This window comes from Treponema vincentii F0403 (assembly GCF_000412995.1).
Taxonomy (GTDB): Bacteria; Spirochaetota; Spirochaetia; order Treponematales; family Treponemataceae; genus Treponema; species Treponema vincentii.
Map to the genome: position 1 here is coordinate 2013050 of NZ_KE332512.1, position 230686 is coordinate 2243735.

The following is a 230686-nucleotide window of genomic DNA, read 5'->3' on the forward strand; positions in this document are numbered from 1 at the left end:
TGCCGTAGACCGGCTCCTCGATGCAAAAGAAGAAGGCGAGCGCGTACTTATTTTTGGAGACCGCGATGCGGACGGCATCACGGCCGTTACCGTCCTCTACGAAGCGCTCACCGATTTAGGTATCCCGACAACGTGGCGGATTCCTACCGGCGACGAGCCGTACGGCCTTTCCTGCGAAGCGGTCGATGCGCACGAAGCCGACGGCGGTACACTTATCGTTACCGTGGACTGCGGTATTTCAAATATTGAAGAAATTGCCTATGCTGCGGAAAAGGGGATCGACGTTATCGTTATCGATCACCATACCCCGCAAGATAAACTGCCCGATGCGGCGGTAATCATTAACTGTAAAGTGCCGGGATCAGGATATCCCAACAGTCATCTTTCCGGATGCGCTACGGCGTGGAAGGTCGCTGTCGCCTTGCGCTTCGGACTCCTCGACATCTATAAGCAGCAGATTTGCCTTTTAAATGTCCGGCCGGTCAACGATGCGTTCGCGGTGGAAGCTATTCATACCGTCAATTTAGTTGAAACGGCCCGAATCAGCGAAACGATCATTCCCGGTATGGTTTCTTTTTCCGATACGAGGCTCGGCAGATTTTTGCAAGGCCAGCAGATTTTTGTGTGGGATAAGGAACTGCAGCTCAAGCAGCTGGAAAAAGTATTCGGTAAATCGGTTGAGTTTTATGTGAACGACTTTAGACTTGAATGCGCAAAGTTTTCGCCCCAGCTTGCCGAGCTGAGCCTTTTGCGGTTAAAGAACTTATCGAGAATCGGAAAGTACAACGACACGCCGATGTCCGAACTCGACGGCTTTTTTAATATCTTTATTACGCTTGTCCAGCAAGCGCATAACCTATACGGCGAGAAAGAAAAAAGTGAATTACAGCTCGTAGCGCTTTCGCTCCTTGCAGACCTGATGCAGTTGACCGGAGAAAACCGGATATTGGTAAAACAAGGTTTGGCGGCAATCAATGCTGCGCCGCGTGCCGGTCTTTCCGAGCTGATGATAAAGCAGGGGCTTATCGGTAAGCAAATCGGAACCAACGATATTGCATGGAATATTACTCCCGTTATCAATGCCACCGGACGGATGGGGAAGCCCGAAACGGCAATCCGCCTCTTCCTCGAAAAAGATCCTGGAGTACGCAATGAACTTGCAACTGCAATTATTGCAATGAACGAGGATCGGAAAGAGCTTGGAAAGACGGGTTGGGCGGTTGCCGAACCGATTGCGCGGGAAAGCCTTGCAAAATACCGCGAAAAACTCACCGTTGTCGTCAGCGATAAAATTCACCGCGGCATCACCGGCATTCTTTCAAACCGGCTTGCAGATAGATTTAATGTGCCGAGCATGGTGATCTGCCTTATGGAAAACGGTACCGCAGTCGGTTCGCTCCGTTCGGCACGCGGTTATCGGGTGCTTTCGTTGCCGGAAGCCTATCCCGATTTTTTCCTCGATTACGGCGGGCATGCATTTGCGGCGGGCTTTAGCTTGATGCAGGAAAAAGTTGCTCCGTTTTTAAAGAAAGTGCAGGAATTTACCGCCGCTATCGAATTTGACGAAAACTCCGAACATCCGTCTCTTGCCATCGATGCGGAACTGCCGCACGGCTATTTGACGCCCGACCTTCTAACCGTACTCGACACCTTTGAGCCCTACGGCGAAGGGTTTCCGCCGCTGTTGTTTGCCGTAAAAGGCGTTACGATAACCGCCGCCTCGATTATGGGTAAAACCCAACCGCAGCATTTACGGCTTACGCTCGACTGCGGAACATATAAGTGGACAGCCGTTTACTGGCAGGCGGCGGATAAGCTGAACGTCGAATTTAAAATCGGCGACAGTATCGACGCCGTATTTACAGTTAGCCGGAACAGCTTTAACGGCAACACGGTACCCCAAATGGTTATTCAAGATATGCGGAAAACCGGAGCGGACACACGGTAAGAAATGTACTTTCATGTACATTGAGGATTGTCAGTAGCGGCGCGCGGTATATCCCCTCTTCTTTCGAAAAACTTGCTGCTGCATGGAACCACCGCCGTCCGTGGCGGTACTGATACGTTGAGGTCTTCAGTAGCGGCACGGATGCCATCGTTCAGAAATGAACATCCTTGTTCATTTCTGAGCTTCAAGTTTTTCATAACGAAAAACTCGATACTGTTTAGAACCACTGACATCCTGTCAGAGAAGCGATGTTTCGGTTTCACCGAAACTCGCAGCCAAAAGTGTACAAGGATGTACACTTTTGGCGTAGATGCGCCGTCTATTTTCAAAAGGTAAGCATTATGGAAAGATACAGCTTAGCCGCTTCCTCCAATTGCGAAAGCTTAATATGTTCGTTTTCGCGGTGCACGACGGCAAGATCTCCCGGGCCGATGATAACGGGCGTCAACCCCTGTTGTACCAGTACGCTACCGTCGGTGGAACCGGCAAAGATATCAGGAATATAGGGAAGTCCGACTGCTTCCAGCGCCGTTTTGCACCGCTGCACCAACGGATCTGTTTCCGCCGTAACCCACGAAGGGCGTTTATCGGCGACGGTATACGACACTTGAGCGGTAGGAACTTCTTGATGCAGCTGCGCAATCAGTTCATCCAGCTGTGCCCACACCGCATCGACGGGATGACCGACGGCAAGCCGTGCATCCACGGTAAAAACACAAGTGTCGGGAACTACCTGCGGTTCTACTCCCGCCTGTATCGCCAGCGTCCGCCAAAAGGACTCCCCGTTCTCCACCGAAGAATATCCCGACAAATCCGTATGCTTAATCTTTTCTATTAAATTGATTGCCGTATAAATGGCATTATCTCCCGCGCCTGCCTGTGAACCGTGAGCTGTTTTACCCCGTACACAGACATCCGCCCATGTGCGTCCCTTTCCTTTTATACACAGCTTTAAATCGGTCGGCTCACACACCACGAGCGAGCGGGCTCCGTCAAGCAACGGAGAATGCAGGAGCTTCTTTGAACCTTTCATGTAGTTTTCTTCGTCGATTGTTGCAGCAAAGATAATATCGGTAGGGGGGATAATCCCGTGCCGCTGTAAAACAGCCATTGCATAGAGCGCAGCCGTCAGTCCGCTTTTCATATCGCTGCTGCCGCGGCCGTAGAGAACACCGTCCCGTATTTCCGCACCGAACGGATCAAAGTTCCATCGTTTGCGCTCTTCATCGGAAACCGGTACGACATCCGTATGGCCGGTAAAGATGATACTGTTTTCGCGGGTTTTCCCGCGCACCCGTGCGACAATGTCGCAGCGGTTTCCTTCAACCCGTACTCGCTCATACTCAATCTTATTTGCCTTTAGAAAATCTTCTATATATTGAAGCATCGGTGCTTCGTTCCCCGGCGGATTGATGCTGGGAATTTTTACGGCTCCGGCAAAAAATGCCCGGAGTTCATCATCATCGATATAATCAAAATACTTTTGCATCGAGGAAACATCAAAAACCTCGCCCCTTACCGTATCATCAATAACAATATTTGTTCTCATGATAACACTCCTCTGTGTATGAATATATCATACTTATCGACCGTTGTTCCTTGAAATGTGATTACAGTACGAGTATCATCATATTTAACGACACCAATAAATCCTTTATAGTTCATCATAGTTTTATCCCCGCATTTTTATCAATGATAAGTACAACAGAGGGCATCAACCTAACATTCGCTTAGTCTACATTGACGAAGGTATGTTAAGTTGAAGCGGGTATCAGGTTTTATTCATAATGAGTCCACATTCTTAGAATACGGACTATATGTTCCTTTTCAAAAACTTCATATATCAAACGATGCTGTATATTAATTCTTCTTGAATATTTTCCTGCTAAATCACCAACTAACTTTTCGTAAGGCGGAGAGTTTTCAAAAGGATTATTCTTGATAACTTCAATTAAATATTTTACTGTTTGTTTTAGATTTGACAGTTCAATTTTCTTACTATCTTTTGCCGCCTGTTTTGAATAAACTACAGTCCACATTACCAGTCAAGTTCCTTAATACTCTCTTCCAATGGCTCTTTACTTGCTTCAATGATTGATTCTCTCATTCCCGGAATAGAGCACAAGTATAAGGTTTCTTGAATAGCGTCCCAGTCGTCCTCTGAAATTAAAACCGCATTATTTCTTTTACCGGAAATGATAATCGGTTCATGGAACTCTTTTGTTTGGTCAATTAAGTTATAGAGATTTATTCTCGCTGCGGTAGCTGTCAGTATTGTCATTTACATACCCCCATTATAGCACATAACGTACGAATAACCGTACGTTATGTCAAGAGGAAAATTGCTTTTTATTCTGGCACCCTATCCTTTTCTTGCGGAAGATTATATTTCATGCTACTATACTCCACTGAATATGGATACCGGAGAACCCCCGCATATAGTCTTACTGCTCATCAGTTTATTGGCGCTCTTTTTGCTGTCGATGTTTTTTTCGTCGGCGGAGACGGCGTTCTTGTCTTTGAATAAGCTCAAGCTGCGGTTTTTACGCGAACGGAATAATAAGGCTGCAGCGCGGGCGGAAAAAATTCTGCAAAACAAACAAAAGTTTTTATCGACGATTTTGATAGGGAACAGCATTGTAAACATCGCTATTTCCGTGGTGCTGACCGCCGCCGCGCTGCGGATATTTGGGGATGCAGGGTTGGGTATTGCGGTTGCCGCCGGTACGGTACTGCTGCTGATCTTCGGCGAAATTCTGCCGAAATCTATTGCCCTGGTGTATCCCGATGCGCTGAGCCTTGTGTTTGCTCGCTTTATTCTGTTAGTAATGGCAATTCTTTCACCGGCGGTCAAGCTTTTTTCTGCAGTTACCGGCGTTTTGCTGCGGCTGTGCGGAATCCGCGAGGCGCAAAATACTGCGGCCGTTACCGAAGCGGATTTACGGGAATTCTTTCAGGCGCGGGAAGAAGGCGGCTTTATCGGCAGCGATGAACGCACTTTGCTGACAAACATTCTCCGTTACGGCGATTTTTCCGTTCGCAGTGTGATGACCCCGCGGCGCGATATTGCGGCAATCCATATCGGCGCCACTGCAGCGGAAATTATCGAATTGTCAAAAAAATCCCGGTTTTCTCGCTTTCCGGTGTACAGCACAAACATCGATGATATACAAGGTTTTTTCTATATTAAAGACTTTCTGTTTTCCCCCGAATACTTGGACGGAAGCGCCGCTTTTCAGGTAAGCGCCTATCTGCGTAAACCGCTTTTTGTATTTGAAACGGCAAAGCTCGCTCAAGTGGAGAAAAAATTCCATACCGAGCAGCAAACGATGGCGATTGTGCTCGATGAATACGGCGGAACAGCGGGGTTGATAACCGTTGAGGATGTCAGCGAAGAGATATTCGGCAGTATTCTTGACGAATATGATGTACGGGAAAATGCCGTGGAACCGAATGCCGCCGCCCAAACAGCCGGCACCCTACAAGCGGTATCTGCCGTACAAGCGGATAAACTCCTATACGCGAACCGCGCCGTACAAGCAAATACCGCCGGGCAAACAGGCACTGCCGCTGAGTCGGGGCGGGCAGGGCAGCTGCTGCAATCGGAGCAAATAGGAACACCGCAAACGGGGCAGCCGGCTGCTCTGTCCGAAGAGGCAAATAGTGCATCCGTAAATGCATTAAAGACTATACCGTGCTTTATCGCAGGTGTCACCCGGCTCAGCGACTTAAACGAACAGCTGAACCTCAATCTTGAATCGGAGTATAGCGACACTATCGGCGGCTATATCATGGAAAAGGCGGGAGAAATTCCTTCCGCCGGTTATTCGGTCGGTATCGAACCGTATCTTTTTACCGTAACAAAGGTTGAAGCAAACCGCATTGTGCAAATTGAAGTACGGATGCAGGCGGAAGCATGAACATCGTTATTATCAGTGTTGAAATAGTTATCCTGCTTGCCTGCGCCGCCTTTTTTTCCGGCACGGAAACGGCGGTAACCGCTATTACGCGGTCGGAATACCGCAGTCTTAAAAAAAGCTCCCGTAAGAATGCGCAGCGGTTAGCCCGATTGGTAGAAATGAAGGATAGAATTGTTACGACCGCGCTTATCGGTACCAATTTTGTCAACACATTGAATTCAGGGCTCATCACCGCTTTTACCCTCAATGTATTCGGTGCGCAGGCGGTTCCCGCAGCAACTGCGGTTATCACCGTGCTTATTATCATCCTCGCCGAAATTTTCCCTAAAGCGCTGGCAGCCGAACGGGCGGAAGCAATCGGCAAGAGCGCCGCACTGCCGCTGTATGTGTGCTACACGCTGCTCCGCCCCGTTGTGGCGGTGTTTTCGTTGTTGACAAAGGCGGTGCTCAAGCTGGCTCATGTCCGGCTGAAAACGGCGCCGGATACCCTCAAAGAAAAAGACCTCCAGCTGCTGGTTCATATCGGACAAGAAGACGGCGCACTCGCGGCCGGAGAAGAAGCCTTGCTGCGAAAGGCCGTTTTGCTGCAGGATGTTAAGCTCCGCAATATTATGACGCCGCGTACTGCGATTATCTCCGTCGATGCCGCCTCGACTTTTCCGCAGGTCATCGAACAATTCCGCCGCAGCCGTTTTTCCCGTCTGCCTGTTTACGATGCCGAAACAAAGACCGTTACCGGTATTATTCATTATAAGTCGCTGTTGTTTGCGTTGCAGGAAGGGCGCAAACCGGAAATTACTGCCTTGCAGCGTCCCGCAATTTTTATCCCCGAAGGTGCTTCCATCTTTTCGGTAATCAAGGCGATGAATGCCAATATGCAAAATATTGCAATCATCATCGATGAACACGGAGGCGTGGCGGGACTTATTACAATGGACGACATTATTGCGGCGGTGTTCAGTACGGTGCAGGACGAATACGGTAAGGCTCGGAATGACCCGATGCGTTCGGTACGGTTTATCAATACCTCGCAGCTTGTTATTCCCGGCGCTCTGCGGCTGGAGGATTGTAATGAGCTGCTGCATACCGATTTTCATTCCGATTATTATGATACGGTCGGCGGTTTTCTACTTGAAAAATGGGGCTATTTGCCGCATACTAATGAGAGGATCGTATGCGGGCGGATCACGTTTACCGTTACTCATATCATCAACAGACGGATCGACACCGTTATCGCAGACCTTTCATTTTTTAGATGATAGGGTAAACGCATCAGATGAATAAAGCAAATATCGCAAAATAATGAGGCGAGACACCCATTTGAACCGCAGGTTCAACTCTGGTTGAACAGCCTTATTTAGTTGGCGGGAATACTTCAAAAATGTCTGCTGCGATTACCCAAGAGAGGATCACCATGACACAACATGAATTTATACAATTTTTAACGGATTTGCCGGAAGAAAAGATGAAGGTTGAATTGATAAAAGCCTTTACCGAGAGATACGGAGCAAGTGAGGAGGAGATCGTGGTGATTGCTTCTCCTGCCCGCATCAATATTATCGGGGAACATATTGACTATAACGGCGGAAAGGTATTCCCGGCGGCGATTGACCGCTATCTCTATGTACTGTTGCGTAAGCGGTCCGATACCGCGATTATCTATGATGATATACGTTTCCCGGGCGCACTTGAATTTTCTTCTACGGAAACATTCCGCTACCGGAAAGAAAATCAATATGCCAATTACCTGAACGGTATGCTCGCAATGATGCAAAAAGACGGATACACGTTGACGAGCGGTTTTGACGTGCTGTTTTTCAGCAAACTGCCGGCCGGCGGCGGTATTTCTTCATCGGCGGCGCTGGAGATAGGCTTCGGACGGGCGGTTAACGAACTGTTCGGCTTTCAGATTGATGCGGTAACGCTTGCTAAAATGGGGCAGGAGTCGGAGCATTCTTTTATGAACGTACAGTGCGGCATTATGGATCAGTTCAGTATCGCAATGGGTAAAAAAGAATGCGCAATGCTGCTCGATACGGCCACGCTTGATTATGAATATGTGCCTCTCGTGCTCGGGGATTACCGTATTGTCGTGATGAACACCAATAAACAGCGCTTGCTTGCAGACTCAAAATACAATGAGCGCCGTGCCGAATGTATGGAAGGACTTGAAATATTAAAAAAGATAAAGCCCATTCATAATCTCTGCGAGCTGCGCTCCTCCGATCTAAGTACGGCTGAGGCGGCACTATCCGACGAGCGTATCTTTAAACGGGTGCGTCATTGCATTACGGAAAATGAACGGGTGCTTGCAGCCGTTGCCGCATTGAAGGCCGGTAATCTGGCACAGCTCGGCGAGCTACTCAAGGCTTCACACACTTCGCTGCAGTACGACTATGAAGTAACCGGCCTTGAGCTTGATACGCTTGCCGGCGCCGCCAATGCCGAGCCGTCCTGCTTAGGAGCGCGCATGACCGGAGCCGGTTTCGGCGGCTGTGCCATTGCATTGGTTCAAAAGGATGCCGTCGCCGAGTTTACCGCCCGTGTCGGTAAAGCCTATACCGAAAAAACCGGCCTTGAGGCATCCTTCTTTGCCTGCAAAGCGGGAGACGGCGCCCATCGGGTGTAACAGACGGCAATTCTATTCCTGAAAGATTGACTGTTAAAAAAAACACGGCAATAATAAAATATTATCCTATGTACAAAAGTGAAAATAGAGCATATAATATACTTACCTATTCACACCATACTTTAAGAGGACGATATTATGCCTGAAAAAAATCTTGTAATGATTGACGGTAATACTGCCGCCGGTCATGTTGCGCATGCGCTTAGTGAGGTCATCGCAATTTATCCTATTACGCCGTCAAGCCCGATGGGAGAAGTTGCCGATGAGTATTCTGCCCACGGGAAAACCAATATTTGGGGAACAATCCCGCAGGTTGTCGAACTGCAATCCGAAGGAGGAGCGTCCGGCGCCGTTCACGGTGCACTGACAACGGGAGCTCTTTCTTCAACCTTTACCGCATCACAGGGACTCTTATTGATGATCCCCAATATGTACAAAATTGCCGGTGAACTGACCAGTACGGTATTCCATGTCGCTGCCCGCGCTTTAGCTACCAGTGCGCTTTCCATCTTCGGCGATCATCAGGACGTTATGGCATGCCGCCAAACAGGCTGGGCAATGCTGGCTTCCAACTCCGTACAGGAAGTTATGGATCTTGCGGTTATCGCTCATACGGCGACACTCGAAGCGCGCGTTCCGTTCCTTCACTTCTTTGACGGCTTTAGAACCTCCCACGAAATTCAAAAAATTGAAGAAGTTTCTCAGGATGTTATGCGGCAGATGATCAATGATGATCTGGTACGCGCGCATCGTCTCCGCGGCTTAACCCCCGAAAAACCGATGATCCGCGGAACCGCTCAAAACCCCGACGTATACTTCCAAGCGCGCGAAGCGGTAAATAAATACTATCTTGCTACCCCCGAAATTGTTCAGCGGGTGATGGATAAATATGCAGCTTTAACAGGCCGCGCTTATCACTTGTTCGATTACTACGGCGATCCCAATGCGGAATCCGTTATCATTTTGATGGGTTCCGGTGCGGATACGGTAGAAGAAACCGTAGACTATCTGAACAGCCAAGGTAAAAAATACGGCTTACTCAAAGTGCGCTTGTACCGCCCCTTCAGTGCGGAAGCCTTTGTAAAAGCATTGCCCGCCAGCGTACAGAACATCACCGTGCTTGACCGCTCGAAGGAGCCCGGCTCGCTCGGCGAAGCGCTCTACGAAGATGTACGCACTGCAATCGGCGAAATGCAGGCGGCAAAGAAATGCCCCTTTACTCACTATCCGGTTATCCTCGGCGGCCGCTACGGTATGGGTTCAAAAGAATTTACTCCGGCAATGGTCAAAGCCGTATTCGATAATATGGAAGGAGAAAAAAAGAGCAACTTCGCAATCGGTATCGAAGACGATGTAACCCATATAAGCCTCGCCTACGATCATCACTTCCATGTTGACGATTCCGGTATGCATCAGGCCATGTTCTACGGACTCGGCTCGGACGGTACGGTAGGCGCCAACAAGAACTCCATCAAGATTATCGGTGAAGCAACCGACAACAACGCGCAAGCCTACTTTGTGTACGATTCCAAAAAATCCGGTTCAATTACTACCTCGCATCTCCGCTTCGGAAAGAAAAAGATCCGCAAGCCCTATCTTGTCGGACAAGCGGACTTTATTGCGTGCCATAAATTCACCTTCCTCGAAACCTACGATATGCTCAAGAGCCTTAAAAAAGGTGGCACCTTCCTTCTGAACAGCCACTGGAATAAGGATGAGGTATGGGAGCACCTGCCGATAGAAGTACAAAAAGACCTTATCGCGAAAGAAGCGAAGTTCTACGTTATCGACGGTGTAAAGATTGCGGAAAAAGCGGGCATGGGCAACCGTATCAACGTTGTTATGCAGACCGCATTCTTTAAAATTTCCGGTATTCTGCCCGAAGATGAAGCGGTAGCGCTGATTAAGAAATTTATCGAAAAATCTTACGGGAAGAAGGGGCCGGAAATTGTTCAAAAGAACATCAAGACCATCGATATGGCGCTTGAAGGGGTTGAACAAGTTACGTATCCCAAAGAAGCAACCAGTAAACTTTCCCGTCATGCCGCAATGAGCGCCGATGCGCCGGAATTTGTCCGCAAAATACTGGGTAAAATCGCTATCAATGAAGGCGATGCGGTAAAGGTAAGTGAAATTCCGGCAGACGGTACCTTCCCGACTGCGACGACTCAGTATGAAAAACGCGCAATTGCAGAGCATATTCCGATTTGGAAGAGCGAACTCTGTATTCAGTGCGGTCAGTGTACCGTTGTGTGTCCTCATGCTGCTATCAGAATGAAGGTCTATGATAAATCCAATATCGACCATGCGCCTTCCGCATTCCGCTCTATACCGTATAAGGGCAAGGAATTCGATAATTCCCTCTTTACCATTCAGGTTTCTCCCGAAGATTGTACGGGATGTGGTATCTGTGTGGAGCAGTGTCCTGCAAAGTCTAAGGAAAATCCGGCGATTAGAGCGATTAATATGGAAGGCTTTGTCGAACACCGCGCTGTTGAATCGGAAAATTGGAAGTTCTTTATGAGCCTCCCCGACCCCGATACGCGCAAGGTCAACTTGAGCCAGCCGAAAGGTATCGGTATGCGCCGCCCGCTCTTCGAATTCTCCGGCGCTTGCGCGGGTTGCGGTGAAACTCCCTATATCGGTGTTCTGTCGCGACTCTTCGGTGATCGTGCCGTTATTGCAAACGCAACCGGGTGTTCTTCCATTTACGGCGGTAACCTTCCCACAACTCCGTATGCAAAACGCGCGGACGGACGCGGACCTGTCTGGTCGAACTCCCTCTTTGAGGATGCGGCCGAATTCGGGTACGGTATGCGCTTAACGAGCGACAAACTTGCGGAATACGCGCGCGAAGTTGCCGGCAAGCTTAAGGAAAAAGGCGTTGCCGCCGCCGCTATCGAAAAAGTGCTGAGCAACGCTCAAGCCGACGATGCGGCGATCGATGAGCAGCGCGTCTTTGTCGATGAGCTGAAAAAAGAATTGGAAAAATCTTCCGACCCGCTCGCAAAAGAGCTGCTATCCCTTACCGATCACTTTATTAAGCGTTCCGTATGGATACTCGGCGGTGACGGCTGGGCGTATGATATCGGCTATGGCGGCTTGGATCACGTACTTGCTTCCGGTAGAAACATCAACGTACTGGTACTCGACACGGAGGTGTATTCCAACACCGGCGGTCAGATGTCAAAGGCTACCCAGATCGGCGCTATTGCAAAATTCGCCGCATCCGGTAAAGAGACCAGCAAGAAAGACCTCGGCATGATGGCGATGAGCTACGGCTATGTGTATGTTGCGCAAGTTTCCATGGGTGCAAATATGTCGCAGGTTATCAAGGCATTCCGTGAAGCGGAAAGCTATGACGGGCCTTCGATTATCATTGCATACAGCCACTGTATCAACCACGGTATCAACATGACGAAGGGTATGTCCAACCAGAAAGAGGCGGTAAGCTGCGGACTTTGGCCGTTGTACCGCTATGACCCGCGTTTAACAGAGCAGGGCAAGAACCCCTTCCAGCTTGACAGCAAAGAGCCTGACTTTAACCTTGCGGACTTTATGTATAAAGAAGTACGCTTTAAGTCGTTAAAGAATGCCAATCCCGAACGTGCTCAAATGCTGCTGGATAAAGCGGTTGCAAAGGCGAAACGGCGCTGGCAGGAGTATAAATACCTTGCCGATCGCCCGTTCTAAGCGGATAGGCAATACACGCAACATGGTATACCTTTAAAAATCCGAAAGGCGCTGTAAAACTCTTTACAGCGCCTTTTTTTGTGCGGCATCTGTTCCGCAGTACATTCTCAAGCGCAGCAGATAATCCGTTTCCGCACGGCTGTTGTACCACTCGTATACCACCAGACCGACACAGATGGCGGCGGCACGCTTGACAAATGATACGGTTGCCGCTACCATTAACATTTGGTGCAAAAAGTTTCGGGTATTTCTAGGGCGCCTTAAAAAAACTCGGGGTGTGTTTAGCGGTATTCGGCTTAAAAAAATTAAATTTAAGGAAAGAAATATGAATGTACATAAAAAAACGGTTGCGGTGGTGCTGTTAGCTGCTGCGGCTTTCCACGCTTATGCGTTTAATTCCGGTTTTACGCTTGGGTTAAAGGCGAATTTAACCGGTTCGCTGACCATGCCTAGGATAAGTGACGCCGACATGGCTTATTTAGGCGGCGATGGTATGAGCGGTTCGCTGGGGTATATTACTACGGGAGATGCGGATGTAACGTATATTTTCGATTCGGTACGCTACTTCCGGCTTCAAGATAACAGTATATTCGGCGGGTTAGGGTGGAGCTTTGCACTCGGGCTCGGACAGGGCTTTTCGGGACAGATTTCAGGGCAGTATAATGCGGGATTGAATAAAAAAATTGATGTGTTTTGCCGAGTATACATGACTCCGGTACTGACCTTTACCACAGGGGTTCGTTCATATTTTTTACGTAACCGCCTTGCATTGGGGTTTAATACCGGCATCAGAATGCCGCTTGACCCGCAGCCGACGTATGAGTTATACACCAACCTTACGCCCGGAGAATTAAGGGAGTTGAAAAACGCGACGGGCGGGCAGGTAGACTTTTCCAGTGAAACCGGGACGCTCTTGATTTCCAATGAGCAAATGAGCAAAATTAATCCTATCGGCTTTATCTTTAAAGGATATGTTGAATACAATCAGTCGTTTATTACCAACATGGAAATTGTGTTGGGTGCATTCTTATCCTATACGGTGTATAAGCCGAAATATGTAACAATGCCGCAAAAGTTGGTAAATGCGGCAAAGTATAATAATCCTAAGGTGGATATAAATACTCAACCGATCGATTCATTTTATATGAATGCATTGGATTTTGGGGTGAGTGTCGGACTGGTTTTTAAAGTATAACTTTTAAACCTTATTTATAGCGGAAAACCTTAAAGGAGGATGCCGTGTATAATAACAAAAGACATTTTTTTAGCTTTGTTGCGTTTTTGTTCATATATTTTATTATGACTGTTGTGTCTTGTAAACAGTCGATTGGAACGCCGTGGTACCCGCGGTCGGTCTCGGACGATGCTATTCCGCTGTATGTCGGCGAAATAACAGTGGCGGGCGCTCAGGTAAAGGCAGATGATGCCGCCGAAAGCTTTGCGGCGTCCTCCAGCTATACCGTTTCCGTACCTAATACCTTAACGGATATCAGTATCGCGCAGATAAAGGTAAAACTCTTTTCCGATGCAAAGCTGGAAAAGGAGTTTCCGGAAACGTCGTTTACGCTTGAAGTTGCAGGCGATTCCGTACCTTTGGTAACGGATTCGGATATTCCGGTGCTGCTGCGTATAAAACCTACAGGGGAACAGTATGCGCCGGTAGAAAAAACGCTGAAAGTAAAAAGACTTCCTAAGAGCACCGCTTATTTAGGCGGTATAATGGTTTACGGTATTGCCGTTATTCCGGCTCCCGATTTCGCTGTATCCGGTAACTATATGGTTACCGTTCCCAATGCCGTTGAAGCAGTTGCAAAGGAAAATATTGCGGCATCCCTTTTTGCCGACGAAAAACAAGAAAATGCCCTATCCGGCAGTACGGTTGCAGTAACAGGCGGGACTGTACAGCTTGCTCCCGATGTCCCCGCAGCAGTGATGATGACAATTATTCCTCCCGAACCGTACGAAACACTGCAGACTACCGTTATGGTTACCCGCGAAACAGCGCAGGCAGCGGCTTTAAGCGAATTGGTAGAAATACAAGAAATTAAGATACAGGATAAGGCTGCGCGCTTTGTGAACGGCAGCTATACGCTTACGCTGCCCAATGCAGTAAAGAAAATAGCGCAAAGCGATATTGCCGTAAGCCTTGTAACTAAGGACGAAGCTAAGACCCCCGTTCCCGAGGATACCTATAGTATACGGCTTTTAACGGGAAGTTCGGTACCGCTTGGCGCCGGAACCCCTGCCTATCTTGCGGTGGAGATTACCCTGACACAGCCTGCAGGGCAGTTTATAAAAATTGTAAAAGTTACGCGGGAAAGAAAGATAGGCGGCAATTCGGAAAATCCCGGCGATCCGTCCGTTCAGGGAGGTTCCGAAGATGAGGATGATGATATAGGCGGAGGCGGAGCGTCGAACGATGAAAATAATGACAATACGCCCGATGCGGGACCTGCGCCGATTCCTCCGTTTGACCCGAATAAGCCCGGTTCAAACCCTAAAGATGCGGGAAACCATTTTAAGTGGATTTTAAAGACAACCGAAACGGAAATTGACCCATTTGACTACTATAAGAGTGATGCTAATGGGTTTGAGGCTTCTCAATTTGACAGCTGGGTTGTTTATATCAGCGCGTTTGATAATGGCACCAATGTCGCAAGCTATACGTTTAAAGAGGGTGTATGGTCAGGTTCTCCGGAACGTTATAGAGGTCCGAATTTCGGATCTTTTCCTAAGACGACCCGGGAAGTTGATTTTTACCGCTATAAGACACGAAAAGCTCGCTGGGAGGAACACGGCGGCTATCAGCCTGACGCCGATCCTCGTGACAAACGCTTTTATTTTTATCGGTTTACCGGAAAGACTATGTCACCAAAACTCGATAATTCAATGTTTTGTGTAGACCGGTATTCTAAATTTCTCTTTTATTACAGCGATCCTCGAGATATAAACGGGCAAGGGGTGCCTTCTGAATGGCGAGATTATGCACAGCCTACTGAGGGAAAGCACAAGCACTTTGACGAACCGTTTTATATGAGCGATCCCGTCGGTTATGTAGAAGCAGACGGCACAGTCGTTATGTATGAGTGGATTAAAAGGAATATTTCTGACAATAATTATACCGCGCAAAAAAATTCCGCGTACGATAAACCTGCACAGCGGGATCCGGGTAAGCCCGGATATTCCCCTTACCGTGATAAAATAAAAGGGACGCCGAAGACGGAATGGGTGGAAAATCCCGAATACACGGTAACATCCGTAACCGTTAAGAAAGAACCCGAATCGCGGGAAGTTATCCAAGGTGCAAAGGGCTGGTTTGTACAAGCTATACCGAATGCCGTGCCGCAAGGCGAACAGCTAAGCTACCAGTGGTATGTCAACACGGTAGAATCTACGGAAGGCGGTACCCCTGTGTCCGACGGAAAAGGCGGAACCGATGCTGCGTATTATTTTTCAACCGATGCTGCAAAGGAAGTATACTATTACTGTACCATTACCAATACCAATCCTACAAACGGGAAATCGGTATCGGTACAGAGCAAGGCTGTGAAAGTTACGGTTAAGAAAGGTATGGCGGTTGTCCATATCAGCAAACCTAAAAAGGGAGGCACCTTGAGCGTTACGATGGACGGTCAGCCGATAGAGGATGGTGCCGAGATTGAGCGCGGTTCAGTTCTTACCTTAACCGCAACGCTCGAAACGGATTATGCTGTGGCAAGCTGGATTAATGCCAAACCGCGTGAGGATAACCCGCTTGTTGCCGATGCAACCGTAACGCAAAATATAACGGTTGGTGTAAAATTGAAGTCGACGGCGGCACCTCCTGCTCCCAAGATTAAGCTTTACTTTTTTTCTAACGATGAGCAGAAAGGTTCACTAAAGGCGGAGATTAACGGTACTGCTTTGGAGGGCGGTAAAACCGGTGTTGATGTGGAAAAAGGCAGTATTGTAACCTTTACCGCAATCCCCGCCTCTGAGGATTATAAGCTTAACCGCTGGAACGGTAATGTCGAAGGAACTGGAACTTCCCCCACGCTTACGGTAACGATTAAAGAGACTACAACGGTAGCCGCCGAGTTTGCATTGAAACGCTTTCCGGTAAATTATGTGTGTGAACCTGTAGAGGGCGGCACCCTTACTGTACTTGTGGGAACACTGCCCCATGAAAGCGGTACTGAAGTGGAAAAGTATAAAAACGCCACTTTTAAAGCAACCGCTCGCGATGGATATTACCTCGACCATTGGGATGGCTGGGAAGGAGCCTCCGCTGCTGGCGAAAACGCCACCGTGGAACTGAAAATAGCGGGACCAACTTCGGTAAAAGCAGTCTTTAAACGGGAATATCCCGTTACCTTTGGTTCCGATAACGAGGAGCAGGGAACTCTTACCGCGACGGTTGACGGCAAGCCCATCGAGAGCGGCGCCAAAGTTCGTGAAGGCCAAAACGTAACCTTTACTGCTACGCCGAAACCCGGCTATTATGTGAAAAACTGGGAAGGCATAACGCCTCAACCCCCAACGCCTCAACGGGATCCCATGGAAGTAACAAGATCCTTATCCACCCCTCTAAACGTTACAGCCGTTTTTGGAAAAATCATGCGCCTTACCGTAACTCCAAAAATCCTGAATGTGGATTTAGCGTCGTGGAGTACAGAAGGTAGTAGTCACCATGCTGATCCTACGTATGTCGATGGTGTGCATTTGGCTTATAAATGTTCAATAAAGGCCACAAGCAGCGAAAAATCTTCTTCGCCGCCGCAATGGAGCTATATGTTCCCACTTAAAAATAAAGACGGACTGTGGTTACAAGTACAGTCCGATCATTTTATTGAAAAAGGTCAGGCGATCAATGGAAAAGGCCAGACGGTCGATGGAAAACGTGTAGATGTAGATGAAACGTTTATCCCCTCTTCTGATTTAAAGTTAATGGTATCCAACTATTTGCTTAAAGCAAATCGCCATGATTATTGGTATGCAGAATGGACAACAGGCTTTGGTGTCTTCTATAGCACCAGAAAACCAGCCCTATATCCTTTACAAGCATTAGATGATAATAGTAGTTTTGCTTTAGGATACGATGAAACAGCCGGAGTGTGGAAGGTTGATAAAGATAAGGTAAACATAAAAAAGTCTGAAACTATTCTGCTACCTGAGGAATATAAAGGAACATCGCCGGATGAAAACCGGACAATTTCCTATAAAGGGGTTACCATTACCTATGACGAAAACTTTAGCCTTACCGCTGGAGAAGAAAAAGATTTTGTTATCACCTATACAGTGGATAATGATCCTGATCCTATTAGCCTAAAGAAAATAAGCGATGGGACGCCAACGGGAACCCGCTCAAAGGGAACCATACAGGTGATTTACACGATAGGGTGGAAATAATTATGAATTGAGGAAAAGCCGTTTTGCGTTGGAGAAATCCTGCGTGAGACGGCCTGTTTTTGTACGGGGAATTTTAATTATGAATTCTTAATTAAGAATTAGCGAAGAATTTCCGCATTTTTCAAGCCAAAAATCTCCGAAAGTCATATAAGTACTTGTAGGAGGTGTGAATGACACAAAAACCTTTTGAAGAACTAACTATTGCACATCGCTACAACTTGATACCCCTGCTATCCGTGGCAAGTTATGGAATATGAATATACCTACGAAAAACTGGACGGTAACATAGAAAAATGCTTAACCGTTATTATTGAAAAATTGAAGAAAGGACAAATGTCCGCCATGATCGGCGCAGGATTTAGCAAAAATGCAAACACTACGTATCCAAATTGGGCAGAACTCTGGAATAGTCAATATTAGTACAGTGCCTAAATACCCCAAATGTATTTAAGCAGCACTTTTTTTAGCTGCTGTTTTCCTGTATACCAGTGGAGGTAAGCCATCGGGATTTACCGTCGTTACACGCTTGGTGTTGTAATAAGCAAACGTGTATCTCCAGACGATTGTCTTGACTTCCTCCACGGTCAGTTTTGTCGTATCAAGCTGATATATCTTCCCCTTTTTCAGCGTTGCAAACCAGCTTTCCATCCGTGCATTATCCCAGCATTTCCCAACTCCACTCATACTCTGCACCGCATGCAGCTGTCCGAGCATCTTTTTGTGCCGCTTGTATACTGGCTTCCGCATAGCAGTCCAAAAGCGGCGACACATACAGTTTTCCGTCCTTGCACAGTATCTGCGTTATATCCGTTAGCAGTTTTCTCAAAGGTTCTTGTGCTCTAAAGTCTTGCTTGATGATATTCTGCGGTCTCAGAGCCTTTTTGTCGGCTTTTGTAAGACCGTCAGGGCTTCTTCTGTCTTCATGCAGCAGATTTCCTCGGGCCATCACTCGTTTTACCGTCGACAATGAACGCTTAATGCCCCGTTGTTCAAGCGCTATCTGCATACGCCTCACACCGTAGTTTTTGTTTTCTTCATCCTCTTCAAGAATCTCATGCATTTGAGCGAGCAGTTCCTGCCATGCTTTCACCTTTTTCCTGTTTCGCTTCCATTTATAAAAACCGCTTTCGCTGACCGGAAGAGTCGCGCACAACATCCGTGCTGAAAACTGCTTTTCAGCAGTACGGTGATGGATGTAAGCGAAAAGACCATCCTTTTCTATTTCTTCCGGTCTTGAACGAAAAAACCGAGTGCATCCTTGAGTATCTCATTCGCATTTCTAAGCTCGGCTATCTCTTTTTTGAGGCGGCTGTTCTCTCTTTGAATGTCAGCATTTGTACTTTTCTCTTCTTTGTTTTTCTTGACCCGCTGCTTTCTCCAGCCTGCTAATGTTCCATAGTTCACGTTAAGCTGCTCGCACGCTTTCTTCACTCCGATCTCGTCCGACAGCTTCAATGCCTCAATTTTAAAGTTCTCCTCGTACCGTTTCATTGCCCTTTCTTCTCTCTTTTTCGGCAATTTTGGCACTGTATTTTTATTGTATCACTCCAATGCGTCGGGGGTGTTAATTCGGATGATGTGTCGAACGATTTTCTGTAAGGGATAGATCGTTTGCATCTCTTTGATAACAAAAATTCGCCTTATGAATTTATTTTAGACAGATGGTATTTTAATTTACTTTTATTTTACCATGAGTTCTCCGATTTTCTCTACATTGTATGAATTTGATGTATCATAAACTTCAACTTTTTCAATTATTCCAACGACAGGCAAATAATCATTTGATAACGCTATATTCGCAAATGATTTATATTCCTCAGAATCGAATTCTGCAATTTTAAAAGTAACTTGCAATGAAACCTGTCTATTTACATTGCCATATGTATTTTTTCTTGTCTGTAAAAATTTTTTTGCCTCTACTTTTGGCATCGCAATGAAATTATATTTCTCAAATCTATCAAGTTTTAATGCAATTCTTTTATCTAAAATTGAATCAGAATCAAGTGATGCCCAGTTATTAAAATGATCATACGGGAAAAAAATTTTCTCACTAATAGAAACAGGGAAACCTTCATTTGTAAAATCATAATTTTCAAGCTTAACATCTGTCATCACTATATAAGAAACATCCATATCTACACTATGTATTTTTTCTTTTAATGATTGTTTAATCTTTGTAAACTGTTCATCCCATTCAAATTCATCATTTTTATATTTTCTATAAGTCAGATTTTCGAAAGATTTTGCATAATTAAGTTCGTCTTTTGGCGTAAGAACTGTTTGACTGCCTTTTAAGTAAATATAAAATGCAGTATCTCGATCTAACCGTACTATTTGTGCAAACGACACACCTACTATTAAAAATGTTACAACTAGTGCTGTAATTTTCTTCATAAAACCCCTCCTAGATTTTATTTTTTTACGAGAATAAATCCGAATACTCTCCGTATCGCTAATAATGAAAATATTACCCCTTCTCTATTTTTATTATACTACATAACGGGCAAATTTTCAATCTAGCACGGTGCATCAGGTAAAAATCTAACCCAAAATAGAAGCCCAAAGGAAGGGCACAATGGGGTTAGACATGAAAACAAAAAAGAAATTGAGCGAAGAAACGGCCAAACGGTATTGTACGGCAGCAAAGAAACAAAAGACGAAAATAATCGATGAGTTCATCGCAACAACCGGTTACAACCGAAAGTATGCCATTCACGTTCTGAAAAACACTGCATACGTAAAAGTCACGCACTTTAACAATGTTGCAAGACAAGCGTACAGGTTATTACAAAGACACGCAAAAAGCGCACGTATAAAAAATATTACGGGGCCGACGTACAAGATCACGTCATCCGGCTGCGGATTTTTTTGATGTATCTGTGTGCAAAACGTCTTGTGCCGTTCATTCGGGATAATATCGATTACTTTGCTCAAAAATGTGGCTATGATGAAAAACTGAAAGCAAAACTCGCCCGCATATCAAGCGCGACAGTCGGCAGGATTCTCAAGCCGGAAATCCCAAAACATTCCATCCGCGGTATTTCAACAACACGGCCTGCAAAGAATCTTAATAAGCTCATTCCCATCCGTACCTTTTTCGATTGGGATAAACGTAAGTCGTTTTTTTTGAGGTTGACACCGTCGCCAACTGCGGCATAAGTACCCAAGGACAGTATATTTACACGCTTACCCTTACCGATGTTCATTCAAGCTGGACAGAAACAAGAGCCCTTTTAAACAAAGCTCATCGTTGGGTAAAAGAAGCAATAGAAGATGTGAAAGAGAAACTCCCCTTTCAGATGAAAGGTATTGATAGCGACAACGGAAGTGAGTTCAAAAATACACAGCTGCTGCAATGGTGTGTAATGAGGTTATCTTCACTCGGAGCAGATCATATAAAAAGAATGATAATTGTTTTGTTGAACAGAAAAATGACAGTGTGGTAAGACGCATCGTCGGTTACTATCGCTTTGAGGGAGAAGCTGCCCGCATGGTCATGGCTGACCTTTATGAACAGTACAATACACTGGCCAATTTCTTTTTTCCCTCAATGAAGATCATTGCAAAAAAACGGATAGACGCAAAGGTCATAAAGAAATATGATACGGCTAAGACGCCGTATTGCAGGCTGATGGAAAGCTCTGATGTAAGCGAGGCGGTAAAAGCTGAGCTGTGCCGCAGGAAGAACAACTTGGATTTACAACAGCTGCTTGAAACAACACAATGCTTGCAGAATTGCGAATGATAAAAGTTGAATCTGTAACTGGCAATGATAAGCTAAAGCATGATGAATCCAGCCTCAGGCTTTATAGAGACTACTCAAAACTCTTAGGATTCTATCATTATCCCAAAACCAGCGTTCTCGATAAAATAATAATAGGTCCAAAGGTTGAACAAAAAGAAACCCTCAAGGAATATTTATTACATCATTTAGATAAGGCAGGAATGGGATTTGTTACCGTTGAAATTTCAAAGGCCCCTTTAGCGTAACAACAAGCAGGAAAAAAGCCGGAAGAATAACAGGTATTCATCACACAATTACTGCCTAATAATACATTTAGAAATGACAAATTAGTCAAGCTTGTTTGCAGTGTGCGCTTCAAGATACCGATATAATTGTACATGCAGCCGATTCATTTCATCGGGAGCTTTCATTGAGTGCCGGTACATAAACATATATCCGAAACGGCTCTTAAAAATAAATGTAAAAATGAGCTGCAGCATCAGAATTGGCAGTAGTCTTAAAAGGTGCATTTTCGGCGGTGAAAGTTTTATGCCGGAACAGTACAGCGTTTGAAGGTTCTTTTTGATTTGCCGTACAGTTTCATACATAATGTTCGATTCTTTCCAAACCGTTTCCGGATTTTTTGCTTTATAATACGCATCGGCAATCGGAACAACCATCGCCAGATGACAGAGCTGCCAGCAGTGCATATCTTTTACAATCCCATGCGGTATGTTCGATGCGGTAAAAAGAGCGGCAAGTTTTTTCAAGCGTTCGGATTTATTCCCATTGATTTCGGCAAAGGTCGTAACTTGAATAATACGCGGCGTAAAGTCCGCATTAAGGATGCCGTTTTCATAACTGCCGCCCGCACCCGGAAATGCCGGTATAATACGTCCTGTTCCGCAAATACGTTCCCAATTACCGTACGGTTCAAGCGTGTTGACCATTGTAACAATATTCGGACTGATATTGTGCTTCAACTCTTGTAACGCCGTATGTACTTGATTTTCCTTTACCGTTAGAAAAATAAAATCATACCAGTCATCTTTTTCCAATGCACCGATAACGGTAACATTTGATCTATGAATTTTGCCGTTTTTCTCATACTGTAGACCGAGGGTTTGCAGTGCTTCAAGCCTTTCCCCTCGTGCATACACCGTGGTGGTATATCCTGCTTCAGCAAACGCAGCGGCATACAAACTGCCGATTACACCTGCACCGTAGATTAAGAGTTTCATTTTACTACCTGTCCCAGAGTATAGAACATTTTTATCTTTGATGATATGCTCATAGACAGCAACGCGGGATATAGCGAAGCTGCACGGCAAGAGGTAGAGCAGAGCGCAAAGGACTATTTAGCTTGGTTGGATGCACTGAGGCAAACATAAGGCATAATCGAAAGAGAAGAACATTTGGATTATTGCATATTCTTTTGCTTTTTTCAGCAAGGCTCTCGTCGTAACAAAGGGTATTAAAGCAAAAACGACAACACCGTTCTTTATCGGGCACGGGGAAAAGTGCAAGGATTGCCTTTTCGGATTCAGCTATACTTTATATATTTAAAGTCCCTTTAAGTAACAATTGAAATAATCTTTTTCTCTATAGATTTTTGCACCCGAAAAATTTTTTAATCCGGTCTTTCGGTAATTTTGTATTTTTCCGCTATTATCTATGTAGCTGTGATTTATCACTTCAGCAATATCTGAAAAATTATAATTTTCGGGAAGATCAAAAAAGGAGAATGAAAAGGCAGTACCGAAATTAAAATAATTTCCGTCACGCATTTTCACAACAAACCCCGTCCAGCTCATTAACGTTTCGCCTCTTATTTGATTTAATATTTCTATCGGAAAAGAATATCGGCTTCTTTCTATTCTTACTATTTTTTTAGAGTCTATGATATTATGTTCTATACAAAAATGACTTACGATTTGCCTGTAAGAATTCTCCTCATTATTGAGAAAAATTTTATTTTCTTTTTCTTCTTTGAATCTTCTTATCGCTAAATCTATATATGTATCCGCACATGAAAATTTTACGCATGGAATAATCACATTGTCTCTTAAAACTACAGACGCTTGATATATACATCCATATATATCATCCACTATCGGTTCGATATTCATTTTTAAAAATGTAATTATTTCTTTTTCAGTCATATTCGACTTCTTTATTCATACTGTCTGTTGCCCGCAGCATAGGCGCCGGTATCTATATCAAGGACCTCACGTACAGGCTGAATAAGCGATTCTTCGTAGCGGCATATCCATCGTTCAGGCTGTGCTGAACCATCCGGTATGCCGTCGATCGTGTCGCCGGTTTCTATGGGGTTATCATTTATTAAAAGATACAACGCGGTGTTGTATGCATGATTTACCATCAGGTTCGGATCAAGTCCGTGAAAATGATATTGTAAGTCGGGTAAGAACAACAAGCTCATACCGAGCGTATCGACAAGCATATCTTCGCCGCCTTGAATAGTAAAAAAGCGGACGTTCACGGCAAATTGAATAAAACGATTTTCACGGGGAAGCGTATGGTTGCGGATAGTTTCTGCGGTAAAAAGTTTCCCCGAATTTTCAAAATAAACGGCAGTACAGTCAGGAAAAAGCTCGACCAGCGCCTCTGTAAAATCCATATCGAGTTCTGCACGCTCCGATGCGGGAAGCGCCGCCGCCAGCATATCGGTACCGATAAGTGCATACCGGCATTCGGACAAAATGGCATCTTTATCGTCTCCGCAGTCCCACATCTGGCTTTTGGTAAAATCGTCAATGGTGTTTCCATCGAAGGCGGCGGGAGCAATCATCAGCATAGGCGGATACGCCCCAGCCTTAAATTCCGCCCGATACCGTGTGGCGGCAAACTGCGCTACAGCGGTGTCCGAATCATACGAAAAACATTCGGCATCTCCCAAGCGCTTTTGCATCACCGCTTCCATCTGCTCCCGCGCCCGCATTGTTACCGGCGCTTTAAACAAGAGCTTTACAATAAAAATGCCGCCGACTTTTTCTTCTTTGGTTAAATCCTGTTGAAAAATCTTATCCATATTTCACCTACCCTTCTATTATTTATACAGCGCAATTTCATACAGCGCAATTTCTTTTTCTATAATCTCCTGCTTTATGGATTTTATCAGTGTTTTTACATTCGTCTTGCAATCGTAAACAAAATACGATTGTACCGTTCCGTCATATTCTGAAAACAAGATTTCTTCGCCGCCGAGAAAGCGGAACGTAATTATGGAAGACGCAATCTCTTTCACATGCGTACCGTCGTAATCCAGAAAAACAAAAACAAACACCAGCACAAAATCTGCTTTTTTGATAAACTCAAAAATCTTCGTTTTCATTTTTTCTCCGCAATCATTTTACCAATTTTCTTTGAGATTATTGTAGTTTGTATTTTCTCAAATCTAGTACATAACCGATTTAACCAAAATAAAAAGTATTAGATTCCTTTGATTACGGCAAGCTCGATTATCAAAAAAAATACTGATAACAGTTTTTGATTTTAGCACATACCGCCTCATTTCTCAATGATGATGCACGGTATTTTAACCGATCTTACATAAACCGTTTATTCACCGCGGATTGATACGATAAAATAGATACCAGCACGAGGGTTTTAATTGAAATGGCAGCATTCCTATGATATAATCAATTTATAAAAGAAATCGAACACGTCCGTTCAACGGATAGCTTACTGAGCAGCTTGGAGATAAAATGAAAAAATCACTTTTAATCATAGCACTTCTGTTCGCCTCATTCGCGGCATTTACTGACGATGGCGGCTCATACAAGCCGGAGGACTGGACTTACGGGAACATCTATGTCAAGGAGCCGAACGACAAAATCGCGCTGGAGCGAGAGCTTCTGGTTGTAGAGCATACGGCTATCGGTGAATATGACAGAGAGAGCGACACGTTTCATAAAACCAGCGGGCGCGAAGTAACCGCACGCTTTGATTTTCTGAACACCACACGGGAGCGCGTCACCGTGCCGTGTGCATTCCCTGTGGTGGTAAAGACACAAGTCAGCGTAAAAAAAGATGGTACTGTTTCCGCCGAAGTGCCTGTAGGAAATGGCTACATGGCGAACGAGACGGTGATAGCTATTGCGTTCGGAAAAAGCGGTATCGAGGGCACTGCAAAGGAGGCACTTCTCTCGCTCGACAAAAAACTTCGTACCATTTCGGCAAAAGACTACCTCGCAGAGCTTTCACGCACGGAGCGTTTCGATTCAGTCATGAGACCGTGCTCCATAGAGCAGGATGGGAACAGTGTTCCGATCCTGACAGTGGGAATCGAAACAACGGTGGAAAAGGACGAAGAAGGTACGAACTACATTTCGGAAGATAACTGGCATGATGTGAAAGAACTCTACACACTCACGCTCGTGCTTCACTTCTATCATGAGCTGCACTTTCCGCCGGCGGCACGGTCAAAACTTTCGGTCAAATATGACATCGATTCGGTAAAGAAAAGTTACCGTGGGGACACCTATGCGCTGACCTACGACATCTCCACAGGAGGCACATGGAAAGGGGCGATGAAAAGCTTTGTGGTGCTTTCCGACGGCACAATGACTGCGCACGGCTCTCAGGCAAATTTCGAAGAAACGGAATTCGGAGAGCTTTCGATAAATGGGGTGGACTTTAATCTGTATACAGTAGAGAACTACAAACCTCAGAAAGGCGAATCTCTCGTGTTCAAAACCAAAACGCCGTACCGCGACGGTCCTTCCATAGTCTGGGAACGGCAAGAAGGTGCGCAGACATTCGTCAAGGAAGTCCGCTCGTCTTCCGCCTACAAAGGTTCCTACAAAATCGCAGGAGATGGCAAACATACCAACATCTCCTATCAAAACGAAGACACTTACCTTCGCACATCAGGTTATGGTGTGGAAACTTCGTTCGATGGAATCCTTTTCAACGGCTGGGTCGAAGGGAGTGCAGGTGACGGGATCGGCGAATGGATTGAGTTTACACTAACAAAAGCCGCGCTTGGTCCTTTCGCCTCAAACGGACTCGCCCGATTCGCGGGGAGACTATACAGCGATTATGGCTCAGGCGACTCGGATTTTACCGTCTTCACGAAATCGGGCTATGCGGGGGCTACATGGCAAGAGAACAACCGCGTAAAGTCGATGATGCTCACTTCCTCCGCGCTTCAAAAGCCGATTGCGCTCGAACTTGCAGACATCTTCCCCGCCACTATGAACGATTTTTCATACCAACGGATAGCGCTGAACGCCGTGAAAAACCCGCTCATCCTTCCGAAAGGCAATTACCGCATGACTGTTCGAGGCGTGTACAAGGGCGAAAAATACGACGACACCGCTATCGGCGAGGTGTGGTTTCTGCCGCTCTCCGCCGCCGCAGAAAGAATCCTTACTGCTGACTGTAATAACGATGGCTTTTACACCGCCCCAATCACAGACATTGTGCAAACTCATGTTGCACACTATATTTCGCGGCTGGCAGCAATACAGCAGGACGAAGAGGTACTGCGGGGGAAATAAGATAAGTACAGTACGATAATTGCACTATCATCGGTAAGAAATTTATACTTACTTTTTCAAGTTTATATTCATATCTATCTCTGTGTCTCTGTCTCTTGATTTTCTGTTTTTCTGCGGATATTTCTCAGCCAAAATCCTATACCAAGATACATGAACATAGATAGCACTCCGGCAGATAAAGAGAAAACAAGCGCTGTTTGCGAGTGGATAACTACCGCACCCGATAGCAACAAAGGATTGATGTAGGCATCTTCCATTGTGTGCATAATAACCGCAGGCCATACACTTTTGGTGATTCTAAACATTTCAACATACATCACAATCCAACTCAGACAAACCAGAAATCCCCAAACAAAAAAGAAGGATCTGCTTATCGGGAATCCCATGTAGTCGTTTATTTCCTTTTGAGTAAGAAAGTACAAAACATACGGTAAATGCCACATCCACCAAATAATACCGCTCACAATATAGAGTGTGCAATCTTTCAGTTTTAGTTTTAAGAGCTGATTTGTCAAATACGCACGCCATAAAGATTCTTCAAAAAAGTTTTTAATAAACTGAATGATTATTTGGCTGCCAAGAGTAGTCAATAAAACAGCACCATTCATCTTACCAAGACTTATACCGTTAAAGAGTAAGCCGGTCAATATTATCAACGTTGCTACTACCGGATATATTAAAAATGAAACAAGATACATTGTTCGATGTTTTTTTATGTTTAGATGATAACCGTGTTCCTTCCATGTATCACCGCAAAATGACCGTAAAATAATCACTAAAAATAAGGGACTGATAAGCCATATTCCCATTCCTGCCGTACCGGTATCGCCCATACCTGCATTCGTATAATCGGCATGTCCCGTCATCCTGTCGATAAAATATCCTACAAAGCCTATTACTGATATAAAGACAATAAATATCAAAAGATTTCTTTTTATTGTACGTGTATTTTCCATTAGATCATCTCCTATCTTAAAATAAACCTGCATTTATTTTCTTTTGCAATTCTTTGAACCATTTAATATGAAACCGTACTAAATCCGCCCCATGTTGTGCTGTCAACATTTCGTACTTATGTATGTCGGAAAAACTTTGGGCGATATTTTCGCTTTTTCCCGCGCGCAACAACGCTGCGGTATAATCAGGATTATCGGCATAGTAATCAAGCAATTCTTTTTTGTTTGCTTCAATATCCTTGTTTACTTCCAGTATGTGTTTTAGATACGTAAGTTCGCTTTCCAAATTTTTTATGACAGCGGCAATGAGTTCAACGCGTTTATCGTTCGGTAAGATACCCATAAACAAAAGCTTCCCGAGTTCGGTATTTTTTCCTTGCGACATATCCATCGGGTTTTGCAGCCACAGTAAAAATTCCTTCCTGCCGTTTTCTTTTATACGGTAATATTTTTTTTCCACATTCTTTTCTTTTACGGCAGTGCACGTAATAAGTCCGTTTGACAGTAGGTTTTTCAGAGCTGCTTGAATGCTCCCCATACTATCGCTGCACATAGAGCTGAAATTTTCAGCGATCATCGCTTTTAATTGATACACCGTCATTTCCTTTAACATCAGTAAGCCAAGCAAAAAATATTTCATATACTTCATCTTCCCCGTCATAGCATTACTATTAGATATATCTAATAGTAATAGTTTGAATAATAAATGTCAATAGACGAAATAGTAACTTTGTTTTTCCTAAAGTTGAATACTATTGAATTGAATTATTCACAGCAAGAATTGATTGATTTCGGTTTGCACTCCATATACAGCAAGAGAAAGGTTTCTGAGGCAACAAGGGAGCTATCAGAGGACTTTTCTCATGCATCACGCGCCTTACAGCTCCACGACGATTTTCCCGTTTACCTTACCGCCGTCGCATGCTGCGCAGGCTTGGGCAATATCGCGGAACGCAAAGTGTGCTCCGATAAGCGGCTGTAGGGTATGCTCGGTTAAAAAGCTGAAAATTGAATCGATGCCGGCTTGCGTAGGAAAATTGCTGTGAAAGCCGGTAAGATACACACCGCTCGGAATTTCTTGGATGGGGGCGAAATGCTCAAGTGTGAACACACCGCCGAGTACGCCCGTATTGCACACAATGCCGCCCGCCGCCATGCACCACAGCGTATCACGTAATGTTTTGCAGCCAACCAGTTCCAGCGCTTTGGTAAAGCGGGCATTATATGTTTCAGATAAATTGTCGGTATCTAAGATGCATTCATCGGCACCAGCCGCTTTCAGTAGGTTCAGTTTGCTTTCACGGTGTGTTGTGGCGACAACGCGGCAGCCGATCGCTTTTGCAATCTGCATAGCAGCATAACCGAGAGCGCAGGTGCCGCCCCGGACAAGCAGCGTGTCGTCTTTTTGTAAACGCAGGCATTGGAACAGAGAACCCCATGCGGTAAAATAGGTTTCGGGAACGGCGGCAATGTCAGCCCATGTCATATCGGACTGTATTGCAAAAACGTGGTGAGCAGGCAGCAGGGCGTATTCGGCATAGCTGCCATTGAAGCTGCGTCCCATGCCACAACGTCAAAAATGTACATCCTTGTACATTTTTGCCTTGCGAGTTTTTTGTGGAACAAAAAATAGCGCTGTACTGACAGGATGTCAGTGGTTCCATGCAGTATCGAGTTTTTCTCAAGGAAAAACTCGAAGCAACCAAATGTACATGGATGTATATTTGGTTGCGATGGCATCCATGCCGCTTCTGAAAATGTATATCCTTATACAGAACTGCATATTTCGTAATGATCGTATTGTAGCCACTCATATCGGGAAACGTACCGCGCAGTTCGGGGCGGGCATTCGTTCTTCCCTCCTCCGCGGCGATATCCGTACACTGCTTGTAGTTTACCGGATAGTCTTTTACGGTACGGATTTCAAACAAATCGCCGCCGACTGCTTTTTGAGCAAACTCTGCAGCAACTGCTGTGTTGCCTTTACTGATTGTCCGCCAGAGTAATTTTCTCCCGTATGGGAAAAATATGCGATTAATGTCTTTGCCATAAATCCCTCCAAAAAAAATGTTTACTATTCAAAACAAGCTCACCGAAACTTATTATTTTCCGATTTGTTTAAGCCAATCCTGTACGAATTTTCTTGCGGCGGTGCGATTGTTTTGCGCTGTACTTCCTCGAACGGCAAGCCCTTTCAGCAGCGTTGCTCCCTTACACGTAGAACGGATGCTGCTTTCGGTTCCGGCAAGGGAGCTGCCTTCGTGGGTACAAAACGGAATGACGGTTTTACCGTTCCATTGATGGGATTCCATAAACGTATAAATACACATCGGAAGATCACCCCACCAAATGGGATAACCGATATAAATAGTGTCGTAACTGTCGAAGTTCGGTACGTCGGCTTTGAGCGCGGGATGTGCTTTGCGGTTCAATTCGGCCTTTGCCGTATCAAGCAGGGCTTTATGGTCGTTAATCGGATACGCCGCAGCGGTTTCAAGTTCGAAAATATCCGCACCCGTTTGCTCGGCAATCATCTTCGCGATGATGGCGGTATTTCCTTCTTTGATGTTCCCGACCGCGTACTGTTCGCCCGCAAGAGAAAAATATAAGACGAGCGATTTCGATTTTGTCTGTGCGCTTGCCGCGCCGACAGCCATAAGTGCGGCAAACGCCGCCACAAAAAACGTTTTCATTTTCATCATTTCCTCCTGAATAAAATATTTGCAGAAAGTTTTGCCTTTCGTATTACAATATAAATATAGCATGCGGACGACTTTTTCCGATGTGCATTTTCCGGTATACTGTTCGATAAGCGGCATATCCGCAAAAAATGCCTAAAAACTCGGAGGAGTCATGAGCGAACAAAAGAGCGATCGCCGCGTCGAACGTACAAAAGATGCGATTCGCGCGGAATGCAGAATATATTTGGGAGACTATAAAAATGAATAAACCGATTTGTTGTTTGCTGTTTATTATGAGTTCACTCGGCTTGTATGCACAAAAGTACATCGCCGTAGATTACGCCAAGAGCTGGGATCATTATGTCATAGAGAACAAAGTGAATGTCCGCTCGACGCCGAGCCTTTCCGGCGAAAAACTGTTTCAGCTGAATGCAGGCGATGCGGTTCGTATTATCGAATGGAGTAAAGATTGGGAATGGCTTTTAGAGGAAAGCTATTATGCACCGTGGTACAAAATCTCCTGCGCCCAAGGGACGGGTTATATCTGCGGTCGATATATTTCCTGCAAAGAGGCTGTAGGGGATCTCGATAACGACGGGGAAGATGAGATTTTTGCATGTCTTTGCATTACCGAACGTAAAGGAGGGGCGGTTTCCGATGTCCATCCAAGTTTTTATAATGTAAATAAAAATCATGTGCTGATAAAAAAATCACATATTGAGCATATTGATTTAGAAAAATTTTATAAAAACCCCATTGCGGAAGATACATCTTATTCGATAGTCAAATGCGAAGATTTGGTGCCGAATGTATCGTTTCTTGTTGCAAGAAGCGGCTTCGGCGATTCAAGCGTTGGAGGCGACGGCTGGTCTAAAGCACGGTATTTTTATTTTGCAAACGGAGCATTAAAATATTTTGCGACGCTTTCCAACAGTTGGTCTGAAACACACCATGAAACAGTCGAAAAATTTGAATTTAACGGAGACAGGATAGAACATATCAATACTTATGTAAGATGGGAAAACGGCAAGGAATCGGCTCCCAGAATCAAGCGTATGTCTTACAAGCGCATATCTTACCGGTGGGACGGGAAAGATTTTATAAAAATTGAAGATTAGAAATTATAGATCAAAAAAATTCGGTTTTTCAAATCTTATGAGCGATTATAATTTTATATCATCTGAGTAAGGGCACAAAAAGGTTTAATGAACTTCAAAGATTAATGCCTGCAACAACTCGAACTGTTTTAACGAGACAGCTGCGTCAGCTTGAAAAAGATAAACTGATCGACCGAAAAGTCTTTGCCGAAGTCCCGCCTCATATTGAATACTCTTTAAGTAAATGGGGAACTAAATTTCAAAAAGTATTAGACGAGATTGAGATTTTCGGGTTGAGTTATATCGCCGAATTACATAAAATGCAAAAAGGAAAAAGCAGTTAAGTCTTATCACATTCTTTCTCCTATGCAAAAGAGACTGTTACAGTCTGTTAAATGACCGATTTGTTCTGCAAAAGCTAATTTCCGAAATACAGCGGCAGTGCGTTGTACAGGTATTCGGCGATTGCATCATAGTCATGGTGTCCTCCCTGTTTGACGGCGTAGCGTATATTCCCCCCGCTGAAAGTGGAGCGGGTCAGCATTTCGGTCAGTTGGTTGTTTACCTGATCCCAGATAGGATCGCGGGTACCGACTGCGGCATATATTTCATAATCTGCAGCAGTGTATCCTTTTTCTTGCACGAGCTGTTCAAGCCGGTCAGTTGTTGCTTGAGGTTGATACCGCCCGCCATACGTCCCCATAATCCAGCAGTCGCCGCTCAATGGAAGAAAATACTTGGTAAGATCGCTGTTGTAGTAAAATTCATACCACGTGGTCACGGCCCCGAGCGAAAAACCGCTGAATGCCCGGCTATTCCGTACTGCATTGGTATTAAAATGAGAATCGATAAACGGCAGCAAGGCATTCCGGAAATCATGATGAAATATCCCCAGTTCATCAACACTGCGTGAAAAATCCTGTGGGGCATTATCATTATCAAATGTTGCAGCAACAATGATGAGCGGCTGAATGTCCCCTTTTTCAATCATAACATCGAACATATTTTTGATAAAACCATTCCCTATTGTAAACAGTTCACCGGCTATCCCTGTCCACCCGTGCATATAAAAAAGAGTATTATAGCGTACTTTTGTGTCATCCGCGTTATACCCGTAAGGAAGATAAACGTATGCTTTCTTCGTAATTGCCGGGCGGGCGGCTTGAGTGTAATCATAGGTAGCATACTCAATCAGATGCACTGTTCCCTGTTTTGCGGCAGTAGAAAAATACGCCTTGGGAATAGCTGTTGTTACTGTATAATTTTGTAACAATGTAGTCATTTTTGTCTCCGCTGATGTGCAAGATAGCACGCACGTAAAAATCGGCATCATAAGAATGGTCAATTTTTTCATATAGCTTCCTTCATTCGTACAAAGATTATCCCCTGCGTCGGGGGTGTTGATTGAAATTTTGAAACGGTGACAATATACCCATCATTCGGAACATTCAAAAGATTACCGCTTTTGAATGTTCCGCTCCCAAACTTGTACCGCCTTATCGAGCCACCCTTCGGCGACTGTGCCGGTTCCCAAGCCAAACCCGTGCGGCAAACCTTCAAAGATTTCTATTTCCGCGTCGGTTCCGTTCGATTTGATCCGCCGGATGCGATCTTCCATCACCCGAAAACTTGAGATACCATCTGCGGTTCCGACACAGGCGTATGTCGGCGGTTCGTTACCGTACACTTCCGAAAGTCCTGTGTACTGCATGATGACGACAGCTGGACGCGGGTATTTTTTTTCGCCGAATCGTTCCGTCCCCAAACTGCCGAGCCATGCTGCCATCCGCGCACCCGCTGAACCGCCCCACAGAGAATAATCTGTGGAATCGAGCTGCAATTCCCCAGCGTGTTCATGAATAAAGGCAACCGCTCGAGCTAAATCTTCGCAGGCTGTTTGCGAGCCGGGGCGATAGATGAGGGCAAAGGCATTGTACCCGCGCTTGGAAAGTTCCAGTGCGTGAGGGAAACTGTCATGCATTGCCCCGACATATACAAAGCCGCCGCCTGCACTGCAGATTGCACTTTTTGCACCTTTTTTACCACGAAAGAAAAAGAGCCCGGTATTCCGTTTTCGCGGATCGCGCTGTTTTTCCGCTTCCGTGTAGATATCGAAAAAGACCGGCTCGCCCCGGAGGGTTTGAGCTTTAAAATAACGGATGATCTCTACCGTCTTTGCTGCATCGATATGGCTGTACCATCTCAACTGCAAAGTGCCGAGTGTCGTTCCGCTCCAATAACCTGAATCCGCCGGGAAGAGCAGCCTACCCCACGGAGAAAAACCAGTATCGGCGATAACGCGGTCAATCACGGTTTGCGCGGTAATATCTTCAACTTTCATCCGTCCTCCCGATGCGATGTCGGTAGTTTTTACACTGCCGCCTTGCTCTGCTGTTTGTGCCGTACAAGATAACGAAAGGAACAGACTGCATAACAGAAGAAACAGCTTCTTCATCCCACACATCGGTCTACCTTAAAAACCTAAACCTTTCAGCCATGCCTTTACACTTACCTCGCTAAAGCTGCTGGGGAACCGTTCACCTGTCACCCAATTACCGGTTTTGGCAAGTTTTTCAAGACGTTTCCGGCTTTCACCCGTACCGGTCGAAATGGAAGTACAAAATGTGACCACGCTCTTGCCGGTAAAATTATTGTTTTTGACAAACTCATCCACAACCCATGAGGCTTCTCGCCACCAAATCGGATAACCGATAAAAACGGTGTCATAGCTTTCAAAATTCGGGACTGTTGTTGACTCAAGCGTTACAGACACTTTGTCAACACCCATTTCATGTTCTTGAACAACACGGCTGTTTTTATTATTCCAATTCAAATCTGCCGATGTGTAAGGCTGTTTCGGTCTTATTACAAACGTATCAGCTTTCGTCTCCTGTGCAATAATCTTTGCTAAACGTTCTGTTGTACCGGTTGCCGAATAATAGACCACCAGTACTTTTTTCGCATTGACCGTAGTATTTGCGGAACTACCCGGAACAGCACAAGCAGGGACACCCACCGCTAAAAGTACTGCCGCAACAGCAAATACTGCCATCATTTTCTGTGTGAACTTCATCTTTCACCTCCATTATATTACTATATTACCGCTTTTTATCGAACTTTAAATAACCAGCCCATAATAGCGGACTCCTTTGCAAAACTGCCGTACAAAGTGCAAAACCGAATAGCACTAAACCAAATCTTTTCATCATTATAACCTCCGATAAAATTATATTTCCCTCCAATGGTTTAGATTCCGCAAGGCCCTCCGATACATTATTTCTTTTTCCGCTCTTCGACCATCTTTACAAACCATTCTACCATATTCGGATCTGTGTGGGAGAAAAACGAACTTTCAGCCTTGTCCAGTGCAGCTATACGCTGCATATCTTGATCGCTTAAACGGAAATCGAATACTGCAATATTTTCTGCCATACGTTCCACCCGCGCCGATTTTGCAAGTACGACAATATTCCGCTGCAAAAGCCACCGCAACATTACCTGCGCAGTCGTCTTACCATATACTGCACCGATTTCTTTCAGTACCGGATTTTCAAAAAGTCCTCCGCGCCCCTCACCGAACGGAGCCCATGCTTCATGTACAATGTTGTACTTCTCCATCCATTTATGCGCTTCAATTTGCTGATGAAGAGGATGTGTTTCTACTTGATTCACCATAGGACGAATCCGGGAAAACGAAGCTATATCCACCAAACGGTCAGGATAAAAATTCGACACACCGATTGCTCTTATTTTACCTTCGTCATATAAATCTTCCAACGCCCGCCACGCACCGTAGTAGTCGTTAAAAGGTTGATGCAGCAGCATAAGATCGATATAGTCAAGCTGCATCTTTGCCAGTGATTTAAGGACGGACGCTCGGCACGCATCATACCCGTAGTGTTCAATCCATACCTTGCTTGTAATAAACAGTTCCTCCCGTGCAACACCAGATTTTTTCACCGCAGCCCCAACGCCTTCTTCATTAAAATACGACTGGGCTGTATCAATTAAACGGTATCCAGCCCGTATTGCATCAAGCACACGCTGTTCCGTTTCTTTTGCATCGATTTGGAACACACCGAAACCGAGAACCGGCATCTTTACACCGTTTGATAACGTCACAAAATCCATCGTTTTCCTCCTTAGTGTATTTGGCTGTTTTCAATATAGCAAAGAGAGTAAACTATGTACAATAAAAGTTTTGCAAGGCACTATATCAGAAGTGCATAGTGAGATATACTATACCTATGGAACTTTATCAGTTGCGGCAGCTTGTGGCATTTGCAGAATACGGAACGCTTTCTAAAGCGGCAGAGATGGTGCACACGTCTCAGCCTGCTTTAAGCCGCTCTATGCAGAATTTGGAAGCCGAGCTTGGGGTACCGCTTTTTAGTCGTACTAAAAATCATATTGCGCTTACCGAGGTAGGTGTCCTTGCAGCACAGCACGCACACGTTGTTGTTTCTGCACATGATGATATGATTGGTGCTGTTCGAGAAGCAGACCGCAGACTGCGCAATTTTTCTTTCGGCTCGATTGCTCCGGCTCCAATGTGGGAATTGGCACCGATCGCATCAAAAGTTTTTACCGGTAAAACAATACAGAGCGATTTACAGGAAACAGAGACATCACTTATCCGCGGACTTGATGACGGAACATACAATCTGATTATACTGCTCCACCCGCTTGAAGAAAAAAAGCCTGACGGAACGCCACGCTATATTTGTAAAGCCTTTGTTCGAGAAGAGCTTTCCGTAGTCTTGCCGGTCTCACATCAGCTTGCAAAACGAAAAAAGCTGCAACTGCAAGACCTTGCCGGAGAAAAACTGTTGATACACAATACCATCGGTTTTTGGTATTCGGTATGTAAACAAAAAATTCCTGACGCAGTGTTTTTGGAACAAAGCGAGCTTTCGGCTTTGCGTGAAATTGTATATGCCAGCAAATTGCCTTCTTTCATAACAAATATTACGAATACCAATAATGCCATTCCGCACGGTAAAGTCGCAATTCCTTTATCCGATCCGGAAGTGAATGTGCAATTTTGGTGTGTCTGTTTAGCGGAAAATGCAAGAGAGTATCAAGCGCTGTTTAAGGCGATAGAAGGGCATCTCTAAAAACTCGGTTAGATTTTTAGAGATGCCCGACGAGTTTTATTTAAGTCTTTATTTCACAACGACTTAAATAAAACATCGCAAATTAAATCTAAGGGAAACCTCTAAAAACTTCAGCTTTTAGAGGTTCCCAGAAGAATAAAGGCGCAGTCAAGCAGGGCAGTAGATTATCCTCATTTTGCATACTACATCTGAAATGCCGTTATCCAAAAACATATTCCAACAATAAGTGAAAGCGGAGTCATAACATATTTTTCTTTTCTACTTTTTGAAATCATGTTCATAATAGTATTCAAAGATAGGTAAGCGGCAAAGAAGAAACAAATATATTTAGTAGCCTTAAAAGACAACCACAAGGAAATAAAACCTCCGGCTTGCAAAATAATTATCATTGCAAAAATTTGGATAGCCACTGAAATGACTGCCGCAACTCTCAATTTATTAGGTAAGATTTTATGTTGTCCACCCATTGTAAATTCGCCCAAAGGCAAACCGCAAGCAACAAGAACTGTCATAATTGCTATAATTCCAAATAATACTGCACCTAATATTGAAAGCATAAATCAATATTCTCCCTTCTCATAAAAGACGCATAACAATATTTACACACATGTGTACATCCGGTGTATGGATTAACGGAATAATCCGCTACGGGTAAATTTGATTTCGTGAAAATAGATTTTACGTTTATCGTTCGTATAACAACATCGCTCATCTCAAGGGGATTCATATATCACTATGATAAGCAATCAATAACATTACGTCCAGTAAATGAATGGAATAGCCTCTATTAGTTCAATGCCGGTACATTGTAACAGATTGCGTTATTGTTTAGAATAAGAAGTAGGTACAGGGTGAAACTATTTTGAATCGAGATTTTATAATGGAGGAGCCGCTATGAATATGGACGCAAAAGACAAACCTCGGCAGCATCATATATAGGTATGTCCCGATGAGGTAGGACGATATGTCATTATGCCGGGAGACCCCAAACGGTGTAAGAAAATTGCTGCATATTTTGAGGCTCCACAGCTGATTGCAGATAACCGTGAATATATTACCTACACTGGTGTACTGGACGGTGTAAAGGTAAGTGTTACTTCGACAGGGATCGGTGGTCCATCCGCATCGATTGCAATAGAAGAACTGGTACGATGCGGCCTGTGAGCATTAACCCTGCACGAATAAAGAAATATTGATGGTGTTCAGTAATTGTGATACATTGATGGACATCTGAAAAAACTCAGGTATAGATTTGCTTTGCATCCTTCGAAATAGAAGATGCCCTAAAGTTTATAACATTAAATCAAAAAGGTGATAAATATGTTAAAAAAGGATAAGAAAAGTAATACGAGCGGCATAATTTCAAAAATCGTAGCGGATTCCAATTATAAAATTGAGCAGTTTAATCAAACAGAGATAGATAGTGTAGAAAACTTAATCACTACTAAAACGGATAAAAAAGGAAATGATGTCTATTATGTAAAATGCCAGATAAGAGATAAAGATATTAAGCTTACTGATGAGGAACTTGTCCGTCAGCTTTATATCAATAAACTTATCAATGAATACAACTATCCAAAAGAAAAAATGGAACTCGAATACAGTGTTTCTTTTGGGAGGGAGAAGAAAAGAGCGGATATCGTTATCTTTGATAAACTTGCAACAACAAGCCCTTACATTATTGTTGAACTTAAAAAGCCAAAGCTGAAGGACGGAAAGGAACAGTTAAAGAGCTACTGCAATGCAACAGGAGCTCCTATTGGCGTATGGACAAACGGCGGACAGATTTCTTTTTATCACAGGAAAGATCCTAATTTTTTTGAAGATTTACCGAATATCCCGACCTTTAATGAGAAACTGTCAGATATTTTAAGTGAGCGTTGGACGATAGATGACCTTATCTCAAAAGATAAGTTGCTTACAGAAAAGAAGAGCCTAAAAGACCTTATTTTGGAAATGGAAGACGAGGTGCTTGCTAACGCAGGTGTCGATGTATTTGAAGAAGTTTTCAAACTGATTTTTACAAAGCTTTATGATGAAATGGAAAGCGGAAGAAATCAGGTACGCCATCTTGAATTTAGAAATTACGGAGATACGGAAACAGAACTGAAAGACAAGATACAAAAGCTGTTTGACAAGGCAAAGAATAAGTGGGACGGTGTATTTTCACAAGACGCTAAAATTTTACTTAGTCCCTCTCATTTGTCTGTGTGTGTATCTTCTCTTCAAGATGTAAAGCTTTTTAATTCCAATCTCGATGTTGTCGACGACGCTTTTGAATATTTGATGAGCAAATCTTCTAAGGGAGAAAAAGGGCAATACTTTACTCCAAGATATGTAATAGATATGTGCGTTAAAATGCTCAATCCAAAGGCAGATGAAACGATGATAGACCCGGCAAGCGGGTCTTGCGGATTTCCTGTTCACACAATATTTTATGTATGGAAACAAATACTCAAAGAAAAAGGAATAGAGCAAAGTCATTTGTTCACCAGTCAGGAAAAGCCTGCTGAATGTACTGATTATGTTAATGATAACGTGTTTGCGATTGACTTTGATGAAAAAGCTGTGCGGGTAGCAAGAACACTTAATTTAATCGCAGGAGACGGACAGACAAATGTCCTTCATCTTAATACCCTTGATTATGAACGCTGGGAGGATACGACTAAGACCGAAGATTGGACAGATACGTATAATGAGGGATGGAAAAAGTTTAAAAAACTAAGAACAATTAAAAATAGCAACTATTCTTTTGAGTTTGATATTCTAATGGCTAATCCGCCTTTTGCGGGTGATATTAAAGAGCAAAGAATTATCGCTAAATACGAACTTGGTAAAAATGCAAGAGGCAAATATCAATCAAATGTTGGTAGGGATATTCTTTTTATTGAACGGAATCTTAACTTTCTAAAGCCCGGCGGAAGAATGGCAATTGTGCTTCCGCAAGGCAGATTTAACAATTCATCTGATAAATACATTAGAGATTTTATAACGGAGCGTTGCAGAATACTTGCTGTTGTCGGCTTACACGGAAATGTTTTCAAACCCCATACAGGAACGAAAACATCGGTGCTTTTCGTTCAAAAATGGGATGATAAACTTTGCCCTAAAAAGGAGGATTACCCTATCTTTTTTGCCACAATGCAAGAGCCGAGCAAGGATAACTCAGGCGATAAAATCTTTGTCAAAGATAAAGACGGATTACCAATCCTTGATACGCACGGACACTTAATCGTCAAGCACGATTTATATAACCACGATGGAATGACTGAAGACGGCATAGCCGAAGCCTTTGCAGAATTTGCAAAAAAAGAGCATTTAAGTTTTTTCTGACAAGCCCGTTTGATAGTGCAAAGTATACAAAGCTATTAAACGGGCTAGAGATAAGTGAGATAAAACTATCAAATCTTACACAGGATAATGAAAAATACAGATTAGATAGTGAGTTTTTTGCTAAAAAATTCCTGAACTCATATCTGAAAATAAAGAAAACTAACCATACTGTGCTTGAGAAAGAATTAAAAGTACTGACAGATTTTCATTCTAACGGAAGTTATGAAACCATTGCACAAAATTTCAAATTATTAGATGAAAAAGATTATGCTTATATGGTTAGAACAACTGATTTAGAAACTAATAATTTTTCAGACAATGTGAAATATGTTTCTAAATCAACATATGAATTTTTGTCTAAAAGCAAAGTTTTTGGAGGGGAAGTCTTAATAAATAAAATAGGATCTCCGGGTAGAACATATATAATGCCTAAATTAGATATGCCAATATCTTTGGGAATGAATTTATTTCTGCTTAGGTTGAAAGGTGATGTCATAGATGAAAATACTTTATACCTATTTTTGAATTCTACAGTAGGGAAAAATATCATTCAGAGAAAAGTAAATGGGACTGTGCCTTTGACGATTGATAAGAAAGCTATACGGTCTTTATATGTTCCTGTGTTTTCGCATGAATTTAGAAAAAGACTAAATTATTTAATGAGCGACTTAAATAATGCTTCAAAAGAGGCAAATACAAAATACACCCAAGCCGAAAATCTTCTCATATCGGAACTGGGACTTAAAAATTTCAATCCGTCGAATGAAAAAGTATCTATCAAAACTTTGAAAGAAAGCTTTTTAAGAACAGGAAGAATTGACAGCGAGTATTACCAGCCTAAATATGAGATATTTGACGAAAAAATAAACAACATAGGCGTTGAAAAATTAGAAAATATTTGTAGCTTAATTAACTATGGGACTGTTCCGACAAGTCCATATGTCAAAAATAACAAAAGCATTCCCTACATTAAAGGAATGAATTTAAAAAATTGTTTTATTGTAGGAGACTTCGATGAAATAGAAAATACAGAAGACTTGCAGGATAAGTTTTTTACAAAAGAAAACGATATTATCATTTCTCAGATGGGAACTGTTGGTGATATTGGAGTGGTGACAAAAGAACAAGAAAATTATTTATTCGCTTCATTTACAATTAGAGCAAGGTTAAATGATGAAAGATTTAATCCATATTTTGTAGGAGCATATATTCAAAATGTAGCAAAAGATTTTTATTTGCACAGAAATATTGCCCAAGCAAGTGTTAGACAAAATACGGATTTACCAACTATAAAAAATATGCCAATTCCACTTGTGAAAAAAGAAGTCCAAGACGAAATCGCAAGCTATATCAAGCAGAGTATGGAGTACTCAAAAAAAGCAAAAGAATTACTTGAAATTTCTACAAAAAGTGTTGAAATAGCTATTGACAAAAATGAACAGGCAGCACATAATTTCCTAGCCAGCAGCCAGCAGCCAGCAGCCAGCAGCCAGCAGCCACTAATTGTCTACTATAACGAGCAAGCGAGCTACTATATCAACCTTGCAATCTTCAGACTTTATGAAGAAATCGGCTTGTTTGATAATCTGAAATCTGCAAATTATACTGTTAAAAATCTTAAAGATACATTCGCCGTGAGCGGAAGATTGGATAGCGAATACTATCAAGAAAAATATGACAGGCTATTTGAAAAACTGTCGGACAACAACTGTGATAAATTATCTAATCTTGTTACAATCAAAAAGTCGATTGAGCCGGGGAGCGAAAGCTATCAGACAAAAGGTACACCATTTATAAGAGTACAGGATTTAACGAAATTCGGTTTAACTGATACGAATATTTATCTGTCGGAAAACGAATTTAAAGATTGCATCAGACCAAAAAAAGATACGATACTTTTATCCAAAGACGGGACTGTCGGCATAGCCTACAAGATGAATAAAAGCGAAGATATTATTACATCATCTGCCATACTACACCTTGATGTTAAAGATAAGAGAGTGCTACCTGATTATCTGGCATTGGTGTTAAATTCCGTAGCGGTAAAAATGCAAGCGGAAAAGGACGCAGGCGGTTCAATTATTAATCATTGGAAAAAGAGTGAAATAGAAAATGTAATAATTCCGATTATCGCAAAAGAAAAACAGGAGCAAATAAGCAAGCTGCTAATTGAAAGCGAGACTTTACGGAATGAAAGCAAGTCTATTTTAGAAAAGGCTGTTAAGTCGGTAGAAGCGGCGATTGGATAAAGAAGCGTATTCTGCTATTACCGCTGACGCTGGACATGATGCAGGTGTAAAATTCCACGAATTGACTGCAACCGACAACCGGTTACAGTACCGCAATTCTGCTATTCAAACAGTAGAGCCGATTGCAAGGTGTTTTCTCCACGCCGATTTTTTGATTTGCTCATGATAGAAATAATTGACAACAACAGGCGGTGCATCAAAGGGACGGTTCATACTATCATCATTTGTTACATAGTCATGTCCGATGTCCGCGGTAAAGGCTTGTAGTTTCGCATCAAGCAGTTCCCAATAACTGCGGTCTCCGTCAACATATATACTTTGATAGAGCGGCAGCAAATCAGGATAGTTCGTTCCTATGTAGTCCATGATCACCGGTTTATAGCTGCCGCGTAAATTGAGATTTTCAAGCCAGATTAAATGACACTGATTCGATATTTGAGAAGGATTGTATAATATCTGCGGTAACTTTTTTGAATGGTGCGGTAAGATAGTGCGGACTGCTTTGGTTAGGGATTATCCTTAGCACCGAACACACCCGTAAGTGAAGAAGCTTCGATTGCGTGTCCCTTAATCGCGGCCTTAAGCTCTTTTACGCTGCTGCCCGCCGGAAGACTCAGATTCATATCGAGCGCATAGAGATAAAAAATATAGCGGTGCGTACCGAACGGCGGTTGAGGTCCGTTGTAGCCGCTCGTACCCCAGCTCGTTTCGCCTTCAACGGCATCCGGCGGTACATTACCTTCTCCGATCGACGTTGTTTGCGGCGGAATGTTCCACAGCGTCCAATGATAAAATCCGCCCGGGAGCGGTGCATCCGGATCGTGCACGATAATCGCAAGGCTCTTTGTACCCTCCGGTACACCGTCGATTTCGAGCGGAGGAATGTGATTCGCTCCGAGTTTTGCAAATTCTTGGGGCATTTTTTCGCCGTCGGCAAAAGCCGTGCTTGTCAACTTCATAGAACCTCCTTCAGTAAGCGGCTTGATTTCGTCTTTACTTGAGCAGCTTCCGCAGGAAATAACAATCAGCGCCGCCATAAATGGCAGCATTTTCGTATAGATATGTTTCATACCGATATTTTATGACAAAGGCATTTTAAGTCAAGATGCCAAACGGTTGCTTCGGGTACACACATCAGGCTGTTCTTAATAGTCTTACACAGTGATGATTGAGGATAAAATACTCATGGATTATGCTACCGTAATCTTGATATTCAATGCCGTTAACATATACCAGATTACACCGTGATTTCAATTTGATTATCTTCAATGGCGACAATACAACTTTCATAGTATCCATCTCCGGTTGTCCGCGGCCCGCTTACAACTTCAAAGCCTGCCTTTTTAAGCCTTTCAGTTAAGGCATCAACCGCATCTTTGCTTCCGACGGAAAACGCAATGTGGATATAGCCTGTACGCGCAAGTGTTTTCTCACAATCCGCTACATGCGGCTTTTTCATAATTTCCAGCCGTGTACCTTCATCAGCGCTTATTTTAGACAATGCAGATAGCATTGTCTAAAAACGCTGCCGAGTTTGCGTTCCGCAAACGTCGATCATTGTATGTACGCTATCGCGTACCAATTCAGCATCCTCAAAAAATTGATATTTTGTTCGGCTGCTGAATTTTAAGGAATATAAGCGATGAACACTCCAGAATATCAAATCAATGATCGATTATCATTTATGAGATTTTTAGGATTAGGAATAAAAGATAAAGTACCTGATGCAAAAACGATATGGAAATATGGGTACAATGAAAAATAAACTAACTAAAAAGATGAGCGAACTTTATTAAAAGAGCGGCCTACCTAAGAAAAAGAGCCTAAAATTCGGGTTTTTAGAGGTGCCCTTTTAAAACTTTGAAGTATATACACGCCCCTGTAAAAGCCATAGGTGTGTAAAAAAGCCGTTTTACGCTGGATTTCTCCAACGCAAAACGGCTTTCTCTTAATTCATAATTAAGAATTATGCATTCTTAATTATGAATTACCTACCTAGGCTTTAAACGTCAATCCGCCTTTTCCGGCATCTACCGTAATGTCGGTTTTACCGGCGAAGGCGCCCGAAAGCAGCTCTTTGGCAAGTTTGTTTTCAAGCTCAGTCTGGATAGCCCGCTTTAAGGGACGTGCACCGTACAAAGGATCGTAGCCGATATCCGCGAGGAAGTCCTTTGCGGCATCCGTTACAATCAAATGGAGGCGGCGCGCTTCAAGCCGTGCGGAAACAGCCTGTAGCTGAATGTCGACAATCTTGCGGATATGCTCTTTGCCGAGCCGTCCGAAGGTTAAAAGCTCGTCGATACGGTTTAAAAACTCAGGGCGGAAATGCTGCTTGAGCAGGTCTTTAATCTGCGCGGTCATTTCTTCCGGAGTGTCCGCCGCCAAAATCAGCTCGGAGCCGAGGTTGCTCGTCATAATGATAATCGTGTTGCGGAAGTCGATTACCCTGCCTTGCCCGTCCGTCAGCCGCCCGTCATCCAGTATCTGCAAGAATACGTTGAACACATCCGGATGCGCTTTTTCTATTTCGTCAAAGAGCACCACGCTGTACGGACGGCGGCGCACTGCTTCGGTTAGCTGCCCGCCTTCGTCATAGCCCACGTAGCCGGGCGGCGCTCCGATTAAGCGGCTCACCGAATGCTTTTCCATGTATTCGCTCATGTCGATACGGGTAAGCGCCCGGTCATCGTTAAAGAGGAAGTCTGCAAGGGTGCGCGCCAGTTCGGTTTTACCCACGCCGGTGGGGCCGATACAAAGGAAGCTGCCGAGCGGGCGGTTCGGGTCGGAAAGACCAGCCCTATTCCGTCTAATGGCATCGGCAACAGCCTGCACCGCCTGATCCTGCCCGACAACCCGCTTTTGCAGTACGGATTCAAGGTCGAGGTACTTCTGCTGTTCGCTTGCAAGCATCTTTGCAACGGGGATACCCGTCCACATCGAAACGATTTTGGCGATATCCTCTTCGGAAACCTCCTCGCGGAGAAGCTGCCCACTGCTGCCTGCTTTTTTGGCAAGCTCCGCAGTAACGGCGGCAATCTTTTTTTCCAGCTCCGGAATGCGGCCGTATTTCAGCTCGGCAGCCTTATCCAAATTACCGTCGCGCGTAAACTGCGTTTCTTCGCGGCGCAGCTGTTCAAGCTCTTCCTTATACTTCCGCGATTCGTTGATGCGGGTCTTTTCGTTCTGCCACTGTGCCTGCATCACGTTCCGCTTTTCGGTTAAGTCGGACAGCTCCTGTTCCAGCTTTTCCAACCGCTCCTTTGACGCCGCGTCCGTCTCTTTGGAAAGCGACACCTTTTCGATATTCATCTGGAGAATTTTGCGCTCAACCTGATCAAGTTCAACCGGCTGGCTTTCGATTTCCATCTTGAGTCTGCTGGCTGCCTCGTCCACAAGGTCGATTGCCTTATCGGGCAAAAAGCGGTTGGTAATATAGCGGTTGGAAAGCACCGCCGCCGCGATCAGCGCCTCGTCCTTAATGCGGACGCCGTGATGTACCTCGTACTTTTCCTGCAAGCCGCGCAAAATGGCGATAGTATCCTCTACGTTCGGTTCAGCGCAGTACACCTGCTGGAAGCGGCGCTCAAGGGCGCTGTCCTTTTCGATATACTTGCGGTACTCGTCCAAGGTGGTAGCCCCGATAGCCCGCAGCTCACCGCGCGCCAAGGCAGGTTTTAAGAGGTTGGAAGCGTCCATCGCCCCTTCGCTCGCACCGGCGCCGACAAGGGTATGCAGCTCATCGATAAAAAGGATGATGCTGCCCTCGGCTTTTTGCACCTCGGAGATAACCGACTTGAGCCGCTCTTCAAATTCACCGCGGAACTTAGCGCCGGCAACCAAGGCGCCGAGGTCAAGCGATAACAAACGCTTACCGCGCAAACTGTCCGGCACATCACCGGACACAATCCGGCGTGCAAGCCCTTCGACAATGGCGGTTTTACCGACACCCGGCTCACCGATCAATACGGGGTTGTTCTTAGTGCGGCGCGACAGTACCTGCATTACCCGCCGGATTTCTTCATCGCGTCCGATAACGGGATCGATTTTTTCTTCCCGAGCAAGCTCCGTTAAGTCGCGGCAGTATTTTTCAAGGCTGTTAAACGTCGCTTCGGGGTCTTCGCTGGTAACCCGCTGATTTCCCCGCACCTCCTTTAAGGCTCTCAGCGCCGCATCGTAGGTAACGCCATGAGAGCGGAGCAGTTCACCCGTTTCATCATCGCTTTTGGTAAGCGCAAGGAGAATATGCTCCGTAGAAACGTATTCATCCTTTAACGAAGACGCAATCTTTTCCGCCTGAGCGCAGAGCTTGGTTAAAACCGGCGACATATAGACTTGCGCAGAGTCTCCGGTTACCCGCGGCTTTTTATCCAAAATAGAATCGAGCGAATCGAGGATTTGATCCGTCGATGCGCCGATCTTCTCAATGAGCGGCGGTACAATGCCTTCCTCTTGATCCAAGAGTTTATAGAGCAGATGTACCGGCTCAATCTGACTGTGATTATCCTGTTCGGCAAGCGAGGCAGCTTCCTGCAATGCCTCACGTGCTTTAACTGTGTATTTGTCTATGTTCATACAATGAATCTACGCACAAAACTGAAAAACGGCAATTCTTAATTATGAATTATGAATTATGAATTATGAATTATCCTCGCCCCTGTCCATGCCGGTGCTTTTGTGCTAGTATACTTTGCAATGACTGTCATTATTATTGGTGCAGGCGTAACGGGAGTTGAGCTTGCCCGAAGATTGATTGCAAAAAAACATAATGTCGTACTTATCGAACAAAATAAAGAAACCGCCCGCCATGCCGCGAACCGGTTGGACTGTACCGTAACGGAGGCGAGCGGTAACGACCCCAAGGTTTTAACCGACGCGTATATCCAGCGGGCGGATGCACTGGTTACGCTTACGGACAGCGACGAGCTGAATATGATTATCTGCGGCGTTGCCGAATCCCTTGCTCCTAAGGTGCTGAAAATCGCCCGTGTCAGAAACGAAAACTATGTCGCGTCGCTGAATACCGGAAAGGAGCGCACGCTGGGTATTGATTTTTTGGTGCATCCCGACCAAGAAGCCGCTCTCGCAATTATCAATGCGGTTGAACACGGAGCGGTGAGCGATATTATCGCTTTTGAAGATTCTCCGTATCAGCTTACCTGTTTTACCATCGGCGCTGGCAGCAAGTTGGATGGGATGACGCTGCAGAATATCCGCAGTGTTACTGCCGATGCTCCCTTTGTCGTTGTTGCCGTAGAGGATGAAACTAAAACCGTCATCCCTTCAGGCGGTACGATACTCCATGCCGGTATGCGGATTTCGGTGCTGACGCTGCCGAACTATATCGAACGGTTTTATGCGCTTGCAGGTTTTACGGTTAAACCCATCAAGAAAATTGCCTTGGTGGGTATCGGGAAAGTCGGGAAGCGGGTCGCTGCAAGTCTTATCGAAAAGCATTCGTTCGGCATGTTTAAACGCCTGTTCGGCCTTCGTACCAAGTCCCGTTGGGAAGTCGCCATTATCGACAAAGACAGCGCCCTTGCAAAACATGCGGCGGAGGAATATCCGGAAGCGCGTATTTACAGCGGCGATGTTACCGACGAAGCATTTATAGAAGAAATTGCGCTTAATTCCTTCGATCTTGTCATCAATGCGACGCAAAACTACGAATTGAACATGATTACCTCTGCGTATCTTAAAACGCTCGGAATCCCCAAAACCATTGCGCTTGTGCAAAGCTCCGTTATGTCGAATGTTGCCTATAAAATCGGCGTGGATGTTGCGATTCCGTTAAAAGACGTTACGGTTGACGTTATTATGAGCCATTTGGGCGGCAAGCATCTTACCCGTATTCATACGATGGGCGCCGGCGAGCTTGAAATAGTCGAAATCATCATTTCAGAACATTCCGAAGCGGTAGAAAAAAGCCTAAGGGATATTGCGATGCACGGGGTGTTCCTTGTGCTGCTTATCACGAACGAAACAGGCTGCCGCATTCCCGACGGAAATACCATCCTCGAAGCAGATGATAAACTGGCCGTTATCGTACAGGTTGCGCAAAGCGACGAAGTTATTAAGTATTTTGCCGGTAAAAAATGAAATTTCTCCAATGTTTAACCATCATCTTTATGATTCTTTCGATTGTTGCCGGAACTTTTTTAATTCCGGTTGCCGTTGCCGTCTATCTGCATGAATGGGATATGCTGTCGGCATTTTTTATACCGATGGCGATTCTGTGGCCTATAACGTTTCTGCTGTTTATCAAAACTAAGCGGCAACCGATTAGGCTTACCGTACGCGAGGGCATTCTGTTGGTAAGCGCAGCGTGGCTCGGCGCCGGTTTACTGGGGGCGGTTCCGTTTATGCTTTCGGGACTTGTGCCGCATTTCAGTGATGCGTTTTTTGAATCGGTTTCGGGATTTACGACAACCGGTGCAAGCGCCTTGCAGAACATCGAAAGCTATCCGATGGCGCTGCGGGTATGGCGTACCCAAATGCACTGGCTCGGCGGCATGGGGATTGTTGCTTTGACTGTCGCACTATTCCCATTGCTCGGAGTCGGCGGTTTTCAGCTGATAAAAAGTGAGACAAGCGGCCCTGACAAAGGAAAGGTAACGGCAAAGATTACGCATACGGCGAAGGCGCTCTGGTTTATTTATTTAGGCATGACGGTATTGCAAATCCTGCTGCTATGCCTTGCCGATATGCCTTTTTTAGAGGCAATGTGCCATAGTTTTTCAACCCTTGGTACCGGGGGCTTTTCCACTCAAAACAACAGTATCGGGCACTATAATTCGGCGGCAATTGAAATTATCTGTACGGTGTTCATGTTTTTGGCGGGCATCAATTTCAGTCTTTATTTTCACCTTTTTACCGGGAAACCCGAAGAATTTTTTAGGAATTCCGAATTACGAGCCTATATCCGCATTGCTCTTTGTGCAGGGATCGGCATTGCGGCGGTGCTTGTGCCGATATACGGCGCAGCTGCCGCCTTCCGCCACAGTTTTTTTCATGTTGCATCGATTATGACAACCACCGGATTTTCTACGGTAAACTACTGTGCATGGCCGGCTTTTGCTCAAGCACTCCTCTTTTTACTGATGTTTATCGGCGGATGCTCCGGTTCGACGGCGGGCGGTATTAAAGTGATCCGTTGGGTTATTTTACGCAAGCAAGCCTTAAACGAAATGCAGCGACTTTTGCATCCTCACGGCGTGTTCAGTATCCAGCTCAACCGCCGCCCGGGACGGAAAGACGTTGTATACAGTGTTGCCGGTTTTATGTTCGTCTATTTTGTATGCCTATTAGTAACATTTTTGACGGCTGCCTTAACCGGCGCGGATCTCCTTACCGACATAACGGCAGCACTTACATTGGTCGGTAATATCGGCGCTGCATTCGGCAGAGTCGGCAGCGGCGGGGACTTTTCGTTCTTTCCGCATTGGGCAAAGGTTGTGTTCTCTTTTTCTATGCTGGCAGGCCGTTTGGAATTGTACACCATCGTTATCTTATGCGTACCCGCCTTTTGGCGCAGGTAAACCCGCATTACGGGCGCAGACATTCGAAAGCTCAAAAAACAGCCTGATATATTAGACCTGTCCGGAAACTGATCTTTCTGAACAGATCTATTGTCTCTGACATGCACGAATAAAAGATTGACAAAATAAATTTTTCTCTATTATAATTTAAACCGGAGGTAGCTATGAAATTCTGTGTAGACTTGAATAGCGATATAGGCGAAGGTTTCGGTGCTTATAAACTGGGTTTGGATGATGAAATTATGCAGCAGGTAACAAGTATCAATCTTGCCTGCGGCTGGCATGCGGGCGATCCGCTCATCATGGATGCTACGGTCAAAATGGCAAAAGAGTTGAACGTTGCGGTAGGAGCCCATCCGGGATATCCCGATTTACTCGGATTCGGGCGGCGAAAAATGGTGATAACGCCTGAGGAAGCTAAAAATTATATGCTGTACCAAGTGGGTGCATTATCGGCTTTTGCAAAGGTGCACGGTGTTACGCTTCAGCATATGAAGCTGCACGGAGGTTTTTACAACGATACGGCAAATAACAAGGAACTTGCCGATGCGGTACTCGACGGTATAGCAGCCTATGATAAAAATCTCATCGTAATGATTTTAAGCGGCAGCTACATGGCTCAGGAAGCAAAGCGGCGGGGCTTACGGGTTGCTGAAGAAGTATTCGCCGACCGCGGATACAATGCCGACGGCAGCTTGGTAAACCGGAAATTGCCCGGCGCATTCGTAAAGGATACCGACACGGCGATTGCGCGCGTTATCAAAATGGTAAAAGAGAAAAAAGTAACGGCGGTAAGCGGCGAAGAAATTTCGATAAACGCCGATTCGATCTGCGTACACGGCGATAACCCGAAAGCAATCGAGTTTACGGCGCGGATAAAGAAGGCTCTTATCGAGGCCGGCATCGAGGTACAGCCCCTCGTAAAATGGTTGAAGTAATGAATAGGGGAGTTGGGGATGTCGTAAAAGTCGGTTACTTTTTCGGCAGCCTCAACTGCTTAATAATATGAGGAGTGTTAGTATGAAAGAAAAGAATACTATTTCAGTTTTGTTGGGGGCGGCATTTTTAATGGCTACCTCGGCAATCGGTCCCGGATTTATGACGCAAACCGCACAATTTACGCAAGACCTAAAAGCTTCTTTTGCCTTTGTCATTGTCGTTTCTTTGCTGATGTCTTTGGTTGCACAGTTAAACGTGTGGCGGGTGCTTGCCGTTTCCAAGATGAGAGGACAAGATGTCGCTAATGCGGTGCTGCCCGGTCTTGGATACGTTATCACCTTTCTGATTTGCTTAGGCGGATTGGCGTTTAATATCGGTAACGTAGGCGGCGCTGCATTGGGACTCAATGTCTTATTCGGAATAGACCTAAAATTGGCGGCCTGCATCGGCGGCGCAATCGGAATTCTGGTATTCTCGGTAAAATCAGCTTCCAAATTGATGGATAAATTAACGCAGATACTCGGCGCTTTAATGATTTTGCTTATCGGGTACGTAACTTTTACAACCCTTCCTCCTGTAGGCCAAGCTCTTAAGGAAGTGGTAATGCCGAGTACCCTTTCCATTATGGCTATTATTACCCTCATCGGTGGTACCGTCGGCGGATATATCATTTTTTCGGGCGGTCATCGCTTAATCGATGCGGGAATTGTCGGACAAGAAAATTTGAGCAGAGTGAATAAATCCGCTTTTTTAGGGATCGGGGTTGCTTCAATCGTCCGTATCTTCCTTTTCTTAGCTGTTCTCGGTGTAGTAAGTGCCGGAAATGTGTTGGACAAAGGGAAGCCTGCCGCCGATGCCTTTAAGATTGCCGCAGGCACGGTAGGGTATAAGATATTCGGTATTGTCTTCTTTGCAGCAGCGATAACGTCCGTTGTAGGAGCGGCATATACCAGCGTTTCTTTCTTAAAAACGCTCTTTGCACCGGTCAAAGCAAAAGAAAATCTCTTTATTATCGGATTTATTGTCGCTTCAACGCTGATTTTTATCTTTATCGGAAGGCCTGCAACTCTGCTTATTTTAGCAGGTTCTTTGAACGGATTAATCCTGCCTATTACCTTGGCCACAATCCTTATTGCCGGCAAGAAAAAGAACATCGTCGGTGAGTATAAACATTCTACCATCCTCTTTGTTTTAGGCTGGGTAGTAACGTTATTGACGGCATATATCGGTATCCTTTCTTTAAAGCAGCTGCTTAAGTTATTTGCGTAACAAGACACCGGCTAATCAACAAGGAGTTATATACGTATTCGGAGATAAAGTATCTTCCCTGCGGGGAAACGGCAATTACGATTGAATTCGGAAATGAGATTTCAAAGGAAATCAATGCAAAGATTCGGAAAACGATTTTAGAAATTGAAAAACAGCGGATTGAAGGAATTGTAGAAATTGTGCCGACGTACCGGTCTATTCTTTTACAGTATGATCCGCTGCGATGGACATTTTCCGATATGACAGACAGACTGAAACAGCTTAATATAGACGAAAGCGGCAGTGAAAGCGATACGGTTACGCTTATCGAAATCCCGACATTATACGGCGGGGAATACGGCCCCGATATCGATTTTGTTGCGGAGCATACCAAGCTGTCTAAAGAAGAAGTTATCAAGCGCCATACACGTGTCGATTATCTCGTGTATATGTTGGGGTTTATTCCCGGCTTTACCTATTTAGGCGGTATGGACGAAACGCTTGCAACACCGCGTTTGAAAACACCGCGCCTGCAAATTCAGCCGGGTTCCGTCGGTATTGCGGGAACACAAACCGGTATCTATCCCTCTTTGTCGCCGGGCGGATGGCAAATTATCGGACGGACACCGCTCAAGCTCTATGATGCCGATAAAAATCCTCCGGTGTTTATTCAAGCCGGCGATTATATCCGGTACCGTTCCGTTACACCGGAAGAATATGCGGCAATCGCAGAAAGTGTGGAAAAAGGAACATATCGGATTAATATGCAAACAGTAAAACGAGGTGATTTGCATGAAGTGTAGTATAAAAGTGATAAGACCGGGTGCTTGTACAACCGTTCAAGATCTCGGCAGAATCGGATATCAGAAATTCGGAATCCCTGTTGCCGGCGTTATGGATGAATTTGCCGCGTCGGTTGCAAACTTTTTAGTGGGAAACGAGCGGAACGAAGCGGTACTCGAAATTACCTACCTCGGCCCAACCCTTGAGTTTCAAGAAGATATGCTGATCGGAATTGCCGGTGCAAATGTAAGCCCCAAGCTGAACGGCGTACCGGTACCGGTTTGGGAAAGTTTTACCGTTAAAAAAGGCGACGTGCTCAGTTTCGGCAGCGTAAAGGGCGGAGTCCGTGCTTATATCGCATTTGCAGGCTCCATCGATGTACCGCTTGTAAACGGTAGCAAATCCACATTGATGAAATCGAAAATCGGCGGTTTTCAGGGCAGAATGCTGCAGGCAGGCGATGAGCTTTCCATTTGCGTCAGGCAAGGCACCTGCCCGCAACGGCTGCCCGCTCATTTTATCCCGATCTATCCCCACAGCAATGATATAGCCGTATGTCTCGGGCCGCAGGACGATTATTTTACCGAACAAGGCATATCCGATTTCTTCGGGCACCCGTACACGATTACGGCAAATGCCGACCGTATGGGAATCCGCCTTGAAGGAACAGCCGTTGCACATAAAACCAAGGCGGACATTATTTCCGACGCGGCGGTTATCGGCTCTATCCAAGTCCCGGCGGACGGTAAGCCCATCATTTTGATGGCAGACCGGCAAACAACCGGCGGCTATGCAAAAATCGGCACGGTAATTAAGGAAGATATTATCAAATTAGCCCAAATGGCGTCAAACGATACTATCCAATTCTGCCGTATTTCGATGGAGGAAGCGCAGCAAAAATACCGAACCTTTTATCAAAAACTGGAAGAAATCCGAAGCAGTTTGCAGGCTTTATGCAACACGGGGATACAGGCCTGCGCTTCCGGTACTGCAGTGAATGCCTCCGCCGGTGGACCTACCGGTAAGGATTCTACCGTAGCGTCTGTTCCCGATACAGCCGGAAATACTGCGGCAGCCGTAAAGGAAACGGTTTGCCTACCGGTTGCCGGGACCGTTTCAAAAATGGCCGTTAAAACGGGCGATACGGTAAAAGAGGGTGATTTGCTGTTTACTTTTGAGGCTATGAAGATGGAAAACGACATGACCGCACCCTGTTCCGGAACCATCGGCCGTATTTATAAAAAAGCGGGCGGCCTAGCGGATGCGGGTGAACCCGTCCTTGAGATTATCTAGCTGTTACAGTAAGACGGAAACGGGAAACGGATTCGGGCATATCTAAAAATTTTACTTGATTCTTAGATATGCCGCATCGGCAAAGCTGATAACGAGTTTCACTTTAAGTCTTTATATTGTTTGTAATGACTTAAAGTGAAGCATCGCAGTTACATCCAAGAAAAACAAAAAAGCTCAAACAGTATCACCGTTTGAGCTTTTTTCGCTCCCCCGCGCGGGTTCGAACCACGGACCCAGTGGTTAACAGCCACTTGCTCTGCCTACTGAGCTACAGGGGAAAGTTAAAAATAACTATGGAAAAATTTATACCGAAAATAGCAAAAAATGTCAAGCGCTGCAAAAAAAATATCTTGACCATTTGCAATTCCGTTAGTATTTTTTATCTGTCAAATGAGAAACACAGATGGCGGTTCGGCTGGCAAGCAGATAACGCCGGATACTTTGAGGAAGGTAATGACAAAGAAACACGGAAAAAAACATGAGCAGGAGTGCGAAACACAGCCGGTAGAGCAGGACGGCGCAAGCGCCGAACAGCAGACTGTATCGGAGCAGCAAACCGGCAATCAAGAGCTTGGGAATGCAGCTGCCGGACAAACTGCTCAGCATGCAGAAGCCGCGCAGGAAGCAAAAAAAGAGCCGTCCGATGCTGAAAAGCTCGCGTCTCTTGAAGTAAAATGCAGGGACTTGCAGGATCAATATCTGCGTAAGGCGGCGGATTTTGACAATTACCGCAAGCGCATGATAAAAGAAAAGCAGGAGGCAATCGATTACGCAAACAGCAATTTGCTTACCGACCTGCTGCAGATATTGGATGACTTTGACCGCGCAATCGAAGCGGGAAAAAAGGCCGGAGAAGAAAGCGCCGCCGCTTTTATGCAGGGCGTTATGATGATCCGGAGCGGCTTACTCACGCTGCTGGAATCCAAGTACGGACTGCAGTACTACGAAGTACAGGGAAAGGTTTTTAACCCCGACATCCACGAAGCGGTTGCAACCAATCCTTCAGCGGAGGTTACGGAACCGACCGTCGGAGCGGAACTGCAAAAGGGCTATAAATTGAAGGAACGGATTCTCCGTCCGGCAAAGGTTATGGTATTGATGCCAGCTCCGGCGGAAACAAAATAACGGACATCCGATCGCGTTTATTACACGTTTCGGAGTCTGTAAAAGACTATAAGATAGGATCCCTCACGGGACAATATAAGGAGACTTTATTATGGGAAAGATTATCGGAATTGACTTAGGAACAACCAACTCTTGTGTTGCGATTATGGAAGGCGGAGAGCCCGTCGTTATCGCAAATGCCGAAGGGGGACGCACCACACCGTCGATCGTTGCATTCAAAAAAGATGAACGGATTGTCGGTCAGCCTGCAAAGAACCAGATGATTACCAATCCTGAAGGTACCATCTACTCGGTAAAGCGGTTTATCGGCCGTCGGTACAGCGAGTTAACCGACGAATTAAAGCGGGTTCCGTATAAAATCGTACCGCAGGGAGACGATGTCCGTATCGAAGTAGACGGCAAAAAATATTCAACGCAGGAAATTTCAGCCTTTATTCTGCAGAAGATGAAGAAAACGGCAGAAGACTATTTGGGCGAACCGGTAACCGAAGCGGTTATCACGGTACCTGCATACTTTAACGATGCACAGCGCCAAGCAACCAAGGATGCCGGTAAAATCGCCGGATTGGATGTAAAGCGTATTATCAACGAACCGACGGCTGCTTCTCTTGCATTCGGCTTTAACAAGGATTCAAAGAAAGAGAAGATTATTGCGGTATACGACCTCGGCGGCGGTACCTTTGATATTTCGATTTTGGAATTGGGCGACGGCGTATTCGAGGTTAAATCCACCAACGGCGACACCCACTTGGGCGGCGACGACTTTGATAACCGCATTGTAGAATGGCTCGAAAAAGAGTTTAAGGCGGATCAGGGCATCGACCTTTCAAAGGATCGTATGGCACTGCAGCGGCTCCGTGAAGCGGCTGAAAAAGCAAAGATCGAACTTTCCAGCCGTGCGGAAACGGGAATCAACCTTCCGTTTATCACCGCCGATGCAAACGGCCCCAAGCACTTGCAGAAAACGCTGACCCGTGCAAAGTTCGAGCAGATGACCGACGACCTTTTTGAGCGCACCAAAGAACCGTGCCGCAAAGCCTTAAAGGATGCAGGTCTTGAAGCAAGTCAGATCGACGAAATTCTGTTGGTCGGCGGTTCAACCCGTATGCCTAAGGTTGCGCAGATTATCAAAGAGATTTTCGGGAAAGAAGGTTCCAAGGGTGTAAACCCCGACGAAGCGGTTGCAGTCGGTGCAGCTATCCAGGGCGGTATCTTGGGCGGCGATGTCAAAGACGTGTTGTTGCTCGACGTTACCCCGCTTTCGCTCGGTATCGAAACAATGGGCGGCGTATTCACTCCGTTGATTAACCGCAACACCACCATCCCGACGCGCAAGAGCCAGGTATTCTCCACTGCGGCCGACGGACAAACTGCGGTTTCCATCCATGTATTGCAGGGTGAACGCGGTATGGCAAGCCAGAACCGGACGCTCGGCAACTTCGACTTGGTCGGTATTCCTCCGGCTCCCCGCGGTGTACCGCAGATTGAAGTTACGTTCGACATCGACGCAAACGGTATCGTGCACGTTTCCGCAAAAGACCTCGGAACCGGTAAAGAGCAGCACATCCGCATCGAAAGCTCCAGCGGCTTAAGCGAAAGCGAAATCGACCGCATGGTAAAAGAAGCGGAAGCCAATGCCGAAAACGACAAGAAAGAGCGCGAAAAGGTTGAGGTGCGCAACGAAGCTGACTCGATGATTTACCAGACCGAAAAGACCTTGAAGGAAATGGGCGATAAGGTGAACGCCGCCGACAAGCAGCGCATCGAAGAAGCGGTTGCAGCCTTAAAGAAGGCGATTGAAGGCGGAGATACCGCAGACATCAAGTCCAAGACCGAAGCGTTACAGCAGGCTGCGTATAAGATTGCCGAAGAAATGTATAAGCAGCAGGGCGCTCAAGCCGGTGCGGCAGGAGCTGCCGGAGCAGGCGCGGCCGGCGGTGCATCCGAAAGCGGTTCCACCAAGGGAACAGCCGACGATGTTGACTACGAAGTCGTAAAAGACGAAGATAAATAACAAAGATGTTTTCCTTTTATTTATGCGAAATTTTCTTGAAAATTTCGCATAATTTTTTTAAAATAAGGGTAAGCACAGCAAACGGATAAAAACAAATCGCAGACGGAGAGGCTAAAAATAGTCTCTCCGTTAGCCTTTTAGAAATAGGCGAGGCAGATGCCTGCATATTTTTTAAGATAAGGGTAAATGCAGCAAACAGATAAAAACAAAACGCAGACGGAAAGACTATTGTTGTTAAAAATAGACTTTCCGTTAGCCTTTTAGAAATAGGTGAGGCAGATACGAGGCATGAACAAAAATTACCCGCAGTCGTGCTTCTGCACGTTGAGGACTAATTTTTGTGGAATAACGAAGTAGATGCCCGCATATTTCTAAAAGGAAAGGTTGAACAGCCTACAGGATTCTGCGGGATATACTAAAAAATCGTTTGCTGTGCTTACCCTAGGAGCTTATTTTGGCACAACGAGATTATTATGAGGTATTAGGCATAGCAAAAACCGCTACTGCCGATGAAATAAAAAAAGCCTACCGTAAATTGGCAATTCAATATCACCCCGATAAAAACCCCGGAAATAAAGAAGCTGAAGAAAAATTTAAAGAGGCGACTGAAGCCTACGAAGTACTTATTGACGATAAAAAACGCAGCGTCTATGACCAGTACGGTTTTGACGGTGTTAAAAATATGGGCGGCGGGTTTGACCCATCCGCATTCCAAGGCTTTGAAGACATCTTCGGCGGAGGCGGCGGTCTTTCCGACTTGTTTGAAAGCTTATTCGGAGGCGGCAGCTTCGGAGGGTTCGGTGGTTTCGGTTCTTCAAGCCGCGGTTCTTCTCGAAGCGGTGGGCCCGCTCGGGGCGCAAACCTCCGCTATGACTTACAGATCGATTTTACCGACGCCGTATACGGCAAGAAGATTGAAATACAGTATTCCCGCGATGAGCATTGTTCGGAATGCAAGGGTTCAGGCAGCGCAGGTGGAGGCGGCAGGAAGATGTGCCCCGACTGTAAAGGCACGGGACAGGTACGGCAGAACACCGGCTTTTTCTCCATTGCAAGCACTTGCCGCCGCTGCGGCGGGGTGGGTACCATTATCGAAAACCCGTGCAAAAAATGCGGCGGTTCCGGCTTAGAACGGAAAAAGCAAAAAATCATTATCACGATTCCCGCCGGTGTCGAAGAAGGAAAGCGTATCACCATTCCCAAACAGGGAAACGCCGGTTCGGGCGGCGGTGATTACGGCGATCTTTACGTATTCATCTTTATTAAGCCGCATAACCTGTTCGAGCGGCACGGGAACGATTTATACTGTGCAATTCCGATCTCCATGACGCAAGCCGCGCTTGGAGGAGAAATAACGGTAAAATCGCTGAATGATAAGCGGCTGACGGTCAAAATCCCCGCCGGTACGCAGCACGGCGATGCGCTCCGTGTACGAGGGGAAGGAGTCCCCGCTGCAAGCGGCAGAACAGGAGACCTCTATCTCAAGGTGATCATAAAAATACCGATGCGGATGTCCTCATCGGGGCGAAAACTGCTCAGCGAATTTTCGGCAATGGAAGGTGAAAATACCTCTCCCGATATTGTACCGTTGTCTAAGCTATAGGTAAATGCATCAGACTGTTTGGTGCGGTTGCCCGCAGAATAATGGGGCTGTTTCGTCAGCCTTTTGAAAGAGACGGTGTAGATACGAGGCGCAAGCACAAATTAACCGCAGGTGTATCTTTGATACGTTGAGGATTAATTTGTGCGCAGTAACGAAGTAGATGCGCCGTATATTTCAAAAGGAAGTCTGATGCGTTTATTTTGCTTACGGAAAAAGGGGAAAGATTTTGATTATCCAAATACAGCTTTCCTAAGGATATTATTTATTCTTGTCTGATAGCCTTTGCCCATATTTTTCAAAGCCATAAGGACATCAGTATCTATCCGCAAACTGACAGAAGTTTTCTTTACGGAAACTTTATAAATATCATTTCCGTTTGGATGAACTTCATACCAAGGCTTGAATTTTTTCATCTGTTCATCTGTAACTTCAGGGCAATCCTCTGTAACAATTGGTTTTGCAGTGTTTATTATTACTTTATCATTATCTGTAAGCGGATTTCCAATTAACTCATCTAATGTCATAGTTTTCATAATACAATTTCTCCTCTTTAGGCGTTGCTCTTCGTGCAGAAATAATACGTATATTATCACTTCCCCGTTCTGTGTAAACTACAAATAATATACGTTCTACACATCCAATTACATTGTATCTTTCCTCAGATTCATCAGAATGATTTTCATCTAACATTTCAATTCTTTTTGAATCTAGGAAAACCCTGGCCGCATATCCAAAAGAAATTCCGTCATGATTTTTTTGATTTAAGCGGTCTTTATTTTCATCCCATTCAAAAGTCATTATTACATCCTGTGTATATTATAAGCTGTATATACATCTTTTGTCAAACAAAAAGTGCGGCTTATGAATTGATGAAAAAGCCGGTTTGCGCCGGAGAGCGAAGTAGAGCAATAAAGCGGAAGCGGAACAGCGGACAGCCGGCAGTAAATACCTTAAATCTTTTGAAAGACACGTTTTACCGTCGGCAATCCGCCGCCGTTCCACAATAGGTAACCTAATATCTTACGATTTTTATATCCATCTTACTTGTGTACAATCCGTTGCCATTGTATCGGCTGAGTTTATACGTTCCTTTGTTCAGATAAATAGAGGTTGCGATATTCGGTCTGCCGTTCGAGATAAAAGTTTTTACAGGAGTTCCGTCGGATGTTAAAAGCTTTAAGGTTTCTTTGTTCGTCTTGCTTCCTCCCGAGCTGTCTTGTAAGAGGAAATAGACTTTCGTATTCTCTTCTAAAGAAAACGTATCGGAAGTCCATGTAGAGCCGCTTCCCAAAGTCTCATTTTCAAGATTTATAATTACTTTTCCGTTCTTCCATCCGGCAACTTTTATTTGAGAACTTACTTTATTGGCAGAAGAATCTTCATTTACCGCATTCGTCTCATTTTTTCCGGTAACATATCCTTTGTGTCCCTTTTCATCATTGCAGCCGGAAAGCGTAATGTTTATCTCTCCTTTATCCGGAATGTTGCCGGAATTATAGCCGCAGTAACCGCCCGTATAAACAGCCTCGTAAGCACCGGCTGAGGAGCTGCCTTTTACAGTTCCGGTTACTTTTGTTGAATGACCTGAAAGAGTACCTGTGCCTGAAATCGTACCGGAGTTCTTCCCGCAGATTCCTCCCGTAAATTGAATACCGTGTGTTTCACCGTCGATGGTACAGTCTCTTACCTCACAGTTTTTAATCTCGCCTAAGTTTTCGTTGCAAATTCCGCCGACAAAGCTTTCTCCGGATGCAGGTTTTATTCCCTCTACCGTACAATTCTGAACAGTGCAAGAGTCGATGACACCGCCTGCAGCATTTATTTTTGCAATAGGGGCATATCCGCTCATCTGTACGCCGGAAACAGTAACAGTATCTATGGTTCCCTCATTTGTGTTGCAGACGGGTCCGTTTATGTTGACGTATTTGATTTTGCTTCCTGCGGCAATTTTATCGAACAAAACTTCGGAAAATCCCGAGATTTTCATAAGAAGAGATCGTTTTGTACTAACAATTTCTCCTTTAAAAGTTTTTCCGGTTGTTAAAGACAGCGCCGGATTTGAAATAGTATTGCTGGAGGAATAGTCGACCTCAAGCGAAATATCTGCAGTAATTGTTCCGCTAACGGTATTTGCAAAAGGGGCGCCCATTAAAGCATTCCATTGTTTTGCATCTTTTACAGAATAATATCCCAAGTAAGTTTTTTTTCCGCACCACTGTGCATACAAAATGGTGTCTTCGGTAAGAGCCGGACTTGCTCCATCCGCATAGCGGGTTCCGCTTCCGTTCTCAGCTGTATCCCATCCGCAGAACGTATACTTGCCGGCATCAGTTGAAGAAGTAAAATCGGAAAAAGCTGCCGTATGAGTTACGAGGGTATCTCCGGTTTCATAGTTTTGAACATAAAAATCATTTCTCATTGAAGACGGATCAGCAGCCGATTCAATATTTATGATATACGTTACTTTTTTAAAGTTTGCCCATTGCGCGTAAAGCGTAAGATTGCCGGTAAGTGCCGGAGTGCTACCGGGCTTGTAAGCAGTACCGGAGCCGTTTTCCTGCGTATTCCATTCCTTAAAGCGTTTACCGTCTCCCGAGATAAAGCCTAACGCCTCTGCATCTGCAATGGACGAACCGGGATAGAAGGTTTGTGTTTTAACAGCCGGACTTGGAGTGTTTGAATTATAAGTTACGGTATAAGACTGCGTACCGGCATTTTGTGTTGCTGAAGCCGGTGACTCAAACGGATAAAAAGCCCCCTTGCTCAAATAGCCCGCTTCAACATGAACGGGAACAGGATACACAAATACACTGCCGTCACCGGCTGTAAATGTAAAACTTACAATATGAAAACCTGCATTTACCGGAGCGGAAGTAAAAGATGTCGAATTCCAGTCAATTTCATACATATTTCCGGTTTCGTCGGTTTTCTTAATTGAAGCGGTAGAAGAGTCTTTTGTTCCAATGAGATTCGAATCAAGCGAAATGGATAGTGCAAAATAGGGAGAAACGATCGATTGAACATATTTTTTAAAATCTTCAGCTACCTGATGATTATAAGGGTGATAATACAAATTTAATTGAATGCTGCCTGTCTGTGCTCCGTTGGAATCCGCCGAAAGCGAAGTAAAATCGAGTTTTGTTGTATCTCCGCTTGCAAGCATTTTTCCGGTGAGCGTTTGTGTCATGGTGGCACCGTAATTTTTTGCAGTCAGCATAAAATCGTACGTTCCTGCTGTTATGGGCTTGGAATACGGCTTTATCTGCATTTCGTTGTAGTTTTCCCACTTTGTAAGAAGCGTGTCGGTTGTTCCGAGCGTTGCCGGATCGGAAGAAAGTTTTGCATAAAGACAGATGTCCGTAAAACCGGAAGCGCTATTGTTGGCATCAGCCTTCGGCATTACGGTTCGTGCATTTGCCTCAAGCGACTTTGCTTCCTTTTCAGATCCTTTTAATCCTACTGCAAGAGAGATTGCAGCATATCCGTCTTTGGCGGACATATCTTTTTCTTCCATATTTAAGGAAAGATTTGAGCAGGATGCTAAAACAAAACCGGCTGCAACCAAAAAGAATGCCGCAAATCTTTCTAAAAACCTTTTACTATTATTCATCTTGTTCTCCTTCTTTTATCAGTTTCCTGTTACCGTAACACTCAGCGTAGTGCCATATTTTCTTCCGGCGAGTTCCGTAGTTACCATAACGGAATGGTGTCCTGCACTCAGCACATAAGCTGAAAGCGTCGCTCCCGTTTCGTTTTCTACCGCAACACCATCGATGTACCATTTAAAGGTACTCGCTCCCGCCAGTGCAGCTTTAAAGCGTTTGTCTGTGGAATCGTATGTAAGACTGATATCGGAATGTGTAGGAGGGGTTCCCACGGATATATCTATGGATGTTTGTAATGCTTCCCACTGCGCATAAAGCCTAATATATTCGCCATTGCCAGATCCGCTCCATGTAAAAGATGCTTCATCCGCATAAGCCGTACCTGTTCCGTCATCTTTCGTATTCCATCCGGTAAACTTATAGCCGTTGGCAAAATATTTATTCTTGCTCAGATTTTTTGCAGTCCCGTAAGAAAATTGATCGTCATACATTGAACCGTTTACGCTTACGCCCGCCGGAGCATTTTTCTCGTAGTGAATTGTTGCCGTCCAAAGAGTCCATTTTGCAGTAAGCGTCATATCTTTCGTGTCAGTATGCCGATTGATATACGTCGTTTCAAACACTTCCCCGTCTTTATACCAACCGTCAAAGCTATAACCGGTTGCTGTTAAGGCATATACACCTGAATCAATGCGAATATCTGCACCGTAATAAGAATCCGAATATGTCCATGTCAGCGGAGCCGGAGCAGTACCGCGTTCCGTAACAAAGGTTGCCGTGTACGAAGCCGGTGTAAATTTCGGGCGGAAAGTAGCCTTTCCCGTTACGGTATATTTTGTAAAATCGATAATACTTTGAGAAGCGTCTCCGTCAAGATAATAGCCTTTAAATACGTATCCTGTTTTTGCGGTCGCAACCGGAATTTGCGAATCGGAAAGAACTTCTCCTTTATCCGCATAAACCGAGACGGTATCAATAGAATACGTATTGTCGCTTTTGTAGAATTTCAGTTCAAAACTGTCGTCATTATTAAAGCAGGCGTACAAGGTGATTACCTCACCGTCGGTTTTTGATACATTTTTTATTTTTGCGCCGCTTTTGTATTCGCCTTTTTGATTAAAGTTTTCTTCTGTCTTAGTCCAACCGCGCGCTTTATATTTTGTGCCGTAGTACTCATACGTCAAAGCATTTACAGGCAACGTGTATTCAACGTCATACGTACAAACCATATCGTCAGGAAGCGGGCCTGAAAAAGTCCCGTAAGCACCGCTGCTGTATGAAGCCCTTGCAAACTTTACCGTATAGGTAATAGGAGTAAGCTTTACGGTGATTTTACAGTCTTTTTTTGTAGTAAACTGACCCGAGTATACCTGTACTCCGTCTGAATTAAAAAAAGCGCCTTTATAGCCTTCTTTTTTATAGTCAAAATCTACAGATCCCGTACTACTAACTGTTTGCGTGCCGAGTGTATTCCCCTGCTCATCGACAAAAGTAATTGTTGAGGAAGAAGTTCCCCCCTTATCGGATGGACCGTGTGCCGTGTTACATCCCGTTAGTACAAAAACTATGCAGAAGCCGAGAAGCAACAATGTAACGAGCAAACGCTCAAAGTGCTGTTTCATAAAAACTCCTTGTGATGTTCTGATGCTCTGTAGCTGTCTGAGAATGAGCCGGTTTTATCGGTACCCATTCAGAGCGAGCTGTCAAGTGAACAAACTTTCTTCCATATTACCCCCCCCCCCCCCTAGGTGTCAAGTACCGATTTTTATGTCGTTTGACTTTTAGAAAGGCTGGGAACGAACATCGAAATTGCCAGACTGAACAAATCCTGCTATACTTTCTCCAGTATGGAGGGGAAGAATGAAAAAGATTTCAATTCTGGCAGGGATGCTGTTTTTGATGTGCTGCACGGCGCTGTATGCGCAAGATGCTGCGGATGACTTCGGGTTTGACGAGAGTACGGAATCGAGCAGCGCGTTTTCGATTGATATAGGCGGAAAGCTTTCCCTCGGCGGCTCTTTTTATTTTAACGACTTTAAAACTTTTAAGGATGTAAAGCCCGGCTCACTGGTAGAAGGAAAGCTGCACATTCATGCAACGGCGCCGATGACGGAAGCGTATTTCGGCGTTAAGCTGAACGGCAAAACACTTGCGCCGCTCCTCGGTAAAACGCAAGCTGTGTTTCCCGCACAGCCGCAGATTGCTCCGTGGATTGACGAGGCCTATCTTAAAATGCTCTTCGGCTCGGTAGTTATTACCGGCGGTATCCAAAAGATGAACTGGGGGCGGGCGGAAAATTTGAGCGTACTCGATATCGTCAATCCCCGCGATAAGACAGACCTTACGCTGATGTACGATCCTCAAGAAATGAAGATTGCCCGCCCGCTTATATCCGCCGCTGTGTACCTTCCGTACGACCTCAAACTGGAGGGTGTGTACTTACCCGTCTTTGAAGGGAACAGTATTGTTGCCGGAACAACCGACCGCTGGTACTCACGGCAGTTTGACCGGATATGGAATAACCCGTCGGTGAGCTCGTTTAATGCCCCTGCTACCGATACCCTTGCCTATTCGCAGGGCGGCGGGCGGCTTACGGCTGCCATAGGCGGTAAGCATGACTTAGGTGTGCAGTATTTTTACGGGCGGCTGCCGGAACTTGCGTTTAAAATGGAAGCTGCAGGGGGGCATCCCGTTACCGGCTTGTATAATCCGTATCACCATATCGGAATCGACTATGGCATCGGCATCGGTTCGGTATCGCTGAGCGCGGAACTCGCAGCGAATATCACTTCGGACTTATCAGGAAATAATCCTTCCATATATAATCCCTCGCTTGCATGGAATGCCGGCGCAGTTTATTCCGCGCCACTCGGCTTTACGCTCGGTGTAAACGTAGCGGAAAGTATCAGGCTGCATCATAATAGCATCGGTACGCAAGACTACGATGTCGAAGCCGGTAAAAAAGCGACAGATACTAAACTTGCATTTTCCGTATCGCAAACACTCTTGCGTAATTCTTTTGAATGGAAGCTCGGCGCTATTGTCGGACTTGAAGACGCTGACTTCTGCATTATGCCCGGTATTCACTGGCAGTTTGCGACGCTGCTGCTCGACTGTAATGTCGGCATCTTCGGCGGTAAAGAAACAGGAAGCTTAGGACAGTTTGCCCGCAACAGCTTTATCAGACTCACTGCCGCGTACGAGTTCTAAAAGATGTATACGGATACAGTATGTTTGACGTAGATTAAACCTGTTTTGAAACTTCCGTTTCGGAACAGGTTGCCTTGACATGTGATAACCTAAGGATAAAGATGACATATACTCAATGGTATGATTCCCCGCTGGGGAAAATGTTACTGGCGGCAGACGGCGCAGGGTTGACCGGTGTGTGGTTTAACGATGAAAAGTTTTTTGCTCAGTATCTTGAAGAACAGCATGAAGAAAAAGAGACGCCGTTTTTACAGCAAACAAAGCGATGGCTTGACGTATATTTTAGTGGCAAGGAACCCGATTTTACCGTGCCATTCCATTTTAACGGGACAGACTTTCAAAATGCCGTGTGGAATATACTTTGTACCATTCCGTACGGGCATACAACCACTTATGGTGAAATAGCCAAGCAGATTGCCCACCAACGAGGTTTAGCCCGTATGTCCGCACAGGCGGTAGGCGGCGCAGTCGGTCATAATGGAATTTCGATCATAGTGCCCTGTCATCGCGTTATCGGAGCAAACGGCAATTTAACCGGTTATGCCGGCGGCCTCGATAAAAAGATACAATTGCTAAAACTGGAAAAAGCGCTTTCTCCCGCTCTTTTTAGAGATGCCCTATGAACTTATCCCCGTATCTGATATACTCGCAACGATTATGGATATATCTTTTAGAGATTTAGGACTCGATGAGTCCGTATTGAATGCGGTAACGGCAAAAGGATTTGAAGAGCCGACACCCATTCAAGTGTTGGCAATTCCGCGCCTCTTAAACGGCGATGCAAATGTGATTGCAAAGGCGAGAACGGGTACCGGTAAGACCGCCGCCTACGGATTGCCGCTTGTACAGGAATTGAGGGAACCGCGGGAAAAACCGCGTGCGCTGGTATTGGTGCCTACCCGCGAACTTGCGCTGCAAGTCGCTTCGGAAATAGAATCGTTTAAAGAAGGAACCTATCCCCGTATCACGACCGTGTACGGCGGTGCATCGATTGTAGAACAACTGCGGAACTTAAAACGCGGATGCGAAATTGTTGCGGGAACCCCCGGCCGTGTTATCGATCATTTGGAGCGCGGCTCGCTGAATTTGGACAGTATCGAATATTTTATTTTAGATGAAGCTGATGAAATGCTGAATATGGGCTTTATCGAAGATATCGAGACGATATTTAAAAAAGCAAACCCCGATTCGCGGGTACTGATGTTTTCCGCGACTATGCCTAAGCAAATTCTTAAAATCGCTGCCGACTTTATGGGCGAATATGAAATTGTAGAAGAAGAAGCGTCGGAAGAACCGCTGCCGCTTACCGAGCAGTTTTTTTGGATGGTGCGGGAAGAGGACAAGACCGAAGCCCTCGTCCGCCTTATCGACACGGCGGAAAACTTTTATGGGCTGGTATTTTGCCAGACTAAGGTTGACGCCGATGCCGTTGCGAAAGAACTTGATGAACGACATTACGAAGCCGCCGCCTTGCACGGAGATATTCCGCAGGGGCAACGCGAAAAAATCTTGAGCCGTTTTCGGGCGGGGAAAACCCGCATTTTAGTTGCAACCGATGTTGCCGCCCGCGGTATCGACATCGAAGGGATTACGCACGTCGTTAACTACTCTATCCCGTACGACGGCCCCACGTATACTCACCGTATCGGCAGAACCGGACGGGCGGGCGCAAAGGGTACGGCGGTAAGCTTTATCCGCCCGAATGAGCGGCGCAGGATCGACTATCTGCGCCGCCATGCGCGGGGAGAGCTGCTGGAGGGAAAGATTCCTTCCATAGAAAAAGTTCTTGCGCAAAAACAGGACAGGCTCTTTTCCGATTTGCGGCGGCAGATTGGCGCCATCCGTACCGAGCATACCATCAACAAACCCTTTATCGAACTTGCCCGGGAACTGTTAGCCGGAAATAAGGCAAGTCTCGCTGCCACTGAAGAAACCGCCGCTGATGGTACCGATACCGCTGTTGCAAATACTGCAAACGTTGACGAAGCCGTTGCTTTCGGCGCTGAGGCCGCGGTATCCGGCGTCAAGCATATTGACAGCGCCGAGCTGCTTGCCGCCGTCCTGCAGCTGCACTACGGTTCGGTACTGTCGGCATCCCACTATCGGAATATCAAAATTCCCCGCAGCGAAGAGAAGCGGGGAAAATCTTCCGGGGAGAATACCATACGGCTCTATGTCGGACTGGGCAGAAAAGACGGAACAAGCAAGCGGAGTCTTGCGCAGTTTTTCAGCACGCTACTTTCCATCCCCGAACACGCAGTTGACCGTATCGAATTATTCGACCGTTTTTCGCTTGCGGACTTACCCGCCGATGCGGCTCATGAGGCGCTCAGACTTTCAAAGAAAAGAGCGAATATGCCGCATATCCACATCGATACAAAATCCGATAATGTAACCGACAAAAACGCCCAGCCTGCAGGCTCTGCAAAAAAAAGCCCTTCACGCAAACTGCGCGAAGGGAACCGGCGCGAAGCTTTTTTCCGCGAAAAGGACACAAGAAAAAAGCATCCTCTCAGCGCAGGCTCCGCAGCGGCCTACAAGAAGCGGAAATAGCCTGTTAAGCAGTGTAACATCCATGTACACTTTTTTCCGACATACATCCGTGTATGTCGGAAAAAAACGAGTTTTGTGCACAAAACTCGCTGCTGCGTAGAACCACCGCCATCCGTGGCGGTACTGATACACGGTAAGAAATGTACTTCCTTGTACATTTCTTACCTGCGAGAGTATATGTTTTTATTGACCGCGGAATGTGGTACTCTTATCCGACGGGATAAGGGGGCAGGCAGCAGGTTAACCGTACCGAATATATTTTACGCGGTTAGTCTGAGTTAGGTTTTATCGCTATAATAGCAACCGCATAATTTTCACCTCAAATCAACTGATTGAGTTTTTCGCTGATGAATTCGCTTTTTTCTTTTAAACCGATATTGCCGGTTTCGAGCATGATGACGTTCGGCTGTTTTGCATCGAGTTTAACCCGACCCGCCGATTCCTTTATCATGCGGAGCAGTTTATCGATAGAGATTTTTGAGACCTTCGCAAAGGTGATGCGCACCGTTCCGTTCCGTTCTTTAAGCGAAGCGATTGCAAGTTTTGCACAGATAATTTTTATCTCGGCAAGGGAAAGCAGGCTTTCCGCTTCTTCCGGAGCGGGTCCGAACCGATCGGACAGTTCCGCATAGAGCCTGTCCAACTCCTCCGCAGTACGGACGGCGGCAATCTTTTTATAAATTTCCATTTTTGTTTCCGGCACGCGGATATAACTGTCGGGGATAAAGCCCGTGTACTCAAGCTCTATGACCGGTTCCGTTTCCGGCTCATAACCGGCGTTTTGCAGCCGCTCAACCGCTTCTTCCAAAAGCCTGAGGTACAGGTCAAAGCCGACGGAATAAATATCGCCGGACTGCTCCTTTCCCAACAGGTTTCCTGCGCCGCGGATTTCCATATCCTTCATCGCAATTTTAAAGCCGGAACCGAGCTCCGTAAAATCGGAGATAACCTGCAGCCGCTTCATTGCCACCTCCGACAACGCCTTGTTTTCGGGATACAGCAGGTACGCATACGCTTTTCTATCGGAACGCCCGACGCGGCCGCGCAATTGGTACAGCTGAGAAACGCCGTACATGTCGGCACGGTCGATGATGATAGTATTCGCATTGGGGATGTCGATACCGTTTTCGATAATAGTGGTAGCGATAAGAACGTGAAAACCGCCCATATTGAAGCGGCGGAAAATATCTTCCAGCTCGGTTGCGCTCATCTGTCCGTGCGCAATATCGATAAGCACTTCGGGGATGAGCTGCTGAATTTTATACCGCGTTTCTTCGAGGCTTTCTACACGGTTATGCAGATAGAACACCTGCCCGCCGCGGTCAACTTCAAAACGGATAGCCTGCGCAATCCTTTCGGAATCAAACGGAGAAATAACCGTTTCCACCGGCCGGCGGTTCTGCGGCGGCGTAGTCAAAAGGCTCATATCGCGGATTTTTAACAGGCTGATATGCAGGGTGCGCGGAATGGGGGTTGCGCTCAAGGAGAGACAGTCGATATTCGTCTTCATCTGCTTGAGCCGCTCCTTGTCCTTGACCCCGAACCGCTGCTCTTCATCGACAATCATCAGTCCCAAATCTTTAAACTGCACATCTTTTTGGATAACGCGGTGCGTTCCGATAACGATATCGAGTTCGCCGTTTTTCAGCTGGTTCAATACTTTTTTTTGCTCGGCCTTTGAGACAAAGCGGGACAGCCGTGCAAGCTTTACCGGAAATTTTTGAAAGCGTTCTTGGAATGTTTCAAAATGCTGCTCCGCAAGGATGGTGGTCGGGGCTAAAAAGGCAGCCTGCTTCCCGCTCATCACCGCCTTAAATGCCGCCCGCATCGCGATCTCCGTCTTACCGTATCCGACATCGCCGCAGATAAGCCGATCCATCGGCACCGGTTTTTCCATATCGGTTTTAACATCGGCAATGCAGGTCAGCTGATCCTCCGTTTCTTCGTAGGGGAAAGCGGCCTCAAAGGCGGTCTGCCATTCGTTGTCTTTTGCAAAAGCAAAACCGGCGGCGGCTTTGCGGCGGGAATACAGGTCGATAAGTTTGTCGGCGATGTCTTCAACCGACTTTTTAACCTTGTTTTTCCGGTTTTCCCACGCTTTGGAGCCGATAATATCCAGCCGCGGCGCTTCGCCTTCATTTCCGATATACCGCTGTACGAGGTTTGCCTGCTCGATCGGGATAAAGACCGTTTCGTCCTGCGCATAGAGCAGATTGATATAATCGCGTTCGTGCCCCAGCGCCTTAACCCGCTCGATTCCCTTAAACTGCCCGATACCGTAATTGACGTGCACCACATAGTCGCCGGGATTGAGCTCCACAAAGGTGTCGATAACCGAACTTTTTACCTGCTTAATCGACTTCGGGATGCGCCGCCGCCTGCCGAAAATTTCATTTTCCTGAATGACGAGTATTTTTAGCTCGGGGATTCCAAATCCGGAAGAAAGCGTCAGCGGCAGTACGGTTGCTTTAATATCTTTCAGCAATTCCCCGATACGGAGAGCCTGCGCATCGCTTTCCGCAAATACGAAAATGCGCCATCCTTCCTGCTGTAAATGGGTGAGTTCTTCTTTTAAATACACGATGTTGCCGAAAAAACTGCGGGGAGGGTCGCAGTTAAACACAATCGGTTCGCCGCCGTCATCCGATTCTTTAAGCGTCCGCAGGAAAATACTCTGCGGATAGCTTCCGGTCAGCTCCGTAAAGGACAGCAATAGGCGCTGTGGCATGGGGTATTCGGTAATTAAAAGATTATATTTAATATCGTCGTCGATTGCGCGGGTAACCTTATTATACAAGCCGTGATATTCCCGCTCCAAGGCCTCCACCGCATTGCGCTGCCGGTCGTAGTCCATGTAAAGGAGTATCGGTTCTGCAGCGCTACTACCGCCATGCAAATACTCAAGGTAGTCCAGAATGCTTGCAGGCTTTTCAAAACAGAGCGGATAAAAAAGTTCTTCGCCGTCGAATGCACGGTGTTCTTTTACGTGCGCGATGAGCTTTTCCATGCCGTCTGCGGTAAATTCGGGCATATTTCGCATATTCCGTTCGAGCGAGGCAATCCGCTCATCATCCCAGATCACCTCTTTCATCGGATAGAGCGTCAGGCTGCCGAACTCTTCGACCGAGGCCTGCGTGTGCATATCGAAGGATTTAATCTTTTCTATGGTGTTAAAGTCGAACTGAATACGGTAGGCGGTGTGCTGCGAACCCTTATTGGCGGCAGCGCAGACATCGAGCACCTCTCCGCGGAGTGCAAATTCGCCCCGGACGCTTACCCGCGGCACCCGCGTATAGCCCCACTGCACCAGCAGCGAGGCTATCTTCTCCGTATCGATTTCTTTTCCTTTGTAGAGGGTACAGGTGAGTGTTTTAAGGTAATCAGGAGGCGGCACCGGCGTTAAGAATGCCCGCTGGGTCATAACCGTTACCGTGTTTGCCGCTGTTTCGGAAGCCGCCGAACCGGAGGCCGTTGAATCGGTTATCGGTGCGCCGGCACAGAGTTCCGCCAACATTTGAGCGCGTTCCGCAAACACCGGCGCGGAGTTTTGTACCGGCCGGTACGCCATATTGCCCCACCACGGCAAAACCTGCGCTTGCAGCCCCGCAATATCGAGGTCGGCATGCAGCTCTTCTATTTCTTTTTCGGTTGGGACAACGATACAGAGATTTGAGCCGAAGCGGCGGACATATTCGGCAAGAAAAAAAGCGAATATACCTCCGGAAAGTCCGTAAATATGATAGGGAAAACGCCCTTCCTTCAAAGAGGAAAAAGCGTTTTCCATGGTTTTCCATGAGCAGATACTGTCTTGTAATGTCTGTTCTTTCATCACCGCTAATTAGCCGAAAAAGTTGTCTTTTGTGCGTCGGGTCGTTACAAAACGGGCAAGGTCAACGATGTTTTTTACGATAATACGGTCGCCGTATACTTCCAACCGTCCCTGATCGGCAAACTTACGCAGTGCATCGCCGGTCGCCTCAGCAGAAAGACCTGCCCACCGGGCAACTTCTTCCGGCGTAATAATAAAGGTACGCATTTGAGTCGAACGGTCAAGGTCGGGTTGCGTTTCGTCAAGCATTAAGAATACGTCGCCGATACGGGCGATAGTATCTTGTATCGTCAAAATCATAAATCGCCGCTTTTGAACGTAAATACGCTTTACAAAGGTCTTTAACAGGCGCATTGCGATGGCCGGATTTCCGGTTAAGAGGATTTCAAAGTTTTCTTTATTAAACTCAAGCGCGACGACATCGTCATAGGCAATTGCGGAAGCGGAACGGGGAGAATTATCCAAAACGGCCATTTCGCCGAAGATTTCTCCTTGCTGTAAAATATCAAGATTTTTTTCCGCTCCGTTGATAATCTTAATTAACTGAACACGCCCTGATTGAATAAGATAAAAGGAAGCACCGGGTTCAAATTCGGAAAAAATAACCGAACCTTTGGGAAATTTTTTAGCAAAACGGGCAAACGAGGCAAATAGATCAGGCATGGATAGCTCCTTCGCATGCAGTCTGCAGCTCTTTAATCTTAGGCACCAGCAGCGGACCTGCCATTGTTAAAGCCTTGTCATAGAACGGCAGCGCCTTATCGGGTCGATCCATACCTTGATAGCATAGGCCGAGAAGCATCAGAATCTCTGCAAGTTTTAAAGATTTCGGGAATTGAGTGATAAAGCCCGTACCAAGTTGAATACACCGCACATATTCCGCCTGTTTATATAAGCAACGGGCAGCTCCTAAATAAGCTGCTTCCAGCTTCGTACCCTGCTTCATTTCGATAATGGTATGATATTGCTTGTATGCATCAGCCCACTTCTCTTGTTTTACAAGGTCTTCCGCCAGCTGAAAAGTTAAATCTACTGAGGCATCGTTGAGCTGAGCCTGTTGAACGGGACCGCTCGCAGGAATGGAAGCTGATCCTGTAGGCTGACCGGAAGAAGAACTATCCATGCTGCCCGGCTGCCGTGCTTCTCCGAAGCTGCGGCCGGCCATCTGTGTCGAGTTTGCAATAATCGGACCGATAGCCCCCAAGTGCTTACCCGCCGGATAGAGCGCCCGATAACGTGCTGCTACTTGAGCAGCAGCTTGATAATGCTGTGATTTATAAAAAGCCGTTGCAACCGTAAACAAGCCGTCTTCGTTGTTTGTTTGCTGCTTACTATCCATTAAAGATTCAAGTTGCCGGTGAATATTCCGCAACTGCCGGGAAAATACTTTCAACATTTGAAGATGCGTATTTGTTTGAGCAAAACTTTCAAATTCGGCAACCGAGAATGTATATACAAGCGAGTCCGTTAAGACCATCGCGCTTTCTTCCCGAGGATAATTTCCAAGTGCTGACTTTACTCCAAAAAACTCACCGGTTTTAATATATTCCGTTACCTGCGCGCCGGTTTCAATATCAAGCGAATTAAGCGCAATATGTCCGCTATGCAGCAAAAAAACTCGAGCATCAAAATCGCCTGAAAAATAAATAACTGAATTTGCGCTGTATTGAACAGCCTTTGGCATTTTGTCCTCCGTACCACACGCAGTTCTCAACTGTAATCATACATCGAAAAATCGCTAAAAACTCGGTTGGATTTTTAGCAGTTTCCATTTATTTATTCAAATAATTAACGGTAAGAACTATCTTATATGATTATATCATACCTTGCGGAAAAAACCTAGTGCATTATACATCTTTTTGCTATAATGATTGTTATGATAGATTTACATACTCATTCCACCGCTTCCGACGGCACTTTTTCTCCGGCGGAACTGGCAGCAGAAGCACATAAAGCAGGACTTTCGTTGTTTGCCCTTACCGACCATGACACCGTAGCGGGTGTTGCCGAAGCGCAGCAGGCCGGTAAAACCCTCGGTATACGTGTGTTGCCGGGAATAGAAATCAGCGTTGAATGGCAGCCGGGAGAACTTCATTTACTCGGTCTTGGAATCGATAGTAAAAATACAACGCTAGCCAGCCTTATGCAGTATGCACAGGAAAAACGGGTGGAGCGGAACCGTAGGATAATTGAAAAATTTTATGAAGCAGGTATTGTAATCGACGAAGAAAAGCTCGCCCAACTCGCCGGAGGAGCGGTAATCGGACGGCCTCATTTTGCAAAGTATCTTGTACAAGAGAAAAAAGCAAAATCCATTCAAGATGCCTTCCTGAAATACCTTGCAAAAGGACGTCCGTTTTATATTGAAAAAGAATGTTTACCGCTTACGGAATCAATTGACGCTATCAAAGACGCACACGGCGTTCCCGTGTTGGCTCACCCGATGTCGCTCTATCTTTCATGGGGGAAGCTGCCTGAAACCATCGCACAATTTAAGGAAGAAGGTTTAGTAGGGCTTGAAGCATGGCATTCGGGGGCGCGGTACGGTGAATGTATCCGGCTACAAGAACTTGCCGAAAGTCTCGGGCTGATTGTTACTGCCGGCAGCGACTTTCACGGAGCAAACCGCAAGGATGTGCATTTAGGCAGAACCGCCGCAAATCTCCCGATTGAAGACCGTTTTTTTACGGACAACCTTCTCCCTGCACTGGCCGCTGTAAATAGCGAATATCGCTAAGGTCATCCGCTGCGGTACTGAACCGTCAAGTTTGTGTACCGCAAAGCCCGCGTATTGTATGCCGTTTATCTTCTTTTGCCGAATAAGCGGAGGAGGGCTAAGAAGATATTAACAAAGTCAAGATACAGCTCTAATGCGCCGATAATCGCAACCTTCTTAAAGCCTTCATTATTCTGCGCATACCGGGCAGCTTCCGTAATCTTTTGGGTGTCATAAGCGGTTAACCCCGTAAATACACCAACCGTTACAAATGAAATCAGCCAGTCAAGCGAGGAAGAACGCATAAAAATATTAACAAGCGAGGCAATAATCAGTCCGATAACTGCCATCATCAAATACTTTCCTGCAGACTGCAGATTATTCTTTGTCGTTGCCCCGTAAATACTCATTGCCCCAAACATCAGCGCCGTAATTACAAAAATGCGGGCAATCGAAGTCCCCGTATATACAAACAGAACCGATGAAAGGGTTAAGCCGTTGACAATCGAATAAATAACGAAAGAAGCGGCGGCCGCTGCAAAGCTCATCTTTCTAATACCTGCCGATAGGATCACAACAAGCGCAAATTCTGCGATGATTAATCCCATGAAAGTAAAACGGCTTCCGAAGATAAAAGTCGCGAGGGCGCTGCTGTTAAAAACCGCAAAGGCCGCAATTCCGCTGATTGCCAAAGCTGCAACCATCCATCCATATACCGCGGTGATAAACCGCTGGGTGATTTTTTCATTTGCTTGCTGCAATGAAATGTTGTCGAATGAAGTATTGTTCATACCCGTAATATACAAACGAATGCCGGATGTGTCAATCAAGAGGGTTGACAGGAGAGGCGTAAATCCGTATATTCGATTAAATCAAGTTTTGGGGATGTTCCGGTTTCGACTAGGAAGCAGAGGCTTGAGTTGCAGGTGGAGAGCCGTACTCCTAAAAAGCGGCAAACTTTATAACTGCCAACAACGACAGTTCCGACTACGCATTAGCTGCGTAACCGCGGAACCTACCAAGTGTTGCTTCCGAGCGAGGTAGAGTTCCGACGCTACTCGGAGCTTGCTTTTTACCGGATGCGGACGGTAGAAAGGACACTTTCCGCAGTACGGATTCGACGCTTTCGGCGCTGACACCGGATCCCGACAACCACCTCGCGCCGATAAACCTGTAGATGCTCCTGTGTCTCTTTTTAGGACGGGGGTTCAATTCCCCCCATCTCCAACATTTCTTTCTATTGATACATAATCAAATACGGGCGCGGTTCAAGCAAAAATACTTCTTCCGGTTTCATAATCGGAATGTCATAACCGGCACCCGCAACCGCCGGTTTTAAAAAGAGCTTAAACGACTTTAACGGAATATTTTTTGCCGCCGCATTATATGCATAAGTCTCTTTCTTTAATTTCGGCGAGCCGAACCCGTCGGAACAATGAATAAGCTGAACCCTCTCATAATTGCTCTTAACTAATTGCCGCTGTTTAATCATCCGTGCATTAAACTGATGGATAACCAACATGCGCCTGCCGCCGATGCCGTGTTCTATCATATAATCCTGCATAATTTGCTGCGCTTCGTTAATTTCCTCTGCCGTTACCGAACCTATTTCCTGCATCGGCTTCGTAGTGCGCCATTCGGGGTCTAGCGCAAGGTGAACGTTAGGATATTTTAAAAACGGAAGTAATTTTTTTGTTGCTTCGGCGACAGAGTACTTGCCGATTTGATGGTCAAGGAATACATACCAGCCCCGAGCCGCTGCAAATGCAATGTACTGTTCGACTATATCGGTGGACAGTATGCCGATTTCGCCGGCAGGCCAACAGGTGCCGTAAATGATATAAAAGGCAGGGATAATATTCCGATTGCCGTTTGCCGCATCGTAGAGTTTAACAAACTCATTCATAATCGGCTCGATCTCTTCAAGCGAATATTGACCGAGTATGCCCATTGTCCGGGCGTTCGGTTTTCCATACAGTGCAAACACATCGCTGTTCAGCAGAACCGATTGTAAACCTTGCTGCGCCCGCGCCTTATTCTTTAGAATATCCTGATATTCAACAGGTCCTGCCAAACCGCCTGTTTCCATAACGCTCATTTCCGTCCTATTAAGGAAGAGGGCTTGAGGAAAAACCGGTTTCCATTCAATCTGTCCCGGCGGAACGGCAGTGTTCCTTTCAGGATTTACGGCATCATAGGCATACATACCGACTGTATAAAACATGGCTGCACAAAAAAGCAGAGCAATTTTCTTAGGCAAAGATACGACCATAGCTTTCATAGTATCGGCATTAAACCTAAAAGCTATAGATGTAAGGGGGTATATCAATTCTTAATTAAAAATTATGAATTATGAATACTTCCCGCCATTAAGCGTGCACTTTATCGAGTTTTGAAGAGTTTTCTAAATTTATTCCCCTGCTTGCTGTTCAAAAAAACGGTGGAAGGTTTCCTGAGCCCGAATGGGCGGTTGCCCCTCTTGCGGAGTTTGGCGGCGCCAGCTGCCGTCCGGCAGCATTTCAAAGGCTTTTACGTTATCCGCAAAATACACACTGAAAAAATATTCCAGAAGCGCCTTATTTTGTTTGTCCAACACGGGGAACAGCAGCTCTACCCGCCGCTCAAGATTGCGGGGCATCCAATCCGCGCTGGAAAGATACCATTCCGGATTACCGCCGTTTTCAAAATAGAATATTCTGCTGTGCTCCAAGTAGCGGTCGATAATGCTGATAACGCGGATACGCTCGCTGATGCCGCGCTGCCCGGGAATGAGCATACAGATGCCCCGCACGTTTAAATCGATACGGACACCCGCTTGCGAAGCCTTGTAAAGCGCGGCGATCAATTCGGGATGAGAAAGGCTGTTCATCTTCGCGACGATACGGGCGGGCTTATGCTGCCGCGCAAAAGAGATTTCCCGCTCGATATATTCAAGCAGTGTACGCTTGAGCATTTCGGGCGCGGTAATAATATAGCGCGGATTTTCCGGCGTGTATTTCCGGCACAGGCGGGAAAAGATAATGTGCGCATCGGCAATAATACGCGGATTAACGGTAAACAGCGATATGTCCGCATAAAGCCGCGCCGTCGTATCGTTATAGTTGCCGGTTGACAGGTGCACATAACCCTGCTCGCCCTGCTCCTCATTCCGCATAATCAGTAGGAGCTTTGCGTGAACTTTAAGGTGCGGCAGATCATACACTACCCGCACGCCGTGTTTTTGCAGCCGCTTTACCCAACCGAGGTTCCGCTCCTCATCAAAGCGCGCCTTTAATTCCACGAACACCGTAACCTTTTTCCCGCGCTTTGCGGCGTCCACCAAGGCGCGGACAACCGGCGAACTTTTGCTGGTACGGTATAAGGTCATACGGATGGATGTTACCGCAGGATCTTCGGCAGCATCCGATAAAAGCCTCATAACCGGTTTATACGACTGATAGGGAACATACAGCATAATATCGCGGGCTTTAATGCTGTCCCACAGCGCCCCCTCGGCCGGGAAGGCCGGGTGTGCAAAATGCTTCCATTTTTCATTCCGCAGCCGCTTAAATCCGTCCGTGTCCGCAATCTTCGCAAAGGAGGAAAGACCGATAGGGGCATCGCTTAAATAGACATCTTTCTCGCCAAGCTGGAACAGATCGCTCATCCGCTTGATAAAAGCAGGCGATTCATGCGTACTCGTCATTCTGACGACAAACGAATACCGGCGCCGGATAAGGATTTCTTCCAAAGCCTCGATAAAACCGTCATCGGAAGAATCGTCAACCGTCATACTGGCGGAGCGGTTAATCTTAAAGATGCCCGTCCCGGTAATCCGGCTGCCGGGGAAAAACGCGCCGCCGAAATACCGGATCAGCTCGTCGATCAGCACAAACTCGGCTTTATTTACAAATGAATCGGCGCCGTGTGCCGGAGGTTCGGCATCACGCTTTGGCGGTTCAGCTTTTGTTTTCGGCTGCCCGGCTTCATCATCCGGAGATAAAAAGACAAACCGGGGAAAGTCGGGAACGGGCACAATCGCCAACCGGTCTTGAGCGCCTGCATTGTCCGCCAGCAGGAAGCCGACATGCAGCTGCACATTTGCGACGCTATCGGCAAGGGACTGTTCGTCGCCGGACAGCTGCGGTTCGATAATAGGATAAAGGCGCCGGTCAAAATAGTCTTTTAAAAAAAGCCGCTGCGCTTCGGAACACTCTTCCGGCTTGCGGTAAATAAGCCCGTTTTCCTTGAGTTGAGGGAGAATTTCGGTATTAAGCACCGTCTCTTGAATATCGAATAAAACCCGCGTTTTTTGTACGATGGCTCCTAGCAGCGTTTCTGCCGATAAACCGCCGGACTCGTTAGAGTTGTCGGAAGGATGGCCGCTTTTATAAAGCTCCTGCAAGCCGGCCACCCGCACCATAAAAAATTCGTCAAAGTTTGAAGATACTATTCCGATAAACTTGAGCCGCTCTAAAAGCGGCACCGAAGAAGAGCATGCCTCCGCTAAAACCCGCGCGTTAAAATCGATCCAAGAAAGCTCTCTGTTCAGATAATCCATTGTTATATAGGTTTGCGGAAAGCCCCGCGGGGCTTCCACTTAAAGTTTATCGATGAGCATCGAACACTTGCCGGAAGGTATCGGCAGCGTTTTCTTTTTTTGGCCGAGGATATTGATGGTAAAGTAATAGAGCTTCTCGCTTTCCATGTGGATTTCCCAACCGCGCTGCGTTTTTGACGACAAGATGGTAACGAGGTTCCGTTTAAGGCTTAAGTTTTCGATGCCCATCACCTCAAGATTCGGAATAATCCAATCGACGGTTTTCCGCGGGAAGCTGATGGAAAGGCCGATCACATTTTCTATCATCAATGTAATAGTCGAAAGCGCCGTCGAAAAAAGATACTGTTTACGCGGAAAATTCTCGTGTCCCGGCCATTGCGCGGGGCCTTCTTTTTGCGGCAAATACGCTTCCCATAACGCGCCTTTTTTGCTGTTTCCATCGGGAGCAAGCCCGTCAAGCACATAGTAGATGTGGCGGATAGCGCATTCCCGGGCAAGTTCCCACCGCTCATATTTTTCCAAACCTTTAATAACGATAAAGTTCAAATACGGGAATACACTGCCCCGCGCCCCCATGCCGCGCTCGCTATATGCAGGGTCGTCAAGCGACAAACTGGGAATAGGATGATCCGCGCCGAATGTTTCGGGATTCAGCAAATGCGCGGAAAGCTGTTCGGCTTTGTCCTCATTGGGGATTTCGGCAAGTAGCGGCCAAAATCCTGCAATTGTTTTTTGCGGCAGTTTCTGTTCCTTTGCATCGATGTCGTGGTAAAAGCCGGTTTCGGCGTTCCACATCAGAGCATTGATGCGGGTCTTCAGCGTAAAATAAACCCGCTTATACTGAAAACTTAATTCCTTGTCGTTTAAAATATCGCCCAGCACAGACATATACAACGCGTTAATCGCCAGCGCTGAATTAAAGTCTACCAAATACGCAGCCTTCTCGCGCGGCGTGTTGTACATTTCTACGGCGGCGAGCGGGACTGTATACAACCCGTTCGGCTGCTTAAACGACGTGTCCAGCCATTTCATATAGCGGGTCAATACCGGCATAACATCTTTTACCCGTTTTTTATTTGCCGTCTTGTGGAACATATTGTATTCTGCCCACGCAAAAAGCGGCATACCGACACCTTCGGGATTATCGTTTGAAAATACCGGCTCGCCGGTTTCTACATTGTACTTAGAGCGGATAGCTCCGGACTCTTCTTGATGTGCATAAAAAAAGTCCAAGCCCTGATTCGCATTATAGTTTCTATTAGAGTAAACAAAAAAGAACGATGAAAAAATGGTTTCATACTGATTTAAAAACCATCCGTTGTTATCGGGATAGAGGAAGAAGCCTTCGGTTGATCCTTTTTCGTTTTTTATATTGAATAAAAAATCCTGAATGAACGACCATGTCCTATCATAAATATCAACAAAATCCTGATCATAAAAATGCACTTTTGGAAAATCGCGCTTGTTCACCATTGCTCCTCAACAATCCGCTGATTTTATCGGTATGTTTTTTTCAAAGGTTTAACGATATCCGTACACATAGTGCATCATACAGTACAGTCCGTTAAACACCGGGAAATAATCATAAAAATAATTCAGCCAATCTTTCGCGTATATAGTATATCATATTTTTGCGCATAGTTGTATAATTTTTTCAGTTTTATTGTATATTCTAACGGGAATTTCTAAAAAACAATCACATTTTTAGAGATGTCCGGATGTTATTCCAGTGCTGCAGGGGGAACGCTTGTATCAGTCCTATACTTTTCTTGAAATCCGCGTTTTAATCTTATCGGATGAAAAAGCGTTTTGCTCGTGCAAAGCGGGCTCCTCCGCCGAACACTGTCCCATTTGTACGTGCACTCCCGGACATCCTCCGCTCCTAAAAGAAAGCATTGCCCGCGATGCTTATAGACTTGCGCAAAGCCTCGGCTGTACGCTTATTCAAAAAGCTCAATATGAATACCCTTCGGGTATGCCGGCTCTTCCGCCCGAATACCAGCTCTGCGGAGCGTCGGTAAAAATTGCGGAAAAGGGCGCTCTCGATATTGAATTTCATAAACATAAAAAGCAGATCGATATTTTGGAAATACGCATCGAAGAAGATGCCGGCAGGTTGATGCACGCCGACGGAAAGACTTTTATGGATTACAGTTCCGCGGGAATGCCGAGCATTAGGATACGAACCGGCAACAACCTTGAATTGGGTGAAGAAGCGGAAATGTTTTTAACCGAGTTGAACAACAGGATGCGGTACATCGGGCTGTTGACCGATTCGGACAGTATTCATAAAATCCGCTGTAATGCGTATGTGGCCTCTACCGAATTTCCCAATCCGCCGCAGCATTACGTAAAGCTTCGGAATCTTAATTCTTTTAACTTTGTACGGAAAGCAGTGAACGAAGACCTAAGACGGCAGGAAGAGATGCTCAAGCAGGGAGAAGAGCCGATTTCCGAAAGCCGGCTGTGGAATGCCCGCATGGAACGTACCGAACCGTATAAGCTGCGGGATTTTATCGATTACGTTAAAACAAAGCCGGTAAAAGAGCGGCATTTTTATACCGCGCCGGAATCTCTTTTACAAGAGGTTTTACACACCGCGCCGGAAAATCAGGAGTCGCGGAAGTTGCGCTATATCCGGTCATTGGGGCTGTCTATTCCGATTGTGCGGGCTCTGTGTGCGGAAGCGCGGGTCGCGGATTTTTTTGAAGCGGTACTGCAATTCGGAACGGAACCGAAAACTGCCGCAAACGGTATCCTTGAAGATATTCTTCCGCTTTTGAAACGTGCAGGTAAAACAATCGATTCCCTTATTTTGCCGCCTGAATTTTTTGCCCGCATTGTCCGGCTTTCGCAGGAAGGAACAATCAATCACCCGATTATCCGCACATTGCTGCAAAAGATTATCATCGGTGGCGCCGACCCCACAACTTTGCTTGCTCAAGACGATTGGATAAAAATCTCCGACGAAACAACGCTGCGGACACTTGTCCAAGAAATGCTCGCCAAACATCCGAAAGAATCGGAGCTGCTTAAAGCGGGTTCGATGAAGTACCTCGAAATTCTATGCGGTGAGGTGATGAAGCGGACAAAAGGATTTGCCGACCAGCAGCTGGTAAAGCAAATCATCAAAGAAGAATTGAATATCCGTATTATCTACGTGCTTCCGATGGGCGGCGCAATTTCGGGGAAAATACAAAACGGACAGGTGGAATCGGGAAACACTAAAATTCTATCCGAACTGTTGGATAGCGATATTGCAAAACGTCATATCCGCATTGAACCGAGTATTGTAGACGGCCTTTTCAGCGAAGAGCTGGAACCTGCGGATTGGGCACGGCTTATCCATACAATCTGCGAAAAGATTGCTTCGGGTACGGCAAACGGCATCGTGGTTACGCACGGAACAGACTCGCTCGTCTACACTGCGCCGCTGATCTATTGGCTTTTTGCCGGCACACCGGTCTCCATTGTCTTAACCGCCTCCGCTACCGCACCTTCGGAATCGGAGGAAGCGCGGCGTAACTTTAACGATGCAGTCAAGCTCGCTTGGGAAAAAGAAAACGGCGTGTATGTTTCTTTTAACGGCAAAGTGCTTTCGCCGCTCAATCTAAAGTTCGTCGACTCTGCCGGTACCGGATTTGTCAATTGGAATATGCAAACCCCGCTCTTCCGGGGAGAAGGACTCCTTTCGGATTATACGGAAAGCGATAGCCTTGTTTTTGAAAGCTTATTGAGCGAGGCTGCCGACAATATGTTTTTAATTAAAACGTATCCCGGCATTAGGAGCGGGTGGCTCCTTTCATTCTTGCAAAAAGATGATATACGCACCTTTTTCTTGGAGCTGTATGGAAACGGCACGGCTAACATGAAAGACAGTCCGTATTCCCTAAAGGAATTTCTTAAACGGGGTAAAAAGCGGCAATGTAGGTTTTATTGTACCTCGCAACAAGAAGAAGTAATCGATTTTTCCGGTTATGCAAGTGCGCGTAATTTATGGAAGGAAGGCGCAGTGCCGATGGGGGGACTCACAACCGAAACCGCAATTGCGCTCTACTATGCGGCCTCCCTCGTGTGCGATACCCAAGAAGAGCTCGATCATATTATGGAAACGGCGGCGCTTTTAAACGAAAAATAAATGAGAACCGGGTTATCCGAAAATTTCAGTTTTAAAAGATGCCCTAATAAAAAGGAAGATACCGTGAAACAACTGATTATTACCAACAACCCCAAAACCGCCGAATATATTGAGCGCCAAAACAAAGAACGGAATAGCAATACCGAAACTGCGGATATTCAACTGATATTCTGTACTTCGCGTGAAGAACTATACACACAGGTACGCGATCATATCCATCGGAACTGGCAGCTGCAAAATCATGCAATGTACGGAAATATCCAGCTGCATAAACAACCGTACCGCAGTATGGTGTTAGCGGAAGGCACGGAACTGGACACCCGCTCGCTGCAGTTGTGGGAACAAGCTATGGAGCGGGTACAGCGCAATAAGCCGCCGAAGTATTCGGAAAAAGTAATGGAAGACTTTCAAGCACTTGATTTTTCTTTATTTAACAGTGTAGTATCCCGCGCATAAATAGGATAACCATATAAATCCATCACACAACGAGCAATATTTATTTTAGGAAGAAAGCATGAGCAAAATTATTGAACGCCTGCAAGCCATTGCTTATACGGCGCAAACAAATCCCACAATACTCACCGGTGATGATATTGCATTCGCTATTCAAAACATTAAAAGCGACAACGGAAAAGTTGCTGCACAGGCATATTCGACTATCGGGCACATCGGACTGAACCACCCTGAAAAAGTGATGCGTGCGATAGACAGCGCTTTTGCTTCGCTGAAAGACAGTAACTGGGAAATCAGGGAACAGGCAGTTTTAGCGATCGGCCGTACGGGGCGGGCGGATATCAACACGGTAAAAAACCGGCTGGATAAGATTATTCAATTGCACTGCGACCCTGTTCCTAAGGTACGGGCAGCAATGCTGGATGCATGTCAAAGTATTGCTCATGCAAAAGCGGCGGTTTTTAAGCCATATATCGGTTTATTTGAACGTATGCTTGATGACCCCGACGTACATGGCGTGCGTGAACATGCTCCGGATATATTCCGCATCATCGGGAAGTATGAGCCCGAGATGGTAGAACGTTCATTAGTGCTGTTAAAAGAAAAACTGCGCGATCCGTCCCCTGCAACACAGGCTCATGCCGTCGAAGCAATACGCACAATCGAAACATTTTTACGCAGAACTCCGACGGTATAGGCTATAAGCTAGTTATTCGGAAGAGTAAAGTCTAAGATAACCCCTACACGTTTAAAGCGGATTGTGTCTCCCTTGCTTTTATCGATTATACGGGTTTGGTAAAACTTATTATCATCCTTAGTGCCATTGGTATAGGTGTGAATATTTTCAAATTGCACAATCAGCAGAATCGATAGTTGATCGATCGGTTTAAAGCTGATGATTGGACCGAATACGACATCAAAGCGGTCTTCTCCCCATACGCTCTTATCAAGACTGCCGGAAGCGCTGAAAAACGTTTTTTTCGTTTCCAGTCTGAATGCGATCATGTTCATCGGCAGCGGCAGCTGATACCCGATCAGATACGTTCCATAGTAAGAAAAGCCGTTTCTGTTCTCGCCGTAATCGTCCATAATCACCCATGAATCAGATGCTCCGACACCGGTAACACCCCTATATAAAAAGTATTGGTCGGTTCTAAATATGACGTGAGTCCAATCGGTCGGAATAATAGCGCCTAAGTCGAATTGCAAAGCAGTGCCGAAGTTAGCAGTGTAAAACGCTTTTGTAAAATTAACCGGTTCTTTTAATGTCTCACCACCGTTATTCAGATTTAATGCAAGACCGTGGATATTTCTGCCTAATAATTTGATAGACCAGCCCGATCCGATACTTGCGCCTCCGTATACTTCCAAGAAAGCGATCGGTGTCCACACGATATCGAATTTTCCTTCAAGGGTAACGGGGGTGACGGCTGCTCCCAATTTAAACGCAATATTATTACCGCGCATAAACGGATTATCAAAGTTTAAAACCGGAACTTTGATGGTTTCCGTTACGGTCAGTCGCGCCTCCAAAGGCCAATTGGCGACAAAATTGATATTTGTCGAATATTTTACCTTTGATTTTGCCTCTTTTTGCTCTTCCTGCGCGGAAAGCGTGCCGAGAATGAAGATGGCAGCCATCGCCGATACAATCAATTTCTTCATAAAATCATACTCCTTAGATTGCCCGTTTTTTATCAGACGGCGTAACATAACGCAGCATAAAAACGATATATGATAATAACGTACACGGATGTATCTTTTTTTGCAAGGCCTTTGCTCCGGGCTTTTTGCTCCGATCATTACGATGATTTTGGGCTAATATATTTTCTTGACATGGAATAGCAATATATGCTATTATCTTTTCCGTCAACTTTCCCCGGTTGTGTAATGGTAGCACCGCAGATTCTGGTTCTGCTTGTGGGGGTTCGAATCCTCCCTGGGGAATACTCCGAAAACCTCTAAAAATGATTATTTTTAGAGGTTTTCGCGTAGTAGAGCAGTCGATGCTCTTGTTGGTCCCTTCGTCTATCGGTTAGGACATGAGATTCTCAATCTTAAAAGACGGGTTCGATTCCCGTAGGGACCGGTTCTCATTTTACCCGTACTGTTCCGTTATATATGCAAACCTCATCATTTTTTCTATAATGATTTTATGAAAAAGTTTACCGGTTTATCTGTCTGCGACGGTTTAGTAGCCTGTCGGCTTGTATGTATTCCTGAAACAATAGAACAGGCAACACCCGTTTATACAATTACCGCACAAAATATTAAAACTGAACAGGAACGACTGCACACCGCCGTACAAACGGCTCAAGATGAGTTACGACAAGCGCTTGCCGAATATCAGGAAGCGGATACCCACACGAAATCTCCCGAACAGGCTATTTTGGAAACCCATCAAACAATGCTCGCCGACGAAGAGTTTATGCACGGCATTTATACGGAAATAGAAACATCGCTGACGAATGCCGAAGCGGTACTCAAACGGAAATTGGATGAAGTTACGTCTATGCTGACTGCTTCGGGAGACAGCTACCTTTGCGAGCGGGCTGTTGATATTCAGGATGCCTACGAACCGGTGTTTTCTTATTTAAATCCGCAGCATAAGCAGGCTCCTTCCCGGTTTGTCGGCGTACAGCCTGACTCTCTGCTTGCGGCACGGGTGTTTAAACCATCCGAAGCGCTCGAAATAAAAAAACTTGCGCCCTGCGGGATTATTATGGAAGAAGGGGGCGCAACCAGTCATATTGCGATTATGGCACGAGCGTGGAATATTCCGACACTGATTGCAGTTCATGGGCTTATGGATTCGGCAAAAAGCGGAATGTATGCCATGCTGGATGCTACGAATGGAACGCTGACTTTGGAACCCAATGCAGAAACTATCGCACGAATAAAATCCACAAGTAGTGAACAGATTGAGGTAACCGAAGAAGAACGAGATTATGCGCAGGTTTATACACAAGACGGTATTCCCATTCATTTGAGTGCAAACATTGTTCTTACGGAAGAAGCTGCGCTGCCGGCCGTGCAAAACGCCGCCGGAATCGGGCTCTTTCGGTCTGAGTTCTTGTTTTTAGGAACCCAAGATATTCCCGATGAAGAACATCAGTACACAGCGTACCGTACGGTGTTGGAACGGATGGGATCAAAGCCGGTGGTAATCCGTACCTTTGATGCCGGTGCCGATAAAATGCTGAAAGAGCAGGAAAATCTTCTGGAGCGAAATGCACTCCTCGGCTGGCGGGGAATCCGGTATTGCTTGGATCGTCCCGAAATTTTTAAGCATCAGCTGCGGGCACTGTTGCGGGCAGGTTGTATCGGCAATCTGCATATACTCATTCCGATGATCTCCTGTAAAAAAGAAATCACCGCCGTGCGGAATTTAATCAAAGAGATTGAGCAAGAGTGTGAACAAAATCGAATACCGTATAAGAAAGATATTCCGATTGGCATTATGATCGAAGTGCCTTCCGCCGCAATCGCTGCCGACCTCTATGCACCGGCGGTGGACTTTTTCTCTATCGGCACCAATGATCTTATTCAATACACAATGGCAGCGGATCGAGAAAACCAAACCATCGCACATTTAGCCGACTGTTTTCAGCCCGCAGTGCTGCGGCTTATCCGGCACGTTATTGAGACGGAGCCGCTCCTGCACCGCACCGGCGATTTGCGCGGCGGATTCGTGTCTATGTGTGGGGAGATGGCTTCCGATACGGAGGCTGTTCCGCTCTTACTTGGGATGGGCTTGCGGCGGTTCAGCATGGCAGCGCAAAAAATCCCTGAGATTACGCAGCGGATCGAATCTATCCGGATCTCCGATGCAGAGGCTCTCTGTAAAGCCGTCAGCCTGCTGGGCACCGCTGAAGAAATACGCCGGGAAACAATGAAGCGCTTCCCGCTGTAGGCTTTCATGGTTTAACTGCTGTAGCTTTCATCAAACAATATACGTCGATGTACGGAAATCAGTTTTGAAATTTTTGCTTGCATTTCGGGGACGCTGTGTGTTCTGCTTCGTGCACACAGCTTAGCGGGATTGCCGCAGATAAGGCACGGACGGGAGGAAAGTCCCAGTTCCGATGCGGAAAGCTTTTGTTCAAACGCCGAAAAAACGTCGAAGTCCCACAATATACCGATCGGATGCGTGCGTTCCAATGCTACCGTTTGCCGTTTGACTGTTTCTGCGTGCGCGTTAAGCAGCCAAAATGCAGTGCATCCTGCAGGCGCTCGGTCTTCGTAATATGCCACGATGAGTGGTGTTTGCACAGAACCCGCGCCGGACGGTTTTTCGTCCGTGTACGGTTGCTCCTGCACGAGCCGATCTAAAAATGCGCGGCAGCCTTCATCGAAGACTGCCTCCAGAAAGCGGTTGTTTTTTATCGGTCCCGGAATCACGAGAGAGAACATCACCACGGTTTTATTTACAGGCAGCGTTTGATTTAATCGATGCCCACTATCCGTCTCCGCAAGCCGGAATAACCGTGCTTGCTGTTCCCGCCGGGCATCTCGCAAGGCTGCCATATCCTGTACGGTCTGCGGAACACCCTCAGCAAAAATATTCATGCGCAGCTTATGATAACAGCGAAAATAAAATGCTACCGATAACCAGCACGATACCACCGCCGAGACGGGATGAAAGCTGCGCATAGGCCATTAAGCCCATTCGCTTTGAGGCGCCGAGTACCGCCAAGTCGCCCGAACCGCCGCGGTTCGCCATACAAAGCCCGGCGGTAATGGCCGAATCAATCGGATAAAAACCGACCAGATAGCCCGTTACTGCGGAACCGAGAATAGCGCCGACAACAATTAAAAAGGCGATAACGACATTTCCAAAGGTGATTGCATCCAACAATTCTTTCAAGCTAGTATCAGCACCGACCCCTACCATAATAATCAAAATGAGGGTACCGGTAAAAAAGCTTTGCAGTTTTTTTGCACCGGTGCGCAATCCTTCCGGGATGATGCCTAATGCACTCACCAATGCGACGAACAAAATCATATATGCAAAGGGGTGAATAGCAACACCGAAGATTTTCGGCAATAGTACTTTTCCAAACAACCGTCCAAGCGCATAAAAGCCTCCCGATAAAATAAGACCGCCACCGACCTGTGCAAGCGTTGCAGAGGCCTTCCCGCTTTCAGACTTAATTTCCTTATATTTGCGCATCAATATACGGTACCGTCGCCTGTCCATGACGGCTTTTTTTCTCCGATTTTACCGAGTACTGCGGCGGTTATAATGGCAAATATATTGGCAATCGTCAGTACGGCAATAGCAAAGGCATAGTATTCTGTCTTGGGCTGTCCGGTTACTTGCTCGTAAATCTGGCTTAACGGAACTGCACCGCCGCCGTTACCGCCACCCATAATCGGCAATACATACTTCAATATTGTCAGTGAAGGTGAAACACCAAAAATCAGCCCACCCAGAACACCGAGAGCGGCGGCTCCGACAAGCCCGCCCAATATCGCCGGGATATAGCCCGCAAAAGATTTGAGCAGAATATTCCGTTCCAAACTTAAAATAGAGCCGGTGATCAGCACGGCAATAAAGAATGAGAGGAAATCCTGATCATCCATAACAGTATTCATGGATTTAAGATATGCTTCCGGTATAAGGTTAAAATAGACCAGCACCGCTGTACCGATAAAGGCAAGCACAATGCCACCGCCGATATAGGTATTCCAGAGCGGAATGCGTTCGCCTATTTCATAGAATACCAGACCGATTGCGAACATTAACGCGAATGAACCGAGTAAATCTTTCGACAGACCGCCGGTATAGGCAGCGACCAAAATAACGGCAACCGTTACAAGCGCAACATACCACGGCATACCGAAAAATTCCAATGATTTTTTTTCGCTCATTGTCAAATCTCCTTCTTATAAGAACCTCTCAAATCTGCGTTGAGCCGCGTTTGAAAGAAGCCTTTCTCACAATATCGGCGGATATCTCTCCAAAATCAGGTTAGATTGTGAGAGATGTACCGATATTTTTCATGCGCCGGTAAGACCCCGGCAGAATAGCACTGCGGCAAAAATATCAGCCGAACCTCCCGGACTGATATGCCGCTCGATGCAGTAGGCGTCAAGGGATTCAACCGCAGCGTAGAGCGCAGCTCCGGTAGCCCCTGATGCAACGATAGAAGCGCAGCGGATCTGCAGATCGCGCAATGCGGCAGAACCTGCCCGAAACAGCACGTTGGTATCCTTGTTTTCCGCAATGATATGGAGCAGCGTGTAGAGATACGCATCCCGCTGCGTCAGATGGGTGAGTCCGGCAAGGTACGCTACGTTCCGTTGTACCAAGGGCAGCCCCGCTTCCGCCTCACCGCGGATGCCCGTGCAGCCGTACTGCAAAAAAACCTGCTCGCCGTGCGTCAGCGTCCGCTTTGTGCTCACCCCAGCCATATCCTCGCTGCATAAACCGGCTGCAAGAACCCGCACCTGAGCGCACAACGTTTCCGTCAGTTCCATTACGCTGCGGATACCGTCAAGCTGTGTAGCACCCGACAGCAAACCCGCCGCTCCTAAAAGATATGCAAAAATAAAGATGGCTCCTTTATGGGTGTTGACGCCGCGCGTTTCAGCAAACATTGCTTTTTCAAGCGCGAGCCCTGTTGCCCGCAGCCGTTTCCGTACCGCAGCGGCTATCGGTTGAGCCGGAGCGGCGGAAATACCGGAGTCGCTTGTGCACGGCCGCACCCCAGCAGAAAACGGCGCGACGGACTTATAGCCGATACGCGCGCATTCGTAAAACCCCTGCTGCAACGCCGCGGCGCTTCTGACAAGGGTCGTAAAGTCCATATCCGAATGCGCACCTTGCGAAACGGGATCGACCAAACCGGGCTTCGGAAACAGCGCCGCTTCATCCAACAGCGCCTTCACCGCAAGGGCTGAGAGTTCTTTACAAACTCTATCAGCCCTCTCAACCTTATCGATTCTATCGATCCTATCGGCCGATGCACCTTCCGCAGTATCACCCTTATTTACTAAACTCAAAAGGTTTTGTCTTTCTGATAACGTCGAGCACGGTGCCGTCGCGGTATTCTACCACTGCAACAACCTTTTCATCAAAATGAACCGGTTCCGGCGCACCTGAAATACGATACGCCTTGTCGCGCAGCGCTTCGATAGTAGTAATCGGTAGCCCGCTGTCTTTCATCGCATCGATTAAGTCGGTACGGCGCGGGTTAATCGCAATGCCTTCCTCCGTAATCAGCACGTCAATCGTTTCACCGGGCGTAGTTACAGTGGTAACCTTATCAATAACCACCGGAATGCGTGAGCGGATAAGCGGCGTAATGATGATGCTGACCTTTGCTCCTGCCGCCGCGTCGGGATGACCGCCGGGGGCACCTCGCACAACGCCGTCCGAGCCGACAATTACGTTGACGTTAAAGTCGGTATCAATTTCCAAGGCGCCGAGTACCGCAAAATCAAGCATATTCACGAATGCACCCTTGTTAAAAGGATTGGCATACTGCGACGTAGAAATTTCAAAATGTCCGGGGCTGTCAATAACAGATTCTGCCGACGGAAGGTCAAAGTCCTGAGCATCGACTACGCACTTAATCAATCCGTCATGAAGCAGCTGCACAATCGGCGCGGTAATGCCGCCGATGGCAAAACTCATCTTGTAGTTCTTTTCCGCCATGTACTGCTTGAGGCAGCGAACAACCGCCAACGCAGCACCGCCTGCTCCGGCTTGGAACGAAAAGCCGTCTTTGAAATTCGGACAGTGTGCGATAAACCGCGCCGCATAGTCGGCCATCATCAGCTCTTTGGGATTATCCGTGTAGCGGACTTCCTTGCTGGCTATTTTTGCAGGATTTCCAATTTCATCCACAACCGCAACAATATCGACATCGATTGCCTGAATAGCAGGCGGGAAATTCGGAAAGGGTACCAACGTGTCCGTAACGACAACCACCTTATCCGCATACTGCGCGTCGACCATCGCATACGAAAGAACACCGCAATTCGACTTACCGCCCTTTCCGCGCGCATTCCCCATGCAGTCCGCACTGGGCGCTCCGATAAACGCAACATCAATATGAATATCACCGGCTTCTATTGCTCTCACCCGTCCACCGTGGCTTCTAATGTACACCACATCGCGGAAAAGCCCGTGCGAAATTGCTTCGCCGATTTTACCGCGTACACCACTGGATGAAAGACCGGTAACGGTACCGTCTTCAATATAAGGGAGCAGCGCATCGTGTGCCTCTCCCAGCGAGCTTGCATAAATCGTAATATCTTTGATGCCCAGTTCACCGATTGCCTGCACAACCTTGTTCACCACATAATCGCCGTTTCTAAAATGATGATGGAATGAAATACTCATTCCGTTTTTCAGACCAGCCCGTTTAACCGCTTCTTTTAGATCGTGCACAACCTTATCTTCGGGAGATGAGGTGAGTTTTGCGTATCCTTTCCGGGCAACTCGCTGAAAATTCGTGCCGTCAAAGTGATAGGCACCTTGATATGCTTGTTTTCCGTTTGAAAGTATATTGTCGGGAATGTCCCGTCCGGCTTGATTTTTCATAATCACAACGCTCCTTTATACACACCGGAGGCTTTCGCATAGTTGATTGTCCGCTGTGCTCCCTCAAGTAATGCAATATCAACCATCTTCCCGTCAATGGTAAAGACACCAATTCCTTTCTTCTTATTTTCTTCCAGCTGAACGATGATTTTTTCCGCTTGGCTAATCTCTTTTTCAGTCGGTGTATACAGCTCATGCACCGGTGCAATCTGCTTGGGGCTGATCAACGATTTGCCGTCAAAGCCCATCTGCTTAATCAGCGCGACTTCCCGTTTAAAGCCTTCGATATTATCTACATCGAGGTAGGCCGTATCGAAGCATTGAATGCCCGCAGCCCGCGCCGCAATCACCAGTTGAGACCGAGCTCCCAACAGTTCTACCCCGGAATCCGACTTTACCGTGTGCAGATTGCGGATGTAGTCCCCTGCACCGAGTGCAATACCCATCATCCGCTCCGAAGCCTCGCAGATCGCAAGCGCATTGATCACTCCGCGCGGGGATTCAACGGCTGCCATCAGCAAGGTTGAACCTTCAGCCCGTCCGTATTCTTTCTCTGCAGCACTTACTAATTCGGCAACATGCAGCACATCATCCCGCGTTTCACATTTCGGAATACGGATCGTGTCCGCCCCCGCTGCAACGCATACCCGTATGTCTTCTCTATAATGCGGCGTGTCGAGTCCGTTGATGCGCACCACTTTTTCGCAGCCTTGATAATCGATTGACGTCAGCGCATGGTACAGAGAAAAACGGGCGGAATCCTTTTCCCGCTCGGCTACCGCATCCTCAAGGTCGAATATCAAGCTGTCGGATCGGTAAATATACGCATCCTGCAGCAAAGAGGGGCGCTGCGCATTCAAAAACATCATCGTCCGCCGTATCCTGTTCTTTTTCGTGTTATTCGGTTCCATATATTCTATCCTCCGCAAGGCGTCTTGCTACTTGCCCCATTTTTCGGGCACCAGCTTATCGGCAGCACGATGTAACACCGTTTCAAGCCGCGCCTCAAGCGTACAGTCCAGCGCTCCCTTGTCGATGACGCGGATTTCACCGCGCTGAACCCCCATCCGTTGTAAGGCATCCATTATCAACTGACGTATATGGTTGCCGTACTGATGTATCACATCACTTTCGATGGTGACATCCAATTCTCCGCTTGGCAAAACGGTTATCTGCACATCGCTTGATTCCAACGTGCCTGCCGTCGCCGCATGTAAAATTTCCATATAGGTACCTCTTATGAGTATTATATCACTATAGAAAAAAACAGCTAGAGCGGAAATCCGATTTACCGGGAGAGCAAAAGCGATAGGCTTATAATCAACAACCCCGACGCACGAATAAGATTTATCACCGCAAATACATCAGTAGCGAGGAATGAGCTTGACACTGTAAAAAAACTCCATAATACTTGATCACGCCGGCTTATTCGCCGGTATCGTCTCTGCCGGTACGGACTTAATCAACAGCAATAGAGATTTTTATTATGGGGCTGTCCAAAAACTTCAGTTTTTAGATGCGACCGGTTCGGTACAAAATAACGCAGGAGAATCAGAATGACGTATCAGGTAAGAAAAATTTTTTTAAACGATCCCCAACAGCGGCAACAAGTGATCGATCTTTTGGAATCGGATGACCTGCATATTGATTCCTGCCTTGACACGACATACGGGTTATTCGATGAAGCGGACACGCTTGCCGCAACCGCTTCCGCCTATAAAAATACACTGCGCTGCATTGCCGTCCGAAAAGCCCTGCAAGGGGAAGGGTTACTGCCGCCCTTAATGTCAGAACTGATTGCAGACAGGAATGAGCACGGATTTTTCAACCTTTTTATCTATACAAAGCGGAAAGCCGCTCCGTTTTTTGAAAGACTCGGGTTTTATCCTATCGTTACGGTTGCGGATACACTCGTCTTTTTGGAAAACAAAAAGAACGGTTTTGAAAAATACCTTGTCTCATTGCAGAAAACCGGAATGTATTCAGGCACTGTAGGCGCTATTGTGATGAATGCCAATCCTTTTACCATAGGACATTATTACCTTGTCGAACAGGCTGCGGCAGCTGTTGACCACCTGCACCTCTTTATGGTCTCGGACGATGCTTCCGCTATCCCTTTCGCAGTACGAGAGCGGCTGATTAAAGAGAATACCGCTCATTTTAAAAATATTTCGTACCATAGAACCCAAGACTACCTCATATCGTCTGCAACGTTTCCCGCCTATTTCCTCAGAGATTCCGATGAAGCCATCGCTCTGCAAGCCGCCTTGGACGCCGATATTTTTATCGCTATTGCCCATGCACTCAACATTACGCATCGCTTTGTCGGCAATGAGCCGTTTAGCCATGTAACCGGTCTTTACAACCGCATCTTGCAGGATTCGTTGCCTGCGCACGGCGTACAGCTGCATGTTATTCCACGCAAAACCGAAAACGGCGTTCCGATCAGCGCCTCCGCCGCCCGGCGACTGCTGCAGCAAGAAGATTGGACAAAACTGGCGGCTATAGTACCTCCGGCGACACTCCGCTTTTTTCAATCGCCGGAAGGTGGTCGTATTGTGCAAAGCTTAAAACAGGTGAAGGATATTACCCACTATTAAAAGCAGGTTGTTCAGGCATATCGCATACCGAAGATGAGATTGCCCGAAGCACTGTAGTTTTTACCTACGACGGCAAAGATTGCCGGTTTCCCCGATAGCCATGTCCCTGCCCCACTTGACTTCTTTAGGGGGGGGGGGGGGGGTAATATGGAAGAAAGATTGTTCACTGAATAGGCCGCTATGAAAATGTATATCGTCATCTTCATACGGCTGTCGAATTTATAAGAACATCAAAAGGAGTTTTCTATGAAAAGCAAAAAAATTACTGCAATGGCAGTATTAGCGGTTATGAGCTGCAGCATCCTTTTTGCAGCAGAGGCAAAGAAAGATGCAAAAAAGCAAGACCAGGCAATCTCCGACCGATTGGAATTTACTCTTACCCCTGCACTTGGGGTTTCACAGGTATTCGGTTTCTCATTAACCCAATTTGATATCGGCTTCCATGCGGCAATGCTTGGTTTACCAAATCCGGCAAAAGAATGGTATAGAAACCTGATGTACATTGTAAATATCGATCTCGGAATAGGGGGGAAGCTGAAAATTTACCCTAATGACAAGACTGACAGTGCGGTACTTTTTCGGATGTCAGTATTATGCGGTTATAGTTTTAAACCGGTGAAAAACTTATATTTAACCCCTGCTTTCGGATTAGGTTTTACCGCAGGTTCAATAAAAACAACCTCAACTATTGAAACTCCTGCAATTGGAAGTCCTAGCAATCCATATTATTATATTCCGGCACAAAAAACGGAAGTTAAAAATGTGTATAAGCTGGGGGGACTTTGTCTTGCATATTACTTTGGCATTAAATACTTTTTTACCGATCTTATCGGTATAGAAGCTACTTTTATTGATACAATGACCATTCCTATTACGTCTGGTACTAGTTTTAGTAATACACTTGTTTTCAAAGTAGGCCCTACCTTCAAGCTCGGTATGAAGGTATAAGCGGCTAAAAAATAAACAGCCATGCCGGCTCATTAACAAGACCCCCCGATAAAAGAAACACTCTTTTATCGGGGGGGATGTTAGATAAAAGATCGATGTACGTTCTCCTGTGTGTACTAAAAGTATATCGATACAAGTACGGCCGGAAAATAACAACGGCACAGTGAATAATGCGAGAGAGGGATAGCTATGAAAAAGATTTATCTTTTGTGCGTGTGGTTACTTGTTGTTGTCGGCGTGGCGTATGCGCAAGAGTTTACTTACTATTATAACTACACAAACGGTTGGACGGGCGAAGCGTCAATAAAGTATATATGCATTGACGAAGATGGTACAGTATTTGATGAAATAATTGAGGAAAGATTATCCGGCATTATGGCAGAGGGCGCTCGTGCAAGAGGTTATAAATCCTTCAAACCTATAAAAAAACTGACCGAAAGAGATTGGTGGCTGATTTGGTCGGCTCTCGGCGAATACAATGTAGCTGACGAAGAAATATACGCCCTTATTATAAAAAAAGTACAAGGCGAATTGTTTCTGCTAGTCAGAATACAAAACAATGGACAATCTATTAATTGGGTCGCGTATGAACTTTATTAACCGAACCTTCGAATGGAAAGGAGGAGATATTGTCATGCTTTTGATAGGACGCTGAAAGGAAAAGCAATACTTGACCTTTGGTTAAAGCGCTGGCAGAAGATGGAGATTAAGGTTGTTTTTCACGAAGACAAGGACAACCTTTTATATTCGACGTATGAAATTATGAAGATGGAAGGAGTATACGATGAGCAAAAACATGAATGAAGTAGACTTAGGCGTAATTGCTTACCAGTGTATTGCAAGGAGCCGTGAAGGGAGATGCAATGGCAAATGTGAGAAGTGCTTGTATAATATCAATCTTTATAGCGGAACGCCGGAAGAAAAAGCATTTGCAATGGCATCAAAGAACGCGCAGTATGAGTATAGCCATCAAAGTGGCGATGAATCATTAGGGCTTTTGGTCCTTGCGCTTATTTGCATTGTGTGCCTATGGTGCTGCACACCGAGCGCGTGTTCGAGTAAGAAAGAAGTTACTCATAATGAGAGCGCAGTAGAAAAAACACTTGCTGTAGCTCAAAAAGATGAAGCGCCGAGTGAATTTGTTACATTTCATCCACAGCCGTACAAGCAGCCGGATTTAGAAGCGACCCTTAGAAAGGTGCACGCAACAATCCGCGATGTTAATTACGACGGGAAAATTAACTGCATTGACTATGCCGTGCGCTTTTATGAGCTTATGCCGATGACAGTATTTGGCTGGCATAAGAATACGGAAGCCGGTGTCCTTAATCATTTGTTTGTAGGGTATAAAGATAATGCAATAAATAAAGTGCGCCTTGTTGAACCGCAAGAAACTACATGGGTAACACCGCAGGATTTTTGGGGTGATAGATACGGAAAGAAGTACATACTTGTTGATGAAGCGGAAATTTAGGAAATTTACGGCAAGTACCGTGAATGGGATTGGGATAATTATAACAAGAGAGGATGGGAATGGAACGAAGAGACGGGCGTTCTTATGGAACCGGTTATATCAATTCTTTTCAAGATCTTGAAGGAAATACGCACCAGATAGATATCTTTGTAGGGTGTTCTTCATTAAGCTTAAAAGAAAAAAAGAAAATACGCGACACCGGCTACACGGGCGGATTTTGATGCCATCGTTTGCGATGAGTAAAAATACACAACTATAAGGAGGAGTTGAGAAAATGATATTAGAATTAACCAAAGAAGAACTTGTTATTTTAAGCAGAGTGATTGTAAGACTGGATGCTCAAGATACCACTAAAGGACTTGAACAAATCAAAGCAGTATTTGATGCTTATTACGCCGCAGCGGATAACGGTAGTATCACAAAAGAATATAGCCAGAAGGAATATGATGGATTATATAAAAAAATCGAAGATGCAATGCGCTTCGAAAAAAGTAGAGAGGAGCTACTATGAAAAAGATTATTGTATGTATGTGTTTGGCGTTGGTTATGGGAACGGCATATGCACAAGGGCTATTTAAATATTTGGAATAGTCACCGAGTGAGTTTATAACCTATCATCCGCAGCCTTATAAGCAACCTGACTTAGAGGCGACGCTTAGAAAGGTTTACACAACGATTCGCGATGTTAATTACGACGGAAAGATTAACTGTATCGATTATGCCGTGCGCTTTTATGAGCTTATGCCAGCAACAATACTTATTTGGCATAAAAACACGGAACCCGGTGGCCTTAATCATTTATTTGTGGCTTATAGGAATAATGCGTTAGATAATGATGTGCTTCTTGTTGAACCACAAGAGACGACATGGATAACACCACAAGACTTTTGGGGAGAACTGTTTAAGAAAAAATATATCCTCATGGACGAAGCAGAAATCTGGGAAATTTACGGTAAGTACCGTGAGTGGGATTGGGATAATTATAATGGGAGAGGCTGGGTATGGAACGAGGAAAAGAAAAAATAAAGAGCGCAGTTCTTGAAATACATTACCGTATTTGAAAAAACTTCGTTTCTTTCTTTTATGGTTCCGATAGGGCTGGAACTTAAATACTATTTTACACGCGATTTCGGTATCAGTATTACCGGTATGTGGTCATGGGGGATAGGGGCTTTGATTACGGCTTCCGAAATACCCGCTGCTAATGCTTCCGAATTCTTTCTGCTGGCATCGATGGTTCATCCTACAAGCACTAATTTTTCGATAAAAATCGGTCCGACAGTCAGAATACCCGGGCAAAAAGGCTTAGGCGAAAAAATCCGTGCATTGCAAAATAGAAGATGAAAGGAAAGTTTCCTATAATTCATAATTCTTAATTAAGAATTCTACGGCGTAAAGCGGATGCGCTGCCAATAACTGTTATACAGCTCCAAGTTTACGCCGAGGTCTTTTTTAAGAACGCAATCTTTCAGATCGTCGAGCGTGTAGTGCGGTTGCTTCTTTTGATAGTTCCCCGCCTCCGTGTGAATGGAAGACGGAAAGCCGAACGTATCTAAAAATTCGGCATAGATTGCAGGGTCGAGCATAAAGTTGATAAAGGCGTGCGCGAGCTCCGGATGCGGGGCGCCTTTGGGAATACAGAAGCTGTCGATGTACAGCGGAGAGTGAATGCCGGACGGAATAAAGAAATCGACATATTGAGCCTGATCGTCCTGCAGCTCCGCAAATACCGCCTCCGCATAGCCGTGCACCACGAGAAAATCCCCCGATGCAAAAGACTTAGCAAACCCGTCCGCATCAAATTTTACGAGATTGGGCTTCCAGCCGTTTTGGATTAACCGATATGCCTGTTCCAGTTCTTCGGGATTGGTACTGTTAGGCTCATAGCCTAAGACACCCAATGCAGCACCCATCACCTCCCTCATATCATCCATCATCGTCATTCTGTTTTTTAAATCTTTCCGCTCAAAGATATTCCAGCTCCGCTCATAGTCGCCTACTTCTTTGGTATTTACCGCAATACCCGCAGCGCCCATATAATACGGCACCGAAAATTGCATCTGAGGATCGTAGTCGATTCGGCTGAGTACTTCGGGGCGTAGATAGCGGATGTTCGGAATTTTGGAGATGTCGATAGGTTCGAGCATGTTCAGTTTGATCATAATGGAAACATAGTCTGCCGAAGGAACAACCAAGTCGTAGCCTTTTGAACCGGCCATGAGTTTGGCAAACATATCTTCGTTGGAAGCAAAATCGTCGTAAACAACTTTGACGCCGTATTTTTTTTCAAAGGCTTGGATAACGGAATCGGGAGTGTAGTACGTCCAATTATACAAATGGAGAACCGTTTCTTGCTTATTGCGGCATGCGGCAAGAGCAATAAGACTATAGAGAATGAATACGATGCATAAAAAAGCGCATCCGATAGTTTTAAAACGGCGATTCATAGCCTACCTCACGATAAGATTATATGCTTCTAAAAATCCAATCGGGTTTTAGAGATGCCCTATAGAATATACAAGAAACACTCGATAGATGACAAGCGAAATATTACTAATCATCCGATGTACTTGAAAGAAGACTTGACAATTTTTCAATATAATAGAAAATATTTTCTATGAAACCTCGAAAAATTTGGATAATTACTTGTTTATTCTCCGTTATTCTCATTTCTACCGCATCGTATGCGCCGTCGATCTTTGCTCAATCACAGCAGGATCAGGGGCAAAGTACGATACCGTATATGCAATACCTGCAATACTTAAATGAAGCGCTTCAGCGTTATTATGTTGATGAAGTAAATCCGGAAGTGCTCTTTCAGGGTGCGGCGGAAGGAATGCTTAACGCACTTAAAGATCCGTATACTATGTATATCGACAACTCCAGCTTGACCGGCGTCGGGCTGCAGGATACGACAACCGGCTACTTTGGCGGAATAGGCATTACGTTTACAAAGCCGACCGCTTCAACCGCAGAACGTCCGTCCTATATTGAAGTTGTCTCCGCCCTCGAAGGAACCCCTGCGTGGAAAGCCGGTATTCAAGCAGACGACCTTATTACCGAGATAGAAGGTGAATCCACCGTCGAGATGACACAGGCGGATGTCGTTGCAAAGCTTCGGGGAAAAATCGGCTCTTCCGTGACGGTAACCGTCCGGCGCGGAAAGAATATGGAGTTTCCCGCTAAGCTGGTGCGGGCACGGATTGAAGTACCGACCATTAAATCTATGAAGCTGACGAGCGATATCGGTTATATCCGCTTAATAGAGTTTAACCCCAACAGTTGTCGCCGTATACGGGAAGCGATGGAAGAAATGCAAGCGGAAGGGGTAACCAAATTGGTGCTTGACCTACGGAATAATCCGGGCGGACTTATCACCGCAGCGGTCGATACGGCAAGTCTTTTTATCAAAGAAGGGGTGATCGTTTCTACAAAATCGCGGATTCCGCAGCAGAATCTTGAGTTTAACACAAACGTATTGGTAGATGCGGAATTTGCGAACGTGCCGCTCGTCGTACTTATCAATAAAGGTTCGGCCAGCGCTTCGGAGATATTGGCTGGAGCGTTAAAGGATTATAAGCGCGCATACCTCGTCGGAGAAACCAGCTACGGGAAAGGTTCCGTACAGCAGATATTCGATTTAACGCAAAAAGATTCCTTTAAGATGACTATTTCGCGCTACTACACGCCGAGCGATGCGAATATCGACAAGATCGGTATTAAACCGGACAAAGAAGTGCTGTTGTTCCCGGCGTTATCGGCGGATGATGAAAAGAACCTTGAAAAACTTTTCAAAGATGAAAAGCTTGCCGATTTTGTAAAGAACAACAAGGATTTAACTGCCACGCAGATTACCCGTTATGCGGAAACGCTTGCAAAAGAATATTCCCTTAACAAAGAATTACTCCGTATACTAATCCGGCAGGAATATAATAGAACGCACACCGCTCCGGCGGCCGATATCGAATACGATGCGCCGCTGCAGGAGGCTGTTAAAATCCTCAAGAGCGGAACCTTGCCGCAACTGCTCAAAAACAGCAAAACCGTGCGCCAAATGCAGGAAGAAGCGGCTGCGGAAGAATCCGCCGCCGAGGCGAAGAAAGCATCCTAAACCGGCTACGGGGAGTCGGTAATTGGTAGTATGAAGCAATTTATTATCGAACGCGAACCGGATGCTAACGGTATGCTCAGTTTGAGCGGCAAGGATTTTGTCTATTTGATAAAAGTACGGCGTATGCGGGAAGGCGATGCACTGCATGCTCTGCTGCCGCAAAGCGGTGCTGCCGAAATGGTAATCGATTCGATAAACACCGTAAAAAAAGAACTGCGGTTAAGACGGCAGACAGCACCGCTCGGCGCGTCAAGAACAGCACCGGCGGCCGAACTTATCTTATTGCAGTGGGTGCTCAAAGGTTCCAAAACCGACACGATTATCCGGCAGGCAACGGAAGCCGGTATCCGCGCCGTGCTGCCGGTGATTGGAGAGTTTTCCGTTGCAAAAAAGCAAAATCCCGCGCAGCTTGAACGGTTCCGGCGCATCATCAAAGAGGCGCGGCAGCAATCCGGTTCTCCGGTGGATACCGCCGTTACGGAACCCGCTCCGCTTGCCGCGGTGCTCAACACCTTAAAAGCGCTTATACCGGACGCCGGCACCGTGTTCGCTATGTGCAGCGAAAACTCCGAAGCTTCCATCGGTTTTCACCAACTGCTCGCCGCCAAACCTTCCCGCATTGTGCTGGCAATCGGAGCGGAAGGGGGCATAAGCCCTGCGGAAGCGGCGGTACTCCGCGGGGCGGCATTTCAAACAGTTCATTTTAAGACAAATGTCTTACGCGCGGAAACCGCTGCACTGTATGCAATCGCGGCGGCGCAAACTATTATAAACGAGGCTGACCAATGGCAATTACCCGTATAAATCTCTTGACAATTCCCATCGATATTCTCCCTGATGAAGATATTGAACAAACCGTAATGGATATGTTGAGCAAAGAAGAACCTCAGCAGATTGTGTTTATTACAATCTGGGATTTGCTGAGGGCGCGCCGCGATGCGGAGTTCCGTGCAATGCTGGAACAAGCAGCGCTCTGTCTTCCGCTTTCCAAAAGTTTGTTAAAAGCGGCGCACTTCCTTAAACTGCCGGTACCGATCAGGCGGGACTCTTTCGATATGATTATCAGGATTCTGAACATCATCGATTCGCACTTCAAATCGCTCTATTTACTGGGCGGACGGGCGCAAAACCTCCTCGATGCCGAACGCAATGTACATGCAACCTTTCCGGGTATCGGAATTGTCGGCCGCTTTAACGGATTTTACCGCAAGAGTATGGAACCCGACATAATCCTTTCGATTGTCAAAGCTCATCCCGCCCTGCTGATTGCCGGAAACGGTATTCCCGGCGGCGTTCGATGGATTTATCGGAACAAAGCAAAATTACCCGCAAGTATTTTTATCCACAACAATGACATCATCGATATCTTTGCAAAACGTAAAAAACGTACTTCCGATGCGGCGTTTAGAAAAGGCCATGAGTTTTGGCCGCAGCTGCTGCGCAACCCTTTTAAAGTGTTCTATATATTCCGCTATGCCCTCTTTTTGCTGATCGTGCTGTTCTACCGGCTCTTTAGAACATAACGAGAACAGGCAATTATGAAAGAGCATTCCTTACTGGATACCGAAACCGTAAAGACCTACCTTGTTGAACGGCGCCGGCTGTTTGCCCCGGATGAACCGCTCGATGCGGAGGAGATCGGAGACGGGAATATCAACTATGTATTCCGTGTGCGTTCCCGTACAAGCGGAAAGAGTATTATTGTAAAGCAGGCGGATAGGCTGCTCCGCTCATCGGGGCGTCCGCTCGACATTACCCGCAGCAAAAGAGAAGCGGAAGCGCTCCGTATCTATGCAGCTCTTACGCCGCAGTTCATACCTCACTTTTATGCTTACGACGATGGGATGAGCGCTATCTGCATGGAAGATATTTCCTATTGCGGCAATTTGCGGAAAGAATTGATGGCAGGCCGGTTACTTCCGGTATCTTTTGCGGAAAATGCCGCTTCTTTTTTAGCCGATGCGGTTTTTCCGACAAGCGGCCTTTTTTTGCCGCCGGAGGAAAAGAAGGCGCGGGTAAAAGCGTTTATCAACCCCGAACTGTGCGCAATTTCCGAAGCACTGGTGTTTTCCGAACCGTACTGCAACGGCAAAAACCGTAACCGTATCACCCCCGGAAACGAATCCTTTGTCAAAAAGACTCTTTACACCGACGAAGCGCTTAAAGCAGAGGTCGCTTCGCTGCGGGAAACGTTTATGAATAAGGCGGAAGCGCTCATCCACGGGGATTTACACACCGGCTCGATTTTTATCGGCAAGAGCATTGACAGCAGCAATAGTCTCGGCAGTAATAGCGCAAATGAGCATTGCATGAAGATTATCGATCCCGAATTTGCCTTTTACGGCCCAATCGGCTACGACCTCGGCAATATCATTGCAAACCTTTATTGCGCATGGATGTATGCCGCTTTCATCCGCGGCGCCAATGCCTTTACCGAGCGGATAGCCGCCGCGATCGAAGCTCTGCCGCAGCTTTTTACCGCCAAAGCATTAAAACGGTGCAAGACCGTGCCGTTGAGCGACCCGCTCTACAACGAGAAGTATATCCGGCGGCGGCTGGCTGAAATGGTTGCCGATGCCTACGGCTTTGCAGGTACCGAAATGATCCGCCGTACAGTCGGCGACACCAAAACCGCCGAATTTGACGCAATGGGTTCGGATGCGCGGCGGATTACTATGGAACGCATTGTAATACAAACCGCCAGCACACTAATCAAACAGCGGCGGCGAGCAGGCATCGGAGCGCGTACGGCCGAATACTTTAGAGCATCGCTAAAAACTCGGCTGGATTTTTAGAGGTTCCCTTTAAAGTCTTATTTAAAAAAGTATGTATGTGCTTTATAATATCTCCGATGAAACAGACATCCGTACAATACACTCTTGATACCCTTGATACTCTTGTAAAAATAACTCGCTGCCGCCTGCAACGGATAAAAACGATGGGGCTGCTGTTCTTCCTGTTGTGCGTTGCGTGCGGAAATGCCGCGGCGGAGACCCGTTTGAAATTGGGAATTGAGCGGCTGCCTGAGTACCGCGAAGTTTTTGCCGGAAAACGGGTCGGCCTGATTACCAATCAAACAGGCATCGATGCCGAGGGAACGCCGTCCGCGGTACTATTGAGCAGGGCGGCGCAACTGACGGTGCTTTTTTCACCGGAGCATGGCATACAGGGCAATGAGCGGGAAGGCGCTTCTATCGGGCACAGTACCGACCCGCGCACGGGGCTGCCGGTATACAGTCTATACGGAAATACCAAGCGCCCGACGCCGGAGATGCTGAAAGATATCGATGTGCTCTGCTTTGATATTCAGGATGTCGGCGCCCGGTTTTATACCTATATTTCTACCATGGCATACTCGATGGAAGAATGTGCCCGGCATAAAAAACGCTTTGTCGTGTTCGACCGGCCGAATCCGATCGGCGGCTCCGTCGAAGGGAATATGCTGGAGCTTGAGTACCGCTCGTTTACGGGATATTTTCCCATTGTGCAGCGGCACGGTATGACGGTCGGGGAACTTGCTCTTCTCTTCAACACCGAATACGGCATCCGCTGCGATTTAACGGTCATCCCGATGGAAGGATGGAATAGAACCGCTTATTTTGACGAGCTGCCTTTGATATGGGTGCCGCCGTCTCCCAACATTCCGTCAGCTCAAACCGCGCTCGTCTATGCGGGTGTCTGTTTGTTTGAAGGGACAAATCTTTCAGTGGGAAGGGGAACGGCGATGCCGTTTCAGTATCTTGGGGCTCCCTATATCGATGCCTACCGTCTAGCCGAGCAGCTGAACAGGTTGGACTTGGACGGGGTTCGCTTTTTGCCCGCCTTTTTTACCCCGACGCTTTCACTCTATGCGGGAAAGCTGTGCGGAGGCGTACAGATTGCCGTTACCGACCCCCACAGTTTTGCGCCCGTTAAAACGGCAATCGCCATGTTTTATGAGCTCAAACACCTATATCCGAACGAATTTACGATAAACAATGCAGGCGAAAAATACTGCGGTCTGCATTTATTAACAGGTTGTACACAGCTCACCGATTCCTCACAAACCGCACAGGATTATTTTACCCGAATTGAGAAAGAGAGCGCTCAATTCAGCAATATACGCAAGAAATATCTATTATACTGATATACTGAAGGAAGCTGCGGCGCAGATGTCCGCATATTTGCAAAAGACAATATCCCTGCTATACTCTGATTATATGAACACACCACACAAACTGCCTGTCGGCATACAGAGCTTTAAAGATTTACGGGAAAAGCATTTTTTATACGTTGATAAAACCGCATATATCGCGCAGCTTAGCCAAGCGAGTAAAGTCTTTTTCTTAAGCCGCCCGCGTCGGTTTGGGAAGAGCCTGTTTCTTTCAACCTTAGCAGCGTATTTTTTAGGACAAAAAGAGCTGTTTAAGGGGCTGTACCTTGAAAAAGCGGAAGAAGAGCAAGCCGTACGGGAAGGTAGAACTGCATGGGAAGAATATCCGGTGCTGTATCTGGATTTTAACACGGAAAATTATAATGATACACAAAGTATGCATAGTATTCTTCATACTCACCTAAACGGATGGGAAAAACAATATGGAGCAGACAATGCAGAACAAACATTTCCCAGCCGTTTTAAGGGACTTATCGAACGGGCTTACAAGCAAGCCGGTAAGCAGGTAGTCATTCTGGTAGACGAATACGACAAGCCCTTGCTGCAAACAATGGGGGTGAATGAGGAATTAAACGAACAATACCGCAATACGCTTAAAGCGTTTTATTCTGTAATCAAAACCTGCGACGAATATATCCGCTTTGCCTTTTTAACCGGAGTAACCAAGTTTAGTAAGATCAGTATTTTCAGCGACTTGAATAACTTACAGGATATATCACTGGAAAAACAGTATGCCGGTATCTGCGGTATGGCGGAAACAGAACTGAAAGATAATTTCCAGCCGGAAATTCAAGTCCTTGCCGATGAACAAAAACTATCGTATGATCAAACGCTTGCAGCCTTAAAGCAATGGTACGACGGATATTGCTTTTATCCCGGAAGCGATGGCATGTATAATCCATTCAGTCTATTAAATGCCTTTGTAAAGCAGCGGTTCGGCAGTTACTGGTTCAGTACGGGCACACCGACATTTTTAGTTAACTTCTTAAGAGAGGCACACTACTTTATCCCGGACTTGGATGGGCATGTAGAACTTACTGAATCAGGTTTGGAAACGTATCGGGCTGTAGGGCGGGATGCCTTACCTATTTTGTTTCAAGCAGGGTACTTAACGATAAAAGAGTATATAAGCGATCTGCGGCTGTATCGGCTTGGGTTTCCGAATGACGAAGTACGGTACGGCTTTTTAGAGAATCTGATGCCTGCATACTCCGACATACCATTCGGCCAAACAGGGGTGTCTGTAGGCCGGTTTGTACAAGATATCCGCAATGGCAAAGTGGAATCTTTTATGGAACGGATGCGGTCAATCATAGCAGGTATACCGTATGATATTAGCGAAGGAAACCGCACAATCAGAATCGCCATGGATGGCGGTTGTTCCACGCAGCAGCGATGTTTCGGCTCCGCCGAAACTCGTAGTCAAAACTATACACGGACGTATAGTTTTGACGATTCTACCGGACGCTCCGACTGTATAGTGCAAACAGCCGATAGCATCTACATTTTCGAGTTTAAGCTGACCGGCAGCGGCACTGCGGAAGATGCAATCAATCAGATAAAAGAGAATGGCTACGCTGCGAAGTACAAAGCAGAAGGGAAAAAGATAGTGCTGATCGGTGCGAGTTTTGACGAACAGGCGAGGACAATTAAAGAGTGGACGGTGGCTAATTCATAATTATGAATTAATTGTGTATCAGAATTTCAAAAAATGCAATAGATAGCCCATAGTACATATCTTAACAAATTATCACGACATTTTATCACGGAAGCAGACCTCTAACTGTAAGACTAAAGGCAAGACGCGCAAGACCCTGTTACGGCGGGCTTGCAAGCGGCTTGCTTACCATCAATCAGAAAGCCGGCCATATACCGGCTGTTTTGAGCGGTTAAACAGGTTCTTGTGGTCGTCTGTTTAATCGCTTAAACGCGAGACGGACTAGCCATAATGCTCCGGGAAGCACGTAGGGAAGACCACAAATCAGCCTTACGTGCTTTTTTTTGCCCTAATCGCAGGGGGAGGGAGAGTTGTTGTATGAGCTACGTTAAAAAGGTTCGAATTTTTACAGCAGATAGAGCAAAAGTGCTAGAGCAATCAATCAATAGCTTCATTTTAAAAGAGATGGAAAGGGGCTTTTACATTATCGACATTCAATATCAAGCAGCGTGTACACGGCATGATCACGCTGTCTATTCCTGCATGGTGTTCTACAGCGAACCTGTAGAGGAATGGTAGCATGACAAGTAAAGCGGCGTTAAAAGCAATTACGGAAGATGCGGTAATCCGCGAGGTAAAAGCGGTAATCGAATTAACCGGCCTTGCAATCCAGCGAATAAATACCGGCGCTTTTGCGGTCGGTACGGGTAAAGCACGCCGCTTTATTCGCAGTGCGAATAAAGGAACCCTCGACTTTGAAGGTTACGATAACCGCGGGCGGTTCGTCGGTATCGAGTGCAAGCGTCCGGTTGGCGGGCGTTTATCGGCAGAGCAAAAATACAGAATTAACGACATAAACAAAAAAGGCGGCGTTGCATTCGTGGTAACGAGTGTAGAAGCCGCATTACAGCAGCTGAAAAAAGCGGGCTGTATATAAAGGTGTACCAAAAGGGATTAGAGCGGGTGCAAGCCCCGCGCATCTTATAAGCTAAAAGACGGCCGTCTAAAGAGCTTAAAAACTTTGTACGAGGAGTATGGCTATGAACGAATTTTTCGAGATTGCGTCAAGATTTGCGTATGCAGGCGGCGATGTATCGTTCGATGTTGTTGAGGCACGAAAAGAAATCGATGCAGACGGCGTGTCGTATTGGACATTGAAAATTGCAGTGCAAAAAACACCGGAGCAGTTAGAAAAAGGAAATGGAGGGGCGAGCGATGCAGATAACCAATAAACAAAATTTACCGCTCGCATTCGTTAATGCGGTATCAACCGAAAAGCATAACAAAGACGGTGAGTATAGCGCAACGACCCTTAACAAGGGAGTAAAAGAAATCATCTTAACCAAACGACATTGGGACGAGCTTACGGATGATGTAGCGGATCGCGTTTGGGCGGTATGGGGTACCGCGGTTCATGCACTTTTTGAAGCGCAAAAAGACAGCTGCTTCCATGAAGAGCGTTTTAGCATTCCTGTATTACAGAGCGCCGTTACCGGTCAAGTCGATAGTTATGATATGGAAAAAGGAATTATCAACGACTGGAAAACCGCATCGGTATGGAAAGTTATTATGTCGGACTTTGAAGATTGGAAAAAGCAGGGAATGACATACGCATGGCTTTTAACTCAAAACGGACTTACCGTTAATAAGTGTCGTTTTATCGCTTTGTTAAAAGATCACAGTAAAACGAAAGCAAAAACAGACAGTCAATATCCGCAAAGCCCTGTTTTTATCTATGAGTTTGACGTAACAAAAGCAATGCTTGCAGAAGCCGAAGCGAGAATTTTTTCAAAAGTAAAAGAAATAGAAGCCGCGGAGAAAATGAGCGACGATGACATTTTGCCCTGTACAGCGTCTGAACGTTGGGCAGACGGTGAAAAATGGGCGGTTATGAAAATCGGCAGGAAAACAGCGGTTAAACTTTTTGACACACAAGATGATGCGAACGCGCACGCTAAAGAGCTCGGCGAAAAACATTACGTAGAGCACCGCCCCGCGGTCAGCAGAAAATGCAATGATTATTGTACATGTAAAGACTTTTGCAATTTCTATAAACAAATGCAAGAGGGCGGTACAGGGGGCGCGCTATGAACAATGTTAATTCTGTTGCGCTTATCGGGCGCTTGGTGAAAGATGCCGACATCAAATATTTGCAAAGCGGTACAGCGGTTGTGAATTTTAACCTTGCGGTAAATGAAAGCGTCAAAAACGGTAACTCATGGAGCCAAAGAGCGAGTTTTTTTGACGTAGTATTTTATGGACGACAGGGAGAGGGTTTGAGTCGCTATCTGGATAAGGGTAAGCAGGTTGCTATTACCGGTACACTACAACAACAGCGCTGGCAAAAAGACGGGCAGACAAAAAGCAAGATTGTTATCATTGCAAAAACAATCCAGCTTCTTGGAAGTGCCCGCGATGGCAATATGGGCGGTATGGTAAGCACTCCGCCCGCCGGTGAAGATGATTACGAGTGCATACCGTTTTAGGAGATAAGAAAAATGATACAAAGCGAAAATATAACTGAATTGCTGGTCGCTCTTGTGGCGGTACAAAGCGAGCTGCCGACAATGCCTAAAAACACGCCCGCGTATGGCTATAAATATGCGGATTTAGACACTATTACGCAAACGATAAAACCGATCTTGTATAAACACGGAATCGCTTATTTACAAAGTATCAGCGGATCATCGCAGGATCAAATGACGTTGACCACGCGCGTTTTTAACACAAAAGGGCAGTACATCGAGGACACTGCCGCACTACCTGTAATCACAAGCACAAAAAATAACGCAGCCCAAACGTTGGGGATGAGCATAACGTATATGCGCCGGTATGCACTGTGTGCAATGCTCGGTATCACCAGCGATGAGGACGTGGATGCAAACGCCGAGGGAAAATCGCAACCGCAAAAACAGACGCCTAAGCAAAGCACACCGCAAAAGCCGCAAGCCGCGCCGCAAGGATTTACGCCGAAAGGCGGAGAGGCGACACCGGATGAGCGGAAACAGCTTGATGAAATGTTCCGTTACAAACACCCGAACGGACAGCCTGTTTTTACACGCAGTGATATACAGGCGTTCAGTGCTATGCGGAAAGATAAAACAGCAAGCGAGCTAATAGCTATTGTCTATGACGAGATGGTAGAACGCTGCAAGAACGATGAGCCGCCGCAGGAAGACCTGTACTAAGGAACGGAAGGAGTGAAAAGTATCACGGTAACGCTCAAAAGAGTTTTTAATAAAGGGCATCTCTGCTTTGAGCTTCCCAACAACCTCGTAGATAAAGAAGGGATAAAACAAATCCTTTCTTATTGCCGCGATAAGAAAAACGATTATATCAGCGTTACCCTGACGCCTCCGCGCCGACCGCGCAGTACAGGAGATCGCTCGCAAAATCACCATTTAAACGGGCATATCATGCAGATATGCGCCGAAACAGGGAATGACTACGAGACGGTAAAAGCAGCGGTTAAAATGATAGCCTGCGAAAGTTTCGGCTATCCGTATACCGAGTTTCACGGGGTAATCGTTCCGCAAGGTGAATCGAAAGCGAGTACAGAGGAATGCGCGTACTTGATAGAAGCGTCGCATTTATTAGCAGCTGATTTAGGCATTATCCTAAAAGAGGAATAGCAGATGACAGAGCAGCAAGAAAAACAGCGCCGCTATGCACTGGCAAAAAGCGGCGGGGTATGTGAAGTCTGCGGGCAGCGTCCTTTGTGTGGAGCGTTGCAAGGGGCGCACCGGATTGGCAACACAAAATCAAACCGTGCGAAGTACGGCGATTTTATTATCGACCATATTTTAAATATCGGCATGACGTGTAGTCTGCGGTGCAACGATGCGCTTGACATTAGCCGAAACGAAGGCGCTTGTATTGCGCTTTGTAAAGCGATTTACGAGCGGGAGGCGCTCAAATATCAAACGGGTAGACAGTAGGCAGCTTTCGTTATTGTTCGATATCCCGTACTACAGCGAAGCGCAAACAGACAATCAAAGATTTATGAATATGCAAAAACGCTACATCATAGATAACGATACAAAAGCGCTCGCCGATATGTACCGGCTCGGTGTGAGAGTTGCGCTTAAAATGATTAACAAGTTCGCTGGATCGAATCGGCACCTTCAAAGCCTTGCGCGGATGGAGCGGAACGAGAAAGCGCATAGCGCCTCAAGCTACATTATCGAACAATACTTAAAGCGTCCTACGTTCTACATAAAAAAAAGCTATACGGCATACCTTTATAAACGGGTGCAGTACGAACTTTTTTATCATCGGAAAATCGACGCAGCGATTATCTACTGCGATATGACAAACGCGCTTTATTCATAGCGAGGATGAATGTATGACACAGGCTTATTTAATTGCATATCGTGATAATGCGATACGCTGCATTCTTCGTTCGTAATGAAGAATGCAGAAGGATTTAACGACTCCGTAAGCGGGTTATAAAACAAATAGTACACGCCGGATGAGACGGCGAGGAGGTGTGTTATGGAAAAGGTCGCATTGCAAACACTTAACGGCGGTGCGGTGATCGACTTGTTCAATGCAGAGTATGAAAAACTACTTGCAAACGTGAACGATGAGAATACCAAGCCGGAAGCAGCGCGAAGTATCAAAATTGAGTTGAAAGTAAAACCGGAAAAGACGCGGCGAGTAGCAACCGTACATATATCGGTTACGTCTAGTCTCGCTCCGATTAAACCGGCGGAAACGGTCATCTTCTTTGATACCGACAATGGGGAGCTTGCCGCTTTTGAAGATGATCCGAAGCAGCAATCGCTCGATTTTAAAGCTGGCACAGTAGCTGCCATAGGAGGTTAAACGTATGGATTTTGGAAAAGAAGCAATCGAAAAGATTGAACAGCTGGTAAAAGACAGCTATGCCGTACAGGTGGATGGTAAAACATACAGTGCGCAGGATTTAGAACCTGTACTGTATGAGCCTAAGGCGGCTGCTATCAATGTTTCAACACTTACAGGGTTTGTTGATTTTATCGAGAGGAATATTGATGATCTCGATTTTGAAAATTATTACACTGCTGTTGTTGACGATCCTGAAAAAGTTATGTTGTGCTCTGCTCTTTCGGGAGAAAAGAGGGCTCGAGAGGTGCTTGTAAACGCGAGGCTTGATAGTTACATGCAGACTTTCCCGTTTGGACAGTTTATGCCGCAAGAAGAATTTATCATCAGGTTGCATTCACTGTTTGAAAGAAAAGCGGGCGATGACTTTGATTACGTTGCGCTGATGGTTTCAAAAATAGTGCAAGCTGACACTGCCGATACGGATGATGACGGTATTACGCAACACGTAACCGTCAAAAGAGGCATAAGCGGTGCATTAAAAGAGAAGGGAGAGATAAAGCCGATCGTCCGCCTTTCCCCGTACCGGACATTCAGAGAGATTGCGCAGCCTGAAAGTCAATTTTTATTGCGCATCAGAACGGATGATGAAGGATCGGTACAAGCTGCGTTATTCGAGGCTGATGGCGGAGCATGGCGTAATGAAGCGCGTTTACAGATTGCCGCATATTTGAAAGAACATATCAAAGTATCGGTGATTGCTTAACACCTTTACTCCCCGCTGCTTTTATATCGGCGAGGAGTATCGCCTCAAAAGGATATTGAAGCATGACATACGAAGAATTTTTGAAAGAGAAAATCGCAATCGCATCATCAAGCGGTTTTTCTGTAGCTGAAAATGACATACATCCTATTTTAAAGCCTCATCAAAAAGATGCCGTAAAGTGGGCAATCGCCGGAGGCTGCCGTGCAATATTTGCAAGTTTCGGATTAGGTAAAACGGTTATACAACTTGAGATACTCCGTTTAATTTTAGCAAAAGAAGGTGGCAAGGCGTTGATTGTAACACCTTTGAATATCGTTGACGAATTTTATCACGATGCGCAAATGCTTCTTGATAATCTTCCTATACGGTATATTAAAACGCAAGAAGATATAGCGGCGGCAAGTGAAGCAATTCTTATTACAAACTACGAGCGGGTGCGGGATGGGAATATCAATCTTGATTCGTTCACAGCGTGTAGTTTAGACGAAGCGTCTGTACTGCGCTCTTACGGCTCTAAAACGTATCAAGAGTTTTTACCGAAGTTTAAAAATATACGCTATAAGTTTGTTGCAACAGCGACGCCCTCTCCGAATAAATATAAAGAGCTTATCCATTATGCGGGTTTTTTAGGCGTGATGGATAACGGTCAAGCACTTACCCGTTTTTTTAAACGGGACAGCACGAAATCTAATAACTTGACGCTTTACCCGCATAAAGAAAAAGAATTTTGGATATGGGTTTCTACGTGGGCGCTTTTTATTACAAAACCCTCCGATGTTAATCCTTCTTATTCCGATAGCGGGTATGATTTACCGGCGTTAAACGTTATCTATCATAAGGTGTCGGTTGATAATGCAACGGCCGGATGTGAAGATGACGGGCAAGTAAAAATGTTTCGAGATGCCGCGCTCGGTTTAAAAGAAGCATCGAAAGAAAAGAGAGACAGTATCAGCGATCGAGTAGCGCAAACACTTCAGATAGTGCAGGCCGCCCCTGACGATCATTTTATCCTCTGGCATAATTTAGAAGCAGAGAGGTGCGCTCTTCAAAAAGCCTTCCCTGATGCAGGCTTTGTTTATGGCAGTCAAGACCTTGAAAAGAACGTCGAAATTACGAGGGCTTTTAAAAGTGGCAAATTACAATATCTTGCGACCAAGCCTGATATATCGGCGCAAGGCGGCAATATGCAATATCATTGCCATAAATGTATTTTTGTCGGTATTGATTATAAGTTCAATGATTTTATTCAAGCGGTACACCGCATCTATCGGTTTCAACAGTCATACCCCGTTGAAGTACATATTATCTACACCGAAAGTGAACAAGCGGTATTAAAGGCTTTAGAGGAAAAATGGGAGCAGCATAAACATCTTGTATTCCAGATGACAGAGATTGTCCGTAAATACGGATTATCTTCAATAACGCTTGCAGAAAAGCTCGCCCGTACGATCGGTGTTGAAAGAAAGGTAATTGAAGGAAAGCACTTTAAAGCGGTTTTAAACGATAATTGTATCGAGCTTCCTACAATGGCAGATAACACGGTTGACCTTATCGTTACCTCAATCCCCTTCAGCAATCACTACGAATATACGCCGACCTATAATGATTTCGGACACAACGAAAATAACGAGAAATTCTTTCAACAGATGGATTTTCTCACCCCGCACCTCTTGCGGGTATTAAAACCCGGGCGGCTTGCCTGTATCCATGTCAAAGACCGTATCTTGTTCGGTAATGCGACCGGAGACGGAATGCCGACAGTAGATCCTTTTAGCGACATGACAGTATTCCATTTTTTAAAGCATGGGTTTCGCTATATGGGGCGCATTATTATCACCACCGATGTCGTACGGGAAAACAATCAAACCTATCGGCTCGGATGGACTGAACAATGCAAAGACGGTTCAAAAATGGGTGTAGGATGCCCTGAATACATTCTGCTTTTCCGAAAGCTCCCAACCGATACGACGAAAGCATACGCAGATACGCCGGTACAAAAGACGAAAGAAGCATACAGCCGCGGCCGCTGGCAAATTGATGCGCACGCATATTGGCGATCAAGCGGGGACAGATTAGTAACACTCGAAGAGTTAAAAGAATGTCCGGTATCCGATATGCAAAAGCTCTACCGGCACTATTCAAAAGAGCATGTTTACAATTATGCCGAACATGTCCGGCTCGCAGAAGAACTAGACGAAGCACGGAAGCTACCGGCTTCATTTTCTGCTATTAGCAACGCTTCTCCAAGCGAGTATGTATGGGATGATGTCAATCGTATGTATACACTCAATAGCGAGCAGTCTCGAAAAGCGCTTAATATGCACATTTGCCCGCTGCAAATCGATGTCGTTGAACGCCTTATTGAGCGGTATTCAAATTCAGGCGAGGTTGTCTACGATCCGTTTGCGGGGCTTTTTACCGTGCCGTATATTGCCGTAAAAAAAGGCCGCTATGGTATTGGGCATGAGTTAAACGAGATTTCATTTAATGATGGCGTTGCGTATTTGAAAGAAGCTGATATTGAAAAGACAGTGCCAACGCTTTTTGATTTAGATGATTTTAAAATTGCAAAATAACGGAGCTTCAATATGGCGAAAAGTTTTATCTTTTATGAAACCTTTGCAAAACAATTAAAACTATTAGACAAAGAATTGCGCTATAGGTTTTATGAAGCGATTATTGAATACGGGCTTTACGGTACGGAACCTGATTTTACAGGGCTTGAGGCGTGCGCATGGCTTCCAATACAAGAAGCGATAGACAATGCCAAAGCCCGCCGCATAAAAAATACCGAAGACGGGAAAAGAGGCGGGCGCCCTGAAATACCGCAAGAAATACAACAGGCAGTCTGTGAAGATTTACAAGCAGGGATGACACAAAAAGAGATTGCAGCAAAATACGATATAGCGCAGTCAAGCATATCGTATATCAAAAAAGAAGTTTTTGATAAAGAATATCAAAAACCCTCTGTAAATATCGAAAACCCTATACAAATATCAAAAACCCCTTTTGAATATCAAAAACCCAACGCAAATATCGAAAACCTTGATGTAGATGTAGATGTTAATGATAATGTTAATGTTGATGAAATAGTATCCCCGCCGGAAGAACCGGACGGGGATGTAAACCCTTCGCCTGTTAAAAACACACACACAATTCCGGAACAAGCGGAGCGTTTAGCGCACCTTCTCTATGACCTCCACCGGCAGTCAGACCCTCATTTCACTACCAGTCAAAAGCATATTGAGCAATGGGCGAAAGACATAGAAAAGCTGAGCCGCATTGATAAACGCAGCTATGAAGACGTTGAGAGAGTAATCCGCTGGGCAAAAACGGCGGATAATTTCTGGTGTCCAAATATCATATCGGGCGCAAAATTGCGAGAAAAATATCCGCGGGTATTTTTACAAATGCAGCAGCAATACGCCCGCTCCCCGCCGGAAGGAAAAAATAAGCGGTTTGACTACAACGTAACCGGCTCTCAAGAAGAGATGCCGTTTTAAGCTCAAGGAGAAATTATGCGTACATGTGAAATAAAGCAAGCAAAAAACTATACTCCGCTCTTTCACGGCAAAGAGGGAGTCTTTCACTGCGAAAAGCACGGGGATGTGAAGGTAATGCACCTAGACGGGGAGACCAAGCCGCCTGAATGCCCTATGTGTATGCAAGAGCGAGAAGAGCAAGAAAAGCGGGAAAAAAGTGAAGCGCTCCGATCGCAAAAGCTCACAGCAATGGGGATCCGCGACAAATATTTAAATGCAAGTTTTATAAACTACATTCCTCAAAATGAAACAGCAGCGCAATATCTTCACGATCTTTATGAGCTTGCCAAAAATCCGCGCGATACGTTCGTATTGCTCTATGGGAAAAGCGGCACGGGCAAAACCCACCTTGCAAGTGTAGCGGTAATACTCAACAAGGGAGTATATACAACATGGGAATTTTTAGACATGGAAATTCGGTCAACGTTTAATAGTTTCGCAGCAAAGAAAACAGAATACGAGCTTATTACTCATTATTGTACCATTCCGTTTCTTGTTATCGACGAAATCGAGAAAGGCAAGAATGAAGATGCAAAGATGCGCTGTTTATCGCTTATTTGCCGTGAACGGCATGAGCGCAACCGCCCGCTGTGGCTTGCCGGAAACTGTAATTACGAATGGGTAAAAACAGTGCTTGACAGTTCAGTGCTCGACCGGCTGAAACAAAAGGGAAAATCGTTCAATTTCTTCTGGGAAAGCTACCGCCCGAAGCTGCGGGAAGCGGAAGCGAATTAGAGAGGATGAGGTAAAGGAAAAATGATGAAAGAGCTATTATTTGATGTGAGGCGTGCGGCTGCCGGTGAGTATGAACAGGTAAACAAGCAGCACCTATTGTTCCATTCGTTGCATGAAGTGTATGGGATTTTAGCGGAAGAAATAACCGAAGCAAAAGAAGCTTTTGCAGAAACTGAAAGAATGTTTGATAGATTTTTTATGTGCATGCGAAAAGATAATTATAGTTCCGCAAATGAAAATCTTGAATACATCAAAGAAAATGCGCTCAATTGTGCTGCTGAAATGATACAAGTTGCAGTGATGGCACAAAAATCGATTGATAGTAATGCTGTGAAGGAGAAAATAAAATGACCATCGAAGAAATGAAAGCAAAAGGCTATAAGCGGTACACGGCGTATATCGAAAAACTGATAGTTACTAACGCTGTAGAGGTGTGGGCAAGAGATTGGGACGATGCTCGTGCTATGTTAGAAGAGGCAGCAAAAGCATTACCGTTTTCAGCTTTTGAAAACGAGGAATTACCTGATATTCAGCAGCTTGAGCATAGTGCAGAATCACCGTACCCCATCGCCGCTGCACAATCAACGGTTACGGATTGTAACGAAGATTTTTACAAAAGCGAGGAGAAATAAATCATGGAGATTAAAATAAAAATAGAAGGGAAAAGAGTTATTTGTGATGTGTCTGACAAGGAATGTGTAAGGCGTCCCTGTTTTGCTCCGCACCGCTATACCCATTACGGTCGCAGTATTGCCGGTGAAGATTGTAGCTATCAAGACAAAAATTATTCTTGCAGTACGAGAAATTATCACGGATGTCCTGACAAAGCGCTTTAAAGAGGGAGGAAGGAAAAATGGTAAGCAAACAAAAATACAATGAAATTTTTAAGCTAAAAGATATGCTTGAAAAAGCAAAGATACCTTTTGATTTTAGCGAACTGCGCGGCGGTTTTCATATCGTATATCCATGCTTTAATAGTGCGGCCTGCTCTGTCATTGAGCATGACCTTAGCTATGGAAGCCGGAAGGATTTACTTGAAATACGAGGTCTTATGACTGAAAAGGAAAGACTTGACACAGACGATGATGTGCTTGGGTTTTTAACTGCGCAAGATGTATTTAACCGTATTGAAAAGCACTATAAAAATGAGGAGGCATAAATCATGGTATTTGACAAATCGAGAGTATACACCGCGCTTAATGCGGATGAGTTACCGATTGGGAGTAGGTGTGTTTTTGCTGATACGATACATGACCTACGCAAGAAGGTGGAAAGCGATAGTGTGCAACGACATGTGTATGTGCTTAGAGCAGTCCGCGACGGCTGTGAAAAAGAACGGTTTGAAGAAGATGTTAATACAACATTTCTTTTAGCCTACCTTATCGAACCGCCCGCCGAACCGAAGTACAAGCCGTTTGAAAGCGTTGATAAAGCGATGGAAGCAATTAAAGCACACGGCGGATGGGTAAAAGACAAAACAACTGACAATTTAAAGTTAATTACCAGTATAGGTAAAATCTCCGACAGCGTAGCCTCAATAGGTGTGGGCGGAAGCTATTATACTTTTACAACCTTTTTAGATAGGTATGTTTTTGCCGACGACGGCAGCCCCTGCGGGGAATTGGTGGAGGAGTAAACAAAATGAAGTTGGTTTTTAACTGGCAAGAGTGTGATCCGGGAGAGGCTGCATTTGGCGTTGAAGCTGCTCATTTAACGTATGAAGCAGAAATACCGGAAAGCTTTATCCCGAAACAAGTTTTAATGGCAATCAAACAGGGATTTAAACCGCGTGTGTTGCTGGTGAATGAGGGGACATTGTCTCAGGAATGACCTATCTATCTGTCTGCTCCGGTATTGAAGCGGTAAGCGTTGCATGGGGTGGAACCTTACAATCGGTAACAGTATGGCAGTCCCTGTCATGCGTTGGATTGGGGAAATGATTAAGGGGATAAATGAACAAATAAATCTAAAAACATCCTAAAAAATCGCCTTGAGCATGACTATAAGGGTATGGCATACAATGTTTTATCCGCTCAAAAAGTATTTCATAAATCCGAAATTCCGAAGGGGTAGGCATGGGCGGCAGAAAGAAAAAGCACTACAAAAAAGGCGAGATACTTACTGCTGTCAAAGGTTCGGGCGGCATTGTTACAACCATCGCTGCAAAGCTCGGCTGTGATTGGCATACAGCAAAAGCGAATATAGACCGGCACGAAGAAACACGGGAGGCGTATAGAGATGAGCTTGAAACAGGGCTTGACCTCGTAGAGGGTAAGGCGTTTGAGCAAGCGCGAGGCGGAGATGGAGCAATGATCCGCTTTATTCTTGCAACCAAAGGACGAGCGCGAGGGTATGGAGACGCCCCTCCACCTGAAAGTATTGCTCCAGAAGATAACACGTTGAGGATAGAGATAGATGACAGTGCCGAGTAGCACCCTTTTTGCAAAAGCATACAATAGCGCATTTAAGGCAATTATGGCGCATAAAAAAGAGCGATACACGTTTACCGGCGGGCGGGCAAGCTGTAAATCATCGTTTATTTCAATCTGCATTGTCCTATTGATTGTTATGTTTCCAGACTATAACGCCCTTGTTATCCGAAAGACGGCTAATACCTTGCGCCGTTCCGTGTTTGAACAGATTGTCTGGGCAATTAGGCTTTTAGGTCTTGAGCGCCGTTTCCAGATATCGCGTAGTCAAACGGCTGCCTTGCCGATTATTTACAACCGCGGAGGCGGCATACAGCAGCGGATATTATTTGCAGGCTGCGATGATTCGGAGAAAATCAGATCACTGAAAACAGCATCGGGGTATTTTGCTATTTTGTGGGTAGAAGAAAAGACGGAATTTTCAGCAAATGAATTGCAGAATATCCGTATATCAGCATTACGCGGCGGGGATACATTTTATATCTTTGAAAGCTATAACCCGCCGAGTGCTACACGACACTGGTGTAATATCGAAGCGCGCACACCCGATAGCAATCGCATGGTAATACACACCACCTATCTCGACATACCGGCGGCGTGGCTGGGAGAAGCAATCCTACACGATATAGCGCATACGAAAGAGACGAACGAGCGGGCATACCGGAATATCTACCTTGGAGAAGCAACCGGTACCGGCTTAAACGTCTTTGAAAATGTCAAACTACAACCGATTACGGACGATCAGATAAAGGCATTTGATTATGTCTATCGAGGTGTTGACTGGGGGTATTACCCCGATCCGTTCCAGTATGTAGCAGTCGCATACAAAAAAGCGACACTCTATGTTTTTGACGAGTTCAGACTTTACAAGCACGGAAACATAGAAGCGTTCGATGCCTTAAAAGACCACATGAATACACAGTATGACCGGTACCGGTACGACACTCGGCAAGAAGGCGAAAAAGACAGAATAGCAGTAGAACGCATTACCGCTGATAGTGCGGAGCCGAAAAGCATCGCAGACTTTCGGGCGTTTGGAGCGGATATGCGCGGGGCAATAAAGGGAGCGGGCAGCAGGGACGCCGGTTTTAAGTGGCTGCAGGGCTTAGACGCTATCATCATCGATCCGGTACGATGTCCGCACGCCGCCGATGAGTTTACCCTTTATGAGTACGAACTAGACAAGCGAAGCGGGGACGTAATGACAGGATACCCAGACGGGCAGCCCGACCACTGTATGGACGCGGTGCGGTATGCAATGGAAGCAGTGTACCGGCGGGCGGGGGCGTAAGATGACTATAGGGAGTAGAGACGCACAATGTTTGAAGCGATAAAAGGATTTTTTATGAACATACTGAACCTCTTTAAAAGTTACACCATCAAAGAAGTAACCGGTATCGATACGCATATTTCAAGCGTGATGTATGAGCGTATAAGGCTATGGGCTGACATGGCCGCGGGGCAGGCTCCATGGAACGAGAAAGCCCCGCCGTGCGGCGTACTTGACCAGATAGCGGGACGGCTTGCCATGATGGTATTGCGTGAGATTGCCATCGAAGTGCGAAGCGATGCTATCAAATCCGTATTGGAGCATTTAGACGCAAACATCGATAAAATCATCGAATATATTACGCTTTTAGGCGGCGCTCTGATACGCCCCATTTACAGTGCGGGCAAGCTCCAATATGAAGCACTGCCACTCGGAAACTACTTACCGACAAGCTATGATTTTGACGGCACCCTTACCGGCGCGCTGATATTCAAGCAGATTGTAGACGGCAAAAAGCTGTATTTATTGGTAGAGCAACACGCCTACAAAGATGGTGCGCATTCGGTTGAATGCACCTTATACCGTAACGACCTCGGAAGTATGCATAAGGTCAATTTAACCGATTGCCAGCAAACCGCCGACATAACGCCTTCCTATACATGGCAGCACGTCAAGCAGCCGATGATTATTGAGTTCCGCAATCATAGCACCAATAAGATTGACGGCTCAAACGTACCAGTTGCAATTATTGCCGGTTCTGAAAATCTGATACGGGATGCAGACGAACAGTACGAGCGGATGAATTGGGAGCAGGAAGGCGGAGAGCTTAGGGTATTTGCCGACCGCGATATGTTTGAAAAGCGGGTGATACGGGACGGCGGTACGGTTGGGGTGAAAATGACAGGCAGCCTTAACCGGCTTGTTACGATGATAGACGGGGACGGAAGCCCCGACGGCAAGAAGATTACCGAACATGCCCCCGACCTCCGCACTGCTTCACAGAATGAAATGTTTCAGCAGATACTCCGCCGCATTGAGCTTACCTGCAATATCGGCAAGGGGACGATTTCCGATATGGAAAGCGTTCAGCAGACAGCAACGCAGTATTCAGGCGGCAGGCAGGAACTCTACGCAATCATTGACCGCATAGAAGACGAAATAGAGGTAAAGTACCAGCAATGCGCCGATGTCTTTGCGTATATGGCAGCCGCATACGGCTTAGGCAGCAATGATAGCCATATTACCGTTACATGGAACGATGATGCGACACGCAAAGATATTGAGCGAGCAAAGATAACTAAAATCAACGAAATAAACGCCGGCATCTGCGATAAATGGGAGTATCGGCGGGACTTTTTTGGAGAAGATGAATTGACCGCTAAAGCGAATGTACCGATTGAACCGGTGCAGTCAAGCCCGTTTGATTTAGCGTAAAGGAAGACCTAGAATGCTCTCGCCCCGTTACCTTGCCGGTCTTTCGGACGACTTAATAGAAATTTACTCACAGCTTGAAATCGACATACTCCGCGATATGGCGCGGCGTCTTGCGCGGGTAGGTAAAATCACCGAGGCAACCAAATGGCAAGCGCAAGTATTGGCAGAGGCGGGCGGATTAAGGCAGGATATCGCGCGAATATTGCATAAATACGATAAGCGTATTGTTCAAGAGATACAGGAAATCTTTAACGACGCCCTGATAAAAAACGCTCGCGCAGACAATCGCATTTTTGCCGAAGCGACCGGCCGCACCATAAGCGATAACAACGCGCAAATGATGCTTGCGACAATGAAAAAAACGCATGAAGATTTATCACGTCTTACCCTTACCAGCGCCGAGGTAACAAATAAAACCTTTCTCAAACAGGCAAACAATGCGTATATGCAGGTAACAAGCGGCGCATTCGATTACGATACGGCAATGAAGATGGCAGCAAACGAGATCGCAAAGAGCGGCGTTACAACGATGATAACCTATACGAACAATGCCAAGCCCGTAAGACGCAGCCTTGAAAGCGCCGTTCGTATGAATATCCTAACCGGTGTTAATCAAACCGCTTCACAGCAAACGATGAATAACTGCGAGGCGCTCGACTGCGATTTAGTAGAGGTTACCGCGCATATAGGAGCGAGACCGGAGCATGAAGAGTGGCAAGGCAAGGTATACAGCGTAAGCGGCAAAAGCGAAAAATACCCACCGTTTAGTATATGCGGCTATGGAGAGGCGGACGGTATTTGCGGGGTCAACTGCCGACATTCTTTTTATCCGTATTTTGAAGGGATGGAAAAACACTACAGTCAAGACGATTTAGACGAAATGAGCAAGGAGATGGTAGACTACAACGGCAAAAGCTACAGCCGCTATGAAGGGGAACAGCAGTTACGGCATATTGAACGGACGATACGACACTACAAAAAAGAAGCCGCAACACAGGATGCAATGGGAGTTGATAACACCGCCGCCCGCTGTAAAATCGGCGAATGGCAGGCAAAGGCGCGAGACTTTACCGAGCAAACCGGTATCAGACGCGACCGTGCGAGAGAGTATATCGGAATGCCGAACGGAGATAAACAGCCGAAAGCGTTGAAACCGCAAGTAGTGCACGCATTTACACAATCGCAGCCGGTCAATCAAACGGTTGTACAAAAGATAGCTGATATGAACGCCAAAGCGGATACCTTCTATGTTGCAAGCAGCAGTTTAGATACCCTTGTTACAAAAGCGCAACACACGCAAACGATGACAACGTTGCAAAGAGCACAACTAGTAGAAGGAAAGGATTTAGCAGGAAAACTATTTGTTAAACGAGACCTCAAAGATATAAACGAGGTATTAAAAGCGCAAGGATTTGACGGCAAGCCAACCGTACTTAATAAAACCGAATTTTTAAAGGCAGTAAAAGATGACACCTTTATAGCGCAACGGACATACACCGCACCGAGCAAAGACAAACTCGATGAGTATATCAACATGTTGCGAAGCGGCGATTTTTATGTCGATTGTAGAACAGGCGGCAGAGCCCACGGGAAAGGAATGTATGCAGCAGCGGATTATACGAAAGGTAAAGACTTACGCCGTGTGATTGATGAGATGACACATTATCAAAATCTTGGTGCAATCCAGCGCGGCGAGCATTACACTATGACCGAAACATTGACAATAGATCCAAGCGCACGAATCATTGATGAAGCGAATGTCGTAAATGAATTTATTTACCGATACACGCAAGAGCTAAAGGCTCAAGGCTATTCAACAAGAGAAATAAACGATAAAATCATCAGTAACGGCTGGCGGGATCGTGATAAGGGCGTTCTTGCCTCGCTTATGGGATACGACGTAATACGTGCAGTCCCAAGCCCGTTCCGTGCTGATTACATGGTTATACTAAACCGTACAAAACTAATTTTATTAGGAGGCAGTGAATGAGTAAAGAAAATCATATAGGCATAAGATATTCAAAAGATGGTGATATTGAAACATACGACACACGGACGGGGAAAACAACCGGACATATCTCAACAATGGGAAATATGATAGAAGAAACGCAGGAAGATAGAGAGCGCTACGAAAGAGAATGGGAAGAGGCAATGAAAAAGCACGGCTATGTATACCACCGTCGACGGACAAAATAGCAAAGCTCAAAAACAACTTTAAATATTTATAACAAAAAAATACAACTTTCTTTCAAAAACCTGCATTTTTTGCAGGTTTTTTTCATTTCAGCCTGACTATAAGGGTATGAGAATAATCACAGATGAATTATACGCCGCACTTATTGCGCATTTTGTAAAAGACGAAAAGGTATCGCTTTTTCAAAAACTGCTCTTGAGTAAGCCGATGGAGCAAGATGCCGCGCCGTCTAGTAAAACACTTGAAAACGATGATACAGGGGGTGGCGAATGAAATACCGCAAGGGATTTCCGCGAGGAAATATAGGATCTAGTAGATATTCGGTAGACGAAGATATCAAGGGCGGGGAAGGCTTATTTTTAATGCTGCCAGATAGAATATCCGGTCTTACCGTTGTAGGACACTTCTGGAAAGGTAACGACGAGACACCGGGTACAGGAAGATTTAAGATTGAGGTAACAAATAATTGTCCGGAGCGGGTTGGCTCTGATGGTACCGGTGGCTTTTGGGACTATCCGGCTGAAGGTTTGGGAGAATTTGACAAAGATGACGGCATTACGATTATCAATCAAATTACTGGAGTACGCATAACATGTTTTGAAGCAGATGATCATTTGAATGTCTGTGTTACGGGGTAAGACTATGAGATACGGGCTTATTATGCCGGATGTGTTTCCTTTCGGCTTATTTATTAAACGCATCGAACAGACTAAAACAAGCGATGAATCCGGCGGAGAGAATATCTTCACGGTAGAACTTACCGATCACTCGCGGCATGAGTTCAAAGTGCAAAATGGAAAGACAGGAACGGGGGCAACCGTTGAAGCTGCCGGTTTATTCGGATTTTACATTGACGGAAACACGGGGGATTTAATGCTTTCTTATAGCGGAGATACGGCTCCGAATTTGACATTGAACGCAAACGGAGAATTGCTTTATACATTCTAGGAGAAATGAAAAATGGGAACAGTAAATCTAGGGCAAGTGGCAGCGCTAATAAAAAGCGTTGCGGTTGAGGTTTTGCATGGCGGAGCAGCGCCGACGGTAAGAAACGCCGGTACAAAAGCAAATGCAGAATTAGTTTTTGGAATACCGGATACAAGGAATATGATTATCAATATTCTAAAAAATGGCTATATCCAATGGCCGGGAATGAAAAGCCCGCTGGAAGATACAAGCCTTCATTTTGAAGGTTATAGTTGGTACGAAGTCAATTACCGAGGCAACTTCTTTAGAGCAAAGGGAGACAATGCGAAGACTTTTAGCTCGGTGAGGCTTAAAAAAGAACAGGTCAAGAATGGAATTTTTGCCTTTCAAGTGGATGAGCAGCAAGATGCTATAAGAAATATAACAGGAAGATTTGATACACAAGGAAACAGTGTATCAAATTCTGCGAGCGGAGCCTTTTATCCCATACGATACGGATATGTAGATGGGGGGTATTCAAGCGGATCCAACTACCTCAATGAAGTGGGATTGGATCTTTCTAAAATAGAAGGGTATCCCATTGCCGAAGAAAATCGTTCACGCAACTTAACTTTTATAGTTTGGGCATTGGTAAAGGATGAATAATAGGAGAGTAGAAGACATGGACTTTGCAGAGCGTTTAGAAATTAAAGATAATATTATTATAAACCACGTTATTGGCAAAAAGCCTAAGGCAGAAAAAGACGGGGTTATGTATTTTTATGGGAATAATATACAAGCCAATATTGGCGATGACATCCGTATGTACACGGACTTACAGGCAGGAACTAAAAAGCCGCTCACACAGTTGGTTGAAGAAGGGCTTGTCCCGGTGCCGGAAGGTAAAAAGCTCAATGAAGCCGGTACAGGCTTTGAAGATATGAGTGAAGCCGAAAAGGTTGCAGCCGGTCTTATTCAGCTAAAGCCTGATGAAAAAATCGAAGGTGCTTACATCGTCAGAAAGACTGAAAAAGAGTTGTACCAAGAAGGATTGCTCGGCAAGGAAGAATATAACGCTTACATTGACCGACAGCGAGAAGCCGCCTACCGGCAGGAAGCCGATCCGCTTGGTATGCAGGCAATGCGCGGAGACATAGATAAATCCGAATGGCTTGCAAAGATAGCAGAAATAAAACAGCGCTATCCAAAGGCGGAATAACACCTATGACAGTAGAAGCGTTGCCGCATAGCGAATTGATTATAGTCGGTGTTATCGTATTGGCCTTTATCCTGATGATGAAGAAGGGCGGGAAACTCTCTCTTTTTGGGCAGACGGTAGAGATACCAGTCGGTGGTAAAAAGCAAAAAATTGACACGATAGGGTTGATGTATTTGATGAAAGACGCCTGCGAGCGTATAGAGTTGCTTCGCAAGGAACGGGCAGAAGATATATTGCCGGACATATCGTATTTATTAACCGGCATCAGCCGCCTTTCCTGCTGTATGTATCGAGCAGAGGCAATCCTTAATAAGAGACTATACAAAAATGGGTTTGAAGATTTAACGACGGAAACGGTGAGCGGCTATATCGAACAGTTAAGCGATGAGCTTTACAGCCACTTACAGCGCGAACTACTCCACGCCGAACAATGTGCGGTTAATCCGCCCGAACCGATAGAGAAAAGCAAGACATACGCTATTGCGAAGGAGTTTACACGGCGGGCGGCGGCTATCTATCTCCGCGAGGTAAAAAGTAAGGCGATGATGTATGAGTCGTATCAGCCGCTTTTTGAAAAGCTGGGAGATACTATCCGTGTCGAGTTTTGCAAAGAGAAGAAAGAAAAGAAAATGAAGCAGGCAGAACAACTGCTTGAAGTGTTAGAAAAATTAAATACTTAAAAACCATTAGGGAGGTTCTAATAATGGGAGTTATACGGGATATTGACCGGCTCAAGCCGGAACTGGCGAAGCGGACACGGGCTTTTTTAGCAGAACTGAAAAAGCGCGGCATAGAGGTAATCGTTCTTGAAACAGATCGTACGGTCGATACGCAGGCGGCCTATTACGCGCAAGGGCGCAAGCCGCTTGAAGAGGTAAACGCCTTGCGTAAAAAAGCAGGGTTGTACCTTTTAACGGAAGCCGAGAATAAACGCATTGTAACAAAGACTACGCAGTCTCGGCATTTCGGCGGGAATGCCATTGATATTGCGCCGGTAAAAGACGGGCGCGTCTGGTGGAATGCACCGGAGCAGGTGTGGAAAGAAATCGGGGTTATCGGCGAAGAATGCGGGCTTGACTGGTGTGCCGGCGGATACGGACAGGTCTGGGGCAAGGGCTGGGATAACCCGCACTTTGAGCTTATGAAAGAATAGGGCGCGGTACATGAATGAAAAAAGATGGATTGTTTTTATTGTCAGTCTTTTGCTTCTTTCTCTTTCCGGCTGCTGCACAAGCGCTGGAATACGTGATAACGGGAACGGAGCTTACGCAGTTAGAGAAAATCTCGGAGACCTTGCAGATAAGCAAACAGAATCTGCAATCTCAAGCGAACGCCTTAACGGAGCGGTTGAAGGTGCAAGAGAGCAAAGCGAGCAGCTTAGCGGCGAGATTGCAGCAAGCAGAGCAGACAGCGAGAAACTTGAACGGTCAATTACAGACGGAACGGGAGACATTGAAGCGCTTGCGACAATCTTACAGCGCATACGAAAAAGAGGCAGCAAAACAGATAGCAGAGATGCAAACAGTGATAGATAAACAAAAAGATAAAATACACCGGCTCTCACTTACCGCTATAACACTTTTAACCGCTCTTTCTATGGCAATTGTTTTTATAGTCATAAAATTAAAAAGATTTTTTCCGTTTTTACCATAAAAACACACCGGAAGTATGACTATAAAGGTGTAATGCGCAAATGCTGACAGGCGCGTAATAAAAAAGATCAGCACTCACAATCGGCGGGCAACGCCGTAAAACAATGCGTAACGTGAAGAATGCAAAAGAGGAGATGTATGAAGCGAGAATTTTTAGAAGGGCTTAACCTTGAAACCGCCGTTATCGATCAGATTATGGCAGAGAACGGCAAGGACATAGAGCGCGAAAAACAAAAGACGCTCGCCGCTCAAGAAGAGGCCAAGGAAACTAAGGCGCAGCTTGAAAAAGCGAATAAAACGCTTGAAGGCTTTGCAGACCATGAGCAAATAAAGGCCGATGTCGAAAAATACAAAGCGGAAGCGGAAACGGCAAAAAAGGAAGCGGCGGCAAAGATCGCAAGCCTTGAGAGAACCGCGCAAGTAAAGGATTTTTTAAGCGACAAAAAGTTTGTCAACGATATTACCCGTGATGCTCTTGCCGCAAAGCTCACCGAACAGCTCGGCAGTGAAGAGGCAAAGGGTAAATCGCTTGATGATTTATTTGCCGCCCTTACCAAGGATCAAAAAAATATCCTTGCCGACGATACCGCTCCCGCACCACCGGTGCAGGGCAGCATGAAAGGCGGCTCGCACGCAGCCGATGAGCGGGCGGCAGCACGGGCGGTTATGGGTTTACCGCCTGAAAAAGACTAATACAAGGAGAATAAAAGAACATGGCAAATAACATTATCACCTTTAAAAAATACATCGATCAGCTTGACGATGTATACAAATATTCGTCTAAAACAGCTGTTTTAGAGACAAGCCCCGCACTGGTAACACAGGGGGCAAACGCCGGAGAGTTTGTCATTCCGAAGCTGGATATGGACGGACTCGGCGACTATAGCCGTAATGACGGGTATGTTTCCGGCGGTGTTGACCTTAAAAACGAAACGGTCAAATGCGACTTTGACCGCGGGCGGCGTTTTACCGTTGACGCAATGGATAACGAGGAAACGGCAGGGGTTGCATTCGGCCGCCTTGCCGCCGAGTTTATCCGTACCAAGGTTACCCCTGAACTCGATGCGTATCGGTTTGCAAAATACGCATTGAAAGCCGGAACAAAGAAAGCCGCCGCCCTTGCGGATGGCGTAGCTGTCATGCAAGCGATCACCGCGGCGATCGGTACGCTCGATGATGCGGAAGTGCCGGAGGAAGGGCGCTACCTTTTCCTTACCCCCGCACATTTCAACGCTATTCATTCGCTTGACACCACCAAGTCAAGAGAGCTTTTGGCGACGTTTGAAAGCCGCATTATCAAAGTTCCGCAAGCGCGGTTCTACACTGCTATTGACCAGCTGAACGGCAAGGGCAGCGGAGAGGAAAAAGGCGGGTATAAGAAAAATACCAGCGCGAAGGATGTCAACTTTATGATTATTCATAAAAGCGCTCTTATCCAGTTTTCAAAGCATGTCGTTGTAAGCATTTTCAGACCGGAAGAAAATCAACTTGCCGACGGTTGGGCGTTTAATTACCGCTCGTACGGTATTGCCGACGTGTACGAAAACAAGAAGAACGGTATCTACCTGCATACGGCAGCGTAATGAAAAAGAGGCGGGCGGTAGTCCGTCCGCTCATTCGCCCTATTAAAAGATTTAAAAGGAGGCAATAAGAATGCGTACAGTAGGATATATCCCGGAAGAGGGCGCGAAGCAGAAGGTAACGAAGCAGGGCGGAACACCGACACCGCCCGAACCGCCGGAGCCAAAAGACGACGGAACCGGAACACCGACACCGCCGGAACCGAAAGACGATCCCGTCAAAAAGGGCGGGAAAAAGGAATAAGCAATCAATGACTCCCTTTGACAAAGTAACCTACGATTTTTACTCTCACACATTAGGACGAGCGGTTATTCCAACCGAGGCGGATTTTAATACATACCGCCTTAAAAACGTTCTCTTTGTCAAAGGGTTGTATGACGATGGGCTTATCGCAGAGCGCGAGACGGACGGCATCGTAAAGGCTACCTGTATGATGATTGAAATAGATTATCAGGAAGGGGGCAACGACACCGTAACGACGAGCGAAAGCATTGGCGGCTATTCGTGGAGCGGCACAAAAAAGAGCCTTGAAGCGAAAAAGTACGAATGCCTGAAACTCTTTTGCCATATCACCGGCGGAGTGCGATAGGAGATAAGGCGATGATAGGCAGACACCTTTTAATCCATTCCTGCACCGTAAAAGAGGTAAGCGGGTTAAACCGCGACGGCGGCGCGAAGTATGGAGAAAACATCTTACTTGAACACGTGCGGATAGTACCTGCATACAGCGTACGGCGCGGAACTGTCGGTGAAGAAAAGGACGACAAATTACTTCTTTTTATCGACGGGGTAAACAGCGCCCCACGCGGGTTTATACCCAAAACCGACAGCGCGGTATTTTGGCAGGGGCAACAATACACCGTCCGTGCGGTAACTCCCTGCTACACCGCTGGCAGCGGTTCGCTGGTGCATCATTGGGAGCTGTCGCTTGTATGATTGTTGAATTTCTTGTGTGTAAAGTTGCCCAACATCTGGACAGTAAGCGGCTAGAAGATATCGTAAAACAAAAGATAGAAAGCGTACAGCCTTATCTTGACAGTATGGTATTGCAAGACAGTAATTATTTTTGCCCGTTGAAAGATAGCCACCTGCAAAAGTCATCTATCACCAATACAAAGATTGGAAGCGGGCTATTAATCTGGCAAACCCCATACGCGCGGGCGCAGTATTACGGGGAGAAATTCGACCATAGCAAGCAGCGCAACCCGAACGCGTGCGCGAAATGGTTCGAGGCGGCAAAGGCGCGATGGCATTCAAAATGGGTGAGGTTTGTTAATGAAATGCTTAAAAATAGCTGAACGAGTTAATCAGTGGGTTGAAAAAAAAGGACTTTTCCCTTTTATCGTCTATAACGACCTTATTCCTTACGCCGACAAAGACGGGGCAGCGCTCCGGCACGATCCAGCCCCCGCAGCACAGCAACGCTATATCGATGGCTCCCGCCTCGTAAAATGGAACCTTACCTACTATATCCGCTGTAAGGACTCCGAGAAAGCCCGCGAGTATGCGTATAACATTACCAGTGCTTTAGACGGAGTGGAGATAGAAGGGGAAGATGTAGACATTACCTGTGAAGCGCTCACCTTGCCGCAATTTATCGGCAAGGATGATAAAGACTTTACCACCTACAGCGCAGCGATTGCCTGTAGCTATCTGGAAGAATAATCCATAAAGAAAAGGAGATACATACTATGGGAAAAAAGAAACTCGTACATAAAACGAAAGTAGTTCCGTTTGTCAACGTAGGAACCGACAGCGCACCCGATTGGCGGCGTATTGAAAAATCAAAGACGTTTACGCTTTCGATGAATCCGCAGGTAAAGACCTACGATTATATTTCAAGTGAAATACCGGAAGAGGAGATCACCGGCTATCAGCCGAGCCTTGCGCAGAGTATCACAATGTTGAAAAACTCCGATGACTATGAAGAGTTTTTCGGTATGCTCTTTAAGTTGCCGACGGGTGAAAATGCACACCGCGATGTGATGGTCGCTTTTTACCAAGAAAAGGGAAAGAACGGCGGCGACGATGTGTACAAGGCATGGAAGGTTGACGCCTTGGTAAAAATCAGCCAGATGGATACGGTAGACGAATCGCTGAACTTTGACCTTTCGTTCAATAAAATCGTTATCGGCGCTCTTTCCTTTGCGAGCGGCAAGGCTGAATTTATTAAGGGAGAGTGGACTGGCGATACATTCACCCCTGCAACATAAGGGCGTTTAGTGATCGATTTAACCAAAGCAAAGCTCCCCGAAGCGATAGAAGTTTCGGGGGCTTTTTACCGCATTCATACCGATTTCCGCTATTTTATCCGATTGGGACAGGTGCTAAGCGAGAAAGGCACAAAGCCGATCGACTGCGATTTTATGTTTATTCAAGAGTTGCCCCCCGATAAAATAGCCGGCATAAAGGCACTTGTCGCTTTTATGAACCCGCCGCACATTTTACCCCGGAAGAGTAAGCGCGAGGATTCTGGCGCTCCGGTACTCGATTATACCATTGACGCCGATTTAATCTATGCCGCCTTTATGCAGCAGTATCATATTAATTTAAGTACCGAACCTCTCCATTGGCACCAGTTTAGCGCACTGTTAGCAGGCTTACGGGACACCAAGTTAAATGATGTTATCGGTTTTAGGCTCTGGGAAAACACGAGCGGTAAAAAGGACGAGTACACCCGCGCAATGCAACAGCTCCATGACGCATGGGAAATCGAAGTAAAGGATGATGAAGAAGATGCCGCCCTTGCCGAGTTTGAAGCGAAATTAAACGGATTGCAGAAAAAGAAAAAAGGAAAAAGATAATGGCAGACGGTAGCGTAGAAATTAAAACTGAATTGGGGACTGAAGGTGTTGAAAAAGGCGTCAAAAAAATCAATCAAGAAATAAATAAGATTGAAAAAGAAGCCGAAAAGACGACGAAAAAAACGGCGGGCGACTTTAAGAAACTTGATACCGCTATGCAGGAAGCCGCCGGCACCGCCTCAGGTCTTGCATCGAAAATTAGTAACGCCGCATCCGCTGGTAGTGTGTATGTTGCCGCGGCCGTCGGGGCAATCGCCGCAACAAAGAAAATCGGCGAGGTAATGCGGGAATGTACCGACGCATTCCATGTGCAAGAAGATGCCGAAAACGCCTTAGCGATTGCCGCACGGAACAACCCGTATTTAGACGGGCAAGCAGTCGCAGGTTTAAAAGCATTCGCAAGTGAATTGCAATCGGTGAGCGAAATCGGAGACGAAGTAAGCCTTAATCTTATGGCACAGCTCGCAGCCGCAGGGCGTACCGAATCGCAAATCAAAGACATTATGAAGGCAGCTGCCGACTACGCAGCAGGAACCGGCACCGATATACAAAGCGCGGTACAGACCTTAAATGCCACTTTTTCAGGGCAGGCCGGTGCCCTTGGAAGACAGATTGAAGGTATAAAAAATCTTACAGACGAACAACTTAAAAACGGAGATGCGGTAAAGCTCATCTCCAAACACTATAACGGCTTAGCCTCTGAACTTGCCAATGTAAAAGAACAGGCAGAAAATGCAAAAGGCGATTTTAAAGAGATGATAGGCGCTCTTGTCGCTCCAGCCGTTGATTTATGGGATCGATTCTGGAAAGGCTTTTATGAAAAAGGCACCGCCGCGATGCAGTGGCTTAAAAAACGGCTTGACTTTATCAATACTGATAACGATGCTTTTTTGCATAATATGCTTGAGCGGATGGACTATGACCCTGTAAAGGAAGCAGAAAAACAGCGGAAGCGGGATATGTACAAACCCGATCCGAATGATGCGCTTGACAGCGGAGCGGCGGCATATAAAGCGGTTGAAAAATGGTATAAAAAAGCAACGCCTACAAAAAAGCTCGAAGATTCTTCTGTTGAAGAGCTTGAAAAAATAATCGAGCAGCTACAGTTAAAAATAGAGCTTGCGGGGAAGTTGGGCGAAAAAGAACAAGAACTTTTAGAAAAATCAACGGCATTGTTGGCGCAAAAAGAAAAAGCCGAAAAAGATAGAATTGCGACCGAAAACGCCGCAGCAAAAGCAGCGGAAGATAAAGAAAAAGCACAAAAGACCGCCGACGATTACGCAAAGGCAAGCAATGCGCAGCTTGAGAAAAATATTAAAGCCCTTGAGCTTGAAGCAAAGGCAAAGGGTGAGAACGTCAAGGCTCAAGACCTTTTCAATGTCTATCTGAAATCTTATATCGACTTACTTACGAACACAGAAGGGGCAATTAAAGAAGGATACCCAGTTGCACAAAAGCGATTGGAACAGGTGATAAAGGCGAAAGAAGCCGTTGATGCACAAACGGATGCGGAAGGAAAATTACAGGCAGCGATTAAGGCAACGAATGCGGTAATAGACACCATCAAAGATATGAAAATAGCGCCAACGCCGCTTGAAGGTTTCGATCAGCAACTTATGCAATATAAAACCTTGCAGGAAAAAATAAAAGCCTTAGACGACGGGGATATTGCAAAAGCGCAAGAAGGAAACGAGACAATATACACGAAAGAGCAGCTTTTAGAAAACTTAAAAGAAAAAGAGATTGCCCTTGAAAAAGAAAAAATACGGACAATCGCCGGTATGCACAAAAGCGAAGAAGATGCATTCCGCGAGCGGCAACAGCAGCTTTTAGACCTTAAACGAGCAATCGACGAAAGCGAGGTTTTAAGCGAAGAGGAAAAGGAAAAAGCGAAAGCAGAGATAGACGAAAAGTATGCGCAAGCAAAAATAGAGCGCGCCCGCGCCGTTATGGAGCAAGTCAATCAGTACACGCAGCAAGCCCTACAGGTTGCGCAAGATGCCGCAAAGCTCATGCTTGAATCAATTCAGAACGAACAAAAGCTAGAGCTTGCCGCTCTCGACGAAAAGTACGAAAAAGGCGAAGTGTCGGAAACCGAGTACACCGAAAAAATGAAAGAGATAAAAAAGAAAGCGGCGCAAGAAGAATACAAGGTTAAGATGTTTCAGTGGACGGCTTCCATGCTTGCCGCCGTCGCAAATATTGCCGAGGGGGTAAGTAAAACGATTGCGCTCGGCTTCCCTATCGGGCTTGCCACCGCTCCGATTGTTGCAGCAGCCGGTGCGGTACAAATTGCTTCTATCGTCGCAAGTAAGCCAATCCCTCCGAATTTTGCACACGGCGGTATAGTGGGTGGCTCCAGCTATTACGGAGACAACGTCAACGCGAATGTTAATTCAGGCGAGATGATTACAAACTTTCCGCAGCAGAAGCGGCTTTGGGCAATGCTGAACGGAGAGAGGCAATATAAACCCTCTTTCCCTATCACCGTCAATAATACACAGTCAAACCGTGTCAGCGCGTATGCCCAAGAGCAAAACGGAGAAGTGTTTATAGAAATTATCGATAAGCATATCAATAAAGGTTTTGCAGACGGCACCTATGATAGAGGCTTTGCCGGTATGCAAGCGCGAAGCGCAGGGGTAAATATTCAATGATTACGTTCCCTTTTCCGATTACGAAACTGTACGGCGTTCAAACCGGATACGTCGATAATGCCGTAAAGCAGCAATATGATTCAGGGCGCGTCGTCGCATGGCAGAAAAATACGGTGGTAAAGCGCAAGTATGCCGTATCCTGCTCCGTGACACGGGCGCAGGCTCAAATTTTTGACGAATGGTACACCAAAACCCTCGGCGGTAACGGCCAACCTTTTAGCGCTCCGAACCTCGAAGGATCGGCAGTGCAAACAGTATACCGGATGGATAGCCCGCCGACGATTGAGGGGCAAGCGTATAAAACAATATCGATGGAATGGATAGAAGTATGACAAAGGCAGAACTGTTTCAATCACTCTCCTCTGGCGGCGCGTATGCCTTGCCGTATTTAATTACTATCCATCATCCGAACGTCGGGACGGCGCACTATATCAATAATAACGAGGACGTAACCTATCACGGGGCAACGTATGAAGCCTCCGCCTTTAAATACACCCGCCCTAAAACAGTCGGCGGCGTCCTGCAGAACGGAACCCTTGAAATCACCGGCGTTAAAACATGCGCCCTCGACATGGTAGAGGCAAGCGATGAGCTTTTCACCGTTGACGTTATCGGCGTACTCGACGCCGCAGAGGATATAACACCGATTCGGTACTTCCATCATCAATACGGCACCGTTACCACCGACAACGGTTTAAAAGTCGTTATCTCGTTTACCAATGATGATAGACTTGAAATGAATTTCCCGCCGTTTATATTTGACGCCGACAATAATCGCGGAAACGCGTAAAAGAATGACTATAGTAGTATGATAGAAGTAAACGATTTAATCGGCACACCATATAAAGACCACGGGCGGGACAAAGGGGGCTATGACTGTTACGGCCTTTGTATCGAAGTCGCCCGCCGCGCGGGGTATCGGTTGGACGACGTATACTATGAAGATCACAGCGTACATTTAAGCCGTCTTCACGCGCCGACGCTCAACGTACATAAAATTGACGCGCCGAAAGAGGGCGCGCTTTTAGAGATGGAAACGCATACGGAAGCGGGGACGGAATTACACATCGGCGTCTGTTTGAACGAAACCGAATTTATTCACATGACGCGGCTCGGCTGTCGGGTTAATCGCATCGGAACTTTTAAAGTAAGGGGCATTTATGGCATTGATACACGTTTATAATAGCATCGGGCAGGACGTAACAACGTATGAAACGTGCGGCGTTTTAAAAGATGCCCTGCCCTCTATCGACTGGGAACATGCACTTATTTTGAAAGCGGGTAAGGCAGTTGCGCCTGATTATCTCCTGCAGGATGATGACATAATTTTTATCCGTATGATTCCGGCTACGGGGGCGGAGTTCCTTATTGTAAGTATGGTGCTTCTTCTTATCGCGGGTGTTGCAGGTGGTATTTATACCGGAGTACAGCTCTATAACCAACGACAGCAGCTTGAGGCATTGCAAAAAGCGCAGAAAAATGCAAAGGCAAAGAATGCTATAGAGCAGCTCCCTTTTGTTAAAGGTGCGCAAAACAGGGCTGCAACCGGTCAATATTTCCCTTACACTATCGGAGAATCGTTATTCACTCCGTACCTTTTATGCCCATCGCATTACACCATTGAAGGTGCACGCGGAGAGGATCAGTATTTAAACCTTGTCTTAGAATGCGGCTTTAATGATATTCTTATTAAAAAGCTTCAAATGAAAAACACGTCTGTTAAAACGTGGAATACCGAAACTCCGCAAAACGGTGTATTCAATTTTGATGCGGGAACATACTACGATAGCCGCAACCGTATCGAAATTAGGCAGACCGGAGATTTTACCATCGATGCCTTTAATAAAAAGATTATCGGCGTAGGGGTAAATAAGCAGATACCGCATGAACACGCAGGAGATGACGCAGAAGAAAATGCACGCATTGAAAAAGAATGGAAAGCGGGCGTTGTTCAGGAATTAGCATCGCACCCGATGGCGGTTGAGGTTATTGTCCTTTTTGATGGACTGCGCAGGTATGAAGACGATGCGTGGAAATCGCAAAGTGTAACCCTTCAGGCAGAATGGACAAATAACCCCGAAGACACCGAGCCGACATGGAACGCTTTTGATTCAGGGTTTGTTCAGAATGGCACCGTCTCGAATACATTCGAGTATAATACGAAAAAGCAGATGCGCTATTGCGCAACGCAAACCTTTACCGCAAGCCAAGCATACGGCAAGAAAATCAGCGTACGGCTTAAGCGTCTTACCCCCAAGGCAAAGAGCAACAGTCAAGAAAATGTTATTCTTTTAGCCGTACAGACTACTTGCTACGATGCAAAAAAATCAAGCGCAGCAGCATTAGTCGCCGCTCAAGTGTTGGAAGCTGACAAGCGCGATAAATGTACAAGGATTGGTATCCGTGTTATTGCAAACGAAAACACCGCCGATATGCTCGATAGCTTTTCCGTTATTCAATCCGGCGCCGCTCGCACATGGGATAAAGATACTCGTGCATGGAGCACCACGAAAGCGCCGACACGGAACCTCGCTTCATGGACGCTTGAAATCCTTACCAGCCCCCACCATAAGCCGAGCCAATACGCCGATGATGAACTTGATTTAGCTTCTTTCGGCGCATGGTATGAGTATTGCGAAAAGATGGGTTTTTATGCCGATGGCGTTATCACCCGCGGTGAGAAAAAGAAAAACACGATCGATACTCTCTGCCAAAACGGAAACGCCGCCTTAATCTATAACGAGTTTACCGGCAAGATTGAAGCGGTAATCGATAACGGCCGCCCGTATTCGGTAGCCCTTCTTAACAGTGAAAATATTATCAGCATACAGACAAGCAAAGATTTCAAGCGGAAAACCGACGGTAAAAAGGTTACCTACATAAACCGAGATGCAGGATACGACGCCGATAGTGTCGTCTTTATGCGAAACGGCAAAGAGTACAACCCCGAAACCGATACCATTACTACTACCGCCTTAAAGTATATCACCGATTATAAGATGGCATATAAATACGTCTGGCGACAGATGGCAGAAGAAGCAGCTTCTCCACGTACCGTCGTGGTAAAGGTTGGGGCAGAAGGCGCATACTACCCGCTTTTTAGCCGCGTTGAAGTCCAACACAGAGCCTTACCCGTCGGCCTCTCTCATGCCGTTGTTAAGGAGATAAAATGGCACGACGGCTTATTAAAAACAATCACCCTTGACGGATATGTCGATTTTCCAGAAGGGAAACGGTGCGGCGTTCTTATTCACTGCATCGATAACAAAGGGCATGGTATTTGTGCCATTGAAGTTGCAGGCGTCGGAAAAACCGACACGCTGAAAGTCGTTTCAAAAGTGCGACAGTCTGCCGATAGTATTCCGCATTCAGGCGATGTATTAAGTTTCGGTATCCTCGACGCAGACGGCGGCTTTCAGGCGGTTACCCGCACAATGAAAATCGTAAACATAGAACCGGCAGACCACGGTTATAGCTTAACCTTAAAAGACTACAACCCCGCCCTTTACGAATACGGAAACCTGCCGGAGTATAAAAGTAATATTACCTATATTCCCGATGGCAACCCGAAGCCGCACACTCCCGATAAAGGATACGTAACCCGCGACGAATTGAAAAAGGTAAACGAGCAGGCGGTAAAACAAGCAGCCCTCGAGGCGGCCGCAAAAGCCGCGCAAGCAGCGATTGACGTAATAGCCCGCGGCGATACTTTTTCCGATGTCTTTCAACTGAACGGGTACGGAACCTCTCTTGAAGCTTTGATTGATAAAATGGACGAGGACGCCCGCAACGCCAAGGACGGATTAAGCATTACTAAAGACGAAATATTACTGAAGGTATCGGATACGGAAGATGCGCTCCGCGCCTATCTTAAACTCACGAAAGAGACTATCTTAGCGCGGGTTGAAGATGATAAAAATCAGCTCAATAGTACCATCCTGCAAACGAAAAAGGCTATCTTAGCGCAAGTTCGAGATGATAAAAATCAACTGCTCGGTAAACTCGATGTACAAGCTGGCGCGCTCCATGCCCTCGTTGAAGGCGGCGGGGCAGCCGGTCAAATGGCTTTAACCGTCAACTTGCCGGTTATCATCGACGATGCAACCCGCCAAAAGCTAATTAAAGCCAGTACCCTTGAAAAAGTCAACGCCGTATACGCCAAGGTAAAAGATACCGACTATTACGGCATTAAAGGCAATGCCGGAGAAGATGCGATAAAACCGCTCTGGGAAGATGCCCGCCGCGCCGCATTACTGGCAAGTCAAATCAGCCTTGAAGCAGACCAGATACAATTTAAGTCAAAGAACGTGTTTGTAAACGGGAAGCTTAAAGCAGACTATATAGATGTCCTTGAGCTAGCGGTAAAAAAGACATTTACCGAAAAGCTGATTGTGCAAGCACTACTTATCGATACGGATGATAAATCAGACAAAGATTTTGAAGCATGGTTTGATAAAACGAACGGGTTGAAGATAAATAATAAAGGGGATGAGATTTTTAGGGTTGATACGGCGGGGAATGTCTTTGCGAAAAACGCGAATTTTGAAAATACAACATTAGTAAATGGCAGTTTCTCAGGAAATATCAATACGCCTGTCTTTGAAGTTAGTAAGGTTCAATCAAAAACAAAAGAAGTAGCTATTAATACAGATGAAACTTTAAAATCAGTGTATTCAAGAGCAGGCCGTTTCTATTATGAATGTATAGATAAAAACAAAAATATTGATTTGTTTAAAGCGCAATTGCTCTATATGGATTATAGAAATAGCAAGCGGAAAATACCTCTATATCTAGCTGGCAAAACATACTGGGTTGATGTTACAGTTGATCAAGATGTTTATGAACTTTACTTATACACGTACGAAGACACTCTAAAATATTGCTATGTTGAAACATTATCAAGCACTAATACAAGCGTGATACCCATTGGCGTGAATGCCGATGAACGAGTTCCTAAAAATATTCTGCTCGGCGTAAAAGACGGTAGTAGTACAGTAAAAGTCAAAAATTTGCCTACCATCCCAGGAGAAACCGGAAGTCTTTACACCTACACAATCCCTTTTCTTGGTGATGTAAAGATTTTATGCGTCAGCCCTTAGTGCTTTATAATAATTTTCTTATCTTGGATATCCACCTTTAAAATAATACTATCCGGGACAGAAACTGCAAGCAGCTGTATTTTTTGAGGATTAAATATTTGTACAGAAGTCGTTTGCTTCCCATTAAGCGTTTGAGCATCAAACAAACTATGTATATCTGATAAAATTACTTTTTTATCAATCGTATTATAAATGGTGAAACTAACAGGTAGGGCATTTAAAATCTCATAATGTGTATCGGTAACTTTATTCAAATAATTACGCCCAATACTCACAAGCGAAACATCACCATTATCGTACATAGGCAACGAAAGGGATTTACCTGAATCTACTGTAAATTTATAAGATAAAATTTGTTTTTCATCCTCTTTAAAATTTCTTGCATCAACTGTTGCAGCATAATCAGATTTATTTTCAATGATGGTGTCTTTTGTTTTGTACATTTGGCACCCCGCCATCGTTAACACCAGCAGCAATAAAACAGCAATCTTTTTCATAGGTCAAACTCCATTAGGTAAATTATAATTTAAACCCTATGCAGATATAGGGAGAAGTAATAAGCATAAAACTATTTTGCGCTTATAGTGCCAGTTATCTTGCCGTCTTGATCTTTTAAAATTGCCCGCATGTTGATCGGAGGGATTCTAATCGGTGGCAGGCCTGCTTGAACAGTAGTTGTAGAGACCATCTCTCTAACATAGGGCAATAGGAGCGCTGCGGCATTACTTTTGGCGAATTCAGCAATATCCATATTCTCCTTGCCTTCTACGTATGAGAATACGCCTATCATAGCACAGTGTAATTTGAACACATCGTTTTTATCAGTAACATCGCATACCAATTCACAATTCATAGACTTCTTATCGGGAGCTATTGAGCTGGTAAAGGTGAATTTGATGGTAATATCATAACTTGCAAGCTCTGGCTTTCGTCTGAAAAACAATTCTTTTAACAGTACGTTATCAAACCAAATCCCCGGCTGTTTTGTTGTATCCATATTATGCAACCTCTAAACAAACATCACTATCAAATGCTTGATAAGCTGTTTCTGCTAATGTACTATCCGTACTTTCCCAAAAAGGAAGGAATACATTTGCCGCGACATAATCTAATGTCGACTGGAATTGTATTTGTCCGTATTTTTTCCCTTCCTCAACGATAAATAACACATTGTAAATATTTCTCGGCCACAGCAATTCAAGGCTTATATTGGTAATAAGTTCTTGAAATTCGGAAGAATAGTAAGTCTTGTTATCATCAATGGAAAACATAATAGCCTCATCATCGGTAATTACACTTACATTAACGGTTGGGAATTTCTGTTGTATCATATCTTTAATTGTATCAATCCAAAAAAAATCATTGTTCATTGAGCTGCCTCCAGAATATTTAAAACAATCTCCATCTCATTAAGAGAGGTTAAAAACTCCGCCTCTGAAATATTCTTTTCTTCATAATCGGCTATTCTTCTTTTGTAATAAAGGTTATCGAGCACATGTAATTGTGCTATGTTTTTAACGGTATTCTTATTATCCAGCAAACATTTAAACAGCGCAACCTTTATTGTTCCGTGAGAGAATGGTCGTTCATGTGATTTGTTAATTCCCTGTAAAAAGGCTTGGTAATCAAACCGTTTATCCAATAAATACTTTTTTATGCTGATAAAAGCGCAATAATATGCCCTTCCTGCACCGATATTAAATGCAGAAATCTCTTTACACTTTTTTAACATCCGATGATGTTCATCTATCTTTTCAGCATAACTCATAAGATACCTGTATATAGCTAATTATACCTTAAAAATATAGATTTTCAAGTCCGATATATCTAATTTCACCTTAATTTAGTAAGATTTTGACCTGAAAACAAGTTTTTTTTATGTTTTTATTACTTTTTCCTTTTCGATATTTTATGCATTCCCGATCCTTTTTCAAGCCCTCCAGCCTGACTATAGGGGTATGAACGAAGAACTTACATTGATGCAGCGACCTATTTTTACCCCTGCACAAACCCAATGCGTACCGGCGCCCCTTCCGCTTTTCGTTTCGGAACCGCAAAGAACGATACATTTAATTGGCGATAATGCTGAACCGGTACAACCGGCGTATTGCCGGTAATATCTAGCTATTACGGAGGTTTTTATAAAGAATACTGCACTCCATGCCGATAGAGCTGCTGGGAGGGGATGTCTACTTTTAGGAGGTATCCCTTATGCGTAAACCGTGGAGTATGCACAAACGAAAAGGCATTTATCAAACACAGCTGTATGACTACACAAACAAGAAGTACCTTACAGCCAAAAGCACCGGTACAAAAGACCGGAATGAAGCAATACTCATAGCCTATCGGCGGGCGATGGAATTTGATAGCGGTATTGCGACAGAATACACCGAATGGGTTAAGAACGTTTCAATGATAACCCTTTCTAATGAAAGACAGCCGCTTAATGCTGAAATAGCAACGCTGGTACAAGCTGCCTGCCAAAATGCTGTTAATCAGGCCTTGCAAAACATTCCCTACAGCAAACAAGCCCTACCGTTTCCGTTCGTACCGGATTACGAAGATGTGCCCGAAACAATCAAGCCGCTGCTTGATCGGCTTCCAACACTTACTTTTTATGACTATCTCTTACTGTATTGGAACTATGACGAAAGTCCTGATATAAAAGAACGCATCAGCAAAGGCGAAACCCCGCCGAACCCCGAACGCTTCCGGCAGTCAACCGGAATACTGAAAAAATATGCCGCCAACATTCCTTCTTGCCCGCTTACCGAAATAACCGGTTTAAAGATTGATGCTATGCTCGGTGCGATTAGGAATGCCGGTAAGCTCAAAGAACAAACCATGAAAAACATCAGCTATATTTTTATTCAACCTCTGCATTTTGCCTACCGGAACAATCTGCTTGCCCGGGACGTTGCGCAGCAGATAACCCCTGTTTCAAAAAACACACGAAAGAAAGCGAAGAAAGAAGCAGAAAAAGTAATTTTCAAAACAGAAGAGATACAGCGGCTTTTTAATGCCCATGAAAACCCGTTCGGTTCGGAAACTTATAGACTGGTCAACGAATTGCTTTTTAAAACCGGCTGCCGTATCGGGGAGTTGCAAGCTCTCCAGATGCAGGACGTTATAAAAACAGAGCAAGGCTATGTACTCAAAATTGATAAGAACTATTGCAGGGCGGGAAAGCGGATCAAGAGCACTAAAACGGAACGGCGCGACCTTGTGCCAATATCTGCCGACCTCGCGGCAAAGCTGCTAGCGCACATCGAAAAAAGCCCTTTTAAAGACATACCGACGGCGTTTGTTTTTAGCTCCGCAAAAAATGCGTATACCCCACTCTGTTACGAAAGTATCAGCAAGGATTTTAACAAGACGATGATTAAGCTCGGTATAAAAAGAACGCACTTAACCATTCACAGCTATCGGCATACATTCGCGACTTTTTTACGCATGGCCGGATATTCGGAAGAGCAACTCCGGTTTCTGACGCGGCATGATAGCATAGTAGAAGTACACCGCTATACCGACCACTACACGCCTGATATGGATCAGCTCAAGTATCGGGCGGCCGCCGATATTGAGCGTCTTGCAGCGTAGACAGCTATAGAACAGCTTAACACATACAAAGTTCTCGCCTACTGAACGGCACTGGATACGCCTGACAGGTAAGATACATGCAAATAATTTGCAAAAACAGGCTGAAAAGCCATAAAAACCGATAAAAATTATCAAAAAGATGCCAAAAACACAAAATCATGCTTGACAAGAGCGCGCACATAGCTTAGTATAAAGACAGTTAGAGAACACAATGTTTTTGTAAGACAAAGTGTAAGATAACGAGTTAAAAATATGTACTAAAAACGCCCCAAAACGAGCGTTTTTGCCTATCTTTTAGCATTTTCCCTTGGTGCATAATTATGAATTATGAATTAAGAATTGAGGAAGTAATTATGAATTATTTCATCGCTTCCACTTCTGCTTTGGTAAGGCCGGTCATAAGGCAAATTTCCGCCTGCGGATAATTCCGTTGAAGCATGAGCCGCGCCGTTTCGAGCGCTTTTCGGCGGGAACCTTCGGCAAGGCCGAGAGATTTACCTTTAGCTTCGCCTTCATCAAAGGCATCCATCAGAGCTGCCGGTAATACGTGATATTCTTTTCTCAGCTGTTCGTTGCATTTTACTGTCTGTATCATCTTTTCTATCCTCCCTGTATATGCTGTCGTTACTTTACCGGTTTTTACGTACTGTAAAAAGCCTTGTAATTCCTTATTATCTGCGGCTCTAAACGAGTTCGCATTCAGTATAATCTTTTTTGTCCCGTCTCGTAAGGGGATTCTTTTGTCTTCAACACAGATATTTTCAAATGTATAAACAGCTCTGTTGCTGCCGATAGGATCAAATAAACAAACAAAGATAATAAAGCTATCGTTGAGTGCTTTATAGGAATAGCCTTTATCTAAAAAAGCAACATCCAGCACCGCTTGATAATACCGCATCCGTTTCGCTATGTTATACTCATTTCCAACTTGCATTTCAATATCGTAGGATGTACCCGAGCCGTCTTTTACCAGTACGTCCAGTCTGACAGTTTTTGCTCCGGAATTAGCGGTAACGGTATTCTGGGACGATAGATAGGTAATTTTCTCGATCCTAACACTAAACAGAATCTCAAGAAATTCTCTACAGATAGGCTCATATTCCATAACTTTACAGAACATGAAATCGTCTGAAATAGTTAGGTCTTCAAAAGGTTTTTGTGTCATTTACGCCTCCTATAGTCCTTATGCGACTTTCGGAGAGTTTTGGCCGGAAAAATAAGGAAAATTCTTCAATAATTCATAATTAAGAATTAAGAATTCCCGAAACTGGATATTATCACCGAGGCAACCAAATTATGAATTATGCATTCATAATTATGAATTAAATTCTCCCTTAACAAAAAAAAAAGGAAAAAGTTACAAAATAAGTGATTGACAAATGAAAAAAAATCAGCTAGCATACTTTTAATTAATTTTGGCCGCTAAAAAGCGTGTTACGCTTTGGCCGAGAAAGTAATTAAGGAGGTATTTTTTATTATGAAAAAATATCTACTCGTAAGCTTGACAATTCTCTTTGCTGCTGCATTCGTGTGGGCAGCGGATGCTACAACTGTAGAACCGAGCGTCGACATCGAAGCTGAAGCAACCTTAAGCTGGGGTGTTAACGTTGAAGGAAACACCGTAAAACACGGATTTAAAAATGAAGCTTCTTGGACGGTGAAATTTCCGCTCCTCAAGAAAGCTGACAGAACCTCTACTAAAAGCGATGTACCCGTATACGGCCAAGTCAGCTTGAAGGATGTGGAACTGAACGTTGTAAGCGAAAAAGACAGCAACGGACGTTTTGCTCTTGATGGAAAAGTAGACGATCTTGAAGCTAAACTGGTTGTCTACGGTGCTTATTTAACGGTTTATAATGTACCGGATTTTTTTAAGAACTATGCCCAAATTTGGAAGCCGATTGATAATGATAAGAAATATCGTGCGGCAGATCATAGATTCAGAGGTGCTTTTGATGGTTATGGTACTAAAATCGGTTATGCCAATAAAGACTTTATGGACTTGGATGTCGGCTTAAAGCTTGGTTCCAGCAGCAATTGGGATCCTGCTTCAGCGTCTCATACACAGACTATGAAGTATTTTGATGGTAATACTGCATTGGGAAATAGTGAAGCTATTTATATCGGCGACGTTTCTACTGGAACCGGAACATGGGTGACTGGTAAACAGGTTCGTTTCCCTGATGCAGGTTGGTATTACTTTGTGAAAAAAAATAGTGCAGATCCGACGACCTATCAATATGCAATTGGCTTTGACCTTTCTATGAAGCCGCTTGACAAAATGCTTGGCCTTGCCTTTACCGTTAACACAACACTTAGCAAGAATTATCCTGATGCTAACTTGAACTTTGGTGTTGAAGCAACTTCCGAACCGATGGATGGCTTAAAGCTGAAAGCAGGCTTTGATGGGATGTATGATTTCAAGGCTGCTTCTAATGCATTTAATTGGGATACCGTATTTACCGCTCAATATAAATGGGTAGGCGCCGGTGTGTATGTCGCTTCTGCTGATACTTGGATGGGCAATAATAATACATCCCATGCTAACCGTACCGATATGGCAGTGTTTGCTCAGTTTGCAACAAAAGGCGACAAGGGCGATGCTACTAATTTAGTGGAAGGCTTGGATGCCGGTGCATATATTAGTATGTACAAATTGCTTTATGGGCTGAGTGATGTTAAGAAATTCCCGCTCTTGGTAAAGGTGTGGGGCGCGTACAAGGTTAATCTTAATGATGCCATGTGGGTAAAGCCGTTTGCAGATGTATGGGTTGAAAGTGATGCAAAGCATGGCAATTCCATCGGTCTTGCTTATGACCTCGGTGTAAAGTTCAGCCCTGTTGAAAAGGTGGAAGTAAAAGCAGCATGGGAACATGGGTCAATTAATAAGAACGCTTATTCCTCTGCAACTCAGCGCAAATATAAGAAGGATTATGTATCTGTTGTTGATCATTCTGTTCTTGACAGTACCTTCTACGGTCAGTTTGTTCTTTCACTCACACTTACCTACTAGTACCTGCGCTTTAAGCGCTCTGGTCTAACGGTAAAAGCCTGTTCCGCGTAAGCGGGGCAGGCTTTTTTTGTACAAAAAATACATTTTTCGAGCTGTTTTTGCATCCGTGCTATATATATAAGGGTATATGAAGTATGGAGGTGTGAATGACACAAAAACTTTTGAAGAAACAATAGGAATTAATTTATATTGAAATTATTATAAATAAGCAGTATATTTGTATGGATATATACAGAATTACGTGAAATATTAAAAAAATAGCTATAATAAGGATGGGATAGGTTATGTTAATTGACTTTACCGTTGCAAATTATCAATCAATTAAGGAAGCGCAAACTTTTAGTTTTGTGTCCGAATCACGAACGGAAGATAAAAATACTCTTTTTAATTTAGAAAATAATACCATTAAACTCTATCCGTTTAGTATCATCTATGGTCCGAATGCGTCAGGAAAGTCAAAATTTATTTCAGCCTTGGATGATTTGTGTGACTTTGTACAAGAATCTTATAAGTATGAAGAAGGTGCTGATATCCCTGCATATAAACCTTTTTTATTGGATAAAGAATATATAAATAAACCGATACATTTTGAAATAGAATATGAAATTGATAACAACAGATATTTATACATTTTAGAGATTGGGAAGAATATTGTATTAAAAGAAGAATTATATTTATATTCTTATAATAAAAGAGCTTCAAGATCGACGCTTTTTAAAAGAGAAAGAGATAAAGACATATATTATGGCAGTTTATTTTCCGGATCTAAAAAAGCACTTGAAACTTTTTTGCTCCCCAATCAAAGTTTACTTTCGAGAACGGGTAATTCTAATAACGATTCCCTTAAAGAACCATATAAGTTTTTTAAAAAACAAATAGATTTTTATAGGCGTAAATCTTACGAATTACCTGAATTATGTATGACAACTTTATTTCTAGAACAAGAAGAGAAATTCAAACACACAATTCTTAATTTTTTACATGCTGCAGATATTCAGATTGAAGATTTAAAGATTGAACATACTAAAAAGCAGGAAATGTCTGAGTATATTCAAAATGAATTTAATAATTTAAAAAGTGATGATATTAACTTGCTAAAAAGAGTATATTCTGCAGAGCCTAAAATGGCACATAAAGTTATTGGATCTGATATAAATGATGTAGTATATTTTGATTTAGCAACGCAAGAATCTGCGGGGACAAAGAAATTATATGACTTAGCTGCGTATATTGTTCACTCCTTGATTTCAGGTACTGTATTAGTTATTGACGAGTTTAATAATGCATTACATCCGGTAATACAAAAGATGATCATTGATATGTATTTAGACCCGGAAATAAATGATAGCCATGCACAATTATTGGTTACGTCGCATGATACATTTATTATGGATTCATGTGAATTGAAACGTGAACAAATATGGTTTACAGATAAAAATAATTTTGGTGCTACTGAACTGTATTGCCTAAATGAGTTTGATAAAAATCTTATTAGAGATTATGTAAACTATGGCAAATATTATTTTGACGGAAGGTTTAAGGCTTTACCTGCTATTTCCAAGATTAATCTTATATAGAAGAGAATTAGAATGCCAAAATCAAGAAAACCGGTCGGATCCAGAAGGTGTGCGAAACGAATATATATTTTATGTGAAGGTTCTGACAAACATTCGGAATATGCTTATTTAAGCGCATTAATTAAAGACACGCCGTTACAAGGTAATACGGTACAAATTGAATTAGTACCAACAGAAAAAAATACCGGACGGGAATTAGTAGAGGAAGCTGCAAGAAAAATAGAGAGGAAATTTAAGAAGATTGACGAAGCTTGGGTTGTATATGATCAAGACGGATATACCTTACATAAAGAAACTTTTAGATTGGCGAAAGAAAAAGGCGTTAAATTAGCTTTTTCGGCAACAGCATTTGAAATGTGGATTTTATTGCATTATAAATATACGACTAAACAATTTTCTAAAAGTGAAGATATTATAAAAGAATTAAAAAATAAGAGTTTTATTGATTACACTAAAAATGCTACGAATGTGTATTCCATTACTAAAAACAATCTGGCGGTTGCCAAGCAAAATGCAAAACAATTGCGAAGTGAAGTAGAAAAATACGATAGCGACAAGAAAATATATGAAAGGAATCCGTATACAAATCTGGATTTATTGGTTGAAGAAATTCAACATCCTGATCTTAAAGAAAATAACGAAGCTTTCTGGGATGATTTTTATAAATAGTTACGCTTCTAAGATGGTTTGTTATAGAGATTATCAATTAACAGTAGTACAAACTGCCGAGAAGGCAGAAATTATATCCTAAAATGAAAATCCTTTTTCCGTTAATTGACTTTTTTATAGGGGTGTAGTATAGTTCTTTTTCTAGTATTTTGAGGAAGGTTTATTTTCAGCCGCTAAAGATAGCGCGGCTGAAAAACACGGCGAGTTCGCTTTCGCGAACGTCGCTTATTGACGTATGCGCGTTCCGCGCATCAATGCAACAATCTCCAAAATTGATATTTTGTTCGGTCGTTGCATTTTAAGGAAATTTGTCTTTCCTCGCTATTCCAAGACCTTTTAGGCGGGTAATGCGCCTGATAATTATATAGAGAAGGAGTCTAGTTTTATGAAACGGACATTTCAACCGAGCAGAACAAAACGTTTGCGCCGTCATGGATTTCGTGCGCGTATGGCAACACGCGGGGGACGCGCTGTTTTAAAGAGCCGCCGTGCAAAAGGACGCTATAAGCTTTCCGTGTCCGACGAAAAAAAGAGTTACTAAGAGCTTTAACACATGGAACGCTCTTGTTTGCCTAAAGAAGAGCGTCTTTGCGGCGCCGCGCGGATACGGGATATGTTTAAAAAAGGACACCGCTATAGCTGCGACGGCGCAAAGTTGTTCGTTTTACCGAATAAATTACCATATAATCGTTTTGTTTGTACGTTTAAACGGCATTACGGTTCCGCCGTACAAAGAAATAAGGCGCGCCGCTTATCAAAGGAAGTATATCGTCAAATGAAGTCTCAACTTGCAGTGGGGGCGGATATTCTTTTGCTTGTATTTCCGGGGAGCGACACCTTTTCTATACGTGCACGGCAGCTGTATTGTTTGTTTAAAAAAGCGGATATGTTTTCTATTCAATCTCAACAATATGAAACACAATTATCTGAAAAAGATTGAACGTATTTTGACGTTTTTGTTATGTGCGGGGATAAAGGTATACCAAAAGTGTATTTCTCCTTTATTTCCGCCGTGTTGCAGATATTATCCCACCTGTTCTCATTACGCCCTTGAAAGCCTTACTAAATACGGGCCTTGCAAGGGAGGGTATTTGGCGGTAAGACGAATCCTTAGATGTCATCCTTTTCATAAGGGAGGGTATGATCCCGTTCCCTAGGAGATTCGTTTATGAATAAGAATACAGTTATTGCAATGGTGCTTTCCGGCCTTGTCATTGCGGCTGCGATGTTTGTGCAATATAAATTTTTTCCTCCCGCTCCGGTACAACAACAACCGACTGCTGCCGCTTCCGTAACGGAACAGCAAGCGGCAGTCCCTCAGAATACCTTTGTAGCGGAAACAATTCCTGCCGATTCCCGAGTGCTGGAAACCCCTGACGAAACCGTTATCGGCGAGCAAGCGGTTACCGTTAAAACGGACATTGCGGAAATTACGCTGACAAACCGCGGCGGCGATATCATTTCCTATAAGTTACTGGAACATAATAATTCCAAAGGCGATTCTTATGTCGAAATGGTTAAAAACCTGACCGATCGGAATAGAGCCTTCTCAATTGCACTCGGCGGTGCCCAAGCCCCTGCGTTAAATCAGTTCTTCAACGTAAAAGAAGAAACGGTAAACGGCAAACACGTTGTCGGCTTTTTTAAGACAATTTCGATAAAGAACCAAGACGGTTCCGTATCTTCATTTACACTTGCAAAAAGATATACCTTTCTGCCCGATGACTATATGTTTGAGCTTGCCGTTACAATCAGCGGCGATGCCGATATGCAAGGGTTAAATTTTGATAATGCAGGCTATACATTGCGGACAATGCCGCAAATCGGACCCGATTGGAATGCAAAGGCCGACCGGTACGAATACCGGAACTTTTTTGTCTATATAAACGGAAAGAAAAAAGATAGCGCATTAAAGGCCAATCAGACCAAGGTAATTACGGATTCAGTTCCGTGGGCAGGTATTTCGGGAAAGTATTTTAGTCTTATCGTTATTCCCTCCGTTCCGGCGCAGCAGATCCTGTACTCGGCAGCCCAGCCCAATGCGGATACCGTGCAGGACGGTCAGCTGTTCTTTTCCCGTCCGGTTATTACCGGAAATAGGGTAACCGATGTCTACCGTATTTATCTGGGGCCTTGTTCCGAAAATATTTTAAGTACATACAACATCCCGTCAAAAAATAACTATAACTATGATAACTTGCGGATTGATACCGTAGCTGTTTCCAGCGGTATTTGGCGGCCGTTAGAGGTGCTGCTTAAATGGTTGCTGCAGTTCTTCTATAAACTTATCCCGAACTGGGGTGTTTCTATTATTCTTGTAACAATCTTAATAAAGGTAATCTTCTTCCCGCTGACTAAGAAAAGTTCCGAATCGACTCAGCAGATGCAGAAAATGCAGCCTAAGATTCAGGAGCTGCAGGCAAAATATAAAGGGAAGCCTCAAAAACTGAATGAGGAAATGGCAAAGCTGTATAAAGAAGCCGGTTACAACCCGCTTTCAGGGTGTCTGCCGCTCTTAATTCAGCTGCCTATCTTGTTTGCCATGTACCGCTTGTTTAACAACTATTTTGAATTCCGCGGTGCAATGTTTATTCCTCATTGGATACCTGACTTATCCGTCGGCGACAGTATTTTGCAATTCCCCAGCCCTATTCCCTTCTTGGGATGGACAGACCTGCGTATTCTGCCGATTGTCTATGTTATTTCGCAGATGGTATTCGGAAAAATAACGCAAACCCCTACAAGCGATCAACAGCAAAATAACACGATGAAAATTATGATGTATGGTATGCCGCTGTTCTTTTTCTTTATGTTTTATAACGCACCGTCAGGATTGCTGTTGTACTGGACATGCACGAACTTCTTAATGCTTGTTCAGCAGATGATCATTAAGGCAATGATGAAGAAAAAGGAGGTTCGGAAATGATTTATGAATTTGAAGGAAAAACCGAACGTGACGCTATAGATAAGGCAATCGCAGAACTTGGAGTAGAGTCGGATCAATTCGATGTAGAAATCGTTGAAATTCAGAAAAACTCGCTTTTTAAGAAAGGGTATGCCAAAATCCGCGTGCATATTGACGATAAAGCCGCGGTAGGGAAGTCCGCTTCCGATACGCCCCGCCAACCGGCGCCGGTACACGATGCTCCTACGGATAAAGAGGCCGATTTATTAAAGTTTATCGGAGAACTTATCCGTACAATGGGGTATACGGCAAATATGGAAATCCTTTCGCGCGAAGAACGTAAGCTGCTGGTGCGGCTTTCTTCCGAAGATTCCGCTATTTTAATTGGAAAGAAAGGAAAGAATCTTGACGCGCTACAGCTGATTGCTAATGTGTATGCCGGTAAAATCGGCATTTCCGAGCGGATTATGCTCGATTGCGAAAATTACCGGATTCGCCGTGAAGAATCCTTGGTACGGCTTGCCTATACCACTGCCGATCAGGTGGTAACAACCAAAACTTCGGTTTTGCTTGAACCGATGAATCCCTATGAGCGCCGGCTTATCCATAGTACGCTCGCCGACATCCACGACGTCGACACAAAGAGCGAAGGCGAAGGCTTGTATAAGCAGGTGCGTGTACTGTATAAGGGGCTGTAAGGAATGAGGCATTGTCTTGTTCCTCTTATTCTTTCAATAGCCTGTTCTCTCTTTGCGCAAGATATCGGCAACGTCCCCGAATCGGTGCTTTCTACGCTGGATTCGTTTTTATCCGCTGAACAACGGATAGAATTGCTTAAACGGGGCTATCTTTTCCGATCGGTTTATAATAAAGAACATGCTGCTCCTCGGCTTGCACCGCTCTTTGCTGTTCCTCAAACATTTGCGGAAAACTGGAACAAGGGCGATCCTATTTTTTTGCTAGAGGCACTGTATCTGCATAAAAAAACGCAAGGCGGTGTAAAAGACATAGAAAAAATATCCCGTATTATCCATTCCGTTTCAAAATTGGAGGGTTTGCAGTATTATTCCAGCAGCCGAAAAAAGATGCGGACACTCTATGAAGCGTCATATATTATTGAAGACCCAAAAACGGAACAGCGGATTGCCGATCCGGTTGACAACCCTGCGGCAGATTTTTCAGTCTACGTGCTGCAAAAAGATTTAACCTTCGGTAAAAACATTTATCGCTGCCGTTTCTGCTCGGATGCCGATTCTGCAGGTTTCATATCTACAAATGTTGATGCATTAAAATACTCGATATTCAAAGCGGTAGAGCCTGAAAAGTTAGAGACTTCGGTTGCCGTAACCGACCTTGGGGATTATCTGCTGGTACATATACTGACACGTGCGGATTTTACTGTTCCTTCGGTTTTCCATGAACGGGTACAAAATTCGTTTAAGACGCGGGAAGAAGCGGTTTACGGATGGTTTATTAGGCAGTACGAAGAAGACGTAACGCCGTAATGGAGGAACTATGCGGTTAAATAAAATTGCGGTGCTGGTATTACCGGTTACCTTTTTGATTATTGCAACAGCAGCCGCTGCTGCGATTATTTTAACGGGAGATTCTGAAAAAGGAAGAAAAATGAACGCAATAAGTGCAGAATTACAAAAGGACGGCGTCTATGCCGTTATCGATACGAATAAGGGCGATATCGTTTTGGAATTGTTCTATAAGGAAACACCCATGACGGTATGTAACTTTGTCGGATTGGCAGAAGGAACATTGGACGCTGCAAAGGGAAAGCCTTTTTATGACGGCTTAACCTTCCACCGTGTCATCGCGAATTTTATGATTCAGGGCGGCGACCCCGACGGTAAAGGAACCGGTGGGCCGGGCTACCGTTTCCCCGATGAATTTGTCGACAACCTCAAGCACAATACCGCCGGTATTCTTTCAATGGCAAATGCCGGACCGGGGACCAACGGATCGCAGTTTTTTATTACCCATGTACCAACTCCGTGGCTTGACGGAAAGCATACGGTATTCGGCCGTGTTGTAAAGGGACAGGATGTTGTAAACAAGATCGTGCAGGGCGACCGTATGAATTCCATATCGATTATCCGCAAAGGGGCTGATGCGCAAAAGTTTACCGCGACGCAGAAAGATTTTAATGCCTATCTTGCAGGAGCCGAAGAACGGGCAAAACAGCGCACCGCTCAAAGACGGGAAAAAAATGAAGCTTTTATAAAGCAAAAATTTCCCAATGCCGTTAGAACCGAAAGCGGTATCTTCTATACAATTACAAAAGAGGGAAAGGGCGCTCAAGCTCAAATAGGCAAAACCTTAACGATGAAGTATAAGGGCTCGTTATTGGACGGTACCGTATTTGACGATTCCGATATGCATGAACCGCTCAAGTTTGTTGCCGGTGCAGGACAGCTGATTGCCGGGTTCGATCAGCAAGCGGCGCAGATGGCGGTCGGTGAAAAGCGCACGATTGTTATTCCTCCGGAGCTTGCCTACGGTTCCCGCGGAGCCGGCGGGGTTATTCCCCCCGATAGCTATTTGGTCTTTGACCTTGAGCTGCTTTCGGTAAAGTAATAGCGGTATTAGCCCAAGAATTGACTACGTATTTTTTTTGTGCTAGTATTTTAAGGATATTTATCATAAATAAGGATGTAAATAATGAATGCTATTCCATTGTTGCAGCAAGCCGCATCAGGGGGGAGCTTTATTCCTCTTCTGGCTCTCGGTCTCATCTTTGTAATTTTCTACGTTTTTATTATCGGCCCTCAAAAGAAAGAGCAAAAGAAAACGCAGGAAATGATCGCTTCCGTCCAAAAGGGTGATAAAGTTATCACAATCGGCGGTATTCACGGCGTGGTGTCTTCCGTAAAAGAAACAACAATCATTCTTAAAGTTGACGATAATTGTAAGCTCGAAATGAATCGTTCCGCAATCGGCAACGTCATATTGGATGAAAAAACGAAGGCGAGCCGCTTGGCAAATATGCCGGAAAAAACTTCGCTGCTTTCTTCTCTCTTCAAAAAGAAAGAAAAGAAAGCTGAAGATTCCGGCTCCGAGAAGCCGCAGCCGCCCGATTTTTCCGGCGAAGCGGAATAACCGTTCCGTAAAACGAGGAGCGTCCCGGCTTATAATCGTTCGTGCTGTGCCTAACCCCAGTATGAACGTTTATTTCCGTTAGATGAGGAGATAGACATGAAAAAGCGAACTCGATTCGTGATTGTTCTGGCTGTGTTAGGCCTCTGTTTTGTGTTTTTGTATCCTACCCTTAAATGGTATTTTTGGACAGGTAAAGACGATAAGGCACTGGCGCTCGGTTCCAGAGAAAAGATTAAAGATTATGTCATAAATATGACCAAAACGGATATCGACGCGTTAATCGCATCTGCAAAAAAAGGCGACACCGAGCCGGTTCCGGCAAAATATGATCCGCTTATTAAGGCTGCAAAGAAAAATTTAAAAAGCCTTGGTAAAGAGCAGCCTGCGGTATGGACGGCGGGCGCCTTGCTTGCGGCATTTCCCGAAAGTTCCGAAGATAAAGCTCGCGCGGCAATGAGTCCTATTTTGGAAGATGCATATCGAAGTAAAATATTGAGCATTAAAACTGCGCAGGCAAATGCGGTTAAGCTCGGTCTCGATCTTTCAGGCGGTATGAGTATCATTATAAAAGCAGATTTAAGTGCAGTGACCGGTGATAGCGGCGATACAACGACTTCGGCAAAAAAAGAAGCGATGAATTTAGCCATCGATACCATTTCCAGCCGTATCGATAAATTCGGTTTGACCGAACCCGTTATCAGACAGCAGGGTGAAGATCGTATCTACGTGGAAATTCCCGGTGCTGCCGATGCCGATAAAATCAATTCCATCATCATGGGACGTGGACTACTTGCGTTCCATATCGTAGACGATGATGCAACTCAAGCTTTCTATTCTTATTACAATGCCAATCCAACACGTACCTTTGATGCGGATTACAACCTTATAGACCCTTCTATTATTCCTGCGGACACTACAGTGCTTGGGGTATATAGCAAGGATGCTTACGGTTTGGATGAACGGCAAGGTTTCCTTGTTATAAAAAAAGAAGCCGCGCTTGAAGGGAAGCATTTACAGAGAGTAAGCACTACTACAAGCCAAACCAATGAACCGCTTGTTGTATTTGAACTCGACAAGGAAGGGGCGGAAATCTTTGCAACCGTTACCACTGAAAATCAAGGTAAACGGCTCGCTATTGTATCCGACGATAAGATTAAATCCGCACCCAATATCAAAGAGCCGATTACCGGCGGTACGGGAACCATTAGCGGGTTTAGTGCCGATGAAGCGGAAAACCTTAAAACGATTTTGCGTACCGCATGGCTCAATGTGCCGCTCCAGTTGGAAAATCAGCAGGTTATCGGCGCGAGCATGGGCGAGCAGGCTATCAATCAAGGTTTAATGGCATTGCAGTGGGGCTTAATCGCCGTTTTAGCGTTTATGCTGATTTGGTACCGCTCTGCCGGTATTAACGCATGTATTGCACAGGTATTGAATCTGTACATCGTATTCAGCGTACTTTCCGCATTTAACCTTACGCTCACGCTTCCGAGTATTGCCGGTATGATTTTAACAATCGGTATGGCGGTCGATGCAAACGTCGTTATATTTGAAAGAATTAAAGAAGAACTTGCCTTGCATAAAAGCAGAGAAGCCGCTATTCAAACCGGTTTTGATCATGCTTTCTGGGCAATTATGGACTCCAATATTACTACCTTTATTGCGGCTCTCTTCTTATCGATATTGGGAACCGGACCGATTAAGGGATTTGCTTACAGCTTGACAATCGGTGTTGTTTCTTCCGTATTTACTGCCCTTTTTGTTTCACGGCTTATCTTTGATTTCGGCACGGAAACATTGCACCAGAAGAAGCTGCATATTACTTGGAGGTCGCTCGTATGAAAAAAACGATAAAATTCAGTAAGCTTTTCGGTGTTATGGTTCTCGTGAGCTCTGCTCTTATTATTTCCGGTCTTGTAGGTCTTTTTACGAAAGGCATTAACTTCGGTATTGACTTTCAGGCAGGATTTATCGAGAAAGTAAGGTTTGCGCCTTCGGCATTTATTTTAACATATAACGGCGAAAAAAACATACAGGTAGCGCAAAGTTCACAAAGCATTGATGTTACCGTCATCTCTACGGATTCTGAAAATAGAGTATATTCGTTTAGATATGGCGAATACCCTACAGTGGGGCAGTTTATCGAAGCGTTGCAGCAGCAAATCGACGGTATAAAGGTTAATTTGCTTGCAAAGGCCGATACTGCATTGCAAAGTGTGTTTATTACTTCAGAAATCTCCCGTGTTACGGCGGAGCCGTTTCGTGTGCATTATATTCCGGAGCAAATACAGCCGATCGATGCCGATGAGGTGCGTCATGCGTTGGCATCCATTCCTTCGGTTTCGGTACAGCAGATCGGTGAAGCCCGCGACCGCACATTCCAAATCCGGTTACCCGATAACGGTACTTATACAAATGCAAATGCCGAGCTGCGGGCATTGATAAACACCGCATTGGTGAATGCCTACGAAGCGGATAATTTTGCCGTATTGAGTACCGACTTTGTCGGTTCCCGTTTTTCAGGTTCGCTTGCCCGTCAAGCGGTACTTCTGGTAGTGGGGGCTTTGTTCTTAATCTTTTTCTACGCCTTAGTGCGGTTCCGCTGGACATTTGCGTTAGGCGCCGTTCTTGCTTTGGTTCATGACGTGTTGATTATGCTCACCTTTATCGTGTGGACGCAAATGGAATTCAATTCAACCACAATCGCGGCGATCTTAACCATTGTCGGATACTCTATCAACGACACGGTTGTCGTATTCGACCGTATCCGCGAAAATATCCGGCTTAATCCTAAGCTGTCGTTGATTGAAGTTTTGGATCTTGCGCAAACCGAAGTGTTGAGCAGAACGATTATTACAACCGTTACTACCATGCTTGCCGCTGTTTCGCTCTATATTTTTACAACGGGCACTATGAAGGATTTTGCACTTGCGTTGTTGGTAGGTATGACGAGCGGTGTATATTCGACAATCTATATTGCCGGTGCTTGTATTACTTTCTTCTCCGGTAAAAAGCAGGCAGGCGATTTACTGCTCGGTAAAGAAGAAAAAAAGGCTCACCTTTCCGAAGTAACAGTGTAAAATTACGTAGAGTTCCAAGCTCTTTTAAAGCCAAAGGCAACTTTAGCAGCTGCCCGGTAAGCAGCCTTTTTAATTTTGACAAACCTCTAAAAGCTTCTGTTTTTAGAGGTTTTTTATTTATGTGGAGGTTTTTGCTACCCACCGTTCTTCGGTCGCACTGTGCTGTAATAAAGCGTATCAAAACCGGATTACTTTTCCTTTGATAGTACCCTGCCGGACAAAGCGGTAAGATAATTCATAATTCTTAATTAAGAATTATGAATTATTTTCATTCCGCGCCGTCTTTTTTAACGATGCGTACCTTCCGTGCCGGCTTTGTGCTTGTGTTTCGCTTGTTGATGACTTTCTTCTTTTCCGTGGTTGCAGCGTCAGCGTTGATGCTCCGTTGCTTTTTTTCCCGTTTTTCTTTGAGCTGCTCTTTCCGCTTTTTTTCGATAAATTCAAGGCTTGCATTCAGTCCCTGTAAAAAGGTTTGCATTTCATCTTGAAACACGACAATCGCATGGCGGTCAAAACCGGCGCCGTCGGTGTTTTTGCTTTCGACTATCTGCAAAAAAACATCACCCAGCCGGTTTTCTTTCACATTAAAAAAGTATGTCCGGTTTTCTACCGGAATTTGAGTGGTAAACAATTCTCCGCGAATTCCCATTCTTGTATCCTTCCCATAAATTCGACAGCCGAACAAAATATCAATTTTGGCGGCAGGCGAATTCGTGCGCGAAAAGCGCACATATAATCAGTGATGTTTGCCGCACGGCAAACTCGCAGTGTTTTTCAGCGGTACCTATCTGTACCGCTGAAAATAAACCTTCCCTATTTTTTTCCCGATACTGCCGCATCGGCTCTGCGTACCATATCTCCCTGCCACTGCACAAGATATTCTTCCGCTGCCTGATTATGGCCTTTAATATCCGCCATAATGCGGAACACGGGTTCCGTACCGGAACCGCGCATCCAGATAAAGGCTATCGGCGTATGGTTGGTATTATAAAATTGTATTTTAAGGCCGCCCTTTGCGGAAGCCCCAAAATCACTGAGATTCTCCGTGCAAACCGTTCGGTTGTAAGAGAAAACTTTGCAGGCGGTTATACCGAACCGCTCTTTAAGCAGCTGCTTTTTCTTCGCCCATTCCTGCAGAAAAATCTTTTGATATGCCGATTTTAGCGCAGTGTGATCGGCCGTATGAATGTGCATCAAGGCGCGTTCTTCCTGCGTCGGGGTTGTCCAATAGCAGGGGAGCGTTGCGATGATATCCGCAAAGGTAAAATCCGGCCGGTATTTTGCCGTTTGTCCCGACTGCTCGCACCAGATGCGGAATGGGCAGGGGGTATTCGGCTTATCTTTGATGAGCAAAAGCTTACTGATTGCAAAAAGCGTGTTTAACGGGTCGCGCACGGCTGCGGGGTACGTAATATTTCCGCCGTTGGAACCTTCGCCCAGTATCCGTACCCGGTAACCGTACCGGCGCGCATCTTCCGCTCGGTTAACCACATTGGCTTCGCCTACCTCCGCATAAAATACTTCGGCGCCCAAAGCAGTTGCAATTTCGTTAATGCGGAGCGATGTCGGCCCGTTTACGGTAACCGCGAGCGGTGCATCGGTTTTACCGCTGTAGCGGAGGTGGCTCAGTTCCGCGATAACCGAAAGGGCGAAGACTTCCTGCGCTTCCAATATCAGCGCTTTTTGCTGCGCCTCATCCCAGTAGATGATATTGCCACGGTCGCCGTCGCAGTCGGGCATATAGCCGAAAAGCGTGTTCTCCGCTTGCGCTGGATTGCTCCGGTGCAGTTCTTCGAGCTTGGCTGCGCAGGTTACAAGATTGTCTCCTTCGGGAATAATGCCGTGGACAATGGTTCCGGCTTTTTCCGCGATGCCGGTAAGCTGCATATCTAATTGTTCAAAGAATGTCCTGTCTACCGAGGCGGCGCGGGCGCTGCCGTTAAAGTCCGCAACCAGCGTGAACGGTTTACCCGCTTCGGCCAGCGCGGCGCATTGCTGTTTAAGGCTGGCAAAAAAACGTGCTTGTTCCGCCGTGTCTTGTGAATCGGCAATAACTTCCCGTAAAAAGTTTTTGTAGGCCGTAAGCGCCGCTTGCTTGTGCGCCGCCTCCGATTCAAACACCGTGCGCAGTTGTGCCGGATCGGCATCTTTACGCAAGAGGTTTACGGCATCCGGGCGCGCAGCCTCGCACTTCTGTGTAAAGAGGGCTATCAGCCGCGCTGATTGGTTCCCGTCCAGTACGCCGCCGCTATTCAGCCCGAACTTAAAGCCGTTATGCCCGATGGGGTTGTGGCTTGCAGAAATATACATAAAAGCCGCCCCGATAGTGCGTGCATAAGCCATAATTTCCGGCGCTGCGGTTATTCCGGCAGATTGCACCGTAATGGCTGTTGAACCTGCTGCGGCGGAAGCTGCAAACGCCGTTACCGCCTCTTTTAACAGCGCGGCTCCGGTGGGGCGGCTGTCGCGTGCTACGATTACCGTGCGGATTGCCGGGAATTCCGCGTGTAAGAACTCCGCAAAAGATTGCGCGGCGAGAAAGACGATATCGCGGTCGGCGGCGGAAATCGCCGGAATTCCGTCGTTTTCGTTTCCGGATTGTGCAAAAACTTTCCTCCAGCCCGACGCCGATAGGATCATCTTTTCAAAAGCCTGCTGTAATTCAGGGTATGCCGTATTCATATATTCTCCATCCCAAAATCGATCAATGGGAACCTCTAAAAACTTCAGTTTTTAGAGGTTTTCCTTAGATGTAATTTGCGATGTTTCAGTTTAAGTCGTTGTGATATAAAGACTTAAACTGAAACTCGTCGGGCATCTCTAAAAATCTAACCGAGTTTTTAGAGATGCCCTAATTTAAAAATCTAACCGGCTTTTTAGAGATACTCAGCCTTTTAAAAACGCCTTGTATGCTCGGTATGCCATCAAAAGATCCGCTTTACTGATCAATTCGATGGGGGCGTGCATTGACAAGACCGGTACGCCGCAGTCCACGACTTCCGTTCCGTACTTGGCAAGGATGTAGGCTATCGTGCCTCCTCCACCGGCGTCGGTCATACCAAGTTCCGCCGTCTGCCAGACAACGTTGTTGCTGTCGAATAAATGCCTGATCTTTTGGAGATACTCGGCGTTTGCGTCGTTTGAACCGCCCTTGCCGCCGGAACCGGTGTACTTATTGATGCAGATACCGCTGCCGATAAACGCCGAATTGAGTTTTTCGAATACGGATGTAAACGCGGGGTCATAACCGGCGGATACGTCGGCCGACAGCATACACGAATTGGCGAATGCACGGCGTACGCCTAAATCGCACGGGGCGTTTTGCAGCGCGGCAATTTCCGCAACCATGTTTTCAAAGTAGAGCGCTGTCATGCCGGTGTTGCCTACCGAACCGATTTCTTCTTTATCGGCAAAGAGGGCAACGGCAGTCTTTGCAGGGGTGCCCGAAACTTCGAGTATCGCTTTCAGTGTTGTGTAAGCGCACACGCGGTCGTCATGTCCGTGCCCCGCAATCATCGAGTTATCAAGTCCGACATTCCGCGCCTTTCCTGCAGGGACAATCTCAAGCTCCGCAACGCGGAAGTCTTCTTCGGTAATGCCGTATTTTTGATTGAGAATTTTGAGGATGTTCTCCTTAACGGGAGACGCTTTATCTCCTTTTTTGTCCTCTTTATCCTCATCTTTTTTCTTATCGTCCGGCGTTGCGGGTTTCATATTCCCGACCAGTACGTTAAGCTGTTCGGCGGTAATGCCTTCCGCTAAGGTTTCCTGCAGCTGCTTTTTTGAAAGGTGAATTAGCAAATCACTGATAAACAGCACCGGATCGTTTTCGTCTTCGCCGATGCATACTTCAACCTTCTTTCCCTCTTTGGTAAAAATAACCCCATGGATTGCGAGCGGAATTGCAGTCCATTGATATTTTTTGATTCCGCCGTAATAGTGCGTTTTTAAAAATACGAGGTTGGAGTCTTCGTAGAGCGGCATCTGTTTGACGTCGAGACGGGGGCTGTCGATATGGGCGCCGACGATATTCATCCCCTGCGTAATATCCTTGCCGAGTACCATCATCACAACGGATTTGTCCTTATTATTAAGATATACCTTTGTACCCGCAGGCGCCGTTCCGCTTTTTATCACTTCTTCCAGCGGTTTAAAACCGGCTTCTTTTGCCTGCCGTATGATATGAGCGGCGCATTCGCGTTCGGTCTTTCCGGTGTTTAAAAATGAAATGTAGTTTTGAGAAAGCGTTTGCATTTCGGCAAGTTCGCTTTCGGTGAGTTTTTCCCACGCCGTTTTGGCCTTATACGTTAGTTCCATACCGTACCTCTTTATTATTGATTTATTTGGGAATGGAGATGTCCCAAAAGCCGGCTGCTTTTTGCCGTCAAAAAAACTTGTAAAACCTTGAGCCGTTAAAGTTTTTATCGGATGCAGCAGTATATACTATCATAGCAAATTATAGAAGAGGTCGGACTGTCCGGTCTCCCATTCGGACATTATATAGAAAAAACTGGACAATTACCGGAAAGTCAGCTACACTATAAACAGATAGATAAATTTTTTTAAAAAGGAGTTTATTGTGAGTGCAAAAAAATTAGGTCTATTGCCGCGTCTTATTATTGCAATCGTTGCCGGTATTTTAATCGGTAACTTGACGCGCTCCATCCATTTGCCGTTGCCTGTTCAGATTTTGGCAACCTTTAACGGGGTATTCGGCAACTTTCTCAGCTTTATCATTCCGCTGATCATCCTCGGATTTGTCATTCCGGGTATCGCGGATCTGGGTTCCGACGCAGGAAAGCTGCTCGCTATCACTGCCGGTATTGCGTACGGTTCAACGCTGCTTGCCGGTACGTTGGCCTTTGTAACCGATTCCATATTCTTCCCGTTCTTTTTAAGTTCTCATGTGGATGTTTTTTCCCATGCGAACCCTGAAGATGCGCTGCTGCCCGGCTTATTCGGTATCGATATGCCGCCGCTGATGGGCGTTATGACTGCGTTGATTTTAAGCTTTGTTCTCGGTATCGGTATCGCGGTAACTCGCTCGGAAACCTTAAAGAATGCAGCCCGCGAATTTCAGAATATTGTTACGAAAGTTATCGAAGTTATCATTATTCCGCTTCTGCCGATTCATATTTTAGGCGTATTTACCAACATGACCCATGCAGGACAAGTTGGGCTTATCCTCAAGGTATTCATCAAGGTATTTGCGATTGTTATTGCGCTGCACGTCATCATGATACTTATTCAGTATATCATTGCTTGTACCATTGCAAAACGGAATCCCTTTACGTCGATTAAGACAATGCTGCCTGCGTATGTTACCGCATTGGGAACGCAGTCTTCTGCTGCGACCATACCGGTAACACTTGCTTCCGCAAAGAAAATCGGCATTCAGGAAAAAATTGCGGACTTTGTTATCCCGCTTTGTGCAACTATCCACCTTGCCGGAAGTACCATCACCCTTACCAGTTGTTCGATGGCTATCCTGATCCTGCACGGACAAACGGCAAACGCCGGCGTTATGCTTCCGTTTATCGCAATCTTGGGTATCGCAATGGTTGCAGCCCCCGGTATCCCCGGCGGTGCTGTTATGGCAGCGCTCGGCTTTGTGCAGTCTATCCTCGGCTTTAACGACACGATGTGTTCATTGATTATCGCGCTCTATATTGCGCAGGACAGCTTCGGAACCGCATGTAACGTAACCGGAGACGGTGCAATCGCCATTTTGGTTGATGCCATTTCAAAAGATAAGAGCAAGAATTAAAGACAATTTTTAGGGAACCTCTAAAAACTGAAGTTTTTAGAGGTTTTCTTTTAGATTCGATAGGAGAAGATATGAAAAAGACAAAGATTGTCTGTACTATCGGTCCCGCTTCCGACTCGGAAGAAATACTGCGCGAATTATTTAAGGCAGGGCTCAACGTATGCCGCCTTAATTTTTCGCACGGTACGCATGAAGAGCACCAGATCCGTATCGACCGTATCAAGAAGATTCGGCAGGAACTCAACTTGCCGATTGCAATTATGCTGGACACCAAGGGGCCGGAAATACGGCTGAAAAACTTCGGCGTTAATTCCGTACAGCTGAGCAAGGGACAGCAATTTACGCTTACCGTACGCGATATTGTCGGCGATGAAAAAATATGCAGCGTAACCTATAAGAACCTTGCGCAGGAAGTACAGCCTAATAATCGCATCCTTATAGATGACGGATTAATTGAACTGCGGGTTGACCGGATTGAGAATGGCACCGATATTATCTGTACCGTTCAGAGCGATGGTCCCGTATCGAATCATAAGGGCATCAATATCCCCGGAGCAAAGATTAATCTTCCCTTCCTCAGCGAGCAGGATATTTCCGACTTAAAGTTTGGGGCACAAAACGAGGTTGACTTTGTTGCAACCTCATTTACGCGCGGCCCGGCAGATATTTTAAGTATCCGCAAGGTTTTGGAGGAAGAGCACGGGGAGAATATCCACATTATTGCCAAAATAGAAAACCAAGAGGGAGTCGATTCCATCGACAAGATTCTTGAAGTTGCAGACGGCATCATGGTTGCGCGCGGAGACTTGGGCATCGAAATTCCGCCTGAAGAAATTCCAATCGTACAAAAGATGATTATCCGCAAAACCTTGCGGGCAAGTAAACCGGCGATTACGGCAACCCAAATGCTTGAGTCGATGACCCATAATCCGCGTCCGACGCGGGCGGAGGTTACCGATGTTGCAAATGCCATCTTTGACGGGACAAGCGCAATCATGCTTTCCGGCGAAACGGCCGCGGGGAAATATCCGGTAGAAACCGTCAAGATGATGAACCGCATTGCCGTTACAACCGAAAACTCGTTAAACTACGATAAGATTATGGGGGCTGTTGCGCGGGAGCATTCGCTTACAATTACAAACGCGATTGCGCATGCCACCTGTTCTATGGCGCTGGAAATGAATGCGCAGGTTATCATTACCGCGACCTCTTCGGGAGAAACGCCGAGGGCGCTTTCAAAGTATAAACCCAAAGTACCGATTGTTGCCGTAACGCCTTTTGAAACAACGGCTCGGCGGTTATCGCTGAACTGGGGTGTGTATCCGATTGTAACATCCTCTTTTAAGTCAACCGACGAAATGTTTGAACAGTGCATTAACGTTGCAAAAGAAAAAGGCTTTGTGCACGAAGGCGAACTTGCCGTATTGACTGCCGGTGTTCCGATCGGGTTGGTCGGTTTGACAAACTTACTAAAGGTGGAAACCGTCGGGAAAATACTGTTGAAAGGCAAGGGTACCGGTATCCAATCGGTTGTAACCGGGCGGGTAAAGGTGATCCGTACCGAGCAAGATTTGTTGACGGACTTTGCGGACGGCGACATTATCGTAGCCGAAGCAACCAACGATTTAATGAATTCCTTTATCGAACGGGCGGGAGCGGTCATTACGGAAAACGGAAATTTGAGCGGACACGCGGCCCTTATCGGAATGAATCTATCGAAGCCGACCATCGTAGGAGCGGTCGATGCAACAACCATATTAAAAACAGGCGACATTATCACGCTGAACGGGAAAACCGGCGTTGTGATAAAAGGTACCGCCGCTATTTATTAAAATAATTCATATACAGCATAAACACCGCATCTCCCTACCTATGGGGAGATGCAGTAAACCGTAGGGATGGGGCTGATCTGGTTTACCGTAACAAAGCGCTTACGGAAATGAAAAGAGTAGACACTTAGGGATTGCGGCCGTATAGGTTCCAATTATTTTCTGTTGCAGTGATACGGGCTTCGATGCTCGGATCTTCATTTTCATCGGGATAATTGTCAGGTTTATTTTTATCTGCCTGATAAATCACTTCGGAATACGAATCTGCATTTTTTTTAGGAAGGCTGTATAACAGCGTGTCGAGTGTTGCGCGGTTCAATTTGTTTTTTTTGATGTCGAGCGTAATGCCGAAAGGTACTTTTGATAAATTGTTCGGATCTATTTTTATATCGGTTAACACGTTGTACGAACACTGCAGCTCCTTGAGCGTTTGGCATGCTCGCACATCAAGGATATTTAGGCGGTTCCAATCACAAAGTAATTCCTTTAATTCCTGCTGTTTTGAAACATCAAGCGTTTGCAGGTTATTGCGCCCGCAGTTCAATTTTTCTAAATGAGGACAGTCTTCTATATTCAGTACGGCCAAATTGTTCCGGTGGCAAGAAAGGTTTTTTAATTTAGATAAATTGCCCAAGGTGAGCGTTGTAATACCACCCGTACCGTTCTCGTTTGCATTGGAGTGACAGGATAAGTCGCGCAGCAAAAGGTTATGTGAAACATCCAACGCCGTTAAACTATTCCGGCTGCAATCAAGCACCTCAAGGTTCGGCATATACGAAGTATCCATGGCGGTTAAAAAACGGCATCCGAAGGTATCCAACTGTTTTAAACGAGGCAGCTGCGGCAGTCTGAGTGAACGGAGATGTTTACCGGATATAAGCAGCTGTTCTAAATGAGGATTTTGCAGCAGATTGAGCGTATCGTTCGTGATAGATACAAGGCGTAATATTCTTAGTTTAGGATTGCCGGAAAGATCAACGGAGGTTTTACAACGCAGGGACAACTCTTCTAAGTCGGAATATCGGGAAAAATTAAAACTTTCGTTTTTCGTAGCGCTTATGTCCAATTTTTGCAAATACGGTGAATCAGGTAAGACTATGCTTTCGAAGCCTTCAGCTAATAATGTTTTAATCTTTTGATTATTCGATAGGTCAAGTGTTCTGTTTTGAGGGGAAAGAGTATATACCATGCCTGAAAGTTCAAGATATTCCAATTCCGGCAGTGCAGAAAAATGAGGCATTGCGGTAAACCGGTGCGGTGTACATATCAGTGTTTTAATATGTTTTCCGTTGTTGAATACTAAACCGGTTATTTGTGTGGGAGAACCGCTAAAAAGATAAAGCCCTCTTATTTCTATGCGCGTTATATCCCCGACAATACCGATTCGCTGTTGATTGAGGGCAATGATGGAGCCCCCCTTATCTCTTTCGGAAAAAGACGGTAATTTCTCCATTTTATCGGCGGTGTACGTTCTTGCTCCAATAAGATGCGCAGGGCGGCCGCTTACCGTATCGGCAAATACTGCAATGCCTTGATCTTTCGTATCAAGTTCAATGATAATATCGGCGTATTCAATATCAACCGGCGTACTAAAAGGCGGATAGCATGATGAAAGACAGCATATCAGCAATACCAATCCGATAGACCATAGTTTTGTTTTCATGGCTCCTCTCCCCATTCTAAAAAGTTATCCGGCATAATACCTTATCCCATTGTAATCGTATTTTGGAGCCGCTACAAGATTTCAATTTTTGGAAAATTCTCTCAAAATCATATTTTTTATAAAATTTTTCATTTTTTTCTCCGATTTTCAAGCCATTTTGCTTCGCGTGCTTTATAAGACAGATAGCATTAACCGCAAGGAGGTTTCTATGCAAAAACAAAAACGGGCAAAACTTACAGCCCGTATCAAACGGTATATCGTACTGCTTATCTGTCTTGCAGCGGCAGGTATAGCGGGGTGCCAGCAACCGGCAAAGCCCTTAGTAAAAGAGATAAAAACGGAAAAGCCGATTCAAAAACCTGCGACTCCGTCTTCTCAAAAACCGGATAAACAGGTTAAACCCGATAAATCAGATAAACCTGATACCGGAAAGGGAGAAAATACCAACGGCACGCAAAACGGCAATAATTCCGGCAACGGCTCGAACGAGCAGGAAGGAATTTCCTATAAGGGACTGAATATTCCTGACAGTCTTGCACGATCGCCGCAAAAATTACGCGAACTGATTGTACAAGGGGCGCAGCTTAGCGAAACGGAGCCGCAGTTTAATAATCATGGTGCTGTAGTAAAATACATTGAAAAAGAGGTTGAGTATGATATTTCGGCAGCTTTTGACGATACGCTCCTTCTCGATCCTTCTCAAAATTCAATTTATCCCGGCGCCGTTTTACGAGGCGATAGCCTTGATAGAGAAAGCTATCAGGAAATTACCGAGGGCAATAAACGGAATGCGGTAATCTCTTTCGATTTACAGGGAGTAAAAGATAAAGAGGGTAAGGACGGAAAAGCGGGCGTTACTTCCGGTGAAATTATTCCGGATTTAGCTTCATATAGAGAGCTGCGCAATAAGATTCTTAGCCAAAATATTACCTATCATGCCTCTGCTCATTCAAGTTATGAAGAGATGGAAATTACCAATGAGAAAAGCCTCGAAGCACAGCTTAAAATGGGTGTCGGTTTCGGTGCTGCAGGGATTAAAACCAAAATAGCGGCAGGGTTTAAATTTAAGAACGGAGAGCAGAAGGAGCGGCGGCTTATCAAATTCGTCGAAACGTTCTATACCGTCGATGTGAATCAAGAGGCGGCTCCGATGATGATCAATATACCGCGTGAGGTTGTCGGAGATAGAATGCCTGTATATGTCTCGTCGGTCTCTTACGGACGTATCGCCTATCTTACTATCGAATCCGATCAGGAAAAATCAGAACTCAAGGCAAATCTTGATACGGTATTCAAAGTTACGGCAGCAAACAATGTTGAAGCCGACATTGACACTGCAATTAAAAAACTTGAAAAGGGAACAACCATCACGATCAATATTATCGGAGGCGGCAGCGAAGCGGTTACCGATCTTAAACAGTTTCAAAAATATATTGTAAAAGAAGGTTTTTCTTCAAAGAATCCGGGGCACATTATTAAATATCAGTTACGGTTTTTGGATGATAATGCGACTGCATATATCAAATACGGTGAAAAATACAAAACCGTCGAACGTGTGGAAATACCGGCAAAAGGATACAAGGTAACTGCAACGGTAGAAAATATAAAAGGCGCCGGATTCGAGGCTGCACATATTACCGGAACTGTCGGCATGCAGCCGCTTGATAGAGATGCCCCGCGAAAAACGATTTTTAACTACAGTGGTACGGAAACGCCGTCAAAATTAACGATTAAACGCAATATTCCCAAAGACCCTCAAACGCAACCAGATAGTATTATCGTACCGGACAAATCTTGTGCTATTCAACTTTCCTTCAATATAAAAGGGGAGATGGTCATACTGGGAAACACAAACGGCGTGCAACAGGTTTTTGTAAGATATCCCCAAGGAGACCGTCCTCAGTTGTCCGTTCGTACGACCGATGCATTAGAAAACAGCCCCTTACAACAGTTTATGCTCCATCGTGAAGGATATCCGAATGAAAAGCTGGTGTTCGATGTTCGGTTTAAAGTTGAAAAAGAGAGTTAACAAGAAAAGGGCGATGCACTGATTTTATCCCCTGTGCAAAATTTTAGATAAAATTTTGCACAGGTTTTTCAAAAGCAGGCAGGGCAAACACGGCAGATGGATTGCCCTGTCCTTACAGCCTTAAAACCAATCGCCGCAGATAAGCCGGTGAGCGGCGGAACCGGGAAGCGGTATCGGTGGCAGCGCATCTTTTGAAAACCATGCGGCCTCCGATAACTCCTCTTTTTGTACGGTAATATCCCCCGAAACGTATTCGGCGCGGAAGGCGAGCATCAGCTGGTTGGGATACGGCCAGCCTTGACTTCCACGATACCGGATATCTTTGACGGTTAAGCCGACTTCTTCGTGCACTTCGCGGATAACAGCTTCTTCCGCGGATTCGCCCGCTTCGATAAAACCGGCGATGCAGGTATAAATATCGGAGGTGTGCTGAACATGCCGCGCTAAAAGGATTTGCTCGCCTTTGCTGATAAGCACGATAATACACGGGGCAAGGACGGGATACAATATTCTGCGGCATTGCGGGCACTCCAATGCCGTTTCCGTTATGCTTAAATGCAGACTGCTTCCGCACGAAGGGCAATACTTTGTATGATGCAGCCAATCGAGCAAAAGTACTGCGCGGGCGGCGTGTTCCGAGTGTTCGGAAGGTTCCGTTATAAACAAATTCCGGTACGGTATCCGTTTAAAGCCTTTCGGCTCTGCTGCATCAGGCGACAGCGCCGCTGCAAAAGTATGATATGCCCGCTCCCCATACACACCGAGAATGTCCTGATTATTGTACTTTCTGATTGCTTTCGTAACTTCACTACCGCTCGGTAATTGTCCGTTTTCTGAAACAAAAATATTTTTCTTTTGTATTAAAATACCGAATTCAAAATCAGCCCCGTTCGGGCAGTCTATGAGTGCCATACTTTCAGTATATGCTTTTAGCGATTTAAGTCAAATATCGGCTTTGGCATGTCAAGGCTTTGGAAGGGGAAGGTGAATCAGCTAAAATAGCACCGGCTAATTTAATCGGTAAAATTGTTCCGGTTTGATTTTTTGTATTGACATTATAAAGAAATATATTTACAATATGATAAGGGAGTTAAATTTATGGCACAGACAAATATCAATATCCGTATAGACGAAGACTTAAAACGGCAGTTTGAAACCTTTTGTTCCAACATCGGTATGACTATGACAACGGCATTTTGCGTATTTGCAAAAACCGCGGTTCGGAAACAAAAAATACCGTTTGAGTTAGCGGTAGACCCGTTCTATAGTGAAAGTAATATGCGTTATCTTGAAAAGAAAATGGCCGATTATAAAGCTGGTAAGCTTCAGTTGACTGAGCATGAGCTGATAGAGGATTAAGCTTATGCAGAACAAGCTAATCCAGTGGGATTTGGACGCATGGAATGATTATATTTACTGGCAGACACAGGATAAGAAAATCCTTAAACGGATAAATCAGCTTATTAAGGACATCGGCCGCAATCCATTTGAGGGCATAGGTAACCCGGAGCCGTTAAAAGGTAATTTGACAGGATTCTGGAGCCGTAGGATTGATGAAGAACACAGACTTGTGTATGCAGTAGAAGAGAATGCTGTTTTACTGATTTCCTGCCGCGGTCATTATGATGATTAACGGCAATACGGTTGTTCCGTCGCATCAGCTATTTTCCCCATGTATTTTCAATTGACATAATAGACGGAGCAGTATACAATTCCGCAACATTTTTCGAATACCGATGCAAATTAAGGACAATATGAGTAAAGAGCAAAACAATCAGAAATTAGTACATTGGGCGGATCAAACTGCAGAGAAGATTATACGCGAGCGCGGAGATTTGGATTCTTATACGTGCGCTTCGGGGATTACGCCGTCGGGAACCGTTCACATTGGGAACTTCCGCGAAATTATTTCGGTCGATTTAGTTGTACGCGCGTTGCGCGACCGCGGCAAAAAGGTGCGGTTTATTTATTCGTGGGACGATTACGATGTGTTCCGGAAGGTGCCCGAAAATATGCCCGGAAAAGAAACGCTGCAAAACTATCTGCGGTATCCCATCACGATGGTGCCCGATACAACCGGACGCGATACCTCTTATGCACGCCATCATGAAGTTGATGTGGAGCAGGTACTGCCGCTTGTCGGTATTTACCCTGAATTCTTATATCAGGCCGAACGGTACCGCAGCGGTATGTATGCCGAGGGGATGAAAAAAGCGCTGCAAAACCGCGAAAAAATAAAGGACTGTTTAAACCGCTACCGCGATGATGAGCACAAAATCCCTGCGGCAGAAGAATATTGGCCTGTAGCGGCTTTTTGCTGCAACTGCAATAAAGACACAACTGAAATCGTTTCTTACGACGGCGAATACGGATTGGAATACCGGTGCACAAGCTGCGGGCATCAAGAAAAGGCGGACTTGCGCACCTCGAAGGAATTGAAACTCGGATGGAGGGTTGACTGGCCGATGCGCTGGCAGTTTGAAAAAACGGTTTTTGAACCCGCCGGAAAAGATCACCACAGCCAAGGAGGTTCGTTCGACACGGCGCGGCTTGTCGCAGACGAAATTTATCAGTGGCCTGCCCCCGTCAGCTTCCGCTACGATTTTATCGGTATTAAAGGCTTGCCGGGGAAAATGTCGTCGTCAAAAGGAAAGGTTATCAGCCTGTCCGATGTCTTGAATGTGTACCAACCCGAAATTGCGCGGTACCTGTTTGCTGGAACGCGGCCGAACACGGAGTTTTCTATCAGCTTCGACTTGGACGTTATTAAAACCTATGAGGACTACGATAAAACCGAGCGCATCGCATGGGGCGTCGATAAGGCTAAAAACGATGAGGTATATGCGAAGGAACGCCGCATCTATGAACTCTCGCAGGTTGAAGGGATGCCATCCTGCATATCGTATCAAATTCCGTTCAGACATCTCTGTAATCTTTTACAAATTAACGCAGGGGATATTGCTGCAGTAATAGAGTTGATGACCGATCTGAAAGAGGAGCAGTACGAGCGGTTTGTTGCCCGGGCCAAATGCGCGTGGTATTGGATTACCGAATGTGCGCCCGAAGACTTCCGTTTTGCGCTGCGTACCGACGGCGGTAAGGCGGAACTTTCCGCAGCTGAAACCGCTGCGCTCTGCAAAATCCGCGACGAGCTGCTGCCGAAGATGGACGAGCTTGATGAAAAAGCGTTTTCAACCGCGCTGTATGATACGGCTTACGCCTGCGGGCTTGAGCCTAAAGCGCTGTTTACCGCCGTCTATCAGGCCTTGATCGGGAAAGACCAAGGACCGCGTCTTGCAGGGTTTATGAAGATAATCGGCAAAGAACGGCTTGCACAATTGCTTTCATTCTATTAAAATACTCCGCAAATGACAAAACAGGGCTGTAATATGGTTTTGAATGTATATTCTATTATAAAAGGTGCACAAACGGTATCCCGATCTTGCTGTTTTCCCCTTTGCAGCCGGTTATTATTTTATTACTGAATTTTTTAAACGCTCTTTTTTAAGGGCGTTTTTTTTTGTGAACGCAGCCGGCTTAAAAGGCCGACCTCGTTTACGCATTTAATGTAATAGAGGAGTTTTATATGAAACAGGTTATTATGGAAGCGGAATCACTGCAAGGGTATTTAACATCGAAGGATGCTGCTCACCTGCAAAAATTGGATGAACTGTATAATAAGGCGATGCAGCAATTCACGAGGCTCGATGCTGCCGCAGATAATAAAGAAAAAGAAGCTGCGGAAAAAGAAATTATCGACTTATACGATAAAATGGGAAAAAAACTACAGGAAATCTGCAAAGAAGTTCCTCAGCTCAGGGTGTATTCATTTATTACCGATTTTGCCAGCCATGCGGAAGCCTCCCGTGTTATGGCAAAATTGCGCAGCAGCGAAACCGGCCATAACGAATTCATCTATTATACCCAGCGTGCGTTTGAAATGCTGTTCAAACTTGCCTATAGCGGAAGCCACGAGGACAGTAAAAACTACCTTATTTCCAAAACGCCGGTTACCGTTCCGGTACAGAATTATGCCGTACACAAGATCAGCGACATCGATCACAAAATCGAAAATACCGTTATGTGCGTTATGCTGCGCGGCGCACTGCTTCCGTCGATGATTATCTCTAAAGAAATTGAAGAATATTCTTCACACGGCTATGTAACTCCGTTCGCGCTGTTTAAAATTAAACGGGACGATACAAAGAATATCGACGATATGCAGTATGTTCTCAATTTGGATATGTCGTATTTCAATCTGGAAGATTTGGACGGAAAAGACCTTATCTTTGCCGACCCTATGAATGCGACCGGCGGCAGTCTGATTACCGTTGTTAAATATCTTGAACGGCAGGGAATAAAACCTAAGTCGATCAACTGTTTCCATGTTATCTCATCACTCAGAGGTGCGCTATGCGCTGCCCGTGCCTTAAAGAACTGTACGGTATATACGCTGTGGATGGACCCCGCATTAAATTCCGCCGCCTATATTCTTCCGGGACTTGGGGATGCCGGCGATAGAATTAACGGTGTCGATGAAGCCGAGCACCCCCGCAATATGATTCAGCTGATTGCGGATTACGGGGCAACCATCGCGGGCCTTTACCGCCATCAGTTGAGAGCGATAGAGAATGTGGTGCTTCAAAATAAATAACCGTGTATCGTGTAAGAGCTTAACGATACTGATAGTTTGTTTTACGGCCGCCGCCGGTTTGTTTGCAAAAGGCAATATCGATTCGGAAACGGCAAAGACTTATTTTGAGATTGCTGAAGCATATACCGAAGTATCCAAGTACGATAAAGCTGAGGAATTTTACCTAAAGGCGGCAAAGGATCCTGCGCATAAAAATGCTGCGGAATATAATTTGGCGCGGGTATACGGGCTGCAGGGCGAGTGGACAAAAGCAAAACCCATCCTTGAGCGGCAGTATAAAGAAGCGCCGGGAAATATCCTGATATTAAAAGCTTACTCCTACAGCCTTGCGGCAACCGGCGACGAAGAGCGCGCCTGCGCAATGTATAAAAAGCTGTACGATGAGGATTCCGAAAATCCCGAATCGGCACTGAATTATGCCCGGATATTGATTCTTTCCAAACGGTATGACGAAGCAACGGCTCTTATTGAAGAACTGAAAACCCGTTTTACCGAGAGCACGGAAACAAGAGTCTTAGCCGAGCTTGGAGAAAAGATTAAAAAGGCGCAAGAAGAACCGGACAAGCAGGGAAAAGAAGCGCAGGAAGAACCGGAAGATCAGGGAAAAGAAACTCAAGATAAGGACGGTAAAATGCAGGAGCAGAACAATAACGTGGAGGAGGAAACGGCAGACGGCGCCGAATCCGCAGCGGTAAAGGAAAAAGATGGAACGAAAAAATAATCGATTTGTCAGCAACATAGGTTTTATTCTTGCCTGCGTCGGTTCGGCTGTCGGTATGGCAAACGTATGGGGCTTCCCCTACAAGCTTGGGAGCAACGGCGGCGGCGCCTTTTTGCTTATTTATATCCTCTTTGTGATTCTCTTCGGATATGTGGGGCTCTCTGCGGAATACGCAATCGGCCGCCGCAGCGGTACGGGAACACTCGGTTCTTACGCCTATGCGTGGAAGCACGGCAGCAAAGACCGCGAGGGGATCGGCAAAATCATCGGATGGCTGCCCTTGGCCGGTTCAATCACGATTGCCGTTGGGTACGCCGTTATTATTGCTTATGTACTCAAGGCTTTTACTCAGTCCATATTCGGCAGCATCATGACGGTTAATCCCGGACAGTGGTTTGAGTCTTTTGCATTTAAGCAGTTCAGCGTTGTGCCCTATCATGCGGTTGTCGTTGTTGCGACTTTGCTGACAATTATGTTCGGTGCGCATACGATAGAAAAATCAAATAAAGTAATGATGCCGCTTTTCTTCATACTGTTTGCGGCGTTGGCGGTTCGTATTGCATTTTTGCCGGGGGCTTTTGAAGGATACAAGTTTTTATTTATCGCCGATTGGAGCTATTTAAAAAATCCGTCCGTGTGGATAACCGCTATGGGGCAGGCATTCTTTTCGTTATCCATTACAGGTTCGGGAATGATTGTGTACGGCGCCTATTTGAGCAAAGATCATGACTGCGTAGCCGGCGCCAAAAATACCGCGCTGTTCGATACCATTGCAGCGGTTGTCGCCGCCCTCGTGATGATACCCGCATGTTTTGCCTATCGGATGGATCCCGCCGGCGGCCCCGGTTTGCTGTTCGTTGTTCTTCCGTCAATTCTTCAACAGATGCCCGGCGGCAGAATATTCGGAATCATCCTGTATCTTGTCGTGGTGTTCGGAGGAATTTCGTCCTTGCAAAATATGCTTGAAGTTGTCGCCGAATCGCTTATGCACACGTTTAAGAGTTTAAAACGCACCGCAGTGATTGCCGTGCTCGGCGTGATTACCTTCGGTATCGGCGTTTTCATGGAACCCATTGCGGACACAAAGGGAGCAATTCTCGGCGGCTGGGGCGCATGGATGGATTTGGTCTCCACGTACATTATTCCGATCGGTGCGGTGCTCGGCGCCGTTTCGTGGTTCTGGGTGATGAAAAAAGAAGAGCTGTTGGACGAAATTAACACCGGCGCAAAAAAACGCTATGCCAACGGCTGGTATTATCTCGGCAAATACGTATACACGCTCTTCGCCCTATTTTTGTGCATTGTCGCATTGGTACGCGGCGAAGGATTTTAGGACTAAGACTTCGGCAATTCATTCTAATTCATAATTCTTAATTAAGAATTATGAATTATGAATTATGAATTATGAATTTCCGCTTTTTTCCGTACTTCTTCCGCTTTGCGGGAAATTTTATTCCAGACACCGGAAACGCCCATTGCCTTTTTTACTATTTTAAGCGTTTGTGCAGCTTCCGCCCGCATCTTCATCGTGCCGTTATAGATAATTTCATCGACAAAGCCACGTTTGGATGCATACATCGCCCGCCGTTCTCTAATAGGTTCAAGGAAGGTATTGATAGCGGTTGCAAGTTTATCTTTTACTTCGACATCGCCGACTTTACCTTTCCGATAGCGTTCTTTTAAGTCTTCGACTTCCGCCTTATTAGGATTAAAGGCATCATGGTAAATAAATACGGGATTCCCTTCCACCGTCCCCGGAATATCGGCGCTGGTTCTATTGGGATCGGTGTACATGCTGCGTACCTTTTTTATCACCGTTTTTTCGTCATCGCAGAGGAATATCGCATTGTTAAGGCTCTTCGACATTTTAGCTTGCCCGTCCGTACCGACAAGCGAGCCGTAATCGCTTACCATCACCTCAGGCAGCGAGAATACTTCGCCGTACATATAGTTAAAACGCTTGGCAATCTCCCGCGTCAGTTCAACATGACTTTCGTTATCTTTGCCGACCGGCACCAGATTGGCGCGGGGCAGTAAAATATCGGCAGCCTGTAGCACCGGATACCCCAATAGTCCAAGCGGCAATTCGGACAAGTGCGCCGCTTTCGCCATATCTTTTATCGAAGGAATACGCTGCAGCCGAGGAACGGTAACAAGATCGGAAAAAAATAGGTTAAGTTCACAAACTTCCGGCACTGCCGATTGCAGATAAATAACCGATTTTTCGGGATCGATTCCACAGGCCAAATAGTCCAGCGCCATTTGCCGTACATTATCGGCAAGTTCATCGATGTATTGTTTGTCGGGCTTTGTAGTCAGCGTATGTAAGTCCGCAATAATAAAAAAGCATTCAAATTCTTCTTGAAGCCGTACCCGATTCTTAATCGAACCGACATAATGCCCCAGATGAAGGTTTCCCGTAGGACGATCACCCGTTAAAATTCGTTTTCTTTCCATAATAATCGATAGTATCATGTTTACATTTACCGATGCAAGGGATTCAAAAGTTATTTATACTTGTAAAAAGCGTCAAACTGATATATAGTGGACGCCATGTTAGTTGATGATAGAATAATTGCTGAAATAGTTGTAAGAATTGGCAGACACTATAACGAAAATATTGCTACTCGCTTCTTACGCCCCTTATTTGCACAAATTCTTTCCAATATTGATTTATCGCGGCATATTGTTGATTTAACAGAGCATTCAGAAGACTTTGTCTTACAAGGATTTCATCTGGACGACCTTTATTATGACATCATCGCACTTGCCCGCTTTATTTATTTAGTCAGGAGAGATGTTCTCCCCAATATTAATTCGCTTACCGAAGCAAATACCAAGATGGCAACTGCCGATAAGGTATACCGCAATATGGCATTCAGTAATTTAGGGCCGAACCTTGAGGTATTGTCTTCCATGGTGCTTGAACTCTATCATGCGACGCTTCAATATGATAAAAAGACGGCAGCAGGTGGCAAAACCGTTTCAAGCCGAATCGCAGACTTATCTGATATAGAGCGCTTGTTGGCCAATACCGCCGACGCTTAAAGGAAACCGTATGAATGCTGAAGAAAAATTGATAAATTGTTTTAAAAATCTTAAAGAACATATCCCGTACACTCCCAAAATTGCATTGGTGCTCGGCTCCGGGCTTGGCGATCTTGCGGAAGAGTTAACGGTTGACGCTGTAATTCCTTACGCTTCTATCCGCAATTTTCCGCTTTCAACGGCTCCGGGGCACCGCGGGGCATTTGTCTTTGCAAAGATAGAAGGAATACCCGCCGTTATTATGCAGGGTAGAATCCACTATTATGAAGGCTACCCGATGACCGATGTGGTACTTCCCATCAGGGTTATGAAGCTGATGGGTGCGGAAATTCTCTTCTTAACCAATGCTGCCGGCGGAGTGAATAAAACTTTCAGCGCAGGTAATTTTATGCTGATTACCGACCATATTACTTGCCTTGTTCCTTCCCCGCTCATCGGGAAAAACTTTGAAACCCTTGGGGTGCGGTTTCCCGATATGACTCAAGTTTACGATCAAAATCTCCGGATGCACATCAAGGCGGCGGCGGAATCGCTTCATATTCCGCTTAAAGAGGGTGTGTACTGCCAATTCACCGGGCCGGCTTATGAAACGCCGCAGGAGGTACGTCTTGCGGGGATACTCGGCGCCGACGCTGTTGGGATGAGTACCGCTGTGGAAGCGGTCGCTGCCCGTCATGCCGGTATGCGCGTCTGCGGCATCTCATTTATTTCTAATCTTGCGGCAGGCATCAGTAGCACGTTATTAAGCGAAGAAGAAGTACTGGATGCCGGTAAGAAAGCGGCGCCTCTGTTTAAACAACTGGTATTAAACAGCATCGGTCGTATGGGAACAGTATAAAACGGAATTTATTCTTGCGGAAAATGATGCCGGCAGACGGCTTGACCGCGTAATTAGAAAATTCCTTGCGGATGTTCCGCTGTCAACGCTCTATGCGGCTATCCGCAAGGGATTAATACGCATCAACGGAAAACGGACAGCGCTTAACTACCGGACAACCCAAGGCGACACGCTATCGATTGCCCCATCACTGCTCTCCGCCGGCAATCCGCCGCTGCCGTCATCGGAGCAAAGCAGTAAGCGCAATCCGCATCCGACAATCTCCGGTAAAAATAACCCGCAAAACAAAGAAACGCTTGCATCCTACAGGCCGTACCGTAAAGCTGCCGATATTCCGCTCTTATTAAAAGCAGCCGATCTGCTTATCGTGAATAAGCCTGCAGGAATCCCCGTACACGGCAGCTCTAGTATCGACACGCTGCTTTCCGCCGCATCGGTACTAACGCTCTCCGCCGAACCGCCTGCCGCCGTACCCGATACAGACGGCAGGGTACACCTGCACAGTCTCTCATTTAAACCAGGCCCGCTTCACCGGCTCGATAAGGATACTACCGGCGTACTGTGTTTTTCACGGACGCTTGCAGGTGCGCAGTGGTTTTCTCAATGTTTGCGGGAAAAAACGGTAGGCAAATACTACTTGGGTGTAGTACGCGGGGCTATGCCGGCGCAACCGATTACCGCTCAAGACGAAAACGGTGCAACCATGACGCAGTGTTATTCGGTTGAATACTGCAAAGACATAGACGCATCGCTTATGCTATTTCGGCTTATCACCGGTAAAAAGCACCAGATACGGAAGCATACCGAAAGTGTCGGCCATCCGCTGGCGGGAGACCGTAAATATCACGGCGGGAACCCGCTGCCCGGCTGCAAGCACTACCTGCTCCATGCATGGCGTCTATACTTTCCCGCATTAAGACCGGCGGATATTCCCGCCTCTATCGAAGCGCCGCTTTTCCCGGAAATGGAAACATTCCTCAACCGGTATTTTCCCAATTGGAGCAACGCAGCGTCTTCGGCTCTTATAGATCAATGTTATGACAAATCAAATTCGAGCAACTGACAATTTTTAATTTCCAGCCGAAACAGATCTTCCATCGATAACGGATTAAAATAGGTATATGCAGCCGTAGTAAGCACACCGTGGCAGACAAACAGGATATTTCCGTCTCCCGCGTGCTTTTGTTTTACATCTTCTATAATGCTATATGCACGGTGCGCTACTTGTGCAAAGGACTCCCCTCCGGGAAATTTTAAAAAAGGATTTTTATGAATATATAAAAAGTCCGGATTATTCCATGGTTTTCCTTCAAAGTCGCCGAAATCTATCTCGTGCAGCCGGGTATCCGGTACGGCCGTCAGCTGCAGTACCTGTTCGATATATGCCGCCGTATCTCTCGCCCGTTTAAGCGGAGACACATAGATTGCGGTAATATTGTTTTTTTCTTTTTCTTCCTTCAGCCGATTAGCCAAGGCCTGCGCTTGCATCCGCCCCTTTTCCGTCAGTGTAGATTCCGAAACGCCGCAAGCCAGTTGTTTTACATTCCAGTCGGTTTCACCATGCCGCACAACAAAAAGTTTCATGCCGGAAAGTATATGCAAATAAACTTTGAACTTCAAGTAACCCTGCGCCGGCAGCGCTTACAGACTGTAGCTAAAAGTCTCGGCAATTACCGTTTCGCCCAAGTCGGTACGGGCAAGCGAAATTGCTTGCGCTTTTGTCTTTGCTTCTGCGGTATGCTCAAACGTAAAGCGGTTTATCTTTTGCGCCTGTTTAAAATTCCAAATCGATATGTCGGCACGGATAGTACAGGTAAATGTACCGTCCTCCGCCGTTTCCACGGTGATATATGTTTTTCCGAAAATAAAACGGTCAACAGCCGTACCGATCTTAACCTGCGCAGCACGGATTACGGCAGCTTCATCACTACCGGCAAGTTCACGGTATTCATCAAGTCCGATTCTGCTAAAGCCGCGCTTCATCAGCCCGGTAAGCAGGCTTGTAGCCGTTATGTTACTGGAAAAAACAGGGTTATTGTTCTCATCATAATCGAGGATGGAAATAATAGTCGGTATCCGTTTTTCCATTGTAGCAACTTTATAAGAAAAAGAAACGGAGAGATTGTCGGCTGCATCGCTTGTTAAAGCGGTATTTTTTCTTGCCGGATAGAGACAAAAGAAAAGCGTTCCGTCGCATGCTCTTTCGGGCGTAGGGGGTGTAAAGTATAAGAACCCTTCGGCATCCGTCCGTATAAGCTCCGTTTTCAGGCTGCTGCCGGTACCGGAAGACGGATACAGAACCGTAATAGGATAATTGTCAAGCGGAAATTGTTTTTCCGGCGCAGTAACAACAACGCGTGCTGCAAACGGCTCGGTAAACGGAGAGCCGGCATTCACCGGAGCAGGCCTGCTGACAGCCTCTATGGAAATAGCATCTAACAAGGGTTGTACACGGCGGCGGGCATCGACAAGAATGGCATTATCTTCTTGCCCCTTACATGATTCATAAATAGTATCGAACAACGCAAGTACCTTATGTATATCGAAGTGTTCAACGGCCTGCACAAGTTCCGGAAGCAGACGGGCAGCCCTTTGCGCCTCTGGGACGGTTTCAGTCACCGTACGTTCGGGTTCTGTTTGCGCATCCTGTTCAAAATGCCCCTGTTCGGCAGCAGCCTTCGAGTCTGCGGCCGGAGATGCAGGGACTACCGGTGATGCGGTAACACCTTTCGCCGGAGCGGATACACAAGAAATAGTCATGGTTAACGATAAAAAAAGGCAACAACAGAGAGCACAACCTATACGATACATACTTAACGCCTCAACTTTATAAAAAATCAAATCTTATATCGGAATACTTTATAAAATTCTTTAGGAATACGGCAAGTGACCGATATTCACAGTAACACAATATATAGAACATTTATCTTTGGAAAAAGAAACTGTTTGAGGAGGAAATTATGCTTGATACGGTAGAATTAAAGCTGTTACTGCTTATTTTAGCGATTGCTTGCATCTCATTCATCATTGTCGCTTTCTTCCTCGGAGCAAAAATCGGACGGCTCTCTGCAAGTAAGCATCTCACAAAAGAAATTAAAATCGCTCGGGAAGATGCCGTTAAACGGTCGCGAGCGGTGCTGAATGGACAGCTTTCCGAACAATTTGCAGCATTCTTTCCCGGCTTCCCTGCCGATCCGACGGAAATCCGGTTTGTCGGTAAACCGGTAGATTTTGTCGCTTTTCCGGGGCTTTCTACGGGAACAGTCGATGAGGTGCTGTTCGTCGAAGTAAAAACCGGTAATGCCGCACTTTCAAAAGTCGAACGCTCGCTGCGCGATGCCGTAGAAAAGAAAAACGTCCGCTACACCGAATACCGCATCCCCGCTGCAGCGGCCGTTCCTTAGTAAGCATGTAAAGAAGGGCAGCCTCACTGGAAATATCTTACACGTTTAGCTGATCCCCTGATAGACCCCCACTGTCATATAAGTTATAATTGCCCTCTATGAAACGGCTGTTGATTGTTTTTGCATTGATTATTACTGCGATGTCGGTTCATGCGCAGGATTTCCTTTTGGCGGGTACGCAAAACGGATTATATAAACTTATCTCCGTGTCCGCACAAAAGATTTGGGATACGGCCGGAGTGCGCAAAATTATCAAAAGCGGGGATACATGGTTCTTTCTCACCGACAACGGTATTGCTCGTTCCGATAATTTAATTCAGTTTAGCTATATCAACGACGGCTTTCCGGTAAAGGTGATAAAGAAGATAACCGGAGATGAAAAATCCTTTATTAAAAAACCTCAGATGCTGAAAGACTTGGAAGCGCATCCGTTCCGTCCCGGCACCCTTATTACCGCGACCAACGGCGCCGTGTTTTTAAGCGAGGACGGAGGCAAGCATTGGCGTAACCTCGGCTGCCATACCCAAGTCAACGGACTCAAGGCCGTATGCGTGCTCGATCTTCCGGATGCGCGGGGAAATTTACAGCTGACCGTCATCGCCTCGCATTCCATCTACGGAGCGGCATGGAAGCAGCCGGCCGTTTCCGACAAATGGCAGCCGCTCAGCGAGGGGCTTGTTCCGGGGCCGGAAAGCGACGAAGAAATTTCCGATATTGTCGTTTATACTCATCAGCAAAAGCAGGAGGTATACGCCTCGCAGACTTTTACCGGCAAATTGTATCAACTCGATTGGCCGACAAAGAGCTTTCATGCCGTATCGGACTGGACTGACGGGATTGCAGGAGCGCGCTGCATCGACGGACTCAGCTCCGCGGCGGTGTCCATCATCGGATGCAAAGACGGCGGACTTTTTGAAGTACCGTTGGTGCTGCCGGTTCTGAACTCTACACGGCTTAAAGAAATAGAGCTTAGCTTGAAGCGTATCGCCGCTAAGCCGCTTTCGGCATGGATACCGCAGCGGATGACGCGGCTCGGCAAAGCGGTCAGCCTTTCGGAGCTATGGCTGTTTGACGAGGGAGAAAAAACACGGAAAACGGAATATCTCCGCCGCGCTGCGGGGCGGAAAGGCGTGTATTTACCGGCGCATCAGGCGAGAACGGCAGCCGGTTTACAGCGCTACTTCGATCTGCTTGAACAAAATAAGCTCGATACGCTCATCATCGATATGAAAGACGATTTTGGCTTTGTCCGCTACGATTCGCAGGATGAAGCAATACTGGCGGTGGGGGCGGTGCGTCCTTTTATTCAGCTTGAAGATTTTACGGCAAAGGCAAAAGAGCGCAACGTCTATCTTGTTGCCCGCATCGTTGTGTTCAAAGATAAGCAGCTGTACCGGTACCGGAAGAATCTATACGCGGTAAAAGACAAAAACGGTACCCCGTGGCAGGGTTATAAAACCGTTGACGAAACGGCAGAGCCGATTGAAGAATATTGGGTAGACCCCTACAACGAAAACGTGTGGAAGTATAATACGGCCATTGCCGAAGAATTGATTCGGAGAGGTTTTGATGAGGTTCAGTTCGACTATATCCGCTTCCCCACCGACGGGGAAAATCTCTATGCAGCGAGGTTTCCGGCGCAGGAGCAGGGTATGGATAAGGAAAGCGCCATCATGTCCTTTCTTGCGTATGCACGGGAAAAAATCCATGCGCCGATTTCGATCGATATTTACGGGGCAAACGGATGGTACCGTACCGGAGCGCGTACCGGCCAAGAAGTAGAAGTGCTCGCCGACTACGTGGATGTGATATGTCCGATGTTTTATCCCAGCCACTTCCGCCAAAGCTTCCTTGCGCAGCAGCCTGCGGAGGAACGCCCGTACCGTATTTATAATCAGGGCGCCTACCGGAATAAGATTATTGCGCACAATAAGGTGATTATCCGGCCGTGGACGCAGGCTTTTTATATCCCCGTATCTTACGACAAAAAGTATTATAATGAAGATTATGTGCAGCGGCAGATTATCGGCATCAAGGATTCCATCGATGAAGGCTATGCCTACTGGAATAATTCAGGCCGTTACGCCGATATCCGCCCCGACGGTTTCCCGCTCCCGAAAAAATAGCAGACTTCTCCTACCGTATAACCGCATCAGAACTATTTTTGGCGTTTGCTTTCCTTTTGTGCGAAATTTTGTTTAAAATTTCGCACATTTTTCCAGCAAACGGATAAACGCATCAGATGAATAAATATAAATCGCAAAATCAGGAGATTGGACAAGCATTTGAACTGCAAAGCGGTTCAATTCTGCTTGGACGGTCTCCTGATTTTGCGGGGATATAAAAAATCTTTGATGCGTTTACCCAGTTTTGCTACAGTTGTTCACCGGAGCGGATCTTTTCTTTAAAGCGTTCAAGCTCTTTGCCTTTAAGTCCGCTCTCTTTGCCCTGTAGCAGATTGCGCACCGCTTCCAGTTCTGCGCCGGAAAGATGCACACCGGTTAAGACATGCTTTTCAAACGATTTTGTTGCAAGCGGCGCTACGTTCCGGCAGATTTCCAGCAATACAAAGGCGTAGTCGCGGATTTCTTTTTGGGCGTGTCCGTCGCACCGTAACTTCATAAAATGAAAGAGATTGTGCAAATCGATTTGCCAATACATTTCCGTATACGCGGAAAGCGGTAAATTGATGCGGGCAAGCTCCCGTGCAAGCTTCGTATCGATGAGAACGCTGTACTCGCGGTATGCGGCTTCCTGCTGCGCTTGCAAGGATTCCCGTATCTGCGTCCGCACCTCAAGCGGCGCCGGTTCGCTCATACGCCCTTGCCGGTTATCCGTACTTTGGAACGCGATATCCTCGGATGCAGGCAGATAACATTCATCCCGCATAATCGAATACCGTCCGGAAATTTCGTTGAGCCGCGCCGTGCGGTGTCGCACCCACTGCCGCGCAACAAAAATCGGCATTTTTATATGGAAGGTCAGCACAACCTGCTCAAACGGAGACGTATGCTGATGCCGTAACAGGTAATCGATCAGCCCCGCATCTTCGCGGACGCTTTTGGTGCCCTCCCCATACGACACCCGCGCCGCTTGTACGATACGCGCATCTCCGCCGAGATAATCAACCAGCCGGACAAAGCCTTTATCCAGCACTTTATATTCTCTATCGAGAATTTCTTCCGCCGTGGGAACAATACAATGAGCCATGCACTCATTATATCAGAATAGGCGAAAAGGGGGAATGAAGATATTACGCTACGAAGCTTTCAAGTTCGTGCTGATGTCCTACCGACTGTAAGCGTTCAAGCGCTTTCTTTTCGATTTGGCGGATACGCTCTTTGGTTAAATTGAACCGCGTCCCAACTTCCTTTAACGAAAGTTGTTCGTATCCGTTTAAACCGAAGCGGTACCGGAGAATTTCCGCTTCCCGTTCACTCAGTGAAGCAAGCAGCGCATCGACGTTTTCGCGTAAATCGATATCGAGCGCATAGCTTTCAGGCTGCATATAGCGGGTGTCTTCAATAAAGTCGCCGGTGCTGGCAGCGCTGTTATCATTAAACTGCGGAGCATCCAAAGAAACAGGATCGCGGGCAGCATTCATAATCGTCCGTACCATTTCAGGTTCGATGCGGAGATCTTGTGCAATGGCAGTCAGCTCTTTATCTTCCGGTTCTGTTCCGGTCTTTCCCGTAAGTTTACGGGCTTTTTCAATCTGTACCAATTCGTTTGCTCTGTTCAGAGGAAGCCGGATCATACGGGATTTTTCGCAAATGGCTTTTAAAATTGCTTGCCGGATCCACCATACCGCATACGAAATAAACTTGTAGCCCTTATCGGGGTCAAAGCGGTCGGCGGCATTCATCAATCCGATATTGCCTTCGCTGATTAAATCCATAATCGGGATATTCTTGTTCTGGTATTTTTTTGCGACATTGACCACAAAGCGCAAATTCGATTCAATCAGTATTTTTTTTGCCTTTTCATCACCGGCGGCGGCAGCTTTTGCATATTTTACTTCGTCTTCTACGGACAGCAGCGGTATCTTATTTATCTCTCTTAAATAGGTTGCAAAGATATTATTATCTGCACGTGTATGTTGTATTCTTTCCATAGTCAAACTCCTTGCAAATGAAGTGTACGATATTTCAGCGCAATATAGCAAAACCGAAATTCGCCGGTTAATGAGGCTTTCTATCGATTGCCTGTATTAAACCGTATATATCAATTATTAAAGCAAATAAGATGCCAACTTTCTTCCGAATGACATGCGGCATAATGAAGAAGAAATCAGCCGCAAAAATATGCTCTTTTAAGGCACTTTTGACAGGAAATTATAAAAACCGGGAAAAAACTTGCCTTTTTATGTCTTTGTTTGTATATTTATCATAACCTTATATGGATGAAATGACACACTCAGTATGTATATCATGAAAACTGGGTTAAATTGACACAGCCATGTCCGGTTAAAATGCCCCCGGATGTCATCGGGGCATATTTTTTTACTACCGAAAAGTACACTATGATAGGAGGTTCTTACATGAAAGTACGGCCATTAGCAGACCGTGTTTTAGTAAAAGTCGACAAGGTAGAAACTAAAACCGCAAGCGGGATTATTATTCCCGACACCGCCCAAGAAAAAACACAGACGGCAGTTGTCGTTGCCGTCGGCGATGATAAAGAAAAGATTAAGGTGTCAGTCGGTCAAAAAGTAATGCATGATAAATATGCAGGAACTCAAATTAAGATTGACGGTGAAGAATACTTAATTTTAAAAGCAGGCGATATTGTCGCGGTAATTGAATAACCGTTACACCGGCACAGCCATGCACAAAACCGGTATAGCCTACGAGGCATACCGGTTTTTTTATGCGGTACTTATGTTCCCTCCAACTGTCTGACACTGCCTGATTGAAAAAGTTTACTTTCCGCTATAAGATAAAACACGCTAAAAAGTGCAGTAGGCTACCCGTATTACACAGTCTACTATGCACTAATATGCGAAGAAAGGGGCTGCAATATGAATTCCTATAACAGTTTATTTTTCCGGAGCCGACCGGAAAAACATACGGACATAACAAAGCTTCGAAAATGGCATATCGATACCGTACCGTTAATTATGGGAGCTATGCTTCTTTGCTGTATGCTGTGCAGCACCGCTTGTGCTTCAATACAAACGGATATCCGGTACTCCGGCGATGCAGGAGCTGTCCGTGAAAAATCGCTTGAAAGCATTGAAGCCGGTCTTGTTTTACAGCGGGTACGGTATAATGCCGAACAACTCAAACGGATACAGACCGATATCGAAACCCTTTTGCAGGAACCGTCTACCGACTCTTCGTATTTAGCACGGCTTTACGCCCTTTCTGCAGATGCCTATCTATTACAACAACGGCCGGACGAGGCGCGCAAGCGGCTAACAGTCGCCGTCCGGCAAAATGAATATGACGAATATGTGCAGCTGGTTTCGGCCCGGCTCATTTCCGATCTTGAAAAACGGAAGTTATATTTAGAAGAGCGGCTTGCACAAAATCCGGCATATTACCGGCTTCAAGCGGAATTGGGAGGACTCTATTTTGCAGCCCAAGATTATAGGAATGCGCTTGCAGCCTTTGACGCCTCTCTTTCATTTTTACCTGAGGTATATCAACAGCTCTACGGTCAGCAGCGCGAACAGAGCCTACAACTGTATACAATAGACGGTACAGCCGTTCGGCAATCGTCCGAAAAAATATTGCAATCATCGCCGCTTTTATTAGTTGACATGGCGGCGCTTACGCAAGATTCTACAAACGCTCTTGACTTTATAACCGGTACGGTAGAATGGAAGCCGCCGCTGCTTGCCGATTACCTGCAAAAAAACGGGTGGTATCATCCGGAGCGGGACGTCTTAAAAGATTTTGCATCAAAAAAAGATGCCGCATTATTTTTGTGGCATCTCATTGTGGGCAATAATGAGACCCGCTTAAAGAAATACACACGCTATTACACCAGCAAGCGGCGGCTCCCCATACCTGATGTGATGATGGACGAAATTTACTTTGACGCTATCGTCGGTACGGTAGAGGAAGACGTTATGCCGCTTGCAGACGGTAAAAACTTTGAACCCGATAAGCCGGTTAGCGGCATGGAGTTTTACCGCTGGCTTTTAAAAGCCGATGCTCTCCGCTAAATATATGGCAGCTAAATGTGAGGCGCCCTTTACAACATGCTCTTTACATGGCCTTTACACCGTCTGTAAAATGTGTAATAGTTGCGGATATAGGAGTCAATAATGGAAAAATTTGTTTCGTGGGATGTCAGCTATGATGTTGGAGTTCCGAGTGTAGATAAGCAGCATCGCCACTTAGTAGATTTAATCAATAACTTATACAATGCCTGTCTTGGAGAGAAAGCCGAGCTTGAAGAAACGTTTAGGGATGTGATGAAAGAACTGGTAGACTATGTAATGATTCACTTTAAAGATGAAGAAGTTATTATGGAGCAAATGAATTACCCCGGTCTAAAAGAACACAAACAAAAACATGAACTATTTATTAAAGAAATTTTAAAATCCGTTAATGCCTATCAAAACGGCAAGCAGTTTGTCCCCAATTCATTTGTCCGTTTTTTACGCGACTGGCTGTTTAATCATATTTTAATCGATGATAAAGCTTGGGCACGTTATTACTTTTCAATAAAAAAATAAAAGAAGTCGCTGATACTTTTAATTTTAGAAGTTTCTATCGAATCTATCTTACCGAATATATCTTATGAAAAGGGCATCCTAAAAGCTGCAAACTTTTAGGATGCCCTTTTCATATCGAATAGTTTTAGCGGGTAACGATGCGGATAAACCGCTTTTTCCCTGCGCGGAGAATGAGCTCACCTGTTTTGTCCAAGACGGCGGCGGTAATAACCGCTTTAAAATCGGTAACCGGCTGACCGGCCGCAAGGGCGCCCCCTTGTTCTATTAAACGGCGGGCATCGCTTTTGGTGGCGCATAAACCGCTTTGAACAAATAAATCGACAACCGGAATGCCCTGTTCAAATACGGCTCGGTTCATTTCTATCGTCGGCATTGCGCTCTTATCTCCGCCGCCGCCGAATGCGGCTTTAGCGCCGGTAAGCGCTGTGTCGGCTTCGTCTTTTCCGTGTATTTCTTTGGTAACTTCCCATGCAAGTCGTTCTTTTGCCTCGTTGATATTGCCGGCGCAGATGCGGTCGATCTCTTCTATCGGAAGGAAGGTAAACAACAACATGAACCTTCGCACATCGGCGTCGTCAACATTCCGCCAGTATTGGAAAAAGTCGAATACGGGAGTCATCTCTTTGTCTAAAAAAAGTGCACCTTTTTCGCTCTTTCCCATTTTTTTGCCGTCGCTGCGGGTAATAAGCGGGAAGGTTAAACCGAATACCTCATCGCCGGTCTTGCGGCGTACTAAGTCAACCCCTGCGACAATATTTCCCCATTGATCGTCGCCCCCTATTTGCAGGCAGCAATGATGTTTTTGATGCAGCATTAAAAAGTCATAGCTTTGCAAAAGCTGATAGTTAAATTCAAGGAAGGACAACCCCGTTTCCATACGTATCTTGTATGCTTCAAATGAAAGCATTTTATTAACCGAAAAACAGGAGCCGATATCCCTAAGGAAATCGATATAGTTTAAGTCGGCCAGCCAGTTTTTGTTGTTTTCGGGAAAGGCTGTTTTCCCGTCAAAGCCGATAAAGCGGTCTAGTTGGGCTTTTATCTTTTCAACATTTTCATCAAGCTGCCGATAGTCCAGCATTTTGCGCATTTCGGTTTTTCCCGAAGGGTCGCCGATACGACCCGTACCTCCGCCCAGCAAGGCAATACCGATATGCCCCGCGTCGCGTAAATGCCTAAGCGCAAACTGGGGAACAAGATGCCCGATATGCAGGCTGCCGCCGGTAGGATCGGTACCGATGTAAAACGTAACCGGCCCTTTATCCATTAATGCGGACAGCGCTTCCACATCAGTGCATTGCTGAAAAAATCCGCGGTCTATTAATGTCTGTAAAGCTTTATTCATAACCGGATAATACTCTTTTTTATAAATAAATGCAACTTTTGATAAAAAAAACAGCTTCCGGTATACCGGAAGCTGTTATGATGATGCAATAATTGCTTATGTTACCGGCAGAGCTGATAACATAGCGCAGCAAACAAGTTATTTATTCATAAATTTGAGCAGGTCGATAACGCGGTTGGAATAGCCCCATTCGTTATCATACCATGACACTACTTTGAAGAAGCGCTTTTCGCCCGGAAGGTTATTCTGGAGCGTTGCCTTGCTGTCATAGATGGAAGATCGTTTGTCGTGAATAATATCGGTGGAAACGATGTCTTCGTTGCAATAGCCTAAAATCCCCTTCATATAGGTTTCGGAAGCTTTCTTGAATGCTGCATCCAACTCTTCAATAGAGGTATCTTTTGTTGCGCGGAAGGTTAAATCGACAACCGAACCGGTGGGGGTCGGTACGCGGAATGACATACCGGTCAGCTTGCCCTTTGTTGAAGGCAATACCTCGCCGACAGCCTTAGCAGCGCCGGTAGTAGACGGAATAATATTGATAGCAGCAGCCCGTCCTCCGCGCCAGTCTTTCATCGAAACACCGTCAACGGTCTTTTGTGTTGCGGTATAAGAGTGAATCGTTGTCATCAGTCCTGTTTCAATTCCGAAACCTTCTTTTAAGATAACATGAACGATAGGAGCCAAACAGTTGGTGGTGCAGCTCGCATTGGAAACAACGTGATGCTTTGCGGGGTCATATTCGTTTTCGTTGACGCCCATAACGATTGTCTTAATGGGCTTTGCGGCATCGGCGCTCTTGCCGGGTGCGGAAATAATAACTTTCTTTGCCCCCGCTTCCAAGTGTCCGTACGCTTTTTCGTTTGTATAAAGGCCGGTACTTTCGATAACAAGATCGATGCCTAATTCCTTCCACGGGAGCTGTGCAGGAGTTAAGCCCTTACCGGAGACGCATTTGATTTCGTGGCCGTTAATCACTAAGATATCTTCACCCTTAGTACCGATTTCGGCATTCATCTTGCCCTGTACGGAATCATACTTGAGCTGATATGCAAAATACTTTGCATCGGTTGAAAGATCGACAACAGCAACGACATCGAATTTATCCTTTCCAAGCAAATTCTGTTCAACCAATGCCTGAAATACGAGCCGGCCGATTCTGCCGAATCCGTTAATAGCTACTTTCATATTTATCTCCTTAGTAATACTTAGAAACACGCCAAAGCCGTTAAACGATTATGCGGCTGTTCCTTGTGTCCCTATAAAGCTTTTTTTAACTGTAAATAAAAAGAGGGTGGCTGTCAATATCGAGTATTACCTTTCCGTAGAGGCGGCAATTTCGCCGTCGGCGAGTTTAATACGAAGCCGACCTGCGGCTGCCGCATCCTGTGTACGGCGGAGCACCAGTCCCGTTTGCCTATCATAGACGATGGAATACCCTCTGTTGAGAATTTCCTGCGGATTTGCCCCTTCAATCGTACGGGTCAGCAACGCGAGCCGGTGCTTCGTATCGGTCAGTCGCGCCTGCATCGAATACAATAGATTTTCCTTAGCGTCGTCAAGGCGCATCAAAAGCGGCTGTTCGATACGGCGGAATTTCATTTCGAGCGACTCCGGCGTGAAGCCTTTGATGGTAAGCCGAATCCGTTCCAATATGCCGCCGATGCTGCGCAGCATATCATCCTGTAGTTGGGTTATCGTGCCGGTAATGTCGTCCAAGACCGGTACGGCAAGCTCGGCGGCGGCAGACGGGGTAGGGGCGCGTACGTCCGCGGCAAAGTCGGTAAGCGCCCAGTCGATTTCGTGCCCTACTGCGCTGATAACAGGAATTTCCGAAGCGGCAACGGCGCGGACAACTGCCTCATCGGAGAATGGCAGAAGGTCTTCCAGTGAGCCGCCGCCTCTTCCGATAATGATAAGTTCCCCGAGCTTATACCGATTAGCGGTTTCCAGCTGGCGGGCTAACACAGGCGCCGCCTCCGCTCCCTGCACGGGAGCGGGCAGCACGGTAACGCTTACCGTGCGGTTCCTGCGCGAAAGCACAGTGAGAATATCGCGCAGGGCGGCGCCGGTGGGGCTGGTAATCACGGCGATACGGAGCGGGAAAAACGGCAGCGGGCGCTTCCGGGCTTGGTCAAAAAGGCCTTCGCGCGCAAGTTTTTGCTTCCGCTCTTCCAGCATTTTCAGGATAGCGCCCTCTCCGGCAAGCTCCATCGTTTCAACGATAACCTGATACGAACCCCGCTGTTCATATACCGATAGCGAACCTGATACCACAACCTTGAGCCCGTCTTTAGGTTCAAACCCGAGCGTCCATGTACGGCCTTTAAACATCACCGCTTGCAAAGCGGCTTTTTCATCTTTTAGGGTAAAATAGAGGTGCCCTGTGCTTGAAGGGCGGCAGTTGGAAATCTCTCCGGCGATGCGGAGAGAGGTAAAATTCTGCTCGAAAAGCGATTTGATAATGCCGGTAATCTCTTGTATCGAATATACGTGATCCATACCGGCATCATATCATAATACTATAAAAAATCTAACTGCGTTCTTAGAATTTCCTTTTAGATTTGTTTGCGATATGTTTTATTTAAACAACGAACGGGGTACAACGATTTCCGGCATACCGGAAGAATACGGCCCGACTTGATATTGACTGAAGATAATACGAACAGCATTTTTTTCCAGCTTAAACACCGAAAAATTTTCCTTTGACGGTTCCGTTCCTTTATTGATCCAATCCTCGTCGGAAACGAAAGTTTGTTTTTTTACCTGATCATTTAACTGCTTGCGCGCCTCGGTTGAAAGTGCGGAAAGCCAATCTTTCCGGGTAGGCTGCACGGCTTCTTCCAACGAAAGCAGTTTTTTTGTCTGCTTGCTGTATGTAACCGGGATAAGGGAGGTAGTCCCATGCGCACCACCGGTAAATTGATAGACATTCAATAGAAAACTGATGTGATTAGCATCCTCGTATACCGAGCTGCTGTCCATATCAAATTCAAAAGCTTGCGGATAGGCGGGAGCTTCCGCAGAAAAGAATTCATTATTAAAAGCTTCGAGGTTCTTTTGCACGATATCCGAAACCTGCGCATTAAGGAGCTGTTCTTTTTCAAAAACCGGATAGTCGATATCGGCCTCATAGCTTATTCCCTGTTTCTTGTCTTTACCGTTATCCTTCTTATCCTTCGCATAGACGGCAAAGGGAAGACAGCACAACATCAAAATCAAACCGAATGTTGAACTAATACGTAAAGCGGGGTGAAGATTTTTCATTTTTTATTCTCCTGTAAACATTTTTTGGGGAATCTCTAAAAACTGCAGTCTTTAGAGGTTTTCCTTAGATGTAATTTGCGTGCATTATAAAACAAAAAGTCGGTGTCGGCTATCTTGATTTTTGAATACTGCACCGATAACGTATAAAACATTTGTAAAACCTGAAAGGTTACCGCAAGGAAAACGCCGGTTGAACAGCTTGTTCGTTCCGTATTTGCTTCGGCGATATTGAGCCGTATACATATTTAAAGTAAAATACCGCCATGTCTGGAAATACATTCGGAATAATCTTTAGAGTTACCACATTCGGCGAAAGCCACGGAGCCGCAATCGGCGTTGTTGTTGACGGGTGCCCCGCCGGTATTCCGCTGACTTCCGAAGATTTTACCGCCGCGTTTAATGCGGCGAAGCCTTCGGGTGTTTTTGAAACCGCGCGGCGCGAACCGAATACTCCCGAAATCCTATCCGGTGTATTTGAAGGCACAACGCTTGGAACACCGATTGCGGTGCTGCTGCACAACACGGACGCGCGTCCGCATGACTACGACACGCTGAAAGACATATACAGACCCGGTCATGCGGATTTTGCCTACGAGGCAAAATATCTCCGCCGCGACTGGCGCGGCGGAGGACGCGCGTCGGGGCGCGAAGCCGCGGCACGGATTGCCGCAGGGGTTATCGCCAAAAAAGTGCTGGCTTTGTATACGAGGGTCCCGATTACAATCGAAGCTGCTGCAATAGAAATCGCAGGACTTCCTTGCAAACCGGTTTCCGCATCCGATGAGCTTCCGGTGGAAATCAGCGCTAAACTGACAGCAATTAAGCAGGTAGGAGATTCCGCCGGAGCCATCGTGCAGTGCACGGTACGGAATGTCCCCGCCGGCCTCGGCGAGCCGGTCTTTGACAAGCTTGAAGCGGAACTTGCTAAAGCTGTGCTTTCTATCGGCAGTGTTAAAGGCATTGCATTCGGAGCAGGTTTTCAGCTTGCACGTATGTCCGGTTCGGAAGCAAATGCTCTCGATAAAAATCATCACGGGGGGATTGCCGGCGGCATCTCCGACGGAAAAGACATTGTGTTTCAGGCGGTTATAAAACCCGTCCCTTCAATCGCTCAAGGACAGCTGATGGAAAACTCCTCCGGGGAACGTATAACATACGTAATCACGGGGCGGCATGATGTCTGCCTTTACCGGCGGGTTATGCCTGTCATCGAAGCGATGACGGCAATCGTACTTGCGGATATGCTGTTGCGGCAAAGAGCAGGCAGCAGCTTGCTATAATACGTACAATAGGGGATCTCTATTCTATTATTTAATTTTCTATACTAACGGGATTGATAATGAACACTCGCATTAAAATTCATGAAGGTAGGAATAAAAAAATCAGATAAATAAAAATGAGACTAGGCGGATTCGAACCGCCGGCCTTCAGATCCGGAATCTGACGCTCTATCCAGCTGAGCTATAGTCCCAAAGTCTTTTTTATAGTACACAAGACGGTATTCGATGTCCGCGCATTGCCTTTTCAGGAAACTTTTAAACAGTAAGCGTATACAGTTCTTTTTCTTCGCGATCTATGCGCAGCAAAAGTGCATCCCGAACTTTTTTGAAAGTCCGCTTAAATTCATCGATATTCGCAAGTATTTTTGACGGCGTGTTGAATTTTTTATGAAAGGCGAGATACGAATCCGCTATGCCGGTCATTTCATTCATATATGATCGGGTAATCGATCGAATTTTCTCATCGCTGCTCTCCAATAATTTCGGATAAACAAAATGATCCTCGGAGGCAAGGTGCATATTCAATACACCCGTTGTTTTATTAATAAGCTCTGCAATTAATGGAGCATTTGCCTTGTCTATAGTACCGTTTACAAGGTTGGTTAGCTGGCGAAGGTAATCTTGCATGACCCGATGCTTTGTTATGTATAAATCCATGTCCATATCATATCTCCTAACGGTTTATAAATGAAGTATCTATCTGTACGGAAAACTCAATTCCCTTGTACTCCTTATCAAAGTATGTTAATTATGGATGAAGATACTAAAATAACAGCGAAAAGACAAGTAAGACTGATCCTACAACGCTTTAAGATAGCACAATACTTTTTGCGGGTTTGCCTGTACGCGCGTTTGTAGGCGCTCAAAAGCTTCTTTTGTTTCGGTTGCGGAACCGCTTAACAGCAAAGCATTCCGCTTCCACAGAAACCAAAGATAATGCATTTCAGGATGAACATACAGCCGCTTACGTTCCAGCTCGGACTGTAGATCACTGCCAAGTTCAAGATGATTAGCTTCCCCCGACAGCCAAAACAGCCCCGCATCACAAAAGCAGATCACAATCCGCCGGAAACCGCGAGCCGCCGCATCATCGTTGACAAAGTCTTTTACAATAAGCTGAATTGCTCCAAGAGACAAATCATACCCTTCCAAACGCAGCGCCTTCCTCAATGCGATAAGATCTTCCCGTATCGATGCACGTACCGCATCATTTTTCCCTGTTTGCAGCTGTTTACGCCATACGGCAAATTGCTGCTCATAGTTCTGCTGCAAAGGGGTAGACGCAAGAAAATGCTCCGTTTCGGAAAGCAATTTCCAATCGGATTGAAAGCTATCCCGGAGGTTATTCAAAAGTCTTGTTGTAAGTTTTTCCGGCATACGGTATGATATATTCCTCTCAATATGAAAATAGTGGTAACGGCAGATATCCATGCAAACATGGAAGCGCTCAACGCTGTGCTGGATTCCGTCAATGGACAGTACGACGGCTTTATCTCGCTTGGCGATATGGTCGGCTACGGCCCCGATCCCGAAGCCTGCATTCAGCGAGTAAAAGGATTGAAAAAACATATCCGTCCGTGTATTCTTCTGACAGGTAATCACGAAGAAGGATTGCTTAAAAGGCTTCCGTCCGACTGGTTCGGCGAGAACGCCCGCCGCTCTCTAAAAAAAACTGCACAGCTTATTTCATGGAAAAGCCGATTCTTTTTGGCAGGCTTGCGTCCTCTCTATTTTTTATCCGAAAAGACACTGCTTGTACACGGCTCTCCGTTGGAACCCGTCACCGAATATCTGCACGGCGGGCAAGAAACAGCCGTATCGCTCCGGTACCTGTGTGCAGAAGGTTTTAAACTCTGCTTTTGCGGACACACGCACCAAGCTGCTGTCTACTACATCGATCGGGGATGCTACGATGCATTATACCCCGAACCGGAGCAAACGGTAACACTCGATAAAGATTGCTGTATCATCAATCCGGGCAGCGTCGGCTTTCCGCGCGTATTAGACGCAGTAGCGGGCAGGGCGGCGGAGCTTGCCGATAAAACGCATTTCCCTGCATATTTCGCACTGTGGGATACTACAGCCCGCACAATCACCTTTAAAGCGGTATATTATGATGTCCGCCCTACCAATGAAAAAATAAGCCAACGGCTGGGAACTGCTTTATTGTAAACGATATCGTAAAATCGATCAGGCTGTTATCTTTTTCCCCTTTTTTTATGGTTCTAGTCCACTACCCCGTTTTTTAAGCATATATCATTAAGACTACATCCGGCACAATCAGGATTTCGAGCTTTGCAGACATATCTGCCGTGCAATAGTATCCAATGATGCGCGTCCAGCAAAAATTCTTCGGGCGTTACGCGCAGTAAATCCTGCTCAACCTCAAGCGGAGTTGTTCCCTTCGACAGCCCGATACGCGGAGCTGTACGCAGAATATGTGTATCGACCGCTATTGCCGGTTCTCCGAATCCTACATTCAGCACAACATTAGCTGTTTTCCGCCCGACCCCCGGAAGGCTTTCCAATGCGGTACGGTCATGCGGTACCTCAGAATGATATTGGTCTATCAGAATCTTACTGAGCGCGATAATCCGCTTTGCCTTTGTCGGGTATAAATTGATGGAATTGATATAGCTTTTCAGTCCCTCTTCGCCGAGTGAAACCATTTGCTCCGGCGTATCAACCTTTTCAAAAAGAGGCGTGGTTGCTTTGTTTACCCCAACATCGGTTGCCTGTGCCGAAAGCACCACGGCAACCAGCAATGTATAGACATTATAATTCCTTCCGTCAGGTCACTATTTCTTTGTCCGGCTATCATTTTATTTCCTTCAAAAAATATAATGGTCAACAGACCGGTTAAAATAGACCTAACAAGGCAGGCATGAAATACGGGAAACAACAAGAAGTTTAATATTATTAAAAGAATGAGACTAGGCGGATTCGAACCGCCGGCCTTCAGATCCGGAATCTGACGCTCTATCCAGCTGAGCTATAGTCCCAAAGGTTTTTTTATAGTACACAAGACGGTATTCGATGTCAAGCCCTTGTTAAAGCCTTGCTAAAATTTCTCCTTGTTTAAAACAGGCTTTTTCATTATTATGTGTCCATCTATGATTGTAACACGTTTACCTGAAAACCTTTCCGGCTATCATATACACATGATCGGTATTAAAGGAACCGGTATGGCAGCCTTGGCGGAACTGCTCGTTTCGCGGGGGGCAAAGCTGACCGGCAGCGATGTCAGCGATGAATTTTATACCGATGCGCTGCTGCGCAAGCTGCACATACCGGTCAGCAGTCCGTTTGACCCTTCAAATATTCCCGCTTCAACTCAGCTTATCATATATTCAACGGCGTATACGCCCGACAAAAACTCTGAGCTGCACGCTGCTGCGGAGCAAAACATTCCGCGCATGAGCTATCCCGAAGCGTTAGGCGCTTTTTCCGCGCACAGTTATTCGGCGGGTATTGCAGGTGTCCACGGCAAAACGACAACTACCGGTATCGCGGGAACGCTGTTAAAGGATTTAAACTTGAGCGTTTCCGTATTGGCGGGCAGCGCTGTGTCCAACTTTGGCGGTGGGTGTACGGTGATCAACGGTTCAAAATATTTTGTCGCCGAAACCTGCGAATATAAACGCAACTTTTTGTTCTTTCATCCTCAAAAAATAGTCCTTACCAGCGTAGAAAGCGATCATCAAGATTACTATCCTCAATATGAAGATATATTGACCGCTTTTTTACAATACATCGACCGCCTGCCTCAATTTAACGAACTGATCTATTGTTCCGACGATGCAGGAGCGCGGGAGGCGGCAAAGCTCACCTTTTCTTCCCGTCCCGACCTTGTCTTAACACCCTACGGGAAAACGGCGTACGGCGATTACGGCATTAAAACCCTCGGTATCAAGGACGGGCAATCCGTGTTTTCCCTGCATGGCTTTGACGGGGAATTCCGTATCGGCATTCCCGGAGAGCATAGCGTGCTCAATGCCGCCGCCGCGGTTGCACTTGTAATCGGACTTATCAAACAGGAGCGGAAAGAAGTTACCGCCGCCGATCTTGCCTCAATCAGAAACAGCCTTGCTTCGTTTAAGGGAGCAAAACGGCGCAGCGAAATTTTAGGAGAAGTAAACGGAATCCTTTTTATGGATGATTACGGACATCACCCGACTGCAATTTATAAAACACTCAAAGGTATCCACGAGTTTTATCCCAACCGGCGCATCATCGCGGACTTTATGTCGCACACCTATTCGCGCACTGCAGCGCTGCTTCCCGAATTTGCCGACGCTTTTTCTTATGCCGATACGGTTATCCTGCACAAGATATATGCCTCCGCACGGGAAAAATACAACGGTTCGATAAACGGTAAGACTTTGTACGAACAAATGAAAAAGCGGCACAAAAAAGTTCATTACTTTGAAGAAATTATGGATGCGAAGGACTTCGTAGAAAAAGAATTGCGTCCAAACGATTTGTTTATCACCGTCGGTGCGGGCGACAATTGGAAGCTCGGCCGTGCCGTTTATAACGACTTACTCGAAAAGGCACACGTATGAAAAGTATGACAAGCTATGCCTATCTTGACGGCACGGTAAACGGCACCGATATTTCTTGCGAGCTTAAAAGCTATAACTCCCGATATTTGGATCTCAATATCAATATTCCGTCTACAATGACTCAGCTTGAACCTTTTTTGCGTAAGTATTTTTCCAAGCAAATCATACGGGGAAAAGTCGATTTTTATCTGCGTTTAAAGAAGGTGCACAGCGAGCAACCCATTCTACCCAATATCCCCCTTGCGCAGGCGTATTATAAATCCATTGCCGATATTGCCCGTGCGCTGGGCATGGAAAGTCAAATTACGCTCGATCTGATTTTGCGGCAGGAAGGTGTGCTGCAAATCGATAAAGATTTTGATGAAGAGCTTTGGCAAAAAGCCCTTGTGCCTATCCTTGATGAACTGATCGGAAAATTCAACAGCTGCAGAATTGAAGAAGGAAAAGCTTTATACGCCGATATACGAAAAATGCTTTCCGTCCTTTCAGATTCGGTTACCGAGATTGAACGGCACGCAGCTAAAATGGAAGAACTTTTTTCTGCAATGCTGAAAAAGAAATTTTCCGAACTTATGGAACATGAACCCGATCATCAGCGCGTTATGCAGGAAGTTGCGGTGCTGCTCGTCAAGTATACGATTAATGAAGAAATTATACGGGCAAAAGCTCATATTGCCGCTTTAGAAAAAGAAATTACCCTGAACGAAACGCCCGGGCGGAGGATTGATTCCCTGTGTCAGGAAATCAATCGGGAAATCAACACCATCGGCTCTAAAAATCAGCTGACGGAGATTGGGCAGGCGGTGATCTCCGCTAAGGATGCGCTGGAAAACATCCGTGAGCAAGCGCACAATATCGAATGAGGAATGCACCGATGAAAAACAACTACGTTATTCCTGCAAAGAAAAAACTGCGTATTGCAATTTCAGGCGCCTCCGGCTGCGGCAATACGACGGTTTCAACCTTGCTGGCAGATGCATTGGGTATCCGATGCATCAATTATACCTTTAGGAATCTCGCAAAAGAATTGGGCATTCCGTTAAAAAAAGTAATTGAACAAGCTAAGACCGATTTCAGCTTTGACCGTATTGTCGATAACCGCCAAGTAGAGCAGGCGATGAAATCTTCCTGCGTACTCGGTTCCCGTCTTGCAATTTGGATGCTGAAGGAGGCCGATTTAAAAGTGTATCTCTATGCCTCCGCAGAAGTACGCGCCGAACGCATCTTTAAGCGGGAAGGCGGCAGCCTTGAACATATCAAGGAGTTTACCGCAATGCGGGACAGCGACGACACCCGCCGGTATAAAGAGCTGTATAATATCGACAATACCGATTATGCCTTTGCCGATATGCTGATCGATACGGAGCATTATACCCCCGATCTGATTGTCGGCCTTATTATAGACGAGCTTTTAAAGCGGTCGCTCATTGTCAAAAAATCTTATGAATACCCTTGAAGCAGTACCTACCCCCGATTATGCCGATTTTCAAAAAGCAATTTTAGATTACTATGCTGCACACGGACGTTCTTTTCCGTGGCGCACGACAAACGACCCGTATTCAATTCTTGTCTCCGAATTTATGCTGCAGCAAACGCAGACCGAACGGGTCGTTGAAAAATACAACCGATGGATGGAGGTGTTCCCTACCGTCCAAGACCTCGCGGCAGCTTCCCTTGTGCAAGTCCTCGAACAATGGGTAGGACTTGGGTACAACCGCCGTGCGCGCTTTTTACATCAGTGTGCACAAACCATTGCGAGCGAATACGGCGGAATTGTTCCCGATTCTCCCGAAGCGCTTCGAACGCTTTCGGGGATCGGTCCCTACACGGCTGCCGCTATTTCGACATTTGCTTACAATAAGCCCAATGCATTTATCGAAACGAATATCCGCGCGGTGTTTATCTTTTTCTTTTTTAAAGACAGAAGCGGTATCAGCGATAAAGAAATATTCCCGCATATCGAAGCGTCTTTGTATACGAAAAATCCGCGGCTTTGGTACTACGCGCTTATGGATTACGGTGCGGAATTAAAAAAGAAAACCGTCAATCCAAATAGGAAAAGCAGGCACTATACTAAGCAATCCAAGTTTGAAGGGTCGGTCAGGCAAGCGCGCGGCGCGGTAATCAGAACCCTTACGGCGCACAACAACCAAGAATATGCGGAACTGTACGGCAACACTCAAACGGAAAAGCTGTTATTCGATAAGGCGCTCGACGGTTTAATCCGCGAAGGCTTTGTTGCCGAAGAAGGCGGCAGGTATTCAATTAGCAAGTAATTATGAATTATGAATTCGCTTGCGTATTCGGTAAGTATTTGCCTTCATAATCTATTTGTTATATAGTAACGTATCTCTAAAAACTGTATTTTTTAGAGGAAACTGATAATCATAATTTAATAATCATTTCCAAATGTGCTTTTTATTCTATTAAAATACGTAAAAGTAAAAATTGCGGCATCTCTAAAATAGACCTTCGGATAGGGCAGCCTTGCTGTGTACCTGGAAGAATAGGGATACCCTGCGCGGCTTAAATGGTGCTGCCGGAAAACTTTTGCCGTGATGCGGCGGAAGGGGAAAAAGAGGAGCGCTTCCTTCGAGAATACGAACAATCCAAAAGAAAAGGACTCATCGCCTTTATCACGGTGATTGTGCTGTTAGCTTGTGTATTCGTCGCATCGTTTTGTATAGGACGCTTCTCGATTACTCCTATACGTGTGTTACAAAGTATTGGAAACGGCATTAAAAACGGTATAGGCGAACTCTCTAAATGGGGAACGACGGAGGACACGGTTGTGTGGTTGGTGCGGATGCCCCGTATCTGTGCGGCCATTCTGGTAGGTTCTGCTTTGGCGGTAGCCGGCGCTACATATCAGGGATTATTCCGCAACCCGATGGTTTCTCCCGATATTTTAGGGGCATCGGCCGGGGCAAGTGTGGGCGCAGATGATTTTGAATTATGAAACGCCGAAATTAGACTGATTTTCGACAATTTGGAGATTTAACTATGAAACTAAGCGCAAGAAATCAATTCCCCGGTACCGTGACTAAGGTAGCCGAGGGAGCCGTTAACGGTATTGTTACTATCGATGTGAACGGAACGCCCGTGCCCGCGACCATTTCTATGAACTCCATTAAGGAGCTGGGACTGGTGCCGGGCAAAAAAGCTTATGCCGTCATCAAAGCTACGGAGGTTATGGTCGGCCGCGGAGAGCATCTGCCTTTGAGCGCCCGCAACCAATTTCCCGGCAAGATACTGGGAGTGGAAAAGGGAGCTGTAAACTCAATTGTGCGTATAAGCGCGCTGGGCGGCTGCACCATCTCCGCAACCATTTCCAACAACGCCGTAGAGGATCTTGCTTTGAAAGAGGGCGAGAACGCTCTGGCTGTTATCAAGGCTACATCCGTTATGGTCGGTATCGATTGATTTGTACGAGGGTTTAATACCCCGGTACTCTGTGCCGTAATAGAAGGGTATTAAAACCGGCTACAATCGCCTTATGAGGCAAAAAGCTTGCGGGCTCAATAGGGGCTTGCAAGCTTTTTTTATTTCCTGGTAATGAGGAACGGCGTTTATGGGTATCCGGTAAGCTCCATGCATTAAACTTTATAAAAAAACATTTGACAGATGGAAATTTCGGGTATATCCTGTATATAAAGTTATGAAAATGTTTTCTAAAAACGTTTTCATAAAATAACTCTTTAGGTGAGGATGATATGAAAGCGTGGGAATATATTTACGATTTAACAAAAAATGCCGTTCCGGTTGTGTTATCGGATGAGGAGCAAACATGGGAGGCGTCAAATGCTGCCGAAAAGCAGGTTGACGGCCAGCTCCGTCTATACTGGGCAAGTCATGTTCCCGGATCCCATGCCCCTGAAAGCGTTGTAATAGCGGCGGTTCAATCTATGGAAGCTTTAGGCTGCGATGTAACTGCGGCGGAGCAGCTGATACCGGAAGGGCTTTCCGCACTCAAGCAAAATGATATGAAGGCGCTGCAACGGATTACCGCCCGCATATTTAATATCCTGTTTCTGTGCCCGAGCGATACTTCGAGTGACTATTGGAAAAGTAAACTGTATCAAAGCTTCAACGAATACGAACAAGCGGTTGTCTTTCCCGAAGTAACGACGGCGGTATTGCCGCATAACATACTGTATGACAAAACAAAAGCCGCATGGCTCGGCCGTTTATGCGGCGGCGGTTTGGGAACGGCGCTTGAAGGCTATACGACGACACAGCTGCAAAAAAAATTCGGCGAAATCCGCACCTATGTGCGTAACCCGAATACTTACAACGACGATATAACATACGAAATTGCATTTCTGGAGGCGTGCTGCAAAGCACAGGGAATGCCGACAAGTGCCGATATTGCCGACCAATGGCTGGAGTTAATCCCTTGCGGATGGTCGGCCGAACAGGTTGCATTGGATAATTTACGCAGAGGAATGTACCCTCCGGAAAGCGGAACGTTTAGGAATCCCTACCGTGAATGGATAGGAGCGCAGATGCGGGGAGCCGTATGCGGTCAGGTAGCTCCGCTAAACCCGCAGAAGGCAGCATTGCTTGCATGGCGTGATGCGGAAATTTCACATCACGGGAACGGAATCCTCGGAGAGGTGTTTAATGCCGTACTGCTCAGTCTTGCATACGGGGAAGATCCCATACGGATATGTTTGGAAAAAGCCGTTTCCTGTATCCCTAAGGATTCGGAATATGCCTCCGTGCTTCATTTTGCATTAGGGCAATGCATGAAGAAAAACGATTTTTATACGGCATGGGCTGCCTGTGAAGAAAAATATAAACGGTATAATTGGATTCACGCATATCCGAATGCGGCGGCGGAAGTAGTTGCGTTGTATTTCGGCAAGGATAATTTTAACGATGTGATGCATTATATTGCAATGTGCGGTCAAGATGTCGATTGCAATGCAGCACAACTGGGGGCTGCACTCGGAGCAAAATTGGGCACAAAGGGAATTGAAGAACGCTGGACTGATCCTTTCGGCGATGAAATTGTAACCTATTTACGAGGAAATAAAACGGTAAGTTTGCAAGAGCTTATCAACAAGACCATAGCGGTCGTAAAACAATTGGAGGATGTATGAAAAAGATTATGTGCGTCGGTCTATTTGTACTGTTAAGCATGTCTATGTTTGCTTTCGGTGCAAAAGAGAGCAGCGGTTCAAAGGAACCGAGCATTGCGTTGATCATCAACGGAAACCTTGGAGACAAGTCTTTCCACGATTCTGCAAACAACGGTATGAAGATGATCGCAAACGACTTGCATTGCAAAACCAAGGTAGTCGAAGTCGGTTATGACGATTCCAAATGGGAACCTGCATTACGCGATTTGTGCGATGAAAAACATGACGTTATTTTCTGCGGAACGTGGCAAATGCAGGCGCTTGTATCAAAGATAACAAAGGATTATCCGAATCAAAAAATCATTGTCTACGATACGACAATGGATTATGCTTCCGATTCGGCAGGTTTATTCAAGAACACCTATTCGATGGAATACAAGCAAAATGAAGGTTCCTTCCTTGCAGGTGTACTTGCTGCCGAAATGACCAAGGGAAAAACAATCGGTTTTATCGGCGGTATGGATAATACGGTTATCCTTGATTTCTTAGTCGGTTTTATACAAGGTGCAAAAACAGTCGCTCCCGACATCAAGATTATTTCTTCTTTCGTCGGAAATTTCAGCGACTCGGCAAAGGCAAAAGAGCTTGCGTTGACGCAGTACCAAATGGGTGCGGACATTATATTCGTTTGCGCATCGAATGCCGGTGAAGGAGCCCTGCAGGCCGCAAAAGAGAAGAATAAATTTATTATCGGTGTGGACAGCGATCAAGCGATGTTGTACAAGCAAACCGATCCCGTTTTATCAAAGCTCATTATCTCTTCCATGCTGAAACGGGTTGACAAATCCATGTATCTTGCAATGAAAGAAATTCAAGACAATACATTGGTATGGGGAACACGCGTGGCATTGGGAATAAACGAGGGATGCGTCGGTCTCGCCGATAACGAAGTGTATCAGTCTCAGGTGCCTGCCGCAATTCGTAAGCAGATTAGCGATTACGAAACGCAAATTAAAAACGGGAAAATTACCGTTAAAACTGCGTTCGGTATGACTCCTGCCGACATAACGGCATATATCGATTCTGCCCGTCCATAAATTACCAATAGGACTGTTCAAAAACTACAGTTTTTGGACAGTTTCCTTAGATTTCACTGCGATGTTTAAAATTAAGTCATTACTGTACAAAGGCTTAATTTTAAACTCGTCGGGGATGGCGAAAAAGTAACCAACTTTTGAGACATCCCCAAGGCATTGCACGGGATAGCTAAGAAAATTTTACAGTATCCCGTGCCTATGCGGAGAATATCCGAATGAATGTTAAAACTGCAGCTGATGATATTTTAATAATGAAGAATATTTCAAAAATATATCCGAACGGCGTTACCGCAAACCGGCATGTTAATTTTTCGGTTCGTGCCGGTGAAATTCACGCGCTTGTGGGCGAAAACGGCGCCGGTAAAAGTACCTTGATGAAAATATTGTTCGGCATAGAACAGCCGACTGAAGGTACGATTTTATATAACGGAAATGAATTGCATATCAAATCTCCGCTTGACGCTATCCGTCAGGGATTCGGTATGGTTCATCAGCACTTTATGCTTGTCGAATCGATGAGCGTTGCCGAAAATATCTGTCTGGGGATGGAACCCGGAAACGGACCGTTACTGCACGAAAAACTCATGAACGAGCAGGCTCAAAAGATCATAGAGCAGTATCATTTTGTCATCGATCCGAAAGAAAAAATTAAAAACTTACCCATAGGAACTCGTCAAAAAGTAGAGATTCTAAAAGCTTTATATAAGGGCGCCCGCATTTTAATTCTTGATGAACCGACGGCTGTATTAACACCGCAAGAAACGGAAGAATTATTTATCGAATTGAAGGAATTGCGGAATTCGGGCTGCACGATTATATTTATCAGTCATAAATTAAATGAAGTTAAAGAAATATGCGAAAGGATAACCGTATTGCGCAACGGTACTTCCGTCGGAGTATATTCCGCCGGAGAAATTTCGGAGAAAGAAATATCGAACCTTATGGTCGGTAAAAATATACATTGGGAAATAGAAAAAAAAGAAAGTGTCCCCGGAGAAACGGTTTTAAAGTTGCGGAATGTCTGCATGAACGGCGATACAGGACGTTTTCTCCTTAACCGCGTGAGTTTTGATTTACCTGCGGGGAAAATTCTCGGTATTGTCGGAGTTGAAGGGAACGGGCAAAAGGAACTTATCGATGCGATAACGGGACTGCGGCGCTGTACGGAAGGAACAATAACATTAAACGGTAAAGATATAACGTCATGCAGTATTGCGGCAATCAGAAGAGATGGCCTTTCCTATATACCGCAGGATAGAATAAAGGTAGGAACAGCGGTTAACGCTTCCATTCAGGAAAACTTATTTGCCGTCTTTACCGAAGATAGCCGCTTTGTGCATAAGGGGATTTTAAAAAAGAACGAAATAAAGCAATGGGCGGACACACTTATTAAACAATTTATGATTAAAACCAAAAGTCCCGATGTACCGGTAAAAATGTTGAGCGGCGGGAATATGCAAAAAGTTATTATTGCGCGTGAATTTTCCGCTTCCGCAGGATGTATTATTGCCGATCAGCCGACGAGGGGTGTCGATATTGGAGCGGCAAAATTTATTCATCAAAAGATTATTGAAATGCGCGACAATGGCGTAGCCGTTTTGGTGAACTCCGCCGATTTAGCGGAAATTCTGGAAATAAGCGACAGTCTGCTTGTTATGTACGGCGGTGAAATTACGGCATATTTCGCCGACGCAGGCACTGTGAGCGAGACGGAATTGGGAGAATATATGCTCGGTTTAAAAAAGCAAGATGCGCACGAACTTGCAGGATGTTTAAGATGAAATTGATGGGACGTCTTTCATTTGAAAAAAGATTTGAATTGATACGGTTTGCCGCTGCAATCGGTATTGCGGTGCTCTTATCGTTTTTCATTATCTTATGTGTCAGTAAGGAACCGCTGCTTGCGTTTTCAAAGCTCTTTTTAGGGCCGCTTGAATCAGCCCGCCGTTTCGGTAACGTACTTGAACTATGTATTCCGCTAAGCTTTGCCGGTCTTGCGGTTGCCGTTATGTTCAGTGCCGATATGTTTAATATGGGCGCTGAAGGGGCCTTTTATGTAAGCGGCGCTGTTGCCGTATTTACCGCCTTACTGGTACCGCTGCCTCCCGTTATTGCACCGCTTGTATCCATCGTTATCGGCGGGCTGTGCGGCGCTTTCGTGTGTTGGGTTCCTGCTTTGTTAAAGCAGCGGTGGAATGCAAATGAATTGGTTTCGTCGTTAATGCTCAATTACGTGTTCTTTTACATAACAAAATATTTTGCCAATACGACCTTTAAAGATCCGTCGGCAGGTTTTATGGCCACCTATCTGATTCCCGCCAATGCGAAATTATCCCGCCTTATTCCGGGTATGCGGCTGCATTCCGGGCTTTTTATATTGTGCTCCGTAGTTGTGCTGACCGTGCTGTTTATCCGCCGGACGGCATGGGGATACCGGCTGGTACAAACCGGAAGAAATATCCGCTTTGCCCGCTATGCCGGCTTAAACACTACGGCAATCATCGCTTATTCGCAGCTTATCGGCGGATTTATCGCAGGGGTCGGCGGTTCGGTGGAAGTACTGGGAATGTACGACCGTTTCCAATGGCAAAGCTTGCCGGGGTATGGTTTTGACGGCATCGTCGTCGCTATTCTTGCAAAAAACAAACCGCATTACATTCCCCTTGCAGCTTTCTTTTTAGCGTATTTAAAAATCGGCGCCGATAAGATGGCTACCTCTACCGACGTTACCGCAGAAATGGTTTCTATTATTCAGGGTGTTATTATCATGCTTGCCGCGGCACAGGCGTTCTTGAGTAAATGGCGGCAAAAAGCACTTGTAAAGGAGAGCGGCTTATATGAATAACTTTTTAAGTTATATTTTAACTGCGGAGTTTGCCTATTCAGTTTTGCGTGTTACAACTCCGTTATTGTTCGCCGCCCAAGCCTCGGTTGTTGCGGAAAATTCAGGCGCATCGAATATCGCATTGGAAGGTATTATGCTTTTTGCCGCAGCATTCGGCGCATTAGGTACCGGTTTAACGGGCAGTTTGTTTGCAGGATTCTTAATTGCGTTGGGCGGCGGTTTATTGATTGCCGTGCTGCTGGTTTACTTTGCCCTGTATCTTAAAACCGACATCATTTTGTCCGGTATTGCGTTAAATACGCTTGCTGCAGGCGGAACGGTGTTTATCATATATGTGTTAATCCACGACAAAGGCAGTACCTCATCCTTGGTTTCTTTGGTATTTCCTAAACTGGTTATTCCCGGTGTTGCCGCAATCCCCGTTTTAGGTACTATCCTGTCGGGGCAAAACGTATTAACGTACCTCGCTTTTTTCACGGTGTTTGCGGTTTGGTTTTTGCTGTATAAAACTGGAATAGTCAATATTAGTGCAGTGCCTAAATACCCCAAATGTATTTAAGCAGCACTTTTTTTAGCTGCTGTTTTCCTGTATACCAGTGGAGGTAAGCCATCGGGATTTACTGTCGTGATACGTTTCGTGTTGTAATAAGCAAACGTGTATCTCCAGACGATTGTCTTGACCTCCTCCACGGTCAGTTTTGTTGTATCAAGCTGATAGATCTTTTCCTTTTTCAGCGTTGCAAACCAGCTTTCCATCCGGGCATTATCCCAGCATTTCCCAACTCCACTCATACTCTGCACCGCATGCAGCTGTCCGAGCGTCTTTTTGTACTCATCGCTTGTATACTGGCTTCCGCAATCGCTGTGAATTATCGCTCCACTTGGTATATCAAAATTCTTGTATGCCTCCGTTATCGTTTTTATACATAGTTCCTTTTTCATGTTTGTGTCCATTGCAAGAGAAATGATCTCCCCATTATAGCAGTCAAAAAGAGGTGATACGTACAGCTTTCCATCTTTGCATGGTATCTGAGTTATATCCGTCAGCAATTTTCTCAAAGGCTCTTGTGCACTAAAGTCTTGTTTGATGATATTCTGCGGTCTCATCGCCTTTTTGTCGGCTTTTGTAAGACCGTCAGGGCTTTTTCTGTCTTCATGCAGCAGATTTCCTCGTGCCATCGCGCGTCTTACCGTCGACAATGAACGCTTAATGCCCCGTTGTTCAAGTGCTATCTGCATACGCCTCACCCCATAGTTCTTGTTTTCTTCATCCTCATCGAGAATTTTATGCATTTGAGCGAGCAGTTTCTGCCATGCTTTCACTTTTTTCCTGTTTCTCTTCCATTTATAAAAACCGCTTTCGCTGACCGGAAGAACAGCGCACAGCATCCGTGCTGAAAATTGCTTGTCAGCAGTACGGTGGTGGATGTAAGCAAAAAGACCATCCTTTTCTATTTCTTCCGGTCTTGAACGAAAAAACCGAGTGCATCCTTGAGTATCTCATTCGCACTTTTAAGCTCGGCTATTTCTTTCTTGAGGCGGCTGTTCTCTCTTTGAATATCAGCATCTGTACTTTTTCCTTCTTTGTTTTTCTTTACCCGCTGCTTTCTCCAGCCTGCTAATGTTCCGTAGTTCACATTAAGCTGTTCACACGCCTTCTTCACTCCGATCTCGTCCGACAGCTTCAATGCCTCGATTTTAAAGTTCTCATCGTACCGTTTCATTGCCCTTCCTCCTCTCTTTTTCGGCAATTTTGGCGCTGCACTTTTATTGTATCACTCCAGTAGCAAATCCTGACGGAATAGACTATGTGGTCATTTCAAAACCAAAGGCTTTTTTAATTCAGCTTTTGAATATCGCCGGTTTAGGTCCAATCTTCGGTGCAATCTCCGGCGCTTTATGGGGGCCGAGTGTCTACCTTTGGATTGTCGGCGGTACGCTGCTTGCCGGAGGTGTACACGACTATCTTTCCGGTATGCTGTCGTTACGCAATGACGGTGCAAGTATTACCGAAATTACCGGTAAATACTTAGGTCATACGATGCAGAACATCATGCGTGTATTCGGCTTAGTACTGCTTGTTATGGTAGGGGTTGTATTTATGGTAGGTCCTGCAGGGCTCCTTGCACTGCTCACTCCCGAATGGCTCAATGTTAAAGTATGGACGATTATCATCCTTATATACTATTTCCTTGCAACCCTTCTTCCGATCGATAAGATTATCGCACGCTTTTATCCGATTTTCGGTATTCTCCTTATTTTAATGGCTGTCGGCGTTTCGGTTGCTACAATAATGAACAACGGAACCCGCCCGATGATGGAACTCACACTCGAAAATCTCTATCCGAGCGCCAATCAACGCCCCATTTGGCCGCTGATGTTTATTACGGTAGCATGTGGCGCAATCTCCGGTTTCCACGCAACGCAATCTCCTATCGTTTCGCGTACGCTGAAAAATGAAAAGGAAGGACGCTGGGTTTTCTATGGCGCCATGGTTGCCGAAGGTATTATCGCAATGGTATGGGCATCGGCAGCAATCGCGTTCTTTTGGAATAAAGACGGATCCGGTACCGGCCTTAAAGCTCTCCTCGATATCGGCGGAGGAAATTCAAAATCCGTATACGCAATCTGTACCGGTCTGCTCGGAACAGTCGGCGGGGCAATCGCAATGGTCGGTGTTATCGCTTGCCCGATTACATCAGGCGACACTGCTTTCCGCAGCGCCCGTATGATCATCTTTGATTGGTTTAAACTTGATGAAAAAAAGCTGAAAACACGGCTTTCAATTGCAATTCCGCTGCTGCTTATCGGATACTGTATTTCGCTTATCAACTACAATGTTGTATGGCGCTATTTTTCGTGGTCAAATCAAACGCTTGCAATGATTGTTTTATGGACGGGCGGCGCTTACCTTGCGACAAACTATCCTAATAGAAACCGGTGCTGGATTGCGGTTATTCCTGCGACGTTTATGTCAGCTGTTTCCGTTACGTACCTTATGTATGCACCGGAATGCTTTAATCTTGTCCGGCTCGGTATGCAGGGAATTACCATTTCATATACTGTAGGTATTGTCTTTGCTGCGGTGTTCTTTATCATCTTTATGACAAGAATTTACATGCGGCCTCAACAGAGTTTTGAAAGTCAACAGAAGATTATTATCGGGCGTGTTCATAGTAAATAATAACAGAACGTTAGATTAAGTAACGTTTTAAAAGATGCCCAATAATCTTTATGGGAGAAGCTGCCGATTATATTCCGGCAAGCTTCTCCGTTTTTCTACAGGTATTGACTGTTCCGGTACCTCTAAAAACTTCGATTTTATTTATTCGCGATGTTTTCCCGGCCGTATACGTTTCTTATTTCCAATCCGTTCTGATTTGCCGTGCGGCATTGAACCGCTCAATGGCAAGGTCGAATAAATGCATAATCAATTCCCGGTACGGCATACCCGATGCTTCGCACATCTTGGGAAACATCGAAATAGCGGTAAAGCCCGGGATGGTATTTACTTCGTTCAGATAAATCGTCTTTGTTTTTTTGTCTATAAAGAAATCAACACGCGCCAAACCGGTTAAATCGAGTGCACGGTATGCCTTGCCTGCAATACTGCGGATTTCCCGGCGTTGTTCGTCGTCTATATCGGCAGGAATTTTCAGCTGTGCGCCGTCAGGGTCGATGTACTTGGCATCGTAATCGTAAAATTCATGGGAGGGAATAATTTCTCCCGGAGTATAGACTACACACTCATCGTTACCGGTTACGGAACACTCAATTTCCCGCGCAGCGATACAAGCTTCGATCAGTACCTTGCTATCCCAGAGGAAAGCCTCCTCCATCTTTTGCAATAATTCGGTACGGTTGGAAGCCTTGCCTGCGCCGACGGAACTGCCGACTCTGCAGGGCTTTACAAAGAGTGGATATTCCAATTCTTTTTCCGCATGAAGAATAAAGCCTTCGCGTTCTTTAGGATTATCCCATTGAAACTTTCTTACACAGAGGAACGGAACAATAGGCAAATGTTCGTGCTGCCAGATTATTTTGCTTTTTTCTTTGTCCATTGCGGCGCTGCTTGCAAGCACACCGCCGCCGACGTAGGGGAGATCGGCCATTTCAAATAAACCTTGGATGGTACCGTCCTCTCCGAAGCTGCCGTGCAGTACCGGAAAAACGACATCCGCGGCAATCGGCGTACCGTTTACCGATAAACCGGCGGCGGTGCCTCCGCCGGGAATAACGGCTACCCGCGCGGCCTTATCGCATTTTATCGTTAAAACAGCGGACGTATCCTTACGGATATGTTCTAACAGCGACGAGGGCTGCAAATACCATTCGCCGTTTTTCGTAATGCCGATTAAATGCACGCTATGTTCACTGCCGATAGCGCGGACAACAAAAGAAGCGGAAACAAGCGACACCTCATGTTCGCCCGACCTTCCGCCGTAGATGATTGCTATATTCATAGTATACTCCGCATTGTAAGTTTTTTTATTTATTTTCCAATTTTTTTAAAATTTCAACGGCAAGCGCATCTTCAGGATAAATATCGAGAACCGTTCTAAAAAAAGCTTTTGCTTCTTCCGTTTTTTCTTCTTTTAGCGCGATAGTGCCTAAATTTGAAATAATCTTGATATTATCCGGTTCCTGCTCAAGCGCACTCATCAGCCAACGGCGGCTTTCGTCGAATTGTTCAAGCTCCATTAAGCAGATGGCAAGCTCATTGCAAATATCGCAATAGGCAACCGCCAGCTCCTTCGGGGTCTTTTTTCCAAGCTCAAGACAATGAAGAAATGCCTCCGACGCATCCTTCCACCGTTCCTGACGGCGCAGTGCCCAGCCAAGCAAAAACCACGCATTCCATACCTTAGGGTGATGCTCTAAAAACTCCCGTATTTTTTCAAGCGCTTTTTCTTCTTCGCCCATTTGGATAAAATCGAAAGCGCTTTTAAAAAGTTCATCGTCAAGCGCCTGTGTTTCTATCCATTTAATAAGCTCCGAAGCCTTTTGCTTACGATGCAGCGTTAATTCATCTTGCGCCGTTTCAGTGGCTATGTACGTTTCAAATACGCTCTTTGCCTTAGGGAAGTTTTTTTGGCGGATAAAGAAAAAGCCTGCATTAAAAAAGGCTTCGGGCAGCGGCGGTTCGGCAGCCAGCACCTCTTTATAGGTCTGGAACGCTTTATCGGTATAGTAGTCGGCATAATCTTCCGCACCGGCTTGTTCATAAAAACGGGAACGTTCATCCATCAGCAAGGCAATATTCAATTTTGTCTGTATGTGTTCGGGAAATAACCTTTCAAGCGCAAACAACAATTGCTCCGCCAAATCGAAATCAGCGTTTTTTATTTTTAAAATGGCAGCGTTAGTCATTTCTTCGAGGATATTCGGCCGTAACTGCTTAAAAATATCGCGATAATAAGCAATGTGCTGATTATCCCTGTCATAAGCGAATACATTCAGCATACCGGCTAAAATCATTTCTTCGGAAATACTTTCTGCGCTGAAATTATTTTCGTCCGTTAATAGGAGCGGAAGCGGTATCGATGAATCAAATCCGGGAATTTTCGCCGCCAGTGCATATTCATCAGGCACTTTGATATAAAGGAGCTGCTTATCGGAGTTTTCCATATTGTGTGTATCCTATTGCTTTATAAAGGCGAGTAGTGGAAAATCGCATTAGGGGTAGATTTTACGCTGCTGATTAAAATATTGAGTTAACCGTATTTTATACGCAAGCGGCACGGTCGACGCGTTATATGCCATCGCGACTGCAATGAGATCTTTTCGTGACTCAACCAGCTCCGCTCTGATGATTTTACCGCGTAACCCGACAATGACGGTGGGATCATCAAAGTCGAATTTTAATACGCAATCCTTATTAAGCAAGAACGGAGCAATCCCAGCCATAATAAACTTTGCGCCTGAAAAAGAAATATCCCTTACGATACAGCGCCGAGGGATATTTTCTATGTACACGATTGTCTCTTTTTTAGCAAGCGACAGTTTCCTCATTGCTTCCGCATTTAATTCAATGCGCTCATCTCCTCTTTTGGTAGTATTTGCTTTTGCATCGACGATGAGCCCTAACTTTTCAATGAGGTCGTCAGGGGCACGCTGTGTGTATTCAATATTGAGTAAGAGTAAATCGGGAGTTACGGTATACGGGGTACAGCTTACTACCTTTCCGGAAACAAAAAACGAAAGATCGCTTTTTCCATTCGTTTGCGAAAACGAAAACCACAGAGAAATTGCCGTGGAACCTTCGCATATCTTTTCGTATATCCCGCAATGCTGCGGAACAATTACCTTTGCCCCTATCATCGAAGAAGAGTTGATGACGCACGGCCACGGCCCTCCTTCGGAACCGACGCAGCGTATCGACGACTGCTGCGCATTTAGACTCATCGCTTGGATAACTTCTTTTGTAAAAGTTATTTCCGCTTTCTGGAAAAAATCATAATACTTATTAACCTGTTGACTCGTCAGGAAACCCATGTGAATAATAATAAATTTATTTTATTAAAAGGTCAAGCGAAAATCGACAGAGTAAATGCATCAGGAGCGCTCGGGTAAACGCATCAGACAGTTTGGTGTATACCCCGCAGGATAATAGGGCTGTATCAGCAGAGTAACGTCAAGGAATTGACATCCCTGTCAATTCCTTGACTGCCAGTTTTGCAAGCAAAACTGGCTTCTGAGCAGTGCCACTGCCATCCATGGCAGTCCTGACTGCGGCTGCAAATGCTGCTCCAGCCCCATTATTCTGCGCTATGAGGGACACTGTCTGATGCGTTTACCCGGCTGGTTGGAAGAAAAAAATCCCCCTACGCTTGCAAAACGATAGCTTTATACTCTTTTTTTGATGACGTCAAAACCGCAGTAGGGTACCAGTGCATCAGGGATTTTAATGCTGCCGTCTTTTTGCTGATAATTTTCGATAATAGCGACAAGGGCACGGGACACGGCGATGGCGGTGCCGTTCAGCATGTGTACGTACTTATTCTTACCGTCGTCGTCTTTAAACCGTACATTAAGGCGGCGTGCCTGATAGTCGGTGCAGTTGGAGGTAGAGGTAACTTCTCCCCATTCTCCGCCGTTGCGTCCGGGCATCCATGCTTCCAAGTCCCACTTACGGTAGGCGGGAGCGCCGAGGTCTCCTGTACAGGTATCGACGACACGGAAAGCAATTCCTAAGCCGCTAAAGATTTCTTCTTCGATAAGGCGGAGTTTCTCGTGGATTGCATCGGATTCTTCCGGTGTGCAGTATACGAACATCTCCAACTTGGTAAATTGGTGCACACGGTACAATCCCTTGGAGAATTGCCCCGCCGCTCCAGCCTCACGCCGGAAACAGTGCGAAAGCCCGCAGTACATCAGCGGAAGCTTTGCTTTTTCGAGTATTTCATCCGAATGATAGCCGCCGAGCGTAATTTCTGCCGTTGCGACAAGGCAGGTGCCTTCATCCTCGATTGTATAGACGTTTGATTCGCTTCCGCGCGGATTAAAACCGATACCGCGGAGAATTTCTTCTTTTGCAACATCAGGGGTAATAAACGGGGTAAAGCCGTGCTTGCGTAAGATATTCAGCCCGTAGAGCACCAAAGCCTGCTCCAAAAACACTGCTTCGTTTTTAAGATAGTAAAATTTTACACCGGCAACCTTTGTTGCAGCATCAAAGTCGATTAAGTCGAGTTCTTCTCCGAGCTGTACGTGATCTTTCGGCTCAAAATCGAACTGCGGAACCGTACCGACCCGCTTTACTTCGCAGTTGTCCTTATCTTCCTTGCCGATCGGTGCATCGGGATGCGCCATATTCGGGATCTGCATCATCGCCGCATCGAGTGCCGCTTCTTTTTCTTTTAAAGCTGTTTCGGCAGCCGCGATTTCGGCTTTAATTGCCTTGCCCGTTTCGATAAGCGCGGTGCGTTCTGCCGCATCTTTCGCTTTTTTCATTGCAAGGGAGTTTTCGTTCCGCTTTGCCTGAAGTCCCTGCAGGGCAGTTACCATCTCCGTCCGTTCATCAAAGAGGCGGACGGCAGCCTCTGCATCGGCATGCATAGCACGGTTAATAATATTTCGTTTAACCGCTTCCAAATTATTTTTGATAAATCGATAGTCAAGCATAATATTCCTCAAAATTCAACAGTTGAACAAAATATGAATTTTGGAAACTGTTGAATTAGTGCGCGAAAAGCGCACATGTCTAATAAGCGATGTTTCGGCTCCGCCGAAACTCGACGGATAACAAGACCGCCATGGATGGCGGTTACTATAGCAGAAGCGATATTTTGCCGTGGCAAAATTCGCCATCAAGCAATATACAAGGAGGTATATTGCTTGATGATGGCTGCCGAAGTTATTCCGTATTGTATGAAGTTATTGAGCTTTATGCAAGCGTTTTGTTACTTTTCAATGCAAAGTGCTTGCGTTAATATATTTTTTTCTCTATTATGTCAGCTCCCTGCAACAAGGGAAATTACAATATAAGGAGTTACACCATGAATAAATGGTCTGACTATTTTTCTACGTTTAAGGGTGAATATTGGCGCACCGGCATTGACGTACGCGATTTCATCCAAAATAACTATACACCCTATACGGGAGACGACAGCTTTTTGGCCTCTGCTACGGAAAGAACCGTCCGTATTTGGAATAAACTTACCGAACTGTTTAAAGAGGAGACCAAAAGAGGAGTATACGAAGCGGAAACAAAAAAGCCTCAGGGTATCGATGCCTATGGAGCGGGATATATCTCTAAGGATGATGAGGTTATTGTGGGGCTTCAAACGGATGCGCCCTTAAAGCGCGGTATCTATGTCAAAGGCGGTTTGCACGTAGTAGAAAACGCACTGAAAGCTTACGGCTATGAACTTGACCCGCTCACCAGGGAAATTTTTACCAAGTACCGCAAAACTCATAACGACGGGGTTTTCTCGGTGTATACAAAGGAAATGCGTGCCGCACGGAAATCGGGTATTATTACCGGGCTGCCCGATGCTTATGGACGCGGGCGGATTATCGGCGACTACCGCCGGGTTGCCCTGTATGGTGTCGATAATCTGATTCAGGAACGGAGAGAAGCGTTCGAGCAGCTTGATGTGAGTGAGCTGACCGAATCCGATATCCGCTACCGTGAAGAAATCAGCGAGCAGATTAAAGCCCTCGAAGCTTTTATCCGTATGTGCGAAAGCTACGGGTTCGATGTAAAACGTCCCGCCGAAAATGCACGCGAGGCTGTACAGTGGGTCTATTTTGCCTTCCTTGCCGCTACAAAAGACCAAGACGGAGCAGCCATGTCCATCGGACGGACGTCTACGTTCTTGGATATATTTATTGAGCGGGACATTGCGGAAGGCAAGCTGACCGAAGCCGAGGCGCAAGAGCTGATCGATCAGTTTATTATCAAACTACGCATTATCCGCTTTCTCCGCACTCCCGAATATAATGAACTGTTCTCCGGCGATCCTACATGGGTTACCGAAGCACTCGGAGGTATGGGCGTTGACGGCCGTCCGCTCGTTACCAAGACCTCTTTCCGCTACCTGCATACCCTGTATAACCTCGGACCGGCTCCGGAACCGAATATGACCGTATTGTGGTCTAATCATGCGCCGGAAAACTGGAATAAATTCTGTGCAAAGGTTTCTATTCAAACTTCTTCCATTCAGTATGAAAATGATGATCTGATGCGTCCCGAATTTGGGGATGACTACGGTATTGCTTGCTGTGTTTCTCCGATGAAGATCGGTAAGCAGATGCAGCTGTTCGGCGCCCGTGCCAACTTACCTAAGTGTTTGCTATATGCCATCAACGGCGGGCGCGACGAAAAGTCCGGCGCTCAGGTTGCCCCGATGTTCAGCCCGATTACCTCGGAGTATCTGGACTATGACGAGGTAATGGCACGGTTTGAGCAGATGATGAAGTGGCTGGCCGGTGTGTATATGAATGCGCTGAAAATTATTCACTATATGCACGACAAGTATTCGTATGAGGCATTTGAGCTTGCCTTGCACGATGCCGATGTAGAACGCATCCAAGCAACCGGTATTGCCGGTCTTGCCATCGTTGCAGATTCGCTGGCGGCAATCCGCGACACAAAGGTAAAGGTAATCCGTAATGCTGAAGGGCTTGCGGTTGATTTTGAACGCAAAGGCGAATATATTCCCTACGGTAACGATAACGACGCAACCGATCAGCTTGCCGTTATGGTTGCACGCAAGTTTATGAACTACCTGCGCCGCCACGAAACCTACCGCCATGCAAAGGCAACCCAATCGGTACTGACCATCACCTCGAATGTTGTATATGGAAAGAAAACCGGCGCAACTCCGTGCGGCCGCTGCGCGTATGAGCCGTTCTCTCCGGGTGCAAACCCCATGAACGGACGCGACACAAACGGCGCAATTGCATCCCTTTCCTCGGTTGCCAAGCTGCCGTTTGAAGATATCGGCGACGGTATTTCATACACCTTTGCAATAGCGCCGAATGCACTGGGCAAAGAAACGAATAACCGTGTAGACAATCTGACCTATTTGTTGAAAGGATATTTTACCCCGGACGGCGGTCAGCACTTGAACGTCAACGTATTTGACCGTGCCTTATTGGAAGATGCGATGGAAAATCCCGAAAAGTATCCACAGCTGACCATCCGCGTATCCGGTTATGCGGTAAACTTTGTAAAGCTTACCAGAGAGCAGCAGCTGGATGTGCTGTCGCGTACCATTAACCAGTCCTTTTGAAATATACGACGCATCTACGGCGTCATACGGTAAAAAAGTGTCCTCAACGTATCAAAGATACGCCTGCGGTACTTTTTTACCGTATTCCTTGTATCTGCATCGTCTATTTCAACAGGCTTACGGAAAGGGGGATCTACTCCCCCTATTTCCAAAAGGCTTACGGCTGGGGGTATCTGCGTTGCTTCTGAAAATGTTTAGCGTATCAGAAGCGGCACGGATGCCGCTGGTTCCCTGCAGCAGCGAGATTTGGGCTATGCACAAATCTCGTCGTTGAACAGTGTACACGGACGTACACTGTTCAACAGCGCCACGGATGTCGGTGGTTCTCGACAGAAGCGAGTTCGCACTGCGAACTCGTCGTTGAACAGTGTACAGGGACGTACACTGTTCAACAGTCTATTTCAAAAGGCTTACGGCGAGGGCATTTTCAAAAGGCTGACGGAAATGGTATTTTCAAAAGGTTGACGAAAATGGCATATATTCATTCGTATGAAACATTTGGAACGGTGGATGGGCCGGGGTTGCGGTTTGTTGTATTTCTGCAAGGGTGTCCGCTGCGGTGTCAGTATTGTCATAACTGCGACACATGGGAACGGAAGGATGCGCGTATTATAGATACTGCTGCACAGACTTTTGAGCGGATACGGCGGTATAAGCACTACTACCTGTTTGCCGGAGGGGTTACGGTAACCGGCGGGGAACCGCTGGGGCAGCCCGAATATGTTAAAAATCTTTTTGAACTGTGTAAACAGGAATCCCTGCATACTGCCGTTGATACATCCGGCTATTTTCTAAACGATAAGGTAAAGGCGGCACTGAACTACACCGATCTTGTTTTACTCGATATAAAATCGATTGACGAACAGCAGCACCTAGAGTTGACCGGTGCGCCGCTTTCCCGTGTGTTAGCATTTTTAGACTATCTGGTTTCGATCAACAAGCCGGTTTGGCTGCGCCATGTCATTGTGCCGGGTATTACCTATAATACGGAATTACTGGCAAAACTTGCAGACTTTATTAAGCCGCTGCCGAATGTAGAGAAAGTTGACCTTCTTGCCTATCATACCCTCGGTGTGTTTAAGTGGAAAGAGCTCGGCAAAATTTATCCCCTCGAAGGAGTACCGCCGCTTTCGCCTGAAGAATATGCCGTTGCAAAGCAGATATTCCTTGACCGCGGCTTACCGCTTACGTCAGGCAGCTCGGGATAAACAGCCCGTACGACGGGATAGAGCAGCGTTTCCGATCATTTATACTGCGGATTTTTTTCGTAAAAGTCTGCTGGCAGGATGTCCATCATAATGATGTTGTGATACTCCATGTTTCTGATTAACCCGTCGCGGATTTCGCCGATTTTTTTGAAGCCGACTTTTTCGTAGCAGGCAATAGCCCGCTGATTAAAGTCATAGACTCGTAACAGAATAGTATGCAGGTTGAGCTTTTTGAAAGCATAATCCAGCAGCAGCGATAGGGCTTCTTGCCCGTATCCCTTATCCCAATAGCTCTTATCACCGATAAAGATGCCGATTTCTGTTGTCCGATGGAGATGATCGATATCTTTAAAGCCTATATTGCCGATTAATTGATCGGTTTTAATGTCGATGATGCCATAATTGTGAGCTTGCGCAAGTGTTTTTAGGAATTCTCTTTCGCTGTCGACGGTAACAACCGATGTCATCAATGTTAGATTTTCGAGAACTTCCATATCGTTCAGCCAAACGGCATACTGTTCGGCATCTTCAAGATTGAGCGGCGAAAGGTAGCATTTTGTTCCTATTAGTTTCTTTATGTACATATATTAGTATCTCCTCATACTTTTGCAAATATACGGCGCATCTACTGCGTTGTCGCAACGCCAAAAGTGTACATCCTTGTACACTTTTGGCTGCGAGTTTCGGACGGAGCCGAAACATCGCTTCTGTGTAATACGAGCGGCATCCATGCCGCTACTGAAATTCTCAACGTATCAGAAGCGGCACGGATGCCGCTCGTTCCAAGCAGAAACAAGATTGCTTGCAAACTTGTAGCCCAAAAATGTGCGCGGATGTACATTTTTGGGCGAGGATGGCGGTGAAATAAAACAAAAGCGATGTTTTGGCGACCATGTTTAAGAAAGTGCCACCGTTTTACAACCGTGTTATTTCTTCTGTAGTAAGACCGGTCATTTTTTCAATAAACGTAATTTCACAATTTGCCTGCTTCATCAACCGTGCCGTTTCGAGCGCTTTTTGGTGGGAACCTTCGGCAAACCCAAGGGATTTTCCTTGTTCAATGCCGTTTACAAAGGCTATTTTTCCTGCTTCTTCTCTTTGTACGGCAATATCGGTAGCGTAATCATATTCAGCTATTAACATGTTTATAACCTCCCGTGATTTTCTTTGTAGGTATTCTCTCAGTATATTGTTTTTGATGCATTCTTTAATAGCATTCTCGAAACCATGCTCTTTATCAACTGCAATATGCCGACGCACTGCATCCACAAACAGGCTGTATTGTTCAAGCGGTTCACAACTCTTTAATATGTGACTATCCTTATCATAATAGATATTTATCAGTTTTACAACAAGTTCAAGATTTACCGTTTCAGATTGCATAATAAAAGAATCCGAAAGCTTTAGTATTTGTTTGGCAGGAAGTTTTTCTACTCCATTATAAAAAACATAAAATGCCGGTATCGGGATTTTTTTAAGAGTTCGTGAGTAGCGGTTACGGGGATTTTGGATATGCTCATACAACCGTGTAACATATTCAAGACATCGTAATGGCATATTCGGATTTACGGTTGACTGATGTTCTGCAAGTACGATAATTTTATTATCAACGAGATATGATACATCATTAGCGAATGACATATACATTGTTTGTTTCAGTCTTATATTTTTCAATATAGATGTAGAGTGATAGTTTGTAGCATAAAGAGCATTATATAATGCTAAAAAGTTCTTTTTTGCATTTCTGTCTTCACCAAAAAGATCGGCAAAGACAGAATCCTTGTAACGGCGATTATGTCTTTTCATAGTAATTTACCTCCGTAAATATATACCTTATATATATCACCGAAGGCAAAATGGCTAAAGAAATCAGGGGAAGACTTTTCTTTTTTTTCGATAAAAAGAAAAGTCTTCCCCTGCGACCCCATCTAAAGAAAAACGGCGACTTAGGGTTCTACCCTAAGAACCCGCCTTGGTTCCAAAGCATAGTTCCAAAAATAAAAGCTAAAAAGCAATGATTTTCATACTAACTCGTTTCAGTACCGCCAAGGACGGCGGTGGTTCCATTCAGTAGCAAGATTGCTTGCAAACTTGTAGCCCAAAAATGTGCACGGATGTACATTTTTGGGCGAGGATGTCCGTTTTTTTACCGTGTGCCGGGGATCTTTACGACGATGCTTGCAAGTTCGGGTTTCTTTTCCAAGTCTTTCTTTAAGCCCTCTGCCCGTGCTTTGTTGACATAGTTGGGGGACTGGAACGAATAGGTGAACTTGGTGTGCACGTCATAGGTGCCCTTCATCAGCGCGTATGCGTCTTCCGTCATAACGAGTTCTTCGTCGGTGGGGATAACGAATATCTTTACCGGCGAGTCATCAGCGCTGATGCAGGTTTCCGCGTTGCGGGTGCGGGCAAGTGCATTCTTTTTAGGATCGATTTTAATGCCGAGGTGCGTTAAACCTTCGCAGACAGCGAGCCGGGTGTCAAAGCCGAATTCACCGACACCGGCGGTAAAGACGATTGCATCCGGTTTTTGGCCGAGCGCAGCGATATAAGCGCCGAAGTATTTTTGCAAGCGGTACACTTCCATATTAAAGGCAAGCCGAGCCCGTTTATCGCCTTCGCCCATTGCCTTTGAAACATCGCGGCGGTCAACGTATTGTCCCGTAACGCCGAGTAAGCCCGATTTCTTGTTCAAAGCGGTGTCCATTTCCGCCGGCGTCATGCCGGTTTTCCGCATAATATAGAAAGGAAGCGCCGGATCGCAGTCGCCGGAGCGGGTACCCATAACCAAACCTTCCAAGGGGGTAAGCCCCATCGAGGTATCGAAGCACTTGCCCTGTTTAACACAGCACATCGAAGCGCCGTTTCCGATATGAGCAATGATGATATTGGTGTCTTCCGGTTTTTTTCCGAGGATGACGGCGGCTCGTTTTGCAGTGTACAAGAAGCTGGTTCCGTGGAAGCCGTAGCGGCGGGCAGAGTATTTTTCGTACCATTCGTGAGGAATAGCGTACATAAAGCTGGTTTCGGGCATTGTCTGGTGCCATGCCGTGTCGATAATCGCACAATGCGGAACGTTCGGCAGCACCTTTTGGGCAGCCTCAATACCCATAATGTTGGCAGGGTTATGCAGCGGCCCTAAGTCCTGCACTTCGCGGAACGTGTTAAGAATTTCGGGGGTTACGATAACCGATTTGATAAACTTATCCCCGCCGTGAGTTACGCGGTGTCCGACTGCCTTGATAACGTTCATGTCGGTGATAACGCCTACGGACGGATCGGTCAATGTTTTAATGATAAGCTCAACCGCATGAGTGTGAGATGGACAGGGACTTTCCAGTACATACTTGTCCTTCCCTTTTGCCTCGTGGGTAATAACACTGCCGGGCTGCGTTACCCGCTCTACAACACCTGATGCAAGGACGCTGTGATTGTCCCAATCATACACCTGATACTTTACCGAAGAACTGCCGCAGTTCAATGTCAAAATAACCATGAAAAACTCCTATTTATTAATACTCGGCGGTTCTAAGAACTCGGTTAGCTTTTAGAGCCGCTTTACTATAGAATACCGGCGGAGCTTCGCTTTTAGGCGATCGCCAGCATCCTTGAGGTTTCAGTATATAGCGAAATCGGGGAAATGTCAAAAACTCACGTTGGTTGGGACGGAGGCATCAGATGCTTTTTGAAGAATACATTTCTCTTTTTGTTAAAAAAAATGCGTGAAATTCTTTTGAAATTTCACGCATTCAATTGAGATTTTTAGGAACTCCCTATAGGATTTTTTAATACGGTTCGCCGTTTGCCTTGGGCGCGGCAGAGTTCTTACTGAACAGCACGAGGGCTATCAGCGTAACAAGGTAGGGGAATATCTTGAGCCATACCGGCGGTATACCGCTTAAAGCGGGGATAACCTGCGAGACGTTCGCGACAGTACGGGCAAATCCGAAGAAGAAGGTTGCACCGAGGATTCCGAACGGCTTCCATTGACCGAAGATTAATGCTGCGATGGCCAAAAAGCCGAGGCCGTCTACGCTGCCGTTAAATTCTCCCGAATAGGTTACGAGGATAATAGCGCCGCCGAGTGCGGAAAGCGCACCGCTCGCACATACCGCGAAGTACCGCATTCGGTGTACATTGATACCGGCACTCGCAACGGCGGACGGATGCTCGCCGCAGGCACGCAGCCGCAAGCCGAAAGAGGTCTTATACAACAGTATCCATGACAGAATAAGGATTACCAAAACCAGCCACGTACTCCAATATACTTGCGAAAAGAAAAGCGGGCCTAATACGGGAATTTTTGAAAGACCGGGAATATCCTGGCGGATAATGCTTGCAACGCGCACATTTCCCGAACCGGTTATGGTACGAGCCATATAGATAGTTAATGCAGCGGCGAGCATGTTGATGGCCGTACCGCTGATAACCTGATCCGCTTTCAGCGTAATCGATGCAAACGCATGCAGCAGCGAAAAAAGAATGCCGGCTATAGCCGCAACCAGCAAGCCGATCGGAATAACCAGTCCTGCCGGGATGGAGTGCTGCAGTAAATTGATAACTACCGCTGCGGAAAAACTTCCGATCAGCATCAAACCTTCAAGGCCGAGGTTGGTAACCCCGCTTCGTTCGCTGTATAATCCGCCGAGGGAAGTAATCAAAAGAGGAATTGTGTATGCAATTACATAGGGAAAAATTAAGGTTAAAATATGCCACATACGTTATACCTCCTCTGCAGAAAGCCCAGCTGTTTGGCGTGTACGTATCTTTTTGGAAATAGTTCCCCAGAAGCGTTTAAAGAGCAGACTGGTTGCAGTAAAATAGATAATAACCGCAATGATAGTGTCTGCAATTTCCGGCGGAACAATAGTGTTCGCGCTCATAAAGCCTTTGCCGACGTGCAACACGCCGAAGAAAATTGAACTGAGTGCAACTCCGATCGGTGTCCCTGCGCCGAGCAAAGAAACTGCGATGCCGTCAAACCCCTGCGAGGGCATTACACCGATCTGCATATTCAGCGCATAGCCGGTGTAGTAGGTGAGACCTGCCAAGCCCGACAGCGCTCCCGCTATCATCATCGAAATAACGATATTCCGGTTTACTTTAATCCCTGCATATTCCGCACAGTTGCGGTTATAACCGACTGCTTTTAATTCAAAGCCGAGTGTTGTCTTATCCAAGATGATTTTAAGGAGAACCATTGCGAGTATTCCGAGGAAGATTCCGTAGTTCACGTATTCGCTGCTGAACAAGTTTGTGAGCCACGGGGTACGGAGCGAACGGGATATCGCAATCGATTTACTTTCCGTTTCCAGATATTCCGCCTTTAAGTAGCCCGGTACGATGTAAAAGACGAGCCAATAGGCAATCCAGTTCATCATAATGGTGGAAACAACTTCGTGTACGTTGAACAGTGCTTTTAATAAACCGGGAACAACACCCCAAAGAGCGCCGCCTGCAACACCGATAAGAATCAGCAAAATGAAAAAGAGCGGGCGAGGCATGGAAGTTGCCGACAACGCAAACATACTGCCGAGCAATCCGCCGATCAGCATCTGTCCCGAACCTCCGATATTAAAGAGTCCGGTTTTAAATGCAAACGAAACGGAAAGGCCGACTAATAAAAGTGTTGTGGCTGTTGCTAGCGTATTTCCGATACGTTCGATATTCATCAGACCGCCGCGGAAAAGGTAGATAAAGGCGGTAAAAGGATTCTCGCCTATAAAAAGAATAAGGATCGCACCTGCGATTAAACCGAGCAGTACGGCGGAAAGGCTGATTACAAGGGTATTATCTGCAAGAGTCGTGTGTTTTTTTTATAATCACTGTTGGCCTCCATGTTTATGTGTGTCCCCAGCCATCATCAAACCTACTTCTTCGACTGTAGTTTCTTCCGGGCGGACAATACCGGTTAAGGCGCCGCGGTGCATAACGGCAATTCGATCCGACAGATTGAAGATTTCGTCCAGCTCAAAAGAGATGAGCAAAACAGCCCGTCCTCTATCGCGGTGCTTTACCAATTCTTTATGAATTGCTTCGATAGCACCGACATCCAAACCGCGTGTCGGCTGCACGGCGATAAGCAGTTCGGGATCAAGGGCAATTTCACGGCCGAGAATAGCCTTTTGCTGATTACCTCCGCTCAAATTCCGTGCGGCGGAGTGAACGCCTTCGCCTGAACGGACATCGAATTGTTCGGTAATGTCGCCGGCAAATGCAAACATCTTGTTTTTATGGAGAAATCCGTGTTTTTGAAAGGGAACCTTGTAATATGATTTGATAATCATATTTTCGGCAATCGTGTACTGCATAACCAAGCCGTGTTTTTGGCGGTCTTCGGGAACTAAGCCCATACCCGATTCATTGCGCTCGCGGATAGAAGTTTTCGTGATATCCTTACCGCTTAGCAGAACGGTTCCTTCCGCAATCGGCATTAAACCGGAAAGCGCATGAACAAGTTCGCTTTGTCCGTTACCGTCTACACCCGCTATACCGACAATTTCGCCCTTATGTACTTGCAGCGAAAAGTCATTGACAGCCGGTACTTTTTTAGAACCGATAACTTTGAGATGTTGTATATCGAGTACGACCTCACCGGGCTTTGCAGGATCTTTTTGTACCTTAAACTCAACCGGCCGTCCAACCATCTTTGCCGCCATCTCGTTTTTGGAAGTTGTTGCAACATCTATGACATCGATCAGCTTTCCTCGCCGTATAATGGTACAACGGTCGGCAACGTCCTTAATTTCCTGTAGTTTATGGGTAATGAGGATTATGGATTTTCCCTCGCTTACGAGGTTCCTCATTATTTGAATAAGTTCTTCGATTTCCTGCGGTGTTAAAACGGCAGTCGGTTCGTCAAAAATAAGCACTTCCGCATCGCGGTACAACATTTTTAGTATCTCAACCCGCTGCTGCATCCCGACCGTAATATCCATAATACGCGCATTCGGATCGATTTGTAATCCGTATCGGGAACTTAAATCTTTTATCTTTTTTTCCGCCTTATGCAGATCAAGAAAAAAGCCGCCTTCTTTTCCGAGGATAATATTTTCGGTAACGGTAAAATTATGTACAAGCTGAAAATGCTGGTGCACCATACCGATGCCGAGTTCATTAGCATCATTCGGATTATTGATAACCGCCGGTTTACCGTTTACGAGAATTTCACCCGCATCGGGGTGGTATAAACCGAATAAGATGCTCATAAGAGTGGATTTACCTGCGCCGTTTTCTCCAAGAATCGCATGGATTTCCCCTTTTTTTACCTGCAATGTTATATCATCATTTGCAACAATACCGGGGAATTCTTTGCGGATATGGCGCATTTCGATAGCATATTGTTCAGACAGATCAGGCCTTCCTTTATTTACACTGTAAACTTTTATCTAATTAATATTAAAGAAAAATCCGAGGTGTATGCATACATACATCCTCGGATTTGCAAAAAATGTTTACCGATTAGCGGAACAAATCTCCCTGTTTATCGGAAATTACAATAGCGCCGGATTTGATTTGCGCATATATATCCATAACTTGTTTTTGGACATCGCTTGAAAGATTGGGGTTTTCCGGAGGAATACCGACTGCATCTTCTTTTGCGGTTAAAACAAGAGTGGAGCCGCCTTGGAATTTACCGTCGAGCTCATCTTTGACCATGTCATAGGATGCGCGGTCAACATATTTCATTGCGGAAGTCAGGATAACCGATTTTCCGTCGGGGAGTAAGCCTTCGTTATATTGATTAACGTCAACGCCGACAACCCATATTTCTTTTCCAACCTGACGGCGTGCTTTAGCTTCGTTGATAACGCCGACACCTACACCGCCTGCTGCTGCGTGAATACAGGTAACGCCGCGGTCAAACATAGAAGCTGCAATCTGCTGGCCCGCTGCGATGTCGCTGAATGTTCCCTGATACACAAAGTCTTCCGGATGCATTTCAATATTTGTGCCGAGGTTTTCATTGGCATATTTAATACCCTGCTGCCATCCCCAGTTAAATTTCTGAACAGCCGGAATCTCCATACCGCCGATAAATCCGAAGCGTCCTTCTTTTAATTGGAGAGCTGCTGCAAGGCCTGCAGTGAATCCCGCTTCTTGTTCTGCAAAGAGAATACCGATGGTGTTCGGTCCGTTCTGAGCGTCATAAGAATCGGCGGGGTGAGCGTTACCGTCGATGATAACGAGCTTTGCATCAGGATATTTTGTCTGAGCCTTGAAAATTGCGGTTTCAAACTTGAAGCCGGGGCAAACGATGAATTTATACCCTGAATCATAGAGGTTGGAAATTTCTTTTACATAGTCCGCTTCGGTTGTTCCGACCGGCTTTAAGTATTTAATCTCAACGCCGAGTTCTTTTTCTGCACGGACAATGCCTTCCCATGTTCCCTGATTGAATGATTTATCATCAATCGTTCCCGCATCGGTAACCATACCGACTTTCATAGCTTTCTTTGCCGGTTCTTCGCTCTTGGTACATGAGCAAATGACAAAGGCACTGAATACCAGCACGGCTGTTCCCAGTACCGTTTTTAAGCTTATTTTTCGCATATTTGCGCCTCCTCAAATAAGTTTATTAAGTATACCCCAATAAAAATGCCGTGTCAAATCGTTAATATAATGAAGGTGTACATCCGTGTACACTTCTGGACGCGAGTTTTTGCGAAGCAAAAACGTCGCTTCTGCGTGGAACCACGGACATCCCTGTCCGTTCTGAAAAAAGCCCTTCCGAAGCCTTTTGAAATAGACGGTGTAGATACAAGGAATAAGGCAAAAAAGTACCGCAGGCGTATCTTTGATACGTTGAGGACACTTTTTTGCCTTATGACGCAGTAGATGCACCGTCTATTTCAAAAGGACTCGCTGATGGCACCAAGCGCATCTATAGTAGCCTCTATCTCTTCCGTGGTGTTAAACGTGGAAAAGCTGAAACGAACCATGCCTTGGGCTTCCGTTTTGTATGCGTGGTGTACCAGCGGAGCACAGTGGGCGCCCGGGCGGGTGGCAATTCCGTAGCGTTCATCGAGGAGGCGGCTTACTTCCGATGAAGGCGCTGTCTTGAGGTTCAAGCTGATAACGGGACCGGGGTTTTGCGTTTTCGGCGCATAGAGTGTGATAAACGGAAGGTCGGCGGCAAGTTTAAAAAAGTAGGAACGCAGGTTGGCTAAATACGCGGCTGCATTCTCTTGGCCGAGCTGCTCGATATAGGCACAGCCTGCAGCCAGCCCTGCAAAAGACGGTACGTTCATCGTTCCTGCTTCAAAGACATCCGGCATCGTCGCAGGGTGGGTTTTATCAAAGGAGTGAATACCGCTGCCGCCTGAAAATACCGGCTTAAAGGCAAAATCGCCGTTGACCGCAATGCCGCCGGTACCCTGCGGACCGTACAGTCCCTTGTGCCCGGTAAAGCAGACAATGGTTTGCTCATACTGCGAAAGATCCATCGGCATGGTACCGGCGCTTTGGGAAGCGTCGATAATCAGCGTCAGTCCGTTCTTTCTGCAAAGCCCGTAGATTTTCTGCATGTCGGGAACCGCGCCGATGACGTTGGAGCAGGCGGTAACGATAACCGCTTTAGTATTGCCCCGTATCGCTGCTTCCATCGCGGCATAGTCAAGTTCGCCCGTTTCAAGGTCAAAACCGATAATGGAGAGTTCGGCTCCCTGACTTTCCAGCTGATAGAGCGGGCGCAGCACCGAGTTATGTTCAAGCGCAGTAGTGATGAGGTGATCACCCGCGCCGAACAGGCTTTTCAGCACAAGGTTCAGCGCTGCCGTCGCGTTTTGGCAGAGCGCAACCTGCAGCGGGTCTTTTATATGGAAGATACGGGCGACGGCAGCGCGGGTCTTATATAAAGAGGCAAGCGCCGCATGCGCCGTTTTGTGCGCCGACCTTCCCGGATTTGCAAATTGCTGCGAGGCAATCGCTTCATATACTGCGTCCGCAACAGAGTCGGGCTTATGGAGCGTCGTAGCGCTGTTATCAAAATAAATCATATTAGTTACCGTTCGCCGCCATCTTTACTGCGGTTCTGACTGCGCCTTGCACGGTGAGAGTATACACATCCTGATACGCAGCGCCGCTTGTGTGTAATAATTCAACCGCCTTTTCCGCATCTTCACGGTTGACCCGCAGCGCCATCCCGCAGCCTTCCGAAATTTCCGGAGGAAGCGGGATGAGGCGGGCATCGGGTAAGCCGGTAACCGCCATTTCCGCTGCGATTGCT

General features: G+C 45.7%; 226 protein-coding genes, 5 tRNA genes, 1 other RNA gene and 5 pseudogenes (2 of these 237 cut by a window edge). 149 read left to right on the plus strand and 88 right to left on the minus strand.

What is annotated here, in order from left to right; genetic code table 11:
- Positions 1-1948, plus strand: the 3' portion of a protein-coding gene (gene recJ / locus HMPREF1222_RS09145; protein ID WP_016519145.1) for a single-stranded-DNA-specific exonuclease RecJ. 188 nt of this gene lie to the left of the window's left edge; the window shows 1948 of its 2136 coding nt (coding positions 189-2136); the start codon falls outside the window, past its left edge; its stop codon occupies positions 1946-1948.
- Positions 1949-2273: 325 nt separating this feature from the next.
- Here the strand turns inward: recJ and HMPREF1222_RS09150 are convergent, their stop codons facing one another.
- The 3 genes from HMPREF1222_RS09150 to HMPREF1222_RS09160 all read right to left on the minus strand — a co-directional run bounded on the left by HMPREF1222_RS09150 (position 2274) and on the right by HMPREF1222_RS09160 (position 4229).
- Complete coding sequence (locus HMPREF1222_RS09150) at positions 2274-3497, minus strand: M20 family metallopeptidase (RefSeq protein ID WP_016519146.1); 1224 nt, start codon at positions 3495-3497, stop codon at positions 2274-2276.
- A gap of 229 nt (positions 3498-3726) precedes the next feature.
- Positions 3727-3987, minus strand: a complete 261-nt coding sequence (locus HMPREF1222_RS09155; protein ID WP_016519148.1) for a Txe/YoeB family addiction module toxin — start codon at positions 3985-3987, stop codon at positions 3727-3729.
- Positions 3987-4229: a type II toxin-antitoxin system Phd/YefM family antitoxin gene (locus HMPREF1222_RS09160; RefSeq protein ID WP_016519149.1), complete on the minus strand. Its 243-nt coding sequence runs from the start codon at positions 4227-4229 to the stop codon at positions 3987-3989. Before HMPREF1222_RS09160 ends, HMPREF1222_RS09155 begins: the two co-directional genes overlap by 1 nt.
- Before the next feature lie 133 nt (positions 4230-4362).
- Here HMPREF1222_RS09160 and HMPREF1222_RS09165 point away from each other — a divergent pair, with 133 nt between their 5' ends.
- The 4 genes from HMPREF1222_RS09165 (at position 4363) to nifJ (ending at position 12190) form a co-directional block, all read left to right on the plus strand.
- On the plus strand, positions 4363-5868 hold the full coding sequence (locus HMPREF1222_RS09165) for a hemolysin family protein (protein WP_425314954.1): 1506 nt from the start codon (positions 4363-4365) through the stop codon (positions 5866-5868).
- Positions 5865-7127 carry a hemolysin family protein gene (locus HMPREF1222_RS09170; protein ID WP_016519151.1) on the plus strand — a complete coding sequence of 421 codons (1263 nt, stop codon included), beginning with the start codon at positions 5865-5867 and terminating at the stop codon, positions 7125-7127. Before HMPREF1222_RS09165 ends, HMPREF1222_RS09170 begins: the two co-directional genes overlap by 4 nt.
- Positions 7128-7282: 155 nt before the next feature.
- Positions 7283-8497: a galactokinase gene (locus HMPREF1222_RS09175; RefSeq protein ID WP_016519152.1), complete on the plus strand. Its 1215-nt coding sequence runs from the start codon at positions 7283-7285 to the stop codon at positions 8495-8497.
- A 138-nt stretch (positions 8498-8635) separates the two neighbouring features.
- Positions 8636-12190, plus strand: a complete 3555-nt coding sequence (gene nifJ / locus HMPREF1222_RS09180) for a pyruvate:ferredoxin (flavodoxin) oxidoreductase (protein WP_016519153.1) — start codon at positions 8636-8638, stop codon at positions 12188-12190.
- A gap of 63 nt (positions 12191-12253) precedes the next feature.
- Here nifJ and HMPREF1222_RS12785 read toward each other — a convergent pair whose 3' ends face one another.
- On the minus strand, positions 12254-12415 hold the full coding sequence (locus HMPREF1222_RS12785) for a hypothetical protein (RefSeq protein ID WP_155997624.1): 162 nt from the start codon (positions 12413-12415) through the stop codon (positions 12254-12256).
- 100 nt (positions 12416-12515) lie between these two features.
- Here HMPREF1222_RS12785 and HMPREF1222_RS09185 point away from each other — a divergent pair, with 100 nt between their 5' ends.
- The 3 genes from HMPREF1222_RS09185 (at position 12516) to HMPREF1222_RS12790 (ending at position 17998) form a co-directional block, all read left to right on the plus strand.
- Positions 12516-13385, plus strand: a complete 870-nt coding sequence (locus HMPREF1222_RS09185; protein ID WP_006188603.1) for a hypothetical protein — start codon at positions 12516-12518, stop codon at positions 13383-13385.
- Between the two features lie 44 nt (positions 13386-13429).
- Positions 13430-17578 carry an InlB B-repeat-containing protein gene (locus HMPREF1222_RS09190; RefSeq protein WP_016519154.1) on the plus strand — a complete coding sequence of 1383 codons (4149 nt, stop codon included), beginning with the start codon at positions 13430-13432 and terminating at the stop codon, positions 17576-17578.
- Positions 17579-17824: 246 nt separating this feature from the next.
- Positions 17825-17998, plus strand: coding sequence for a hypothetical protein (locus HMPREF1222_RS12790; protein WP_016519155.1), 174 nt, complete (start codon positions 17825-17827; stop codon positions 17996-17998).
- 27 nt (positions 17999-18025) lie between these two features.
- On the opposite strand, the gene HMPREF1222_RS13175 is transcribed toward HMPREF1222_RS12790, so the two are convergent.
- The 4 genes from HMPREF1222_RS13175 to HMPREF1222_RS09210 all read right to left on the minus strand — a co-directional run bounded on the left by HMPREF1222_RS13175 (position 18026) and on the right by HMPREF1222_RS09210 (position 19972).
- Positions 18026-18262, minus strand: a complete 237-nt coding sequence (locus tag HMPREF1222_RS13175; protein ID WP_244870143.1) for a hypothetical protein — start codon at positions 18260-18262, stop codon at positions 18026-18028.
- A complete protein-coding gene (locus HMPREF1222_RS12800; protein WP_155997626.1) occupies positions 18234-18734 on the minus strand; it encodes an IS3 family transposase in 501 nt (166 codons plus the stop codon). The genes HMPREF1222_RS13175 and HMPREF1222_RS12800 overlap by 29 nt, the downstream gene beginning before the upstream one ends.
- A 62-nt stretch (positions 18735-18796) precedes the next feature.
- Entirely contained in the window at positions 18797-19069 is a 273-nt protein-coding gene (locus HMPREF1222_RS09205) for a transposase (protein WP_016519158.1), read from the minus strand.
- 189 nt (positions 19070-19258) lie between these two features.
- A complete protein-coding gene (locus tag HMPREF1222_RS09210; protein ID WP_016519159.1) occupies positions 19259-19972 on the minus strand; it encodes a DUF4852 domain-containing protein in 714 nt (237 codons plus the stop codon).
- Positions 19973-20449: 477 nt separating this feature from the next.
- Between HMPREF1222_RS09210 and HMPREF1222_RS13180 the strand changes: the two genes are divergently transcribed.
- From HMPREF1222_RS13180 to HMPREF1222_RS09220, 4 genes are read left to right on the plus strand one after another with little or no spacing between them, the layout of a single operon-like run.
- Positions 20450-20737: a hypothetical protein gene (locus tag HMPREF1222_RS13180; RefSeq protein ID WP_016519161.1), complete on the plus strand. Its 288-nt coding sequence runs from the start codon at positions 20450-20452 to the stop codon at positions 20735-20737.
- A gap of 17 nt (positions 20738-20754) precedes the next feature.
- Positions 20755-21024, plus strand: coding sequence for a hypothetical protein (locus HMPREF1222_RS13330; protein WP_342302569.1), 270 nt, complete (start codon positions 20755-20757; stop codon positions 21022-21024).
- On the plus strand, positions 20934-21323 hold the full coding sequence (locus HMPREF1222_RS13185; protein WP_016519162.1) for a hypothetical protein: 390 nt from the start codon (positions 20934-20936) through the stop codon (positions 21321-21323). Before HMPREF1222_RS13330 ends, HMPREF1222_RS13185 begins: the two co-directional genes overlap by 91 nt.
- Complete coding sequence (locus HMPREF1222_RS09220) at positions 21320-21568, plus strand: hypothetical protein (RefSeq protein WP_016519163.1); 249 nt, start codon at positions 21320-21322, stop codon at positions 21566-21568. Before HMPREF1222_RS13185 ends, HMPREF1222_RS09220 begins: the two co-directional genes overlap by 4 nt.
- Positions 21569-21649: 81 nt before the next feature.
- Here the strand turns inward: HMPREF1222_RS09220 and HMPREF1222_RS09225 are convergent, their stop codons facing one another.
- Complete coding sequence (locus tag HMPREF1222_RS09225; RefSeq protein WP_016519164.1) at positions 21650-22543, minus strand: ketopantoate reductase family protein; 894 nt, start codon at positions 22541-22543, stop codon at positions 21650-21652.
- 51 nt (positions 22544-22594) lie between these two features.
- Between HMPREF1222_RS09225 and HMPREF1222_RS13335 the strand changes: the two are divergent.
- Positions 22595-22693 (plus strand): annotated as a pseudogene (locus HMPREF1222_RS13335) (NAD(P)H-dependent oxidoreductase); the annotation flags it as partial.
- A 171-nt stretch (positions 22694-22864) separates the two neighbouring features.
- Here HMPREF1222_RS13335 and HMPREF1222_RS09230 read toward each other — a convergent pair.
- From HMPREF1222_RS09230 to HMPREF1222_RS09240, 3 genes are read right to left on the minus strand one after another with little or no spacing between them, the layout of a single operon-like run.
- A complete protein-coding gene (locus tag HMPREF1222_RS09230) occupies positions 22865-23464 on the minus strand; it encodes a hypothetical protein (protein WP_016519165.1) in 600 nt (199 codons plus the stop codon).
- Between the two features lie 11 nt (positions 23465-23475).
- Positions 23476-24354, minus strand: a complete 879-nt coding sequence (locus HMPREF1222_RS09235) for a DUF4261 domain-containing protein (RefSeq protein ID WP_016519166.1) — start codon at positions 24352-24354, stop codon at positions 23476-23478.
- Positions 24355-24372: 18 nt separating this feature from the next.
- Positions 24373-24657 carry a hypothetical protein gene (locus HMPREF1222_RS09240; RefSeq protein ID WP_016519167.1) on the minus strand — a complete coding sequence of 95 codons (285 nt, stop codon included), beginning with the start codon at positions 24655-24657 and terminating at the stop codon, positions 24373-24375.
- Between the two features lie 646 nt (positions 24658-25303).
- On the opposite strand from HMPREF1222_RS09240, the gene HMPREF1222_RS09245 reads away from it, so the two are divergent.
- Positions 25304-26827, plus strand: a complete 1524-nt coding sequence (locus HMPREF1222_RS09245; RefSeq protein WP_244870144.1) for a hypothetical protein — start codon at positions 25304-25306, stop codon at positions 26825-26827.
- 74 nt (positions 26828-26901) lie between these two features.
- Here the strand turns inward: HMPREF1222_RS09245 and HMPREF1222_RS09250 are convergent, their stop codons facing one another.
- The 5 genes from HMPREF1222_RS09250 to HMPREF1222_RS09270 all read right to left on the minus strand — a co-directional run bounded on the left by HMPREF1222_RS09250 (position 26902) and on the right by HMPREF1222_RS09270 (position 30476).
- Positions 26902-27783, minus strand: a complete 882-nt coding sequence (locus HMPREF1222_RS09250) for a CPBP family intramembrane glutamic endopeptidase (protein ID WP_016519169.1) — start codon at positions 27781-27783, stop codon at positions 26902-26904.
- Between the two features lie 16 nt (positions 27784-27799).
- On the minus strand, positions 27800-28423 hold the full coding sequence (locus HMPREF1222_RS09255; protein WP_244870145.1) for a PadR family transcriptional regulator: 624 nt from the start codon (positions 28421-28423) through the stop codon (positions 27800-27802).
- Between the two features lie 237 nt (positions 28424-28660).
- Entirely contained in the window at positions 28661-29347 is a 687-nt protein-coding gene (locus HMPREF1222_RS09260) for a zinc-binding dehydrogenase (protein WP_016519172.1), read from the minus strand.
- Positions 29348-29692: 345 nt separating this feature from the next.
- Positions 29693-29833, minus strand: coding sequence for a hypothetical protein (locus HMPREF1222_RS12810; RefSeq protein WP_016519173.1), 141 nt, complete (start codon positions 29831-29833; stop codon positions 29693-29695).
- A gap of 52 nt (positions 29834-29885) precedes the next feature.
- Positions 29886-30476, minus strand: a complete 591-nt coding sequence (locus tag HMPREF1222_RS09270) for a flavodoxin (RefSeq protein WP_244870146.1) — start codon at positions 30474-30476, stop codon at positions 29886-29888.
- A 248-nt stretch (positions 30477-30724) separates the two neighbouring features.
- On the opposite strand from HMPREF1222_RS09270, the gene HMPREF1222_RS09275 reads away from it, so the two are divergent.
- Positions 30725-31582 carry an SH3 domain-containing protein gene (locus HMPREF1222_RS09275; protein ID WP_016519176.1) on the plus strand — a complete coding sequence of 286 codons (858 nt, stop codon included), beginning with the start codon at positions 30725-30727 and terminating at the stop codon, positions 31580-31582.
- Positions 31583-31632: 50 nt separating this feature from the next.
- On the plus strand, positions 31633-31905 hold the full coding sequence (locus tag HMPREF1222_RS09280; protein ID WP_280452066.1) for a winged helix-turn-helix transcriptional regulator: 273 nt from the start codon (positions 31633-31635) through the stop codon (positions 31903-31905).
- Positions 31906-31979: 74 nt separating this feature from the next.
- On the opposite strand, the gene HMPREF1222_RS09285 is transcribed toward HMPREF1222_RS09280, so the two are convergent.
- The 4 genes from HMPREF1222_RS09285 to HMPREF1222_RS09300 all read right to left on the minus strand — a co-directional run bounded on the left by HMPREF1222_RS09285 (position 31980) and on the right by HMPREF1222_RS09300 (position 35692).
- Positions 31980-32843 (minus strand): alpha/beta hydrolase, encoded by an 864-nt coding sequence (locus tag HMPREF1222_RS09285; protein WP_244870147.1) that lies wholly within the window; start codon positions 32841-32843, stop codon positions 31980-31982.
- A 174-nt stretch (positions 32844-33017) separates the two neighbouring features.
- Positions 33018-34016, minus strand: a complete 999-nt coding sequence (locus tag HMPREF1222_RS09290) for an alpha/beta hydrolase (protein WP_196799934.1) — start codon at positions 34014-34016, stop codon at positions 33018-33020.
- 18 nt (positions 34017-34034) lie between these two features.
- The gene (locus HMPREF1222_RS09295; RefSeq protein WP_016519180.1) at positions 34035-34634 is read right to left on the minus strand and encodes a flavodoxin; all 600 of its coding nucleotides are present in this window, start codon (positions 34632-34634) and stop codon (positions 34035-34037) included.
- Positions 34635-34834: 200 nt separating this feature from the next.
- A complete protein-coding gene (locus HMPREF1222_RS09300) occupies positions 34835-35692 on the minus strand; it encodes an aldo/keto reductase (protein WP_016519181.1) in 858 nt (285 codons plus the stop codon).
- A gap of 116 nt (positions 35693-35808) precedes the next feature.
- On the opposite strand from HMPREF1222_RS09300, the gene HMPREF1222_RS09305 reads away from it, so the two are divergent.
- Positions 35809-36678, plus strand: coding sequence for a LysR family transcriptional regulator (locus HMPREF1222_RS09305; RefSeq protein ID WP_016519182.1), 870 nt, complete (start codon positions 35809-35811; stop codon positions 36676-36678).
- Between the two features lie 182 nt (positions 36679-36860).
- On the opposite strand, the gene HMPREF1222_RS09310 is transcribed toward HMPREF1222_RS09305, so the two are convergent.
- Both HMPREF1222_RS09310 and HMPREF1222_RS13340 read right to left on the minus strand, forming a co-directional pair.
- Positions 36861-37235 (minus strand): hypothetical protein, encoded by a 375-nt coding sequence (locus tag HMPREF1222_RS09310; RefSeq protein ID WP_016519183.1) that lies wholly within the window; start codon positions 37233-37235, stop codon positions 36861-36863.
- A 14-nt stretch (positions 37236-37249) separates the two neighbouring features.
- Positions 37250-37390, minus strand: a pseudogene (locus tag HMPREF1222_RS13340) (radical SAM protein); the annotation flags it as partial.
- A gap of 260 nt (positions 37391-37650) precedes the next feature.
- Between HMPREF1222_RS13340 and HMPREF1222_RS09315 the strand changes: the two are divergent.
- From HMPREF1222_RS09315 to HMPREF1222_RS12575, 3 genes are all read left to right on the plus strand, one after another.
- Positions 37651-37842: a phosphorylase family protein gene (locus HMPREF1222_RS09315; protein WP_006188638.1), complete on the plus strand. Its 192-nt coding sequence runs from the start codon at positions 37651-37653 to the stop codon at positions 37840-37842.
- Positions 37843-37998: 156 nt separating this feature from the next.
- A complete protein-coding gene (locus HMPREF1222_RS09320; RefSeq protein WP_006188639.1) occupies positions 37999-40011 on the plus strand; it encodes a type I restriction-modification system subunit M in 2013 nt (670 codons plus the stop codon).
- Between the two features lie 170 nt (positions 40012-40181).
- Positions 40182-42260 carry a restriction endonuclease subunit S gene (locus HMPREF1222_RS12575; RefSeq protein ID WP_016519184.1) on the plus strand — a complete coding sequence of 693 codons (2079 nt, stop codon included), beginning with the start codon at positions 40182-40184 and terminating at the stop codon, positions 42258-42260.
- Between the two features lie 105 nt (positions 42261-42365).
- Here the strand turns inward: HMPREF1222_RS12575 and HMPREF1222_RS09330 are convergent, their stop codons facing one another.
- From HMPREF1222_RS09330 to HMPREF1222_RS09340, 3 genes and pseudogenes are all read right to left on the minus strand, one after another.
- Positions 42366-42626 (minus strand): hypothetical protein, encoded by a 261-nt coding sequence (locus HMPREF1222_RS09330; RefSeq protein WP_006188906.1) that lies wholly within the window; start codon positions 42624-42626, stop codon positions 42366-42368.
- Between the two features lie 140 nt (positions 42627-42766).
- A complete protein-coding gene (locus tag HMPREF1222_RS09335) occupies positions 42767-43330 on the minus strand; it encodes a YbhB/YbcL family Raf kinase inhibitor-like protein (RefSeq protein WP_051122505.1) in 564 nt (187 codons plus the stop codon).
- A gap of 167 nt (positions 43331-43497) precedes the next feature.
- Positions 43498-43752: pseudogene (locus HMPREF1222_RS09340) on the minus strand (VOC family protein); the annotation flags it as partial.
- A gap of 162 nt (positions 43753-43914) precedes the next feature.
- Here HMPREF1222_RS09340 and HMPREF1222_RS09345 point away from each other — a divergent pair.
- Positions 43915-44007, plus strand: a pseudogene (locus HMPREF1222_RS09345) (transposase); the annotation flags it as partial.
- Between the two features lie 248 nt (positions 44008-44255).
- Here the strand turns inward: HMPREF1222_RS09345 and clpB are convergent.
- Positions 44256-46832 carry an ATP-dependent chaperone ClpB gene (gene clpB, locus HMPREF1222_RS09350; protein ID WP_016519188.1) on the minus strand — a complete coding sequence of 859 codons (2577 nt, stop codon included), beginning with the start codon at positions 46830-46832 and terminating at the stop codon, positions 44256-44258.
- Positions 46833-46952: 120 nt separating this feature from the next.
- On the opposite strand from clpB, the gene trkA reads away from it, so the two are divergent.
- The 6 genes from trkA (at position 46953) to HMPREF1222_RS09380 (ending at position 54058) form a co-directional block, all read left to right on the plus strand.
- The gene (trkA, locus tag HMPREF1222_RS09355; protein WP_016519189.1) at positions 46953-48356 is read left to right on the plus strand and encodes a Trk system potassium transporter TrkA; all 1404 of its coding nucleotides are present in this window, start codon (positions 46953-46955) and stop codon (positions 48354-48356) included.
- Complete coding sequence (locus tag HMPREF1222_RS09360; protein WP_016519190.1) at positions 48353-49795, plus strand: TrkH family potassium uptake protein; 1443 nt, start codon at positions 48353-48355, stop codon at positions 49793-49795. The genes trkA and HMPREF1222_RS09360 overlap by 4 nt, the downstream gene beginning before the upstream one ends.
- 164 nt (positions 49796-49959) lie before the next feature.
- On the plus strand, positions 49960-50733 hold the full coding sequence (locus HMPREF1222_RS09365; protein ID WP_016519191.1) for a LamB/YcsF family protein: 774 nt from the start codon (positions 49960-49962) through the stop codon (positions 50731-50733).
- Positions 50734-50815: 82 nt separating this feature from the next.
- Entirely contained in the window at positions 50816-52003 is a 1188-nt protein-coding gene (locus HMPREF1222_RS09370; RefSeq protein WP_016519192.1) for an NRAMP family divalent metal transporter, read from the plus strand.
- A gap of 44 nt (positions 52004-52047) precedes the next feature.
- A complete protein-coding gene (gene pxpB, locus HMPREF1222_RS09375; RefSeq protein WP_196799961.1) occupies positions 52048-52785 on the plus strand; it encodes a 5-oxoprolinase subunit PxpB in 738 nt (245 codons plus the stop codon).
- Positions 52775-54058, plus strand: coding sequence for a 5-oxoprolinase/urea amidolyase family protein (locus HMPREF1222_RS09380; protein ID WP_016519194.1), 1284 nt, complete (start codon positions 52775-52777; stop codon positions 54056-54058). The genes pxpB and HMPREF1222_RS09380 overlap by 11 nt, the downstream gene beginning before the upstream one ends.
- 205 nt (positions 54059-54263) lie before the next feature.
- On the opposite strand, the gene HMPREF1222_RS09385 is transcribed toward HMPREF1222_RS09380, so the two are convergent.
- Positions 54264-54336 (minus strand) — tRNA-Asn (locus HMPREF1222_RS09385).
- A gap of 175 nt (positions 54337-54511) precedes the next feature.
- On the opposite strand from HMPREF1222_RS09385, the gene HMPREF1222_RS09395 reads away from it, so the two are divergent.
- The 3 genes from HMPREF1222_RS09395 (at position 54512) to dnaJ (ending at position 58800) form a co-directional block, all read left to right on the plus strand.
- Positions 54512-55183 (plus strand): nucleotide exchange factor GrpE, encoded by a 672-nt coding sequence (locus HMPREF1222_RS09395; RefSeq protein WP_016519195.1) that lies wholly within the window; start codon positions 54512-54514, stop codon positions 55181-55183.
- 91 nt (positions 55184-55274) lie between these two features.
- Complete coding sequence (dnaK, locus tag HMPREF1222_RS09400) at positions 55275-57197, plus strand: molecular chaperone DnaK (protein WP_016519196.1); 1923 nt, start codon at positions 55275-55277, stop codon at positions 57195-57197.
- A gap of 454 nt (positions 57198-57651) precedes the next feature.
- Positions 57652-58800 (plus strand): molecular chaperone DnaJ, encoded by a 1149-nt coding sequence (dnaJ, locus tag HMPREF1222_RS09405; RefSeq protein WP_016519197.1) that lies wholly within the window; start codon positions 57652-57654, stop codon positions 58798-58800.
- A 230-nt stretch (positions 58801-59030) separates the two neighbouring features.
- On the opposite strand, the gene HMPREF1222_RS09410 is transcribed toward dnaJ, so the two are convergent.
- From HMPREF1222_RS09410 to HMPREF1222_RS09430, 4 genes are all read right to left on the minus strand, one after another.
- A complete protein-coding gene (locus tag HMPREF1222_RS09410; RefSeq protein ID WP_006188890.1) occupies positions 59031-59333 on the minus strand; it encodes a BrnA antitoxin family protein in 303 nt (100 codons plus the stop codon).
- Complete coding sequence (locus tag HMPREF1222_RS09415; protein ID WP_016519198.1) at positions 59311-59598, minus strand: BrnT family toxin; 288 nt, start codon at positions 59596-59598, stop codon at positions 59311-59313. Before HMPREF1222_RS09415 ends, HMPREF1222_RS09410 begins: the two co-directional genes overlap by 23 nt.
- A 214-nt stretch (positions 59599-59812) precedes the next feature.
- Entirely contained in the window at positions 59813-62410 is a 2598-nt protein-coding gene (locus tag HMPREF1222_RS09425) for an InlB B-repeat-containing protein (RefSeq protein WP_016519199.1), read from the minus strand.
- Positions 62411-62428: 18 nt separating this feature from the next.
- Positions 62429-64027: an InlB B-repeat-containing protein gene (locus HMPREF1222_RS09430; RefSeq protein WP_016519200.1), complete on the minus strand. Its 1599-nt coding sequence runs from the start codon at positions 64025-64027 to the stop codon at positions 62429-62431.
- Between the two features lie 238 nt (positions 64028-64265).
- On the opposite strand from HMPREF1222_RS09430, the gene HMPREF1222_RS09435 reads away from it, so the two are divergent.
- From HMPREF1222_RS09435 to HMPREF1222_RS09445, 3 genes are all read left to right on the plus strand, one after another.
- On the plus strand, positions 64266-65615 hold the full coding sequence (locus tag HMPREF1222_RS09435; RefSeq protein ID WP_016519201.1) for a hypothetical protein: 1350 nt from the start codon (positions 64266-64268) through the stop codon (positions 65613-65615).
- 101 nt (positions 65616-65716) lie between these two features.
- Positions 65717-66238: a methylated-DNA--[protein]-cysteine S-methyltransferase gene (locus HMPREF1222_RS09440; RefSeq protein WP_016519202.1), complete on the plus strand. Its 522-nt coding sequence runs from the start codon at positions 65717-65719 to the stop codon at positions 66236-66238.
- A 34-nt stretch (positions 66239-66272) separates the two neighbouring features.
- A complete protein-coding gene (locus HMPREF1222_RS09445) occupies positions 66273-68168 on the plus strand; it encodes a DEAD/DEAH box helicase (RefSeq protein ID WP_155997704.1) in 1896 nt (631 codons plus the stop codon).
- A 319-nt stretch (positions 68169-68487) separates the two neighbouring features.
- Here the strand turns inward: HMPREF1222_RS09445 and mfd are convergent, their stop codons facing one another.
- Genes mfd through HMPREF1222_RS09460 form a run of 3 tightly spaced genes read right to left on the minus strand, consistent with a single transcriptional unit; the run spans position 68488 to position 73681 of the window.
- Positions 68488-71997 carry a transcription-repair coupling factor gene (gene mfd / locus HMPREF1222_RS09450; RefSeq protein WP_016519204.1) on the minus strand — a complete coding sequence of 1170 codons (3510 nt, stop codon included), beginning with the start codon at positions 71995-71997 and terminating at the stop codon, positions 68488-68490.
- 9 nt (positions 71998-72006) lie between these two features.
- Complete coding sequence (locus tag HMPREF1222_RS09455) at positions 72007-72660, minus strand: Crp/Fnr family transcriptional regulator (RefSeq protein ID WP_006188881.1); 654 nt, start codon at positions 72658-72660, stop codon at positions 72007-72009.
- Positions 72653-73681 (minus strand): cyclic nucleotide-binding domain-containing protein, encoded by a 1029-nt coding sequence (locus HMPREF1222_RS09460; protein WP_016519205.1) that lies wholly within the window; start codon positions 73679-73681, stop codon positions 72653-72655. Before HMPREF1222_RS09460 ends, HMPREF1222_RS09455 begins: the two co-directional genes overlap by 8 nt.
- A gap of 192 nt (positions 73682-73873) precedes the next feature.
- Between HMPREF1222_RS09460 and HMPREF1222_RS09465 the strand changes: the two genes are divergently transcribed.
- Positions 73874-74734 carry a PHP domain-containing protein gene (locus HMPREF1222_RS09465; RefSeq protein WP_038077067.1) on the plus strand — a complete coding sequence of 287 codons (861 nt, stop codon included), beginning with the start codon at positions 73874-73876 and terminating at the stop codon, positions 74732-74734.
- Between the two features lie 65 nt (positions 74735-74799).
- Here the strand turns inward: HMPREF1222_RS09465 and HMPREF1222_RS09470 are convergent, their stop codons facing one another.
- Positions 74800-75504 (minus strand): Bax inhibitor-1/YccA family protein, encoded by a 705-nt coding sequence (locus tag HMPREF1222_RS09470; RefSeq protein ID WP_016519207.1) that lies wholly within the window; start codon positions 75502-75504, stop codon positions 74800-74802.
- A 90-nt stretch (positions 75505-75594) separates the two neighbouring features.
- Between HMPREF1222_RS09470 and ssrA the strand changes: the two genes are divergently transcribed.
- Positions 75595-75943, plus strand: a transfer-messenger RNA (tmRNA) gene (gene ssrA, locus HMPREF1222_RS12580).
- 7 nt (positions 75944-75950) lie between these two features.
- Here ssrA and HMPREF1222_RS09475 read toward each other — a convergent pair.
- The 3 genes from HMPREF1222_RS09475 to HMPREF1222_RS09485 form a co-directional block, all read right to left on the minus strand.
- A complete protein-coding gene (locus tag HMPREF1222_RS09475; RefSeq protein WP_016519208.1) occupies positions 75951-76994 on the minus strand; it encodes a hypothetical protein in 1044 nt (347 codons plus the stop codon).
- 129 nt (positions 76995-77123) lie between these two features.
- Positions 77124-79292, minus strand: a complete 2169-nt coding sequence (ppk1, locus tag HMPREF1222_RS09480; protein WP_244870149.1) for a polyphosphate kinase 1 — start codon at positions 79290-79292, stop codon at positions 77124-77126.
- Positions 79293-80723 carry an MGH1-like glycoside hydrolase domain-containing protein gene (locus HMPREF1222_RS09485; protein ID WP_006188875.1) on the minus strand — a complete coding sequence of 477 codons (1431 nt, stop codon included), beginning with the start codon at positions 80721-80723 and terminating at the stop codon, positions 79293-79295. It lies immediately after the preceding gene.
- 277 nt (positions 80724-81000) lie between these two features.
- Here HMPREF1222_RS09485 and HMPREF1222_RS09490 point away from each other — a divergent pair, with 277 nt between their 5' ends.
- The 3 genes from HMPREF1222_RS09490 (at position 81001) to HMPREF1222_RS09500 (ending at position 84541) form a co-directional block, all read left to right on the plus strand.
- Positions 81001-83391 carry an asparaginase domain-containing protein gene (locus HMPREF1222_RS09490; protein WP_244870150.1) on the plus strand — a complete coding sequence of 797 codons (2391 nt, stop codon included), beginning with the start codon at positions 81001-81003 and terminating at the stop codon, positions 83389-83391.
- 63 nt (positions 83392-83454) lie between these two features.
- Positions 83455-83847, plus strand: coding sequence for a GrdX family protein (locus HMPREF1222_RS09495; protein WP_006188873.1), 393 nt, complete (start codon positions 83455-83457; stop codon positions 83845-83847).
- Positions 83848-83905: 58 nt separating this feature from the next.
- A complete protein-coding gene (locus HMPREF1222_RS09500) occupies positions 83906-84541 on the plus strand; it encodes a HEAT repeat domain-containing protein (protein WP_006188872.1) in 636 nt (211 codons plus the stop codon).
- Positions 84542-84549: 8 nt separating this feature from the next.
- On the opposite strand, the gene HMPREF1222_RS09505 is transcribed toward HMPREF1222_RS09500, so the two are convergent.
- Entirely contained in the window at positions 84550-85509 is a 960-nt protein-coding gene (locus tag HMPREF1222_RS09505; protein ID WP_016519211.1) for a hypothetical protein, read from the minus strand.
- Positions 85510-85720: 211 nt separating this feature from the next.
- On the opposite strand from HMPREF1222_RS09505, the gene HMPREF1222_RS09515 reads away from it, so the two are divergent.
- The 3 genes from HMPREF1222_RS09515 (at position 85721) to ptsP (ending at position 87757) form a co-directional block, all read left to right on the plus strand.
- Positions 85721-85791 (plus strand) — tRNA-Gln (locus tag HMPREF1222_RS09515).
- Between the two features lie 70 nt (positions 85792-85861).
- Positions 85862-85933 (plus strand) — tRNA-Glu (locus tag HMPREF1222_RS09520).
- Between the two features lie 66 nt (positions 85934-85999).
- Entirely contained in the window at positions 86000-87757 is a 1758-nt protein-coding gene (gene ptsP / locus HMPREF1222_RS09525) for a phosphoenolpyruvate--protein phosphotransferase (protein ID WP_016519212.1), read from the plus strand.
- An 11-nt stretch (positions 87758-87768) separates the two neighbouring features.
- On the opposite strand, the gene citX is transcribed toward ptsP, so the two are convergent.
- The 7 genes from citX to citD all read right to left on the minus strand — a co-directional run bounded on the left by citX (position 87769) and on the right by citD (position 93624).
- Positions 87769-88413: a citrate lyase holo-[acyl-carrier protein] synthase gene (gene citX / locus HMPREF1222_RS09530; protein WP_016519213.1), complete on the minus strand. Its 645-nt coding sequence runs from the start codon at positions 88411-88413 to the stop codon at positions 87769-87771.
- Between the two features lie 7 nt (positions 88414-88420).
- Entirely contained in the window at positions 88421-89044 is a 624-nt protein-coding gene (locus tag HMPREF1222_RS13300) for a 2-hydroxycarboxylate transporter family protein (RefSeq protein WP_196799940.1), read from the minus strand.
- Positions 89017-89718, minus strand: a complete 702-nt coding sequence (locus HMPREF1222_RS13305; protein ID WP_016519215.1) for a 2-hydroxycarboxylate transporter family protein — start codon at positions 89716-89718, stop codon at positions 89017-89019. The genes HMPREF1222_RS13300 and HMPREF1222_RS13305 overlap by 28 nt, the downstream gene beginning before the upstream one ends.
- Positions 89719-89847: 129 nt before the next feature.
- Positions 89848-90852 (minus strand): triphosphoribosyl-dephospho-CoA synthase, encoded by a 1005-nt coding sequence (locus HMPREF1222_RS09540; protein WP_016519216.1) that lies wholly within the window; start codon positions 90850-90852, stop codon positions 89848-89850.
- On the minus strand, positions 90836-92398 hold the full coding sequence (citF, locus tag HMPREF1222_RS09545) for a citrate lyase subunit alpha (RefSeq protein ID WP_016519217.1): 1563 nt from the start codon (positions 92396-92398) through the stop codon (positions 90836-90838). Before citF ends, HMPREF1222_RS09540 begins: the two co-directional genes overlap by 17 nt.
- A gap of 2 nt (positions 92399-92400) precedes the next feature.
- Positions 92401-93309 (minus strand): aldolase/citrate lyase family protein, encoded by a 909-nt coding sequence (locus HMPREF1222_RS09550; protein WP_016519218.1) that lies wholly within the window; start codon positions 93307-93309, stop codon positions 92401-92403.
- Between the two features lie 27 nt (positions 93310-93336).
- Positions 93337-93624, minus strand: coding sequence for a citrate lyase acyl carrier protein (gene citD, locus HMPREF1222_RS09555; protein WP_006188864.1), 288 nt, complete (start codon positions 93622-93624; stop codon positions 93337-93339).
- Positions 93625-93954: 330 nt separating this feature from the next.
- Between citD and citC the strand changes: the two genes are divergently transcribed.
- The 9 genes from citC to HMPREF1222_RS09595 all read left to right on the plus strand — a co-directional run bounded on the left by citC (position 93955) and on the right by HMPREF1222_RS09595 (position 98764).
- The gene (gene citC / locus HMPREF1222_RS09560; protein ID WP_016519219.1) at positions 93955-94998 is read left to right on the plus strand and encodes a [citrate (pro-3S)-lyase] ligase; all 1044 of its coding nucleotides are present in this window, start codon (positions 93955-93957) and stop codon (positions 94996-94998) included.
- 246 nt (positions 94999-95244) lie between these two features.
- Positions 95245-95946: a DUF2715 domain-containing protein gene (locus HMPREF1222_RS09565; protein WP_016519220.1), complete on the plus strand. Its 702-nt coding sequence runs from the start codon at positions 95245-95247 to the stop codon at positions 95944-95946.
- Between the two features lie 189 nt (positions 95947-96135).
- Positions 96136-96546, plus strand: coding sequence for a hypothetical protein (locus tag HMPREF1222_RS09570; RefSeq protein ID WP_016519221.1), 411 nt, complete (start codon positions 96136-96138; stop codon positions 96544-96546).
- Positions 96547-96558: 12 nt separating this feature from the next.
- Positions 96559-96750 carry a hypothetical protein gene (locus HMPREF1222_RS09575; RefSeq protein WP_016519222.1) on the plus strand — a complete coding sequence of 64 codons (192 nt, stop codon included), beginning with the start codon at positions 96559-96561 and terminating at the stop codon, positions 96748-96750.
- The gene (locus tag HMPREF1222_RS09580) at positions 96731-97420 is read left to right on the plus strand and encodes a hypothetical protein (RefSeq protein ID WP_016519223.1); all 690 of its coding nucleotides are present in this window, start codon (positions 96731-96733) and stop codon (positions 97418-97420) included. The genes HMPREF1222_RS09575 and HMPREF1222_RS09580 overlap by 20 nt, the downstream gene beginning before the upstream one ends.
- A 59-nt stretch (positions 97421-97479) precedes the next feature.
- On the plus strand, positions 97480-97641 hold the full coding sequence (locus tag HMPREF1222_RS12815; protein ID WP_016519224.1) for a hypothetical protein: 162 nt from the start codon (positions 97480-97482) through the stop codon (positions 97639-97641).
- Positions 97642-97694: 53 nt separating this feature from the next.
- Positions 97695-97931 (plus strand): hypothetical protein, encoded by a 237-nt coding sequence (locus HMPREF1222_RS09585; protein ID WP_016519225.1) that lies wholly within the window; start codon positions 97695-97697, stop codon positions 97929-97931.
- A 230-nt stretch (positions 97932-98161) separates the two neighbouring features.
- A complete protein-coding gene (locus HMPREF1222_RS09590; RefSeq protein WP_016519226.1) occupies positions 98162-98446 on the plus strand; it encodes a hypothetical protein in 285 nt (94 codons plus the stop codon).
- 12 nt (positions 98447-98458) lie between these two features.
- Complete coding sequence (locus tag HMPREF1222_RS09595) at positions 98459-98764, plus strand: DUF2715 domain-containing protein (RefSeq protein ID WP_038076658.1); 306 nt, start codon at positions 98459-98461, stop codon at positions 98762-98764.
- Between the two features lie 41 nt (positions 98765-98805).
- On the opposite strand, the gene HMPREF1222_RS09600 is transcribed toward HMPREF1222_RS09595, so the two are convergent.
- Entirely contained in the window at positions 98806-99867 is a 1062-nt protein-coding gene (locus HMPREF1222_RS09600; RefSeq protein ID WP_016519228.1) for an extracellular solute-binding protein, read from the minus strand.
- A gap of 170 nt (positions 99868-100037) precedes the next feature.
- On the opposite strand from HMPREF1222_RS09600, the gene HMPREF1222_RS09605 reads away from it, so the two are divergent.
- The 52 genes from HMPREF1222_RS09605 to HMPREF1222_RS09850 all read left to right on the plus strand — a co-directional run bounded on the left by HMPREF1222_RS09605 (position 100038) and on the right by HMPREF1222_RS09850 (position 140435).
- Positions 100038-101531 carry a S41 family peptidase gene (locus tag HMPREF1222_RS09605; RefSeq protein WP_016519229.1) on the plus strand — a complete coding sequence of 498 codons (1494 nt, stop codon included), beginning with the start codon at positions 100038-100040 and terminating at the stop codon, positions 101529-101531.
- Positions 101532-101561: 30 nt separating this feature from the next.
- Complete coding sequence (locus HMPREF1222_RS09610) at positions 101562-102335, plus strand: RsmE family RNA methyltransferase (RefSeq protein ID WP_016519230.1); 774 nt, start codon at positions 101562-101564, stop codon at positions 102333-102335.
- The gene (locus HMPREF1222_RS09615; protein ID WP_006188857.1) at positions 102317-103054 is read left to right on the plus strand and encodes a WecB/TagA/CpsF family glycosyltransferase; all 738 of its coding nucleotides are present in this window, start codon (positions 102317-102319) and stop codon (positions 103052-103054) included. Before HMPREF1222_RS09610 ends, HMPREF1222_RS09615 begins: the two co-directional genes overlap by 19 nt.
- Positions 103055-103069: 15 nt before the next feature.
- On the plus strand, positions 103070-104326 hold the full coding sequence (gene mtnK, locus HMPREF1222_RS09620) for an S-methyl-5-thioribose kinase (RefSeq protein ID WP_016519231.1): 1257 nt from the start codon (positions 103070-103072) through the stop codon (positions 104324-104326).
- A 56-nt stretch (positions 104327-104382) separates the two neighbouring features.
- Positions 104383-105657: an exo-beta-N-acetylmuramidase NamZ family protein gene (locus HMPREF1222_RS09625; RefSeq protein ID WP_016519232.1), complete on the plus strand. Its 1275-nt coding sequence runs from the start codon at positions 104383-104385 to the stop codon at positions 105655-105657.
- A gap of 73 nt (positions 105658-105730) precedes the next feature.
- A complete protein-coding gene (locus HMPREF1222_RS09630; RefSeq protein ID WP_038077076.1) occupies positions 105731-107362 on the plus strand; it encodes an ATP-binding protein in 1632 nt (543 codons plus the stop codon).
- Positions 107363-107719: 357 nt separating this feature from the next.
- The gene (locus HMPREF1222_RS09635) at positions 107720-107920 is read left to right on the plus strand and encodes a sporulation protein Cse60 (protein WP_016519234.1); all 201 of its coding nucleotides are present in this window, start codon (positions 107720-107722) and stop codon (positions 107918-107920) included.
- 1 nt (position 107921) lies between these two features.
- Entirely contained in the window at positions 107922-108278 is a 357-nt protein-coding gene (locus HMPREF1222_RS09640; RefSeq protein ID WP_016519235.1) for a VRR-NUC domain-containing protein, read from the plus strand.
- 103 nt (positions 108279-108381) lie between these two features.
- Positions 108382-108573: a hypothetical protein gene (locus tag HMPREF1222_RS09645; RefSeq protein WP_016519236.1), complete on the plus strand. Its 192-nt coding sequence runs from the start codon at positions 108382-108384 to the stop codon at positions 108571-108573.
- Positions 108557-109432, plus strand: a complete 876-nt coding sequence (locus HMPREF1222_RS09650; protein ID WP_016519237.1) for a DUF2188 domain-containing protein — start codon at positions 108557-108559, stop codon at positions 109430-109432. Before HMPREF1222_RS09645 ends, HMPREF1222_RS09650 begins: the two co-directional genes overlap by 17 nt.
- Positions 109429-109827: a single-stranded DNA-binding protein gene (locus HMPREF1222_RS09655; protein ID WP_016519238.1), complete on the plus strand. Its 399-nt coding sequence runs from the start codon at positions 109429-109431 to the stop codon at positions 109825-109827. Before HMPREF1222_RS09650 ends, HMPREF1222_RS09655 begins: the two co-directional genes overlap by 4 nt.
- Before the next feature lie 12 nt (positions 109828-109839).
- Positions 109840-110529 (plus strand): ERF family protein, encoded by a 690-nt coding sequence (locus HMPREF1222_RS09660; RefSeq protein ID WP_016519239.1) that lies wholly within the window; start codon positions 109840-109842, stop codon positions 110527-110529.
- Between the two features lie 12 nt (positions 110530-110541).
- Complete coding sequence (locus HMPREF1222_RS09665; RefSeq protein WP_016519240.1) at positions 110542-110973, plus strand: hypothetical protein; 432 nt, start codon at positions 110542-110544, stop codon at positions 110971-110973.
- A 3-nt stretch (positions 110974-110976) separates the two neighbouring features.
- On the plus strand, positions 110977-111279 hold the full coding sequence (locus HMPREF1222_RS09670; protein ID WP_016519241.1) for a hypothetical protein: 303 nt from the start codon (positions 110977-110979) through the stop codon (positions 111277-111279).
- 13 nt (positions 111280-111292) lie between these two features.
- On the plus strand, positions 111293-111673 hold the full coding sequence (locus HMPREF1222_RS09675) for a hypothetical protein (protein ID WP_016519242.1): 381 nt from the start codon (positions 111293-111295) through the stop codon (positions 111671-111673).
- 162 nt (positions 111674-111835) lie between these two features.
- Positions 111836-112168: a hypothetical protein gene (locus HMPREF1222_RS09680; protein ID WP_016519243.1), complete on the plus strand. Its 333-nt coding sequence runs from the start codon at positions 111836-111838 to the stop codon at positions 112166-112168.
- A 4-nt stretch (positions 112169-112172) separates the two neighbouring features.
- Positions 112173-112913, plus strand: coding sequence for a hypothetical protein (locus tag HMPREF1222_RS09685; RefSeq protein WP_016519244.1), 741 nt, complete (start codon positions 112173-112175; stop codon positions 112911-112913).
- 62 nt (positions 112914-112975) lie between these two features.
- Positions 112976-115489, plus strand: coding sequence for a DNA methyltransferase (locus tag HMPREF1222_RS09690; RefSeq protein WP_016519245.1), 2514 nt, complete (start codon positions 112976-112978; stop codon positions 115487-115489).
- Positions 115490-115501: 12 nt separating this feature from the next.
- Positions 115502-116416 carry a DUF6291 domain-containing protein gene (locus tag HMPREF1222_RS09695; protein ID WP_016519246.1) on the plus strand — a complete coding sequence of 305 codons (915 nt, stop codon included), beginning with the start codon at positions 115502-115504 and terminating at the stop codon, positions 116414-116416.
- 15 nt (positions 116417-116431) lie between these two features.
- Entirely contained in the window at positions 116432-117190 is a 759-nt protein-coding gene (locus tag HMPREF1222_RS09700; RefSeq protein ID WP_016519247.1) for an ATP-binding protein, read from the plus strand.
- A gap of 21 nt (positions 117191-117211) precedes the next feature.
- The gene (locus HMPREF1222_RS09705; RefSeq protein ID WP_016519248.1) at positions 117212-117541 is read left to right on the plus strand and encodes a hypothetical protein; all 330 of its coding nucleotides are present in this window, start codon (positions 117212-117214) and stop codon (positions 117539-117541) included.
- On the plus strand, positions 117538-117822 hold the full coding sequence (locus tag HMPREF1222_RS09710; protein WP_016519249.1) for a hypothetical protein: 285 nt from the start codon (positions 117538-117540) through the stop codon (positions 117820-117822). The genes HMPREF1222_RS09705 and HMPREF1222_RS09710 overlap by 4 nt, the downstream gene beginning before the upstream one ends.
- Before the next feature lie 221 nt (positions 117823-118043).
- Positions 118044-118349 carry a hypothetical protein gene (locus tag HMPREF1222_RS09715; RefSeq protein WP_016519251.1) on the plus strand — a complete coding sequence of 102 codons (306 nt, stop codon included), beginning with the start codon at positions 118044-118046 and terminating at the stop codon, positions 118347-118349.
- 3 nt (positions 118350-118352) lie between these two features.
- Positions 118353-118826: a hypothetical protein gene (locus tag HMPREF1222_RS09720; protein ID WP_016519252.1), complete on the plus strand. Its 474-nt coding sequence runs from the start codon at positions 118353-118355 to the stop codon at positions 118824-118826.
- Between the two features lie 5 nt (positions 118827-118831).
- Complete coding sequence (locus tag HMPREF1222_RS09725; RefSeq protein WP_016519253.1) at positions 118832-119020, plus strand: hypothetical protein; 189 nt, start codon at positions 118832-118834, stop codon at positions 119018-119020.
- Positions 119021-119265: 245 nt separating this feature from the next.
- Positions 119266-119622 (plus strand): hypothetical protein, encoded by a 357-nt coding sequence (locus HMPREF1222_RS09730; protein WP_016519254.1) that lies wholly within the window; start codon positions 119266-119268, stop codon positions 119620-119622.
- The gene (locus HMPREF1222_RS09735; protein ID WP_016519255.1) at positions 119606-120910 is read left to right on the plus strand and encodes a PBSX family phage terminase large subunit; all 1305 of its coding nucleotides are present in this window, start codon (positions 119606-119608) and stop codon (positions 120908-120910) included. Before HMPREF1222_RS09730 ends, HMPREF1222_RS09735 begins: the two co-directional genes overlap by 17 nt.
- 54 nt (positions 120911-120964) lie before the next feature.
- Positions 120965-122323: a hypothetical protein gene (locus HMPREF1222_RS09740; RefSeq protein ID WP_016519256.1), complete on the plus strand. Its 1359-nt coding sequence runs from the start codon at positions 120965-120967 to the stop codon at positions 122321-122323.
- A gap of 13 nt (positions 122324-122336) precedes the next feature.
- A complete protein-coding gene (locus tag HMPREF1222_RS09745) occupies positions 122337-124313 on the plus strand; it encodes a phage minor capsid protein (RefSeq protein ID WP_016519257.1) in 1977 nt (658 codons plus the stop codon).
- Positions 124310-124519, plus strand: coding sequence for a hypothetical protein (locus tag HMPREF1222_RS09750; protein WP_016519258.1), 210 nt, complete (start codon positions 124310-124312; stop codon positions 124517-124519). The genes HMPREF1222_RS09745 and HMPREF1222_RS09750 overlap by 4 nt, the downstream gene beginning before the upstream one ends.
- Before the next feature lie 106 nt (positions 124520-124625).
- Positions 124626-124790: a hypothetical protein gene (locus tag HMPREF1222_RS12820; protein WP_016519259.1), complete on the plus strand. Its 165-nt coding sequence runs from the start codon at positions 124626-124628 to the stop codon at positions 124788-124790.
- Positions 124787-125155, plus strand: coding sequence for a hypothetical protein (locus HMPREF1222_RS09755; RefSeq protein WP_016519260.1), 369 nt, complete (start codon positions 124787-124789; stop codon positions 125153-125155). The genes HMPREF1222_RS12820 and HMPREF1222_RS09755 overlap by 4 nt, the downstream gene beginning before the upstream one ends.
- A 4-nt stretch (positions 125156-125159) precedes the next feature.
- Complete coding sequence (locus HMPREF1222_RS09760) at positions 125160-125465, plus strand: hypothetical protein (protein ID WP_016519261.1); 306 nt, start codon at positions 125160-125162, stop codon at positions 125463-125465.
- 12 nt (positions 125466-125477) lie between these two features.
- On the plus strand, positions 125478-126089 hold the full coding sequence (locus HMPREF1222_RS09765) for a hypothetical protein (RefSeq protein ID WP_016519262.1): 612 nt from the start codon (positions 125478-125480) through the stop codon (positions 126087-126089).
- A 16-nt stretch (positions 126090-126105) separates the two neighbouring features.
- Positions 126106-126642 carry a hypothetical protein gene (locus HMPREF1222_RS09770; RefSeq protein ID WP_016519263.1) on the plus strand — a complete coding sequence of 179 codons (537 nt, stop codon included), beginning with the start codon at positions 126106-126108 and terminating at the stop codon, positions 126640-126642.
- Positions 126643-126647: 5 nt separating this feature from the next.
- Positions 126648-127322 carry a hypothetical protein gene (locus HMPREF1222_RS09775; protein ID WP_016519264.1) on the plus strand — a complete coding sequence of 225 codons (675 nt, stop codon included), beginning with the start codon at positions 126648-126650 and terminating at the stop codon, positions 127320-127322.
- Between the two features lie 23 nt (positions 127323-127345).
- Positions 127346-127795 (plus strand): M15 family metallopeptidase, encoded by a 450-nt coding sequence (locus tag HMPREF1222_RS09780; protein WP_016519265.1) that lies wholly within the window; start codon positions 127346-127348, stop codon positions 127793-127795.
- A gap of 10 nt (positions 127796-127805) precedes the next feature.
- Complete coding sequence (locus HMPREF1222_RS09785; protein ID WP_016519266.1) at positions 127806-128177, plus strand: hypothetical protein; 372 nt, start codon at positions 127806-127808, stop codon at positions 128175-128177.
- 255 nt (positions 128178-128432) lie between these two features.
- On the plus strand, positions 128433-128987 hold the full coding sequence (locus HMPREF1222_RS09790; RefSeq protein ID WP_016519267.1) for a phage scaffolding protein: 555 nt from the start codon (positions 128433-128435) through the stop codon (positions 128985-128987).
- A 20-nt stretch (positions 128988-129007) separates the two neighbouring features.
- Positions 129008-129877 carry a hypothetical protein gene (locus HMPREF1222_RS09795; RefSeq protein WP_016519268.1) on the plus strand — a complete coding sequence of 290 codons (870 nt, stop codon included), beginning with the start codon at positions 129008-129010 and terminating at the stop codon, positions 129875-129877.
- A gap of 70 nt (positions 129878-129947) precedes the next feature.
- Positions 129948-130118, plus strand: a complete 171-nt coding sequence (locus HMPREF1222_RS12825; protein ID WP_016519269.1) for a hypothetical protein — start codon at positions 129948-129950, stop codon at positions 130116-130118.
- Positions 130119-130125: 7 nt separating this feature from the next.
- Positions 130126-130464, plus strand: a complete 339-nt coding sequence (locus HMPREF1222_RS09800; RefSeq protein ID WP_016519270.1) for a hypothetical protein — start codon at positions 130126-130128, stop codon at positions 130462-130464.
- An 11-nt stretch (positions 130465-130475) separates the two neighbouring features.
- Positions 130476-130811 (plus strand): putative minor capsid protein, encoded by a 336-nt coding sequence (locus HMPREF1222_RS09805; protein WP_016519271.1) that lies wholly within the window; start codon positions 130476-130478, stop codon positions 130809-130811.
- Entirely contained in the window at positions 130808-131173 is a 366-nt protein-coding gene (locus tag HMPREF1222_RS09810; protein ID WP_016519272.1) for a minor capsid protein, read from the plus strand. The genes HMPREF1222_RS09805 and HMPREF1222_RS09810 overlap by 4 nt, the downstream gene beginning before the upstream one ends.
- Entirely contained in the window at positions 131151-131540 is a 390-nt protein-coding gene (locus tag HMPREF1222_RS09815; protein WP_016519273.1) for a phage tail terminator protein, read from the plus strand. Before HMPREF1222_RS09810 ends, HMPREF1222_RS09815 begins: the two co-directional genes overlap by 23 nt.
- 26 nt (positions 131541-131566) lie before the next feature.
- On the plus strand, positions 131567-132088 hold the full coding sequence (locus HMPREF1222_RS09820; protein ID WP_016519274.1) for a hypothetical protein: 522 nt from the start codon (positions 131567-131569) through the stop codon (positions 132086-132088).
- 9 nt (positions 132089-132097) lie between these two features.
- The gene (locus HMPREF1222_RS09825) at positions 132098-132679 is read left to right on the plus strand and encodes a Gp15 family bacteriophage protein (RefSeq protein WP_016519275.1); all 582 of its coding nucleotides are present in this window, start codon (positions 132098-132100) and stop codon (positions 132677-132679) included.
- Positions 132679-135336, plus strand: coding sequence for a hypothetical protein (locus tag HMPREF1222_RS09830; RefSeq protein WP_016519276.1), 2658 nt, complete (start codon positions 132679-132681; stop codon positions 135334-135336). Before HMPREF1222_RS09825 ends, HMPREF1222_RS09830 begins: the two co-directional genes overlap by 1 nt.
- Positions 135333-135668, plus strand: a complete 336-nt coding sequence (locus HMPREF1222_RS09835) for a hypothetical protein (RefSeq protein ID WP_016519277.1) — start codon at positions 135333-135335, stop codon at positions 135666-135668. The genes HMPREF1222_RS09830 and HMPREF1222_RS09835 overlap by 4 nt, the downstream gene beginning before the upstream one ends.
- Positions 135665-136126, plus strand: coding sequence for a hypothetical protein (locus HMPREF1222_RS09840; protein WP_016519278.1), 462 nt, complete (start codon positions 135665-135667; stop codon positions 136124-136126). The genes HMPREF1222_RS09835 and HMPREF1222_RS09840 overlap by 4 nt, the downstream gene beginning before the upstream one ends.
- Before the next feature lie 18 nt (positions 136127-136144).
- On the plus strand, positions 136145-136519 hold the full coding sequence (locus HMPREF1222_RS09845) for an NlpC/P60 family protein (RefSeq protein ID WP_016519279.1): 375 nt from the start codon (positions 136145-136147) through the stop codon (positions 136517-136519).
- Positions 136497-140435, plus strand: a complete 3939-nt coding sequence (locus HMPREF1222_RS09850) for a phage tail protein (RefSeq protein WP_016519280.1) — start codon at positions 136497-136499, stop codon at positions 140433-140435. The genes HMPREF1222_RS09845 and HMPREF1222_RS09850 overlap by 23 nt, the downstream gene beginning before the upstream one ends.
- Here HMPREF1222_RS09850 and HMPREF1222_RS09855 read toward each other — a convergent pair.
- The 4 genes from HMPREF1222_RS09855 to HMPREF1222_RS09870 form a co-directional block, all read right to left on the minus strand.
- Entirely contained in the window at positions 140432-140932 is a 501-nt protein-coding gene (locus tag HMPREF1222_RS09855) for a hypothetical protein (protein WP_016519281.1), read from the minus strand. The genes HMPREF1222_RS09850 and HMPREF1222_RS09855 overlap by 4 nt on opposite strands.
- A 71-nt stretch (positions 140933-141003) precedes the next feature.
- Entirely contained in the window at positions 141004-141432 is a 429-nt protein-coding gene (locus tag HMPREF1222_RS09860; RefSeq protein WP_016519282.1) for a protein-export chaperone SecB, read from the minus strand.
- Between the two features lies 1 nt (position 141433).
- On the minus strand, positions 141434-141805 hold the full coding sequence (locus HMPREF1222_RS09865; protein ID WP_016519283.1) for a hypothetical protein: 372 nt from the start codon (positions 141803-141805) through the stop codon (positions 141434-141436).
- A complete protein-coding gene (locus tag HMPREF1222_RS09870; RefSeq protein ID WP_016519284.1) occupies positions 141802-142203 on the minus strand; it encodes a hypothetical protein in 402 nt (133 codons plus the stop codon). The genes HMPREF1222_RS09865 and HMPREF1222_RS09870 overlap by 4 nt, the downstream gene beginning before the upstream one ends.
- A 443-nt stretch (positions 142204-142646) precedes the next feature.
- Here HMPREF1222_RS09870 and HMPREF1222_RS09875 point away from each other — a divergent pair, with 443 nt between their 5' ends.
- On the plus strand, positions 142647-144035 hold the full coding sequence (locus HMPREF1222_RS09875) for a tyrosine-type recombinase/integrase (protein ID WP_016519285.1): 1389 nt from the start codon (positions 142647-142649) through the stop codon (positions 144033-144035).
- 358 nt (positions 144036-144393) lie between these two features.
- On the opposite strand, the gene HMPREF1222_RS09880 is transcribed toward HMPREF1222_RS09875, so the two are convergent.
- Positions 144394-145200, minus strand: coding sequence for an Rpn family recombination-promoting nuclease/putative transposase (locus HMPREF1222_RS09880; RefSeq protein ID WP_016519286.1), 807 nt, complete (start codon positions 145198-145200; stop codon positions 144394-144396).
- A 312-nt stretch (positions 145201-145512) separates the two neighbouring features.
- On the opposite strand from HMPREF1222_RS09880, the gene msp reads away from it, so the two are divergent.
- The 13 genes from msp to secF all read left to right on the plus strand — a co-directional run bounded on the left by msp (position 145513) and on the right by secF (position 158387).
- A complete protein-coding gene (msp, locus tag HMPREF1222_RS09885) occupies positions 145513-147048 on the plus strand; it encodes a major outer sheath protein Msp (RefSeq protein ID WP_006188849.1) in 1536 nt (511 codons plus the stop codon).
- Between the two features lie 284 nt (positions 147049-147332).
- Positions 147333-148625: an AAA family ATPase gene (locus HMPREF1222_RS09890; protein ID WP_006188848.1), complete on the plus strand. Its 1293-nt coding sequence runs from the start codon at positions 147333-147335 to the stop codon at positions 148623-148625.
- A gap of 12 nt (positions 148626-148637) precedes the next feature.
- Positions 148638-149294, plus strand: coding sequence for an RloB family protein (locus HMPREF1222_RS09895; RefSeq protein WP_006188847.1), 657 nt, complete (start codon positions 148638-148640; stop codon positions 149292-149294).
- Positions 149295-149679: 385 nt separating this feature from the next.
- Positions 149680-149835 (plus strand): 50S ribosomal protein L34, encoded by a 156-nt coding sequence (gene rpmH / locus HMPREF1222_RS09900; protein ID WP_006188846.1) that lies wholly within the window; start codon positions 149680-149682, stop codon positions 149833-149835.
- A gap of 12 nt (positions 149836-149847) precedes the next feature.
- Positions 149848-150234 carry a ribonuclease P protein component gene (gene rnpA, locus HMPREF1222_RS09905; protein WP_016519287.1) on the plus strand — a complete coding sequence of 129 codons (387 nt, stop codon included), beginning with the start codon at positions 149848-149850 and terminating at the stop codon, positions 150232-150234.
- Positions 150206-150451, plus strand: a complete 246-nt coding sequence (gene yidD, locus HMPREF1222_RS12590; RefSeq protein WP_081636894.1) for a membrane protein insertion efficiency factor YidD — start codon at positions 150206-150208, stop codon at positions 150449-150451. Before rnpA ends, yidD begins: the two co-directional genes overlap by 29 nt.
- 11 nt (positions 150452-150462) lie before the next feature.
- Positions 150463-152220, plus strand: coding sequence for a membrane protein insertase YidC (gene yidC / locus HMPREF1222_RS09910; protein WP_016519288.1), 1758 nt, complete (start codon positions 150463-150465; stop codon positions 152218-152220).
- Entirely contained in the window at positions 152217-152897 is a 681-nt protein-coding gene (gene jag, locus HMPREF1222_RS09915) for an RNA-binding cell elongation regulator Jag/EloR (protein ID WP_006188842.1), read from the plus strand. Before yidC ends, jag begins: the two co-directional genes overlap by 4 nt.
- Before the next feature lie 3 nt (positions 152898-152900).
- On the plus strand, positions 152901-153704 hold the full coding sequence (locus HMPREF1222_RS09920; RefSeq protein WP_016519289.1) for a DUF6675 family protein: 804 nt from the start codon (positions 152901-152903) through the stop codon (positions 153702-153704).
- A gap of 10 nt (positions 153705-153714) precedes the next feature.
- Positions 153715-154785: a peptidylprolyl isomerase gene (locus HMPREF1222_RS09925; protein WP_006188840.1), complete on the plus strand. Its 1071-nt coding sequence runs from the start codon at positions 153715-153717 to the stop codon at positions 154783-154785.
- An 84-nt stretch (positions 154786-154869) separates the two neighbouring features.
- Complete coding sequence (gene yajC, locus HMPREF1222_RS09930; RefSeq protein WP_006188839.1) at positions 154870-155307, plus strand: preprotein translocase subunit YajC; 438 nt, start codon at positions 154870-154872, stop codon at positions 155305-155307.
- Positions 155308-155403: 96 nt separating this feature from the next.
- Positions 155404-157149 carry a protein translocase subunit SecD gene (gene secD / locus HMPREF1222_RS09935; RefSeq protein WP_016519290.1) on the plus strand — a complete coding sequence of 582 codons (1746 nt, stop codon included), beginning with the start codon at positions 155404-155406 and terminating at the stop codon, positions 157147-157149.
- Positions 157146-158387 carry a protein translocase subunit SecF gene (gene secF / locus HMPREF1222_RS09940; protein ID WP_016519291.1) on the plus strand — a complete coding sequence of 414 codons (1242 nt, stop codon included), beginning with the start codon at positions 157146-157148 and terminating at the stop codon, positions 158385-158387. The genes secD and secF overlap by 4 nt, the downstream gene beginning before the upstream one ends.
- 268 nt (positions 158388-158655) lie before the next feature.
- On the opposite strand, the gene HMPREF1222_RS09945 is transcribed toward secF, so the two are convergent.
- The 3 genes from HMPREF1222_RS09945 to HMPREF1222_RS09955 form a co-directional block, all read right to left on the minus strand.
- A complete protein-coding gene (locus tag HMPREF1222_RS09945; RefSeq protein ID WP_006188836.1) occupies positions 158656-159036 on the minus strand; it encodes a PUR family DNA/RNA-binding protein in 381 nt (126 codons plus the stop codon).
- Between the two features lie 164 nt (positions 159037-159200).
- Complete coding sequence (locus HMPREF1222_RS09950; protein ID WP_016519292.1) at positions 159201-161069, minus strand: hypothetical protein; 1869 nt, start codon at positions 161067-161069, stop codon at positions 159201-159203.
- 204 nt (positions 161070-161273) lie between these two features.
- Entirely contained in the window at positions 161274-162704 is a 1431-nt protein-coding gene (locus HMPREF1222_RS09955) for an aminopeptidase (protein ID WP_016519293.1), read from the minus strand.
- A gap of 262 nt (positions 162705-162966) precedes the next feature.
- Here HMPREF1222_RS09955 and HMPREF1222_RS09960 point away from each other — a divergent pair, with 262 nt between their 5' ends.
- Both HMPREF1222_RS09960 and pyk read left to right on the plus strand, forming a co-directional pair.
- Positions 162967-164154 (plus strand): dicarboxylate/amino acid:cation symporter, encoded by a 1188-nt coding sequence (locus HMPREF1222_RS09960; RefSeq protein ID WP_016519294.1) that lies wholly within the window; start codon positions 162967-162969, stop codon positions 164152-164154.
- Between the two features lie 71 nt (positions 164155-164225).
- Positions 164226-165986 carry a pyruvate kinase gene (gene pyk / locus HMPREF1222_RS09965; protein ID WP_016519295.1) on the plus strand — a complete coding sequence of 587 codons (1761 nt, stop codon included), beginning with the start codon at positions 164226-164228 and terminating at the stop codon, positions 165984-165986.
- Positions 165987-166110: 124 nt separating this feature from the next.
- Here the strand turns inward: pyk and HMPREF1222_RS09970 are convergent, their stop codons facing one another.
- Positions 166111-167646, minus strand: a complete 1536-nt coding sequence (locus HMPREF1222_RS09970) for a leucine-rich repeat domain-containing protein (protein ID WP_016519296.1) — start codon at positions 167644-167646, stop codon at positions 166111-166113.
- 208 nt (positions 167647-167854) lie between these two features.
- Here HMPREF1222_RS09970 and HMPREF1222_RS09975 point away from each other — a divergent pair, with 208 nt between their 5' ends.
- On the plus strand, positions 167855-169675 hold the full coding sequence (locus HMPREF1222_RS09975) for a thiol-activated cytolysin family protein (RefSeq protein ID WP_016519297.1): 1821 nt from the start codon (positions 167855-167857) through the stop codon (positions 169673-169675).
- Between the two features lie 120 nt (positions 169676-169795).
- Here HMPREF1222_RS09975 and nudC read toward each other — a convergent pair whose 3' ends face one another.
- The gene (gene nudC / locus HMPREF1222_RS09980; protein WP_016519298.1) at positions 169796-170587 is read right to left on the minus strand and encodes an NAD(+) diphosphatase; all 792 of its coding nucleotides are present in this window, start codon (positions 170585-170587) and stop codon (positions 169796-169798) included.
- A 186-nt stretch (positions 170588-170773) separates the two neighbouring features.
- Between nudC and HMPREF1222_RS09985 the strand changes: the two genes are divergently transcribed.
- The 6 genes from HMPREF1222_RS09985 (at position 170774) to HMPREF1222_RS10010 (ending at position 176383) form a co-directional block, all read left to right on the plus strand.
- Positions 170774-171034, plus strand: a complete 261-nt coding sequence (locus tag HMPREF1222_RS09985; protein WP_006188825.1) for a type II toxin-antitoxin system RelB/DinJ family antitoxin — start codon at positions 170774-170776, stop codon at positions 171032-171034.
- A 4-nt stretch (positions 171035-171038) separates the two neighbouring features.
- Positions 171039-171308 carry a Txe/YoeB family addiction module toxin gene (locus HMPREF1222_RS09990; RefSeq protein WP_016519299.1) on the plus strand — a complete coding sequence of 90 codons (270 nt, stop codon included), beginning with the start codon at positions 171039-171041 and terminating at the stop codon, positions 171306-171308.
- Positions 171309-171429: 121 nt separating this feature from the next.
- Complete coding sequence (gene lysS / locus HMPREF1222_RS09995) at positions 171430-173031, plus strand: lysine--tRNA ligase (protein WP_016519300.1); 1602 nt, start codon at positions 171430-171432, stop codon at positions 173029-173031.
- A 215-nt stretch (positions 173032-173246) separates the two neighbouring features.
- Positions 173247-174329, plus strand: coding sequence for a uracil phosphoribosyltransferase (locus tag HMPREF1222_RS10000; RefSeq protein ID WP_425314955.1), 1083 nt, complete (start codon positions 173247-173249; stop codon positions 174327-174329).
- Positions 174307-175050: a tetratricopeptide repeat protein gene (locus HMPREF1222_RS10005; protein ID WP_016519302.1), complete on the plus strand. Its 744-nt coding sequence runs from the start codon at positions 174307-174309 to the stop codon at positions 175048-175050. Before HMPREF1222_RS10000 ends, HMPREF1222_RS10005 begins: the two co-directional genes overlap by 23 nt.
- Positions 175034-176383, plus strand: coding sequence for a sodium-dependent transporter (locus HMPREF1222_RS10010; protein ID WP_016519303.1), 1350 nt, complete (start codon positions 175034-175036; stop codon positions 176381-176383). Before HMPREF1222_RS10005 ends, HMPREF1222_RS10010 begins: the two co-directional genes overlap by 17 nt.
- A 62-nt stretch (positions 176384-176445) precedes the next feature.
- Here the strand turns inward: HMPREF1222_RS10010 and trpS are convergent, their stop codons facing one another.
- Positions 176446-177507 (minus strand): tryptophan--tRNA ligase, encoded by a 1062-nt coding sequence (gene trpS, locus HMPREF1222_RS10015; protein WP_016519304.1) that lies wholly within the window; start codon positions 177505-177507, stop codon positions 176446-176448.
- Between the two features lie 96 nt (positions 177508-177603).
- On the opposite strand from trpS, the gene HMPREF1222_RS10020 reads away from it, so the two are divergent.
- Together HMPREF1222_RS10020 and HMPREF1222_RS10025 are read left to right on the plus strand one after the other, a co-directional pair.
- Complete coding sequence (locus HMPREF1222_RS10020; RefSeq protein ID WP_016519305.1) at positions 177604-178098, plus strand: hypothetical protein; 495 nt, start codon at positions 177604-177606, stop codon at positions 178096-178098.
- Positions 178099-178108: 10 nt separating this feature from the next.
- Positions 178109-178936 (plus strand): purine-nucleoside phosphorylase, encoded by an 828-nt coding sequence (locus tag HMPREF1222_RS10025; RefSeq protein ID WP_016519306.1) that lies wholly within the window; start codon positions 178109-178111, stop codon positions 178934-178936.
- Positions 178937-179083: 147 nt separating this feature from the next.
- On the opposite strand, the gene HMPREF1222_RS12830 is transcribed toward HMPREF1222_RS10025, so the two are convergent.
- Positions 179084-179224, minus strand: a complete 141-nt coding sequence (locus HMPREF1222_RS12830) for a hypothetical protein (RefSeq protein ID WP_155997634.1) — start codon at positions 179222-179224, stop codon at positions 179084-179086.
- Between the two features lie 79 nt (positions 179225-179303).
- Between HMPREF1222_RS12830 and HMPREF1222_RS10030 the strand changes: the two genes are divergently transcribed.
- Positions 179304-179999 carry an RluA family pseudouridine synthase gene (locus HMPREF1222_RS10030; protein WP_016519307.1) on the plus strand — a complete coding sequence of 232 codons (696 nt, stop codon included), beginning with the start codon at positions 179304-179306 and terminating at the stop codon, positions 179997-179999.
- Here the strand turns inward: HMPREF1222_RS10030 and HMPREF1222_RS10035 are convergent.
- On the minus strand, positions 179972-180520 hold the full coding sequence (locus tag HMPREF1222_RS10035; protein ID WP_016519308.1) for a histidine phosphatase family protein: 549 nt from the start codon (positions 180518-180520) through the stop codon (positions 179972-179974). The genes HMPREF1222_RS10030 and HMPREF1222_RS10035 overlap by 28 nt on opposite strands.
- 57 nt (positions 180521-180577) lie before the next feature.
- The gene (locus HMPREF1222_RS10040; protein ID WP_155997636.1) at positions 180578-181696 is read right to left on the minus strand and encodes a hypothetical protein; all 1119 of its coding nucleotides are present in this window, start codon (positions 181694-181696) and stop codon (positions 180578-180580) included.
- A 200-nt stretch (positions 181697-181896) separates the two neighbouring features.
- Between HMPREF1222_RS10040 and HMPREF1222_RS10045 the strand changes: the two genes are divergently transcribed.
- A complete protein-coding gene (locus HMPREF1222_RS10045; RefSeq protein ID WP_016519310.1) occupies positions 181897-182340 on the plus strand; it encodes a Holliday junction resolvase-like protein in 444 nt (147 codons plus the stop codon).
- Between the two features lie 98 nt (positions 182341-182438).
- Complete coding sequence (locus HMPREF1222_RS10050) at positions 182439-184466, plus strand: putative glycoside hydrolase (protein ID WP_016519311.1); 2028 nt, start codon at positions 182439-182441, stop codon at positions 184464-184466.
- A gap of 247 nt (positions 184467-184713) precedes the next feature.
- On the opposite strand, the gene thyX is transcribed toward HMPREF1222_RS10050, so the two are convergent.
- Both thyX and HMPREF1222_RS10060 read right to left on the minus strand, forming a co-directional pair.
- Positions 184714-185550 carry an FAD-dependent thymidylate synthase gene (gene thyX / locus HMPREF1222_RS10055; RefSeq protein WP_016519312.1) on the minus strand — a complete coding sequence of 279 codons (837 nt, stop codon included), beginning with the start codon at positions 185548-185550 and terminating at the stop codon, positions 184714-184716.
- 43 nt (positions 185551-185593) lie between these two features.
- Positions 185594-186454 (minus strand): sigma-70 family RNA polymerase sigma factor, encoded by an 861-nt coding sequence (locus tag HMPREF1222_RS10060; RefSeq protein WP_006188808.1) that lies wholly within the window; start codon positions 186452-186454, stop codon positions 185594-185596.
- A gap of 426 nt (positions 186455-186880) precedes the next feature.
- On the opposite strand from HMPREF1222_RS10060, the gene HMPREF1222_RS10065 reads away from it, so the two are divergent.
- The 3 genes from HMPREF1222_RS10065 to HMPREF1222_RS10075 all read left to right on the plus strand — a co-directional run bounded on the left by HMPREF1222_RS10065 (position 186881) and on the right by HMPREF1222_RS10075 (position 189028).
- A complete protein-coding gene (locus HMPREF1222_RS10065; RefSeq protein ID WP_006188806.1) occupies positions 186881-187147 on the plus strand; it encodes a co-chaperone GroES in 267 nt (88 codons plus the stop codon).
- Between the two features lie 213 nt (positions 187148-187360).
- A complete protein-coding gene (locus HMPREF1222_RS10070; RefSeq protein WP_016519313.1) occupies positions 187361-188512 on the plus strand; it encodes a tetratricopeptide repeat protein in 1152 nt (383 codons plus the stop codon).
- Positions 188513-188614: 102 nt separating this feature from the next.
- Positions 188615-189028, plus strand: a complete 414-nt coding sequence (locus HMPREF1222_RS10075) for a bacteriohemerythrin (RefSeq protein WP_006188804.1) — start codon at positions 188615-188617, stop codon at positions 189026-189028.
- A 124-nt stretch (positions 189029-189152) separates the two neighbouring features.
- Here HMPREF1222_RS10075 and tyrS read toward each other — a convergent pair whose 3' ends face one another.
- From tyrS to HMPREF1222_RS10095, 4 genes are all read right to left on the minus strand, one after another.
- A complete protein-coding gene (gene tyrS, locus HMPREF1222_RS10080) occupies positions 189153-190373 on the minus strand; it encodes a tyrosine--tRNA ligase (protein ID WP_016519314.1) in 1221 nt (406 codons plus the stop codon).
- 138 nt (positions 190374-190511) lie between these two features.
- Entirely contained in the window at positions 190512-191561 is a 1050-nt protein-coding gene (gene gap, locus HMPREF1222_RS10085) for a type I glyceraldehyde-3-phosphate dehydrogenase (protein WP_016519315.1), read from the minus strand.
- 126 nt (positions 191562-191687) lie between these two features.
- Positions 191688-192875, minus strand: a complete 1188-nt coding sequence (gene xseA, locus HMPREF1222_RS10090; RefSeq protein WP_016519316.1) for an exodeoxyribonuclease VII large subunit — start codon at positions 192873-192875, stop codon at positions 191688-191690.
- A 78-nt stretch (positions 192876-192953) separates the two neighbouring features.
- Complete coding sequence (locus HMPREF1222_RS10095; RefSeq protein ID WP_016519317.1) at positions 192954-193640, minus strand: DUF3298 and DUF4163 domain-containing protein; 687 nt, start codon at positions 193638-193640, stop codon at positions 192954-192956.
- 263 nt (positions 193641-193903) lie between these two features.
- On the opposite strand from HMPREF1222_RS10095, the gene aroC reads away from it, so the two are divergent.
- Positions 193904-194920, plus strand: coding sequence for a chorismate synthase (aroC, locus tag HMPREF1222_RS10105; RefSeq protein ID WP_016519318.1), 1017 nt, complete (start codon positions 193904-193906; stop codon positions 194918-194920).
- Positions 194921-195037: 117 nt separating this feature from the next.
- Here the strand turns inward: aroC and HMPREF1222_RS10110 are convergent.
- The 3 genes from HMPREF1222_RS10110 to HMPREF1222_RS10120 all read right to left on the minus strand — a co-directional run bounded on the left by HMPREF1222_RS10110 (position 195038) and on the right by HMPREF1222_RS10120 (position 196297).
- Positions 195038-195111 (minus strand) — tRNA-Arg (locus HMPREF1222_RS10110).
- 64 nt (positions 195112-195175) lie between these two features.
- Positions 195176-195583 (minus strand): hemerythrin domain-containing protein, encoded by a 408-nt coding sequence (locus tag HMPREF1222_RS10115; protein ID WP_006188795.1) that lies wholly within the window; start codon positions 195581-195583, stop codon positions 195176-195178.
- Between the two features lie 135 nt (positions 195584-195718).
- On the minus strand, positions 195719-196297 hold the full coding sequence (locus tag HMPREF1222_RS10120; protein WP_016519319.1) for a hypothetical protein: 579 nt from the start codon (positions 196295-196297) through the stop codon (positions 195719-195721).
- Positions 196298-196321: 24 nt separating this feature from the next.
- Here HMPREF1222_RS10120 and HMPREF1222_RS10125 point away from each other — a divergent pair, with 24 nt between their 5' ends.
- Positions 196322-197092, plus strand: coding sequence for a metallophosphoesterase family protein (locus tag HMPREF1222_RS10125; RefSeq protein WP_006188793.1), 771 nt, complete (start codon positions 196322-196324; stop codon positions 197090-197092).
- A 53-nt stretch (positions 197093-197145) separates the two neighbouring features.
- On the opposite strand, the pseudogene nth reads toward HMPREF1222_RS10125, so the two are convergent.
- Positions 197146-197697 (minus strand): annotated as a pseudogene (nth, locus tag HMPREF1222_RS10130) (endonuclease III); the annotation flags it as partial.
- Between the two features lie 151 nt (positions 197698-197848).
- Positions 197849-197922 (minus strand) — tRNA-Arg (locus HMPREF1222_RS10135).
- Between the two features lie 111 nt (positions 197923-198033).
- Here HMPREF1222_RS10135 and murC point away from each other — a divergent pair.
- The 11 genes from murC (at position 198034) to HMPREF1222_RS10190 (ending at position 209070) form a co-directional block, all read left to right on the plus strand.
- Positions 198034-199485 carry a UDP-N-acetylmuramate--L-alanine ligase gene (gene murC / locus HMPREF1222_RS10140; RefSeq protein WP_016519321.1) on the plus strand — a complete coding sequence of 484 codons (1452 nt, stop codon included), beginning with the start codon at positions 198034-198036 and terminating at the stop codon, positions 199483-199485.
- Positions 199482-200348 (plus strand): YicC/YloC family endoribonuclease, encoded by an 867-nt coding sequence (locus HMPREF1222_RS10145; protein WP_016519322.1) that lies wholly within the window; start codon positions 199482-199484, stop codon positions 200346-200348. Before murC ends, HMPREF1222_RS10145 begins: the two co-directional genes overlap by 4 nt.
- A gap of 11 nt (positions 200349-200359) precedes the next feature.
- On the plus strand, positions 200360-200941 hold the full coding sequence (gene cmk, locus HMPREF1222_RS10150; RefSeq protein ID WP_006188782.1) for a (d)CMP kinase: 582 nt from the start codon (positions 200360-200362) through the stop codon (positions 200939-200941).
- On the plus strand, positions 200928-201761 hold the full coding sequence (locus tag HMPREF1222_RS10155; protein WP_016519323.1) for an HhH-GPD family protein: 834 nt from the start codon (positions 200928-200930) through the stop codon (positions 201759-201761). The genes cmk and HMPREF1222_RS10155 overlap by 14 nt, the downstream gene beginning before the upstream one ends.
- A 254-nt stretch (positions 201762-202015) precedes the next feature.
- Entirely contained in the window at positions 202016-202444 is a 429-nt protein-coding gene (locus HMPREF1222_RS10160) for an iron chelate uptake ABC transporter family permease subunit (RefSeq protein WP_016519324.1), read from the plus strand.
- A gap of 44 nt (positions 202445-202488) precedes the next feature.
- Positions 202489-202908: a TOBE domain-containing protein gene (locus tag HMPREF1222_RS13195; RefSeq protein ID WP_016519325.1), complete on the plus strand. Its 420-nt coding sequence runs from the start codon at positions 202489-202491 to the stop codon at positions 202906-202908.
- A 290-nt stretch (positions 202909-203198) separates the two neighbouring features.
- Positions 203199-204590, plus strand: a complete 1392-nt coding sequence (locus tag HMPREF1222_RS10170; RefSeq protein WP_016519326.1) for an ADP-ribosylglycohydrolase family protein — start codon at positions 203199-203201, stop codon at positions 204588-204590.
- Positions 204587-205666: a BMP family ABC transporter substrate-binding protein gene (locus HMPREF1222_RS10175; protein WP_016519327.1), complete on the plus strand. Its 1080-nt coding sequence runs from the start codon at positions 204587-204589 to the stop codon at positions 205664-205666. The genes HMPREF1222_RS10170 and HMPREF1222_RS10175 overlap by 4 nt, the downstream gene beginning before the upstream one ends.
- A 215-nt stretch (positions 205667-205881) precedes the next feature.
- Positions 205882-207447 carry an ABC transporter ATP-binding protein gene (locus HMPREF1222_RS10180; protein WP_016519328.1) on the plus strand — a complete coding sequence of 522 codons (1566 nt, stop codon included), beginning with the start codon at positions 205882-205884 and terminating at the stop codon, positions 207445-207447.
- The gene (locus HMPREF1222_RS10185) at positions 207444-208511 is read left to right on the plus strand and encodes an ABC transporter permease (RefSeq protein ID WP_016519329.1); all 1068 of its coding nucleotides are present in this window, start codon (positions 207444-207446) and stop codon (positions 208509-208511) included. The genes HMPREF1222_RS10180 and HMPREF1222_RS10185 overlap by 4 nt, the downstream gene beginning before the upstream one ends.
- Positions 208504-209070 (plus strand): ABC transporter permease subunit, encoded by a 567-nt coding sequence (locus HMPREF1222_RS10190; protein WP_016519330.1) that lies wholly within the window; start codon positions 208504-208506, stop codon positions 209068-209070. The genes HMPREF1222_RS10185 and HMPREF1222_RS10190 overlap by 8 nt, the downstream gene beginning before the upstream one ends.
- Here the strand turns inward: HMPREF1222_RS10190 and HMPREF1222_RS10195 are convergent.
- Positions 209067-209966, minus strand: a complete 900-nt coding sequence (locus HMPREF1222_RS10195) for an IS3 family transposase (RefSeq protein WP_342302573.1) — start codon at positions 209964-209966, stop codon at positions 209067-209069. The two genes, HMPREF1222_RS10190 and HMPREF1222_RS10195, sit on opposite strands and share 4 nt — an antisense overlap.
- The gene (locus HMPREF1222_RS10200; protein WP_016517724.1) at positions 209963-210235 is read right to left on the minus strand and encodes a transposase; all 273 of its coding nucleotides are present in this window, start codon (positions 210233-210235) and stop codon (positions 209963-209965) included. The genes HMPREF1222_RS10195 and HMPREF1222_RS10200 overlap by 4 nt, the downstream gene beginning before the upstream one ends.
- 26 nt (positions 210236-210261) lie before the next feature.
- Between HMPREF1222_RS10200 and HMPREF1222_RS10205 the strand changes: the two genes are divergently transcribed.
- Positions 210262-211695 carry a carbon starvation CstA family protein gene (locus HMPREF1222_RS10205; protein WP_425314956.1) on the plus strand — a complete coding sequence of 478 codons (1434 nt, stop codon included), beginning with the start codon at positions 210262-210264 and terminating at the stop codon, positions 211693-211695.
- 175 nt (positions 211696-211870) lie between these two features.
- Here HMPREF1222_RS10205 and HMPREF1222_RS10210 read toward each other — a convergent pair whose 3' ends face one another.
- The 4 genes from HMPREF1222_RS10210 to serS all read right to left on the minus strand — a co-directional run bounded on the left by HMPREF1222_RS10210 (position 211871) and on the right by serS (position 216635).
- Positions 211871-212974 (minus strand): D-alanine--D-alanine ligase family protein, encoded by a 1104-nt coding sequence (locus HMPREF1222_RS10210; RefSeq protein ID WP_016519332.1) that lies wholly within the window; start codon positions 212972-212974, stop codon positions 211871-211873.
- 25 nt (positions 212975-212999) lie between these two features.
- A complete protein-coding gene (locus tag HMPREF1222_RS10215; protein WP_016519333.1) occupies positions 213000-214139 on the minus strand; it encodes a tetratricopeptide repeat protein in 1140 nt (379 codons plus the stop codon).
- 48 nt (positions 214140-214187) lie between these two features.
- A complete protein-coding gene (locus HMPREF1222_RS10220; RefSeq protein WP_016519334.1) occupies positions 214188-215006 on the minus strand; it encodes a PilZ domain-containing protein in 819 nt (272 codons plus the stop codon).
- A 351-nt stretch (positions 215007-215357) separates the two neighbouring features.
- Positions 215358-216635: a serine--tRNA ligase gene (serS, locus tag HMPREF1222_RS10225; protein WP_016519335.1), complete on the minus strand. Its 1278-nt coding sequence runs from the start codon at positions 216633-216635 to the stop codon at positions 215358-215360.
- Positions 216636-217009: 374 nt separating this feature from the next.
- Between serS and pflB the strand changes: the two genes are divergently transcribed.
- Both pflB and pflA read left to right on the plus strand, forming a co-directional pair.
- Positions 217010-219250 carry a formate C-acetyltransferase gene (gene pflB, locus HMPREF1222_RS10230; protein WP_016519336.1) on the plus strand — a complete coding sequence of 747 codons (2241 nt, stop codon included), beginning with the start codon at positions 217010-217012 and terminating at the stop codon, positions 219248-219250.
- Between the two features lie 470 nt (positions 219251-219720).
- Positions 219721-220458 (plus strand): pyruvate formate-lyase-activating protein, encoded by a 738-nt coding sequence (pflA, locus tag HMPREF1222_RS10235; protein ID WP_016519337.1) that lies wholly within the window; start codon positions 219721-219723, stop codon positions 220456-220458.
- A 35-nt stretch (positions 220459-220493) separates the two neighbouring features.
- Here the strand turns inward: pflA and HMPREF1222_RS10240 are convergent, their stop codons facing one another.
- The 9 genes from HMPREF1222_RS10240 to HMPREF1222_RS10280 all read right to left on the minus strand — a co-directional run.
- Positions 220494-221042, minus strand: coding sequence for a GNAT family N-acetyltransferase (locus HMPREF1222_RS10240; protein WP_016519338.1), 549 nt, complete (start codon positions 221040-221042; stop codon positions 220494-220496).
- Positions 221043-221373: 331 nt separating this feature from the next.
- Positions 221374-222264, minus strand: coding sequence for an RpnC/YadD family protein (locus HMPREF1222_RS10245; protein WP_016519339.1), 891 nt, complete (start codon positions 222262-222264; stop codon positions 221374-221376).
- 340 nt (positions 222265-222604) lie between these two features.
- Positions 222605-223954 (minus strand): acetate kinase, encoded by a 1350-nt coding sequence (locus HMPREF1222_RS10250; RefSeq protein WP_016519340.1) that lies wholly within the window; start codon positions 223952-223954, stop codon positions 222605-222607.
- Between the two features lie 289 nt (positions 223955-224243).
- Positions 224244-225176 (minus strand): ABC transporter permease, encoded by a 933-nt coding sequence (locus tag HMPREF1222_RS10255; protein WP_016519341.1) that lies wholly within the window; start codon positions 225174-225176, stop codon positions 224244-224246.
- A gap of 3 nt (positions 225177-225179) precedes the next feature.
- On the minus strand, positions 225180-226130 hold the full coding sequence (locus tag HMPREF1222_RS10260) for an ABC transporter permease (protein ID WP_016519342.1): 951 nt from the start codon (positions 226128-226130) through the stop codon (positions 225180-225182).
- A 150-nt stretch (positions 226131-226280) separates the two neighbouring features.
- Positions 226281-227786, minus strand: coding sequence for an ABC transporter ATP-binding protein (locus tag HMPREF1222_RS10265; protein WP_016519343.1), 1506 nt, complete (start codon positions 227784-227786; stop codon positions 226281-226283).
- Between the two features lie 133 nt (positions 227787-227919).
- Entirely contained in the window at positions 227920-229011 is a 1092-nt protein-coding gene (locus HMPREF1222_RS10270) for a BMP family lipoprotein (protein ID WP_006189190.1), read from the minus strand.
- A 299-nt stretch (positions 229012-229310) separates the two neighbouring features.
- Positions 229311-230456 carry an aminotransferase class V-fold PLP-dependent enzyme gene (locus HMPREF1222_RS10275; protein ID WP_016519344.1) on the minus strand — a complete coding sequence of 382 codons (1146 nt, stop codon included), beginning with the start codon at positions 230454-230456 and terminating at the stop codon, positions 229311-229313.
- 1 nt (position 230457) lies between these two features.
- Positions 230458-230686, minus strand: the 3' portion of a protein-coding gene (locus tag HMPREF1222_RS10280; RefSeq protein ID WP_016519345.1) for a putative Se/S carrier protein. Its footprint extends 47 nt past the window's final position; the window shows 229 of its 276 coding nt (coding positions 48-276); the start codon falls outside the window, past its right edge — the gene reads right to left on this strand; the stop codon is at positions 230458-230460.

Excerpts from the sequence above, each read along its gene's own strand:
- HMPREF1222_RS10210 (WP_016519332.1), bottom strand. The coding sequence starts at position 212,974 with ATGAATATAGCAATCATCTACGGCGGAAGGTCGGGCGAACATGAGGTG.
- HMPREF1222_RS09710 (WP_016519249.1), top strand. The coding sequence starts at position 117,538 with ATGACCATCGAAGAAATGAAAGCAAAAGGCTATAAGCGGTACACGGCG.
- HMPREF1222_RS10040 (WP_155997636.1), bottom strand. The coding sequence starts at position 181,696 with ATGACTATTTCTTGTGTATCCGCTCCGGCGAAAGGTGTTACCGCATCA.
- rpmH (WP_006188846.1), top strand. The coding sequence starts at position 149,680 with ATGAAACGGACATTTCAACCGAGCAGAACAAAACGTTTGCGCCGTCAT.
- HMPREF1222_RS09765 (WP_016519262.1), top strand. The coding sequence starts at position 125,478 with ATGGGAACAGTAAATCTAGGGCAAGTGGCAGCGCTAATAAAAAGCGTT.
- HMPREF1222_RS09475 (WP_016519208.1), bottom strand. The coding sequence starts at position 76,994 with ATGAAAGCTATGGTCGTATCTTTGCCTAAGAAAATTGCTCTGCTTTTT.
- citD (WP_006188864.1), bottom strand. The coding sequence starts at position 93,624 with ATGGAAATTTTACATGCGGCGACGGCAGGCACGTTGGAATCAAGCGAT.
- jag (WP_006188842.1), top strand. The coding sequence starts at position 152,217 with ATGATTTATGAATTTGAAGGAAAAACCGAACGTGACGCTATAGATAAG.
- HMPREF1222_RS12815 (WP_016519224.1), top strand. The coding sequence starts at position 97,480 with ATGGAACGAAGAGACGGGCGTTCTTATGGAACCGGTTATATCAATTCT.
- HMPREF1222_RS09165 (WP_425314954.1), top strand. The coding sequence starts at position 4,363 with ATGGATACCGGAGAACCCCCGCATATAGTCTTACTGCTCATCAGTTTA.
- nudC (WP_016519298.1), bottom strand. The coding sequence starts at position 170,587 with ATGGCACTCATAGACTGCCCGAACGGGGCTGATTTTGAATTCGGTATT.
- HMPREF1222_RS10265 (WP_016519343.1), bottom strand. The coding sequence starts at position 227,786 with ATGCGCCATATCCGCAAAGAATTCCCCGGTATTGTTGCAAATGATGAT.
- mfd (WP_016519204.1), bottom strand. The coding sequence starts at position 71,997 with ATGAAAGAACAGACATTACAAGACAGTATCTGCTCATGGAAAACCATG.
- HMPREF1222_RS09550 (WP_016519218.1), bottom strand. The coding sequence starts at position 93,309 with ATGGAACCGAATAACACGAAAAAGAACAGGATACGGCGGACGATGATG.
- HMPREF1222_RS09585 (WP_016519225.1), top strand. The coding sequence starts at position 97,695 with ATGATATTAGAATTAACCAAAGAAGAACTTGTTATTTTAAGCAGAGTG.
- HMPREF1222_RS10255 (WP_016519341.1), bottom strand. The coding sequence starts at position 225,176 with ATGTGGCATATTTTAACCTTAATTTTTCCCTATGTAATTGCATACACA.
- mtnK (WP_016519231.1), top strand. The coding sequence starts at position 103,070 with ATGAAAGAGCATTCCTTACTGGATACCGAAACCGTAAAGACCTACCTT.
- HMPREF1222_RS09305 (WP_016519182.1), top strand. The coding sequence starts at position 35,809 with ATGGAACTTTATCAGTTGCGGCAGCTTGTGGCATTTGCAGAATACGGA.
- HMPREF1222_RS10215 (WP_016519333.1), bottom strand. The coding sequence starts at position 214,139 with ATGGAAAACTCCGATAAGCAGCTCCTTTATATCAAAGTGCCTGATGAA.
- HMPREF1222_RS09795 (WP_016519268.1), top strand. The coding sequence starts at position 129,008 with ATGGCAAATAACATTATCACCTTTAAAAAATACATCGATCAGCTTGAC.
- HMPREF1222_RS09335 (WP_051122505.1), bottom strand. The coding sequence starts at position 43,330 with ATGAAACATATCTATACGAAAATGCTGCCATTTATGGCGGCGCTGATT.
- HMPREF1222_RS09275 (WP_016519176.1), top strand. The coding sequence starts at position 30,725 with ATGAATAAACCGATTTGTTGTTTGCTGTTTATTATGAGTTCACTCGGC.
- HMPREF1222_RS10060 (WP_006188808.1), bottom strand. The coding sequence starts at position 186,454 with ATGGAAAGAATACAACATACACGTGCAGATAATAATATCTTTGCAACC.
- HMPREF1222_RS12790 (WP_016519155.1), top strand. The coding sequence starts at position 17,825 with ATGGAATATGAATATACCTACGAAAAACTGGACGGTAACATAGAAAAA.
- HMPREF1222_RS09500 (WP_006188872.1), top strand. The coding sequence starts at position 83,906 with ATGAGCAAAATTATTGAACGCCTGCAAGCCATTGCTTATACGGCGCAA.
- HMPREF1222_RS10175 (WP_016519327.1), top strand. The coding sequence starts at position 204,587 with ATGAAAAAGATTATGTGCGTCGGTCTATTTGTACTGTTAAGCATGTCT.
- tyrS (WP_016519314.1), bottom strand. The coding sequence starts at position 190,373 with ATGAATAAAGCTTTACAGACATTAATAGACCGCGGATTTTTTCAGCAA.
- HMPREF1222_RS09505 (WP_016519211.1), bottom strand. The coding sequence starts at position 85,509 with ATGAAGAAATTGATTGTATCGGCGATGGCTGCCATCTTCATTCTCGGC.
- clpB (WP_016519188.1), bottom strand. The coding sequence starts at position 46,832 with ATGAACATAGACAAATACACAGTTAAAGCACGTGAGGCATTGCAGGAA.
- HMPREF1222_RS10220 (WP_016519334.1), bottom strand. The coding sequence starts at position 215,006 with ATGGGTTTCCTGACGAGTCAACAGGTTAATAAGTATTATGATTTTTTC.
- HMPREF1222_RS09850 (WP_016519280.1), top strand. The coding sequence starts at position 136,497 with ATGGCATTGATACACGTTTATAATAGCATCGGGCAGGACGTAACAACG.
- HMPREF1222_RS09225 (WP_016519164.1), bottom strand. The coding sequence starts at position 22,543 with ATGAAACTCTTAATCTACGGTGCAGGTGTAATCGGCAGTTTGTATGCC.
- HMPREF1222_RS10010 (WP_016519303.1), top strand. The coding sequence starts at position 175,034 with ATGGAACGAAAAAATAATCGATTTGTCAGCAACATAGGTTTTATTCTT.
- HMPREF1222_RS09700 (WP_016519247.1), top strand. The coding sequence starts at position 116,432 with ATGCGTACATGTGAAATAAAGCAAGCAAAAAACTATACTCCGCTCTTT.
- yidC (WP_016519288.1), top strand. The coding sequence starts at position 150,463 with ATGAATAAGAATACAGTTATTGCAATGGTGCTTTCCGGCCTTGTCATT.
- HMPREF1222_RS09235 (WP_016519166.1), bottom strand. The coding sequence starts at position 24,354 with ATGGATAAGATTTTTCAACAGGATTTAACCAAAGAAGAAAAAGTCGGC.
- HMPREF1222_RS09815 (WP_016519273.1), top strand. The coding sequence starts at position 131,151 with ATGAAATGCTTAAAAATAGCTGAACGAGTTAATCAGTGGGTTGAAAAA.
- HMPREF1222_RS10025 (WP_016519306.1), top strand. The coding sequence starts at position 178,109 with ATGAATGCTGAAGAAAAATTGATAAATTGTTTTAAAAATCTTAAAGAA.
- HMPREF1222_RS09445 (WP_155997704.1), top strand. The coding sequence starts at position 66,273 with ATGGATATATCTTTTAGAGATTTAGGACTCGATGAGTCCGTATTGAAT.
- HMPREF1222_RS09630 (WP_038077076.1), top strand. The coding sequence starts at position 105,731 with ATGAACACACCACACAAACTGCCTGTCGGCATACAGAGCTTTAAAGAT.
- HMPREF1222_RS09465 (WP_038077067.1), top strand. The coding sequence starts at position 73,874 with ATGATAGATTTACATACTCATTCCACCGCTTCCGACGGCACTTTTTCT.
- HMPREF1222_RS09365 (WP_016519191.1), top strand. The coding sequence starts at position 49,960 with ATGAAATTCTGTGTAGACTTGAATAGCGATATAGGCGAAGGTTTCGGT.
- HMPREF1222_RS09685 (WP_016519244.1), top strand. The coding sequence starts at position 112,173 with ATGGATTTTGGAAAAGAAGCAATCGAAAAGATTGAACAGCTGGTAAAA.
- HMPREF1222_RS09580 (WP_016519223.1), top strand. The coding sequence starts at position 96,731 with ATGAGCAAAAACATGAATGAAGTAGACTTAGGCGTAATTGCTTACCAG.
- HMPREF1222_RS09830 (WP_016519276.1), top strand. The coding sequence starts at position 132,679 with ATGGCAGACGGTAGCGTAGAAATTAAAACTGAATTGGGGACTGAAGGT.
- HMPREF1222_RS09240 (WP_016519167.1), bottom strand. The coding sequence starts at position 24,657 with ATGAAAACGAAGATTTTTGAGTTTATCAAAAAAGCAGATTTTGTGCTG.
- HMPREF1222_RS13175 (WP_244870143.1), bottom strand. The coding sequence starts at position 18,262 with ATGAGTGGAGTTGGGAAATGCTGGGATAATGCACGGATGGAAAGCTGG.
- HMPREF1222_RS09725 (WP_016519253.1), top strand. The coding sequence starts at position 118,832 with ATGAAGTTGGTTTTTAACTGGCAAGAGTGTGATCCGGGAGAGGCTGCA.
- aroC (WP_016519318.1), top strand. The coding sequence starts at position 193,904 with ATGTCTGGAAATACATTCGGAATAATCTTTAGAGTTACCACATTCGGC.
- HMPREF1222_RS10115 (WP_006188795.1), bottom strand. The coding sequence starts at position 195,583 with ATGGACATGGATTTATACATAACAAAGCATCGGGTCATGCAAGATTAC.
- HMPREF1222_RS09750 (WP_016519258.1), top strand. The coding sequence starts at position 124,310 with ATGAGTAAAGAAAATCATATAGGCATAAGATATTCAAAAGATGGTGAT.
- dnaK (WP_016519196.1), top strand. The coding sequence starts at position 55,275 with ATGGGAAAGATTATCGGAATTGACTTAGGAACAACCAACTCTTGTGTT.
- HMPREF1222_RS09775 (WP_016519264.1), top strand. The coding sequence starts at position 126,648 with ATGACAGTAGAAGCGTTGCCGCATAGCGAATTGATTATAGTCGGTGTT.
- HMPREF1222_RS09455 (WP_006188881.1), bottom strand. The coding sequence starts at position 72,660 with ATGCCTGATCTATTTGCCTCGTTTGCCCGTTTTGCTAAAAAATTTCCC.
- HMPREF1222_RS09845 (WP_016519279.1), top strand. The coding sequence starts at position 136,145 with ATGATAGAAGTAAACGATTTAATCGGCACACCATATAAAGACCACGGG.
- HMPREF1222_RS09625 (WP_016519232.1), top strand. The coding sequence starts at position 104,383 with ATGAAACAGACATCCGTACAATACACTCTTGATACCCTTGATACTCTT.
- secD (WP_016519290.1), top strand. The coding sequence starts at position 155,404 with ATGAAAAAGCGAACTCGATTCGTGATTGTTCTGGCTGTGTTAGGCCTC.
- HMPREF1222_RS09805 (WP_016519271.1), top strand. The coding sequence starts at position 130,476 with ATGATAGGCAGACACCTTTTAATCCATTCCTGCACCGTAAAAGAGGTA.
- HMPREF1222_RS09810 (WP_016519272.1), top strand. The coding sequence starts at position 130,808 with ATGATTGTTGAATTTCTTGTGTGTAAAGTTGCCCAACATCTGGACAGT.
- secF (WP_016519291.1), top strand. The coding sequence starts at position 157,146 with ATGAAAAAAACGATAAAATTCAGTAAGCTTTTCGGTGTTATGGTTCTC.
- HMPREF1222_RS09705 (WP_016519248.1), top strand. The coding sequence starts at position 117,212 with ATGATGAAAGAGCTATTATTTGATGTGAGGCGTGCGGCTGCCGGTGAG.
- HMPREF1222_RS10160 (WP_016519324.1), top strand. The coding sequence starts at position 202,016 with ATGGTGCTGCCGGAAAACTTTTGCCGTGATGCGGCGGAAGGGGAAAAA.
- HMPREF1222_RS13180 (WP_016519161.1), top strand. The coding sequence starts at position 20,450 with ATGTATCTGTGTGCAAAACGTCTTGTGCCGTTCATTCGGGATAATATC.
- HMPREF1222_RS12810 (WP_016519173.1), bottom strand. The coding sequence starts at position 29,833 with ATGGCAAAGACATTAATCGCATATTTTTCCCATACGGGAGAAAATTAC.
- HMPREF1222_RS09730 (WP_016519254.1), top strand. The coding sequence starts at position 119,266 with ATGGGCGGCAGAAAGAAAAAGCACTACAAAAAAGGCGAGATACTTACT.
- HMPREF1222_RS10250 (WP_016519340.1), bottom strand. The coding sequence starts at position 223,954 with ATGGTTATTTTGACATTGAACTGCGGCAGTTCTTCGGTAAAGTATCAG.
- HMPREF1222_RS10260 (WP_016519342.1), bottom strand. The coding sequence starts at position 226,130 with ATGAATATCGAACGTATCGGAAATACGCTAGCAACAGCCACAACACTT.
- HMPREF1222_RS09160 (WP_016519149.1), bottom strand. The coding sequence starts at position 4,229 with ATGACAATACTGACAGCTACCGCAGCGAGAATAAATCTCTATAACTTA.
- HMPREF1222_RS09605 (WP_016519229.1), top strand. The coding sequence starts at position 100,038 with ATGAAACCTCGAAAAATTTGGATAATTACTTGTTTATTCTCCGTTATT.
- HMPREF1222_RS09770 (WP_016519263.1), top strand. The coding sequence starts at position 126,106 with ATGGACTTTGCAGAGCGTTTAGAAATTAAAGATAATATTATTATAAAC.
- HMPREF1222_RS09415 (WP_016519198.1), bottom strand. The coding sequence starts at position 59,598 with ATGACTTTTGAATGGGATGAAAATAAAGACCGCTTAAATCAAAAAAAT.
- cmk (WP_006188782.1), top strand. The coding sequence starts at position 200,360 with ATGAAAAACAACTACGTTATTCCTGCAAAGAAAAAACTGCGTATTGCA.
- HMPREF1222_RS09680 (WP_016519243.1), top strand. The coding sequence starts at position 111,836 with ATGGAAAAGGTCGCATTGCAAACACTTAACGGCGGTGCGGTGATCGAC.
- HMPREF1222_RS09185 (WP_006188603.1), top strand. The coding sequence starts at position 12,516 with ATGAATGTACATAAAAAAACGGTTGCGGTGGTGCTGTTAGCTGCTGCG.
- HMPREF1222_RS09170 (WP_016519151.1), top strand. The coding sequence starts at position 5,865 with ATGAACATCGTTATTATCAGTGTTGAAATAGTTATCCTGCTTGCCTGC.
- HMPREF1222_RS10245 (WP_016519339.1), bottom strand. The coding sequence starts at position 222,264 with ATGAAAAGACATAATCGCCGTTACAAGGATTCTGTCTTTGCCGATCTT.
- HMPREF1222_RS09615 (WP_006188857.1), top strand. The coding sequence starts at position 102,317 with ATGGCAATTACCCGTATAAATCTCTTGACAATTCCCATCGATATTCTC.
- pyk (WP_016519295.1), top strand. The coding sequence starts at position 164,226 with ATGAAAAAGACAAAGATTGTCTGTACTATCGGTCCCGCTTCCGACTCG.
- HMPREF1222_RS09760 (WP_016519261.1), top strand. The coding sequence starts at position 125,160 with ATGAGATACGGGCTTATTATGCCGGATGTGTTTCCTTTCGGCTTATTT.
- HMPREF1222_RS09950 (WP_016519292.1), bottom strand. The coding sequence starts at position 161,069 with ATGAATACGGCATACCCTGAATTACAGCAGGCTTTTGAAAAGATGATC.
- HMPREF1222_RS09270 (WP_244870146.1), bottom strand. The coding sequence starts at position 30,476 with ATGAAAACGTTTTTTGTGGCGGCGTTTGCCGCACTTATGGCTGTCGGC.
- citC (WP_016519219.1), top strand. The coding sequence starts at position 93,955 with ATGACGTATCAGGTAAGAAAAATTTTTTTAAACGATCCCCAACAGCGG.
- trkA (WP_016519189.1), top strand. The coding sequence starts at position 46,953 with ATGACTGTCATTATTATTGGTGCAGGCGTAACGGGAGTTGAGCTTGCC.
- HMPREF1222_RS10120 (WP_016519319.1), bottom strand. The coding sequence starts at position 196,297 with ATGCCGGAAAAACTTACAACAAGACTTTTGAATAACCTCCGGGATAGC.
- HMPREF1222_RS09330 (WP_006188906.1), bottom strand. The coding sequence starts at position 42,626 with ATGGACTACATAGGAACGAACTATCCTGATTTGCTGCCGCTCTATCAA.
- HMPREF1222_RS09570 (WP_016519221.1), top strand. The coding sequence starts at position 96,136 with ATGAAAAAGATTTATCTTTTGTGCGTGTGGTTACTTGTTGTTGTCGGC.
- nifJ (WP_016519153.1), top strand. The coding sequence starts at position 8,636 with ATGCCTGAAAAAAATCTTGTAATGATTGACGGTAATACTGCCGCCGGT.
- HMPREF1222_RS13185 (WP_016519162.1), top strand. The coding sequence starts at position 20,934 with ATGGTGTGTAATGAGGTTATCTTCACTCGGAGCAGATCATATAAAAAG.
- HMPREF1222_RS10155 (WP_016519323.1), top strand. The coding sequence starts at position 200,928 with ATGAATACCCTTGAAGCAGTACCTACCCCCGATTATGCCGATTTTCAA.
- ptsP (WP_016519212.1), top strand. The coding sequence starts at position 86,000 with ATGAAAAAGTTTACCGGTTTATCTGTCTGCGACGGTTTAGTAGCCTGT.
- HMPREF1222_RS09860 (WP_016519282.1), bottom strand. The coding sequence starts at position 141,432 with ATGGATACAACAAAACAGCCGGGGATTTGGTTTGATAACGTACTGTTA.
- HMPREF1222_RS09295 (WP_016519180.1), bottom strand. The coding sequence starts at position 34,634 with ATGAAGTTCACACAGAAAATGATGGCAGTATTTGCTGTTGCGGCAGTA.
- HMPREF1222_RS09290 (WP_196799934.1), bottom strand. The coding sequence starts at position 34,016 with ATGAAGAAGCTGTTTCTTCTGTTATGCAGTCTGTTCCTTTCGTTATCT.
- HMPREF1222_RS09320 (WP_006188639.1), top strand. The coding sequence starts at position 37,999 with ATGTTAAAAAAGGATAAGAAAAGTAATACGAGCGGCATAATTTCAAAA.
- HMPREF1222_RS09600 (WP_016519228.1), bottom strand. The coding sequence starts at position 99,867 with ATGAATCGCCGTTTTAAAACTATCGGATGCGCTTTTTTATGCATCGTA.
- HMPREF1222_RS10200 (WP_016517724.1), bottom strand. The coding sequence starts at position 210,235 with ATGAAACGGTACGATGAGAACTTTAAAATCGAGGCATTGAAGCTGTCG.
- HMPREF1222_RS09890 (WP_006188848.1), top strand. The coding sequence starts at position 147,333 with ATGTTAATTGACTTTACCGTTGCAAATTATCAATCAATTAAGGAAGCG.
- HMPREF1222_RS09865 (WP_016519283.1), bottom strand. The coding sequence starts at position 141,805 with ATGAACAATGATTTTTTTTGGATTGATACAATTAAAGATATGATACAA.
- HMPREF1222_RS10065 (WP_006188806.1), top strand. The coding sequence starts at position 186,881 with ATGAAAGTACGGCCATTAGCAGACCGTGTTTTAGTAAAAGTCGACAAG.
- HMPREF1222_RS09640 (WP_016519235.1), top strand. The coding sequence starts at position 107,922 with ATGACAAGTAAAGCGGCGTTAAAAGCAATTACGGAAGATGCGGTAATC.
- HMPREF1222_RS10005 (WP_016519302.1), top strand. The coding sequence starts at position 174,307 with ATGTGGTGCTTCAAAATAAATAACCGTGTATCGTGTAAGAGCTTAACG.
- HMPREF1222_RS09855 (WP_016519281.1), bottom strand. The coding sequence starts at position 140,932 with ATGAAAAAGATTGCTGTTTTATTGCTGCTGGTGTTAACGATGGCGGGG.
- HMPREF1222_RS09645 (WP_016519236.1), top strand. The coding sequence starts at position 108,382 with ATGAACGAATTTTTCGAGATTGCGTCAAGATTTGCGTATGCAGGCGGC.
- HMPREF1222_RS13305 (WP_016519215.1), bottom strand. The coding sequence starts at position 89,718 with ATGAGCGAAAAAAAATCATTGGAATTTTTCGGTATGCCGTGGTATGTT.
- HMPREF1222_RS09565 (WP_016519220.1), top strand. The coding sequence starts at position 95,245 with ATGAAAAGCAAAAAAATTACTGCAATGGCAGTATTAGCGGTTATGAGC.
- HMPREF1222_RS10050 (WP_016519311.1), top strand. The coding sequence starts at position 182,439 with ATGAAACGGCTGTTGATTGTTTTTGCATTGATTATTACTGCGATGTCG.
- HMPREF1222_RS10095 (WP_016519317.1), bottom strand. The coding sequence starts at position 193,640 with ATGAAAAATCTTCACCCCGCTTTACGTATTAGTTCAACATTCGGTTTG.
- HMPREF1222_RS09575 (WP_016519222.1), top strand. The coding sequence starts at position 96,559 with ATGGAAAGGAGGAGATATTGTCATGCTTTTGATAGGACGCTGAAAGGA.
- HMPREF1222_RS09740 (WP_016519256.1), top strand. The coding sequence starts at position 120,965 with ATGAACATACTGAACCTCTTTAAAAGTTACACCATCAAAGAAGTAACC.
- HMPREF1222_RS13300 (WP_196799940.1), bottom strand. The coding sequence starts at position 89,044 with ATGGACAGGCGACGGTACCGTATATTGATGCGCAAATATAAGGAAATT.
- HMPREF1222_RS09715 (WP_016519251.1), top strand. The coding sequence starts at position 118,044 with ATGGTAAGCAAACAAAAATACAATGAAATTTTTAAGCTAAAAGATATG.
- HMPREF1222_RS09875 (WP_016519285.1), top strand. The coding sequence starts at position 142,647 with ATGCGTAAACCGTGGAGTATGCACAAACGAAAAGGCATTTATCAAACA.
- HMPREF1222_RS10045 (WP_016519310.1), top strand. The coding sequence starts at position 181,897 with ATGCTTGATACGGTAGAATTAAAGCTGTTACTGCTTATTTTAGCGATT.
- msp (WP_006188849.1), top strand. The coding sequence starts at position 145,513 with ATGAAAAAATATCTACTCGTAAGCTTGACAATTCTCTTTGCTGCTGCA.
- citF (WP_016519217.1), bottom strand. The coding sequence starts at position 92,398 with ATGAAAAATCAAGCCGGACGGGACATTCCCGACAATATACTTTCAAAC.
- HMPREF1222_RS10240 (WP_016519338.1), bottom strand. The coding sequence starts at position 221,042 with ATGTACATAAAGAAACTAATAGGAACAAAATGCTACCTTTCGCCGCTC.
- HMPREF1222_RS12800 (WP_155997626.1), bottom strand. The coding sequence starts at position 18,734 with ATGTTGTGCGCGACTCTTCCGGTCAGCGAAAGCGGTTTTTATAAATGG.
- HMPREF1222_RS09155 (WP_016519148.1), bottom strand. The coding sequence starts at position 3,987 with ATGTGGACTGTAGTTTATTCAAAACAGGCGGCAAAAGATAGTAAGAAA.
- HMPREF1222_RS09150 (WP_016519146.1), bottom strand. The coding sequence starts at position 3,497 with ATGAGAACAAATATTGTTATTGATGATACGGTAAGGGGCGAGGTTTTT.
- HMPREF1222_RS09690 (WP_016519245.1), top strand. The coding sequence starts at position 112,976 with ATGACATACGAAGAATTTTTGAAAGAGAAAATCGCAATCGCATCATCA.
- HMPREF1222_RS09895 (WP_006188847.1), top strand. The coding sequence starts at position 148,638 with ATGCCAAAATCAAGAAAACCGGTCGGATCCAGAAGGTGTGCGAAACGA.
- gap (WP_016519315.1), bottom strand. The coding sequence starts at position 191,561 with ATGAAAGTAGCTATTAACGGATTCGGCAGAATCGGCCGGCTCGTATTT.
- HMPREF1222_RS09300 (WP_016519181.1), bottom strand. The coding sequence starts at position 35,692 with ATGGATTTTGTGACGTTATCAAACGGTGTAAAGATGCCGGTTCTCGGT.
- HMPREF1222_RS09255 (WP_244870145.1), bottom strand. The coding sequence starts at position 28,423 with ATGAAATATTTTTTGCTTGGCTTACTGATGTTAAAGGAAATGACGGTG.
- HMPREF1222_RS09670 (WP_016519241.1), top strand. The coding sequence starts at position 110,977 with ATGACAGAGCAGCAAGAAAAACAGCGCCGCTATGCACTGGCAAAAAGC.
- HMPREF1222_RS09720 (WP_016519252.1), top strand. The coding sequence starts at position 118,353 with ATGGTATTTGACAAATCGAGAGTATACACCGCGCTTAATGCGGATGAG.
- HMPREF1222_RS09835 (WP_016519277.1), top strand. The coding sequence starts at position 135,333 with ATGATTACGTTCCCTTTTCCGATTACGAAACTGTACGGCGTTCAAACC.
- HMPREF1222_RS09920 (WP_016519289.1), top strand. The coding sequence starts at position 152,901 with ATGAGGCATTGTCTTGTTCCTCTTATTCTTTCAATAGCCTGTTCTCTC.
- yidD (WP_081636894.1), top strand. The coding sequence starts at position 150,206 with ATGAAACACAATTATCTGAAAAAGATTGAACGTATTTTGACGTTTTTG.
- HMPREF1222_RS09590 (WP_016519226.1), top strand. The coding sequence starts at position 98,162 with ATGCCAGCAACAATACTTATTTGGCATAAAAACACGGAACCCGGTGGC.
- HMPREF1222_RS09785 (WP_016519266.1), top strand. The coding sequence starts at position 127,806 with ATGAATGAAAAAAGATGGATTGTTTTTATTGTCAGTCTTTTGCTTCTT.
- HMPREF1222_RS09310 (WP_016519183.1), bottom strand. The coding sequence starts at position 37,235 with ATGCTTTCAATATTAGGTGCAGTATTATTTGGAATTATAGCAATTATG.
- HMPREF1222_RS10020 (WP_016519305.1), top strand. The coding sequence starts at position 177,604 with ATGTTAGTTGATGATAGAATAATTGCTGAAATAGTTGTAAGAATTGGC.
- HMPREF1222_RS09660 (WP_016519239.1), top strand. The coding sequence starts at position 109,840 with ATGATACAAAGCGAAAATATAACTGAATTGCTGGTCGCTCTTGTGGCG.
- HMPREF1222_RS09820 (WP_016519274.1), top strand. The coding sequence starts at position 131,567 with ATGGGAAAAAAGAAACTCGTACATAAAACGAAAGTAGTTCCGTTTGTC.
- HMPREF1222_RS09945 (WP_006188836.1), bottom strand. The coding sequence starts at position 159,036 with ATGGGAATTCGCGGAGAATTGTTTACCACTCAAATTCCGGTAGAAAAC.
- HMPREF1222_RS09735 (WP_016519255.1), top strand. The coding sequence starts at position 119,606 with ATGACAGTGCCGAGTAGCACCCTTTTTGCAAAAGCATACAATAGCGCA.
- HMPREF1222_RS09985 (WP_006188825.1), top strand. The coding sequence starts at position 170,774 with ATGGCACAGACAAATATCAATATCCGTATAGACGAAGACTTAAAACGG.
- HMPREF1222_RS09870 (WP_016519284.1), bottom strand. The coding sequence starts at position 142,203 with ATGAGTTATGCTGAAAAGATAGATGAACATCATCGGATGTTAAAAAAG.
- HMPREF1222_RS09460 (WP_016519205.1), bottom strand. The coding sequence starts at position 73,681 with ATGCCAAAGGCTGTTCAATACAGCGCAAATTCAGTTATTTATTTTTCA.
- HMPREF1222_RS13195 (WP_016519325.1), top strand. The coding sequence starts at position 202,489 with ATGAAACTAAGCGCAAGAAATCAATTCCCCGGTACCGTGACTAAGGTA.
- HMPREF1222_RS09370 (WP_016519192.1), top strand. The coding sequence starts at position 50,816 with ATGAAAGAAAAGAATACTATTTCAGTTTTGTTGGGGGCGGCATTTTTA.
- HMPREF1222_RS09175 (WP_016519152.1), top strand. The coding sequence starts at position 7,283 with ATGACACAACATGAATTTATACAATTTTTAACGGATTTGCCGGAAGAA.
- HMPREF1222_RS09250 (WP_016519169.1), bottom strand. The coding sequence starts at position 27,783 with ATGGAAAATACACGTACAATAAAAAGAAATCTTTTGATATTTATTGTC.
- HMPREF1222_RS09990 (WP_016519299.1), top strand. The coding sequence starts at position 171,039 with ATGCAGAACAAGCTAATCCAGTGGGATTTGGACGCATGGAATGATTAT.
- HMPREF1222_RS09780 (WP_016519265.1), top strand. The coding sequence starts at position 127,346 with ATGGGAGTTATACGGGATATTGACCGGCTCAAGCCGGAACTGGCGAAG.
- HMPREF1222_RS09880 (WP_016519286.1), bottom strand. The coding sequence starts at position 145,200 with ATGACACAAAAACCTTTTGAAGACCTAACTATTTCAGACGATTTCATG.
- HMPREF1222_RS09955 (WP_016519293.1), bottom strand. The coding sequence starts at position 162,704 with ATGGAACTAACGTATAAGGCCAAAACGGCGTGGGAAAAACTCACCGAA.
- HMPREF1222_RS09470 (WP_016519207.1), bottom strand. The coding sequence starts at position 75,504 with ATGAACAATACTTCATTCGACAACATTTCATTGCAGCAAGCAAATGAA.
- HMPREF1222_RS09925 (WP_006188840.1), top strand. The coding sequence starts at position 153,715 with ATGCGGTTAAATAAAATTGCGGTGCTGGTATTACCGGTTACCTTTTTG.
- pflB (WP_016519336.1), top strand. The coding sequence starts at position 217,010 with ATGAATAAATGGTCTGACTATTTTTCTACGTTTAAGGGTGAATATTGG.
- HMPREF1222_RS09430 (WP_016519200.1), bottom strand. The coding sequence starts at position 64,027 with ATGAAACAGCACTTTGAGCGTTTGCTCGTTACATTGTTGCTTCTCGGC.
- HMPREF1222_RS12785 (WP_155997624.1), bottom strand. The coding sequence starts at position 12,415 with ATGTTAATGGTAGCGGCAACCGTATCATTTGTCAAGCGTGCCGCCGCC.
- trpS (WP_016519304.1), bottom strand. The coding sequence starts at position 177,507 with ATGGAAAGAAAACGAATTTTAACGGGTGATCGTCCTACGGGAAACCTT.
- HMPREF1222_RS09650 (WP_016519237.1), top strand. The coding sequence starts at position 108,557 with ATGCAGATAACCAATAAACAAAATTTACCGCTCGCATTCGTTAATGCG.
- murC (WP_016519321.1), top strand. The coding sequence starts at position 198,034 with ATGATTGTAACACGTTTACCTGAAAACCTTTCCGGCTATCATATACAC.
- HMPREF1222_RS09970 (WP_016519296.1), bottom strand. The coding sequence starts at position 167,646 with ATGAAAACAAAACTATGGTCTATCGGATTGGTATTGCTGATATGCTGT.
- HMPREF1222_RS10275 (WP_016519344.1), bottom strand. The coding sequence starts at position 230,456 with ATGATTTATTTTGATAACAGCGCTACGACGCTCCATAAGCCCGACTCT.
- HMPREF1222_RS09260 (WP_016519172.1), bottom strand. The coding sequence starts at position 29,347 with ATGGGACGCAGCTTCAATGGCAGCTATGCCGAATACGCCCTGCTGCCT.
- rnpA (WP_016519287.1), top strand. The coding sequence starts at position 149,848 with ATGGAACGCTCTTGTTTGCCTAAAGAAGAGCGTCTTTGCGGCGCCGCG.
- HMPREF1222_RS09610 (WP_016519230.1), top strand. The coding sequence starts at position 101,562 with ATGAAGCAATTTATTATCGAACGCGAACCGGATGCTAACGGTATGCTC.
- HMPREF1222_RS09655 (WP_016519238.1), top strand. The coding sequence starts at position 109,429 with ATGAACAATGTTAATTCTGTTGCGCTTATCGGGCGCTTGGTGAAAGAT.
- HMPREF1222_RS09745 (WP_016519257.1), top strand. The coding sequence starts at position 122,337 with ATGCTCTCGCCCCGTTACCTTGCCGGTCTTTCGGACGACTTAATAGAA.
- HMPREF1222_RS09790 (WP_016519267.1), top strand. The coding sequence starts at position 128,433 with ATGAAGCGAGAATTTTTAGAAGGGCTTAACCTTGAAACCGCCGTTATC.
- HMPREF1222_RS09975 (WP_016519297.1), top strand. The coding sequence starts at position 167,855 with ATGCAAAAACAAAAACGGGCAAAACTTACAGCCCGTATCAAACGGTAT.
- HMPREF1222_RS09220 (WP_016519163.1), top strand. The coding sequence starts at position 21,320 with ATGATAAAAGTTGAATCTGTAACTGGCAATGATAAGCTAAAGCATGAT.
- HMPREF1222_RS09800 (WP_016519270.1), top strand. The coding sequence starts at position 130,126 with ATGACTCCCTTTGACAAAGTAACCTACGATTTTTACTCTCACACATTA.
- HMPREF1222_RS09695 (WP_016519246.1), top strand. The coding sequence starts at position 115,502 with ATGGCGAAAAGTTTTATCTTTTATGAAACCTTTGCAAAACAATTAAAA.
- HMPREF1222_RS09360 (WP_016519190.1), top strand. The coding sequence starts at position 48,353 with ATGAAATTTCTCCAATGTTTAACCATCATCTTTATGATTCTTTCGATT.
- citX (WP_016519213.1), bottom strand. The coding sequence starts at position 88,413 with ATGAATATTTTTGCTGAGGGTGTTCCGCAGACCGTACAGGATATGGCA.
- serS (WP_016519335.1), bottom strand. The coding sequence starts at position 216,635 with ATGCTTGACTATCGATTTATCAAAAATAATTTGGAAGCGGTTAAACGA.
- HMPREF1222_RS09440 (WP_016519202.1), top strand. The coding sequence starts at position 65,717 with ATGACATATACTCAATGGTATGATTCCCCGCTGGGGAAAATGTTACTG.
- yajC (WP_006188839.1), top strand. The coding sequence starts at position 154,870 with ATGAATGCTATTCCATTGTTGCAGCAAGCCGCATCAGGGGGGAGCTTT.
- HMPREF1222_RS09380 (WP_016519194.1), top strand. The coding sequence starts at position 52,775 with ATGAAGTGTAGTATAAAAGTGATAAGACCGGGTGCTTGTACAACCGTT.
- HMPREF1222_RS10035 (WP_016519308.1), bottom strand. The coding sequence starts at position 180,520 with ATGAAACTTTTTGTTGTGCGGCATGGTGAAACCGACTGGAATGTAAAA.
- thyX (WP_016519312.1), bottom strand. The coding sequence starts at position 185,550 with ATGGCTCATTGTATTGTTCCCACGGCGGAAGAAATTCTCGATAGAGAA.
- HMPREF1222_RS10125 (WP_006188793.1), top strand. The coding sequence starts at position 196,322 with ATGAAAATAGTGGTAACGGCAGATATCCATGCAAACATGGAAGCGCTC.
- HMPREF1222_RS09755 (WP_016519260.1), top strand. The coding sequence starts at position 124,787 with ATGAAATACCGCAAGGGATTTCCGCGAGGAAATATAGGATCTAGTAGA.
- xseA (WP_016519316.1), bottom strand. The coding sequence starts at position 192,875 with ATGGATCACGTATATTCGATACAAGAGATTACCGGCATTATCAAATCG.
- HMPREF1222_RS10190 (WP_016519330.1), top strand. The coding sequence starts at position 208,504 with ATGAATAACTTTTTAAGTTATATTTTAACTGCGGAGTTTGCCTATTCA.
- HMPREF1222_RS10270 (WP_006189190.1), bottom strand. The coding sequence starts at position 229,011 with ATGCGAAAAATAAGCTTAAAAACGGTACTGGGAACAGCCGTGCTGGTA.
- pflA (WP_016519337.1), top strand. The coding sequence starts at position 219,721 with ATGGCATATATTCATTCGTATGAAACATTTGGAACGGTGGATGGGCCG.
- HMPREF1222_RS09210 (WP_016519159.1), bottom strand. The coding sequence starts at position 19,972 with ATGAAGAAAATTACAGCACTAGTTGTAACATTTTTAATAGTAGGTGTG.
- HMPREF1222_RS09315 (WP_006188638.1), top strand. The coding sequence starts at position 37,651 with ATGCCGGGAGACCCCAAACGGTGTAAGAAAATTGCTGCATATTTTGAG.
- HMPREF1222_RS09395 (WP_016519195.1), top strand. The coding sequence starts at position 54,512 with ATGACAAAGAAACACGGAAAAAAACATGAGCAGGAGTGCGAAACACAG.
- HMPREF1222_RS09635 (WP_016519234.1), top strand. The coding sequence starts at position 107,720 with ATGAGCTACGTTAAAAAGGTTCGAATTTTTACAGCAGATAGAGCAAAA.
- HMPREF1222_RS10070 (WP_016519313.1), top strand. The coding sequence starts at position 187,361 with ATGAATTCCTATAACAGTTTATTTTTCCGGAGCCGACCGGAAAAACAT.
- HMPREF1222_RS09425 (WP_016519199.1), bottom strand. The coding sequence starts at position 62,410 with ATGAATAATAGTAAAAGGTTTTTAGAAAGATTTGCGGCATTCTTTTTG.
- lysS (WP_016519300.1), top strand. The coding sequence starts at position 171,430 with ATGAGTAAAGAGCAAAACAATCAGAAATTAGTACATTGGGCGGATCAA.
- HMPREF1222_RS10185 (WP_016519329.1), top strand. The coding sequence starts at position 207,444 with ATGAAATTGATGGGACGTCTTTCATTTGAAAAAAGATTTGAATTGATA.
- HMPREF1222_RS09230 (WP_016519165.1), bottom strand. The coding sequence starts at position 23,464 with ATGACTGAAAAAGAAATAATTACATTTTTAAAAATGAATATCGAACCG.
- HMPREF1222_RS09205 (WP_016519158.1), bottom strand. The coding sequence starts at position 19,069 with ATGAAACGGTACGAGGAGAACTTTAAAATTGAGGCATTGAAGCTGTCG.
- HMPREF1222_RS09840 (WP_016519278.1), top strand. The coding sequence starts at position 135,665 with ATGACAAAGGCAGAACTGTTTCAATCACTCTCCTCTGGCGGCGCGTAT.
- HMPREF1222_RS09410 (WP_006188890.1), bottom strand. The coding sequence starts at position 59,333 with ATGAAAACTATGACATTAGATGAGTTAATTGGAAATCCGCTTACAGAT.
- HMPREF1222_RS09435 (WP_016519201.1), top strand. The coding sequence starts at position 64,266 with ATGAAAAAGATTTCAATTCTGGCAGGGATGCTGTTTTTGATGTGCTGC.
- HMPREF1222_RS10170 (WP_016519326.1), top strand. The coding sequence starts at position 203,199 with ATGAAAGCGTGGGAATATATTTACGATTTAACAAAAAATGCCGTTCCG.
- HMPREF1222_RS12825 (WP_016519269.1), top strand. The coding sequence starts at position 129,948 with ATGCGTACAGTAGGATATATCCCGGAAGAGGGCGCGAAGCAGAAGGTA.
- HMPREF1222_RS12820 (WP_016519259.1), top strand. The coding sequence starts at position 124,626 with ATGAGAATAATCACAGATGAATTATACGCCGCACTTATTGCGCATTTT.
- HMPREF1222_RS10145 (WP_016519322.1), top strand. The coding sequence starts at position 199,482 with ATGAAAAGTATGACAAGCTATGCCTATCTTGACGGCACGGTAAACGGC.
- HMPREF1222_RS10075 (WP_006188804.1), top strand. The coding sequence starts at position 188,615 with ATGGAAAAATTTGTTTCGTGGGATGTCAGCTATGATGTTGGAGTTCCG.
- HMPREF1222_RS10180 (WP_016519328.1), top strand. The coding sequence starts at position 205,882 with ATGAATGTTAAAACTGCAGCTGATGATATTTTAATAATGAAGAATATT.
- HMPREF1222_RS09285 (WP_244870147.1), bottom strand. The coding sequence starts at position 32,843 with ATGACTACATTGTTACAAAATTATACAGTAACAACAGCTATTCCCAAG.